The 230,686-nt window shown below is 44.7% G+C and carries 231 protein-coding genes, 2 tRNA genes and 13 pseudogenes (1 of these 246 running past the window's edge); 125 read left to right on the forward strand and 121 right to left on the reverse strand.

Features of this window, described 5'->3' with window-relative positions:
• Nucleotides 1–33 precede the first annotated feature (33 nt).
• On the reverse strand, nt 34–327 hold the full coding sequence (locus tag AC0IYG_RS00540; protein ID WP_471709085.1) for a hypothetical protein: 294 nt from the start codon (nt 325–327) through the stop codon (nt 34–36).
• Between the two features lie 299 nt (nt 328–626).
• Between AC0IYG_RS00540 and AC0IYG_RS00545 the strand changes: the two genes are divergently transcribed.
• From AC0IYG_RS00545 to AC0IYG_RS00565, 5 genes and pseudogenes are all read left to right on the forward strand, one after another.
• Nucleotides 627–1,703: a Gfo/Idh/MocA family protein gene (locus tag AC0IYG_RS00545; RefSeq protein WP_471709086.1), complete on the forward strand. Its 1,077-nt coding sequence runs from the start codon at nt 627–629 to the stop codon at nt 1,701–1,703.
• A 592-nt stretch (nt 1,704–2,295) separates the two neighbouring features.
• On the forward strand, nt 2,296–5,526 hold the full coding sequence (locus tag AC0IYG_RS00550) for a SusC/RagA family TonB-linked outer membrane protein (protein WP_471709087.1): 3,231 nt from the start codon (nt 2,296–2,298) through the stop codon (nt 5,524–5,526).
• A gap of 39 nt (nt 5,527–5,565) precedes the next feature.
• Nucleotides 5,566–7,141: pseudogene (locus AC0IYG_RS00555) on the forward strand (RagB/SusD family nutrient uptake outer membrane protein).
• A 126-nt stretch (nt 7,142–7,267) separates the two neighbouring features.
• The gene (locus AC0IYG_RS00560; protein WP_471709088.1) at nt 7,268–8,665 is read left to right on the forward strand and encodes a sialate O-acetylesterase; all 1,398 of its coding nucleotides are present in this window, start codon (nt 7,268–7,270) and stop codon (nt 8,663–8,665) included.
• Entirely contained in the window at nt 8,643–9,323 is a 681-nt protein-coding gene (locus AC0IYG_RS00565; protein ID WP_471709089.1) for a T9SS type A sorting domain-containing protein, read from the forward strand. The genes AC0IYG_RS00560 and AC0IYG_RS00565 overlap by 23 nt, the downstream gene beginning before the upstream one ends.
• 49 nt (nt 9,324–9,372) lie before the next feature.
• Here the strand turns inward: AC0IYG_RS00565 and AC0IYG_RS00570 are convergent, their stop codons facing one another.
• The 13 genes and pseudogenes from AC0IYG_RS00570 to AC0IYG_RS00630 all read right to left on the reverse strand — a co-directional run bounded on the left by AC0IYG_RS00570 (nt 9,373) and on the right by AC0IYG_RS00630 (nt 17,905).
• Entirely contained in the window at nt 9,373–10,152 is a 780-nt protein-coding gene (locus AC0IYG_RS00570) for a TIGR00266 family protein (RefSeq protein WP_471709090.1), read from the reverse strand.
• A gap of 51 nt (nt 10,153–10,203) precedes the next feature.
• Nucleotides 10,204–10,458 (reverse strand): hypothetical protein, encoded by a 255-nt coding sequence (locus AC0IYG_RS00575; protein ID WP_026631166.1) that lies wholly within the window; start codon nt 10,456–10,458, stop codon nt 10,204–10,206.
• A 102-nt stretch (nt 10,459–10,560) separates the two neighbouring features.
• Nucleotides 10,561–12,111, reverse strand: coding sequence for a glutamate--tRNA ligase (gene gltX / locus AC0IYG_RS00580; protein ID WP_471709091.1), 1,551 nt, complete (start codon nt 12,109–12,111; stop codon nt 10,561–10,563).
• Nucleotides 12,112–12,150: 39 nt separating this feature from the next.
• Nucleotides 12,151–12,520, reverse strand: a pseudogene (locus tag AC0IYG_RS00585) (Rid family detoxifying hydrolase).
• A 54-nt stretch (nt 12,521–12,574) separates the two neighbouring features.
• Nucleotides 12,575–13,094 (reverse strand): annotated as a pseudogene (locus AC0IYG_RS00590) (acyl-CoA thioesterase).
• Between the two features lie 19 nt (nt 13,095–13,113).
• Nucleotides 13,114–13,479: a hypothetical protein gene (locus AC0IYG_RS00595; RefSeq protein WP_471709092.1), complete on the reverse strand. Its 366-nt coding sequence runs from the start codon at nt 13,477–13,479 to the stop codon at nt 13,114–13,116.
• Between the two features lie 166 nt (nt 13,480–13,645).
• Entirely contained in the window at nt 13,646–13,972 is a 327-nt protein-coding gene (locus AC0IYG_RS00600) for a hypothetical protein (protein WP_471709093.1), read from the reverse strand.
• A 200-nt stretch (nt 13,973–14,172) separates the two neighbouring features.
• The gene (locus tag AC0IYG_RS00605; RefSeq protein WP_471709094.1) at nt 14,173–14,868 is read right to left on the reverse strand and encodes a head GIN domain-containing protein; all 696 of its coding nucleotides are present in this window, start codon (nt 14,866–14,868) and stop codon (nt 14,173–14,175) included.
• A gap of 70 nt (nt 14,869–14,938) precedes the next feature.
• Complete coding sequence (locus AC0IYG_RS00610; protein ID WP_471709095.1) at nt 14,939–15,055, reverse strand: hypothetical protein; 117 nt, start codon at nt 15,053–15,055, stop codon at nt 14,939–14,941.
• On the reverse strand, nt 15,030–15,245 hold the full coding sequence (locus AC0IYG_RS00615) for a GIN domain-containing protein (protein ID WP_471709096.1): 216 nt from the start codon (nt 15,243–15,245) through the stop codon (nt 15,030–15,032). The genes AC0IYG_RS00610 and AC0IYG_RS00615 overlap by 26 nt, the downstream gene beginning before the upstream one ends.
• Before the next feature lie 80 nt (nt 15,246–15,325).
• On the reverse strand, nt 15,326–17,062 hold the full coding sequence (locus tag AC0IYG_RS00620; protein ID WP_471709097.1) for a PspC domain-containing protein: 1,737 nt from the start codon (nt 17,060–17,062) through the stop codon (nt 15,326–15,328).
• Nucleotides 17,059–17,502: a hypothetical protein gene (locus AC0IYG_RS00625; RefSeq protein WP_471709098.1), complete on the reverse strand. Its 444-nt coding sequence runs from the start codon at nt 17,500–17,502 to the stop codon at nt 17,059–17,061. Before AC0IYG_RS00625 ends, AC0IYG_RS00620 begins: the two co-directional genes overlap by 4 nt.
• 29 nt (nt 17,503–17,531) lie before the next feature.
• Nucleotides 17,532–17,905 (reverse strand): annotated as a pseudogene (locus AC0IYG_RS00630) (PadR family transcriptional regulator).
• Between the two features lie 270 nt (nt 17,906–18,175).
• On the opposite strand from AC0IYG_RS00630, the gene AC0IYG_RS00635 reads away from it, so the two are divergent.
• The 9 genes and pseudogenes from AC0IYG_RS00635 (at nt 18,176) to murA (ending at nt 23,628) form a co-directional block, all read left to right on the forward strand.
• The gene (locus tag AC0IYG_RS00635) at nt 18,176–18,253 is read left to right on the forward strand and encodes a dihydrofolate reductase (protein WP_471709311.1); all 78 of its coding nucleotides are present in this window, start codon (nt 18,176–18,178) and stop codon (nt 18,251–18,253) included.
• Nucleotides 18,254–18,327: 74 nt separating this feature from the next.
• Complete coding sequence (locus AC0IYG_RS00640; RefSeq protein ID WP_471709099.1) at nt 18,328–18,621, forward strand: dihydrofolate reductase; 294 nt, start codon at nt 18,328–18,330, stop codon at nt 18,619–18,621.
• Nucleotides 18,618–18,932, forward strand: a complete 315-nt coding sequence (locus AC0IYG_RS00645; protein WP_471709100.1) for a hypothetical protein — start codon at nt 18,618–18,620, stop codon at nt 18,930–18,932. Before AC0IYG_RS00640 ends, AC0IYG_RS00645 begins: the two co-directional genes overlap by 4 nt.
• Entirely contained in the window at nt 18,896–20,062 is a 1,167-nt protein-coding gene (locus AC0IYG_RS00650) for a C25 family cysteine peptidase (protein WP_471709101.1), read from the forward strand. Before AC0IYG_RS00645 ends, AC0IYG_RS00650 begins: the two co-directional genes overlap by 37 nt.
• Before the next feature lie 32 nt (nt 20,063–20,094).
• Nucleotides 20,095–20,262: a hypothetical protein gene (locus AC0IYG_RS00655; protein WP_471709102.1), complete on the forward strand. Its 168-nt coding sequence runs from the start codon at nt 20,095–20,097 to the stop codon at nt 20,260–20,262.
• Between the two features lie 124 nt (nt 20,263–20,386).
• Nucleotides 20,387–21,250 carry a C25 family cysteine peptidase gene (locus AC0IYG_RS00660; RefSeq protein WP_471709103.1) on the forward strand — a complete coding sequence of 288 codons (864 nt, stop codon included), beginning with the start codon at nt 20,387–20,389 and terminating at the stop codon, nt 21,248–21,250.
• Nucleotides 21,219–21,461, forward strand: a complete 243-nt coding sequence (locus AC0IYG_RS00665) for a T9SS type A sorting domain-containing protein (protein WP_471709104.1) — start codon at nt 21,219–21,221, stop codon at nt 21,459–21,461. The genes AC0IYG_RS00660 and AC0IYG_RS00665 overlap by 32 nt, the downstream gene beginning before the upstream one ends.
• Before the next feature lie 118 nt (nt 21,462–21,579).
• A complete protein-coding gene (locus AC0IYG_RS00670) occupies nt 21,580–22,278 on the forward strand; it encodes a DUF4290 domain-containing protein (protein WP_471709105.1) in 699 nt (232 codons plus the stop codon).
• 41 nt (nt 22,279–22,319) lie between these two features.
• Nucleotides 22,320–23,628 (forward strand): annotated as a pseudogene (murA, locus tag AC0IYG_RS00675) (UDP-N-acetylglucosamine 1-carboxyvinyltransferase).
• 187 nt (nt 23,629–23,815) lie between these two features.
• Here murA and AC0IYG_RS00680 read toward each other — a convergent pair.
• Nucleotides 23,816–24,670, reverse strand: a complete 855-nt coding sequence (locus AC0IYG_RS00680) for a 3-keto-disaccharide hydrolase (protein ID WP_471709106.1) — start codon at nt 24,668–24,670, stop codon at nt 23,816–23,818.
• A gap of 125 nt (nt 24,671–24,795) precedes the next feature.
• On the opposite strand from AC0IYG_RS00680, the gene AC0IYG_RS00685 reads away from it, so the two are divergent.
• The gene (locus tag AC0IYG_RS00685) at nt 24,796–26,118 is read left to right on the forward strand and encodes a cryptochrome/photolyase family protein (RefSeq protein WP_471709107.1); all 1,323 of its coding nucleotides are present in this window, start codon (nt 24,796–24,798) and stop codon (nt 26,116–26,118) included.
• Nucleotides 26,119–26,125: 7 nt separating this feature from the next.
• Here AC0IYG_RS00685 and AC0IYG_RS00690 read toward each other — a convergent pair whose 3' ends face one another.
• The 3 genes from AC0IYG_RS00690 to porV form a co-directional block, all read right to left on the reverse strand.
• Nucleotides 26,126–26,332, reverse strand: a complete 207-nt coding sequence (locus AC0IYG_RS00690) for a hypothetical protein (protein ID WP_471709108.1) — start codon at nt 26,330–26,332, stop codon at nt 26,126–26,128.
• Nucleotides 26,305–27,405 (reverse strand): M16 family metallopeptidase, encoded by a 1,101-nt coding sequence (locus tag AC0IYG_RS00695; protein WP_471709109.1) that lies wholly within the window; start codon nt 27,403–27,405, stop codon nt 26,305–26,307. The genes AC0IYG_RS00690 and AC0IYG_RS00695 overlap by 28 nt, the downstream gene beginning before the upstream one ends.
• Nucleotides 27,406–27,485: 80 nt before the next feature.
• Nucleotides 27,486–28,487: a type IX secretion system outer membrane channel protein PorV gene (gene porV, locus AC0IYG_RS00700; RefSeq protein WP_471709110.1), complete on the reverse strand. Its 1,002-nt coding sequence runs from the start codon at nt 28,485–28,487 to the stop codon at nt 27,486–27,488.
• A gap of 15 nt (nt 28,488–28,502) precedes the next feature.
• On the opposite strand from porV, the gene AC0IYG_RS00705 reads away from it, so the two are divergent.
• Nucleotides 28,503–28,697, forward strand: a complete 195-nt coding sequence (locus tag AC0IYG_RS00705) for a hypothetical protein (protein WP_471709111.1) — start codon at nt 28,503–28,505, stop codon at nt 28,695–28,697.
• A gap of 58 nt (nt 28,698–28,755) precedes the next feature.
• Here AC0IYG_RS00705 and AC0IYG_RS00710 read toward each other — a convergent pair whose 3' ends face one another.
• The 15 genes from AC0IYG_RS00710 to hisH all read right to left on the reverse strand — a co-directional run bounded on the left by AC0IYG_RS00710 (nt 28,756) and on the right by hisH (nt 37,991).
• Nucleotides 28,756–28,947 carry a hypothetical protein gene (locus AC0IYG_RS00710; RefSeq protein ID WP_471709112.1) on the reverse strand — a complete coding sequence of 64 codons (192 nt, stop codon included), beginning with the start codon at nt 28,945–28,947 and terminating at the stop codon, nt 28,756–28,758.
• 59 nt (nt 28,948–29,006) lie between these two features.
• Nucleotides 29,007–29,333 carry a hypothetical protein gene (locus AC0IYG_RS00715; RefSeq protein ID WP_471709113.1) on the reverse strand — a complete coding sequence of 109 codons (327 nt, stop codon included), beginning with the start codon at nt 29,331–29,333 and terminating at the stop codon, nt 29,007–29,009.
• Nucleotides 29,323–31,398, reverse strand: a complete 2,076-nt coding sequence (gene porU, locus AC0IYG_RS00720) for a type IX secretion system sortase PorU (protein ID WP_471709312.1) — start codon at nt 31,396–31,398, stop codon at nt 29,323–29,325. Before porU ends, AC0IYG_RS00715 begins: the two co-directional genes overlap by 11 nt.
• Nucleotides 31,358–31,879 carry a hypothetical protein gene (locus AC0IYG_RS00725; protein ID WP_471709114.1) on the reverse strand — a complete coding sequence of 174 codons (522 nt, stop codon included), beginning with the start codon at nt 31,877–31,879 and terminating at the stop codon, nt 31,358–31,360. The genes porU and AC0IYG_RS00725 overlap by 41 nt, the downstream gene beginning before the upstream one ends.
• The gene (locus tag AC0IYG_RS00730; protein ID WP_471709115.1) at nt 31,861–32,094 is read right to left on the reverse strand and encodes a hypothetical protein; all 234 of its coding nucleotides are present in this window, start codon (nt 32,092–32,094) and stop codon (nt 31,861–31,863) included. The genes AC0IYG_RS00725 and AC0IYG_RS00730 overlap by 19 nt, the downstream gene beginning before the upstream one ends.
• Before the next feature lie 37 nt (nt 32,095–32,131).
• Nucleotides 32,132–32,269, reverse strand: a complete 138-nt coding sequence (locus tag AC0IYG_RS00735; RefSeq protein WP_471709116.1) for a hypothetical protein — start codon at nt 32,267–32,269, stop codon at nt 32,132–32,134.
• A 79-nt stretch (nt 32,270–32,348) separates the two neighbouring features.
• Complete coding sequence (locus tag AC0IYG_RS00740; protein ID WP_471709117.1) at nt 32,349–32,543, reverse strand: hypothetical protein; 195 nt, start codon at nt 32,541–32,543, stop codon at nt 32,349–32,351.
• Between the two features lie 877 nt (nt 32,544–33,420).
• Nucleotides 33,421–33,933 (reverse strand): geranylgeranylglyceryl/heptaprenylglyceryl phosphate synthase, encoded by a 513-nt coding sequence (locus tag AC0IYG_RS00745; protein WP_471709118.1) that lies wholly within the window; start codon nt 33,931–33,933, stop codon nt 33,421–33,423.
• A 70-nt stretch (nt 33,934–34,003) separates the two neighbouring features.
• Nucleotides 34,004–34,339: a hypothetical protein gene (locus AC0IYG_RS00750; RefSeq protein WP_471709119.1), complete on the reverse strand. Its 336-nt coding sequence runs from the start codon at nt 34,337–34,339 to the stop codon at nt 34,004–34,006.
• Nucleotides 34,340–34,436: 97 nt separating this feature from the next.
• Nucleotides 34,437–34,775, reverse strand: a complete 339-nt coding sequence (locus AC0IYG_RS00755; RefSeq protein WP_471709120.1) for a phage holin family protein — start codon at nt 34,773–34,775, stop codon at nt 34,437–34,439.
• Between the two features lie 61 nt (nt 34,776–34,836).
• On the reverse strand, nt 34,837–35,172 hold the full coding sequence (locus tag AC0IYG_RS00760; RefSeq protein ID WP_471709121.1) for a phage holin family protein: 336 nt from the start codon (nt 35,170–35,172) through the stop codon (nt 34,837–34,839).
• Nucleotides 35,173–35,185: 13 nt separating this feature from the next.
• Nucleotides 35,186–35,815: a bifunctional phosphoribosyl-AMP cyclohydrolase/phosphoribosyl-ATP diphosphatase HisIE gene (gene hisIE, locus AC0IYG_RS00765; protein WP_471709122.1), complete on the reverse strand. Its 630-nt coding sequence runs from the start codon at nt 35,813–35,815 to the stop codon at nt 35,186–35,188.
• A gap of 81 nt (nt 35,816–35,896) precedes the next feature.
• On the reverse strand, nt 35,897–36,664 hold the full coding sequence (hisF, locus tag AC0IYG_RS00770; protein WP_471709123.1) for an imidazole glycerol phosphate synthase subunit HisF: 768 nt from the start codon (nt 36,662–36,664) through the stop codon (nt 35,897–35,899).
• 3 nt (nt 36,665–36,667) lie between these two features.
• The gene (gene hisA / locus AC0IYG_RS00775) at nt 36,668–37,390 is read right to left on the reverse strand and encodes a 1-(5-phosphoribosyl)-5-[(5-phosphoribosylamino)methylideneamino]imidazole-4-carboxamide isomerase (RefSeq protein ID WP_471709124.1); all 723 of its coding nucleotides are present in this window, start codon (nt 37,388–37,390) and stop codon (nt 36,668–36,670) included.
• Between the two features lie 10 nt (nt 37,391–37,400).
• Nucleotides 37,401–37,991 (reverse strand): imidazole glycerol phosphate synthase subunit HisH, encoded by a 591-nt coding sequence (gene hisH / locus AC0IYG_RS00780; RefSeq protein WP_471709125.1) that lies wholly within the window; start codon nt 37,989–37,991, stop codon nt 37,401–37,403.
• A 281-nt stretch (nt 37,992–38,272) separates the two neighbouring features.
• Here hisH and AC0IYG_RS00785 point away from each other — a divergent pair, with 281 nt between their 5' ends.
• The 7 genes and pseudogenes from AC0IYG_RS00785 to AC0IYG_RS00815 all read left to right on the forward strand — a co-directional run bounded on the left by AC0IYG_RS00785 (nt 38,273) and on the right by AC0IYG_RS00815 (nt 48,459).
• Nucleotides 38,273–39,763: a M14 family zinc carboxypeptidase gene (locus AC0IYG_RS00785; RefSeq protein WP_471709126.1), complete on the forward strand. Its 1,491-nt coding sequence runs from the start codon at nt 38,273–38,275 to the stop codon at nt 39,761–39,763.
• Nucleotides 39,764–39,880: 117 nt separating this feature from the next.
• Nucleotides 39,881–40,441 carry a carboxypeptidase-like regulatory domain-containing protein gene (locus AC0IYG_RS00790; protein WP_471709127.1) on the forward strand — a complete coding sequence of 187 codons (561 nt, stop codon included), beginning with the start codon at nt 39,881–39,883 and terminating at the stop codon, nt 40,439–40,441.
• Nucleotides 40,332–42,698: a TonB-dependent receptor domain-containing protein gene (locus AC0IYG_RS00795; RefSeq protein ID WP_471709128.1), complete on the forward strand. Its 2,367-nt coding sequence runs from the start codon at nt 40,332–40,334 to the stop codon at nt 42,696–42,698. Before AC0IYG_RS00790 ends, AC0IYG_RS00795 begins: the two co-directional genes overlap by 110 nt.
• A 72-nt stretch (nt 42,699–42,770) precedes the next feature.
• Nucleotides 42,771–44,120: a T9SS C-terminal target domain-containing protein gene (locus tag AC0IYG_RS00800; protein ID WP_471709129.1), complete on the forward strand. Its 1,350-nt coding sequence runs from the start codon at nt 42,771–42,773 to the stop codon at nt 44,118–44,120.
• A 213-nt stretch (nt 44,121–44,333) separates the two neighbouring features.
• Entirely contained in the window at nt 44,334–44,915 is a 582-nt protein-coding gene (locus AC0IYG_RS00805) for a HupE/UreJ family protein (protein ID WP_471709130.1), read from the forward strand.
• A 63-nt stretch (nt 44,916–44,978) separates the two neighbouring features.
• A pseudogene (locus tag AC0IYG_RS00810) lies at nt 44,979–47,361 on the forward strand (M1 family metallopeptidase).
• Between the two features lie 150 nt (nt 47,362–47,511).
• Nucleotides 47,512–48,459 carry a D-2-hydroxyacid dehydrogenase gene (locus AC0IYG_RS00815; RefSeq protein WP_471709131.1) on the forward strand — a complete coding sequence of 316 codons (948 nt, stop codon included), beginning with the start codon at nt 47,512–47,514 and terminating at the stop codon, nt 48,457–48,459.
• 2 nt (nt 48,460–48,461) lie between these two features.
• Here the strand turns inward: AC0IYG_RS00815 and AC0IYG_RS00820 are convergent, their stop codons facing one another.
• Nucleotides 48,462–48,728 (reverse strand): hypothetical protein, encoded by a 267-nt coding sequence (locus AC0IYG_RS00820; RefSeq protein ID WP_471709132.1) that lies wholly within the window; start codon nt 48,726–48,728, stop codon nt 48,462–48,464.
• A gap of 72 nt (nt 48,729–48,800) precedes the next feature.
• Complete coding sequence (locus tag AC0IYG_RS00825) at nt 48,801–49,193, reverse strand: LytR/AlgR family response regulator transcription factor (protein WP_471709133.1); 393 nt, start codon at nt 49,191–49,193, stop codon at nt 48,801–48,803.
• A gap of 345 nt (nt 49,194–49,538) precedes the next feature.
• On the opposite strand from AC0IYG_RS00825, the gene AC0IYG_RS00830 reads away from it, so the two are divergent.
• The 3 genes from AC0IYG_RS00830 to AC0IYG_RS00840 are packed head-to-tail and all read left to right on the forward strand — an operon-like array spanning nt 49,539 to nt 52,455.
• A complete protein-coding gene (locus AC0IYG_RS00830) occupies nt 49,539–50,585 on the forward strand; it encodes a sensor histidine kinase (RefSeq protein WP_471709134.1) in 1,047 nt (348 codons plus the stop codon).
• The gene (locus tag AC0IYG_RS00835; protein ID WP_471709135.1) at nt 50,582–51,661 is read left to right on the forward strand and encodes a sensor histidine kinase; all 1,080 of its coding nucleotides are present in this window, start codon (nt 50,582–50,584) and stop codon (nt 51,659–51,661) included. Before AC0IYG_RS00830 ends, AC0IYG_RS00835 begins: the two co-directional genes overlap by 4 nt.
• Complete coding sequence (locus AC0IYG_RS00840) at nt 51,658–52,455, forward strand: LytR/AlgR family response regulator transcription factor (protein WP_471709136.1); 798 nt, start codon at nt 51,658–51,660, stop codon at nt 52,453–52,455. Before AC0IYG_RS00835 ends, AC0IYG_RS00840 begins: the two co-directional genes overlap by 4 nt.
• Nucleotides 52,456–52,462: 7 nt before the next feature.
• On the opposite strand, the gene AC0IYG_RS00845 is transcribed toward AC0IYG_RS00840, so the two are convergent.
• A complete protein-coding gene (locus tag AC0IYG_RS00845) occupies nt 52,463–52,786 on the reverse strand; it encodes a helix-turn-helix domain-containing protein (RefSeq protein WP_471709137.1) in 324 nt (107 codons plus the stop codon).
• Nucleotides 52,787–52,790: 4 nt separating this feature from the next.
• Nucleotides 52,791–52,955, reverse strand: a complete 165-nt coding sequence (locus AC0IYG_RS00850; protein WP_471709138.1) for a type II toxin-antitoxin system RelE/ParE family toxin — start codon at nt 52,953–52,955, stop codon at nt 52,791–52,793.
• Nucleotides 52,956–53,094: 139 nt separating this feature from the next.
• On the opposite strand from AC0IYG_RS00850, the gene AC0IYG_RS00855 reads away from it, so the two are divergent.
• Nucleotides 53,095–53,919 (forward strand): DUF4249 domain-containing protein, encoded by an 825-nt coding sequence (locus AC0IYG_RS00855; protein WP_471709139.1) that lies wholly within the window; start codon nt 53,095–53,097, stop codon nt 53,917–53,919.
• A complete protein-coding gene (locus AC0IYG_RS00860) occupies nt 53,903–54,208 on the forward strand; it encodes a hypothetical protein (protein ID WP_471709140.1) in 306 nt (101 codons plus the stop codon). The genes AC0IYG_RS00855 and AC0IYG_RS00860 overlap by 17 nt, the downstream gene beginning before the upstream one ends.
• An 18-nt stretch (nt 54,209–54,226) precedes the next feature.
• Here the strand turns inward: AC0IYG_RS00860 and AC0IYG_RS00865 are convergent, their stop codons facing one another.
• Entirely contained in the window at nt 54,227–54,556 is a 330-nt protein-coding gene (locus AC0IYG_RS00865) for a helix-turn-helix domain-containing protein (RefSeq protein ID WP_471709141.1), read from the reverse strand.
• A gap of 172 nt (nt 54,557–54,728) precedes the next feature.
• Between AC0IYG_RS00865 and AC0IYG_RS00870 the strand changes: the two genes are divergently transcribed.
• The 8 genes from AC0IYG_RS00870 (at nt 54,729) to AC0IYG_RS00905 (ending at nt 59,201) form a co-directional block, all read left to right on the forward strand.
• Nucleotides 54,729–54,983 (forward strand): hypothetical protein, encoded by a 255-nt coding sequence (locus tag AC0IYG_RS00870; protein WP_471709142.1) that lies wholly within the window; start codon nt 54,729–54,731, stop codon nt 54,981–54,983.
• 102 nt (nt 54,984–55,085) lie between these two features.
• Entirely contained in the window at nt 55,086–55,556 is a 471-nt protein-coding gene (locus AC0IYG_RS00875; RefSeq protein ID WP_471709143.1) for a Panacea domain-containing protein, read from the forward strand.
• Between the two features lies 1 nt (nt 55,557).
• Nucleotides 55,558–56,043 carry a hypothetical protein gene (locus tag AC0IYG_RS00880; protein ID WP_471709144.1) on the forward strand — a complete coding sequence of 162 codons (486 nt, stop codon included), beginning with the start codon at nt 55,558–55,560 and terminating at the stop codon, nt 56,041–56,043.
• A 22-nt stretch (nt 56,044–56,065) separates the two neighbouring features.
• Nucleotides 56,066–56,782, forward strand: a complete 717-nt coding sequence (locus tag AC0IYG_RS00885; RefSeq protein WP_471709145.1) for a hypothetical protein — start codon at nt 56,066–56,068, stop codon at nt 56,780–56,782.
• Complete coding sequence (locus AC0IYG_RS00890; protein ID WP_471709146.1) at nt 56,754–57,641, forward strand: FG-GAP repeat domain-containing protein; 888 nt, start codon at nt 56,754–56,756, stop codon at nt 57,639–57,641. Before AC0IYG_RS00885 ends, AC0IYG_RS00890 begins: the two co-directional genes overlap by 29 nt.
• Before the next feature lie 95 nt (nt 57,642–57,736).
• Nucleotides 57,737–58,108, forward strand: coding sequence for a hypothetical protein (locus tag AC0IYG_RS00895; RefSeq protein ID WP_471709147.1), 372 nt, complete (start codon nt 57,737–57,739; stop codon nt 58,106–58,108).
• A 240-nt stretch (nt 58,109–58,348) separates the two neighbouring features.
• Nucleotides 58,349–58,660 carry a DMT family transporter gene (locus tag AC0IYG_RS00900; protein ID WP_471709148.1) on the forward strand — a complete coding sequence of 104 codons (312 nt, stop codon included), beginning with the start codon at nt 58,349–58,351 and terminating at the stop codon, nt 58,658–58,660.
• A gap of 19 nt (nt 58,661–58,679) precedes the next feature.
• Nucleotides 58,680–59,201, forward strand: a complete 522-nt coding sequence (locus AC0IYG_RS00905; protein ID WP_471709149.1) for a GNAT family N-acetyltransferase — start codon at nt 58,680–58,682, stop codon at nt 59,199–59,201.
• Nucleotides 59,202–59,214: 13 nt separating this feature from the next.
• On the opposite strand, the gene AC0IYG_RS00910 is transcribed toward AC0IYG_RS00905, so the two are convergent.
• From AC0IYG_RS00910 to AC0IYG_RS00920, 3 genes are all read right to left on the reverse strand, one after another.
• Nucleotides 59,215–59,757: an antibiotic biosynthesis monooxygenase gene (locus AC0IYG_RS00910; RefSeq protein ID WP_471709150.1), complete on the reverse strand. Its 543-nt coding sequence runs from the start codon at nt 59,755–59,757 to the stop codon at nt 59,215–59,217.
• A gap of 32 nt (nt 59,758–59,789) precedes the next feature.
• The gene (locus tag AC0IYG_RS00915) at nt 59,790–61,040 is read right to left on the reverse strand and encodes a dipeptidase (protein WP_471709151.1); all 1,251 of its coding nucleotides are present in this window, start codon (nt 61,038–61,040) and stop codon (nt 59,790–59,792) included.
• Between the two features lie 89 nt (nt 61,041–61,129).
• Nucleotides 61,130–62,446 (reverse strand): hypothetical protein, encoded by a 1,317-nt coding sequence (locus AC0IYG_RS00920; protein WP_471709152.1) that lies wholly within the window; start codon nt 62,444–62,446, stop codon nt 61,130–61,132.
• 165 nt (nt 62,447–62,611) lie between these two features.
• Here AC0IYG_RS00920 and AC0IYG_RS00925 point away from each other — a divergent pair, with 165 nt between their 5' ends.
• Nucleotides 62,612–63,205, forward strand: coding sequence for a hypothetical protein (locus tag AC0IYG_RS00925; protein ID WP_471709153.1), 594 nt, complete (start codon nt 62,612–62,614; stop codon nt 63,203–63,205).
• Nucleotides 63,206–63,216: 11 nt separating this feature from the next.
• Here the strand turns inward: AC0IYG_RS00925 and AC0IYG_RS00930 are convergent, their stop codons facing one another.
• A complete protein-coding gene (locus AC0IYG_RS00930; protein WP_471709154.1) occupies nt 63,217–63,813 on the reverse strand; it encodes a Crp/Fnr family transcriptional regulator in 597 nt (198 codons plus the stop codon).
• Nucleotides 63,814–64,036: 223 nt separating this feature from the next.
• On the opposite strand from AC0IYG_RS00930, the gene AC0IYG_RS00935 reads away from it, so the two are divergent.
• From AC0IYG_RS00935 to AC0IYG_RS00950, 4 genes are read left to right on the forward strand one after another with little or no spacing between them, the layout of a single operon-like run.
• Entirely contained in the window at nt 64,037–64,969 is a 933-nt protein-coding gene (locus AC0IYG_RS00935; protein WP_471709155.1) for a heme-binding domain-containing protein, read from the forward strand.
• Nucleotides 64,970–64,980: 11 nt separating this feature from the next.
• Complete coding sequence (locus tag AC0IYG_RS00940) at nt 64,981–65,442, forward strand: hypothetical protein (RefSeq protein ID WP_471709156.1); 462 nt, start codon at nt 64,981–64,983, stop codon at nt 65,440–65,442.
• Nucleotides 65,443–65,477: 35 nt separating this feature from the next.
• On the forward strand, nt 65,478–66,497 hold the full coding sequence (locus tag AC0IYG_RS00945) for a sensor histidine kinase (protein WP_471709157.1): 1,020 nt from the start codon (nt 65,478–65,480) through the stop codon (nt 66,495–66,497).
• Nucleotides 66,478–67,239 carry a LytR/AlgR family response regulator transcription factor gene (locus AC0IYG_RS00950; protein ID WP_471709158.1) on the forward strand — a complete coding sequence of 254 codons (762 nt, stop codon included), beginning with the start codon at nt 66,478–66,480 and terminating at the stop codon, nt 67,237–67,239. Before AC0IYG_RS00945 ends, AC0IYG_RS00950 begins: the two co-directional genes overlap by 20 nt.
• Nucleotides 67,240–67,345: 106 nt before the next feature.
• On the opposite strand, the gene AC0IYG_RS00955 is transcribed toward AC0IYG_RS00950, so the two are convergent.
• Together AC0IYG_RS00955 and AC0IYG_RS00960 are read right to left on the reverse strand one after the other, a co-directional pair.
• The gene (locus AC0IYG_RS00955; protein WP_471709159.1) at nt 67,346–67,507 is read right to left on the reverse strand and encodes a hypothetical protein; all 162 of its coding nucleotides are present in this window, start codon (nt 67,505–67,507) and stop codon (nt 67,346–67,348) included.
• Between the two features lie 130 nt (nt 67,508–67,637).
• The gene (locus AC0IYG_RS00960) at nt 67,638–67,838 is read right to left on the reverse strand and encodes a hypothetical protein (protein WP_471709160.1); all 201 of its coding nucleotides are present in this window, start codon (nt 67,836–67,838) and stop codon (nt 67,638–67,640) included.
• A 489-nt stretch (nt 67,839–68,327) separates the two neighbouring features.
• Here AC0IYG_RS00960 and AC0IYG_RS00965 point away from each other — a divergent pair, with 489 nt between their 5' ends.
• Entirely contained in the window at nt 68,328–68,615 is a 288-nt protein-coding gene (locus tag AC0IYG_RS00965) for a hypothetical protein (protein ID WP_471709161.1), read from the forward strand.
• 45 nt (nt 68,616–68,660) lie between these two features.
• Here the strand turns inward: AC0IYG_RS00965 and AC0IYG_RS00970 are convergent, their stop codons facing one another.
• The 5 genes from AC0IYG_RS00970 to AC0IYG_RS00990 form a co-directional block, all read right to left on the reverse strand.
• A complete protein-coding gene (locus tag AC0IYG_RS00970) occupies nt 68,661–69,047 on the reverse strand; it encodes an ester cyclase (RefSeq protein WP_471709162.1) in 387 nt (128 codons plus the stop codon).
• A 233-nt stretch (nt 69,048–69,280) separates the two neighbouring features.
• Entirely contained in the window at nt 69,281–70,192 is a 912-nt protein-coding gene (locus AC0IYG_RS00975) for a helix-turn-helix domain-containing protein (protein WP_471709163.1), read from the reverse strand.
• 52 nt (nt 70,193–70,244) lie between these two features.
• Nucleotides 70,245–71,057, reverse strand: coding sequence for an SDR family oxidoreductase (locus tag AC0IYG_RS00980; protein ID WP_471709164.1), 813 nt, complete (start codon nt 71,055–71,057; stop codon nt 70,245–70,247).
• A 166-nt stretch (nt 71,058–71,223) separates the two neighbouring features.
• The gene (locus AC0IYG_RS00985; protein ID WP_471709165.1) at nt 71,224–71,427 is read right to left on the reverse strand and encodes a hypothetical protein; all 204 of its coding nucleotides are present in this window, start codon (nt 71,425–71,427) and stop codon (nt 71,224–71,226) included.
• 265 nt (nt 71,428–71,692) lie between these two features.
• On the reverse strand, nt 71,693–71,941 hold the full coding sequence (locus tag AC0IYG_RS00990) for a hypothetical protein (protein WP_471709166.1): 249 nt from the start codon (nt 71,939–71,941) through the stop codon (nt 71,693–71,695).
• 142 nt (nt 71,942–72,083) lie between these two features.
• Between AC0IYG_RS00990 and AC0IYG_RS00995 the strand changes: the two are divergent.
• The 4 genes and pseudogenes from AC0IYG_RS00995 (at nt 72,084) to AC0IYG_RS01010 (ending at nt 75,126) form a co-directional block, all read left to right on the forward strand.
• A pseudogene (locus tag AC0IYG_RS00995) lies at nt 72,084–73,722 on the forward strand (ABC-F family ATP-binding cassette domain-containing protein).
• A gap of 324 nt (nt 73,723–74,046) precedes the next feature.
• A complete protein-coding gene (locus tag AC0IYG_RS01000) occupies nt 74,047–74,265 on the forward strand; it encodes a Fic/DOC family N-terminal domain-containing protein (RefSeq protein ID WP_471709167.1) in 219 nt (72 codons plus the stop codon).
• Between the two features lie 83 nt (nt 74,266–74,348).
• On the forward strand, nt 74,349–74,747 hold the full coding sequence (locus AC0IYG_RS01005; protein WP_471709168.1) for a Fic family protein: 399 nt from the start codon (nt 74,349–74,351) through the stop codon (nt 74,745–74,747).
• The gene (locus tag AC0IYG_RS01010) at nt 74,737–75,126 is read left to right on the forward strand and encodes a hypothetical protein (protein ID WP_471709169.1); all 390 of its coding nucleotides are present in this window, start codon (nt 74,737–74,739) and stop codon (nt 75,124–75,126) included. Before AC0IYG_RS01005 ends, AC0IYG_RS01010 begins: the two co-directional genes overlap by 11 nt.
• 309 nt (nt 75,127–75,435) lie before the next feature.
• Here AC0IYG_RS01010 and AC0IYG_RS01015 read toward each other — a convergent pair whose 3' ends face one another.
• Nucleotides 75,436–77,148 carry a hypothetical protein gene (locus tag AC0IYG_RS01015; RefSeq protein ID WP_471709170.1) on the reverse strand — a complete coding sequence of 571 codons (1,713 nt, stop codon included), beginning with the start codon at nt 77,146–77,148 and terminating at the stop codon, nt 75,436–75,438.
• Between the two features lie 610 nt (nt 77,149–77,758).
• Between AC0IYG_RS01015 and AC0IYG_RS01020 the strand changes: the two genes are divergently transcribed.
• Nucleotides 77,759–78,046, forward strand: coding sequence for a hypothetical protein (locus tag AC0IYG_RS01020; RefSeq protein ID WP_471709171.1), 288 nt, complete (start codon nt 77,759–77,761; stop codon nt 78,044–78,046).
• 158 nt (nt 78,047–78,204) lie between these two features.
• On the opposite strand, the gene AC0IYG_RS01025 is transcribed toward AC0IYG_RS01020, so the two are convergent.
• Complete coding sequence (locus AC0IYG_RS01025) at nt 78,205–78,570, reverse strand: class I SAM-dependent methyltransferase (protein ID WP_471709172.1); 366 nt, start codon at nt 78,568–78,570, stop codon at nt 78,205–78,207.
• Nucleotides 78,571–78,774: 204 nt separating this feature from the next.
• Nucleotides 78,775–79,167, reverse strand: coding sequence for a VOC family protein (locus tag AC0IYG_RS01030; protein ID WP_471709173.1), 393 nt, complete (start codon nt 79,165–79,167; stop codon nt 78,775–78,777).
• A 108-nt stretch (nt 79,168–79,275) separates the two neighbouring features.
• On the opposite strand from AC0IYG_RS01030, the gene AC0IYG_RS01035 reads away from it, so the two are divergent.
• Together AC0IYG_RS01035 and AC0IYG_RS01040 are read left to right on the forward strand one after the other, a co-directional pair.
• On the forward strand, nt 79,276–80,232 hold the full coding sequence (locus AC0IYG_RS01035; protein WP_471709174.1) for a hypothetical protein: 957 nt from the start codon (nt 79,276–79,278) through the stop codon (nt 80,230–80,232).
• On the forward strand, nt 80,189–80,437 hold the full coding sequence (locus tag AC0IYG_RS01040) for a hypothetical protein (RefSeq protein WP_471709175.1): 249 nt from the start codon (nt 80,189–80,191) through the stop codon (nt 80,435–80,437). The genes AC0IYG_RS01035 and AC0IYG_RS01040 overlap by 44 nt, the downstream gene beginning before the upstream one ends.
• A 39-nt stretch (nt 80,438–80,476) precedes the next feature.
• Here AC0IYG_RS01040 and AC0IYG_RS01045 read toward each other — a convergent pair whose 3' ends face one another.
• The 3 genes from AC0IYG_RS01045 to AC0IYG_RS01055 all read right to left on the reverse strand — a co-directional run bounded on the left by AC0IYG_RS01045 (nt 80,477) and on the right by AC0IYG_RS01055 (nt 83,328).
• On the reverse strand, nt 80,477–81,892 hold the full coding sequence (locus tag AC0IYG_RS01045; protein ID WP_471709176.1) for a T9SS type A sorting domain-containing protein: 1,416 nt from the start codon (nt 81,890–81,892) through the stop codon (nt 80,477–80,479).
• 44 nt (nt 81,893–81,936) lie between these two features.
• The gene (locus AC0IYG_RS01050) at nt 81,937–83,079 is read right to left on the reverse strand and encodes a hypothetical protein (protein ID WP_471709177.1); all 1,143 of its coding nucleotides are present in this window, start codon (nt 83,077–83,079) and stop codon (nt 81,937–81,939) included.
• Between the two features lie 117 nt (nt 83,080–83,196).
• Nucleotides 83,197–83,328 carry a hypothetical protein gene (locus AC0IYG_RS01055; protein ID WP_471709178.1) on the reverse strand — a complete coding sequence of 44 codons (132 nt, stop codon included), beginning with the start codon at nt 83,326–83,328 and terminating at the stop codon, nt 83,197–83,199.
• Between the two features lie 1,760 nt (nt 83,329–85,088).
• On the opposite strand from AC0IYG_RS01055, the gene AC0IYG_RS01060 reads away from it, so the two are divergent.
• Both AC0IYG_RS01060 and AC0IYG_RS01065 read left to right on the forward strand, forming a co-directional pair.
• Nucleotides 85,089–85,241: a hypothetical protein gene (locus AC0IYG_RS01060; protein ID WP_471709179.1), complete on the forward strand. Its 153-nt coding sequence runs from the start codon at nt 85,089–85,091 to the stop codon at nt 85,239–85,241.
• A 58-nt stretch (nt 85,242–85,299) separates the two neighbouring features.
• On the forward strand, nt 85,300–85,596 hold the full coding sequence (locus tag AC0IYG_RS01065; RefSeq protein ID WP_471709180.1) for a hypothetical protein: 297 nt from the start codon (nt 85,300–85,302) through the stop codon (nt 85,594–85,596).
• A gap of 464 nt (nt 85,597–86,060) precedes the next feature.
• On the opposite strand, the gene AC0IYG_RS01070 is transcribed toward AC0IYG_RS01065, so the two are convergent.
• A complete protein-coding gene (locus AC0IYG_RS01070) occupies nt 86,061–86,804 on the reverse strand; it encodes a beta propeller repeat protein (RefSeq protein WP_471709181.1) in 744 nt (247 codons plus the stop codon).
• A gap of 1,062 nt (nt 86,805–87,866) precedes the next feature.
• On the opposite strand from AC0IYG_RS01070, the gene AC0IYG_RS01075 reads away from it, so the two are divergent.
• The 7 genes from AC0IYG_RS01075 (at nt 87,867) to AC0IYG_RS01105 (ending at nt 96,510) form a co-directional block, all read left to right on the forward strand.
• On the forward strand, nt 87,867–88,157 hold the full coding sequence (locus AC0IYG_RS01075) for a hypothetical protein (protein WP_471709182.1): 291 nt from the start codon (nt 87,867–87,869) through the stop codon (nt 88,155–88,157).
• A 37-nt stretch (nt 88,158–88,194) separates the two neighbouring features.
• Nucleotides 88,195–88,452 carry a DUF5655 domain-containing protein gene (locus AC0IYG_RS01080; RefSeq protein ID WP_471709313.1) on the forward strand — a complete coding sequence of 86 codons (258 nt, stop codon included), beginning with the start codon at nt 88,195–88,197 and terminating at the stop codon, nt 88,450–88,452.
• 204 nt (nt 88,453–88,656) lie between these two features.
• Complete coding sequence (locus AC0IYG_RS01085; protein ID WP_471709314.1) at nt 88,657–88,899, forward strand: ribosomal maturation YjgA family protein; 243 nt, start codon at nt 88,657–88,659, stop codon at nt 88,897–88,899.
• Between the two features lie 2,046 nt (nt 88,900–90,945).
• The gene (locus AC0IYG_RS01090) at nt 90,946–91,332 is read left to right on the forward strand and encodes a hypothetical protein (RefSeq protein WP_471709183.1); all 387 of its coding nucleotides are present in this window, start codon (nt 90,946–90,948) and stop codon (nt 91,330–91,332) included.
• A gap of 382 nt (nt 91,333–91,714) precedes the next feature.
• Entirely contained in the window at nt 91,715–93,217 is a 1,503-nt protein-coding gene (locus AC0IYG_RS01095) for a hypothetical protein (protein WP_471709184.1), read from the forward strand.
• The gene (locus AC0IYG_RS01100; RefSeq protein WP_471709185.1) at nt 93,117–95,849 is read left to right on the forward strand and encodes a T9SS type A sorting domain-containing protein; all 2,733 of its coding nucleotides are present in this window, start codon (nt 93,117–93,119) and stop codon (nt 95,847–95,849) included. Before AC0IYG_RS01095 ends, AC0IYG_RS01100 begins: the two co-directional genes overlap by 101 nt.
• An 85-nt stretch (nt 95,850–95,934) precedes the next feature.
• Entirely contained in the window at nt 95,935–96,510 is a 576-nt protein-coding gene (locus AC0IYG_RS01105; RefSeq protein WP_471709315.1) for an FISUMP domain-containing protein, read from the forward strand.
• 50 nt (nt 96,511–96,560) lie between these two features.
• Here the strand turns inward: AC0IYG_RS01105 and AC0IYG_RS01110 are convergent, their stop codons facing one another.
• A complete protein-coding gene (locus tag AC0IYG_RS01110) occupies nt 96,561–97,460 on the reverse strand; it encodes an alpha/beta fold hydrolase (protein WP_471709186.1) in 900 nt (299 codons plus the stop codon).
• A gap of 93 nt (nt 97,461–97,553) precedes the next feature.
• Between AC0IYG_RS01110 and AC0IYG_RS01115 the strand changes: the two genes are divergently transcribed.
• From AC0IYG_RS01115 to AC0IYG_RS01140, 6 genes are all read left to right on the forward strand, one after another.
• Nucleotides 97,554–98,441, forward strand: coding sequence for a phospholipase D-like domain-containing protein (locus AC0IYG_RS01115; protein WP_471709187.1), 888 nt, complete (start codon nt 97,554–97,556; stop codon nt 98,439–98,441).
• A 2-nt stretch (nt 98,442–98,443) separates the two neighbouring features.
• A complete protein-coding gene (locus tag AC0IYG_RS01120) occupies nt 98,444–99,286 on the forward strand; it encodes a DEAD/DEAH box helicase family protein (protein ID WP_471709188.1) in 843 nt (280 codons plus the stop codon).
• Nucleotides 99,287–99,310: 24 nt separating this feature from the next.
• Nucleotides 99,311–100,696, forward strand: coding sequence for a DUF3427 domain-containing protein (locus AC0IYG_RS01125; RefSeq protein ID WP_471709189.1), 1,386 nt, complete (start codon nt 99,311–99,313; stop codon nt 100,694–100,696).
• Between the two features lie 392 nt (nt 100,697–101,088).
• On the forward strand, nt 101,089–101,793 hold the full coding sequence (locus tag AC0IYG_RS01130; RefSeq protein WP_471709316.1) for a sce7726 family protein: 705 nt from the start codon (nt 101,089–101,091) through the stop codon (nt 101,791–101,793).
• Nucleotides 101,794–101,802: 9 nt separating this feature from the next.
• Nucleotides 101,803–102,741, forward strand: coding sequence for a sce7725 family protein (locus AC0IYG_RS01135; RefSeq protein ID WP_471709190.1), 939 nt, complete (start codon nt 101,803–101,805; stop codon nt 102,739–102,741).
• Nucleotides 102,742–103,158: 417 nt separating this feature from the next.
• Nucleotides 103,159–103,818: an RES family NAD+ phosphorylase gene (locus AC0IYG_RS01140; RefSeq protein WP_471709191.1), complete on the forward strand. Its 660-nt coding sequence runs from the start codon at nt 103,159–103,161 to the stop codon at nt 103,816–103,818.
• Between the two features lie 7 nt (nt 103,819–103,825).
• Here the strand turns inward: AC0IYG_RS01140 and AC0IYG_RS01145 are convergent, their stop codons facing one another.
• Nucleotides 103,826–104,863 (reverse strand): DUF4917 family protein, encoded by a 1,038-nt coding sequence (locus AC0IYG_RS01145; protein ID WP_471709192.1) that lies wholly within the window; start codon nt 104,861–104,863, stop codon nt 103,826–103,828.
• Between the two features lie 439 nt (nt 104,864–105,302).
• Between AC0IYG_RS01145 and AC0IYG_RS01150 the strand changes: the two genes are divergently transcribed.
• From AC0IYG_RS01150 to AC0IYG_RS01160, 3 genes are all read left to right on the forward strand, one after another.
• Nucleotides 105,303–105,590: a hypothetical protein gene (locus AC0IYG_RS01150; protein ID WP_471709193.1), complete on the forward strand. Its 288-nt coding sequence runs from the start codon at nt 105,303–105,305 to the stop codon at nt 105,588–105,590.
• 71 nt (nt 105,591–105,661) lie between these two features.
• A complete protein-coding gene (locus AC0IYG_RS01155) occupies nt 105,662–106,261 on the forward strand; it encodes a hypothetical protein (protein ID WP_471709194.1) in 600 nt (199 codons plus the stop codon).
• A gap of 270 nt (nt 106,262–106,531) precedes the next feature.
• Entirely contained in the window at nt 106,532–107,011 is a 480-nt protein-coding gene (locus AC0IYG_RS01160; RefSeq protein ID WP_471709195.1) for a TonB family protein, read from the forward strand.
• Nucleotides 107,012–107,271: 260 nt separating this feature from the next.
• On the opposite strand, the gene AC0IYG_RS01165 is transcribed toward AC0IYG_RS01160, so the two are convergent.
• The 3 genes from AC0IYG_RS01165 to AC0IYG_RS01175 form a co-directional block, all read right to left on the reverse strand.
• On the reverse strand, nt 107,272–108,348 hold the full coding sequence (locus AC0IYG_RS01165) for a hypothetical protein (RefSeq protein ID WP_471709196.1): 1,077 nt from the start codon (nt 108,346–108,348) through the stop codon (nt 107,272–107,274).
• 125 nt (nt 108,349–108,473) lie between these two features.
• Nucleotides 108,474–109,748, reverse strand: a complete 1,275-nt coding sequence (locus AC0IYG_RS01170) for a relaxase/mobilization nuclease domain-containing protein (RefSeq protein ID WP_471709197.1) — start codon at nt 109,746–109,748, stop codon at nt 108,474–108,476.
• A 185-nt stretch (nt 109,749–109,933) separates the two neighbouring features.
• Complete coding sequence (locus tag AC0IYG_RS01175) at nt 109,934–110,152, reverse strand: plasmid mobilization protein (protein WP_471709317.1); 219 nt, start codon at nt 110,150–110,152, stop codon at nt 109,934–109,936.
• Between the two features lie 1,503 nt (nt 110,153–111,655).
• On the opposite strand from AC0IYG_RS01175, the gene AC0IYG_RS01180 reads away from it, so the two are divergent.
• The 9 genes from AC0IYG_RS01180 to AC0IYG_RS01220 all read left to right on the forward strand — a co-directional run bounded on the left by AC0IYG_RS01180 (nt 111,656) and on the right by AC0IYG_RS01220 (nt 118,207).
• Nucleotides 111,656–112,372, forward strand: a complete 717-nt coding sequence (locus tag AC0IYG_RS01180) for a hypothetical protein (RefSeq protein ID WP_471709198.1) — start codon at nt 111,656–111,658, stop codon at nt 112,370–112,372.
• A 121-nt stretch (nt 112,373–112,493) separates the two neighbouring features.
• Nucleotides 112,494–113,015: a glycosyltransferase family 2 protein gene (locus AC0IYG_RS01185; RefSeq protein ID WP_471709199.1), complete on the forward strand. Its 522-nt coding sequence runs from the start codon at nt 112,494–112,496 to the stop codon at nt 113,013–113,015.
• A gap of 4 nt (nt 113,016–113,019) precedes the next feature.
• Nucleotides 113,020–114,348, forward strand: a complete 1,329-nt coding sequence (locus tag AC0IYG_RS01190) for a bis-aminopropyl spermidine synthase family protein (RefSeq protein WP_471709200.1) — start codon at nt 113,020–113,022, stop codon at nt 114,346–114,348.
• Between the two features lie 25 nt (nt 114,349–114,373).
• Nucleotides 114,374–115,396: a glycosyltransferase family protein gene (locus AC0IYG_RS01195; protein WP_471709201.1), complete on the forward strand. Its 1,023-nt coding sequence runs from the start codon at nt 114,374–114,376 to the stop codon at nt 115,394–115,396.
• Nucleotides 115,389–115,745, forward strand: coding sequence for a hypothetical protein (locus AC0IYG_RS01200; protein ID WP_471709202.1), 357 nt, complete (start codon nt 115,389–115,391; stop codon nt 115,743–115,745). The genes AC0IYG_RS01195 and AC0IYG_RS01200 overlap by 8 nt, the downstream gene beginning before the upstream one ends.
• Nucleotides 115,711–116,106 (forward strand): leucine-rich repeat domain-containing protein, encoded by a 396-nt coding sequence (locus AC0IYG_RS01205; RefSeq protein WP_471709203.1) that lies wholly within the window; start codon nt 115,711–115,713, stop codon nt 116,104–116,106. The genes AC0IYG_RS01200 and AC0IYG_RS01205 overlap by 35 nt, the downstream gene beginning before the upstream one ends.
• Nucleotides 116,093–116,407 (forward strand): S-adenosylmethionine decarboxylase family protein, encoded by a 315-nt coding sequence (locus tag AC0IYG_RS01210; RefSeq protein ID WP_471709318.1) that lies wholly within the window; start codon nt 116,093–116,095, stop codon nt 116,405–116,407. The genes AC0IYG_RS01205 and AC0IYG_RS01210 overlap by 14 nt, the downstream gene beginning before the upstream one ends.
• 166 nt (nt 116,408–116,573) lie before the next feature.
• Complete coding sequence (locus AC0IYG_RS01215; protein WP_471709204.1) at nt 116,574–117,293, forward strand: hypothetical protein; 720 nt, start codon at nt 116,574–116,576, stop codon at nt 117,291–117,293.
• Between the two features lie 452 nt (nt 117,294–117,745).
• Nucleotides 117,746–118,207, forward strand: coding sequence for a hypothetical protein (locus tag AC0IYG_RS01220; RefSeq protein WP_471709205.1), 462 nt, complete (start codon nt 117,746–117,748; stop codon nt 118,205–118,207).
• Between the two features lie 112 nt (nt 118,208–118,319).
• On the opposite strand, the gene AC0IYG_RS01225 is transcribed toward AC0IYG_RS01220, so the two are convergent.
• From AC0IYG_RS01225 to AC0IYG_RS01275, 11 genes are all read right to left on the reverse strand, one after another.
• A complete protein-coding gene (locus AC0IYG_RS01225; RefSeq protein ID WP_471709206.1) occupies nt 118,320–119,540 on the reverse strand; it encodes a site-specific integrase in 1,221 nt (406 codons plus the stop codon).
• Between the two features lie 250 nt (nt 119,541–119,790).
• Nucleotides 119,791–119,866, reverse strand: a tRNA-His gene (locus AC0IYG_RS01230).
• Between the two features lie 115 nt (nt 119,867–119,981).
• Nucleotides 119,982–120,587 carry a superoxide dismutase gene (locus AC0IYG_RS01235; RefSeq protein ID WP_471709207.1) on the reverse strand — a complete coding sequence of 202 codons (606 nt, stop codon included), beginning with the start codon at nt 120,585–120,587 and terminating at the stop codon, nt 119,982–119,984.
• A gap of 63 nt (nt 120,588–120,650) precedes the next feature.
• Complete coding sequence (locus tag AC0IYG_RS01240; RefSeq protein ID WP_471709208.1) at nt 120,651–121,109, reverse strand: nucleoside deaminase; 459 nt, start codon at nt 121,107–121,109, stop codon at nt 120,651–120,653.
• 74 nt (nt 121,110–121,183) lie between these two features.
• Entirely contained in the window at nt 121,184–122,722 is a 1,539-nt protein-coding gene (locus tag AC0IYG_RS01245) for a T9SS type A sorting domain-containing protein (protein WP_471709209.1), read from the reverse strand.
• A 34-nt stretch (nt 122,723–122,756) separates the two neighbouring features.
• A complete protein-coding gene (locus AC0IYG_RS01250) occupies nt 122,757–125,339 on the reverse strand; it encodes an Ig-like domain-containing protein (RefSeq protein ID WP_471709210.1) in 2,583 nt (860 codons plus the stop codon).
• A 79-nt stretch (nt 125,340–125,418) separates the two neighbouring features.
• On the reverse strand, nt 125,419–126,807 hold the full coding sequence (locus AC0IYG_RS01255; protein ID WP_471709211.1) for a serine hydrolase domain-containing protein: 1,389 nt from the start codon (nt 126,805–126,807) through the stop codon (nt 125,419–125,421).
• Entirely contained in the window at nt 126,734–127,480 is a 747-nt protein-coding gene (locus tag AC0IYG_RS01260; RefSeq protein ID WP_471709212.1) for a glycoside hydrolase family 3 N-terminal domain-containing protein, read from the reverse strand. Before AC0IYG_RS01260 ends, AC0IYG_RS01255 begins: the two co-directional genes overlap by 74 nt.
• Nucleotides 127,440–128,477 carry a glycoside hydrolase family 3 protein gene (locus AC0IYG_RS01265; RefSeq protein WP_471709213.1) on the reverse strand — a complete coding sequence of 346 codons (1,038 nt, stop codon included), beginning with the start codon at nt 128,475–128,477 and terminating at the stop codon, nt 127,440–127,442. The genes AC0IYG_RS01260 and AC0IYG_RS01265 overlap by 41 nt, the downstream gene beginning before the upstream one ends.
• Nucleotides 128,478–128,666: 189 nt before the next feature.
• Entirely contained in the window at nt 128,667–129,374 is a 708-nt protein-coding gene (locus AC0IYG_RS01270; RefSeq protein ID WP_471709214.1) for an ATP-binding cassette domain-containing protein, read from the reverse strand.
• Between the two features lie 24 nt (nt 129,375–129,398).
• Complete coding sequence (locus AC0IYG_RS01275) at nt 129,399–130,514, reverse strand: acyltransferase family protein (RefSeq protein WP_471709215.1); 1,116 nt, start codon at nt 130,512–130,514, stop codon at nt 129,399–129,401.
• Between the two features lie 432 nt (nt 130,515–130,946).
• On the opposite strand from AC0IYG_RS01275, the gene AC0IYG_RS01280 reads away from it, so the two are divergent.
• Complete coding sequence (locus tag AC0IYG_RS01280) at nt 130,947–131,147, forward strand: hypothetical protein (protein WP_471709216.1); 201 nt, start codon at nt 130,947–130,949, stop codon at nt 131,145–131,147.
• 1 nt (nt 131,148) lies between these two features.
• Here the strand turns inward: AC0IYG_RS01280 and AC0IYG_RS01285 are convergent, their stop codons facing one another.
• The 6 genes and pseudogenes from AC0IYG_RS01285 to asnS all read right to left on the reverse strand — a co-directional run bounded on the left by AC0IYG_RS01285 (nt 131,149) and on the right by asnS (nt 138,841).
• The gene (locus tag AC0IYG_RS01285; RefSeq protein WP_471709217.1) at nt 131,149–132,816 is read right to left on the reverse strand and encodes a complex I subunit 4 family protein; all 1,668 of its coding nucleotides are present in this window, start codon (nt 132,814–132,816) and stop codon (nt 131,149–131,151) included.
• A 37-nt stretch (nt 132,817–132,853) separates the two neighbouring features.
• Nucleotides 132,854–133,411 carry a hypothetical protein gene (locus AC0IYG_RS01290; protein WP_471709218.1) on the reverse strand — a complete coding sequence of 186 codons (558 nt, stop codon included), beginning with the start codon at nt 133,409–133,411 and terminating at the stop codon, nt 132,854–132,856.
• Entirely contained in the window at nt 133,356–134,813 is a 1,458-nt protein-coding gene (locus tag AC0IYG_RS01295) for an NADH-quinone oxidoreductase subunit 5 family protein (protein ID WP_471709219.1), read from the reverse strand. The genes AC0IYG_RS01290 and AC0IYG_RS01295 overlap by 56 nt, the downstream gene beginning before the upstream one ends.
• A gap of 61 nt (nt 134,814–134,874) precedes the next feature.
• Nucleotides 134,875–136,110 carry a serine hydrolase domain-containing protein gene (locus tag AC0IYG_RS01300; RefSeq protein ID WP_471709220.1) on the reverse strand — a complete coding sequence of 412 codons (1,236 nt, stop codon included), beginning with the start codon at nt 136,108–136,110 and terminating at the stop codon, nt 134,875–134,877.
• Nucleotides 136,111–136,185: 75 nt separating this feature from the next.
• A complete protein-coding gene (locus tag AC0IYG_RS01305; RefSeq protein WP_471709221.1) occupies nt 136,186–137,322 on the reverse strand; it encodes a hypothetical protein in 1,137 nt (378 codons plus the stop codon).
• Nucleotides 137,323–137,403: 81 nt separating this feature from the next.
• Nucleotides 137,404–138,841 (reverse strand): annotated as a pseudogene (gene asnS, locus AC0IYG_RS01310) (asparagine--tRNA ligase).
• A gap of 192 nt (nt 138,842–139,033) precedes the next feature.
• Between asnS and AC0IYG_RS01315 the strand changes: the two are divergent.
• The 5 genes from AC0IYG_RS01315 (at nt 139,034) to AC0IYG_RS01335 (ending at nt 141,938) form a co-directional block, all read left to right on the forward strand.
• Entirely contained in the window at nt 139,034–139,672 is a 639-nt protein-coding gene (locus AC0IYG_RS01315) for a hypothetical protein (protein ID WP_471709222.1), read from the forward strand.
• A gap of 17 nt (nt 139,673–139,689) precedes the next feature.
• A complete protein-coding gene (locus AC0IYG_RS01320; RefSeq protein WP_471709223.1) occupies nt 139,690–140,469 on the forward strand; it encodes an enoyl-CoA hydratase/isomerase family protein in 780 nt (259 codons plus the stop codon).
• Nucleotides 140,470–140,559: 90 nt separating this feature from the next.
• Nucleotides 140,560–140,633: transfer RNA gene (locus AC0IYG_RS01325), tRNA-Arg, on the forward strand.
• A gap of 134 nt (nt 140,634–140,767) precedes the next feature.
• Nucleotides 140,768–141,703 (forward strand): tyrosine-type recombinase/integrase, encoded by a 936-nt coding sequence (locus AC0IYG_RS01330; RefSeq protein WP_471709224.1) that lies wholly within the window; start codon nt 140,768–140,770, stop codon nt 141,701–141,703.
• A complete protein-coding gene (locus tag AC0IYG_RS01335) occupies nt 141,678–141,938 on the forward strand; it encodes a hypothetical protein (protein WP_471709225.1) in 261 nt (86 codons plus the stop codon). The genes AC0IYG_RS01330 and AC0IYG_RS01335 overlap by 26 nt, the downstream gene beginning before the upstream one ends.
• Before the next feature lie 751 nt (nt 141,939–142,689).
• On the opposite strand, the gene AC0IYG_RS01340 is transcribed toward AC0IYG_RS01335, so the two are convergent.
• The 8 genes from AC0IYG_RS01340 to AC0IYG_RS01375 all read right to left on the reverse strand — a co-directional run bounded on the left by AC0IYG_RS01340 (nt 142,690) and on the right by AC0IYG_RS01375 (nt 147,919).
• Nucleotides 142,690–142,980 carry a hypothetical protein gene (locus tag AC0IYG_RS01340; protein WP_471709226.1) on the reverse strand — a complete coding sequence of 97 codons (291 nt, stop codon included), beginning with the start codon at nt 142,978–142,980 and terminating at the stop codon, nt 142,690–142,692.
• Between the two features lie 424 nt (nt 142,981–143,404).
• Nucleotides 143,405–144,070: a toprim domain-containing protein gene (locus tag AC0IYG_RS01345; protein ID WP_471709227.1), complete on the reverse strand. Its 666-nt coding sequence runs from the start codon at nt 144,068–144,070 to the stop codon at nt 143,405–143,407.
• A 678-nt stretch (nt 144,071–144,748) separates the two neighbouring features.
• Entirely contained in the window at nt 144,749–145,078 is a 330-nt protein-coding gene (locus tag AC0IYG_RS01350; protein ID WP_471709228.1) for a hypothetical protein, read from the reverse strand.
• Nucleotides 145,008–145,319 carry a VapE domain-containing protein gene (locus AC0IYG_RS01355; RefSeq protein WP_471709229.1) on the reverse strand — a complete coding sequence of 104 codons (312 nt, stop codon included), beginning with the start codon at nt 145,317–145,319 and terminating at the stop codon, nt 145,008–145,010. Before AC0IYG_RS01355 ends, AC0IYG_RS01350 begins: the two co-directional genes overlap by 71 nt.
• Nucleotides 145,247–145,735: a hypothetical protein gene (locus AC0IYG_RS01360; protein ID WP_471709326.1), complete on the reverse strand. Its 489-nt coding sequence runs from the start codon at nt 145,733–145,735 to the stop codon at nt 145,247–145,249. Before AC0IYG_RS01360 ends, AC0IYG_RS01355 begins: the two co-directional genes overlap by 73 nt.
• A gap of 248 nt (nt 145,736–145,983) precedes the next feature.
• A complete protein-coding gene (locus tag AC0IYG_RS01365) occupies nt 145,984–146,220 on the reverse strand; it encodes a hypothetical protein (protein ID WP_471709230.1) in 237 nt (78 codons plus the stop codon).
• Between the two features lie 106 nt (nt 146,221–146,326).
• On the reverse strand, nt 146,327–146,545 hold the full coding sequence (locus AC0IYG_RS01370; RefSeq protein WP_471709231.1) for a tyrosine-type recombinase/integrase: 219 nt from the start codon (nt 146,543–146,545) through the stop codon (nt 146,327–146,329).
• A gap of 1,098 nt (nt 146,546–147,643) precedes the next feature.
• Entirely contained in the window at nt 147,644–147,919 is a 276-nt protein-coding gene (locus AC0IYG_RS01375) for a hypothetical protein (RefSeq protein WP_471709232.1), read from the reverse strand.
• A gap of 364 nt (nt 147,920–148,283) precedes the next feature.
• Here AC0IYG_RS01375 and AC0IYG_RS01380 point away from each other — a divergent pair, with 364 nt between their 5' ends.
• Entirely contained in the window at nt 148,284–148,598 is a 315-nt protein-coding gene (locus AC0IYG_RS01380; protein WP_471709233.1) for a hypothetical protein, read from the forward strand.
• Between the two features lie 1,283 nt (nt 148,599–149,881).
• The gene (locus AC0IYG_RS01385; protein WP_471709234.1) at nt 149,882–151,084 is read left to right on the forward strand and encodes a site-specific integrase; all 1,203 of its coding nucleotides are present in this window, start codon (nt 149,882–149,884) and stop codon (nt 151,082–151,084) included.
• Between the two features lie 334 nt (nt 151,085–151,418).
• On the opposite strand, the gene AC0IYG_RS01390 is transcribed toward AC0IYG_RS01385, so the two are convergent.
• Nucleotides 151,419–152,603 (reverse strand): hypothetical protein, encoded by a 1,185-nt coding sequence (locus AC0IYG_RS01390; RefSeq protein ID WP_471709235.1) that lies wholly within the window; start codon nt 152,601–152,603, stop codon nt 151,419–151,421.
• 310 nt (nt 152,604–152,913) lie between these two features.
• Nucleotides 152,914–153,120, reverse strand: a complete 207-nt coding sequence (locus AC0IYG_RS01395) for a hypothetical protein (protein ID WP_471709236.1) — start codon at nt 153,118–153,120, stop codon at nt 152,914–152,916.
• 703 nt (nt 153,121–153,823) lie between these two features.
• Here AC0IYG_RS01395 and AC0IYG_RS01400 point away from each other — a divergent pair.
• Both AC0IYG_RS01400 and AC0IYG_RS01405 read left to right on the forward strand, forming a co-directional pair.
• Complete coding sequence (locus AC0IYG_RS01400; RefSeq protein WP_471709237.1) at nt 153,824–157,831, forward strand: two-component regulator propeller domain-containing protein; 4,008 nt, start codon at nt 153,824–153,826, stop codon at nt 157,829–157,831.
• 165 nt (nt 157,832–157,996) lie between these two features.
• Nucleotides 157,997–159,226 (forward strand): amidohydrolase family protein, encoded by a 1,230-nt coding sequence (locus AC0IYG_RS01405; RefSeq protein ID WP_471709238.1) that lies wholly within the window; start codon nt 157,997–157,999, stop codon nt 159,224–159,226.
• Between the two features lie 533 nt (nt 159,227–159,759).
• On the opposite strand, the gene AC0IYG_RS01410 is transcribed toward AC0IYG_RS01405, so the two are convergent.
• On the reverse strand, nt 159,760–160,479 hold the full coding sequence (locus AC0IYG_RS01410; protein WP_471709239.1) for a hypothetical protein: 720 nt from the start codon (nt 160,477–160,479) through the stop codon (nt 159,760–159,762).
• A 141-nt stretch (nt 160,480–160,620) separates the two neighbouring features.
• On the opposite strand from AC0IYG_RS01410, the gene AC0IYG_RS01415 reads away from it, so the two are divergent.
• The 3 genes from AC0IYG_RS01415 (at nt 160,621) to AC0IYG_RS01425 (ending at nt 161,692) form a co-directional block, all read left to right on the forward strand.
• The gene (locus tag AC0IYG_RS01415) at nt 160,621–161,010 is read left to right on the forward strand and encodes a VOC family protein (RefSeq protein WP_471709240.1); all 390 of its coding nucleotides are present in this window, start codon (nt 160,621–160,623) and stop codon (nt 161,008–161,010) included.
• 180 nt (nt 161,011–161,190) lie between these two features.
• Nucleotides 161,191–161,412, forward strand: coding sequence for a hypothetical protein (locus AC0IYG_RS01420; RefSeq protein ID WP_471709241.1), 222 nt, complete (start codon nt 161,191–161,193; stop codon nt 161,410–161,412).
• Complete coding sequence (locus tag AC0IYG_RS01425) at nt 161,399–161,692, forward strand: rhodanese-like domain-containing protein (protein ID WP_471709242.1); 294 nt, start codon at nt 161,399–161,401, stop codon at nt 161,690–161,692. Before AC0IYG_RS01420 ends, AC0IYG_RS01425 begins: the two co-directional genes overlap by 14 nt.
• A 67-nt stretch (nt 161,693–161,759) precedes the next feature.
• Here the strand turns inward: AC0IYG_RS01425 and AC0IYG_RS01430 are convergent, their stop codons facing one another.
• The 5 genes from AC0IYG_RS01430 to AC0IYG_RS01450 all read right to left on the reverse strand — a co-directional run bounded on the left by AC0IYG_RS01430 (nt 161,760) and on the right by AC0IYG_RS01450 (nt 163,804).
• Nucleotides 161,760–161,975 (reverse strand): RES family NAD+ phosphorylase, encoded by a 216-nt coding sequence (locus tag AC0IYG_RS01430; RefSeq protein WP_471709319.1) that lies wholly within the window; start codon nt 161,973–161,975, stop codon nt 161,760–161,762.
• Nucleotides 161,965–162,228: an RES family NAD+ phosphorylase gene (locus AC0IYG_RS01435; RefSeq protein WP_471709243.1), complete on the reverse strand. Its 264-nt coding sequence runs from the start codon at nt 162,226–162,228 to the stop codon at nt 161,965–161,967. Before AC0IYG_RS01435 ends, AC0IYG_RS01430 begins: the two co-directional genes overlap by 11 nt.
• On the reverse strand, nt 162,228–162,662 hold the full coding sequence (locus AC0IYG_RS01440; RefSeq protein ID WP_471709244.1) for an antitoxin Xre-like helix-turn-helix domain-containing protein: 435 nt from the start codon (nt 162,660–162,662) through the stop codon (nt 162,228–162,230). Before AC0IYG_RS01440 ends, AC0IYG_RS01435 begins: the two co-directional genes overlap by 1 nt.
• Nucleotides 162,663–162,852: 190 nt before the next feature.
• The gene (locus AC0IYG_RS01445) at nt 162,853–163,194 is read right to left on the reverse strand and encodes a hypothetical protein (protein WP_471709245.1); all 342 of its coding nucleotides are present in this window, start codon (nt 163,192–163,194) and stop codon (nt 162,853–162,855) included.
• A 22-nt stretch (nt 163,195–163,216) separates the two neighbouring features.
• On the reverse strand, nt 163,217–163,804 hold the full coding sequence (locus AC0IYG_RS01450) for a chemotaxis protein CheB (protein WP_471709246.1): 588 nt from the start codon (nt 163,802–163,804) through the stop codon (nt 163,217–163,219).
• 162 nt (nt 163,805–163,966) lie between these two features.
• Here AC0IYG_RS01450 and AC0IYG_RS01455 point away from each other — a divergent pair, with 162 nt between their 5' ends.
• The 6 genes from AC0IYG_RS01455 to AC0IYG_RS01480 all read left to right on the forward strand — a co-directional run bounded on the left by AC0IYG_RS01455 (nt 163,967) and on the right by AC0IYG_RS01480 (nt 172,237).
• On the forward strand, nt 163,967–164,356 hold the full coding sequence (locus AC0IYG_RS01455) for a chemotaxis protein CheB (protein ID WP_471709247.1): 390 nt from the start codon (nt 163,967–163,969) through the stop codon (nt 164,354–164,356).
• A complete protein-coding gene (locus tag AC0IYG_RS01460) occupies nt 164,280–164,981 on the forward strand; it encodes a chemotaxis protein CheB (protein ID WP_471709320.1) in 702 nt (233 codons plus the stop codon). Before AC0IYG_RS01455 ends, AC0IYG_RS01460 begins: the two co-directional genes overlap by 77 nt.
• Before the next feature lie 131 nt (nt 164,982–165,112).
• Nucleotides 165,113–166,582: a M12 family metallo-peptidase gene (locus AC0IYG_RS01465; protein WP_471709248.1), complete on the forward strand. Its 1,470-nt coding sequence runs from the start codon at nt 165,113–165,115 to the stop codon at nt 166,580–166,582.
• Nucleotides 166,524–168,515, forward strand: a complete 1,992-nt coding sequence (locus AC0IYG_RS01470; RefSeq protein WP_471709249.1) for a T9SS type A sorting domain-containing protein — start codon at nt 166,524–166,526, stop codon at nt 168,513–168,515. The genes AC0IYG_RS01465 and AC0IYG_RS01470 overlap by 59 nt, the downstream gene beginning before the upstream one ends.
• A 92-nt stretch (nt 168,516–168,607) precedes the next feature.
• Entirely contained in the window at nt 168,608–170,305 is a 1,698-nt protein-coding gene (locus AC0IYG_RS01475; RefSeq protein WP_471709250.1) for a phytoene desaturase family protein, read from the forward strand.
• A 171-nt stretch (nt 170,306–170,476) separates the two neighbouring features.
• A complete protein-coding gene (locus AC0IYG_RS01480) occupies nt 170,477–172,237 on the forward strand; it encodes a thiamine pyrophosphate-requiring protein (protein ID WP_471709251.1) in 1,761 nt (586 codons plus the stop codon).
• A 35-nt stretch (nt 172,238–172,272) separates the two neighbouring features.
• On the opposite strand, the gene AC0IYG_RS01485 is transcribed toward AC0IYG_RS01480, so the two are convergent.
• Entirely contained in the window at nt 172,273–173,403 is a 1,131-nt protein-coding gene (locus tag AC0IYG_RS01485; RefSeq protein WP_471709252.1) for an acyltransferase family protein, read from the reverse strand.
• A gap of 148 nt (nt 173,404–173,551) precedes the next feature.
• On the opposite strand from AC0IYG_RS01485, the gene AC0IYG_RS01490 reads away from it, so the two are divergent.
• Nucleotides 173,552–174,373, forward strand: coding sequence for an alpha/beta fold hydrolase (locus tag AC0IYG_RS01490; protein WP_471709253.1), 822 nt, complete (start codon nt 173,552–173,554; stop codon nt 174,371–174,373).
• Nucleotides 174,374–174,455: 82 nt separating this feature from the next.
• Here the strand turns inward: AC0IYG_RS01490 and AC0IYG_RS01495 are convergent, their stop codons facing one another.
• The 3 genes from AC0IYG_RS01495 to AC0IYG_RS01505 all read right to left on the reverse strand — a co-directional run bounded on the left by AC0IYG_RS01495 (nt 174,456) and on the right by AC0IYG_RS01505 (nt 177,895).
• A complete protein-coding gene (locus AC0IYG_RS01495; RefSeq protein ID WP_471709254.1) occupies nt 174,456–175,703 on the reverse strand; it encodes a hypothetical protein in 1,248 nt (415 codons plus the stop codon).
• A 156-nt stretch (nt 175,704–175,859) separates the two neighbouring features.
• Nucleotides 175,860–176,774: a pirin family protein gene (locus tag AC0IYG_RS01500; protein WP_471709255.1), complete on the reverse strand. Its 915-nt coding sequence runs from the start codon at nt 176,772–176,774 to the stop codon at nt 175,860–175,862.
• Nucleotides 176,775–176,827: 53 nt separating this feature from the next.
• Nucleotides 176,828–177,895 (reverse strand): SDR family oxidoreductase, encoded by a 1,068-nt coding sequence (locus AC0IYG_RS01505; RefSeq protein WP_471709256.1) that lies wholly within the window; start codon nt 177,893–177,895, stop codon nt 176,828–176,830.
• 140 nt (nt 177,896–178,035) lie between these two features.
• On the opposite strand from AC0IYG_RS01505, the gene AC0IYG_RS01510 reads away from it, so the two are divergent.
• Together AC0IYG_RS01510 and AC0IYG_RS01515 are read left to right on the forward strand one after the other, a co-directional pair.
• Nucleotides 178,036–178,617: a Crp/Fnr family transcriptional regulator gene (locus AC0IYG_RS01510; RefSeq protein ID WP_471709257.1), complete on the forward strand. Its 582-nt coding sequence runs from the start codon at nt 178,036–178,038 to the stop codon at nt 178,615–178,617.
• A gap of 22 nt (nt 178,618–178,639) precedes the next feature.
• On the forward strand, nt 178,640–178,996 hold the full coding sequence (locus AC0IYG_RS01515) for a DUF4180 domain-containing protein (protein ID WP_471709258.1): 357 nt from the start codon (nt 178,640–178,642) through the stop codon (nt 178,994–178,996).
• A gap of 61 nt (nt 178,997–179,057) precedes the next feature.
• On the opposite strand, the gene AC0IYG_RS01520 is transcribed toward AC0IYG_RS01515, so the two are convergent.
• Nucleotides 179,058–179,783: a DUF5131 family protein gene (locus AC0IYG_RS01520; RefSeq protein ID WP_471709259.1), complete on the reverse strand. Its 726-nt coding sequence runs from the start codon at nt 179,781–179,783 to the stop codon at nt 179,058–179,060.
• Between the two features lies 1 nt (nt 179,784).
• Complete coding sequence (gene tcmP, locus AC0IYG_RS01525) at nt 179,785–180,912, reverse strand: three-Cys-motif partner protein TcmP (RefSeq protein ID WP_471709260.1); 1,128 nt, start codon at nt 180,910–180,912, stop codon at nt 179,785–179,787.
• Nucleotides 180,913–181,281: 369 nt separating this feature from the next.
• Here tcmP and AC0IYG_RS01530 point away from each other — a divergent pair, with 369 nt between their 5' ends.
• A complete protein-coding gene (locus AC0IYG_RS01530; protein WP_471709261.1) occupies nt 181,282–181,524 on the forward strand; it encodes a hypothetical protein in 243 nt (80 codons plus the stop codon).
• 63 nt (nt 181,525–181,587) lie between these two features.
• On the opposite strand, the gene AC0IYG_RS01535 is transcribed toward AC0IYG_RS01530, so the two are convergent.
• The 6 genes from AC0IYG_RS01535 to AC0IYG_RS01560 form a co-directional block, all read right to left on the reverse strand.
• Nucleotides 181,588–183,396, reverse strand: coding sequence for a glycoside hydrolase family 15 protein (locus tag AC0IYG_RS01535; protein ID WP_471709262.1), 1,809 nt, complete (start codon nt 183,394–183,396; stop codon nt 181,588–181,590).
• Nucleotides 183,397–183,500: 104 nt separating this feature from the next.
• Nucleotides 183,501–184,274 (reverse strand): NYN domain-containing protein, encoded by a 774-nt coding sequence (locus tag AC0IYG_RS01540; RefSeq protein ID WP_471709263.1) that lies wholly within the window; start codon nt 184,272–184,274, stop codon nt 183,501–183,503.
• Nucleotides 184,275–184,352: 78 nt separating this feature from the next.
• On the reverse strand, nt 184,353–185,789 hold the full coding sequence (locus tag AC0IYG_RS01545; RefSeq protein WP_471709264.1) for a sensor histidine kinase: 1,437 nt from the start codon (nt 185,787–185,789) through the stop codon (nt 184,353–184,355).
• A complete protein-coding gene (locus AC0IYG_RS01550) occupies nt 185,767–186,330 on the reverse strand; it encodes a hypothetical protein (RefSeq protein WP_471709265.1) in 564 nt (187 codons plus the stop codon). Before AC0IYG_RS01550 ends, AC0IYG_RS01545 begins: the two co-directional genes overlap by 23 nt.
• Nucleotides 186,327–187,367 (reverse strand): two-component regulator propeller domain-containing protein, encoded by a 1,041-nt coding sequence (locus tag AC0IYG_RS01555; protein WP_471709266.1) that lies wholly within the window; start codon nt 187,365–187,367, stop codon nt 186,327–186,329. Before AC0IYG_RS01555 ends, AC0IYG_RS01550 begins: the two co-directional genes overlap by 4 nt.
• Nucleotides 187,368–187,419: 52 nt before the next feature.
• Nucleotides 187,420–188,052, reverse strand: a complete 633-nt coding sequence (locus AC0IYG_RS01560; protein ID WP_471709267.1) for a response regulator — start codon at nt 188,050–188,052, stop codon at nt 187,420–187,422.
• 336 nt (nt 188,053–188,388) lie between these two features.
• On the opposite strand from AC0IYG_RS01560, the gene AC0IYG_RS01565 reads away from it, so the two are divergent.
• Together AC0IYG_RS01565 and AC0IYG_RS01570 are read left to right on the forward strand one after the other, a co-directional pair.
• Nucleotides 188,389–188,877, forward strand: a complete 489-nt coding sequence (locus AC0IYG_RS01565) for a P-loop NTPase family protein (protein WP_471709268.1) — start codon at nt 188,389–188,391, stop codon at nt 188,875–188,877.
• Nucleotides 188,810–190,639: an ATP-binding cassette domain-containing protein gene (locus tag AC0IYG_RS01570; protein ID WP_471709269.1), complete on the forward strand. Its 1,830-nt coding sequence runs from the start codon at nt 188,810–188,812 to the stop codon at nt 190,637–190,639. The genes AC0IYG_RS01565 and AC0IYG_RS01570 overlap by 68 nt, the downstream gene beginning before the upstream one ends.
• Before the next feature lie 13 nt (nt 190,640–190,652).
• On the opposite strand, the gene AC0IYG_RS01575 is transcribed toward AC0IYG_RS01570, so the two are convergent.
• Genes AC0IYG_RS01575 through AC0IYG_RS01585 form a run of 3 tightly spaced genes read right to left on the reverse strand, consistent with a single transcriptional unit; the run spans nt 190,653 to nt 192,042 of the window.
• Nucleotides 190,653–191,078, reverse strand: coding sequence for a DUF1810 domain-containing protein (locus AC0IYG_RS01575; RefSeq protein ID WP_471709270.1), 426 nt, complete (start codon nt 191,076–191,078; stop codon nt 190,653–190,655).
• A gap of 33 nt (nt 191,079–191,111) precedes the next feature.
• Entirely contained in the window at nt 191,112–191,726 is a 615-nt protein-coding gene (locus AC0IYG_RS01580; RefSeq protein ID WP_471709271.1) for an SGNH/GDSL hydrolase family protein, read from the reverse strand.
• Between the two features lie 43 nt (nt 191,727–191,769).
• Nucleotides 191,770–192,042 carry a hypothetical protein gene (locus AC0IYG_RS01585; RefSeq protein WP_471709272.1) on the reverse strand — a complete coding sequence of 91 codons (273 nt, stop codon included), beginning with the start codon at nt 192,040–192,042 and terminating at the stop codon, nt 191,770–191,772.
• Between the two features lie 249 nt (nt 192,043–192,291).
• Between AC0IYG_RS01585 and AC0IYG_RS01590 the strand changes: the two genes are divergently transcribed.
• Nucleotides 192,292–192,420, forward strand: coding sequence for a hypothetical protein (locus AC0IYG_RS01590; RefSeq protein WP_471709273.1), 129 nt, complete (start codon nt 192,292–192,294; stop codon nt 192,418–192,420).
• 40 nt (nt 192,421–192,460) lie between these two features.
• On the opposite strand, the gene AC0IYG_RS01595 is transcribed toward AC0IYG_RS01590, so the two are convergent.
• The 5 genes and pseudogenes from AC0IYG_RS01595 to AC0IYG_RS01615 form a co-directional block, all read right to left on the reverse strand.
• Nucleotides 192,461–192,880 carry a GNAT family N-acetyltransferase gene (locus AC0IYG_RS01595; RefSeq protein ID WP_471709274.1) on the reverse strand — a complete coding sequence of 140 codons (420 nt, stop codon included), beginning with the start codon at nt 192,878–192,880 and terminating at the stop codon, nt 192,461–192,463.
• A 101-nt stretch (nt 192,881–192,981) separates the two neighbouring features.
• Entirely contained in the window at nt 192,982–193,452 is a 471-nt protein-coding gene (locus tag AC0IYG_RS01600) for a hypothetical protein (protein ID WP_471709275.1), read from the reverse strand.
• Nucleotides 193,453–193,641: 189 nt separating this feature from the next.
• Complete coding sequence (locus AC0IYG_RS01605) at nt 193,642–194,472, reverse strand: hypothetical protein (RefSeq protein WP_471709276.1); 831 nt, start codon at nt 194,470–194,472, stop codon at nt 193,642–193,644.
• A gap of 321 nt (nt 194,473–194,793) precedes the next feature.
• A complete protein-coding gene (locus AC0IYG_RS01610; RefSeq protein WP_471709277.1) occupies nt 194,794–194,961 on the reverse strand; it encodes a neutral zinc metallopeptidase in 168 nt (55 codons plus the stop codon).
• Nucleotides 194,958–195,597 (reverse strand): annotated as a pseudogene (locus tag AC0IYG_RS01615) (neutral zinc metallopeptidase). Before AC0IYG_RS01615 ends, AC0IYG_RS01610 begins: the two are co-directional and overlap by 4 nt.
• A 430-nt stretch (nt 195,598–196,027) precedes the next feature.
• On the opposite strand from AC0IYG_RS01615, the gene AC0IYG_RS01620 reads away from it, so the two are divergent.
• Both AC0IYG_RS01620 and AC0IYG_RS01625 read left to right on the forward strand, forming a co-directional pair.
• Complete coding sequence (locus tag AC0IYG_RS01620) at nt 196,028–196,711, forward strand: hypothetical protein (RefSeq protein ID WP_471709278.1); 684 nt, start codon at nt 196,028–196,030, stop codon at nt 196,709–196,711.
• 563 nt (nt 196,712–197,274) lie between these two features.
• Nucleotides 197,275–197,709 carry a hypothetical protein gene (locus AC0IYG_RS01625; protein ID WP_471709279.1) on the forward strand — a complete coding sequence of 145 codons (435 nt, stop codon included), beginning with the start codon at nt 197,275–197,277 and terminating at the stop codon, nt 197,707–197,709.
• 331 nt (nt 197,710–198,040) lie between these two features.
• On the opposite strand, the gene AC0IYG_RS01630 is transcribed toward AC0IYG_RS01625, so the two are convergent.
• Both AC0IYG_RS01630 and AC0IYG_RS01635 read right to left on the reverse strand, forming a co-directional pair.
• Nucleotides 198,041–200,515, reverse strand: a complete 2,475-nt coding sequence (locus tag AC0IYG_RS01630; protein ID WP_471709321.1) for a glutaminase family protein — start codon at nt 200,513–200,515, stop codon at nt 198,041–198,043.
• An 88-nt stretch (nt 200,516–200,603) separates the two neighbouring features.
• A pseudogene (locus AC0IYG_RS01635) lies at nt 200,604–202,677 on the reverse strand (protein-disulfide reductase DsbD family protein).
• 157 nt (nt 202,678–202,834) lie between these two features.
• Here AC0IYG_RS01635 and argB point away from each other — a divergent pair.
• The 13 genes from argB to AC0IYG_RS01700 all read left to right on the forward strand — a co-directional run bounded on the left by argB (nt 202,835) and on the right by AC0IYG_RS01700 (nt 216,222).
• On the forward strand, nt 202,835–203,620 hold the full coding sequence (argB, locus tag AC0IYG_RS01640; RefSeq protein WP_471709280.1) for an acetylglutamate kinase: 786 nt from the start codon (nt 202,835–202,837) through the stop codon (nt 203,618–203,620).
• 93 nt (nt 203,621–203,713) lie between these two features.
• Nucleotides 203,714–204,424 carry an ATP-binding protein gene (locus AC0IYG_RS01645; RefSeq protein ID WP_471709322.1) on the forward strand — a complete coding sequence of 237 codons (711 nt, stop codon included), beginning with the start codon at nt 203,714–203,716 and terminating at the stop codon, nt 204,422–204,424.
• Nucleotides 204,358–204,828: an ATP-binding protein gene (locus tag AC0IYG_RS01650; protein WP_471709281.1), complete on the forward strand. Its 471-nt coding sequence runs from the start codon at nt 204,358–204,360 to the stop codon at nt 204,826–204,828. Before AC0IYG_RS01645 ends, AC0IYG_RS01650 begins: the two co-directional genes overlap by 67 nt.
• A gap of 78 nt (nt 204,829–204,906) precedes the next feature.
• Nucleotides 204,907–206,130 carry a c-type cytochrome gene (locus tag AC0IYG_RS01655; RefSeq protein WP_471709282.1) on the forward strand — a complete coding sequence of 408 codons (1,224 nt, stop codon included), beginning with the start codon at nt 204,907–204,909 and terminating at the stop codon, nt 206,128–206,130.
• 212 nt (nt 206,131–206,342) lie between these two features.
• Nucleotides 206,343–208,433 (forward strand): CRTAC1 family protein, encoded by a 2,091-nt coding sequence (locus AC0IYG_RS01660; RefSeq protein WP_471709283.1) that lies wholly within the window; start codon nt 206,343–206,345, stop codon nt 208,431–208,433.
• Nucleotides 208,408–209,229 (forward strand): FG-GAP repeat domain-containing protein, encoded by an 822-nt coding sequence (locus tag AC0IYG_RS01665; protein WP_471709284.1) that lies wholly within the window; start codon nt 208,408–208,410, stop codon nt 209,227–209,229. The genes AC0IYG_RS01660 and AC0IYG_RS01665 overlap by 26 nt, the downstream gene beginning before the upstream one ends.
• The gene (locus tag AC0IYG_RS01670; RefSeq protein WP_471709285.1) at nt 209,222–209,620 is read left to right on the forward strand and encodes a hypothetical protein; all 399 of its coding nucleotides are present in this window, start codon (nt 209,222–209,224) and stop codon (nt 209,618–209,620) included. The genes AC0IYG_RS01665 and AC0IYG_RS01670 overlap by 8 nt, the downstream gene beginning before the upstream one ends.
• Nucleotides 209,617–210,609: a phosphatase PAP2 family protein gene (locus AC0IYG_RS01675; protein WP_471709286.1), complete on the forward strand. Its 993-nt coding sequence runs from the start codon at nt 209,617–209,619 to the stop codon at nt 210,607–210,609. The genes AC0IYG_RS01670 and AC0IYG_RS01675 overlap by 4 nt, the downstream gene beginning before the upstream one ends.
• Nucleotides 210,610–210,620: 11 nt before the next feature.
• Complete coding sequence (locus AC0IYG_RS01680; RefSeq protein ID WP_471709287.1) at nt 210,621–210,893, forward strand: hypothetical protein; 273 nt, start codon at nt 210,621–210,623, stop codon at nt 210,891–210,893.
• A gap of 358 nt (nt 210,894–211,251) precedes the next feature.
• Nucleotides 211,252–211,791 carry a carboxypeptidase-like regulatory domain-containing protein gene (locus tag AC0IYG_RS01685; protein ID WP_471709288.1) on the forward strand — a complete coding sequence of 180 codons (540 nt, stop codon included), beginning with the start codon at nt 211,252–211,254 and terminating at the stop codon, nt 211,789–211,791.
• Complete coding sequence (locus tag AC0IYG_RS01690; protein WP_471709289.1) at nt 211,788–213,722, forward strand: SusC/RagA family TonB-linked outer membrane protein; 1,935 nt, start codon at nt 211,788–211,790, stop codon at nt 213,720–213,722. The genes AC0IYG_RS01685 and AC0IYG_RS01690 overlap by 4 nt, the downstream gene beginning before the upstream one ends.
• Nucleotides 213,709–214,350, forward strand: coding sequence for a hypothetical protein (locus AC0IYG_RS01695; RefSeq protein ID WP_471709290.1), 642 nt, complete (start codon nt 213,709–213,711; stop codon nt 214,348–214,350). Before AC0IYG_RS01690 ends, AC0IYG_RS01695 begins: the two co-directional genes overlap by 14 nt.
• 177 nt (nt 214,351–214,527) lie before the next feature.
• On the forward strand, nt 214,528–216,222 hold the full coding sequence (locus tag AC0IYG_RS01700) for a SusD/RagB family nutrient-binding outer membrane lipoprotein (protein WP_471709291.1): 1,695 nt from the start codon (nt 214,528–214,530) through the stop codon (nt 216,220–216,222).
• Nucleotides 216,223–216,381: 159 nt separating this feature from the next.
• Here the strand turns inward: AC0IYG_RS01700 and AC0IYG_RS01705 are convergent, their stop codons facing one another.
• Genes AC0IYG_RS01705 through argH form a run of 3 tightly spaced genes read right to left on the reverse strand, consistent with a single transcriptional unit; the run spans nt 216,382 to nt 218,272 of the window.
• Nucleotides 216,382–216,621 (reverse strand): thioredoxin domain-containing protein, encoded by a 240-nt coding sequence (locus AC0IYG_RS01705; RefSeq protein ID WP_471709292.1) that lies wholly within the window; start codon nt 216,619–216,621, stop codon nt 216,382–216,384.
• Nucleotides 216,588–216,920 carry a hypothetical protein gene (locus AC0IYG_RS01710; protein WP_471709293.1) on the reverse strand — a complete coding sequence of 111 codons (333 nt, stop codon included), beginning with the start codon at nt 216,918–216,920 and terminating at the stop codon, nt 216,588–216,590. Before AC0IYG_RS01710 ends, AC0IYG_RS01705 begins: the two co-directional genes overlap by 34 nt.
• Before the next feature lie 14 nt (nt 216,921–216,934).
• Nucleotides 216,935–218,272 carry an argininosuccinate lyase gene (gene argH, locus AC0IYG_RS01715; RefSeq protein WP_471709294.1) on the reverse strand — a complete coding sequence of 446 codons (1,338 nt, stop codon included), beginning with the start codon at nt 218,270–218,272 and terminating at the stop codon, nt 216,935–216,937.
• A 153-nt stretch (nt 218,273–218,425) separates the two neighbouring features.
• On the opposite strand from argH, the pseudogene tnpA reads away from it, so the two are divergent.
• The 7 genes and pseudogenes from tnpA (at nt 218,426) to AC0IYG_RS01750 (ending at nt 226,431) form a co-directional block, all read left to right on the forward strand.
• A pseudogene (tnpA, locus tag AC0IYG_RS01720) lies at nt 218,426–218,897 on the forward strand (IS200/IS605 family transposase).
• Between the two features lie 41 nt (nt 218,898–218,938).
• Nucleotides 218,939–220,112: pseudogene (locus AC0IYG_RS01725) on the forward strand (AIR synthase related protein).
• A 224-nt stretch (nt 220,113–220,336) separates the two neighbouring features.
• Nucleotides 220,337–221,146: a PQQ-dependent sugar dehydrogenase gene (locus AC0IYG_RS01730; protein ID WP_471709295.1), complete on the forward strand. Its 810-nt coding sequence runs from the start codon at nt 220,337–220,339 to the stop codon at nt 221,144–221,146.
• Nucleotides 221,076–221,972 carry a T9SS type A sorting domain-containing protein gene (locus tag AC0IYG_RS01735; protein ID WP_471709296.1) on the forward strand — a complete coding sequence of 299 codons (897 nt, stop codon included), beginning with the start codon at nt 221,076–221,078 and terminating at the stop codon, nt 221,970–221,972. The genes AC0IYG_RS01730 and AC0IYG_RS01735 overlap by 71 nt, the downstream gene beginning before the upstream one ends.
• Before the next feature lie 144 nt (nt 221,973–222,116).
• On the forward strand, nt 222,117–224,435 hold the full coding sequence (locus AC0IYG_RS01740; RefSeq protein WP_471709297.1) for an integrin alpha: 2,319 nt from the start codon (nt 222,117–222,119) through the stop codon (nt 224,433–224,435).
• Between the two features lie 32 nt (nt 224,436–224,467).
• Nucleotides 224,468–224,677 (forward strand): FG-GAP repeat protein, encoded by a 210-nt coding sequence (locus AC0IYG_RS01745; RefSeq protein WP_471709298.1) that lies wholly within the window; start codon nt 224,468–224,470, stop codon nt 224,675–224,677.
• A gap of 59 nt (nt 224,678–224,736) precedes the next feature.
• Nucleotides 224,737–226,431, forward strand: a complete 1,695-nt coding sequence (locus tag AC0IYG_RS01750; RefSeq protein WP_471709323.1) for an FG-GAP-like repeat-containing protein — start codon at nt 224,737–224,739, stop codon at nt 226,429–226,431.
• A gap of 64 nt (nt 226,432–226,495) precedes the next feature.
• On the opposite strand, the gene AC0IYG_RS01755 is transcribed toward AC0IYG_RS01750, so the two are convergent.
• The gene (locus AC0IYG_RS01755; protein WP_471709299.1) at nt 226,496–227,074 is read right to left on the reverse strand and encodes an O-methyltransferase; all 579 of its coding nucleotides are present in this window, start codon (nt 227,072–227,074) and stop codon (nt 226,496–226,498) included.
• A 229-nt stretch (nt 227,075–227,303) separates the two neighbouring features.
• Between AC0IYG_RS01755 and AC0IYG_RS01760 the strand changes: the two genes are divergently transcribed.
• Nucleotides 227,304–228,284, forward strand: coding sequence for an alkaline phosphatase D family protein (locus tag AC0IYG_RS01760; protein WP_471709324.1), 981 nt, complete (start codon nt 227,304–227,306; stop codon nt 228,282–228,284).
• 68 nt (nt 228,285–228,352) lie between these two features.
• Here the strand turns inward: AC0IYG_RS01760 and AC0IYG_RS01765 are convergent.
• Nucleotides 228,353–230,686: pseudogene (locus AC0IYG_RS01765) on the reverse strand (efflux RND transporter permease subunit); it runs 792 nt beyond the window's last position.

The raw sequence follows: 230,686 nt of genomic DNA on the forward strand, positions 1-230,686 counted from the left end.
TTTCAAGATTATATGTGTTGCCAACTAAGTCCTCTACTTTCTCTTTTCCGGCAATTTTGATCCTTCATAATATGGTATTGACACTGTGGCGCGACTTAATGCTGACTCTTTCAATATCCTGACTCGGATCCAGATCTTTTTCTTCATGACAAGACCTCTGAACGAGTCGTAGCCAAATGTAACTTCGCCGTAGTCATAGAGATAAACCGCCTCTGCAGTGCTGTCAATTAACTCAACCTGCATGCCCAGATCCGCCTTTTCTATTGTGCCAAACTTCGGCTTAAAATCATCTTGGGCAGCGACATTAAAAGATAGAAAAGTGAGCATGGATAGGACGCAAACCCTCCACAAGACAACGCAGGACAGCCTGCACTGAAGTAAAAAATGAGTCATGCAACGAATAGAGAAAGAGGTAGAATTAATATGCATAATTGCAGCATTAATTTGATTTTAGCAAAAAATTTGTAACTGTTCGTAGATTTTTTTTCACTCAAATCGGCCCAAATGCGAAAACAGATTTTAATGCCTATTTTTGCACCAAAATGAAGCTTTGCTTTGTTCAATAATTACCTATTCCTGCTAACCCGGAACATTAACATTTAACATTATTATGTCATCTTTCGAAAATGGAAGTCCACTTCTGCGTCCTCGTGGTCGGTTGTGGCAATATGGGCGCTTCCCATGCATTTGCGTATCATTCGCTGGACGGTTTTGAGATCTGCGGAATCGTTTCAACCGGTAAAAGCAAGGAGGTTTTGAATGAAAAACTCGGCGGCGGATATGCCCTTTTCAGCGATTATGAAACGGCATTGAAGGAAACCAAACCGGATGCGGTCTGCATTTCAACTTACCCGGACACGCATGAGGATTTTGCTGTAAAAGCATTGGAGCACGGCGCGCATGTTTTCATCGAAAAACCACTTGCTGACACCGTTGCTGGTGCTAAGCGCGTGGTGGAAGCTGCGAAAACGGCTGGCAAAAAAGTGGTTGTAGGCTACATTCTGCGCGTGCATCCTTCCTGGGAGCGGTTTGTTGCCGAAGCGCAAAACCTGGGCAAGCCGCTCGTAATGCGTATGAACCTGAATCAGCAAAGCCACGGTTACATGTGGGGCGTTCACCGGAATCTGATGAAAAGCCTGAGCCCGATTGTGGATTGCGGCGTACATTATATAGATGTAATGTGCCAGATGACACGTTCGAAACCTTTGCGCGTGAATGCCATCGGTGCGCGATTGACGGAAGACATTCCTGCTGGAAATTACAATTATGGTCAGCTTCAAATTTGGTTTGAAGATGGTTCTGTGGGCTGGTATGAAGCCGGCTGGGGACCTATGATCAGTGAAACTGCGTTTTTTGTAAAAGATGTGATCGGACCGAAAGGAAGCGTTTCTATCGTGGCGAAAGATGCGGGCGGCACTGGAAAATCATCTTCCGTGGAAGCACATACGAAGACGGAATCCATTCGCGTGCACCATGCGGACCTGAATGATCAGGATGAATTTACAAAACAAGATTCCTGGATCAACCTCGAAGACGAGCCGGATCATCAGGAGCTTTGCAACCGCGAGCAGCGTTATTTCCTAAATGCGATCAAAGACGACTTTGACCTAACTGACCACTTACAGGATGCGGTTACAAGTTTACAAATCGCGTTCGCTTGTGACGAGTCTGTGAAGACAGGACGTACCGTAGATCTGGTTTAAATACTTAAATCTCCACAAAAGCCTTGTTACGCTTCGGTTTTATAACTGAAAAGTAACAAGGCTTTTTTTTAGTAAACAAGTGATTAACTAATTGATTCCGAGCAAATATTGATCAAACCTAGCTGAATTTATGCAAACGTTTGCACAGAAAATTCAATTTTTTATCTGATCGTTATTCGAAATTTATTGTTATTTATTATAATATTGCAACGTGTTTTTAAGACTTTTAAAAATCCCCAGTCGACTCGCTTATGTAGTGCACGTTTTCAACGATTAGAAGTCACGCAAAAAACTGAGATAATTACACTCTGACACCTCCCATTAAAATAGAATTGTTGCATTGCGTTTTGCAAATCCAAGTTCACTAACGAGTATTTAACCGGACCTTGAAACTGTCAAAGCCAAAATTGCGCGCTTTCTAAAATTGAATTAATTAAATAATAACCATAACTTAATAAATATGTAACAAGCAGATTGCTCACCTTTAAACTACTAATTTATGATGAACACAAAACCCGTTTGCTAGAACTCGAATAGAAACATTATCCATTGCCAAGATTATATGAAAAACGTTTAACAAAATTTTAACTACATGAAAAATACCGATACCAATCAATGGGTCTTCCGGATGCGGAATATCCGAAATGCCTTATTTCTACTACCCGCTCTCTCGAGCCCGATGCTGGCAGTTGCCAATACGAACATTGCCACAGGAACCATTGCAAATATTAAGATTGATAAAACACTTAAAGGAAAAGTAACCGATAAAGAAAACGGTGACGGACTTCCTGGCGTGAACGTCGTTATAAAAGGATCCAGCACTGGAACAACAACTGACGGAAGCGGAAATTACACATTACAAGTGCCTGACGCGGGCGCGACGCTTGTTTTCAGCTTTGTAGGTTACATCGGCCAGGAGGTTGAAGCGGGAAACCGCACCACACTTGACCTGGCTTTGGAATCAGATTCAAAAGCGCTTAGCGAAGTAGTCGTTATCGGTTACGGTACCGCTAAAAAATCTGACTTAACAGGTTCTGTTGGATCCGTTAAAGAAGATCAGTTGAAAGAGCGTCCGGCACCGTCTTTGAACCAGGCTCTTCAGGGTAAGGTTTCCGGTGTACAGGTGAATGTGAACTCAGGACGTCCGGGTGGTCGTGCTAACGTTCGTATCCGTGGATTTAGCTCAATTAACTCTTCAAACAACCCATTGTACGTGGTGGATGGTGTAATGCTTCCGCAAGGAAACCAAAACCAGCAAAGCCAGGCGATCGACTTCATCAACCCTAACGACATCGTGTCTGTTGAGGTTTTGAAAGATGCTTCTTCTACTGCTATTTATGGTGCAAGGGGAGCGAACGGGGTTATCTTGGTTACTACCAAAAAAGGAAAAGCGGGTGAAGGCGTTGTGACTTACAACCTGGACCTTAGCGTTCCGACTGCGGGACCAAAGAGAGCGAAAGTTTTGAACGCGAGAGAATATCTTGCGGTTGAAGATCTTGCTTATGCCAACATTGCAAAGTATGACCCTGCTGGATGGGCTGCCGGAAAATACGCTCCGCAAAACCCGAAAGTACGTCGTGCTGCTTTGAACGCTGCGCATCCTGACATTTTCACAGTTGATGCTGCCGGTAATTTCATTCCAAACTATGATACTGACTGGTTCAAAGAAGCTACGCAACATACTGTTTCTCAAAATCACCAGCTGGGTTTCAGCGGCGGTAACAACAAAACAACTTATTCGCTGTCGTTGAACTATCGTGACGATCAGGGTTTGATCAAGACATCTTTCCTGAAACGTTATTCAACTCGTTTCAGCATTGATGACCAGGTTAAAAAATGGTTGAAAATCGGAGCTACATTGAGCTACAACAACCAGGCTGAAAACCTTGTCGATATCAATGATGCTGTTCCTCGTCAGATGGTGGAAGATTTTCCTTTCCTTCCTGTTAAATATCCAGACGGAACTTATGCCAACAACCGTGATTATCCACAGGCAGAAGGTGCTTTCAGTTCTGTACACAGATTGAACGGTCGTAAGTACAACCAGAATACACAAACTACATTGGGTAGCTTGTATTCTAACATTACATTGGCTCCTGGCCTGGAAATGCGTTCTGTATTGGGTGTGAACGTTTTGACTCAAGAAATCAACGAATCACAAACACGTACATTGGCGATCGGTGAATCTGGTACGGCTGGCAAAAACAACAGAAAAGAAACTTTCTGGTCTTTTGAAAACTACCTGACTTACAACAAAACTTTCAACGCGATCCACTCGATCAATGCACTTTTGGGTATTTCATGGCAGGAAACGAACATTTCGACAACTGGTGCGAGCGTTCGTAACTTCTCAACGGATTACTTTGGTTTCAATAACTTAGGAGCTGGTGCAACATTGCCGGGTGTTGGTTCTGGTGCGGGTCGTTTTGCGTTCAACTCTTATTTCGGACGTATTAACTACGCATTGAAAGAGAAATATCTTTTGACTGTAACAGGCCGTATCGATGGTTCATCTAAATTCGGTGATAACCACAAATATGCTGTATTCCCATCTGCTGCATTGGCATGGAAAGTGTCTGATGAAGAATTCCTGAAAGGAAACACGCTGATCTCAAACTTGAAATTGAGAACAAGCTACGGTTTGACTGGTAACTCAGAAATTCCTTCTTACTCTTCTTTGTCTTTGTTGAGCTCAAACTACGCAACAATCTACAACGACGCACGTTTCAACGGAACGGGTATCAACAGACTTGCTAACCCTGATTTGAAATGGGAAAAAACAGCTCAAACTGACGCAGGTCTTGAAATTAGCTTCCTGAAAGGCAGAATCTCTCTTGAAGCGGATTACTATTACAGAAAAACCACAGACATGCTTCTGGATGCGCCGGTTCCACGTACAAGCGGTTACGCGGTTATCAGAAAGAACATTGGTTCAATGGAGAACAAAGGAGTTGAGCTTGCTTTGAATACGACTAACATCGAAAGAGCAAATTTCTCATGGAATACCAACTTCAATATCTCGTTTAACAGAAGCAAAGTATTGTCATTGGCAACGCCTTCTGACATCTTCGGTGTGGGTGGACCTGGTATTACAAACCAAACAAGCATTATCCGTATCGGAGAGCCTGTTGGAGCGTTCTGGGGCTTGACTCGTCTGGGTGTATGGAGCGAGGCTGAAAGAGATGAGGCTGCTAAATTTACCAGCTATCGTAACAACCTTAAAATGTTGCCTGGTGATATCAAATACAAAGATTTCAATGGTGACAATGCAATTACAGATGCGGATCGCAGCATTATTGGTAACGGTAGCCCAAAAGGCTGGGGAACTTTGGCGAACACTGTTCGTTACGGAAACTTTGACCTGACTTTTGACATGCAGTTCTCTTACGGAAATGATGTAATGGACATGAACCTGCACGCAAGTGAAGACCGTGTTTCTATTGCAAACAGCTACGCAACTGTATTAGGCGCATGGACTCCTGAAAACCAGAATTCACAAATTGCTGAAATTCGTGAAACACGTGCGGGTTACGTAACAAACGTAGACACACGCTGGATCTTTGACGGTTCATTCCTTCGCGGCAGAAACTTGCTTTTGGGTTATGCTTTCCCATCGGATATGATCAGCAAAATCAAATTGAGCAGACTGAGAATTTATGTTTCAGCTCAAAACTTCTTCTTGCTGTCTAAATACCCACATGGCGACCCTGAGCAAACACCAATCCGCGGTGGAGATTCTGACAACGTATTCTCACAAGGTATGATCTGGCACAGCTATCCAAAACCAACCACTTACATGGCTGGTCTGCAGATCGCGTTTTAATGAACAGGTTAAACTTATTTTAATAAACAGACATTTAATATGAAGTTATATAATTTGAAAAATTTAGGAACAGCACTTCTTTTCGGCGCAATTCTGCTGGGACCGACGAGCTGCTCAGACTTCCTGGACGAACAGGATCCATCCAACCTTACACCGGAGAGTTTTTATACAATCCCTGATCACGCGGAAGCTGCTGTTGCGGCAACATATGCTGGTCTCAGATTTTATGGAGACGGCGCCGGGATCTTCTCTGCTAACTGGCAATTGCTGGAAGCAGTAACAGGAACTGCGACGACTGAAACGGGACAGAACTCCGATTTAAACAACCTTTATTCGTTGACTTACGACGGTAACACGGCGCATATCAACAACTGGTGGAACGGATTGTATCGCATTATCGCAAATGCGAACCTTGCTCTGGAAAAAATCCCGACGATTCCTTTCCTTGCTCCTGCAACGCCTGCTCAGCAAACAAAACTGATCGGTGAAGCACGTTTCTTGCGCGCATGGGCTTATTTCAATGCAGTTCGTCTTTGGGGTGATGTGCCTTTGGTAACAAAACCACAAACTGCGACTTCGGAAGACTTCCTGGCCAAAAGAGCGCCGCAAGAGGAAGTTTACAAATTGATCGTAGAAGACTTGTTAGCTGCTGAGGCTGCCGGACTTCCTGTTTTCGAAACAAGCGGTCGTGCTACGCAAATGTCGGTTAAAGCTTTGCTTTCAAAAGTGTATCTGACAATGGCTGGTTTTCCATTAAGCAAAGGTGCTTCGCATTACAAGCTTGCTGCTGACAAGGCTTTTGAAGTAATCACTTACTCAAAAGCAAATCCTTCAACAGTGAACTTGTTCCCTACTTACAAGGAGATCCACACAGAATCGTTGAAAAACAGATTGGAGCATTTGTTCCAAATCCAATACAACGTAACTGTTGCTGCGTTCCCATTGAATGATTACTTCCCGAACTTCAAGGCTGTAACATACGCTGGTCCTGGTGGAACAGGAAGCACAATCCCTACGCTTTCATTCTACAATTCTTACGAAAAAGGTGATTTGCGTACAGTTGATCAGGAAGGCTGGTTCTACACAACGTATTATACCAATGGTGACGGAGCGAAGTTTGACCTGGGTGCACCTTATGTGTTCAAGCATTTCAACCAAGCTGCATTAGGAGCTCCTGGCGTTACAGCAACACGTAACAACAACCTGAATGTGAACCTGATCCGCTATGCTGTAAGTTTTGCTGATTTATGCAGAAGCACAAAACGAAGTTGGCGGCCCTACTGCCGAAGCATATGCAGCTTACAAAAGAATCCGCGACCGTGCTAAGTTGACTACGCCTGCATTGGGCACATTCACACAGGCATCGTTCCGCGAGGCGGTTTGGAGAGAGCGCTGGTATGAATTCGCTTACGAAGGCATCACATGGTTTGACATGGTGCGTTTGCGTAAAGTGTTCAACGAAAAAACAAAAGGATTTGACAATTTCGTTGGTCACCTTAACCTGAACGTAGGATCTGGCGTTGCATTACAGGAAAAACATTTGCTGTTCCCATTAGGAATCCAGGAAATGAAAAACAACCCTGGCCTGACACCTCAGAACCCAGGTTATAATTAAGATCTGAATTTTCATTTGCGGGAGCCAGTCCAGTTTTGGGCTGGCTCTTTTTTTATGCAATAAGCAGAGCCGCAGCAACGTAATTAAAGCTAAATTGAAGATCTAATCGATTCCCGGACGAGGCTTATGGCAGAAAATATACAGACACATTCCTGGTTCAAAAGCTGCTCGGTTGTTTCCCGCATAATGCTTGCCGCACTTTTCCTGATTGCATTTGCTGCAAAAGCACAACTCATTGTCACCGCGCCAACAAGCAATCAGATAGTTCAACGAGACACAGCAGGCTCAGCCGCCATCGCTATCACAGCATATGCTCTCAAACCATACACAAGCATTCAAGGACAACTCACACCCGTTGCCGGGAATGTAAATCAGGGGAAAATCTGGACTTTTGATGCCGAACAGCTCCGCCAGGGCTTCCTTACAACTTCAATTGAGGTGAAAACGGGCTGGTATCGGTTAAAAATATCGGCGGTTGCATCCAATGGCAGTATTGATTCCGTAGTGATTGCAAGAGTAGGCGTAGGAGAAGTTTTTTTGGTGGCGGGAAATTCAAATGCAATGGGCTTGCCCGGACTGGGGGCAAAAGCTGCTTCCGATCAGGTGATTTCTTTTAATGCAGTTAACAAAGAGCTTAATGCGGAGAACATTACGGTTGCGCCCGACGAACCCATGCGACAGCCGACTTTCAGTGTTTTGGGAAAAGACAATTTCATTTTTCCGACGGGTGAAACGGCCTGGTATTGGGGAGAACTGGGTGATTCACTTTCCAAGCGGTTCAAAACGCCGGTCCTCTTTTTAAATGCAGCCTGGGCTGCTGCGAATTCTGACAGTTATCGTGATGCTGCTTCGGGGAAAGATGCTTTTAACCCTTACGTCGGAAAATTTTGGCCAAACAGACAACCTTATTCGAACATTGTCAACACGATTCGCCACTTGAATTCGTGGCTTGGGATGCGTGCTGTGCTTTGGTCACACGGAGAAAACGATGCCCAATTGAAGTTTACCGAGCAAGATTACTTTTCCAACATTCAGACATTAATCACAAATGTGCGTGCTGATGCCGGTTATAATGTTCCCTGGGTTATTGCCCGGAATTCAGCCAGCAACATTATCAAAGATCCCTATTTGCCAATTATCAATGCACAAAACAGGCTTGCAACGCTAAGGAACTTCAACACATTTCCCGGCCCAAACCTGGACACCATTCAAATTCCGAGACCCGTTTCCGAGCATTTCGAAAATGTTTCCGGCGGCATTCAGGGACTAACATTAGCCGCCAGAGCGTGGAACCGGGCATTAACAGATTCACTTTTCAAGAAAATTATCCCGATCCAGCCCGCAAACTCCATTCACACGGGCATTGTGCCTTCTGCTGCATTTCCCGGAGCTGCATTTTATCTTGGTTATCGGGTTATGGGAGAAAGTCCTAATGGGTTAACATTACGTGCGGAACTTTTTGATGAAAGTGGAAAATTTGTCGATACAGTTGGGACGGGAAGTGAAAATCCGATGCTCATTTAAGCTGCCTGCCAATCTTGCAAATGGTCATTATAGCATTCGATTAGCCGGCATCTCACCGAATCTCGCTGGCAGCACTTCTTCCCAGTTTTACGTAAACAATGCGTACAGATCTGTGCAGGTGGTGAACTCCATTAACGCTGCAAAAACAAATCAAATTATCAATGTAACCTGGACAGTCGCTGCTAACCCAGGCATACAAATGATGATTTTGGAAAAAACCACAAACGGCGACACTTACACAGATTTACAACAATTTGATGTGCCCGACAATGGTGAAAATTCAGGAGTTTATGCTTTTGAAGACGTTAACATTGATTTTAATGTGATTTTTTACCGGGTCAGAATGGAATACGCGGATGGAAAAACCGCTTACTCACCCATTGCAACCGTTGTGGAGCCCGGCGCACTGCCCCGGCTGATTGCATTTCCGAATCCGGTCACAAAGCAAGCATTTTACCTCGAAACCGATAACAGCAAACCCGCCCCACAGCTTGCACTTTTCGACATAGCCGGACAAGCTCATCCCGTTTTTGTTTCAGACCGCGAAATTATCGGCTTATTAGCGATCCGCCCAATTTATCCATTGCCAGCAGGCATTTACATTTTGCGAATCACGACAGACGCGGGCACGACTACGCAGCGAATGGTTTTTAACTAAAAAAGGCAAGCACTTTCGCGCTTGCCTTTTCATATGACTTCTGGATTTACTAGTCTTCAAACAACCGTCCTAACCCACCAATCACCGACCCGCTTTCCTTATTGGCATTTGGGCCGCCAACGGACAAGCGTTGAATCAGTTTGGAAATTGGCATCGACTGGATCCAGCACCGTCCGCTTCCGCGTAATGTGGCCAGGAACATGCCTTCGCCGCCAAAAACCATCGATTTCAGTCCGCCGGAACGTTGAATGTCGAAGCTTAATGATTGCTCGAATGCAACCACGCAGCCCGTATCCACGCGTAATGTTTCATTGTTCAACTGACGCTCGATCACCACGCCACCTGCGTGCACGAACGCCATTCCATCACCTTTCAGTTTTTGCAAGATAAAACCTTCACCACCGAATAAGCCTGAACCAAACCGCTGGTTAAAGTGGATTTTCATGCTCGTTCCCATAGCGGCGCACAAGAAACCATCTTTCTGAACGATTAACTCATTTCCATAGATTTTGGAAAGATCAATGGGCATTACGGTTCCCGGGTAAGGAGCTGCAAACGCTACTTTTTTCTTGCCATAACCCCGGTTCGTAAAGTGCGTCATGAAAAGCGATTCGCCCGTGATCAGGCGCGTTCCTGCCTGGAAAATCTTGCCCATAATGCTCTGGTTCGCTTCCGAGCCATCGCCCATTTTGGTTTGATACTCGATGCCGTCTTCCATGAAAAGCATTGCACCGGCTTCTGCAATCACGGTTTCGTTCGGATCCAGCTCAATTTCTACGACCTGGATATCGTCGCCAATAATTTTGTAATCGATTTCGTGTGAGATCATCTCTGCGTAAAAGGTTTATTTGATAGTTAGCTGAACTGTAATGACCGTTTGCTACTCCTCTTCTTCCTCCTCTTCCTCGCTTGTTTTCTTCTTTTTGCGGGTTTTACGGCCCGGAATGTCCTCACGGTCCCGAAGCTTTTTGTCATCCACATTTTTGTTCAAAAATTCATTGATACGGTCCATATCAAAGCTCGTGGTGATCTCACCGAATGAATTGATCTGAATATCAAAACCGTCGAGGTCCTTATGAACCCGTGGCTTTTCCGCAGCTGGTTTGGTCGTATCGGTTGGTTTTTTCTTAGCCATGTGTCTGAAAATTCGCCGCAAAGCGGTCATTTCGAATGATTACTAAATTAGGGAACGGTATTCGGATCGCAAATCAATTTTAATCCAGCGGTCGTATCACAATTATGCCAGGCGAATCTGGGCTGGTAAGCGGGTAAGGGCATTATCCAGTCGTTTTACAACTTCTTCTTTTCCTAAAATTTCCATTGTTACCATTAAGTCCGGCCCGTGTCCTTCGCCGGTAAGCGCGAGGCGCAGTGCCTGCATGATTTTGCCCATTTTTATACCAAGGGTTTCCATCGTTGCGGACAAGTTTTCTTTAATGTTATGTGCTGTGAAATCACCTTCAAACGCCACCAGGGAATCTTTGAAGCCAGAAATCGCATTCACAGCTTGCTCATCCCATTTTTTCAAAACCAATTCCTGATCGTAAGTTTCAGGGGTGTTGAACAAAAAGCTGGATTCGCTTACAATCTCCTTCACAAAATGCACGCGGTCTTTCAGCAAAAAGACAATCTGCGAAATTTGATGATCATCAACATGAATGTTTTGAGCCTCAAAAAGCGGTTTTGCCTGCTCGATAAGCGTTGCATCGTCCAGGTTTTTAAGATATTGCTGATTGAACCAGTTCGCTTTTTGAATGTCAAATCTTGCCCCGGCTTTATGAACGCGGTCAAAACTGAATGCGGCGATCAGCTCTTCCATATTGAAAAGTTCCTGCTCAGTTCCGGCGTTCCAGCCTAGTAATGCCAGGAAATTGGCCGTTGCGTCTGCGAAATAACCTTCTTCCCGAAAACCTTTGGCTTTATCGCCTGTGTTCGGATCAGTCCATTCTAACGGGAAAATCGGGAAGCCGCCCAGATCTGCATCGCGCTTGGATAACTTGCCGTTTCCGTCTGGTTTTAGCAAAAGCGGAAGGTGCGCAAACTGCGGCATAGTGCTTTCCCAACCCAAATATCTGTAAAGCAAAACGTGCAATGGCGCCGATGGAAGCCATTCTTCACCACGGATTACGTGCGTAATGCCCATCAAATGGTCATCTACAATGTTGGCCAAATGGTAAGTCGGCATGCCATCGGATTTCAGAAGCACTTTATCATCAATTTGTGATGAATGCACAACGACCCAGCCGCGGATGAGGTCATTGAAACGAATGTCTTCTTTCGGCATGATCTTCATCCGGATCACATACGCTTCACCGCTATCAAGTCTGGACTTGGTTTCTTCGGCTGATAATGTCAGCGAATTTGTCATTTCCATGCGTGTGATCGCATTGTATTGTGCAGCCGCGACTTTGGCAGCTTCGAGGCGCTTGCGCATCGCGTCCAGTTCTTCGGATGTATCGAATGCGTAATATGCTTTTCCCTCAGCAACAAGCCTTTCTGCGTATTCGCGATACATTTCTTTCCTTTCCGACTGGCGGTAAGGCGCATGCGGACCGCCTTGCTGCGGACCTTCGTCAATAGTGATTCCGAGCCACTGCAATGCTTCCAATATATATTCTTCCGCGCCGGGAACGAAGCGGTTTTGGTCTGTATCTTCAATGCGAAGCAACATTTGGCCACCCTGCTGGCGTGCAAACAAATAGTTATACAAGGCAGTGCGGACGCCGCCTGCGTGCAGCGCGCCGGTCGGGCTGGGGGCAAATCTTACCCGGACAGGTTTATTATTCATTGATCTAAAACTAAAATGTACTGGATGATTTCTTGCGTCCTACTCGACCGCAACGACTGATATTTCAACATTCACGTCCTTAGGCAGGCGTGCAACCTGAACCGTTTCCCTTGCAGGCGGTTCTTTGGTAAAAAAGCTGCCATAAACCTCATTTACAGCCGCAAAGTCGTTCATATCTTTCAGGAAAATCGTCGATTTTACCACATGCTGGAAGCCCAACTTTGCGGCGCCGAGAATGTTGCCCGATGTTTTGCATTACAATGCCCGTCTCTGCTTTGATGTCGCCGGACTGTGCAAGCTCAGCGGCAATCTGGCCTGATACATAGAGGGTTCCGTTGATTTTAACGGCCTGGCTGTAAGGTCCGATCGGAGCCGGCGCTTTATCTGAAAAAATGATCTCTTTTGGCATAAGTTGAATGTATTTATGCCGTAAAAATACCAAAAATATAGTAGGAAGCCTGACTTATGTTACCTGAAAAAGTGCTTTCAATTCGGTGGCATCGCCAGGGCTCATGCGACCGGCAAGCACAAGGCGAAGTTGGCGGCGGCGAAGTGCGCTCAGATATAATTCATTTTCTTCCGGCGTCTCAGGTTCCAGATGTGGCACCTCGATCAGGGCGGCCGTTTTGATCCACGGCCACGAATGTGTAAAAGGCGCGGTTTGTGCTCACGCGGTTTCCCGCAGGAATGTCCTCAGCCCACACTTCCAGAAAAACTTCCATCGAAGAGTTGAAAGCGCGGGTAACTTTGGCCTGCATGGTGACAATGTTGCCAAGCTTAATGGGCTCCGTAAAAGACACATTATCCACAGAAGCGGTCACAACAATGCGGTTGGAATGTTTCTGTGCGGCGATGGCGGCGCAAATGTCCATCCAATGTAAAAGCCTGCCTCCCATCAGATTATTCAAAGTATTTGTATCGTTAGGAAGCACCATTTCGGTCATGGTAACCTCCGACTGATGAGGGTGTTTGGGCTTTAACATATTAAGCAATTGATTTTTATTAAAATTTAGGACAACGGGTTTTCCTGCGCTCTCGGGCCTGCATTCTGTTGCCAATTGAATAAGTGCCGCGCACCTGGAAAAATAAATAACTGTCTTTGCTTTTGGCACTTCCGCGGTTCCAGCCGGGTTGTCTCGGCTCCAAACCGATTTCCGGCGAGCGGTCGGATAATCTTCTGGCTAAATCGCTTGGAAGCAGATCGGGATTAGGATAAACTGTGCTGACATCGTCGAGATAATCGGAATTCAGGAAGTTGTTGCAAAGCTCTAAACCCAGACTCAGTCTTTCTGTTGTTTTAATTGAAACACCAATTCCGGCTGTAAAAACCAGTGGTAAGCGCTTGTATTTGACACCCTCCGTAGTCAATGGTGCCAGACTATGCCATTCACCGTCGATCTTCGCCTTTGGAGTTAATAATGTAAAACCAATGCCGCCGAAAAGATAAGGATTAACCCGCGCCTGACTATTGAAAGAGAACAGATCGGCCTGGATTCCCAGGTTAATGTCGGGATTGAATGTCTTGAAAGAAAGGTTATTCTGGGCGTTTTTGGAATATTTCTGATCGGCTGAAACCTTGTAAAACCTGATTTCCCCACGTGCACTTACATGCTCCGTTAGCCTGTAAAGTCTCGCCTAGCGAAATGGAAGGCCCCAATCCCAAATGCTTCATATTAACGCCATCCGTCAAATCGCCCATATAATAGGCAACGCCCACACCCGCAGTTACGCTCATGACGCCGAATGGATTAACGTATTTTCCGGATTTGTTTTGGGCAGAAACATTCCATGAAGCCAGAAATGGAATGATCAGAATAAATGCTTTAAAAACAGCATATTTCGGGGAACGCGCACTTCTCATTTTCCTCGAGGTAAAAGTTTTTGATCTGTTGATTTGCCGTTTTATTCCAAAAACATAAACACACTTATGAAGAATTTTAGAGAAGGTAAAGTGTGTAAATATATTACATTAACCTAATATGTTGCCTTTCCGGCGGTTTTTACAAACAAAAAAGCCGGTCGATGCCGGCTCTTAGTTCATTGTATGTAGGAATCGTTATGCTAGTCTCTTTTAACCGAGCTTGCACCGGAAGTGCTTGAATGAATGTCTTTTGCAGCTCCGGAATAACGAATGCTGCTTGCGCCGCTGGCTTCGGCATGCACTGTATTGCTGGCAACCACAGCTGCACTGCTCGCTCCCGAAGCATCAATATTGACTGTTTTGGCTGAAAAATCCCTTCCTTTAAAAGAAGATGCGCCAGAAACTTCGCCGCTCAGAACCTCACCCTGGCCCACCAAAATCAGTGAAGAGGCGCCCGATAAATCGAAGCTCACTTTCGGAGCTGAGAATTCCATGTTGACCTGCGACGCACCGGAAACTTCAATGTCCATGTTTTTCACGCCTGTGAATGCGGCAACATTGGCTTTGCAAGCGCCTGAGAAATCAACACCGTCCAGGGAAGGCATTGTGATATTGACAAGCACTGTTTTTCTGTTTTTATTCCAATTATTGCCTTTATAGCCCAAATGAAGTTCATCTCCTTTAACCGAAGCTTCCAAATCGGCCAGATCCTCAGGACGTCCGCTGGTTGAAATGCTGTATTTGCTTCCTTGCTTCACTTCTATCCTGAATGCACTGCCCATCGCAAGCTTGCTGAAACCCGAAAGGTTGAAATTTTTAGTGTCCTGAGCAATCGCTGCAATGGAGCATACGAGCATCAGCATTGCTGCAATGGAGAAGGCGGTGATCTTTTTCATGGTCTTAAATTAATTAGATTGGATTTTTTTGAAAGATGTACGTCTGCTTATAAAAGTTGCATCCTGCTAATTATTCTTGCACATTAATTTTGCTGGCACCACTTGCATGACGTCTGATGCTGCCAACCCTTCCCAGCTCAACTTTTGAAGCACCGGAAGCATCAACTTCGGCCGTTTGAACGTTCAATTCCGTGGCTTCCAGCTTGCATGCTCCGGACGCGTCCCAGATTAACCGCCCGTGCAGATCCTTTCAATGTGGCTTTCGAAGCACCGGAAATACTTACATCCAGCTGATCCGCTTCCACATTGATTTCAGATTTAGAAGCACCCGAAATGTCAACCTGCAATTTGGTAAGGCCTGTGAAACCGGTTACCAAAGTTTTGTTAGCGCCTGACAGAGAAGATCTTGATTTTCGGCATCGTGATCACAAGTCCAATTCTTTTCCACTTTTCCGAATCAAAAAGGCTGAACTCTCTGTCTCTTTTTACGCGGTAATGTTCCGTTTTCAACAGACACTTTCAGGTCGTCCACTTCCGTTTGCTCTTCGCTGTCCGCAGTAACTGTATAATCTGTTCCCTGACGGATAATAATAGAATAAGCGCCGCCGATATCCACTTTATTAAATTCTCCTACTGGAAATTGCTTGCTGTAATTGCCGCGCTCGCCCAGTTCAAGATCGTTATTGTCGTCATATTCGAATGAGTAGCCTGAGTTTTCGCCATTTTCATCTTCTGTGTTGCTTCTCAGGAATTTCGCAGGCACATTTATACAAATCAATCCCGAATCGCGACGCATTTCCCAGGTCAGTTCATTGAAATTCACATCGTCGCCATCCAGATCATAAAGCTCCGTGCTTTTTTGTGACCAGCGATTCATTAAGAAGTAAAAATCGCGCTTCATCACAAATGGCTTGTTATAAGGAATGTGCAATGCCAGATCAATGCGCTGATCGCGGAACGGGCCATGGCCTACGAGCGACGGGCCTTCGCGGAATAAAAACACTGAGTCTTTGATATCAATGTTATAAACCAGGCTGCTCGCATTTTTTTCTGCATCCTCGCGGGTGCGGCCTCTTGCATATAAGGTCTTATCCAGTTTAATGCTGTCCGAAGTTGGGGCATAGCCCACCAATCTAATGTCAACATCCACATTCTCCTCGTCGTCTATATAATCGTAATCCAGGGTAAGCATTCCAGCTGGTTGTGGATAGGAAACGGATTGAATGACTTCACCTCTTTTCGCAAAATTTCTTTGATACGAAATACCACCGATCGTCGTGCCGATCACACCCACGATCCAAAGACCGAGCAATGTCAGCCAAACTGAGCCGCCTACAATTCTTTTGTTAGAAATAAGGGTTAAGCCTAGTAAAAGGAATGTTACCAATGGAATCGCTGAAACCAATATTCCTGATAAGATCAGCACACCTGGTAATTCTTGAAAAATCAGGAATGGGATCGGCAGATTGTCAAATGAAGCTGAATTGGTCAAACCCAATGCTACGCCGCCAGCAATGATCAAACCCAGCAAACCCAACACTGCCATAGCAACTAATGAAGCGCCGATCAGGATTCGTAAAATTGGCCCTAAGCCTTTTAATAATCGGCCTAATGCTCCAATAATGGCCGCAATGGCACGAAAAGGGAAAAGTAAAAGTTTCGTTACGCCATGTTCCTCTCCTCCTTTATCATCCAGATTAAGACCTTGCTTGATATTCGATTCAATGTTGGAAAGCGTAATGGGCTCGCCTTGCATTTCCATTTTTTCTGTAAGTGTGTGCGCAACGGGGGCAATCACCCAAAGGACAATGTAGACGAAAACGCCTGTTCCGAAAAGTAAGATGGATAACACCCAAAGAAACCGCACAACACCCAGATCCACACCAAAATAAGATGCAACACCGGCAGCAACGCCACCCACTACTTTACGGTCCGGATCACGATAGAATTTCTTGATTTTCGTATCTTCTTCCAATGTTGTAGATCCTGGAAACGCAACCCACATCGCAATGTAAACCAGCACAACGAACCCGGAGACAGGACCAAATTCATCTTCCATATTCAAATCCATCATGCCTGAACCAGCTGGCAAACCCACTACGAGAAACAAGAAAGCCAGTCTTACCCAAATCGGATCAATAGTGAAATGATTGGCAAGTCCCGCTGCAACGCCGCCCAGTAATTTCCGTTTCAAATCCCGGTAAAGTTTACGCGGCGCAGATGGTTGAACAGGCTCGGTTTTTGGTGCTTGATAGGAAGACGAAGATGATGACGAAGCGTTTGTTGAAGCATATGCTTCCTCTTTGGCGTGTGGCCTTTTGAAGCAACAGATTCCAATGGATCTGCAAGAATGTCCTCCGCTTGCTCAATTGCCTCAAAATCAGCAACTGTTCCCATTGCGGCAATCAGTTCATCCACATCAGAAAGTGAAATAACCTGCTTTGCTTCTATTTTTTGCTTGTTCAAAAAGCGCTCCGCGATCCTTCCTTCAATGTCAGATAAAATCTCTTTGCTGTCGGCAAAAGACGAAAAGTATCGCTGGATGGAAGAAAGGTAGCCTTTAAGCTTTTCGTAACCATCTTCCTCGATGTGGAAGATAATGCCACCTATATTAATGCTGATTGTCTTTTTCATGATTGAAGTAATCGAATGTCTCTAAATGATCAGTTAGGTTCAGGAAGGTTGGACGGAGCTGACTTACTCAGTTCCTCTGTGCGGTGAATGACCGTTTGCACAGAATCCGCCAGTTCAAACCAGGTGGCTTGCATTGCATCCAGGAATATTTTCCCCTCATCAGTCAAAACATAATATTTCCTTGGAGGTCCGGAAGACGACTCCACCCATTTATAATCCAGCCAGCCAGAATTTTTTAACCTGGTAAGAAGAGGGTACAATGTGCCTTCTACAACCATTATACGTGCAGAAGTCAGCTCATCCAGCATATCAGAGGCGTAAACTTCGCCCCGTGATATGATGTGCAGAATGCAGATTCGAAAATTCCCTTCCGCATCTGCACTTGGGCATTTTCAATATTCATGTGCTTTCATGTGTTAATTAAATGTAAAAGTTCATGGCTAACAGATAGGATTTTACCTTCTGGTATTACAAAGGTATACACAGGTACTTTGCGATGCAAGGTACTAGGCTAAAAAGATTCTGGTGTATGGATGAGTGGCAAGTTTTACAGGTTGACCGGTTTATAATTAGTATCAGCTTGCTGGCGCTATTATTTTAGTTAATATTTTATAAAATTCATCATAACCTGACTGTCTTGAAAAATCAGCCTGCACTTTATATAATCGCCGCTATGAGCGAAAATCGGGTCATTGGAAAAAAGAATAGCCTGCCCTGGCATTTGCCCGATGAATCGGAAACATTTTCGTGAAGTGACGGACGGAAAATCATTCATTATGGGCCGGAGAAAGCTTTGAGGCGCCCGATGCGTTGCATTCGACTAAGATGAATGTCATCCTCTCTTCCGACACGTCAACGCCCGACGACCCCAACACGCTATACGCGAAAGATATTCCTGCCGCACTTGCGTTACTTTCTGATGAAGACGCCGTATTCGTTTTGGGTGGTGCATCTGTTTTTTTGGAAATGCTTCCGCTCGCGCAAAAACTTTATCTGACGATTGTTCACGCGGAAGTGGAGGGCGACGCATTTTTTCCGATTGTAAACCAGGAAGACTGGGACCTGAAAAGTTCTCTATTCCATGAAAGGACGAGGCACATGCTTACTCTTTTTCGATGAATGTTTACGAAAGGAAAACACAGGTTGAGCCACCTATTTCCATTAACACGCTATGCATGCACACACTATCTTTCCGGATTTTTCTCCTTGGCCTTCTGGTCGCTTTTCTATCATTGCCAACTGCCGCGCAACAGGTTTTTGGAAACGAATGGATTGTTGCCTCCCAAAAATATCTGCGCATTCCGGTCATTGAAAATGGCTGGTTTACGATTTCGGCGACTGACCTTCATAGGCAAATTTCCCAACTGATTCGAGTAAATCTGTTGGATTTCAAATGTTCAGACGAGGTCAGGAAGTTGCTATTCTCGTAGAAGCTGATGGAGGCGATGTAAGCGACATTGTCTTTTATGGGCAAAAGAATGACGCCGCGTTGGACAGCGTGCTATATACAAATCCGTCCGCGATGCCGCATAAGCATTACAGCCTTTACACGGACACAAGCGCCTACTTCCTGACCTGGAATCCATTAAAAAATGTGGCTTTGCCTATTGCAAATGCAGATTCAGCAAAACTAGATTATCGTGAAATAGAAAAGATTTTCACATCCCATTACGCACCGGGCAACTTTTACCCGCGGGAAAGCAATTTCACCAACGGCTCTGTTTTGTCAACTTACGATGTTGGTGAAGGCTGGACCGGACCAGAGATTCCTGAAAATGAGTCAAGCAACATTGACTTGAAACTTGGAGATATCATTGATAACCAATCCGGTTATGCGACGCTTGAAATGGTCATGGTTGGGCGGTCGGCTGGCGAGCATTCATTTGCACTGTGGACATCAGAAAACGGGAAGGAAAAAACTTTTATTCAAAATATAAATTTGCTGGATTTTAGTCCGGTCACCATCAAAACTGATCTGGCATTATCCGCTTTTGGCAACGGACAGACTGTTGGTTTAATGCTGATTCCAAATGGCAATAAGGGCACCGCTTCCGTTTCCTATATCAAATTGCGTTACACGACAAAAGCCATAAAAAGCATCGCCCAACCAAAGCAGATCTTGACTCCACGTTTGGTCACATTCAAAGATATCCAGCCAAAGTCAGTTGATTATCTGATCATTACGCATGAGCAAGTCCGTGCAACGACAAATTTCGTAGACCCGGTTTTACAATATGCAGCATACAGAGCTTCGAACATTGGAGGCGGCTATAAGCCATTTGTCATCAACAGTCAGGACGTTTTTGATCAGTTTAATTATGGTGAGCCCGGGCCTTCTGCAATCCGGAATATTATCGCATGGCTTTCGAAAACGGGTAATTTGAAATTCGTCTTCCTCATTGGCCGGTCTGTTGATCCGCAAACAGTCAGAAAATCAGCGGATGCACAAGAACTTTGGATATGGTCCCGAACGCCGGGCTGGCCCGGTTCGGACATTGCATTGGTGATGCAAACTGATTCTATTTCAAACCTAACGCCGATTGCGCCATCGGTCGCCTGAATGCATCAAATCCGCAGCATGTCCGCGATTACTTGCTGAAGGTGAAAGCTTTGGAATCCGAGCCAGCATCAGCTCCCTGGCGTAAGAACATTCTGCATCTCAGCGGTGGCCGCTCCCAAGATGAGCTTCTGACTTTTTCGGGTTACATGAAGTCTTTTGAACAAAAACTTGTGCATTCAACCTGGCTCCGCCAACATTGAAACCATCTCGAAAAAAAGCTACAAGTCCTGTTGAAAAATTTACCCGTGCACATTCCGATTAACAAAGGCGCAGCGCTGGTCACATTGTTCGGACATTCGAGCCTGGACGTGACTGACATTGATATTGGCCTGGGCAAGTGATCCCGAAGCGCAAATTAATAATCACCCTCGTTATCCGGCCATCATCGTGAACGGATGCGCGGTGGGAAGCATTTTTTATTCCGCAAAAACGCTTAGTAATGATTGGATTTTGACTCCTAATAATGGAGCGGTCCTGTTCCTCGCGCACACTTTCAATGGCTTATCCACAGATTTGAAATATTACACAGAAAGCTTTTATGAAGTTTTGGCTGATCCGGAATTTACCAATGCGCCATTTGGAATAATCCAAAATGAAGCAATCCGAAGGAATTTAAGCAAACACAAAAGCATAACCGTGATCATTACAGCGCAACAAATGGTGCTCCACGGCGATCCGGCGATCCGCGTTTTTCCAGCCAGCTCATCAGATTCTGTTTCAAATTCGAATGACAATCAGCATGATAATATCCCGCCAGTTTTAATTGTAAAAATAAACGGACGGATTTTGCAAAACGGCGACTGGCTTAACAAACAACCTGTTATCGACATTCAGCTCATGGATGATAAGCCACTGGTTACATTTGAAGACAGTTCAGAAATCAGCGTTTGGCTGAAACAAAAATGCGCTGGCTGCGTGCAAAAGCGCATTTATTTGGAAAATGCTTTTTGGAAAATGCTTTCACCTAACAGCTGCTCCATCACGTTAAAACTTCCCGAACCATTAAAACCAGGCGAGTATGCGCTTTTTATTCAGGCTAGTGATTTAAGCGGTAACTTAGCGCCGCATTATGCAATCAGTTTCAATGTCGAGCAACTTACCGGACATAACCGAGGTAAATGTTTCGCCAAACCCATCCGGACACTGGTTCCGGTTTGTGGTTGCATTTCAATCGCCGGATTCTCCTGAAAAAGTAAAACTGACCGTTCACAATCTGTGGGGTCAAAAAGTGAAAGAGACAACATTTGAGGCACATTCCGGAAAAAACGAGTGGCTATGGAATCCCGAAAACCTTCCTTCCGGCGTTTATTTATATAGACTTGAAATAGAACAAGAAAAACGGGCTGTCGCACCAGCTGCACAAAAGGCATTGCAGGGAAGATTGATTTGGCTTCATTAAGGATGCCCATCCTTTTGTTTCCGTAAAAACTTCTTATTTTTGTTGATTATAAAAATGACTTATCCACTTGAAAGAATACGGTAGTAACGTACAAAAACTTGCTGATCACATCGTTAAGATGGAAGATAAGGCAAAGCGCAACCTCTACGCGCACATTCTGGTTGAGCTTATGCGTCAGATCCATCCGAACATGCGGGATAACCAGGATTACACGAACAAATTGTGGGATGACCTGTACATTATCTCGGGATTTGAACTGGATGTTGACAGCCCTTTCCCCCCGCCTTCGCCTGAAGCGCTCGGAAAAAAACCACTTAAAGTAGGTTACAACCAGCAAAATCTAATGTATCGCCATTACGGCCGCAACATTGATTTGCTTCTCGAAAAAGCAATTAACACTGAGAATAAGGAGGATAAGCTGGCTTTTGTTTCATACATTTTCCGGCTCATGCGCTCATTCTTCAACACCTGGAACAAGGACAATCCGGAAGACCATGTACTTCTAGGCCAGCTGGAACAGCTTAGCAAAGGCCAGTTGCAGGAAGAAATCGATTATATCCGCGCCAACGGCCCTGTGGAAGCGGCTCCCAAAGATCGTAACAACAGCAGCCAGGAACGCAACCGTGGAAACAGCCATCAGGGTGGCGGTGGAGGCGGATTCAAAGCGCAGCCCAATCACAATTCGGAACGGCAGGGAGGCAACAATAACCAGGGCAATGCCAACCGAAACCGGCCCAACAACAAGTTCTCGGGCCGAAACAACAACGGTAACAACAACAATAATAACCGGAATAACCGCAAAAAACCTGGAATCTAATCCAGGTTTAATTTTATCCAGTCAATTGCCCAAATTCACTTATGGCTTCATTTAAAATAACCGGAGATAAACGTCTTAAGGGGTCTATTATTCCCCAAGGCGCAAAAAACGAGGCGTTACAGATTATCTGCGCCGTACTTTTAACCAAGGAACCGGTAACAATTCATAACATTCCTGACATCCGCGACGTCAATCAGCTTATCAACCTTTTGGGAGATCTCGGTGTTCGGCTGACTCGGTTAAGCGCAACATCGATCCGCTTCGAGGCAAGCGACATTAATCTGGATTACCTGGAATCAGAATCTTACAAACAAAAAGCGGCTGCATTACGCGGTTCGGTTATGTTACTTGGACCAATGCTTGCACGTTTCAGAAAAGGCAGGATTCCAAGACCGGGTGGCGATAAAATTGGCCGTAGAAGATTGGATACGCACTTTTTAGGTTTTGAAAAATTGGGCGCGAAATTCAGTTATGACGAGGAAGACGGTGGTTTTTACAAAGTCGATGCGACGAACCTTAAAGGCGCTTACATGCTGCTTGACGAAGCTTCGGTAACCGGAACAGCGAATGTTTTAATGGCTGCGGTGATGGCCGAAGGAACGACAACGATTTACAATGCTGCCTGCGAGCCGTATCTTCAGCAATTGTGTAAAATGCTCAATAGAATGGGCGCCAAAATTTCCGGAATTGCCTACAAATCTGCTCGTTGTGGAAGGCGTAAGCCAGTTGCAAGGAACGGAACACACAATGCTTCCGGATATGATCGAGATCGGCAGCTTCATTGGTTTGGCGGCTATGACGCAGTCAGAAATAACCATTAAAGACTGTCAGATTCCGCAGCTAGGCATTATTCCGGATGTTTTTCAAAGATTAGGCATCAAAATGGAATTCCAGGGCGATGACATTTTCATTCCCGCTCAGGAACATTACCGCATTGAAAACTTCCTTGACGGTTCCACAATGTCGGTAGCGGATGCGCCATGGCCTGGTTTCACGCCCGACTTGCTGAGCATTATTTTGGTGACAGCCACGCAAGCGCAAGGCACCGTGCTGATCCACCAGAAAATGTTTGAAAGCCGTCTGTTTTTTGTCGATAAATTAATTGAAATGGGTGCGCAAATCATTCTTTGTGACCCGCACCGCGCAACGGTAATCGGACACAACCGTGAAACACAATTACGCGGCATCCGCATGACTTCGCCCGATATCCGCGCAGGAGTTGCCTTGCTGATCGCAGCATTATCTGCCAAAGGTGTCAGCATCATTGATAATATTGAACAAATTGACCGTGGTTACCAAAATATCGACGGCAGGCTGAATGCAATCGGAGCCGAAATTGTAAGGCTATAACGCCAAATCGCAGCGCGATGCAATCTTGGTAGAAAATGGATTCCGTTATAAATAAAAATCCCGGAGGCATGTAACAGCGTGAACGTCGTTACATGCCTCCGGGATTTTTATTTGTTGCCAATGTGGCTTTGACTACCAATGTCACATCGCTCCGCGATTGGCTTGCGGCAAGCATCTACGCAACTTCTTACTTTTTCTTATAACTGCATTTGCTATTATCCGCCTTCACGTAGTAAGACTTGTAATTCGTAGCCTTCGGATCCATGCAGCCTTTTAGATCCAGGATTTCAACCTTCCTGAACTCCACCGGATGGCTTTCACTTTGGAGCGAAATTGATCCGTGATCCAGCAGCTTTCCGTCTACGATTAATGACGGATCATTGCCGCTCACATTGCCACCGCCCAGTTGCGGTTTGTTATATTCCAGCACCATTTCACCATTCGCAAAATGCTGAATTAGCGAATCGCCCAGCACAAGCACTTCTGCCCGCACCCATTGGTCGCCATTGTAAGTCTGTGATTTGGAATTAATGCAATGCTGTGTAATCAGTTTGCCGTTCATTACCACATTGGTTCCCGGCGTACAAAGGTTGCAAGTGGTTCTGGTTTTGCCATTTCCACCCAACAACTGAACTTCAATAGACGCAGGAAAATCCTGATCCTTGCCCATGGTCGCAGCCGGCTGCCCATGCACCATGACGCCGCTATTCCGCCAGGCCCATCCCTCTCCTTTCGGCGCTTGCTCGCCTACAAACCGATATTCTACAACAACGCGATAATATGAAAAATCACCTTTGTAGAAGATGTGACCATATTTTTGCTTGAAGTCGTCATACTTGTCATATCGCACGACCATTTTACCGTCTTCTACCCGAAATGTGTTCAGATAATTGTCATTAAGCTCATAACCGCGGATTTTAATGTCCCAGCCGTCCAGGTTTTTGCCATTAAAAAGCTGTTTCCAATCCTGCTTTTCTGCACTTTTCTGACCAAAAACAACGAAGCTGATGATACTGAAAAGTAGTGTAAGTTGTAATTTCATGAATTAAAGGTTAATTGTACCACAAAGTAAATATACCGCGGGTACAAACATCAGACATCCAAAAACTTTGATCCGTATTTAAGAAAGCAATTTCGTTTGTATGCGGACATTGGCTAATGCGACTTATGAGCTTAAAAACAAAAGATAAAATAACACTTTTCTGGTTTCGCCGTGACCTGAGATTGCATGATAATGCGGGACTTTATTACGCGCTCAAATCAGGTAAGCCGGTTGTTCCGGTCTTTATTTTTGACAAAAATATCCTGGATGATCTTCCAAATAAGGAAGATAAGCGGCTGATGTTCATACATCAAAACATTCTTGCGATTCAAAAAGAGCTGCGCAAGCTCGGCTCAGACATTCTGGTTTTTTACGGCCGTCCGCTTGACATTTGGAAAGAGTTGAGTGAAAAATATGAAATTGCAGAGGTGATTACCAACACGGATTATGAGCCTTATGCAACTGACAGGGACTCGGCAGTCGCTAAAATCCTGCACACCAAAAAAGCTGAGCTCAAAGCATATAAAGACCAGGTGATCTTTGAAAAAAAGGAGATTCTTTCCGGGCAAGACACGCCTTACACCGTTTTTACGCCTTATAGCCGTATGTGGAGGCAGAAATGCAATGACTTTTATTTGTCTTCCTATCCGACTGAAAAGTATTTTAAAAACTTCCTTAAATGGAACGGGGATGAAATTCCTATGCTGCAGGAAATGGGTTTTCAGCCTACGGACACCGATTTCCCATCCAGCAATATCCCAGAAGAATTGCTCGACAATTACGAAAAAGCAAGAGATTTCCCCGCTATGGAAGCCACGAGCCGCATTGGAATTCACCTTCGGTTCGGAACGGTGAGCATTCGTGAGCTGGCGAGGTATGCGCAGCAACACAGCAATTTATATTTAAATGAGCTGATCTGGCGGGAGTTCTATCAGCAAATCCTGTATAATTTTCCGCATGTAGGCAAAGGCAAAGCATTCCGTGCGCCTTACGATGACATTAACTGGGGCTATGACAAAGAAGCGTTTCAGAAATGGTGCGATGGCAAAACGGGCTATCCGTTGGTCGATGCAGGCATGCGGCAGATGAATGCGATTGGCTTCATGCATAACCGGGTTAGAATGGTTGTAGCGAGCTTTTTAGCCAAACATTTACTCATTAACTGGCGGCTAGGAGAAGCTTATTTTGCAGAAAAATTGCTGGATTATGACCTTGCCGCAAACAATGGCGGCTGGCAGTGGGCCGTAGGATCAGGCACAGATGCTGCTCCCTATTTCAGAATTTTCAATCCTGAAGCGCAAGCCAAAAAGTTTGATCCAAAAGGAGAATACATTAAAAAATGGGTTCCGGAAATCGGAACAGCCGACTATCCGGAACCCATGGTTGACCACAAAATGGCCCGTGAAAGATGCCTCAGGGAATACAAAAAGGCCCTGGATAGGTCATAATGAACTGTTATTTCCCGCCAGCAACAACCGTAAGCATGTCTTCCGGTTGCAAATATTGATTCGCCATAGCAAGCACATCTTCGCTTGTTGTGGCGTGGATCTGGTCAATATAATGTTTGAAGAAATCGGTTGGCAGGCCGTCCAGAAGCAATATTTTCTGGCGATCCGCAACTTCAAATGCGGTGTTCAACGATCCGGCAAACTCTCCGGCCATGAAATTTTTGACGGTCTGCAATTCCTCATCTCCGACAAGCTCATTTTGCAGGCGTGCAATTTCTTTTTTATTTCATCAATCGTCTGCTGGGTAAATTCTTTCTTCACGTCCGTCCCGATCATATAATAACCCTCTTTTCGAAGCGTAACCAGGTGAGATGAAATTCCGTAAGTAAGGCCTTTTTCTTCACGAATGTTTTTCATCAATCGCGAGCCAAAATAACCACCCAGGATTTCATTCGTAACCAGCATTTTGAAGTAATCCGGATGATGGCGATTGAACATTCTCTGTCCCATCCGGATGGATGACTGAACACTTTCCGGTCTTTCGACCAACACTTCCTGATTAGCATAAACAGGCTCCGAAACCTCTTTTCCAGCGAAAACCGGCTCATTAACCTGATCTTTGCCTAAGTGCTCATTAACAACCTGAATGTCCTTTTCCTCAACCTGGCCGGCTAGCACAACCGTAAACTTGCCATTTTTAATAAATCGTTCGTAATGCGATTTTATCTCGGCAAGTGGAAGTGAAGCAATTTTTTCCTCTTCCTGGCTTTGTCCGTAAGGATGATCGCTGCCAAACAACTTTGCGCGAAATGCAGTTGTAGCAAGATATGCATTCTTTTCCTTGTTAACCCGCAGGTTTTGAATGTTAATGTTACGCAGGTCCTCTAATTCTTTTTCAGGAAAACTCGCTTCGTGGATTAATTCACTGACCAGTTGCAACACTTCCGGCAAAAACCGGGAAAGCGCGTAAACGACGATTCCTATACGATCAGCCGTGTGTGTCATTTCTGTAAAAGCACCGATCTTGTCAAAGGCCTCACTGATCTCGGCAGATGTTTTGCTATGCGTGCCTTCGGAAAGCATTTTTATTGCAAAAAAGGAAGTTCCTGTTTGGCTTTCATACCAGTTGCCAGCCTCGAATATGCATTCCAGCCGGATCACAGGCTGATCTCCGATATTGATCACATGCACTTTTGTGCCGTTGTCAAGCGTGTATGTTTGCGGATCTGGTAAGTTTACAGATTTTATAACCCGGAATTCAGGGGCAATGGTGCGGTCAAGGATCATGGGCAATGGTTGAGTAATAAAAAAACGAATGACGTTACAATAACGCCATTCGTTTCGAAAAAGTAAATTTATGTATGTTCTTAGTTTTCTGTGTCGTTCACGTCCAGCTTCTCCGATTTGTTCAAGCCAAGAGAAAGCGTAATTCTCAGCGTTTGAGCCAATGGGCTTCCTTGTGTAACCGGGAACAGATAAGCAAAATCAACTGAATATTTATTAAGGAAATGTGCGCCAGCACCGGCTGTGAAGTATTTCTGACCGCCTTTATTCTTGTTTTCTGTGTTGTATCCGGCGCGTAATGCGAAGATATCATTGTACCAATATTCACCACCCACTGCCAGTCCAACCTCCTGCAATTCTTCTTTGAAACCATCCGGAGCATCTGAGAATGAACCAAATACACCTTTAAGAACAGGAAGCGTGTTGACATTTGTAACTCCGTCCGGCGTTGGCACCATTAACTTTCGCGCATCAACGATAAAATTGAACCGGTTACGACCGTCTGCCGAGAATGAAATCCCGCCACCCAGTTTCAGGTTTGTTGGAATAAAGTTCTCAGAGTCAGTTCCGGAACCGTAGTTTACTTTACCACCCAGGTTCGAAAGAACTGCACCAAGCGACCAAATGAATTCGCCGCCTGTTTCCTCGTTACGCATTGCTTTTCTATAAAATGCGCTGATATCACCTGCTGCAACACGTGCCGGACTAATTGAGGCTCCATTAATAAGCGCAGTTCCCGCAAGGTTGGAAGAAATGTATTTTAATGTCAATCCCATCGAGAAGTTCTTTGCCAGCTGGCGCGAATATGTTCCGCTGATAGCAAGTTCGCGGGATGTAAAGTATCCGTTTTGTGCACCGGTTGAAGTTCTCAAATCCAGTTCACCATTGTTAAAATAGTTAACCGAAACAGCAACGGCCTGCTTATCGCCCAATTTCTTGTAAGCTGTTAAGTAACCAAGCCACATATCGTCTACAAGGTTTCTCAACCAAGGCGTGTAAGAAGCTGAAACTCCAAGGTCTTTCGTATTATATGGCAATTTGGCTGCATTCCAATATGTCGAGTTTGCATCGGGGCTAAGTAGCATACCCCCGCTTCACCCATGGCCGCGCTTCTGGCGTCAGGTGCAAATGTTAAAAATGAAAGCGGTGAATGTGGTATTCTTTGTGAACTTGGTAGTGTGGTTTGGGCTGAAATTACTCCCGTTGAAAAAATGAAAAGAGAAGATAAACTAACAAAAAAAAGTCTCATAGAAATTGGATTTGCGATAGGAAGTGCTTTGAATCAGCTTCTTTAAAGGGTCAAAAATACAATGAAAGATAGTTATTACTAAAAAAATGCTAAGTTTTATTAAACTATGGAGAACGGATAAGCTTTCCTGATTGCTGGTTTGTTGAGTTGTCTTTTAACGACCTGATGCTTAACTGATACACAAGTGAAATATGATATGGTATCCATTGCCCGATCTGCATAGCGCTGAGTGACTCTTTGATAACTGACTCGCTGTTATAATACTGCTTGCGGGAATCCACCCAGAGACTTCCCATTGTTCAAAAATATATTAAAAACTATTTCTACATCTTCATTTACTCTGTCATGATTCAGTTCAAATGAAGAGATCCTTATCGAATGGGTTTGGATAGACTTTAAGCGCGTTGAGTTTTATGCCTTTGACTGCACCTACTTGAAAACCGAACGCAATTTCTGAAAAGTTAGTATAAGTATCCCATACTTTTACGCGAATAAGATATTTACCGGTCGGTAAGTTTTTAAACGGAAATGTGATCGTTCCTTTCCGGTAATCGTCAAGGTCGGCCGTGTAGTATTCGTTCAATGCAATTGTCATTGTGTCGTTCATCACCATCGTGATCTGGTGGCCAATTCCGGCATTCGAAATGGTGATCCCACTCTCATCACTGGCCTTAATGTACATGACTCGACGACGGGCCGATCACATCGCCATCTTTAAACGAGGCGTCATTCATATATGCAGTGAGCACCGGCGGCGTATTATCAGTGCCCGGCCGTGCGCTTCCGCCAATCATTACAGCCAGCTGCGCACTCGCATCCGCAGCACTGTCGCTCTGAACGGCATATAAATTCGCCCTGCCAATTCCCATACGATAATCAATGTCTTTGGGCATTACAAAATCACAACTAAACCTTCCCTTCACAACCTTTACACTTCCATCGAACAGTTTGCTGCGATACTCAGTATAATTTTCAGGTTCACCCTCATTACCAAGCGTTTTGAATGTCACTTCCTTATCATATAATACAATGCGTGCAGTTCCGTCGAAAAGACTGTCTCGTTTATTTTTGCCCGAATCAAAAATCTCACCTGCCAAAGATACTTTCTGCAAAGCACGCAAAGTGTCCGGCTTTTGTGCCCAGCGAATGCCTTTCTGCGCTTCGGCTAATTTTATAGACGGATCGGCCAGCAATGTAAAATTGCGGTTTAAGCTGCCTACAAGCGCTTTATTTTTGGTTTCCCTGAAAATGTCTCCTAATCTGCGTCCCGGCTGCTTCTTGGTAAGCGCTTCGTAAAATGCCTTGCTAAGCGTAAAGTTTGTGCTGGAATACACTGGCCGGGTTGTGCTGATCGCACCAATGGCTGCGCCTCTTGGGCTAAGGACCATTAATTCAGCGCCAGAAACCAAGCCAGGATCGTCATAACGACCAAAATCACAAGTTGCAGTAAATAAAAGAGGCAAATTATCCATTCCGCGCGCGGCCTGCATATCCGCCAATGTAAGGACCTGTTCTTCTGCCCAGCCACTTACACCGCCATGGCCTGTATAATTTAGGATTAATGTTCCTTCATCAATCTTTTTGTCGATAATCTGATTTACATCAAAGGCCTTTTGACCCGTCGCGCCAGTGGTTTGCGGAAACGCATCTATAAATACGCGCGATGGCATAAACTGACTTTGCACCAGCCTGGCCAGCTCGTCCGCATGCCGCTGATGAATGTTGCCGTCGCCATCATCCGCTACAAATTGAATCGCATTGCGCCAATTGCCAAAAACACGCTCAGACGAACCGTAACGGATCAGCTTGTCCACAATCACCTTCGCCTCCTCAGCCGATTTTACTGGAAGCCTGCCAATGCCAATGTCAACCGTCGCATCGCCAGCATTGGACTCCGCCCAGGCACCTTCGCCATCCTCCATAAATCCATAATAATCGTCTGACGAATAAGTATATACCGGATTCAGCGACTCGCGGCTTTCATACACAGGCAGCCAATTATTACGCTGCGCATCCGACTGATTTTTAAGCAGATTTTTGTAATCAAATGCGGCATCACCGAACAGCAGCAGATACTTTAATTTACCTGGCGTTTTGTCGTAAAGATGTTTTGCAAAGTCCCTTATGGCGGTCAAATCAGGTTTTCCGGCGGCATACTCATTGTAAATCTGGGTGGTTGTTACCACGAGCGCTTCCAGCCCGTCATTACTTTCCCGGAAAGCAGCCAGCCGTTCCGCTTCATGTTTCCAGGCAGCAGGTGTTACAATGAGCAATTCAGGCGTCGCGTTAGCAGCAATATCCTGATTAATAATATTTTGTATAAATATTGGCTCAATCGCTTGCTCGGTTTTTAACCCTACATATTGTCCTCCTTTTATTCCTCCTGTCGCGCTGAAAGTCAGCATTCCGTCTTTTAAATTCTGCGGCACATATGTCGGAACAGCTGCATCTGAAACATTCCAGAGCATCCAATTGGCAGGAACGTTGGCAATGCGGTAAGTGATTGTATCTGTTTTTTCTGGTAAAAAGCGATAAACCTGCTGGCTATCGTAAGCACGCAATGTGCGCTTCGTTTGTAATGCGATATAATTCAAATAACCCTGTGCCGCGCTCTGACCGCTCCGGTCATACGTTACGCCCACAGATAATGTCGATGAAGATACATTGCCCGCAGAAACTGCAAATGTTGCATCGGCGCGCAGCGCTTTAATATCGTAAGTCCCGGCGCTGATTGTCCCCGATAGCAGACTCTCCTATCTGCGCACCGTTCAATTGCCAGCGGAATTTGGTCGGAACCTGGGCTGCTCCGATTGCAGACGTGCGCACTTTAATCGTGGAGGAAGGCACAATGCCCGGAATGTCAGCTGTAATGTTCAATGCTGAATTTTCAAGATATTCTCCCCACCAATCCCGCCCCGATTTCAGCAGATTATGCTCTTCGGATTCATGAAACCAATAATCGTCAAACTGGTCTGTAACCTTGGCTTGTTGCGCTAAAACGGCTTGTTGCTCTTTTATACGAAGTCCGTTTTTCTGTCCAAATGTCAGGAAGTAAAAGCTGGAATCGGAATAAATGTTGATATCGTGCCTGAGTTCGGCTTTAACAGAATCGTAAGTGATCGCATGTGGAGATTCAGCATAGAAGTAAATGGCATCATTTCCATCAAATTTCCCGTCTTCTTCACCTGAAACCCAGATCGCGCTTTCCTTTAATGCATTGGAAACCAATGCATTATTACCGGCTGCGGCAGCATACCACCCGAATGTCCGTAAATCTGTAATTGTTTGGGATTGATCTCGCCGGGATTGATGCCGATTTTGCGTAATAGTGCAACATCAATCTTATGAATGCCGGTTTGATTTGTGGCCAGTTTAAACCAATGTCCGGTTGCTAACACAGATTTTTCCTGCGCTATGGCTGAAAAACTAGTCAGTAACCCCAAGCAGTATAACACCGAATGGAAAAGGCAATTTTTCAAATCAACATGCTTCAACCAATGCATGGGCTGGAATGGTGTAAAGGCGCTGGGAAGCTTTGTCGGTGCAGAGCACGCGGGTCCTTCTGAGCGAGCCGCAGGACGAATAACCTGTCTTGAAATACGAAGCTGCTTCCTTCATGCAGTTGGACAAGTGCAATTCTGGATGAATTGTTATCCCGTTTTCGTCGTATTTACGGATTGCATTAAAAAGAACCTGGTCAGCTCCCGTCGAGGGCTTTTGGGTTTTTGGAATAACGAATTAATGCCTCCAGGTGTCTCTCTGCCGGAAAATGATTTTCGTCCAGCACAGGTTGCAAAAGTTTTGAAAACTCCCGTTTCCACTCGATGCCGTGCGGGGCAACGCGCTTACGCAAACGAACTTTATAATGTGCATGCACCACGCAATGCGCCACTTCATGCAGGTAAGTGATCAGAAAATTATAGGAATTGAGGTTGACATTTACAGTGATTCTCTTGGTACAAAACCGGGTTTTACCGTAAAGTCGCCCGAACGTGTGCGTCGTGGCCGTGAGAGAAAGAAATCGAACTTATAATGTTGGTGTAAAGCCTCGCAATATGCAATGGCGGCCGGGGGGACATGCAGGCCGAATGATATGTTTTTCATTCCTTAAATAAAAAAAGAAAAGCGCTATTTTCATAGCGCTTTTCACGAATTTCGACTTGTACGTCTAATTACTTAACTGAATCAGCAGCAGCTGAATCAGTAACCATTGTGTCGACTGCAGTATGTATCAACAGCAGGAGTTTCAACAGTTACAGCAGTAGTATCAGCAGATTCGTCAGCTGGTTTGCTAGTACAAGCAGCGAAAGTTACCATCCCGGCAACGAACGCAGAAGTGCAAATATTTTTTTCATTTCTTGGGTGTAATTAAGGTTCGATACAAATGTAGCAGGATTAAATCGAATGTTCCTAACGTTTGCTATTGTATTTTTCCAAGAACTTAAAATTTCCTTAGAAAACACCCAAATCCCTTTATTTTGTACAATAAAATCCTCTATTGTTGCTCTAAACGCTTTCTGTTTTTCTATTGAATGCCTTTACGCACGCTGCAATTTCAGGAAGGAGATCCGGGTTTTGTTCTATTCCGTTACCGACTACAATTACGTCGGCTCCGGCATTCAACGCAATGTCGGGCTTTTTCGTCGGAAATCGATTCCGCCGCCAACGATGATCGGCGTGTCTACCGTAGCACGAACGGCAGCAATAGTTTCACCGGTTACAGGAAACTGCGCGCCGCTGCCCGCGTCAAGAAAGATATGTCTTAGACCTCAGAAATTCTCCGCAAGAGCTGTGCATGCAACGATGCCCGGCTTGTCACGCGGAAGAGGCGTGGTGTTGCTAATGTATGAAACGGTTGTCAGCTTGCCACTTTCAATTAACAGATAACCTGTCGGCAAAACTTCAATCCCACTTTTTTTCAACAAAGGCGCAGCGATAACGTGCTGACCAATGAGCAGTTCGGGATTACGTCCGGATATTAATGAGAGGAAAAGCACAGCGTCCGCGGAAGGATCAATGTGCAGGCTGCTTCCCGGAAACAGGATCGCAGGAATGTTGGTGTGCTGATGAATCGCAGCAACGAGTTCGTCGATTGCGTAATTGGTAATGAGGCTGCCTCCTACAAAAAAAAAGTCAACGCCATGCGCAACCGCATATTCCAGGAATTTCGGAAAAGTGGAAAAATTAACTTTATCAGGATCCAAGAGAACAGCAAACGATTTCCTTTTCTCTATTCTTCTTGTTGAAAGGAGGTCTGCAATCTTATGATTCGCTGTTTTCATTCGATTTTTCTATCATCTGCAATTATATGTTTTAGCTTCTGGCGCGCCCATCCCACAGCCAATGTCCAGGCTAAACTTTGAACGGCTGCTCCAACCGCAAATTTTTTGTCTTGTTTTGACTCAATCGCCTTGTAAGCCTCACGCGCTTCGGCTTCTGCCTCAGCTTGTTTTTCCTTTTACTTTTCGGCAGGAATGCGTTTAAAACCACAAAAGTTGTCACTACAACGCCGCCGATAATCAATGCTTGCTTTCCGTATGTCGATGCGTCACTTTTCAACCCGCTCCATTGCAATTCGAGCTTATCTCTGTAAAGATCTGCATCAAGCAACAAGTCTTTTTTCTCTTTATCCGTATCGGAAGAAAACGGTTTGGTGATCTTTACGGAAGAATCTATTGAAGAACTCATTTCATTTTTTAGTTTAATGATGACCTGAGAAATTTTCAAAAGGAACCCAAAAATAGCAATTTGAGTCAAATTTTCCCAAAATACTATTTCAAAAGTGTTAATCCTCTTTTATCTTAATAAAACGAACCAGGATTCCACGGATAAATTTGATCAGCTTTTCTCTGAAAACAATCCATATTACCAGTTTCAAAACGAAAACACCCAGCAAAATCAGGAAGCCCAAATAGTCGCTGTCCAGCCACTTATTCAGGAAAGTCCCAAGCAGAATAACCAGTAAGATAAGCACGGTGAGTGCGATGCAGAGCAGAATTGCGCCATAAAGGCCCATTACGACTGCACGTTCAATCTTATCTCTCGTTTCAATTTTAAATAGATCGATCCTTGTTTCGAAATACTTAAAGAGCGTGTCCTTGATTTCTTCTAGTTGACTAAGCATAAGCAGTAGTTTTCAATCATGTGTATCAAATTAAGGCTCTTATGGAGCTAGAACTTCAACACTAATCCAAAAACATACCAAGAATTCCGGAGACAAGCGAAACGACAAGACCAAAAAGCAGTGCGGGAATGAATCCGCTTATAGAGAAACCATCGACCAGATAAGTCGCCAGGTAAATGATGAATACATTGACAACAAAATAGAATAACCCGAGCGTCATGATGGTGATCGGCAATGCAAGAATTTGCAGAATGGGCTTTAAAAAAGTATTGAGAATTCCCAGCACAATGGCCACAATTATCGCAGTTGTAGTGCTTGCTACGACGACACCAGGAATTAAATGAGCAGCAACAAGAATAGCTAATGTGCTGATAAGCAGACGTATTATTAATTTCATAAACAATCTGTTTTTATTGGTGACGGCTGCGAAGTACGCCAATTACGTCATCTAAGTCAATGTTTTTTTGTTCCAGCAGCACGAGCAAATGGAAAAGCAAATCGGACACCTCATTCTTAAAAAGATCGTCGTCAGCATCCTTCGCTTCTATCACAACTTCAACCGCTTCCTCTCCTACCTTTTGCGCAATTTTATTGATGCCTTTTTTGAACAGACTGCTCGTGTATGACTCGTCCAGCGGGTTTAATTTTCTTTCCCGGATTACTTCTTTTTGAAGGTAATTGAGAAACGACGCTTCCCCGATTCGTGTATCCTGACTATTTTTTTCCCCAAAGCATGTATCCGCTCCCGTATGGCAGGTTGGACCGGCTGGCGTTGCCTTAATGAGGATGGTGTCACCGTCGCAATCTGCGGTTATGTCGTTCACAAAAAGAAAGTTACCGGAAGTTTCTCCCTTCGTCCAGAGGCGCTGTTTGCTGCGGCTGAAAAAGGTCACTGTGCCCAGCTGCTTGGTTTTTTCCAGTGCTTCCTCGCTCATATAACCGAGCATCAGCACCTTATTGCTGTGCACGTCCTGGATAATGGCCGGCACGAGTCCGTCCGGGGATTTATTGAAATCAATTCTTGAAAAAGTCTCGCTCATTTTAAATAATCATTTGAACAAAGTTGCATTGTTTCCGGCTAATTCAATTTATCGGGCCAGCATTTGTTGTCAAAACCAACCTTAACGCGTCATCCGCATCGGCAGATTTTTGTCGTGAAGATATTGTTTCAAATCAGGAATATCGATCTCCCGGAAGTGGAAAATGCTTGCTGCAAGGCCCGCGTCAGCTTTTCCGGTTGTAAAGACATCGTAAAAGTGTTCCATATTTCCTGCACCGCCCGAAGCAATCACGGGAATGTTAGCATTGCCGCTAATTGTCGCTGTTAATTCTAATGCAAAACCTGCTTTGGTGCCGTCTGTATCCATGGAAGTCAGCAATATTTCACCTGCGCCACGATCTTCCACTTCTTTCGCCCATGGAATGGTGCGCAGTTCGGTCGGCTTGCGGCCGCCATGCGTGTGCACAATGTGCTCCCGAGCAGTTTCAATGTAACGGCGTGTCAATGGCCACCACAATGCACTGACTGCCGATTCCAGAGAAAGCTCATTGATCAGATCCGGATTTTTCACAGCCGCCGAATTGATCGAAACCTTATCAGCCCCGGCATGCAGCAAGGCGGAAACGTCCGCAATAGAAGAAATGCCGCCGCCTACGGTAAAAGGAATGTTAATGGTGTGCGCAACTTTTCTAACCAAGTCAATGAACGTAGAACGGCCGTCAACCGTGGCCGTAATGTCCAGATAAACAAGCTCGTCTGCACCGTGTGCTGCGTATAATGCGCCTAGTTCCACTGCGTCGCCTGCATCACGCAGATTAACGAAATTAACGCCTTTGACCGTCCGCCCGTCTTTTACATCCAGGCATGGAATAATTCGTTTTGTTAGCATATTTTAATTCAAAAAACGCTGTAACTCGCTTAGCTTGATCCGGTTTTCGTAAATCGCTTTTCCGATAATGACACCGTAAATGTTCATTTCAGCCAGCTTTTCAACATCTGCCAAACCACTGATTCCGCCGCTGGCGATGATTTTCAGGTCAGGACATTTGTCCTGCAAATTTTTATAAAGGTCAAATGAAGGACCTTGCAACAAACCGTCTTTCGCCACATCCGTGCTGATCGTATATTTTACACCTTTTGCAACATATTCTTCTACAAAATCATAAACCCAGATCGCCGTCCCCTCTTCCCAGCCGCTTACCGCCACTTTTTCCTTCTTCGCATCGGCTCCCAAAATGATCTTTTCACCGCCATAAACCGAAAGCCAATTCAAGAAAACCTCCGGATTTTTTACTGCAATGCTGCCGCCGGTCGCTTGTTTTGCGCCACTTTCAAACACTGCTTTTAAATCTTCATCCGACTGAACGCCTCCGCCAAAATCAACGTGCAACGAAGTTTTTGAAGCGATTTTTTCCAAAACTTTCCAGTTCACAACTTTCTTCGCTTTCGCCCCGTCCAGATCCACGAGGTGTAAACGTCTCAATCCCGCATCCTGAAATTGCATCGCTACTTCGAGCGGGTTTTCATTATAAATGGTTTTTTGTCCGTAATCTCCCTGGGTTAAGCGCACGCACTTTCCTTCGATCAGGTCAATGGCTGGTATTATTTCAATCATTTCAAAGGGTTTAAACAATGTCTAAAAAGTTTTTGAGGATCTGTTGTCCCGCGTCGCCGCTGATTTCGCAATGGAATTGGGCCGCGTAAAAATTATCCCTGTGCAGCATTGCGCTGAACGGCCGCACATATTCGCAGCTCGCCACGGTGTATTCGCAAACGGGTGCGGCATAACTATGCACGAAGTAAACATACGCATTGTCAGGCAAACCGGTTGTGAGCGGCGTTTTGTAATCCGTAATGTTGTTCCAACCCATATGCGGGACTTTAATGTCCGGCGTTGCAGGGAATCGTTTTACGTCCACATCAAAAATGCCCATACATTCTGTGTTATTTTCTTCTGAAAAACGGCACATGAGCTGCATGCCGATACACGTTCCAAAAAAGGGCTGTTTTAATGTCGGAATGATCTTATCGAGACCAACTTTGCGCAAATAATTCATCGTCGTGCTCGCCTCTCCCACGCCCGGGAAAATCACTTTGTCCGCCGAACGGATTTCTTCAACATCGTCCGTGTACAGGTAACCCGCCCCAATGCGGTCGAGCGCGTACATAACCGACTGCACGTTACCCGCGTTGTATTTTATAATGACTGTTTTCATCCAATGTGGTTTGAGGCAAAACAAAAAAAGCCCGATTTTTGAAAATCGGGCTTCTGGGATACTATGTATTCAACCTTATTACAACACTACTTGCAAAAACACATCACCCAAGACGTCCGAAAGCCAGATGGCCTTGATGAAAATGATGATTTGTTTCAGCTTTAAACATGCACAAATGTAAGTAATAAATGCTAGAACCGGAAAGCCTGAAAGCAAATATTACATTAAAATTTGCTTAGAAATTTCTTGTACATTGCGATTATAAAACGGCCTGTACGACCATGCGCATTATCATTTCACAACTATTATTCTTTCTAATTACCTTGACCACCGTTACTTCCCAGGCGCAGTCTGATGAGCTGCCAAACCGGCTTTTCAAAATACACGACACCTTCCGCGAGAGCACATTAACGCAGCGCCGCTTCAAACAAAAAGACATTCTTCCCCTCATCGCCAAACGCCAGGGCAATCCGCTTTACAAGATTGAAAGCGTCGGTGAATCATTCGAAGGAAGAGATATTCAAATGCTTAAAATCGGGAATGGCAAGAAAAAAGTGCTCCTATGGACCCAAATGCATGGCGACGAGCCCACTGCAACCATGGCGAGCTTTGATATTTTCAATTTCCTGGAAGGCAAAAACGACGGCTTCGACGATTTCCGCAAAGAATTGCTCGAAAACACAACATTGTATTTCGTTCCCATGCTAAATCCCGACGGCGCCGAACGTTACCAGCGTCGAACCATGCAAGGCATTGATATGAACCGCGACGCCGCTTCCCGCCAAACGCCCGAAGCAGTGATTTTGAAAGGATTGGTCGACAGACTGAAACCCGATTACGGCTTTAACTTGCACGACCAAAGCCCGCGCTACTCGGCTGGCAGAAGTGCCAAGGTGGCGACGATTTCCTTCCTGGCAACATCTTATGATTACGAACTTTCGATTAACCCTGTTCGCGAGCGTTCCATGCAGCTGATCGTGGGCATGAATAAGGTTTTGCAAAAATACATTCCCGGTCAGGTTGCACGCTATTCCGATGATCATGAGCCACGTGGATTTGGTGATAATGTTCAGAAATGGGGAACAACATTGGTCCTCATCGAATCGGGTGGTTATGTGGGCGATCCTGAAAAACAATACATTAGGAAGCTTAATTTCATGGCGATCCTTTCGGCTTTGGATAAAATCGCTGACAACTCCCTGACCAAAGAAAAACGCGACGATTATTACAAAATCCCTGAAAACGGCAAATGGGTTTATGATCTCGTGGTCCGTAATGCGACGGTAAAGCAGTCAGGCAAATCGTTTTTGGCTGATTTGGGAATTAATAGGAACGAAGTAAGCTATTCCAATGCAACCAAATTTTTCTATTACAGCAAAATCGAAGACTTCGGCGACCTGCATCCGCAATTCGGAAGTGAAGAAATTGATGCAAAAGGACTGACCATTGAAAAAGGAAAGGTTTACCCGACAACGTATAAGAATGTAAGCGAGGTCAGCAAACTCAATGCAGTAAGCCTGCTCAAACAAGGTTACACCTACGTGCGTCTTGCCTCGGATTCCAACACCCGCGCACTCGGCCTTTACTTTACAACAACCCCGTTACACGTGCTGAGAAGCGGACAAGCAGCCCCTTCCGGCACGCCGGGACTAGGCAACACAGCCACATTTATCCTCAAAAAAGGCAGCGTTGTGAAGTATGCAGTGATCAATGGCTTCGTTTACGACCTGGAAGACTATGAAGCCGGAAAAGGAAACGGGATTATTGAGTAAGTGCTTGATTTTAAACAAAAAACCACATTTTGAAATAACTGAGCCATAACATGGGGGTAACATTGGGGTAATATTGGCAGTCTACTTTTGTATCAGAAAATAATTCTGACACAAGACATGAACTTAAAAATTACCTCTCTCTTATTTTTCCTCCTGACCACCACATTGGTGTACGCCCAAACGGGTTCGATTAAGGGGAACATTGTTGATTACAAGACCAAAGAAGCTGTCATCGGGGCCAGCGTTGTTTTAAAAGGCTCCACTCCCCCCATAGGAACAGCAACAGATGTTGAAGGAAATTTCGACATTCAGAATATCCCCACAGGAAAGCAAACGGTTATCGTAAGCTACGTTTCTTACAAGCCGAAAGAAATTGCGATTGAAGTTTATCCAAATCAGGCCGTCCTCATCAACACAACCATTGAGGAAGATGTGGCGAACCTGGAAGAGGTTAAGATCGTAGGACAACGTCAATCCTTCACCGACGTTTCCGTTATCACCGAAATCAAGCAGGCCGAGCAAATCGCTGTTGGTATTTCTGCCCAGCAGATCCAGAAATCCCAGGATCGTGACGCTTCACAAGTGGTTCGCCGCGTGCCGGGCGTTTCCATCCAAGACGACCGCTTCGTCATTATCCGCGGGTTCGAACGAGCGTTACAACACCGTAATGTTGAATGATGCGATCACGCCTTCAACAGAGGTTGACGTAAAATCTTTCTCATTTGACTTAATTCCAAGCACGGCTATTGACCGGATGATGATCTACAAATCAGGTGCTCCTGAATTGCCAGGTGAATTTGCAGGTGGAATTATCAAGATTTATACAAAAACAATCCCTGACGACAACGGATTTACATTCAGCTTAACGGGTGGTTACCGCGGAAACACAACATTCCAAAATGTGCTTGATTACAAAGGCTCATCATTGGACTGGACAGGTTTCGGTGCACCGGACAGAGCACTTCCAAACGGTTTCCCTTCGACAAAAAGATTGCAAAACGAAAACGGGCCTTCGGACGCAACATTGAATGCATTCCGAAACCTGCCGGAGTTTTATGATTTGAAATCAAAGTCGGTTACGCCTGACCTTCGCGCTTCATTGGGTTACAACCACAAGTTCGAGCTTGGGAATATGAAGCTGACTACATTCAACAATGTCAACTATTCATCTACACACCAGTTTTTACCAACAACACAATTCCGTTATCTGAGCTTTAATACTGAAAAACAGAAATCAGACATTCAAAGCTCGTATCAGGATGAATTGTATCAAAACAATGTCCGCCTGGGCGTGATGTCTAACTGGGCATTGATCATTAACCCGAATCACAAGATCGAATTCAGAAACCTGTTCAACCAGCTTTCTAACAAGGAGACCAACTTCCGTCAGGGTTACAATACAGACAATGACGTTGAAGTGCAGAACTACGCATTCCGTTACGAGTCCAAAAGCATTTACTCAGGCCAGTTAGGCGGAACGCACGAGCTGGGCGCACATACAACATTGAAATGGCTTGGCGCGTTGGGAACGACCATTCGCAGCGAACCGGATTACCGCCGCTTTATCTCAACCCGTCCGATAGGCTCTAACGGCCCTTTCCAGGTGGAACTTGTTCCGGGAAGCAACGCCAGCTTAACAAGAGGAGCGAGATTTTACTCTGAACTAACCGAATACACGAGCTCTTTCCGCGCCGATCTTGAACACCGTTTCGAACGCAGCGCTTACGAAGATGACGAAAGCATGCAGATCAAACTTCGTGCAGGTGCTTACGGTGAAATGAAGGACAGAGCATTCAAAGCAAGATGGTTCAACCTGACCAACTCAGGCAATGCTTCACAAGAATTGCTTGGACAGGCACCAGCACAGCTTTTTGACTCACAAAATATTGGAAGAGACCTGCTTTACTACGCAGAAAGAACCAACACAGATGATAAATACACTGCCCAAAACACATTAATGGCAGGTTACGTAGGTTCTTACATTCCTTTTACCAAAAAATTCAATGTTTCGATTGGTCTGCGTGTTGAAAACAACATTCAGAAACTGCAAAGCAGACAGCGTGGTAGCGGCGAACGTATCCGCGTGAACAACCCGATTTTCCGCTTCTTGCCATCGGCTAACCTGGCTTACAACTTCACTGAAAAATCGCTGGTAAGATTGGCTTACTCGGTTTCTGTAAACCGTCCTGAGTTCCGCGAGCTGGCGCCATTTACTTACTATGACTTCAACTTCGACGTGTCCCGCGTTGGTAACCCGAATTTGAAAACGCCTTCGATCCAGAACGTCGACCTGCGTTACGAGTTCTACCCAAAAGAAGGCGAAATGATATCGGTTGCGGCATTCTACAAGCACTTTGTTAACCCGATCGAAACACGTATCCGCTACGCAGGTTCAGGTGTTTCATTCTATGTGGATAATGCAAAATCGGCTTACACTTATGGTGCTGAAATCGAAATGCGCAAATCACTTAAAAACCTGACTGTCTCTCCATTCGTGGATAACCTGAGCGTGCTTTTGAATGCATCTGTGATCAACAGTAATGTATTGACAGGCTTTGCAGGACAAGAAAACGACCGCCAGCTTCAAGGACAATCACCATACCTGATCAATGCGGGAGTTTATTACAACGATGTGAACCGCGGCTGGCAGGTGAATGCACTTTACAATGTCGTAGGACGCAGGATCTTCCTCGTGGGTGACCGCGATTTGCAGCCAACCGTTTATGAAATGGCAAGAAACGTGATCGATTTGAACATTGTGAAGGCTTTGGGAGAACATCTTGAAATCAAATTGGGGATCCAGGATCTGCTTAACCAGCGCTTCCGCCTGATCCAGGATAGCAACCAGGATCAAAAAATCACCAGCGTGGATGAGTCGTATCAAAGTTACCGCAGAGGCAGCTACTCAACCATCGGAATCAATTACAAATTCTAATAACCACAAGTCGTAAACCGGCTCTTTTTATCACCAGAGTACTTTAAAACAGAAAAACAAACAATTGAATTTATGAAAAACACAGGTAAACTTTTGAGCTTGCTGATGTTAGGGCTTACAATGTTCGGATCGATCTCTTGTACAAACGATGACGAAGATGATGACGATGATATCATTGTAACTCCGGTAGGAGAAATGAAAACCATTACAGGAAAAATTACCGCAAACACGACGTGGTCTGCTTCCAACCAATATCTGCTTTCAGGATTTGTTTATGTAGAATCCGGCGTAACATTGACGATCGAGCCAGGAACCATTATCAAAGGGGACGGCGTACAAAAAGGCTCTCTGATCGTTTTGCCAGGCGGGAAAATCGTAGCAGTAGGAACACCAGACAAGCCTATCATTTTTACTTCAAACAAACCAGCCGGACAACGTAAAGCAGGTGACTGGGGTGGATTGATCATCCTTGGAAAAGCGCCGGTTAACAAGCCAGACGCGGTAATTGAAGGAGAAAACCAGTCAAAATTTGGCGGAACAGACGCAGCTGACAATTCAGGACAGCTTAAATATGTTCGTATCGAGTTTGCTGGTATCGCTTACGAAACAGATAAGGAGATCAATGGTCTTACATTCGGCGGCGTAGGTTCAGGAACAGAGGTTGATTATGTACAGGTTTCTTATTCAGGCGACGATTCTTACGAATGGTTTGGTGGAGCTGTTAATGCAAAGCACTTGATCGCTTACCGTGGTCTGGACGATGATTTCGATACAGACAATGGATTTTCAGGAAACATTCAATATGGTTTCATCCTTCGTGATCCGGCAGTAGCTGATCAGGCTGGTGATTCAAATGGTTTTGAGTCTGATAACGATGGTACGGGAACAGGTGCAACGCCTCAGACTTCGGCTAAATTTGCAAACGTTACGATTGCAATGGCTAGCGGAACGCCTAATGCGAAATTTGCTTCTGCGATGCGTATCAGAAGAAACTCTGCAATCTCTGTTTATAACACATTGGTAACGGGTGAATGGCCTCGTTCGGCTGTAAGGATTCAGGATGAGAGTACAATTGGAAACTTCACATCTGGTAAAATCAAAATGGACGGAAACACAGTGGCTATCACTGGAACGCCTGCACAAGGTGTGATCGAAGGCACAACATTGGCGCTTTTCGCTCCTGCTGCTAGCAAAAACAAAGTGGCTGCTGTTGCTGATCTTAAATTGGCAACTGGTTACAACTCAATCACTGCTAAGCCAGGTCTTTTGCCAACAACAGGATCTGCTCTATTGACTGGCGGCGCAACATTGCCAGCAGGATTTGAAGCAAACACAGTGGTTGGTGCATTCGGAACAACCGACTGGACTGACAAATGGGCTAACTGGGATCCACAGAATGCCAACTACGAAATCGTAAAATAATTAATAGTCTTATATAATTGGTGTCAGAATTTAGAAAGGCCGGAGGCAAATGCTTCCGGTCTTTTTTTTGTGCCCGATGTTTTGGCAAAGGTCGCTAAGGCACTCGTAATTAGCTTTCATCTTGTAATAATGACACGAATAGAATATATTCGAATTCGCTTTTTTGTCTTGACAAGTATTTTTTCAAATACGAATACATTTTAATACGATTTAATGTCCGAATTCCAGGCTTACCTACAACTAGGTTTCACCCACATTACCGATTCCCTTGGCTACGACCATATTCTTTTCATTATGGCGCTTTGCACAGTATACACGCTCATCGACTGGAAAAAAGTGATCGTTTTGGTTACTGCTTTTACCATCGGTCATTCCATTACGCTCGCGCTTTCCACATTGGGTTTTGTGAATGTGAACCCGGACTGGATTGAGCTGCTGATTCCGGTTACCATTGTTATTACGGCCGTCCTTAATTTCTTTTATGTTGTTCCAAAAGTGTCTTTCAGCCATCATGAGAAAGCTTCAAAGGTCCGTTATCCGCTCGCATTGTTTTTTGGACTGATCCACGGATTGGGCTTTTCCAATTATCTGAGGTCATTATTAGGCAAAGAAGCAGACATTGTAAGTCCGTTGCTGGGTTTTAATGTTGGGCTCGAACTGGGTCAGCTGATCATTGTTTTTGTCATTTTGTCCATTGCATTTTTCATGATCGAGATCCTACGCGGTACAGCGACTGAGCTGGATCCATATTTTATCCGGCATTATCGTCGGCATGTCGCTTTCACTGATCATTAATAACGAATTCCTGCACAGCCTTTTAGCCTAAATAACCTGCATTATTCTCAATAACCAACTAATATGAAAAGAGCACTTCTCCCGTTACTGATTCTGCTTATTACGGTTTCTGCCATGGCGCAGCAACTTCCTCCAAATCCCAATTACAAAGCGAATGACCGTTTTGAACAATTGGGCACAATGCTTCCGACACCAAATTCTACGCGGGCGGCATCCGGTGCGCCGGGACGTGAATACTGGCAAAACCGCGCTGATTATGACATTAAAGTGGAACTGGATGATGATAAAAGAAAGATCATTGGCTCGGAAACCATTACATTTTTCAACAATTCCCCGGACGATCTGAAATACATCTGGCTGCAACTGGACCAAAATCTTTTCAAAAGAGATGGCATAGGCGCAACTTCCAGAACGGGCTCGGTGAGCGAAAAAGGAATGTCTACGGCTCAGTTGGCCGCATTGAACAACGGCCGCGGCTCATCGCTAGACCCGAATGTTGAATATGGTTATCAAATCGGTTCGGTGAAGGACAAAGCTGGAAAAGTGTTGCCTTACACGATCAACGGAACCATGATGCGCATTGATTTGCCGGTGACATTGAAGTCAGGCACAAGCTATGTTTTTGGTGTGGACTGGACTTATAATGTTACCGAATATTACGGACGCAGCGGTTACGAGTTTTTCCCGAAAGACGGCAATGCCAATTATTTCATCGCCCACTGGTTCCCACGCCTGGCGCCTTACGACGATATTAATGGCTGGAACCACAAGCAATTTTTAGGACAAGGTGAGTTTGCATTGATTTTCGGAAATTATAAAGTGGCCATCACCGCTCCCGCCGACCACGTGGTGGCAGCCAGCGGCGAATGCCAAAATTATGCACAAGTGCTTACTGCAACCCAAAAGCAACGTTTGAAGCAAGCTGAAACTTCCAAGACCCCCGTTTTGATCGTTACGCAGGCCGAAGCAGAAAAAGCGGAGAAACGCGAGAACAAAAACCCAGGCAAGAAAACATGGATTTACAAAGCAGATAATGTGCGTGACTTCGCATTTGCTAGCAGCCGGAAATTCATCTGGGATGCAATGCAAAGTGATGTTTACAAAAGCGGCCGCAAGATTTGGTGCATGTCTATTTATCCAAAAGAAGGCAATCCGCTTTGGGAACAATATTCAACCCGCGCAGTTGCCCACACATTGAAATCTTACGGAGCGCGCACATTTGAATATCCTTATCCGGTTGCCATCTCTTGTCACTCCGTGGCTGGCGGCGGAATGGAGTATCCGATGATCAGCTTCAACGGCGGTCGCCCGGAAGAAGATGGGACTTACAGCGAGGCTGTAAAATATGGCATGATCGGGGTGATTATCCACGAAGTTGGACACAATTTCTTCCCGATGATCGTCAATTCAGACGAGCGCCAATGGGCTTGGATGGATGAAGGTTTGAACACATTCTGCCAATATCTGGCTGAAAAAGAGTGGGATTTCAACTTCCCGACCCGCCGCGGCGAACCAAACCAGATCACGGATTATATGTCGTCTGACAAATCTGTTTTGACACCAATTATGGCTTCCGCCGAAAACGTAATTGGCCTGGGACCAAATGCTTACGCCAAACCAGCAACTGCGCTGAACATTCTCCGCGAAACCGTTATGGGCCGTGAATTGTTCGATCATGCATTCAAAGAATATGCAACCAGATGGAGATTCGAAAAGCCCATCCCCAGCCGACTTTTTCCGGACTATGGAAGATGCTTCCGGTGTGGACCTGGATTGGTTCTGGAAAGGCTGGTTTTACGGAACCGAGCCTGTGGATCAGGATCTGGTGAGTGTGGATTGGTTTAACATTGATACGCAGAACCCGGAAATTGAAAAGGAAATTGCGCGCAAGGAAGCAGCCCGCAAGCAGCAAACAATGAGCAAAATGCAGGATGCCAAAACAAAAGGCGAGACCGTTGTTGCACAAGATTCAACCATGGCCGATTTCTACAACCGCTATGACCCATTCAAAGTAACCGAAGCGGATAAGCAGAAATATGACCAATACATGGCATCGCTTACAGATAACGAAAAAGCGCTGATCCAGGAAAACAGCAATTTTTACACCTTATCCATTAAAAACAAAGGCGGTTTGCCCATGCCTGTGATCGTCAAAATGGGCTTCGAAGACGGCACTGATTCCGTAGCCGTTTTCCCGGCTGAAATCTGGCGCTTCAACGATGCACAGATCAATAAAGTGATTTCGACCAAAAAGAAAGTCGTGCAATGGACATTGGATCCTTACCAGCAAATTGCAGACATCGACACAGAAAACAACGCATTCCCACGCATTGCAGCGCCCACAAGATTCCAGATCTTCAAGCAGCAGCAACAAAAAAGAGCCCCTAACCCTATGCAAATGCAGGGAGCCGGCGCTGGAAAAATCAGCACGGATCCGAAGAATTAGGAAACCAGCAACATTCAAATCAATCCTCCCCAAGCCTTGTTTTGGGGAGGATTTTTTATGTTATTTCAAAATAGATTCTATGTAATTTCAAAATAGAAGTTATGTAATTTCAAAATTCAGATTGTAATCATTTACTAATAAGCACATTACATGAACATCACACTCCTCGACGGCTACACATTAAATCCGGGTGATCTGGACTGGTTACCGATCCAGCAACTTGGCAATGTGACCATTTTTGATCGCTCTGCAAATGATGAAATCGTTGAGCGCGCAAAAGATGCGGAAGTTCTGCTTGTGAATAAAGTGGTGCTGACAGAAGCGATTCTGGATCAGTTGCCAAAAGTGAAATACATCGGCGTGATGGCAACGGGTTTTAATAACATTGACATTGATGCTGCCCGAAAACACAACATTACAGTTACTAATGTGAAGGCTTACGGCCCGGCTTCTGTCGCGCAGCAGACATTTGCATTGTTGCTGGCGGTTGTTAACCATGCGGAATTGCATAGCCAAAGCGTTTTTGCTGGTGAATGGGTTGCTTCACCAGATTTTTGCTATTGGAAAACACCGTTAACCGAGCTGGCAGGAAAAACGATGGGCCTGATCGGCTTGGGTGACATTGGATCGCAGGTCGCGAAAATTGCGCTGGCATTCGGCATGAATGTGATCGCTTACCGTAAACATCCGACTCCTACTGATGGCGTAGAAATGGTTTCTTTGGAAGAAGTTTTTGAAAAAAGTGACGTCGTAAGTCTGCATTGCCCGTTAACCGACGAAACAAAAGAGATCGTCAACAAAGAACGCCTGGCTCGCATGAAGCCCAATGCGATCGTCCTCAACACAGGCCGCGGCCCATTAATAAACGAAGCAGATCTCGCCGAAGCATTAAAAACCGGCATCATAGCAGGAGCCGGACTGGATGTCCTCTCAACGGAACCACCCAAAGCCGATAACCCCCTACTCTCTGCCCCCAACTGCATCATCACCCCCCACATAGCCTGGGCCACATTCGAAGCCAGGAAGCGATTGCTACAAATGGTGGCTGATAATCTGGAAAGTTTTCAGAATGGAGAGGCGAAGAATGTGGTTTCATGAAATTACTTCCTGGTCTTCTTCCCTTTCCCCCAGTTCTTCTTCATCTTCGTATACGACTTCTTACTCACGGTTTTCTTGCTCTTCGGCCGGGATGTGCCTTTTTTCTTGCGGGCGTTGATGTTGTTGACGAGGGAAGTTTTTGACGCCCAGTTTGTTTTTCTTTTTGCTGCTGGTCTTGCTGCTGCCTTGCTTAGTGGTGCCTTTCTTTTTTTCTTAGCCATCTTGACGTGAGTTCTTTGCTGATTTTTACAAAGTTTATAAATATTCATGCCCGGTGGTTTGAACAAAAAAATGGGATCAGATCTTGACGATCCGACCCCGCTGTAAGCAATCAGTTGAAACTAACTTGCTGCAAGATATTCTCCTGACACCAAATCCTGGATTTCCCTGATCCTGCGGCGGGCAATGGGCACTTTTCTGCCGCAGCTCAGCAAAAGCTTATCCGGCTCCAATTGCGCGGTAACATGCATTGGATTAACAATATAAGATTTGTGAATGCGGATAAAATCGGCCCGCAGAATCTCCATCACCACTTTCAAGGTCTTTGAAACGAGATGTTTCTTGCCGTTCCGCGTATGGATGTACGTGTAATTCCCCTCGCCTTCCAAATGTGTGATCTCGCGCGCCTCAACCCACGTGATCTTTCCATTGTTGTGCACGGCGATCAGATTGACATTTCCATCGTTTAAGGGGTTCACTGCCCAGGAGAATGGGTTCATTAATGTTGTTTTCATGGCTTAATAGATAAAAGGATGTATTAAAATGTAAGGGTAACGCCCTCAAATTGGACGACACAAATTTGTCTCCGAATCGTTGCTATTGAAAACAAATTTTATCCGTACTGTCAGTTTTGGTATCTGTATCACACTTTTTGGGGGATGACTTGTAATTCGCTTTCAACGAGCCGTAAAATCGTATATTAATGTCAGCATAAGCAGGTTAAGCGGGTAAATCCAACATTTCAAAGGCTATTTATTACAATTCGCTGCCGAAGCGTTTCAGCAACGAATGACACATTGCTATTTTTGCCTTCTATGATGCAGGTCCGGTTCAGCTATTTTGAGAAGTATTTTGATGCGATGCGGAAAAACCGTCTCAACTTCTTCATCCTTGTGCTGGTCCTTCCGTGGCTCATTCCGATGGTGGGTTATCTGTTTTGGGGCAGCACTTATTATTCAGATCTCAACGTGTTCCTGGGCGGAAGTTTTATCAACCTCATTCTCTGTTTGATAGCCAATCATATCAATCAGCTCATCGCGATATTCATTGCCCGGATTTACCCCGACACACACCAGTCCGTGCTGCGCGTTGTGTTCTGGTTTGTGTTGTATGCCATTGTCAATGTGTCCATTTTGTTTGCCGTACTTTTTGCTTACGATCACATCCGCCTTTTTGGATTTGCAATGGAACGCGAACGCGTGTTATGGTCGGTGTTTACATTGCTTGCGGCTTCGCTCATCGGCGCGGGATTGACGGAACTTGCTTATGCATTTATGCAATGGAAAACCAATCAGGATGAGTTGCAGCAAATGGAACAAAAGCAGCTGCTATCCGAGCTGGAAGTTGTCAAACAACAGGTTAACCCTCATTTTTTGTTCAATTGCCTCAATTCTTTGTCTGTCCTCATCTCGGAATCACCCGCCATTGCAGAAAAATTTGTGGACGAAATGTCGAAAGTTTACCGCTATCTGCTCAGTGTAAACGGGCCTGATCGGGAGACGAGCATGGTGACATTAGATGCCGAGCTGCGTTACATTCGCTCTTACATTTATTTGCTCGAAACGCGTTTTGAAAACGGCATTAACATTTCCATCCACATCGCAGACCTTTACCTGACGGGTCAAATGGTGCCGCTGACGCTCCAGACACTCATTGATAATGCGATCCGCCACAACATTGTCTCCTCCGATCATCCGTTGCAGATCCACATCCGAACCACCGCCACAGGCCAGCTTGAAGTGCGGAACAACTTACAAAAACGAACCATCAGAACTCCCTTAACCAGCAATGGCGGCCTGGCAACGCTCATGTCGAGATACAAAATGCTTTTTAATCAGGCGGGGACGATTCAGATCAAACAGGAAAATTCAGAGTTTATCGTGCTATTGCCATTAATTTACACATGATCCCGCATCACAAATTCCAGTCGATCGGCCAGTTGATCTGGCTTAGCCTTTTTGGCAGGTGGATGTTTGTCCTGCTGGTGCCCTGGTTTGTGCCTACGATCAGTTATCTGCTGATCGGCGACCCTTATTTTGCCAGTATTTCCAATTTCGTTTTGGGGACATCCATGGTTTTGCTGATGACCGTTCTGGCGTTCATTCCGCACGACTGGGCGGCTCAATACATTGCCCAGAAATATCCTTCGATCCATTCATCGGTGAAAAGGGCCGTGTTTACAGCTTTGTCATTTTGTGTCCTTACCGGCATTTACGTCACGGTTTATGGGTTGATCATCATTCATTTCCGGCCGTTGAATGCGCAATTGGATTTTGGCAAAATGATTAATGTGTATCTTTTTGAGCTGCTGGCCATATTGCTCTTGACTTGTTTGTACGAGGTCAATTACTCGCTGGGTAAGTGGAAGGAGATCAAAACCAACAAAGAGGCTATCAAAAAGGCCGGATTACAGGGCCAGCTGCAAAGTTTGAAAAGCCAGGTTAACCCGCATTTTTTGTTCAATAGTCTGAACACACTTTCGGCACTTATTCATGACGAACCGACCCGGGCTGAGCAATTTGTAGATGAAATGGCCAAAGTGTATCGCTATCTTTTGCAAACCAATCAGCACGAGCTCACGACTTTATCGACAGAAATTAAATTTATCAAATCATATTATCACCTGCTCCGCACACGCTACGACACGGGTCTGGAACTGGTGATTGATGTGAACGAGACGGCCCTGAACAGCTTTGTTCCGCCGCTTACATTGCAATTGCTGGTGGAAAATGCCGTGAAGCATAACACGATTTTGGAGAAAAATCCGCTGCTGATCGAGATCCGGTCCATTGGAAACGATCAATTGGAGGTGCGCAACAACTTACTTGAAAAATCCACGCGCGTAAAATCGACCAAGCTCGGACTGGCCAACATTGAGGCTAAATATAAGCTGCTCTCCGACCGCCAGCCTGTGATTGACCTTAATGCTGAATATTTTACCGTTTTACTGCCGCTGCTGACACAAAAATCTGAAAACCAATGAACATTTTAATCGTCGAAGACGAAAAGCTGGCCGTTCGCAAGCTGACCAAATTACTCGAAGAAACCGCGCCTGAATTTGTGATCAAAGGCATCACACCCAGCATAGCAGCAACTGTGGAGTGGATTTCAGAAAATCGCGCAAATGGCGAAGCCGAACCCGACATTATATTTTTGGACATAGAACTGGCTGATGGTCAAAGCTTTGAAATTTTCAATCGCATTGATATCCGCAGCACGGTCATTTTCACCACTTCGTATGATGAATATGCATTACAGGCTTTCAAGGTTAATAGCATTGATTATTTACTAAAACCCGTTCAGCAGGAAGATTTGCAGCGCAGCATACGCAAGTTTTACGATCTCACCGGCAGCAACCGCCATGCAGACGCTCCTTCCCTGCCCGCCAATCTTGAAAGCATTTTGAAAAACCTGCAATTGCAGCAGCCCGTGGCCGATTATCGCAAGCGGTTTTTGGTAAAACAAGGTGCAAGAATGCTGTCCATTGAGATTTCAGAAATCGCCTATTTTTTCATTGAAGACGGCGTCAGTTTTTTCAAAAATCACCAGGGACAAAAGTTTGTCGTCGATTACCGCATGGATGAAATGGAGCTATTCCTTGATCCTGATCGCTTTTTCAGGATCAACCGCGGCCTCATCATCACCCACCAATCCGTAACCCAAATCCAGCCCTACTACAACAACCGCCTCGCCCTGGCACTAAAACCAACATTCGACAAAGAAGCAATCGTAAGCAGGGAAAAAACGAATGATTTTAAGAAATGGATGGGGAAATAAGGTTGGATTATTGAAGCTGAATATAGCTGTTATCGAACCGGACATTGAAATGGAGTTCTGCCTTTAATGCCCGAAAAACTTTAATAATGGTGTCAATAGTGGCGCTATTACTGCTGCTTTCAATCTTCGAAATCTGTGCTTTTTGGACTCCGATTAACTTGCCCAATTGTTCCTGCGTAAGATTTCGCTCTTTCCGTGCAGCCCTGATAAGTCTGCCCAAAACGTCCATACTAAGCTCATATTCGTATGCTTCCCGCTCAGTGGTGCCAACGTTGCCTACATATTTGTCTTTCAGCTCGGCAAGCGTATAAGACTTCATTGCTTTTTCCATTGTGTTAAGATTTACGTTGAAAATATTTTGTCCTGATCTGCAAAGCCCGCTCTATTTCGTTTTGCGGAGTTTTGTTAGTCTTTTTCACAAAACCGTGCGTTGCAATAACAAGGGAAGTTTCAAGTCGTTGCAAATCATCAGTATCTCTCAAACTACCAAAAGTTTCCAAATTTAGAAACTTTATTCGACTTCAATTTGACCCCTTACGAATTTATGTAACCATCTGATGATAATTTCGTGGGATTGCTTCGTGATTTAGTTGCAATTTCAGACCTTAGTAAGAAAAGATTAGATGACACATCGTTTACTTGAAGCTTGTTGCCTGCGCTTTGCTGTTTTTTATGGACAGCTGTATCGAGCCGTTCTCACCGCCTGAGGTCAATTCACCTGAAAATTACCTTGTTATCGATGGTTTTTTGAATGTGGGCCAGGATACGAGCCGGATTGAACTGAGCAGAACGCAAAATGTAAATGAAAGCGCCGGGCCGACTTTTGAATCGGGCGCTTCCGTTTCGGTTGAAGCGGAATCCGGTGAACAATATGATTTCGCAGAATCCCGCACAGGCCTTTATACGCTGCCTCCAAAAATTTACGACCGCGCCGGAAAATATCGCCTTCGTGTAAAAACCCAGGACGGAAAAGAATATTTGTCAGAATATGTAACCGTTAGTGTCACGCCTCCGATCGACAGTGTTACCACGAAGTTTGACAGCTTTCAGGACGCCATGGTTTTTTACGTTAATGCACATGACGCGCAGGGCAAAACGCAGTTTTACAGATGGAAATTCGAAGAAACCTGGGAATATCGCGCAGCCTTTAATTCTTACCTTGAAGTCGTTGATAAGAAGTATGTTACCCGCACCAAAGACATTAACCAATGCTGGGGAAATCAGCGATCGGGCAGCATTTTGCTCGGAACCACGGTGAAGCTGTCGAGCGATGTGATCAAGGATCTGCCGATTTTTAAAGTGCCGGTTTCTACTAACAAGCTTTTTATCAAATACAGCGTTTTGGTGCGACAATATGGCTTAACCCGCCCCGCTTTTGAATATTGGACCACACTTTCAAAGACCACGCAGGGAACGGGAACACTGTTTCGACCCGCAGCCTTCGCAGGTGACGGGCAACATTAAAAATACAGCGAATGCCAAAGATCTTGTTTTCGGCTATTTCAGCGCTTCTACGGAAGAAACAAAGCGGCTTACGATAGCGCCGCGGCTTGGAAAATATGCGACTTGCATGCCTGCGGATACATTTGATGTAGCTTGTAAACCAATCAGCAATTACAATTGCGGCCTGGAAACCACTGCATTACTGATCGGATATGCGGGCTTGCGCAGTGAATTTGTGCTCGGCACGCCACCAAGTTGTGCGGATTGCCGCTTGCAGGGCGGAACAACGGAAAAGCCGAAGTTTTGGTAATGTAGATTACGATTTGAATTACTTAACCCGCCGTTCCTCAGCGAGTTGCTTGTAAACGTCCCCCAGCTCATTTTTTAATTCCTGAATCTGCTTATCGCGCAGTTCAATCTCGCTTTTCGGCACGAGGTCCTTCATATAAATAACCTCATCGGCATTGCCAATGTAGCCAAACAGCCAGTTCGGATGAATGTCAAATTCTTTGATTAGAATGCCAAATGCCTCACCGGGCAATGTCTGCTCACCAGACATTACTTTGCTCATCTTTGCGCCCGAAAGATTGAGCAGCTGAGCCGCTGATTTCTGGTTTAAATGTTGTGCCTTAAAAACAGCAATAATCCTTTCGGTCATCTAACAAGTATTACTTTTATTAACTTCTATAAAATATATTTTACTATTGTTAATTTTTATCAACAAAAATTATACATTTGAACTATTATTATGCTCTAAATTAAGATTTGTAAAGATAGCAATCTAAGAATACAAGATGCTTGGCTTCATCTCTAACAAACCATTTACACACATGAACTTCAAAATCATCATTCTTCCGCAAACGCAGACCGAAATCTGCCTGCACCGCGACCGCAACGAATCCGGCGAAGAAATCGTCCGCATAACCGCATTCATCATCAGCGCCGCCGGCAAGGAACCAATGCTCGAAAACGTAGTCCGCTTCATGGACACCCCCTCCGCCCAGTCATTCATCACCGATTATTCCGAATCATCCGCAACCGGATTTTTGAAGCAATGTTTGGTGGAGGAAGGAGTTTGGGTTTGATTGTAAAAAGGCGATTAGTGTGTTTCAAATCATCTTCTTACTTTTACCAGCGTCGACTGTAAATATTAATGTACATAAGGCATTCACTTTAACACACTTATCATGACCGAAATTGCCTCGTATAATTTGAGCCCACTTGATGTTGCCAACTGGTTTGTATGCCAGATAGACAGAGAAGCGGGAGATTCAATAACACACCTGAAACTTCAAAAACTGATTTATTATGCCCAAGCCTGGGCACTTGCCTTAAAACGATCGTCTCTTTTTCAGGAAGATTTCGAGGCCTGGACGCACGGACCTGTGTTGCCCTCAATTTACGATCGCTTCAAACTTTATGGTTTTGAAAGCTTGCCAACCTGCGCGTGTGAAAATCCGATTTCAGCTGAATTGGAAGAAATACTTTTTGAGGTGCAGCGAGTTTACGGTGAAAAAAGTGCGCGTTCGCTCGAACAACTGACACATGAAGAATCGCCATGGTTAAGCGCCAGAGGAAACCTGCCTTTGGAAGCTCGCTGCAACCAAATCATTTCAAAAGAAAGCATGATGCAATATTATCAATCATTGCTTTCTTAAAATGAAGGATAAACGAGACAAAAAGACAGCGAAATATTTAATCCCAGACAGTGCAGGCAGATCCAAAGCGGAGCCAAAAGAGACTGCCTTAACCTCCGTCGAAAGAGCACTATTTGGCTTTCATACAGGCAGAGACGAGAATCCATACGTTAGCCTCAAATACATTGACACTGAGCACCAATGCTTTTCCGATTGGGATCAAAGCGAGTTGAAATTATTCAGCGGCTTTTTAAAAAAGCTCGCTCAAACGCCTTGGCCAGAAATATTGCGGTCGGGAGGAACGGCCGGGAACAAAACCGGCTTGGGCTGCACGCATCACAAAAATCGGCAATTACTCCCCAATAGTGCGGTGCTTCAGAAGATTAGCGAAGACATTAACTTTATTGAACTCAGGGTGAGCCAGCGAGCGCGGGTGCATGGTTTCAGGCTTGCGTCTGCATTTTTTCTGGTTTGGCTGGACAGAGATCATGAAATTTACAGGGATTGAAAAATTTTTCGGTTCTTCGTATATGAGACCAATCCTCCTCCTTAGCATAGCATTTTACCTCCTGATTGGCTGTAAAGCGAAAAAGCAGAATGAGCAAGTTGCATTGCACGAGCCGCCGGCTTCGGGGCTTTCCGGGGAGGAGCTTGCTGTTGCACATTGCAGCCGCTGTCACGCATTTGTCACACCGGCGCTTTTAACCAAACACAATTGGAAAGATGTGCTTGCCGCAATGGGCAATCGCATGGGCGTATATGAAGGTGGGTTCAGGCCGGATACATTGTTTGACCCCGGCGTTAGCGGCGACTTTGTTCGCAAAGCAAATGTCTTTCCCGAAACGCCCATTTTGGCAAAAGCAGATTGGGACAAAATCCGAAAATACTATCTCGGCCTCGCTCCCGACAGCATTCCGGACCCCGTTCGCAAAAGCAAAATCCACATGGGATTAGAGCATTTCAAATATCGTGAAACTGCTTTTTCGCACCGCCCTGCATTGACAACCATGGTGAAAATCCTTCCGGATAAGCGTGGCATTTTGTTCAGCGATTCAAAACCAAGGCAGCATATATTAACATTGCTAACCCCCGATCTCAAAGAAAATATACAGCCTTCCGCTGGAAGCCACGCCCGTCCAGTTTTACGAAAAATCAAAAGAAATATATCTCACAACGGCTGGAAAAGGCATTTTCCCAACCGACGCACCTTACGGCGCCATGCAGCGATTAGTCAAAAACCATGCTGATTCAAAGCTAACGCTGGGAGCAATTGGAATCCCGAATTTACGACGCCCGGTTTCGATGGCATACGGAGATTTGAATAAAGATGGATTTGACGATGTCCTAGCCTGCGAATTTGGTAACGAAACGGGTCAATTGGCCTGGTATGAAAACAATGGTCGCGGCGGTTATGAGAAAAGGATTTTGCGGGAGAAGCCGGGTGCGATTTCCGCTGTCATAAAAGATGCCAACAACGATGGCCTGCCGGACATTTACGTGCTGATGGCGCAGGGCGATGAAGGTGTTTTTTTGTATGTAAATAAAGGATCGGGAAATTTCGAGGAAAAGCGGTTGCTAACCTTTCTGCCACTCAACGGATCGCAATACATTGAACTGGCCGATTTCAATAAGGATGGTTTTGATGACATTGTGTATGTGTGCGGCGACAATGCGGATAAAACGCCTGTTTTGAAGCAATATCATGGTATTTATATTTTTCAAAATGATGGAAAAGGCAATTTCAGCCAGTCGTATTTTTATCATTTAAATGGCGCTTACAAGGCCATGGTGCGCGATTATGACCTGGACGGCGACATGGACATTGCGGCGATTTCGTTTTTCCCGGATTACGCGCGTTACCCGGAAGAAAGCTTCATTTACCTCCATAATAAGGGCAACCTTAAATTTGAAGACCATACATTTCCGGAGTCATCAAAAGGAAGATGGGTGGTGATGGACGCGGGCGACATGGATGCGGATGGCGATGTGGATCTGGTGCTCGGCTCGTTCGTTTATTTCCTTCCGCAAGGTGATAAAACAGGATTAGGGAAAAAGTGGCTTTCCGAAAGTCCGTCCATTATTGTGCTGGAAAACACGACGCGATAGGACTTTTCATTGCATTTTTTGCACGCCAGCTGAATTTATGTTAATTTGTCGGACATAGGTCAATTGCCTTTCTACATTCAAAACATTGATTCAAGATGAAAACAAAGCATTACTTCCTGATGATTATCGCAGTTGGCTTTTTATCAATTGCCGCACAAAAGGCCGTCACAGCCGATGACATTGTAGGCACCTGGAAATATCTTATCAGCGACGTTCCGCCTGAATATGAATCGGGCTTTATGACTTTCGAGCAAAAAGACAATAAAACAACCGGTTATGTCGGGGACACGGAAAAGCAGGAAATGAAAGAACTGACCGTTGACCAGGGAAAAGTAACTTTTACCACGGATTCTCAGGCGGGTGTTTTCAAATACAGCTTTATGCAAAAGGGCGATACGCTAACCGGCATCGTGTCGTCGCAATACGGTGATTTTCCGATAAAAGCTGTGAAGGAAGCAAAGAAATAGATTTGTTAATATTGACGAAAAAGGCCTGTAATCAGCAGATTATAGGCCTTTTTTATGAGCCAGATATGAAACAGATAGTCAAAAAGTAAATGTTAAAGCAGTAAGAAGCTTTGCCGGATCAGGCAGAAAATAGTATTTTTGTAACGGTGCCGGGTTATTACAAACCGGCGCAAAGCAGGAGGACGACCTCCCCCATAGTGGGAACCGATTCGGGACGGCCCGGCCTTAAAGGTCAATGTCATGTCTTGGATTTATTTGGTTTTCGCAGGCCTTTTAGAGGTCGTTTGGTCTTACTTTATGAAGCAGTCGGAAGGCTTTACCCGGCTCGTCCCCACCTCCATTACCATTGTTGCCATGATCGCAAGCTTTGCCTTACTTGCTTTGGCGATGCGCGCGTTGCCATTAAGCACCGCCTACACAGTCTGGACCGGAATCGGAGCAGTTGGCGCATTCATTCTGGGCACATTTGTCCTCGGCGAACCTGCTAATGCCATGCGGATCACAGCAGCATTGCTGATTTTGGCCGGTATCGTGCTCATGAAAATTTCTTAGCCTTCAAAAAACGTTTATCATGGATCAGATTACAATAGTCCAGGCCACCCTCGCCGATCTGGCAACCGTGCAGCAGATTGCGCGGGACACTTTTTTTGAAACATTTGAAGCTTCCAACACGAAGGAAGATATGCAAAAATATTTGTCAGAAAATTTCAGTGACGCAAAAATGACGGCTGAACTCAGCGATCCTGAATCACAGTTTTTTGTTGCTTATCAAGACGAAAATCCGGTCGGTTATATGAAGCTTAATGCTGGCCGCGCACAGACGGAGCTTCAAGATCCTACTTCCCTGGAAATTGAGCGGATTTATGTCAAAAGCGCTTTTCATGGCAAAAAAGTTGGGCAGCTTTTGTATGACAAAGCACTTGAAATTGCGCAGGCTCAGCGGCGCTTTTACATCTGGCTTGGCGTGTGGGAAGAAAATCCGAAAGCGATCCGGTTTTATGAGAAAAACGGCTTTGTAGCATTCGGCAAGCACATTTTCAAGTTTGGCGAAGATGAGCAGACGGACATTATGATGAAGAAAACATTGCAATAGCAACGATGCAGCATTATTGGGTTGGATTATGATGCGATTTGCGCGTTAACCACGGCCGGAGCAGCTTAGTAACCTGCGGCATTACAACCCATGTTAGCATGCCAACCATGCAGGCTGCAACAAGCAATGTCCGCAACGCCGGATGCAGTTCCTGAATGTGAGGGCCAAGCACAAATGACAAGAACATGCTGGTGGGAAAAACGCCGCAAAGCGTTGCAATGGCCATTTTCCACTTCGGCGGAGCACCCGGCGAGCGAAAGAATGCTTCCAAACCGGTGAGCTCGCGATAAACGGGTTCTTCTGTTAAAGTGGACGCATAAGCTTCCCAGTCTTTGAAAAGCTGCGAATTATAAAACGCATCACGCTCCGCCTGGTCTGCAAACGTGCGTAGAATCCCGATCTCACGATTGTCGCTCCCCGGAAGCGCCGTGATCATTGCCGCGCCATGCACACCACCGTGCAAAAATGAATCGCCCAAAAAGTGCCGCAAAGCTTCTTTAAACTCATCTTCTTTTCCGGGAAGCACTTTTCGGGTGATTGCTACGTGAATGGGCATAAGGCGCTGCTAAATATTTTAATGAATAAATGTCATTTACCCTCGGTCACCTGCCGGATAACGCGGAGCCAGTTCAAGCCCAGGATCTTTTTAATCCGCTGATCCGTATAACCGAGCTTTTGCATCGCAATGGTAATCTGCGGAAAATCACTGATGTCTTTGATTTCGCGAGGCAATTCCGGCCCGCCATCCAAGTCGGAGCCGAGCGCAATGTGGTCTTCACCGACAAGATTCACACCATAATCGATCACTTTTGCAAGCTGGTCCACATGCATCCAGTATTCGTCGGGGATCGTGCCTTTGAAAGTGAACGGAAGCTCACGTGCAAACTCTTTGTCCACATCCTCAATGGTTTGCGTTGTAACCTGTGAGGCCAGGATGCGCGGCGTTTTGGGTTGTGGATTGGGCTGCACCCTAATGGGATTGTTCGGTTTTTGCCAAGCCCAGTATTTTGGATTATTAAAAAGACTTCCGAAATGTACACCGATCACACCGCCTTTCGAGGCAATGGCTTTTGCAGCTTCGTCGGTAATGCAGCGCGGGTGGTCCACGATTTTGTGAAAGCCGCCGTGGCTGTAAATAACCGGGTGACGGCTGGCCGCGACAGACTGAATAATGGCGTCATTGGATGCGTGAGCGACATTAATGACCATTCCGAGATCATTCATTTCTTTAATCACCGCTTTTCCGTGCGCATTGATGCCGCCCCAGGTGTAAACATCATTGCAGGCATCTATGAAGGCATTTGTCGTGCTGTGAGCCGTCAGCTGCATTGCGCGCAGGCCCAGCTTGTAAAGTGCTCGCAGCATATCGAGGTCGCCATAAAGGTCATAACCGCCTTCCAGATCGAGGAAAGCGGCCATTTTGCCTTTTTTATTAATGCGTTCAATGTCGGAAGCAGTCAATGCTAGCTCGATCACCGCATTGTTTTTCTTAATCTGATCGAGTGCAAGGTTTACAACGCGCAACGTGTTTTTTGTCTCAAATCGGCCGGGATAATAGTTTTCAGGCGTGTAAACCGAGAAGAACATCGCATCCAATCCGCCCTCTTTCGCTCTGGGAAGATCCACCGTTCCATCCTTATAACGCTGCCCAATGTCGGTTTTGAATATCAGCTCACGACTCATCACGTGCGTATGTCCATCCATTACAAACGCATCCCGATGGAGATCAGGCATGGGTTTTCCGCCCGCAGCGGGAATATTTAAGATCGATTGTTTTGAAAGAATACTGCCAGTCACCGGCAAAAGGGTCAGGGATTTTATAACGTCTCTGCGTTTCATGCGGAGGTCAATGATTGATTTTAGAAAAGTAATTTACGGGATAGCAGTCAGCTAATTTAAATTCAGGCAAGTAAAATCTGGATTTTTTATCATTCATCAAATCCCCTCACATAAGGCTTTTTGGGAGGGCGTTCGCCTTTGCTGAATTGTGGGCCGCGGGTGGAGCGGTATTTCATGTTCATGAATGGCGTTTCGAGGCGGCGGCCAACGGGTGAATATTTGCCGTTTTCCCAGTTGGATTCCATATAGTAATCCGTGATGCCGGTGGACAAAAGCAGCCGTTCTGCGTTGAATGGCTCTTTTTTGGTTACCATCATCTCTGTGATCCAGTGCGGCTGGGAATTGGAGGCGTGATATTGGTCAAATGGTCCGGGCCAGCCGAGCATCGATATAATGGTCGATTCTTTTTTCCCTTCGATTTCGGCAGCGTAAGTCCAGCCTACGTCCTGGGTGTTGTAAATGGCCGCTTTTGTTCCATCATTGTATTCGATAATGCACACATTTGGTTTGCTAATCTCCTGAAAATGGCCTGGTTTCAGATCAAAACTGATTCTTGCCGCTTCAAGCAGCTTGCCAGCCCAGAGATTTTCCTCTGTCCATTTCCAGGTGTCGGCTCCGCGAATGCTTTGCACCGATTTCACGCCCGTTTCTCCACCTTTGCGCCGCTCTACAAATGCTTGCAAAACATCCACGCAATGGAACAAAGCGCCCTCATCCGGCGCGCCGCCAAGGACAACCGAATGCTTCAAAGGCGTATCCATATCCAGTTCGATCTCAGGTTTGCGAAAATAAGTGGGAATAGAAGAGCCGCCGGTCAGCGGGAAATTGAGCTCACGGGATTTGTCAAACATCCATTTGGCTTCATCCCAATTGTATGAAAGATGCTTATCATTAAAAATAGGAACGGAACGTTTGCTTTCCTCAAAAACCCGGATCACCTTTTCGTATATCCACCAGCGTGGCAGGAGCCATTGACCTTTGAGATTTGTCGGATACTCTCCGTGCTCGCCTACGATCACAACGCCATCCACCGCCAGCTCCTTTCCCCCAAGCATAACGGCTTCACCGACGGTTTTGAAGATCGGAATGTTCTTGGACTTGCATATTTTTTGAGCCAAAATACTCGTGTCAAACTGATGAATGTAAACGGAACCCACTTCCACGCGCGATGGCGTGTGGGCTCCCTCCCACCAGTAACCGTCCATAAGTTTGGAAATGATCCAGTCGGCGTGAGATCGCGTAGCGCCCCAATAGGTGACGAGGCATGCGATACGCGGTTTTGCTTGCGGAGTTTGCGGAATGGCAGATGCTGCACTGCCTGTTAATGCTGCCAAACCGGCCATTCCGGTAATGCCCAACATTTCGCGCCGCGACAGGAGCGCGTCGGATTGATCCTTTGATAACATGTTTTAAAGTTTTTGGTGTTTAGGAATAAAACACGGAAATCTTGTCGCACGACAACGCAAATTTATGCCGTAGAACAAGTTGAATCCGTGTCATAAGACAAGATATACAATTATATCAGCTACGTTACTTTGTGTGGTCGAAAATTAGCTCTAACCCCGTTCGCCATGCAAAAACCCATTTTTATCAACATCATTTTAATTGGCATTACCCTATTTTTTGCCGGTAATGTGCCATGTGCCGCGCAAAGACACGGTCAGCACGAAATTCAGCTTGGCTATGGACCCTTAGCAAGAGAACAGCTCGTTGACGATGCCGTTACAGGCTATTCAAATGCATTTTTTGGTCAGTCATTGCCAAAATTGGATTTCTCGAACGCTTATACGGTGACCTATCGCTATCAGGTGCACCGGCGGCTCGCGTTGGCACTCGTATCCGGTTTTACGAGGCACACAACTTACAGCACTTATTATACTGAATCACCCGATTTGTACAAAAGCAGAAGCTTCTTCAATGCTTTTGAAACAAGATTTACCTATTCCGACGGGCAGTATGTTCAGTTTTATGGCGTTACAGGTGTCGGGATTTTGCTGGTGCGGACGAAACATCGAATCATTTCCAGTGAAACCAAAACTTACGGATGGCCGACGTGCCAGCTAACTCTGCTGGGCATGCGCATTGGCAAGAAGTTTGGCGGCTTTGCCGAGCTGGGTTATGGATATAAAGGGATTGTTAATTTGGGAATGAGCGCAAGATTTTGACAACTAACCCCTCAATTTTGCACATTAATCGTCTTCAAACACCGGCTAAAAGTGGCTGGGGTGGTGCCCAGATATGTGGCAATGTAATGATCCGGAATGCGGCGAAAAAGGGATGATGGCTGACTGATGTAATGTGCGATTCTTTGCTCTACCGACAGATATTTGAACACTTTTACGCGATCTGTAAAATTGATCAGATGCTGTTCTAATAACTGCACAGCCAGGCCCGCCATATAAGCATCCTCTTCAACCAGCTGTCTGTAAGCGTCATACAAAATAGAAATGCCCGTGGTGTCTTCCAATGTTTCCAGCACGTCACTCGATGCTTTTTGCATCAGAAAACTTTCAGCAATGCACACAAGGTCTCCATCAGATACAAGAAGCGAAGTAATGTCCTCGGAACCTCTCAGATAATAGGTCCGCATTGCGCCTTTTTCAATGATATAAAGACACTTACTCACCTGCCCGATATCCACCAATACACGGCCTTTTGGAATCATAAATCGCTTCATACTGTCCTGAAACCGCGTTTTCACCGCTTCGGACAGGATAAAACCTGGTGCTTCCAATATTTTTTGTAGTGGCTTGGTGCCGTCTGTGACTTTCATAAATGCAGATTTTGGCTTAGGCTTTACAGGCAATTGATGCCGTAGAACAAGTTATACATTTAATAAGCACCAAGTTACTTGTTTCCGAAAAAATTGATGTGTCTAATTCAGCTCCGCGAATGTCTGCTTCCCGGCAAGGTTTGTCTAAATCAATGCTTTTTGAATGGTAAATATTTGCGTATTACCCTACTTTTAGACATTGGTAATCAGACAATTATTAAAAATGAAAAAGCCCGGGTTAACATTTTACAGAGTTGCGGCAATTGTGGTCGTCCTGATCTTTGTGGGAGCGCAAATTATTTCTCCTGACATTCAAAATCCACCTGTAACCAGTGAAATTGTGGTTCCGACCGAGGTGAAGCAGATATTGGAACGGGCTTGTTATGATTGCCATTCGAATGAATCGAAAGTGGAATGGTTTGATAAAATCGCTCCGGCATCTTTCCTGGTTGGACACGACATTAATGAGGCGCGATCGCGGTTGAATTTTTCTGAATGGGATAAAAATCCGCCGGCCGTGCAGGAATTGCTGCTTTGGGAAATCGTAAATGCAATTGAACAGAAAAAGATGCCTTTGAAACGTTATCAGCTGGCACATTCAGGCGGCAAAGTGTCCGGATCCGAGCTGGCCGTTTTGAAAAAATATGTAAACACACTTCCCGGAAGGCACAAAGTAGATACAGCGCGGATTGTGTCGCAAGCTTCTTCAAACCAACAAGTTGCAACGCCGAAAACACCCGTTTCTTTAAACGGAATCCCTCATTCTTCGGATTACAAAAACTGGAAGATCATCAGTGTCACGGACAAATTCGACGGCGGCAGCATGCGGATCGTTTACGGAAACGATATTATGGTGAAGGCCATTAAGGATCGGCAGCTTCCTTTTCCCGACGGCGCCAGGATTGTGAAGGTTGTTTGGGGAAAACAGACGGAGGATGCAGAAGGCAATGTGCTGCCGGGCAACTTTCAAAATGCGCAATTCATGATCAAAGACAACAAGAAGTACAGCGCAACCGAAGGTTGGGGATTTGCCAGATTCGATGGTCTTGCACTGAAACCAACAGGAAAAACGGTGCTGTTCGAACAAACTTGCGCGAATTGTCATCGCTTGCTAGCTCCTGAAAATGACTTTGTATTCAACATTCCGACCAACTAATTTTATCAAAAATGAAAGCCACCATTTCACTATATATCATTTCGCTGGCACTTTTAATGCTGTCCTGCGACGATCGCAACACCGCTCAACTTGCACCGGAATATTTGTATGATGCCGGAAATCAAAAGGTGATCAAATCCATCCTTAATAACAAAAAAGGCACCATTTCAATGCTTTATGGAAATGATCTTGCATTGGAAATTGCGTCTGATTCGCTGCATAAGCCCAACATTGGCGCACATTATACATTGGTAACCTGGAAGCAAAAGCCGATGCCGCAATGGTATGGAACGAGTATGAATGGCGAGATTTATTCTGTTGAAACATTGGAAATTGTGAAGAGAAACGATTCAGCGCTTACTTTTGAGTATGATTTTCGGGCCGGGAAAAGTTACCAACCTGGCGACGGCAGGCCTGAAAAGGATCAGCGGATTGCATTTATAACTTCACAGCGCGCGGCCGTTTTTCCATGATAAAGCCAACATCGCACATTGACCGATTGATTTAGATGACACCAGCAACATTGAAAGTTTCGAATACAATTATCTGGACGAGTGCCATCGTGATCGGCTTGCTTTCTTCGGTGCCGCAGCTGGCTTCGCACAAGTTTGTGCCTTTGGAAGCGGCTGTGAATGCGGGCATTACGGCTGCTTTTGCGGTGATCATGTGGTATTTTAATATTTACATGCTTTCGCGCAAAAACAACCGTGCGCAGGGACAGCAGATATCGTACGGCAAATTATTGAACTCGCTTGCTTTTGGCCTGGTCCTTATGCTCGGACTCGCTTACATTCAGCAGCTTATCCTTTCTCACATTGATTTTGGCCCGGCCATGCTGATGGTGGAAGTGCGCGGGATTTTGATCAATCTGGTGTTTTATATGTTCCTGAACATGCTGCAACAGAACTATGAAAACCAGCATGTGAGCATGGAACTGGAACGCTTTCGGAATGATAATCTGAGCGCGCAATATGATCTTTTGAAACAGCAGGTGAATCCACATTTTCTGTTCAATAGTCTGAATACGCTTAAAGCAATGGTCGAAACCAACGATGAGCAGTCGGTGGATTTTATATTAAAACTCGCCAACTTTTACCGCTATACGCTTGAAAGCCGCAAGCTGGATCTGATCCCTTTGAAAGAAGAGATGGAGATTATGAATGCGTATCTTTTTTTGCAAAAGGCCAGGTTTGAGGATGGGTTTATTTTCCAAAACAAGCTGGATAAAGCCGTTTTGGATACATTAATACCGCCCTTTACATTACAATTACTAATCGAAAATTGCCTTAAACACAACATCGTATCATTGAACCGACCATTACAAATCTGCATTTTCAGCGACGATGAAAGCATTGTTGTTGAAAACCAGGTTCAGTTAAGGAAGAATCAGGAAGATTCCCTGGGTGTGGGGTTAAAGAATATCGAGCTTAAATACAGTCATTTACTAAACAAAAAGGTGGAGGTAATTAACGGCCAAAACCTATTTCAGGTCAGACTTCCGATCATTTATGAACATCGTAATCATTGAAGACGAGCTAAAAACAGCCCGGTCCCTTGAAAATATCCTTCGAGAATTACGTCCGCAAGCCAAGATCACGGGTCCATACCAGAGCATCGAAGAATCAGTTGAAGCGCTTTCGACAGGACCAGAGCCAGACCTGATTTTCATGGACATTCAGCTGGCCGACGGGCTGAGTTTTGACATTTTCAAGTCGGTGGAAATCGTTTGTCCCGTCGTTTTTTGTACGGCTTTCGATGAATATTCCCTGGAAGCATTCAAGCGAAACGGCGTGGATTACGTGCTGAAACCATTCTCAAAAGAACACATTGCAGCCGCACTCAGTAAAGTCGACGACCTGAAAAACTTTTTCCAGCAAAAAGCAATTCCCGACCTGAGCGAGTTACTGAACAGGATGGCTCCGCAAGCCGAGAAAACCAGTTTTTTGGTGTTCAAGCATCAGAAATACACGACAGTCCAAACCGCCCAGATCGCCTTTTTCTACATTAAAAACGAAACTTCAACGATCATGTGTTTCGACGGACAAGAATTTTCCCTCACCCAATCCCTCGATCAAATCGCCTCATCCGTTAGCCAAAAGCAATTTTTCCGCGTAAACCGTCAATATCTCGTCAACTTCTCCGCAATCAAGGAAATTGAGCATTACTTTATGCGAAAGTTGTACGTCAAGCTGGTTATAGAAACGCCTGAGCAGTTATTGATTAATAAGGAAAAAGCGGGAGCTTTTCTGGGGTGGATGGAGAATCGGTGAGGTTTGGGGGTTGGACTAACGTTAGAAAGTCGCAGGTTTAGTTCGTCTTTTAAATTTTTGCTTAATTGTAGATAATGGATGCTATTCATGCATTTACATTAACCTCTTAAGATTCATTGATCTGTTTCAAGTGTTGAACGTCCTCAAAATCCTTTGCCCTACCCAGGCTTTCTTTGTCTTCGATCAGGTCGTCGAAGCTAATGAAGGAAATTTCAACGCCCTCGGACTGAACAACTTCCTTTTTGGCGAATGATATTCTGAATTTCAAAGGGGCTTTAATGTTTGGAAGCAGATCGAGCGTATAATCCTCAAATTCAAATCTGAAAAATGAATTTCTGGGATCCGGAGTCTGCTCTTCCTTAAATGCTGTTACATCTATTCCAAGAAATTCTAAGGCCTTAAAGAAGGTTGTAATAGTTTTCGTAGGTTGGATTGTACCAAAAATCCAAGTCAGGCTTGTCTACAACTTCGCCTTTCAATGTGGTGGATTTCCTAAAATGCCCATGAAGTGCGACGGCGGTGCCGCCAACAATCATGTATTCTACTGAATGTTTATTGAAGATGTCGCAGATATAACGAATGATGCCAGTATAATCCATTTAGTCACTATTTCTTGCTGGAAACAGCTTTAACGTACTCTTGCTTTAAGGACTTCAAAGAACGCTCGAAACTGTTATGACGCTCCATTGACTTTGCAGAAGATAGGTCAGCGGGCTTTGAAGAAGACTTCAATTCCTGAATGCTTTTGTATTTGGCTGACTGGTTCATAGTCTTTCGGTCATTGTAAGTAATGAAAGATACGAATGTAGTACAAAAAGTCAAAGGAAACTGTTCAAAGAAGCTCTCATTGTCAGTGTTCAATGAAGTGCAGTATTGCTTACCGTTCATTCATTCCCTCACCACCCATCAAAACTTTCCCCTATATTTGCGCCGCAAATTCCATTAAATGTTTATGAAATCATTAGTTAAAATCAGGCCAAAATGGCCTTGGAGAGGCATACGGGTGCAAGTCCCGAGACCTGATCGATGGTTTCCATTGATGGAGTTTGCGGTGACCTCTCCTTTTCATTCATCCCAATCCATTTTAAATGCAAACTCCAAATGGTCCCGGTGTCGACTCGAATGCAAATTCAGTCAACCCAACGAATGATGCACGTCACGCGTCAAACGTCGGCGATCCGCTGACAGAATCACAAGCCGAGTTTTGGTATCTCGTAGAATGTCAGGGCTGTAAGGAGCTGGCGCATTCGCTCAAAATGGTCCACGATCTGGCGCTTTATCATTCGGATGTTCCGTGTGATACGGCCGAAAAGTCGGCGCTTTTTGATGTCAATTTACTTGTAGAGGGATTTCAAAGGATGGCGGGCAAGGTTTAGAAATGAAATAGGGTGTCTCAAATCGAGAGGCACCCTATTTCATTGTTAACCCATTACACCGACTTGCTGCAATAACCCCACTGTGTCCATAATGATCCGGCTTTCAGCAAATAACCCGTCTCTGACCACATCGATTACGACACCCCAAACTTCCACTTTTTTATTCGTTGGCGGGATTCCCATAAATGCGCCGTCGTGGGTTCCGGTCCAGGTAAACCGGGTGACAACCGTTTCGCCTTCTGCGATTTGCTCCTGCACCGTCCAGTTCATATCAGGAAATCCGGTAAGCATTGCGTTGATCGCAAATTTTAGCCCTTCTCTCCCGGGTCCCTGGCCCGGGAATGGCAGATGCTCAATAAAATCCGCTGCTGCCAGGTCATCAGCCGCATCCAGATTCTTTTTATTAATTACTTCTTCAATGAAGTTGCTCATGAACTTCTTATCTCTCTTCCAGTGTCATTTTTTGAAGGATTTACGATTAAACAGGTTTGAATGTAGTAATAAGGCTGTTTTGAGTTGATATACTGATCTCTATCGGACCTCACTGACAGGAATATACGAGCGCAGTTTTAGCCCCAACGAATGATGCACTTCACGCATTAAGTGTTGGTGACAGTCCTTTTTTTATACTGATCCACAACGAAATGTGATGCCGTACGAAGCCACTAATTCATATTCCTAAACGCCACCGGCGTTTTCCCGGTCTTCTGTTTAAAAAGCTTATTGAAATACTGGGGATATTCGAAGCCGAGACCGTAGGCGATTTCGCCGACTGAGCGGCTGCTGCTTAAAAGAATGTTTTTGGCTTCTTCGATCAGGTGATAGTGGATGTGGTCCTGCGCGTTTTTGCCGGTTTCCTTTTTCAGGAGGTCACTCAGGTAATTGGGTGATAAATTGACCTGTTCTGCAAGGTATCTGACCGTCGGCAGGCCGCGTTCGCTGAGGTCGCCCAGCCCGAAATATTCGTTCAGGAGCTTCTCCACCTGCACGATCACCGCGTTATTGGAGGTTTTTCTGGTGATAAACTGTCTGCCGTAAAACCGGGAGCAATAGTTTAACAACATTTCAATCCCCGATACGAGGATCGACTGACTGTGCACATCAATATTTTCGTTTAGTTCAGCTTCGATTTTCTGAACACAGTCTGTCAAAATCTGTTTTTCCTTTTCCGACAAATGCAATGCTTCTGAAACCTCGTAGGAGAAAAAGCTGTAACTCTTCATTTTGTCACCCAGCGGCGTGCCCCGGATCAGATCGGGATGAAAGCCCAGGCCCCAACCCAATGGCTGGGATGATCCATCGGTATCGTCGTCCATTTCCAGCACCTGATTGGGTGCCAGACAGATCAAACTTCCATTTGTAAAATCGACCAGCTTCCGCCCGTATTTCACGTGATTCCGGTTGTAAGTCTTGTAAATCAGCGTGTAGAAATCCGTCGAAATTTTGGTATTCCCAATGTCCGCCTCGCGAACCTGGCCGAAATCGATGATAGCCACGAGCGGGTGGTGCACAGGCTGGTCCAGCCCGAAAAATTTGAACAATTCCTCAACGGTGTGCAGGTGAATATTTGTGCTCATAAAAACAAATATAGCCTCATTGTGCTGACAATGAGGCATAATGATCTTTAAATTATAAACCAAACATAGACTTAATGACGCCCGTAAAAGAAGCATCGTCGGTCTGCTGGTGCTGCGCGATAATGGCTTTGGCGTCTTCGCCCGCCGCGTACCGTAATTGATCTGTGCCGTCTGTTGCAGCTTCGTAAATCACATCGGCCACAACACTGGCTGGCGACGCTTGCCCAAACATCGCCTGCGTGGCTGCCAGCAGTTTGCCGACGATCGGCTGGTATTCCGTCATGCTTTCATCATTGCTGAAATCGAGCGAGCGGCCTGTGAAATCAGTAGCAATCGCGCCTGGTTCTACGATTTTGACTTGTCCGCCAAACTCCTCCACCTCGTAGCGCAGCGATTCGGAAATGCCTTCGACCGCGAATTTAGTACCGTGATACAAGGTTCCGAGCGGAAAGCTCATCTTGCCACCGATCGACGAAACATTGATAATGATACCGCTTTTGTTGCTTCGGAAATGCGGCAGTACAGCTTTTGTCACATCCAGTAAACCGATCACATTTGTATCAAACTGACGGATGATCTGCTCTCTCGAAAAAGATTCGAGCACGCCATAAGCGCCATAACCGGCATTATTTAACAAAACGTCAATCTGCCCGAACCTGGCAATGCCTTCTTTTACTGCCTGATCAATGGAGGAAGGATCGAGCACGTCCAGTTTGGCAACCAATATATTTTCTAATTCCCCTAATTCAGTTTCGGTTTCCGGATTGCGCATGGTAGCGATAACGTTCCAGCCTTGGGCTTGAAATAATTTAGCAGTTTCTTTACCAATACCGCTGCTTGCTCCTGTAATTAAAATGGTTTTCATGATCTCTGATTGTTAAATTGATGCGTCAGAAGGTCGGGGTGAAAACCGGGCTGGTATGAATACGAATTCAGGGTTGTTGTATACTTTTTACGGTTTTCTGGTCGAGATGATGGGGGCGGGAGTTTAGGCATGCGAGGACTGTTGGCGAGGCGAAATTTTTACTGGTTTAGTTTCCCATCGGAAACAGCACGCCCAAATGGAATGACAGGCCGCGGTTGTACATTTTCAACTCGTCAACCAAAGGCCGGAGCCCGAGATGATAACGTGCTTCACCGAATATTTTTAAAGATTTTGTGGGATAAGCAATGCCTGCGCCACCTGCAAGGCCATAATCGAATTTTCTATACCCGAAGCCACCGTCCAGACTCACCTCCCCCGACTAGTCCTTCGTTGTAACCCCGTCGTACGAAAGTTCGGGACGTGTATTTTAGTTTCATATCGCCGATCCGGTAGCGAAGTTCTGGTCCAAGAGAAACAATGCCCTCAAATTTTCCTATCCTTGATTTCCATTGCAGCAAAATCGGAAGCTCGATGAAATTCGATCGAAATTTGTCTGCGCGGTGACATATCACATTGTTCGGTATTTTTGGTGGAGCGATCAAATTTTAATCTTGAATTCGGTGCAACCATAGCGTTTAACATCCAGCATATTCAGGCCTGAAAAGTCCATTCAGCGCAGCAATCGTTTTTTCAACAATCTTCGTCCCGTCCTGTAGTTCAATGTAAGGGTTTTGATCGTCAGCATGAACTTCCTTGATAACTCCCTCGGCCCGTTCCAGTCCGTTAATGTCCAGGATCATTTCGGCTTTTGCTCCGCGGTTTTTGATATCAACCAGCATTTCCAAAAAGCTCTCATTCACTGATAATGTCGTGCGTAAGTCCATATTTTTAAGTCGTTTTTTCTTTAAATTATTTAAAATGAGAAGTAATATCTTCACTTGAAAAACGCTTGTGATTAACAATTAATTCAATGCTGTTGATCAATGAATGTATCATCGTACCTTTGCGGCTTCAAAAAATGAGACGATGATTACAGTTGAGAATTTAGCCGTTGAATTTAGCGGTTCTGTCCTTTTTAGCGAAGTTTCCTTCGTGATAAATCCTACAGATAAAATTGCCCTGATGGGTAAAAATGGAGCGGGGAAATCCACCATGATGAAAATTATTGCGGGGGAACAAAAAGCCAATCGCGGCCATGTACGTGCACCCAAAGATGCCGTAATTGCCTATTTGCCGCAACATTTATTGACCGAAGATAGCTGCACCGTTTTCGAAGAAGCCGCCAAAGCATTCAAGCAGGCTTTTGAAATGCGCGCTGAAATGGAGAAGCTGAATCTCGCGCTCGAAACCCGCACGGATTACGAGAGCGATGAATATATGGCGATCATCGAGCAGGTTACTGAAATAGGTGAAAAATATTACCAGCTCGAAGAAGTTAATTACGACGCAGAAGTTGAGAAAGCATTGAAAGGATTAGGATTCAGGCCGGAAGATTTTCAGCGTCAAACCAAGGAATTCAGCGGCGGGTGGCGCATGCGCATTGAGTTGGCCAAAATCCTTTTACAAAAGCCAGATCTTATCTTGCTCGATGAGCCTACTAACCACATTGACATTGAATCTGTGATGTGGCTGGAAGATTTTCTGGTAAATAAGGCCAATGCCGTAATGGTCATTTCCCACGACCGGGCCTTCATCGACAACATTACTAACCGAACCATTGAAGTGACCATGGGACGGATTTTTGACTACAAAGCCAACTATTCACATTATTTGGTGTTGCGCGAGGAACGCAGGTCACACCAGATTAAGGCATATCAGGAACAGCAAAAAATGATTGCAGACAACATGCAATTCATCGAACGCTTCCGCGGCACATACTCCAAAACTAACCAGGTTTCTTCCCGCGAGCGCATGTTGGAAAAACTGGAAATCATTGAAATCGACGAAATCGATAACTCAGCCCTGAAACTCCGTTTCCCACCTTCGCCAAGGTCAGGCGACTATCCAGTGACTGTGAAGGATGTGTCAAAATCCTACGGCGATCAGGTTGTGTTCAAAAATGCGAGCATGACCATTTCCAGAGGCGAAAAAGTCTCATTCGTCGGCCGGAATGGTGAGGGAAAATCAACAATGATCAAAGCTATCATGGGCCAGATCAATGTGGACGGAACCTGCCAGCTGGGGCACAATGTGAAGGTCGGCTATTTCGCCCAAAACCAGGCATCGTTACTGGATCCCAATCTAACGATTTTTCAAACGGTGGACGAAGTCGCAGAAGGAGATGTAAGGACTCAGATCAAGAATATTCTGGGTGCATTCATGTTCCAGGGCGAAGACATCGACAAGAAAGTAAGCGTATTATCAGGCGGAGAAAAAACCCGCCTCGCCATGGTGAAGCTGCTCCTGGAACCTGTAAACCTGCTGATCCTCGATGAACCTACGAACCATTTGGATTTGAAATCGAAGGATGTTTTGAAAGAAGCACTGAGGAACTTTGACGGAACATTGGTGCTGGTGTCCCACGATCGTGACTTTTTACAAGGCTTGTCTTCAGAAGGTTTTTGAGTTTAAGGATAAGCGTGTGATCGAGCATTTTGAGACGATTGATGCGTTTTTGGAAAGGAACCGGATTAAGAGTATTGCGGATTTGCAGTTGGCGAAGTAGGAGGATTTGGCACTGTTTTCGATCTCCTTAATCTGCCCTAGTTAGCATTAAAACGTACGCTTTTTAATGTTAGATAGGATTTTTCGTCGCTATCTAATATGAAGATCGTGCCCTCACATCAAAATTGCAAGTTTTTAAGGTAAGGTGTAGGTCTAAACATGTTTTTAAGGGTCATAGCCGCTACCTAGCATTAAAATAGACGATTTTTAATGCTAGGTAAGTTAATTCTTTTATCTTTGACCAAAGACATTCGCTTGCACAATTATCTTCCGGAAACAATGCCATACACTATTAATCCAGACAGGAGTCAGCCCTGGAACAGTCTTGCCCGAACTTCCTATCGGAGAAGAGCATTACCGGACGTTAGAAATCTATGAACAATTAGTAAACGCTAAGGCTGCAATTGCACGGTTACAAGGAAGAAGCTCCGCGATACCCAATCAGGGCATGTTGATCAATACGATCAGTCTACAAGAAGCAAAAGCATCAAGTGCAGTAGAAAATATTTTTACAACAGACGACGAGCTGTATATGGGCATTTAGTGATAATCCCAACCAGGTTCAGCAAAGCCCATCCAAAGAAATCCTGCATCTATCGCGAATCATTATGGGAAGGGTATACCTATTTGAAACAAAACCACACGTTCAGCAGAGAGTATATTGAGCTAGTATACAAAAAAATTACCGGGGAGACGGATGGCATCCGCAAACCCTTTGCGCAAACATATATCCGGCAGGGCGGAACAGGACCAAATGCCGGGACAGCCATTTATACGCCTCCTCGCGGAGCTGGCATTGTTGAAGCAAAAATTGATAATCTGTTGACATTCCTGAATGACGACCATCAATTCAAAGCGGATCCTCTGATCAAAATGGCCATTGGGCACATGCAGTTTGAAGCCATTCATCCATTCAGGGATGGAAACGGCAGAACTGGTCGAATTCTCAACATCCACTATCTGGTCGAAAAAGGATTACTCGACCTGCCAATTCTCTTCTTCGAGCAAGTATATCTTGGATCATAAGCAGGGCTATTATGATGCGCTGGCAGGCGTTACACAAAGAGCTTCCTGGAAAGACTGGATCATCTATATGCTTAAAGCTGTCGAGGTTACATCCAACGACACCTATTATAAAATCAATGATATCATCTCAACAAGAGATGCAATACTTGATGCGGTAAGGACAGAAACGAGCATAGCACGTCCCGAAGCGCTCATTGAAGTAATATTTACCAACCCTTTCACCAAGGTGAGGCATTTTACCGAAAAAAGCATTTTTGCAGAAAACACCGCTCGTCAATATCTTAAAAAATTGACCGATATGGGCATAGTTGAAATGAAGAGCATTGGGGGTAATCATTATTTTGTCAATCTTGAATTACATAGGATTCTTTCTCAGTAGCTATTTTTTATTTCGGCAAATGGATGAAATACTGGATCAGTTGAATCAGCTGTAATGGAATGGAAGAAGGGGGCAGGTGTATTGGAATCAGTCGCGGTGAGCAGATGTTGATGAGTGCGGCGTTTCGGGTTTAATAAAGTCTTTCACGGTTCATATACCTGCCTTTAGCTTTAATATACTGCTGTCTCAACGACCTAATAGAAGCTCAAAGCTATCATGACGCGCCACCGTCTTTTGCAAATGATGGTTCAGCAGGTTTTGAGGAAGACTTCAACGCCTGAATGCTTTTACATTTTGATGACTGGTTCATTAACTAAATATTTCAGTTACTGATTTCACATTGAAAAGATCATCAATGGAAAAGGATCGATGCCTAACACTCTCTAATTTTATCTCTTGATGAATGAAAAAGTCATCAATAGTTATAACTCCGTCTTGATTTATATCTTCTGCTGCATTATTGAAATATTCTAGGAGACTGTTCAATACAAATGAAAGATAATATCTTAGATTTCCAGTTAGAACTTCAATATTGGCATGAATTGCGGCATCATGAACTATCTCGTTCCTTATTCTATACAGTCGCATTAAGTGCCTTTCTAAATTTTTCTCATGTCTGCCAATTCTTTCTGTTCTGACTCTTACATCCGTGACCCACTCTTTGTATTTATAAGCCCGAAAGGCTAGTAAGGGATTTGACTCTGAAAAAGTAGCAATTATTGAATCATAAGTTTCAGGAAGTTTGAGATAGCTCATATCGTCATTATACCCTTGGATTAAATTGGAGATCCGTAATCTATTTATATCTCTATGGAACTCATGCATATTTCTTTTTATATAAATTAGGCTGTGAGCAGAGACAAAAAAACTCTTCATTCTTTTGATGGTATTCTCTCCCACATCATAATTCGAGAAAATATATTCTAATCCAATCCAAAAATTCACAAACTTTTGTTCTAATTCAGAAGCTTCCCATCCTAGTCTCAAATAGCGTATTGCTGAAATAATCTTGTTTTTTGTCTCGCTTGAAACACGCTCACTAACGACGACGGCAATCATTTTTGACGCGAATTTGTCATATAGATCTTGATTATTTTTGAAATGCCCGTCTAGAAAATACTCAGATGTTCTTTCGCTAGTTTTCGCTCTTTCCACCGAACCTACCACAAGTGCATTTCTAAAAGTATCAATTTTTGCCAAGGGAAATCCTAAATGCAAAAGATCGACTACACTTCCATGAACTTTCTTTGCCTCCCTGATAACCGAAACGTAGTCTATCCCCTTACATGGTACTCCCAAGTAGAAACCTTTTCCTTGACTGGATACTCTTTTGGATCCTTCAAAGAATGTCCGTGATGCCGCATTGATTTGAGTAAATTCGTTTATTTGATCTTCACTCAATTTGAAACGAGTTTGCACATCTATCTCTACAGACTTTGATGACCATAGGCAAAATACAACAGTATAATCTTCTGTCTCCCTTGTGGTTAATGAAGATAAAAATGTATAGGCTTCGACAAAAGTATGCTGTGAACCTTGTTTGAATATTTTATAAACCAGCTTATATAAATAGTTCTTTGAATATCCCAGCGTTAGCAAATGACTAAATTGGTGATTTATTAATCTTGTTAACTGAATAAATGCGGCTGGCGAAGTAGGTGCAAGCGCCTCATTGATTTGTTGTATCTGAATTGCAACGATATCGAACAACTTTTTGCCGTAGTTTTTATTCTCTGAAACAACAATTTGTATTGCAAAATGTAGAGATCGATAGTCGTCCTTTTTAGCTTTTTCAAGCATCGTCAAAAAGTGCTTCTTGTCTACTTGTTCAAAAATCAATTCGAATTCAGATTTCAAGGTTTCAAGCGCCTCTAACCTTACAGGCTCGACAGTGATATCGAAGCTTTTTATTTTATTGTTAGTAAAATCTTTTAGTACCTGGTTTAATTCTCTCAGGATCGATAACGGTGTATGAAGCCTCGCCCGATATGTATCTATAGTCTCGAAGTAAACGAGCTCCATGGCTTTTTGGGCATAGAGAGCTCCGAGACAGTAAGGGCATTTTGGGGTGTAAAGTTTGCAATCATAAAAACTATTTATAGTTTTGTGTCGTTAAGAGAATGTGCTATGACAAGCTGATCCCAGCTATAAAGATAAAGAAAAGGGAGATCGCCTTAATAGGTCAGAGACACAAAATCCGCTATCTTTGGCTCTCCCTTATGTTACTTAAAGGCTTGATTTTCAGGCCTTTTTTCTTTTCCGATTTAGAAATAGGTATTTTGATATCTTTATGATTATCATGATATCCACCTCATTCCTCTCCGGTAAAACAGCAGTAAGCGCTGAGATTAGCACAACAAGCATCTTGATGTCTTATAGCTTCTTCATCCACACTGGCATTCGAAGATCGACATAATTACCGTTAGTTCATTCCCTCACTACCCATCAAAATTTTCCCCTATATTTACCCCCGCAAACTCTTAGTAGAATACGTATGATTAATTTAAGGAAAGCCAGGCCTAAACGGCCTTGGAGAGGCATACGGGTGCAAGTCCCGAGACCTGGCCGAAGTATTCTTCGTTAGAGTTTGCGGTGACCTCTCCTTTTTTTCACTTTTCAAAACCATTGCCAAATGCAAACTCTAGATGGTTCAGGAGCTGGCGCGAATGCAAATTCAGTCAACCCCGCGGTCAATGCACGTCACGCATCAAATGTCGGCGATCCGCTGACGCAATCACAAGCCGAATTTTGGTATCTCGTAGAATGTCAGGGCTGCAAGGAGCTGGCGAATTCGCTCAAAATGATCCACGATCTGGCGCTTTATCATTCGGATATTCCGTTCGATACGGCTGAAAAATCGGCGCTTTTTGATGTGAAGGTTCTTTGGGAAGGTTTTGAGAAGATGGAGGCGAAAGCCTAGGAATGGGGAGGGACTGTTGGCGACAGTCCTTTTTTGTATTTACCCCTTCACCGCATGATAGTAATGGTTCCCACCCTCATCCTCAAACTCCTCAGTGACCGAAAGTCCCGATGCAGCCAACAACGCTCTGTACTTCTCCGCTCCGAGCGATATGGAATCTATTCCTGTAATGGCATCTTCCATCTCATTTTCTGGGCGGGTGCCGTAAACAAAAGCTTTCCGCCAGTCGACAGCGCATTGGCCATTTTTTGAATCACAACTTCCTGTGTTTCTTCCGGCAGAAGAAACATAAGGCCCCAGGCAATGATGGCATCGAATTGCCGGTTGAAAAATGAGGAATCCTCCACGGCTTCACAGGCAACGGGTACATTTGGGAAGTTCTGCTTGAAGATTTGGACCATTGAAAGTGAGGCGTCAACTCCATAAATGCTCAAACCTTCCTCCGTCAATGTCTTTGAAATGGGCAGGCCTGTTCCGCAGCCTATATCCAGCACCGTTGCATTTGGAGGCAGTGCCCTGCCCAATGCCGAACCGATGCCACGCCAACGCCATTAATGCCCGCCGAGCGATAGCGAATGAATGTCGCTGCATTGTCCTCGTATCCGTTTGATTTGTCCATTTACATTCTGCGATTAAACTCCTGAGATTTCCTTTCCTGTGCATTCCAGAGACCAAAACTGATCTCAATCTCTTCCCTTGTTTTCTCTGATGCAAGAAAATAGCGGTGATTAATTCCTAGTTTCAATCAGATCCCACAAATTACCATAAAGGTCAGCGAAAACTGCCACCGTACCATAAGGCTCTTCCGACGGCTCGCGGACAATTAGAACACCATTTGAAATCAAATTCTGGTAATCACGCCAAAAGTCATCGGTGTTCAGGAAAAGAAAGACTCGTCCGCCAGTTTGATCACCTATATAAGCCCGCTGCTCTTCCGTAGCAGCCTTTGCAAGTAGCAGACAGCATTCGGCGGCACCATTTGGCGCAATACGCACCCACCGTTTGGTTTCGCTCAACGGTGTATCTTCGAGCAATACAAACCCAAGCTTTTGCACATAAAAGGAAATCGCATCGTCATAATCCTCGACCAACAGGCTAATCAGGGAAATGTGCTTTTTCATTGTATCGGACATTTTAGGTGACGTTAACTTAAATAACAAAATGCTCTGATAGGTGAAATTTATATTTTTGAGCTTATTTTCTATTAAAGTCCAACATTTCACTTCTATATGTTCTTTTCCAAAGTTGCTGCCGCCTGTCTGTTCTGTTTGCTCGTTTCACCCACATTTGCGCAGCCCGCTATCAAAAGTATTACTGCAAAAGAGGCTGTTGCTGAGGCCGAAAAGGTGATTTCAGATTATCAAAAGAAGATTTTTCCAACCAGCAAAGCAAATTGGGAAAATGGGAAGATTCAGATTGGTAGCGACAGTCTGCTGTTTACGGTTAAGGTTTTTGGCGAAAAACCACGTGATGGACGCAGCATGTTTATTTCGATGCACGGTGGTGGCAGTGGGCCTGCAACGATGAACGATCAGCAGTACAAAAATCAACAAAGGCTATATAAACCTGCTGAGGGCGTCTATTTCGTGCCGCGCTCGCCATCGAACACGTGGAATATGTGGCATCAGGAGCCGGTAGATGGTTTGCTTGAAAGAGCCATTTTGGACGCGGTAATGATGGAAGATGTAAACCCTAACAAGATTTACATCATGGGATATTCCGCAGGTGGTGACGGCGTTTACCAGCTCGCCCCGCGTATGGCCGATCATTGGGCAGCAGCAGCGATGATGGCCGGGCACCCTGGCGACGCGGCGATTCTGAACCTCCGGAACCTGCCGTTTTTCATTGCTGTGGGCGAAAAAGATGCAGCATATAATAGAAATGCATTGCTAACCGAATGGTCAAATAGGCTCGACTCGCTGCAATCAACCGATAAGGCCGGTTTCGTTCACGATGCACATTTAATGGCCGGGATGCCACATTGGATGAAACAACAGGATACGATCAGCGTCGCCTGGATGGCCAAATTCAAACGCAATCCATATCCTCAAAAGGTAAACTGGACCCAGGACGATGTGGTGCGGAAGCATTTTTACTGGCTATCCGTTCCGCAACGTTCGGCAGTGAAAGGCCACACGGTTTTTGCATCTTACCCAAGGTCAGGAAATCGACATTCAGAGAAATGATAACGACACATTGTACATTCAACTGAATGATAAAATGATGAACCTTAATAAGCCCATTACGATCAAGCAAAACGGCAAAGTTCTGTTCAAAGGAAAAGTGGTCCGCAGTAAGGCGCTCATTCAACAATCATATGCGGATCGCAGGGATGCTGATTATATTTTCAGCAGTCGCGTTGTGTTGTTGAATGGTAAGGTGACGATGTGATTAATGTTGTTTCATCGTGACCTGAGGAAAAGACCAGAGCTATCTTACCATCACAACCCTTTGGCTTGCCGTGCTGCCGGATTGGTCAGTGATTGAAAGGACATACGACCCAGCCGGGAATTTGTTGACCAGAATGGTTTTCACTGGTTTTTCGCCTGATTGATAAACCACTTTTCCATGAAGGTCAAAAATTTTGACCATGGAAACAGTTCCCCAATTAGCGACATTCAAATGAATGACGTCGGACGATGGGTTCGGATAAACAAGGGCGTTGCCCAGACCTTCGGAATGCACACTGGCGATGCGGCTATAAGCAAAAGTCTCATCAAGGTCGACCATTTTCAGCCGGTAATACACGGTTTGCGATACCGGGAAAAGTTCATTGTCAATGTAGCTGTAACGTTGCGTTTGAAACCCAGCCGCGCTTCCTTTGATCCGGCCGATCGCAGAGAAATGCTCCGCATCCGTACTCCTCTGAATCTCAAAATAGTCATTGTCTTTTTCCATGCTGGTTTCCCAGGACAAGTGCCGCACGCTGCCTTCGGACGTCGCCTTGAATGACACCAGCGTAACGGGCAGCGCGCTTTCGATCGATTTCCCACCAGCCACATTGGTCTGGTTGTCAATGATGATAATGCTCGTTGTTGAATTGAAAACATTCATAGCAATGGGATTACTCGATCCGTTGACACCGAATGTATGTCCTGTGGTGGCACCTTGCGAGACAGTCGCAAACAGCCCGTAATAATAGGTCGAGTTACTTTGCAGCGTTTGTGGTGCAAGAAAAGAGAATGAAAGTGTTTCTCCGTGACCTGTTGCCCCAACTACATTTGAAAACATCTCGATTCCGCGATTCATATCCGTGCTCCTGCTTCGGGCCAATTGGAAACTGGATATATCCGAACCGGAATAGCTACCCGCTGTGCGGATATTAATCGTATTGAGCCCTACGTCGCCAATGCCCACCTGAACTTTCACAATATAAACAAGAACGTCCCTCTGGCCCTTTTGCACAATTGATGCTTGCATAGGTTCGGTGGTATAGGTCACAGTGAAGCCAACGATCGTCTGCAATGCCGCATTGTCTGTTTGCTTGTCCGCTATCTCAGGCTTGGGAGTATTTGAAAGATAAGAGATGTTCAGATCGTTATCAGCCCCATTGATGCCGAATGTGCGGCCGGGTGTCGCCTGCGGAGATACATTCGCAACAACAAGGAAAAACACGGTCGTATTTGGCGGAATCATTTCCGAGCTGGGGAATGAAACCAGCTCCCCGTTCCCTGTTACAGGCGAGCCTGTTGTAGCCGATACAAGCGAACCTGGAGACAAGGTGGCAGTAGTGCTCCTAAATAGTCTGAAAGCCGATATGTCCGAATCGGTATACGTCCCTGTTGCACGCACAGTCAGATTGTTGAAATATACGGCCGGACCATCGCCTGTTGATATCTGCAGCACATATAGCACATGATGTATGGCTTCACGTAATGCCTGTCCGCCACTTACCGGAATGAAGTGTACACCACCAGAGGGCCGGAAACGGTTTGTAACTCAGAAATATTTTCCTGGTTATCTGTAATACCGGGCGCGTCAGCATAAGTAATGTTGAGGGCATTGCCCGAACCGTTGATGCCGAATGTACGACCAATGGTCGCCTGCACATTGACGTTTGCTGATATCAGCAAATAAACGGTGCTGTTGGCTTCGATGGTTTCCGAAAATGAAAAAGTAAGTGTCTCTCCACTTCCCTCCACGGAAGGATCTGACGCCACCAATCCTCTTCCAGTCATACTGGGAACACTATGCTTCCAGATGGTAAAAGAGCCGATATCCTCGCTGGTATATGTTCCGTTGGTTTGAATAGACAGCCCGTTCATCGCCACCGTTCCTGCCCCGGTTTCCACTTTGAGAATGTAGAACAGGTTATCTGAAGTTTTTTGCGGTACATTCCCAGCAGGCAGTGCCACGGTCGAGTACGTAACGGTGGGACCTACAATGGTCCTTTCGCCCGCAGCATTCGTCTGGTTGTTTGTGGCAAAAGGCGTAAGGCCGCTGTAAAAAAAGGTGAGCGCATCAGCTGAACCATCAATATACAGGGTTTTGCCTTTGGTTGCGTCTATAGCCACGTCCAAGGTGATCATGTAATACACGGTGGTGTTAGCGGTGATGTTAGACGAGCCGCCCTCGAAAAAGAATGAGAGCGTTTCTCCGCTGCCTTGAACCGGCTCGGCCAAGCTTTCCCTCGTGGCCCCAGTCATGGTGGGTGTCGTATTTCTCCAAACTTCAAATCTGTAAAAATCCGAGCCGGCATAGTTACCGGCGGTTTTCAGACTCATCTGTGAAATGGAAGTAAAAGGTATGCTGCCGGTCTCTGCTTTAAGGATATACACTACATTATCCGATGATCCTACACCAATTCCGGCGGCATCAAGTGGTACGGTAGAATATGTAATGGAAGGCCCGGAAATCGTTCGCAGGCCCGCGACGTTCGTCTGGTTGTTAATAATCGTGGCATTGTTGATATAAGTAATGTTGAGCCCATTGTCGTTGCCATTGATACCAAATGTGTGTGAAATGTAGGCGCGCCGATCAATTTCGGCTGTAATCAGGTAGTATCGGGTCTCATTTTCGGCAATGCTTTCCAAAGCCACTCCGAAGTTCAGCGTTTCCCCGGCATTCGCGCCACCCTATCGTCGTACCCGATATAGGTGGCACCCGACATATCCGGACTTGAATTCCGGTAAATGCTGAATTGTTTGATATCACCGGTCGTATAATCTCCGGTCGTCCCGAATGGAAACATTGTTGAAAGATGCAGTACCAATGCCGCTGCCAGTTACTTTGAGCACATACATCAGGTGTTCGGACGGACCTCTTGACAGCATGGCCGCCACGGCAGACGCTTCGGTACTGTTAGGTTTACAGTCGGCGCGACAATCGTTTGCAGGCCAGCCTTGTCACTTTGGTTGTTGACCAGCGTAGGAGCTGGATTTGGACGAATGTCGCTGAAATCGAGTAATTCGTTATTAATTCCGCTGATGGCTATCGTCCTTCCTCGTCGATTTGCGGCATCCAGTGTTGTTGTTGCCTGAATAAAAAAATAGGTTGTCGAGTTGGCCGGAAGATCGATCGACGAGAATCCAGGTCTGTTCCACTGACCCATGACACAACCACTCCTAACATCGCCATCCAGCCGTCTGATATTTCGTCCTGATGATCACGGTCGCATTTCGTTCAACAGAGGCATCGCTTCCTCTTCAGCAGGATAAATTGACTGACATCGGAGCCGGTAAAGGTTCCGGAGGTTCGATGACAGCCATGCTCCTGGTTTGACCACGTCCGGCTCGGAAGGCGACGGAGACTGTACAACCACTGTCAGAATGTGTATCAGGCTGGTAGTCGTCTGAAGGACCCCTCCTGCAGGCACGGCCTCCGTTGAGTAAGTGACAGTAACTGCGCAGAAACTTCGTGGCAAATTGGCTGAACAGCGTAAAAATGAGGAACCAAACAGTAACAAAAAGGCTGTTCGGACAGCTGCGAATTCGTAAAGGATCGTCTCATAATTGCATCCGGCTTGATGATGGCAGTGTTTGTATAAAATACAAAAGAAAGCGCACCCCGTCATCCGAAGTACAATAAGCAAATTATTGCTATACAAGCAATTACAAAACCGGGGTTAAGCCACCCCTTCCGGAAACTACCGCTTTTGCGGCGTTTTGCCGACAGCCCGTTTTTGTTTTAACACAATCATCCTATCTTCGCAATAAGTCTATATGATCAATAGACTACTAAAACTGGAACATTCAGTAAATGACCGTGGACTCTTAAATCGCCATTATTCCTCATTCTGATTAGGATCCTCAGTAAGCAGCTATGGGACAGTCCGCAGCCAACAATCTAAGCTCAGTTCCCGAAGACCTAACATCATCGTTACTCTCGCACCGACGATATGGGTTACGAGGGATGAAGCTGGCGCTTACGGGGGTAAGTTTGTGCCAACACCCGATGGACTCGACAAGCTGGCAGCCAGCGGTTTGAAACTCGCGCGATGTTACAGCGGCGCGCCGGATTTACGTTTCTCCTGATTCAGAGCCAGCGGCCATCCTGACTGGCATGTATCCGGGCAAAGTGAAACTGTACAACATTTTTACACAACAAAAAACATAACCGCGAAGCAGAACAGGTTGATTTTCTGACACCAGATGCGCCTTCCATCATCGCCCGATTTTTCAAGAATTCGGGTTATGCGACCGGGCATTTCGGCAAGTGGCATTTAACGGGCGGAGGAAGGGATGTGATCAATGCGCCCGAAATTTGAACAATATGGTTACAGACGAGCACGCGAGTGCCTGCTGAAAGTGCCGAGCCCGACCCGGCGTTGACGGCTACCGACTGGATTTGGTCGGACAAGGATAGTATCAAACGATGGGACCGACGGACGCAATACTTTGTCGATAAAACGCTGGATTTTATGAAGCGACACAAAGATCAGCCTTGCTTCGTTCATCAATCTGTGGCCCGACGATGCGCAGTACGCACCTGGCGTGCCGGGAGAGGATGGAGGTGAAAAGGGTAAACGCGAACAGGAAGCGGCATTTTAAAGCGGTTTGATGAAAAAGTATGATAACCAAATAGGTCGGCTAAGTTGGACGGTTTGAAAAAGTTGGAAATGGCAGAAAATACGATCGTGATTTTTACCAGTGACAATGGCGCCGTGCCTGACGTCAGGCGGAAGTCAGAAGCGGCGGCTTGCGAGGCTCTAAACTCTCGCTTTACGAAGGTGGTATCCGGATGCCTTTTCTGGTAAGCTGGCCTGCGGCGATGTTCCGCAAGGAAAAACCGACGAAAAATCGGAAATCCACGCGATGGACTTGCTGCCAACACTGGCCAAATTAGCAGGAGTGAGCCTGCCTGCAAATTATAAAAGCGACGGGATCGATCGCTCTGCCGTACTGTTGGGTAAATCTTCGCTGCGCAAAAAGGACATGTTCTGGGAGTACGGAAGAAATGACATTGCCTATGCTTATCCCAAAGCAGCCGAATCGAAGCCCGCGCCTCGCGGTGCGCTCAGGGGAATGGAAGCTACTGATGGACGCCACCAGCAGCAATGTGGAACTTTACCATATCACCAAAGACACCGCAGAGACAACGAATTTAGCTGAGTCTGAGCCAAAAATTAAAAAGCAGCTCAGCGAGAAAGTGCTCACCTGGTGGCAATCACTTCCCAAATTCAACGCGAATTAAGGGAAAAAAACTTGTGCCACCGCAGCGCGGAGGGAGACGGGTCTCGAACTTTGCCTTTAATCAGCTCGTAATCAAGGTTTTGTCTCCTTTATTTGATGTGAACTAGAAAGACTCACTATTTTTTACACATAGTACAACAGTATATTTGTTATGTATAATTCTTTTAGCAAATTAAGAAAATAGTTAAGGGTGGATTTTCGCTTGTTTTGGCTGAGTTTTGGGTGGTTTTTGTTGTTCAAAGTTTGGAAAATGCCTGTTGTTTTTGGCGGTGGTAACTGCGATTTTGCTGGGGTAAAAATACTAGATTTAATAATTCTTAAACAAATTTGAAACGCTTTTTAGCAGTAAAGATTTGGTTCTCAGTGACCACTCCGTGACACAATTAATACAATACGTACTTCCACATATGGCCTCGATGCCCACCAATGATTCCGCTTTTTCCCGAGAAATCCATGTCGAGAGAAAAGACAAAGTCGCCCAAGTCTCTAAGTTTTTGCCATGTTAGCCCTCCATCTCTGGTTTCGACGATCACTTCATCACCGAAAACATTTTCCCTCGTTGAGCCAATTCCATACTTTGTATCGAAAAAATGAATATTTAACAAATCCATATCACTTACCTTGGTCCAGGAACTTCCGAAATTGTTGGATAGATACAATCGTCTGTTCAAAATAGCAAAAATTGACGTCCCTATCGTTTTTTGAACTTTCCAGATCTGCTCGTCATAATATTTGTAAGTGAATATATCATTCTTGCCAGTAACCATTACGTAACGGTCCCCTGAAAGCCCACTTCTACCATAAGCAATTAAGTCCTTGCCACTGATAAAGAATCTACTGAATTGTTTCGCATTGCTGAGATCCCTGTCAGGGAACGCATATATCAGGTCAAAATTTTTATTGTTTTTTGTTCGCCAAATTGACCCTTTGTTAGATAACAGATATCCTTCATTTTCATCTAAAAAAAAGATATCCGTTATATATTGATCGTAGAGGCCGGGAACAGTTAACTTCATATACGAAGCGCCAGAATCATTGGTATAAATCAACTCGCCACCAGGAGCTCCATTAAAAAGATTATCGGTAAAAAGCGAAATCCAACCCTGATCTTTGTTTAGAAAAAACATATTAGGAATGTTTCCTTCATGTTTTTTAATCTCCTGCCAGTTATAACCTCCATCGACAGATTTAAAAACTTGGGACCCATTGGTGCTGATATAGATTTTTTCATTGACACTTTGAATACGGCTATAATCTATGCCGTCGCCGACTAGCCGGGTCTATGGGTATTAACCCAACAATATCATAATAAATGGAATCTAATGGCGGAAGATCATTTGGGAACGTAGGATAATCGTCAGCATGAAGTGTTATTAGGACTTTCTCAGTGTGTACTTCGGGTAAAATTGCAGTTATGTCGGCCTCATTTTTTCAGCAAAATCTTAAAATCATTTGAGCCTCCAATATAGGGTCCTATCATTGACAGAAAGGCGTAGTGCCTTGCTAGTACTTGGTCCGTTGATGACAATTGTGTCGCCAATTCTCGCGGTCTTTGGGCTTATTAATAAATCCTTGTTTTCCACCGGAGATGTTTCTCGATGTTTACAACTGTAGCCGCAAAAGAGAATGAGAGCAATCAGTCTCCAAACATATCTAGTCAAATTCATGTTAATTACAAATCAGCTCCCGCTGGAACTAGGCCTTACGGATGTAGGTATCTTGATAAATTTATTAAAGGTAGCCAATACTTGACTCCAACCCCTCAGCTAGGTACAAGGTTTGTAAAAGAGGTTTATTTTTACGATATATTGGGGCTAAAAGTGCCTTATGTATTGAATCATTGAAAAACGTTCATGCAAATTTTTACAACCAACCAAGCCAGCCTATCTCCCTACTAAACGAAGTTCCTTTCAAACTGGAAAAGGAGATTCAAAGCCTTTTCGAGAAGAATCTTGAAGTTCTCACTTCATTAAAATTGATCAGGTCAGAATTCATAATCAAGCAATTTCGTATTGATACACTTAGCATTTGATCCTGAGAGCAAGTCGTTTGTAATTATTGAATACAAGCGCAGCCAAAATTACAGCGTTGTGGATCAAGGTGTTTTCGTATCTCAATCTCATGCTGGATTATCGAGCCGACTCATCATGGAATACGATAGAAGCGTATAGCGAAAGCCTTAAAACGATATGGATTGGTCGCAGAGCCGGATCATATTTGTTTCTCCCTCATTTACCGACTTTCAGAAACAATCAACTAATTTCAAGGATTTAGGTATTGAACTTTGGGAAATCAAGCAGTTTGAGAACGACCTGCTTACCATTGACCAAATCAAAAAATCCCGGTCTGCCCCGAGCATTAAGCAAATGCAAAAGGGTGATGATTCCGAAATCTCTAAGTTGGCGAAAGAAATCAAAGTCTATTCAGAAAAAGAAGATCATTTGCTAGGTAAGAGCGACAGAGACAGTCGAACTGTATGAGACGTTTCGAAATGCGATTCTTAATCTCGGAGCGGATATTGAAATCAAGCCACAAAAGATGGTGATCGGATTTACCGTCAAAGGAAAGGTTTTTGCTGACGTGCTCGTCTTAAAAACAAGTCTCAAATTGTGGATTAATCTGAAAATAGGAAAATTGGATGATCCAAAACAGCTGTCAAGGGATGTTTCGAATGTCGGAACCTGGGGTAATGGAGATTACGAAATTAGAGTCAATGACACCGCCAATCTTGAATATATTATGAGTTTGATAAAGCAGGCATTTCTTTCTTTGTGAGGTACAACAATTTCACTTCACAATTTTTCTACCGCAACCGGCTGATTTACGGGTTTTACTTACAGCCGGTGTGATGCTCGCGGGTTTTTTATCGAGGCATCTGTTCGGGCATTATGCATTTATTAAACTTTATGTAGGTGACACGTTGTGGGCGATGATGGTGTTTTTTTGGGTTTGCTTTTCTTTTTCATAGGTGGTCAAGACATGGAAACGTTTAGCTGCATTACTATTTCAATATGTATTGAGTTTAGTCAACTTTACCATGCACAGTGGATCGATGCTATCCGAAATACGCCTCTGGGAGGATTGATACTTCGGGTTTACATCGTCCGGAGCGATTTGCTTTGTTATAGCGTCGGTGTCGGGCTTGGGGTAATGGTGGAAATTTTTTTGATTGGAACCATTAAGGACTCGGCTAAATTCAGCGCCAGGCTGTATCAGAAGTAAACGATTTTAATTCGGTGTTTGGGGCATTCCCTTGCTAGAAGAACCTCTGATTTGACAATTTCTTGTTCTATTTCTGCAAAGCTTTCAACATCAGTCTCCAAAATACCCTGTGCTACATTGTCCGCACGACGGCGGGGCGCATGACGAGACAATGTAGCACAGGTCTTAGGGCTCTTATGCCCTCGTATTAGCCAATTACGACAACCGCAGAAATCATCCTGCTTTCCTGATAATACTACGACGCGAAGTAGGAAAAAGTTGGATGGACCTGGCGGTGATTTTAGCTGTCCAATCCCAGAGATTTGAAGTTGTTGTGCGTCTTATTGCTTGTTCCCCTCGTCGCCAGCCTGCGTATGCAATTTTCCACTGCCCGTTGTGTTTTTCTAGAAAACGGGTTTCACGGCTGACCCAGGCATATCCAGTAACGGCTCTCCTGTATCTGTGCCATACTGGTGGAAACTCATCCCCGGCGGCATCCTTAAAGATTCTGACATTGATGTTTTCCCGCCGTACATTCTGTGGGTTGGGCTTAGGAAAGTCCTTCATGTACCCTTTGGTTCTACTCTCTTTCGTCCCATCCTTTAACTACGGTAACCCCGCCATCTTTCCACCAGCCCATTGTACGGATATAAGGTGCATGTACCCAGCAAGATGCCCATTTGTCATATTCCTTATCCCAGAAGGCTTTGGACTCTTTGTCGATCAGCTGTCAAACTTTGTGTCTGCTCTTTGGCGTCATCAATTGCGGGGGGTGGCGTTCTCCTTGCTGATAGCAGCCACGTAAAGACTGGCTATAAAGAGTAGAATGATAACGAATTGGATGCTTGTAATTTTCTTCATAATAATAGATGGATTTAAAAAGTGTTTTATTTTTTATTGCTCTGATAGCCTGATGGACATACTACTTAGACTATATACTGCCGCGTCGGCGACAGCATTAAATTGGGTTTCGAAAAATTCTTTGACACGACCCGTTACAGTAGGAAAATCGGGGTGCAACTATATCATAAAATAATAACCTATCACTATATACGCAAGGAGGAAAAACCATTCTCCTGATCACTTTGCAAGTTTTCCTGTCTCTTATCCTGTTATATATTGCTTGGCCTGTTATTTAAGAACAAATTTAGGCTTGGCATGGCCGTGAAAGAGTAAACGTATGTTAACAATTGTAAAAGATTATAAAATTCGGAGAACATACGCTAAGCAGATTAGTGTCCAAGATTACCGCAGGCAAAACGAAGTTTGAACCCAGTAGGATGTTGGCGGCAATCGCGAACAATACTGTACTCCATCAGAATGGTGGATAAGCTTCTTCTCGATAGGGTCCATTATATCTTTGCTCCGTCAGAAAGCGTGAAATTTGACAGCAATCTTCCACATCTATCTTCTGTCCCTTTTTCGCGATCAAAACGCTTGGCGATATCGGTCAGCTTGCCTTCATTCGTTGGGATCAGTGCGTGTTGGCAGGTTTTGATTTTGAGTCATCCGCCAAATGCAATGCAAAGTCGAACTTACGGCATAGCCCTCAGATAACCGAAGACAGGAATCGTTGTACTTGAACGTATAACCCTTATCGTTTACTGTTAAAACATCTGCGAATTTGTCTTTAAAGTATAATGTTGAGAATTCAGACATATTATACCCTTTATGGTATAAGTATACTGACAACTTCGATATCATACTGTATCAGGTACAATCATATATTGAAGCTACAATCCCATCTTAATATATAATTTAGTTATATATTTGTTTGTAACTATCTGGATGAAATGCAAAAACTTTGAGCTGCCGCGAGCCTCTTACTTATTTTTATTTTTGGACATAATACTGTTGCTCAGCGACCTATGGTGAAAGGAACGTGGGTTACACCTGAACAAGATCTAATAGAAATTAGGAATTTTGGACCGGACTCGGTTAACGTAATGACCAATCAGTTAATGCAAGAGGATAATTTTCACCTATTCATTTTCGGGGACACACTGAGCTTTCAACAGATCTATACAAGCTCGCGAACGCAATTTAAGATTGAATATGTAGACCGGTATGACCTTTAAGATCGTTAGCAGCGATAAATCAAACCTGGTCGTTAAGCCGGTATCTAAATTGTCAAAAGCCTATTTCCAGAACCGTCCTTTGTTGAAACTCAGACGAAAGGAACAGGTTATCGATACGACATTCGTCTTTGAAAAATTGGTTTATCACGCCACACAAGCCTGGTTTAGCCCAACTGTTTCTTTGCTGCTTGATAGTCACAAAAATCTTTACCTGGAAATCGACAATGGCTTCTACGGCCATAATAGGGATTTGGAAACAGGTCAATATAGGGCTGTGCTGGATGACAGCACTTATAAACAGTTTGTTACCATACTACAAAACAGCAGCATAAGAAGTCTAAAATTCGGAACCGTAGAAGTGCAAGGACTCACCTGAAATTACGCTCATGGTCTATTTCAATGGTAAGCGTAGATATCTCCAAATCCACATCTACGCCAAGAGTTGTCAATGACCTTTTATCTTTCATCACCTGGCGGTTGCAAACTTATCCTGGTTTGAAGCCGACAGAAAAAGGGTTTGAATTTGAAAGGTAGAAAGATATTAGCCTGAATGTGGATGGCTGCTCAGGCTGGATAATATTCCGATAAATTATTACTTTCATGGGAAATTGTAACCGACCTCTTACATGTTGAAACTTTACGCATTCCTAAGCTTAATTATTTTATTAGCCTTCTCAAACGTTTCTGCCCAATCCCCCAACATTCTCATCAATAACGATAACTTTTCATGGTCGGGTTGCCTGGGAAGTACTTATCGGTTGCCGATAATAACTACCGGCACTTTTGGCGCCGGAAATAAATTTTCTGTTCAGGTTCGCAAATCTTCTGCTCCGGCTGTGGTCAAAGAAATTGCAGCGGTGCTGAATGATGGCTTTTTGGAATTTGTATTTTCGGATTCACTGCTTTTCGCAAATACTGATTTACAACTGAAAGCAGTATCCTCAGCTCCCAAAGTGGAAAGCGCGTGGTCCAACAGGCTTGCCATTAATAGTAAAGGCACCATTACATTAAACAACGCGACCATTTCCGACACATTGAATAAGTTTGACCAGGTCAACATCAAATTTACCGGTTACGGTGCTGGTCAGATTAATGTAACGCTGGATGATAGCAGCCACTTTTCCATTTATCCGAATGGGCTGAACTTTGTATCAGAACAACCGCTTCGAGTTTCGAAAACTGAGCCTTACAAAATTGCGCATGCTGAAAACGTGTGCGGTGCCATGAGGGTAAGTGGAAGTTATCTGGCAAAGATCAACAGCACTTCGGTCAGGACGATTTCCTTTGCACCGCAATCGGTCTGTGAAAATGGGGAGGTGAATGTTACGATTTCAACTTCGGGAACTCCCCTAACCGCTCAGACAAAATATAAGCTACGATTTACGGAGGCTATTTTCAACGACAAACCCAAAGTAGCAGAAGTCGCAGCGACGCTCAGCAATAATGTACTTACCGCGAAAGTTCCGGCCCAATTCGGAGTTGAAACTTTGAATGAAGTTTACATTCAGGTTGTTACCGACAATCCAGCCACTGTAAGTTCGCGTACGAGTGAAAGGTTATTCATTTGGGCATCACCCTCGGCTTATTTCAATACGCAAAGCAGCACTATTAATTTTGGAGAGCCGGTGCAGCTGGATGTTCGGGTAAAAGGTATACCTCCATTTACGGCTGAACTAACCAATGGTGCCACAGTGAGCTCACCAAACTCCTCGCTTCAATTTTATTCGCTTCCGCTCAAAGACGAATCTTACACATTGAAATCAATGTCATCGGGCTGCGGGAAAACAGAAATAAAGGACATTCAGACCGTTGAGATTAAGGTCCGGCCCGGCATCCGGATCGATGAAGATAAGACACCTCAAATCTTATGCGCTGCCGCGAAAGGCAAGATCAAGTTTTCATCGAATGCATCGCTGACCGAGGCGACGCGATTTTCCATCAGAATGACGAATGGTGTAACGGGCGAAACTTCGATCCTGCCTGCGTCGCGATCGGGTGATTTTCTGGAAGTGACCCTGCCACAAAACCCGCGGGGATACAGAAGTTATACTTACCAGATTATCACTAATAATCCGGCTATGGAGTCTCAGCAATCGCATTTTATCACCGGCCAGACAATTCCTGATGCACAGTTTTCGGGATATAATTTTAAATATAATTATGACATTCCTTCCGACGCAAAAACTCAGTTATATTCTCACTGGCGGTGCTCCTTATTCGGTGGAATATGCGGATGGTTCGGTTGTGACATATCCCAATGACGGCGACATTATAACGCAGGAAATGTTTTTGAAAGAGACTACTGACTTTAAAATCAAGTCGATAAGCAATACTTGTTTCAAAAATGAGAATGTGAGATCGGCCCGTTTGACAGTTACGCCTTCACAAAATCCCGGCATTTACCTCGAACCTGTGAAAAGGGCGATTTGTAATAATGATAGTCTCGAAATTGTTTTTGGAACCGTAGGCACATTCAATTCGGGCAATAAGTTTACGATTCAGGGACACACTAATTACTCTGAACTTCAAAACATCATTACCGTAGACAATGCTGGAAAATTTAAAATAAAAATGACTACGCAATCCTTTTATGAAGCGAATGCAGGCATACGGATCGCTTCAACAAACCCTGTACTATTTACAGAAATACGTCCATTCAGCGTTCAGGAGAAGCCTACAAATTTTTCTGTTTACCCGCCGTCCAAACCAGAAGACCCATATAGGATCCTGGAAACGGATGTTCAGCCCCGTTTGACTTTCTCATCGACTTCTCCTTCTATCTCAAAAATTGTTTACACTGAAAACGGGGTGGAAAAAACTTTTAACAACCTTGATCCAACTCCTACTGCAGTATACATGCCTATTTCGCCAAAATTAGGCGAGCTTACGACTTACGAAATCAAATCAGCAACTAATGTATGCGGAACCGCGGATGTAAATTTAAAAACCTACGTTGCCAAAATGCCTTACCGGATATCCATTTCGATATTTAACAGCATGCTGACTTTCTGCGCAGGCGCGCCGATTCAAATGCCTTTTGGCATCCTGGAAGGTACCGCTTCCGATGCCACATTTTCACTACAAATGGGCAGTGAAGGTTCTTCGGACTATCAAACATTGGTCAGTGGAGTGAAAGACCGGATTTTGAAAGGTGTTATCCCGGCAGCAACGCCGGCAGGCCCTTATTACGTCAGAATTATTTCTTCGGATGGAAGTGTTTCCGATTTGCTGCACATTACTATTACAACACCACCTACTGCAACCTTGCGGGCACAAGACCAAAGCGGGCCTATACTGGTCAATGCTGGCGAACCGGTGCGCCTGGAACTGATCCTGACCGGCACTTCGCCATGGGAAACTACTTGGACCGATGGCAGATTCAACCTTTTTTCGTCAGATAATCTGCAAATAGTGGATGTGCGCCCAAGCAGAAAGCAGGAGTTCGCAATCAGCTCAGTAAGTAATGAATGCGGATATGGTACTACATCGGGCTCCGTGGCCGTTTCGGTGAAGCCAAAACTTATCGTGTCTTCCTCATCGAGCAGTGTATGCGAAGGGACTAAGTTTAAGGTAAATTACGAACTGCTGGGCGAAGTGGACATGGCTGACGACTACATTCGTTTTCTGCTTGTTAACCAAAGTACCGGAGCCATACAGACGCTTGATTCTGCTAAATCAGTTTCAGGAACAATTAACCTGCAAATACCAAAAGTGCTGCCAGGAAGCTTTTATGAGCTGCGTGTTACCGCCAGGAAGTATTCTCTTTTCGAACCGGTACCTGTGTACGTAGCCATTCTTGCAGATCTTACGATAAAAGGAAGCACAACGATCAATAGCGGGGAAAGCGCACAGCTGGCACTGAAATCCAACAGGCAAAATTTTGAAAGCGTGCAATATACACTGTCTGACGGCACGACCGGTAACGCTGCGGGGGCACTTGGGGCGGTCACTTACGTACGGGTTTCGCCTAAGCAAACCACCACATACACGCTTACATCCGTGACAAATGCCTGTGGAGCAGGCCAGGTGAGGGGTTCGGCTGTCGTGGAAGTGAACCCAACCGCGGCCAGGACGGTGAGCGTGACCAACTGGTCATCCCTAACCAGTGCCGGATTTTGTACCGAGGATACGATCAGCGTTGAATATAAAACGACCGGAACATTTTCAGCCGACAACAAAATGACAGTCCAGATTTCGGATACAACAGGACGCAACTGGCGGAACATTGTGACCACGGGAGCGGGAAATCCTTTGAAAGCCACACTTCCTTTGGACTTGTTTCCAGACAAACAATACAGCTTACGCATTGTAGCGTCGGACGGCGGCACTGCCAGCGGCGCCTACGAATATCCACTTACGGCGGGCAAAAAGGCGAGAGCGAAATTCGCCACGGAATCCGTTATTTATGACGGCAAGACCAATCCACGTGTTAAGGTATTACTGGAAGGCGGTTCGCCCTGGACCTATCATTATGGAACTTCCGTTCATGATCTGTATCGTCAGACATCCAACCCTGTCGATGAGATTGAGCTATATAGCGCCTCTGCAAATCAGGTTTACATGTTGTTTCAAGTTCACAACAGTTGCGGTACGGGTATTATCGATAATCCGGCAACTGTCAGGATTGAAGTAATCACAGCCACAGAACCCCCTGCGAACTACCTAAAAGTCACCGTTTCACCGAATCCAACACAGGATTTCCTTCAACTTGCATTTGAGTCGGGTGAAGAAAAGAGCATTCAGCTAATCGATCTGAATGGCCGTATACTTCGCAGTTTCTCCACAAAGCAATTGACTGAAACCGTAGACATTCAAATGCTTTCTGTCGGGATCTATATTATAAACATTGATTCAAAAGGTAAAAAAAGCACATTCAAGGTCGTAAAGAGATGAAGCTAGTTGGTACCAAACCTGAAATAACAATGATGAAACAACTCATCTTTACCGTAGTTGCTACCTTGTTTTTACCCAAGTAGGAATTGCCCAATCCACCGGAACCTTCACCGACTCGCGAGACGGTCAAACGTATCAAACGATCAGCTTTAAAGATTCGACAGGAAAGATTGTTACCTGGATGGCACAGAACCTGAACCATAAAGTTGACGGTAGCTATGCTTATGAAGACAATGAAAACAATAGAAAAGAGCTGGGCTTACTCTACACTTGGGAGGCAGCAAAAAAAGCCTGTCCCAGCGGTTGGCACTTGTCAACAGATAGCGAATGGGCAATGCTGGTAAACCATTTTGGCGGAAAGGACAATGCCGGTGAAGCGTTAAAAAGCACCAAAGGCTGGAATGAAGACGGTAATGGTACTAATACCAGTGGGTTCGACGCGCCTGCAGGAGGTCACCGCAAACCTGACGGTAGCTATTTTGCCCAAGGTGTTCTCGGTATCTTTTGGACGTCCACACTTGTTAATTCGGTTGATAAGGCCTGGGAATGGAACTTTCACTATGGTGGTCCTCCCAGTAGCAATAAACAAAACTTGAAAAAAGCGTTCCGTTTCGATGCCGAGGTTTCTGCGGGATTTTCAGTTCGTCTAGTTCGGGATTAAGTTATTTGCATATCTCTCATATTCCTACTCGGCATTGGAGTCTTTCGGATTTATTTTTCTAAACCTTTCAACATCATTCTGATATTCTCAATCACCACCGCTGCGTCGTCCCGATGCACAAAATGTCCACTGTTGCTTAAATAGATCAGTGCGCCACCTTTACTAGAAGAGTGAATAAAGCGCCGCCATCTTAGCATATTGGAGCTATTCTTTACTTCAAAGAACCGCTCATGATCATATTCCTTACTCCGGCGTTCCATTGGAACTTCCAGCTTTCCGCCGACGAAAAACAGGATGGGCACCTGAGGAATGGGTAAGCTACTAAGCTCAGCGAAGTCGGTTTTTCGGAGATCCGTTAAAACCTGTCCCTCACTCCATGCGGCGTAGTGTGATGAATCTACTTTCGAAGGAGTGTATAACCGCTTTATAAGCATTTCGTCAATCCGCTTTTCAGAAACGCCAATCGTCCTGAAAATCTGATTCCAGTCCGCTTTTGTTTCCGTAAAATCTGCCGGATCAACAAATACAAGCCCCTCCACATCATTTGGATAATATCCTGCAAAAGCCCTCACATATACACCACCCATGGAATGACCGACCAATATATACGGCGGTTCAACTTTCAGTTGTTGCAAAAGTGATTTGAGGTTCGCTGCTATCTTCTGAGAAGTAGGCATTTGAAAAACCTTGCCTGATTTCTCCACGCCCTGCCTGTCATAGAGAAAAACAGGAGCATTGATAGATAGCGAATCTGCTATGGTATTCCAATTTCCAAGCCCCATACCCATGCCATTTTCGAAAACCAAGACCGGCTGACCTGGCTTTCTTTGCTCCAAGCTTATCGTGAGAACGTGATAATTGATGCCGTTTACACTCACCATTTTTTCCTGAGAGAAAGCAGGGAGCGTGGATGCTAGTAGAGTTACAATGGTTAGGATTTTTATTGACATATGTTGAGTATTGAAGAATGACTAACATAACTAATATTTGGGTAACTAATTCCTTTCTACAACTTTATCTAAATACCATTACTAAACCCTCCCATGCAGCAAGGCCTTTACGAGAATTTAATAACCAAGCTTATCGATTCAAAAATCAGCTCCCTCGATAAAAAACAATTCTTTGTCAAGGAAACACCTATCGAAAAGAGTGAGGTCGCTCGCGTGCTTAGTCAGCATGTAAGTCACCTTTTGAACTACGGTCTGAGCTTGATTACGGGAGATGACAGTATTGATCGTCAAATTAAAGTATCAAACAAGATTATAAGCGTGCTGCGAACGGAGCTTGAGCACGCTGATTTTGACGAGGATTTAATCTCCATAAATGGAAAAATCCTGAATGCTGTATTCGCGAAAATGGATGCGCCTTTCTCAGATTTTGAAAAACATATCAAGGAAATAACCCCATTTACAGGTTTAGGACAAAGCGAGCTATTCACGGGTTCTAATGTCGGTCTTTCGCTTGAAAGTGAGTTGAAAAAGGAAATTCTCTCTTCTGATAAGATATACTTCCTGGTTTCCTTCATCAAATGGTCTGGGATTAGAATTTTTCAGAAAGAACTGGAAGAATTTACCCGTCGCGGTAATTCCCTCAAAATCATCACAACCTCCTACATGGGCGCAACTGATCTGAAAGCGGTAGAGTTTTTAGCCGGCCTGCCCAATTGTGAAGTGAAGGTCTCATATAATACGGAAAACGAGCGGCTGCACGCTAAATCATATCTGTTTTTCCGAAATACTGGCTTCAATACGGGCTACATTGGCTCATCCAACATTTCGAGAAGCGCGCTAACCAGCGGATTGGAGTGGAACTTGAAAGTGACGACTCAGGAGGTTAGTCACATCATAGACAAATTCGCAAAAACTTTTGAAACGTATTGGCAAGACGGAGAATTCGAATCTTTCCGGTCGGGGAACATTCTCAGAAACTAAAAGTGGCTCTTGGAAGAGAGAAGAACAAAGGCCAGGTCGAAGGGACTTCTTTCTTTGATATAAAGCCTTTGCCGTTCCAGGAGGAAATTTTAGAAAAGCTTCTGGCGGAAAGGCAAATTCATAATAGGAATAGGAACTTGATTATCGCCGCGACCGGTACAGGAAAAACGGTAGTCTCGGCATTTGATTTCAAGAACTTTCGTAAAACCCAGCCTCACGCCAGACTGCTTTTCGTCGCACATAGAAAGGAGATACTGATGCAGGCAAGGGCAACTTTTGCGGTCATTCTACGTGATAACAATTTTGGTGACCTTTGGGTTGACGGCATCGAGCCAGACAACTACGATGTTGTGTTTGCGTCCGTGATGACTCTTGCAAATAGCATTGAGGAGCTGCCGCTTTCGGAAAGCTATTATGACTTCATTATCGTTGATGAAGTGCACCACATTGCCGCAAATAGCTACCGCCCGATTCTAAATAAATTTAAGCCGAAGGTGCTTCTTGGCTTAACCGCTACTCCCGAGCGTACTGACGGGGCTGATATTCTGGCGGATTTTTGCGATACAATCGCAGCTGAAATCAGATTACCTGAGGCGATGAACAGAAAACTGCTTTGTCCATTTCAATATTTCGGAATTAGCGACAGTACAGATTTATCTAATGCTACCTGGCAGAATGGACGCTATCTCCCAAGCGAGCTGACAAGAATTTACACGCACAATGATCTTCGGGTAGGAGAAATCATTAATCATTGCAAAAACTATCTTACAGACTATGAGGATGTCAGGGCATTGGGCTTTTGTGTAACTCGTGAACACGCCATTTACATGGCAGAAAAGTTTTGATTGGCTGGGCTAAAAGCGGATTACTTGATCAGCGGAGGCGACCGTGACGAACTGAGATCCACCATTAAATCTAAATTGTTGCGGAAGAATATCAATTACCTCTTCGTGGTTGATATTTTCAATGAAGGTGTCGATATCCCAGAAATTGACACAGTGCTGTTTTTACGACCTACCGAAAGTTTGACCGTCTTTCTTCAACAACTTGGTAGAGGTTTGCGACTGTCAGAAGGTAAGGAGTGCTTGACTGTTCTTGACTTTGTTGGCAATGCCCGCCCGGAATACGATTTTGAAGGCAAATTCAGGGCGCTCATAGGTAAAACCAATACTTCCACGCTGGAAGAGCTCGAACGTGATTTTCCACATTTGCCATTGGGATGCTCCATTGTTTTGGAAAAGAAGGCAAAGGAAATTATTCTAAAAAATATCAGGTCGGCGACTCAGCTCAATACAAATCAGCTCGTTACCAAAATTTCCAATTTCCGGCATCAAACCACATTGCCTTTATCGCTTAAAAACTTTGTCACGTTCCATAATATTCCGCTGCAGGCGATTTACAAGCGAGCAACTTGGAGCAAACTCTGTCAGTTGGCGAATCAGTTGGACGATCTATTGCCAATCAATGAGGAGGAGACGAAGCGCACGATACTGAAAAAATGGCTCTGCTGTAATTCATTTAGCTATTTGTCATTCATTTTAAGGATAGCGAAGCAGAAGTTTCAGGTAGATGTAAATGCATTGCCCGATCATGAAAAATTAATGCTTACCATGCTTCACTACGACTTCTGGAAAAGCCCGGGCGGAGCAGAAGACCTATCGGCAAGTATTGCAAAAATTGGAAGAAATGAACAGCTAGTGAATGAAATGGTCGAGCTTCTCGAACTAGTGATTGACGGAATTGCTCACATCGAAATGGACGCTGATCTGCCTTTCGTTCAACCACTCAAAGTACATAGCCGATATTCGAGAGAACAGATCTTGGCCGCTTTCGGTGAAAGCACATTTGAAAGGAAATCCAGCAACCGGGAAGGGGTCGTAAATCTGGAAGCGAAGAATGCCGAGCTGCTGCTCATAACGCTGGAAAAGACAGAAGCAAATTACTCTCCGACCACATTGTATAACGATTATGCAGTCAGCGAGAAGATATTTCATTGGCAGTCTCAGAACACGGCCCGGCCTGAAACCGGCAAGGGGCAGTCATATATAAAGCAAAAGCAAACGGGGAAATCGATTCTTCTTTTTGTGCGGGAGAAGAACAATGATGAATTCAGTAATACGATTGCCTATGTCTTCCTGGGCCTGGCGGATTATATCGACCATTACGGAGCGAAGCCGATGAGTATCAATTGGGCACTGCGCGAGTCAGCTCCGCATTATATTTGGAAGAATATGGCGAAAATGGCGGTTGGGTGAGCTGAGAATTTAGTCGACGCACATTTAAAACAAGTCTGGGGGTAACTCGTTCTGTCTTTGAACACGATCCTGCCCAAAATTAGAACGATGACTTTCAGGACATCCTGTAAGCGTCACTTTACAACCTGATTTTTCATTAGGTTTGTAGTGTAAATCACTTTTTCGTTTTGTAGTGTGTAATAAGTTGCCGCTGTGGGATATTGAAAAACTTATGGAAACACAAAGACCTCATAACACATTGAATCCAAGGCCACTTTCTCGGCTCATAAATAACTCTGGCTTTAAGTCATTGGTAACAAACGATATGGCGGGGGCGTACGTGAAGAGAATGAAAAAATTACTTTCATGGGAAAGCATGGGAGCAAGTAAACCGGAAACAGTTAAAGATCTTCATCCAGCATGCCTACCAGCATTTATTAGATGGTTACCGCTACGAATACCTTTACAAATCATCCCTGCTCAATGATTTTATTCTCAAAAATTATTCGCTGGACGATACAATCTTGCTGAATGAGTTTAGAATCGGAAAGTCCAAAGCTGACGCTGTTCTAGTGAACGGTACGAATAAGGTATTTGAAATCAAGACAGAATTGGATTCCCCAGAGCGCTTAAACTCCCAGATTGCCGATTATTACAAAGCTTTTTCGGAAGTATATCTTATTACGCATTGTAGTGAAGTTGAAAAGTACAAGCAGATATTACAACCAGAAGTTGGAATACTTTCCTTTTCAAACGAAGGGAAAATAGATTTATACAGAAGCTCCATCATCAATGAAAGTATGCTGGATTGTGCCGCAATGTTAAAATCGCTTCGCAAGCAGGAATATTTAGAGATGACAATGCTCACTTGTGGCCACATTCCTGATGTGTCTCCGGTCATGCTTTTTACCGCGTGCTTAGAATTGTTAAGACTATGTGAGCCGAAGGAAGTTCAAAAAAGGTATTTGGAGGTCATAAAAAAGCGAATAAACAAAAGCACCAATGAAATGATTTTGTCAGATGATTTACCGGATTATATAAAGTTTTCATGTTATCATCATAATTTAGATTCTAGTTCTTACCTTACTTTGATAAAGCGGTTGAACAGCAAACTTTAAAACCTACCTATGTACTTTCCCTTTCTTCGTGGAAAACAATTTGAACTTCTGGCATTAAGAGAACTGGTGAAACTACCTTTGGATCCAGCGAAGATATCGCCTATCATTGAGCCGGTAAAAAAGGATTTGAAAGGAATATCAACAGTTGCAGTTGCACTAGACAAACTGAATATTCAAATTCAGTTAATCGCCAACCCGGAACATGGAGATCTAAAAAATAAAAGCGCTGAAATTTTAGATTTCATTTCTAGACTTCAAGCCCAAGGGTTTAGGAACATAGTCCCTACCTTTTTAATTAATAGTGAAAAAGATTTTGGTTTCTTAAAATCGACAATCATTGAAAATGGCTATGACCGGTCGGGATACAGTGTTGTTCAATTGAACCAAATATCTTCGACGGCGCAACTTGCAGAGCTTGTAAATAATACATCGGCACAAAATATTTTTATTCAAATCAATCACATTTTTGGACTGAAAAGAAAATACAAAAAAGAGGTTGTATCTTACTTAAATGATCCATTTGTAAAGCAGAAAAAAAATGCTGATTACGAGCATTACCCTGATGAGAATTTCTCAAATGATTACTATTATTTCAAAGAAGAGAATTACAAGGGCTACGCAGACTATCTTACAATCGGCGGGGAATATATCGAAGGAGGAATGCTTCCGTATGCAGTCGCAATACACCTTACATATAAAGATCCTGACAGCGAGGATATTAGAATTCATCACTTTCTGTCCGACAGCAATGACGGTATAGAAGATACTGCGGGTAAATTCTACGAGGCGTTAACAAAGTTGGTAAATTTTGTTGATCATCATCGATTCGACTCTTTGGCCATTCGGCAGTTTAAAGATTATTACTACCGTCAAGCATTTCCCGGCTTGGGCATTATTAAAAAGCTCTCCATCATGCACCACATCGAGTTGGTGCAATCTCTGCTTTAATTATGTTTTGCAGTGCTAATTGTTTCACTGACCAAGCCTTAAAGGACTTTGTCGGTTCTATGTCGACCACTACGGGACTGTGTCAGTTTTCGAACTCGACTGCGGTCCCATTGATTCATTTAGGCCAACTTGCTGATAAGTTTGACAACTTGCTCTCCACATATGCATTGGTTTCAAGTTTTAATCCTGGTGATCCGCATGGTGAGCCAGTCTTGCTTTTCGACCATATACTATCATACTGGCCCAATCTCTTTAATAGGAAATTATTAAATGTCGCACAGTGTCAACTGCTACTGCAGAATCTCGCCAGAGAGTCCGCAAATTATAGTGGTAATCTGTTTGTAGAACAAGTTTATTTTAATCCAATCTACAATGAGGATGCCCTCGTGTTGGGTTTGAAGTGGGATGTATTTGCTAATGAAATCAAAAGTGAAAATCGATTCTTCCTTACAGAAAAGATTGATACTGATACTCTGGGATGCTGTGTTTGAGCGACTCAACAAGACATATTTACCAGGTACCGCTTTTTATCGGGGCAGGATCTCGGATACATTGCTTCCAGTTAATAAAATGGGGAAACCACCTATGGAAAAGACAGGTGCGGGAAGAGCAAACCCTGTTGGTATTCCCTATCTATACATTTCAAGTGATCCAGAAACAACACTGTATGAAACGAGAATAAGTTTACATGAAACCATTACCCTTGGAGATTTTGTCACTAATGCACCGGTAAGTGTAGTGAGTCTAAAAAATGTGGATGAGTATGGTCCTTTTGATATCGAAAATAAGGGTTTCACCATCGATGAGTTTATAAGAGTCAAGCCATATTTACTAAAACTAGGATCTGAGCTATCCAAGCCAGTTAGAAAGCAGGATAGTGATCTAGATTACCTACCTACACAGTTTTTGTGTGAATTTATAAAGTCGATTGGATTTGATGCGGTGGAATATAGAAGCGCAATGAATCCATCAGGATTTAATCTAGCTGTTTTCAACGACCATAAGCTGACGTGTGTGACTACACAATTTTACCGGGTTAACGAATTACAATATACTTGGGAGCAAGCAACCGTATAACAGGTGTTTACCTCCAAATGGAAGTAGTGGCAGCATCGTAGAAGTAGAGATGCAGATCTATGGCACCTCTGGATTTCTTACTATTAATCGTTTTCCTGTCTTGAACCAACTTTGTTGCTTTCAAAATTATATTCTTATTTGCCGCGCTTGTTGTGTCACCATAAATACTAACAAAGAGGTATTCAATCTTGGATTCTGGTATCAAATTGGTGATATGGTCGTCGTTGTCTGCTAACGAGTGTCCGTAGATAAATAGACTACCTCCTATTTTCGCAAAACTTCTTATTCCTCTTGATAAATAGCCACTGTGGCTAATCTTTTCTCGCTTCTCACTTGATGATCCTTCGGATACAAATAATGGATAAAAGTCTTTATCTAAGGCTGATGTAATTTGTTCTGTTAACTTCACTCCTGTATTTACCCATGTAAATTTTTGTAGCTCCTCGCCAGCGTCAAATAAATGCAGAGCACCATGTAGGTAAAATACAGTCTGAAAATCTGTGTTGTTAATCTCCCAAGTGACATATTCTGCTTTGCCCTCATTCGGTGTTCGAAACCCGTCATCGTGTTTGATTTTTAAATCGTCAAATGGGTCTTCATGCATTAATGTCCAATACAATAACAAGTCATAATTTAAAGTGTATTTGTTCTCAAAATTGGAAAGGAATCTACGGCAGATGTTGAATTCTGTTTCTGTTATATCACCGGGTTGCGTTGGATGGGATGATGCTATTGTGCTTACTAGTATACTTTTAAGCAAAGCAGAATCATCCATCATTTGCTTATTGTATACGTTTCCTTTATCGTAGATTTCACTTAATGCTGCCGCGTTTTTCAATGATCTCATGACTACCTCGAAATCTTTCGTATCAATCGCTGTAAATGCATCACTTAATTGCGCATTAAATTTAGGCTGTGCCTGAGTAAACAAATTTCCATAGGTAAAGATGTTAGGTCTACAAGAAATTGAAAACCCATTTCCAAGAAGGAGATGCTTTTTACCTTTTGCAGTTGCTAAACACTCATCGAATGACATTAGATCCATACACAGAAAGTTTAAAATTAGCTTAGAATGAATTGTTTTGATTATTGCACATCCAACTTTCAACAATCTTGACTAGCGCTATGGATGCAAAGCCACTACGCAAATTAAAAGATAAATATCCATTAGTGTATTAATCAGACTATAGATGGATCGCATTGTCTGCCGTTGAAATTAGTAGATCATTGGAAGTCTCATTGTGATCAATGGCAGATTTGCGCCTCGATTTAGCGCTTACCAAAGTACCTGTTGCAGATCAGAATATTCCCCTATATTTGCCCCGCAAACTTTTTAGAAACACTTTATGAATTTTATTAGAAAAGCCAGGCCAAAATGGCCTTGGAGAGGCATACGGGTGCAAGTCCCGAAACCTGGCCGAAGTGTTTCTTCGTTGAAGTTTGCGGTGACCTCTCCATTTTGTTCACATCCAAACCATTTTTCAATGCAAACTTCAAATGGACCAGGTGTTGACTCGAACAAACAATCAGTCAACGCAACGAATGATGCACGTCACGCATTAGATGTCGGCGCTCCGCTGACGCAATCGCAGGCAGATTTTCTGTATATCGTCGATTGTCAGGGCTGTCGGGAATTATCCCATTCGCTCAAAATGATCCACGATCTGGCTCTTTATCACTCGGATATCCCGTTTGATCAAGCTGAAAAGTCAGCGCTGTTTGACCTGAAAGTACTTTGGGAAGGGCTCGAACAAATGGGGGCGAAAGCGTAGAGATTGGAGGACTGTTGGCGACAGTCCTTTTTTATAGGATAATAACATCAATGCGTAACAATAACATTTAAATGAAATACATCTGCCTGGCCGCTTTGTTAATCTCTTCACTTTACGCCAATTGCCAGAACATCATCGATTGGGATGAAAATTACCAGTTGGAACTGTCCGATTTCCAATCTGTAAGGACAAGCATTGGATCAGGGGATTTATATAGTCTGTCGGTGCCTGCACATATCAATTTCTCATTTCAGATGAGTTCATATGAATTCATGTTCACAAAGAATTTCAATTCAAAGGCCGTTTGCGATTTCAACCGAAGCGCAGCAATGATTACCGCGCCAAATCAGGAGATAGCAATATCTCTTCTCGCGCTGGCTCGTTATGACTTCGACCTTTGCGAATTATACACGCGAAAATTTCGTCAGGGCATGTACGAAAATAAGGGAGCCTTTTCAGACGCTAACTTTTTCCAACCCATTCATACCAAGTTGGAAACAGAATATGTTGAACGTAGCACCACTGCCCATCAGGAAACAGATCTCGGACGAGATCAGGTAAAACTGGATTCACTACACAAGCAGGTAAAAAAGGAAATCAGCGAATTAGCGGATTTTTGTAAAACTTGTAAACCGCCGAAACGTAAGAAGCAAAAGTCTGGTGATAGTTAGTAAAATTTGGTAACGATGATACATTTAACGATCCTCGCATGACTCGAAACATTACGCTATCGTTCTTTTTTCATATTAAGTGCAAGCATTGCTTGTGCACAGACGGACACGCTCCGCATTTATTACGACGCAGACTGGGCCGAAATTTCAAGCCCTAAAAAGGCCGTTTATTACAGGATTGCCTATCCAGGCGACAGTGGTAAGTGGCATGTGCGGGATTTTTATAAGGCCGGGCAATTGCAGATGTCAGGCACTTTTTTAAATCGGGCTATGCAGCGCAGCCAGGGAATTTTCGAGTGGTTCTATCCGGACGGAACATTGAAACAAAAAGGTTTGTACGCAAATGGCCGGCAAGTGGGTGAGCATTTTTTATATTATGAAAATGGACAGCTGGACACTTATGAGAAATACGACGACAGCGGCAAGTTGCTGGAAGACAATCTTTTCACCAGGGACGGTAGCAAAAGCGTACGCGAAATGGCCGAATTTCCTGGTGGCAAACAGGAGATGTACAAATTTATTAAAAAGCACACGCGCAAGCCGAGAAGGGCCGCATCGGGAAGAGTGGTGGTTTCGTTTGTCGTGGACACTACTGGATCGGTTACGAACATTGAGACAATTCAATGGTCCGCTCCTGAGCTGGTCGATGTCGCCGTTAACATGATTGAAGCTATGCCCAAATGGAAACCTGCGAAGCGAGATCAGGTGCCGGTAAGTATGAAATACAATCTTCCAATTGTTTTTAAGTGATCCACGCGGTCACGAATTAAGCCATCATAACTACTATTTTTCACCTCAGCGTAATCGCACATTTCACTCAAAGCAAAAAGTGACGGGGTTCACCCCTAGGCTGCAAATCCATAAGGCGGTTTAAGGAGCGGCGAGAGCCGGGGGCGCCTTGCCGCGGTAAATAGCCGCATGGATTTGAAGTCGTCACTTTTTGCTTTGTACCTTTCGTTGCGCTGTGGTGAAAGCGCATCTACAATCGTATCTGCCTTTAAGTTTTGTGTCTAGGATACCTGGCTACTGTGCGTGCTCGTCTTCGGGTTACGTTTCCTAACAGTCTTGATAATCTCCCACGTACTTCCCCCGATGAACAACAGACCAGCTCCTGCGATAAGCAGGTAGAGACCAGTGTAATGTTTGACTTGCCCGGATGTGGGCAGAAATGCTCTGCCACTGGCTTGGTCAAAATAAACTGCGATGGTGTCGACACCCAATAGGCTTCGGTAGTATTTTCTGCCCATATCAAAATGGTACGTTTTTCCCAGGTATTCGGCGTAGACCTTATCGGGATATTTTACGGTTCCTGCTCCCCTTGTTCCGTATTTGATCTTCATGCAGACAACGGGTGCACGCGTTGACATATCATCCTGCCATTTCGCGTCCTTATACATCATATAGGTCATTAGAACGAGGCAAACACCCAACAGAAATGTGATCAAAAAGGCAACAAATCCATAACGCCGATTTTCGTTGACCAGAAGTTCATGCTCAGGATTTTTGACGGCTAAATTCGTCCTCATCAGAGGAACATACCGCACAAATTCTTCGACCGGTATGCCTTTAAAATACTCTTCTATAACCTCCAAACCTTCTGTTCTAAACGAAAGCATAAAGCTGTCGCCGTCATTAAGGTGGAATTGAGTGAACCCCAGTCGTAGCTTTGCATTGTTATGATAAATACTGATTTTGCGAATGTCTCCTTCTCTGATGCGTAAACTTGCATCAGGAAGTTGCACGTCCAATTCGTGCTCATCCGGAAATGTGGTAATCACCACGCCACGGGCATACGGCCAATGGTTTAGGTCAATAGCGAAAATGATTCCAGCCAGTGACAAAAACACAAATGACATCACAAATAGAATTGCCCGGCCAATCAGTGGATCAGGACCTGAGAATGTTGAAAAAAGAAAAGCATATATAGTCAAGACACCAATGAACGCACACATCATCACGAACAGGTAGTCCATTCCTACGAAAAACGAACGGAACGTTGTCTGGTAAATCCGTTGAACCTTTAAAGGGGAATTTGTGCCGATGGTGTCACGCGTGTATTGCAGCATTCGCCACAATAGCCAACCCATGGGAAGAAAGACAACTAGAAATACCAGAAACGTGCCCATCTACGTACATGCTTTTTACAACGACCAAGAATTCATGCCTTAATATAATAAAACAAAGGTTACATATTAAATATAGCATCTCACTTTTAAAATCCCATCGAAAACCCTTTCTGCTTCTTCCGTTTCGGCTTCTTTAACTGATGCGGCGTGTACTCTCCATCCTTAACGGGAGACAACAAAGAATCAAGAGATTTATCATTCTCCAACGAACTACCACTTCCGGCATGGTAAACATGACCAGCACTGGCAGCCTGGCCCAAATCCATCCCTATCCTTTGAGACTTTTGCTGATGAAGAGAAAAAGGATCTTCGATGCATCGCTCGATAATTCCCTTCGCGCTATACTTCTTGCCCAATGCACTTCCATTGAAAACACATTTCGTACGATGGTCTAAGTAAGTGATACCGTAAAGCTTGCCTTCTTCATTTTTCCGGGTTATCGTATCGATCCCGTCTTTTTGAAGAATATTGATCAGCCTGGGCAATGATACGTTTTGTTTGCCATATAAAGTAAAATCTATACTATTCTTAACACGTAACGAATCCTTCGTACGGTTCGGATTCATCTCATTGTACAGAAAACGCACTTTCAGATATCTATGTGTTGGCTTGAAATGAAAGTCGCTTGCCTTGATGGGCACCCCAACCCGGTTGCCATCTTTATCCAGCACGCGGTATAAGATGCCATTGTTCTTTCTGATCCTCGAACTCTCTGAGCCAATGTCCGCAGCAACATTATAATGGTTGAGGGCTGCATTCAATTCTCCCATCGTGGTGAATTTGTATTCGTTCAGAACCTTGTCGAGCACATTGGCTATGGCCTTCTTGGTTTCTGATTTTCCATACTCCGCTTTGATGCTGACTGGCTTCAAATTAAACTCCTGCGCTTTTCGATCTTGTGCCTTTACCAATCCAAAATCTATCTCAATCTCCTTCCTAGTTTTCTCCGATTGATTTTTGCCCAGGTTGTGCAGCGAGATCCGACTGCCATCCGCTTTGATATTTGTCGTCACGATATGCACATGCGGGTGACCGGCATCCCGGTGCTCGTATACGAGGGCGGGTTGTTTCTCAAATCCAATACCTTTTAAATAGGCTTTCGAAATCTCCGCGAGCTGTTCTTTGCACAGCTTTTCCGACGGATCAAAGTTCAAGGAGACGTGAACCGTATTGACCTTTGTCCTTTTGTTCAAAGCCAGCTGTCGCTGAATCCGGTTCAGCTTTTGATCAAAACTCAGGGCATCCGCATCCTTGGGATAGTTAATCGCTGAAATGCATTCCGCATGTCCCTGTTCCAGTTTGTTCTCATTGTATTGCAGCACTGACCTAAGCCGGCTGCTGGTGTGGATCACTGCAACCATCGGTCAGCCAGTTTATCGGTTTGCGATTTGATCTTTTCCATGATCGAAAACAGGAACGTCTTTTCCGCTTCATAGCTGGCGATCCAGTTCCTAAACTCTGAAATTTGGTTGACTGCATTAAGGCGTTTGGTCGCTGGTTAAAGTTGTTACCAAGCCGGTTTAGTTCTTCCCGAAGCTCCGACAATTCACCAATCATCTGATCTTGCGGAACCGTTCCGTTCGATGACAGTTACCGGTCGGTTGAAGATTAAGAGCCGTAAAAATTCACTCAATTTACGACATGTCGTGCGGCTGCGTTTGGCTTCCAATGTGGCGTATTCTTTGGGTGTCAACCGGAAGATTACATGCCTTGTCTTGTTCGATTTTTCTTCTTTCATCACTATCCTATCTACACTTTCAAACATTAAAAACTCCTTCACAAACCTGGACCGACTTTGGAGGGGAAGGCCAGATCGGGTGCGCAGCAACCGGCGATTGTATTAAATCGTACATCTGGCCAGACGCACAAAGCAGGCGGCTCATTCGGATTTCAAAGTCTTTGAAACCGTGTGCTGAGCCGATTTGTGAATCTAGTTCATTGAAATGGGATTTACCTATCCTGTGTAAATTTGCCTTAGGGTCGGAAGCGTTTCTGGCTGATACTTGCCTGTTCGGAGATATTCGTGTTTGTTCGAGAACAGTCGGAAATGTTTGTCTTTGTTCGAGAATTTTTGACAATGTTTGAGTTTGTCCGATCTTGAATTCGTTTAGCAAATCTGCAACCAACATACCGAGAAGTTTTCTATAAGTTTGTTGAAGCGCTTTCTTACGGCACATGGCCAAATATTTTTTACTATTTCGCACTAGGGCTTTGGCAGCCGAGGGATTTGCGATACTATTTTTTAATAGGAGAATTTCGCATCTAATGTAAATTCTAACTAGGATCAAAAGTAATACTCAGAGCTGATGGAGTAGAAGTCTTACCCAGAAATCCGCAAAGAACGGTGATTGAATTCAGATCACTCCTGAGCCTACCGTAGAGGTATTTATGTTTGATTGAGAATCGTCAAATAGCGTCGAAAATACGTGGGTTTGTTAGGATCAGAGCAAGTGGGATCCAGTGCTCCTGAGCGGTATCTGTCCATGCAGGTAGCTAAGAGATCAGAATAGTGATAATACAAAAAAGCAGTATTTTTAGACACAAGGACGGATTGATTGGCCTCGTGAAGGAGTTAAGATGTCCGTTTCGTGTTTCCTTATACTGGAATGAAGAAAATTTGTTCTATTTCATGTCACTCTAATCAATATTATGACTTGGCTTTGTAGCCATTGGTTTTTCGAAGCCTGATCAAATTCACATTTTGATTTAGTTCTGTTAAAGTCCTGGATATGAAATAATATATCAGGGAGGATTTTTTGCACCTTGTGTCGCGAGCCGAAGTCAATCAGAATTATCTCGGAACTTTGACAGTTCGGCTGAATGATGCCTGGCAAATCAAACGCCTTGGCAGGAGGGTATTAAACCTGATAAATCAGGGCAAAATAATAATTTTCGGTCTAGGTTGAGAGCATTATCATTTTTACAAGGCCGTATAGTATATGGTATATGGAAGACTCAATCCTTTGCTAAATTAAAGAGGGATCAAATTGCGGGCTCTAATCCAGCCATTGTGAATAGGTTTTCGTGTCTAAGATATTGAGAAAGGCGACAAATTAATGTTCAATTGTTTACGGCAATTTTTATCGATTTGAGTATATATATAGAAAGTTAGGATATAGAACCCATTATGGCGCGTCAAATTAAAGAGGTATATTTTGTGGATGGGCGATTTACGCGCAGCATAATCAAGCAAATTTAGTAAGTATCAAATCCTATGCTCTTTTCTGTTAGTACGTGTCAATCATAATTTTATAATAAATAGTATACTATGACGGAGATAAATAAAAGACATGGCAAAGTATTGATATTTATCACCACAGCCCTTGTTCAAATTGGATTTGCAATTACGTTTATTCTTAAGAAATACATAAAATCCAGTTCCCCGGTATTAACCATAACATACTGTGTTTTATCCGTTTTTCTGCCGCTTATTGTAAGTGGTCCCATCACGGACTACGTGAATGATCTATTTTTTTCGAGTAAGCGAATTCGGAAGTTATTGTTAAAGGAGAAATACATTAATGGCTATTTCTACGTGGAATGGTTTGATATGCTTAATAACCGAGCATATAGTGGAAATGCGTTAGCTCATTTCGAATATAGGGAAGATTCAAACATTCTAGTTGAGTCATCAGTTAATTTCAATAGTGGAGAAATTGATGAAACCCCAGGTCATTATGTCTCATACGCATTTGATAATAAGCAATTTATTGGAAGATTTAGATATAAAAAGAATCTTGTAGAAAAAACGGGCCTTGTAGAAATGAAATTCATCAAAAGTAACGCTTCAAAAATACCAGACGTATTTGAGGCAGACGTACTTGGTATGGATAGGGAATTTGTTGAATTTCATAGAGGAACTCTTATAGATGACGAAGATATAGGCCGCTATAAGAAAAATTACCCTCGTAATTGGCGACAACAAATTTTAGATGACTTTGAATTCAAGAATAAAAGGGTACGAGGGCAACAATATTTTGGTTAAGGTTGCAAAATATAAATTCCACATTAATATTAAAATCATAAATGCTGCGGCTAACAGAATTTCATAATGAACCAGCAAGTATCATTGGCCATATTCTATCACTACAAAATAATGCTATATCGTGATTTCCGTTATTGTTCTAACTTGTGATTCTCATGTAAATAAGGAATCATGTCTTCGTCATTGCTTGGCTAGCCTTATTATTCAAAATTATTCCAATTTTGAAATTATTGTCATCGATAACGGCTCCGGCTTAGATAAAATTACCAAAGAATGCGTAGATAAATTTAGTAAGAATTTCACAAAGCTATCCATGCGATGTATCTCAATGGGTAAAACGCTACCGAGAGGGCAAGCTCGGAACGCGGGAGCTAGTAATGCAAGGGGCAACTTGTTGATATTCATGGATGAGGATGTGATTCTAATTAACAAGGGAACTTTAAATGTGATAGAAGCGTGCGCAACCGAGGCATTGTGGGGCTGTGGGGCAAATCGGTTATGGACAAATGGGGACTGGTTCCTACATAATGCTGAGCAGGTGTTGCAGGATATTTTTTTAGGGCAATATGAGTCTTTGTTAAAGAATTCTGGCATACCGGATCATTTCATTCGTGGGTCGGACGATATTAGAATTGAGAGCTAGGAGCATGATTGGACACTTCGGTTATTGTCAAAAGTCTGCGTTCGACGCTGTTGGAGGGTTTGAGCATGCAGGAGAGGCCGATTCATTCGATGACGACGTATTGAATGTTAAACTTTTTCAAGAGTATGGATTGCCAAAACTCTTCCCGAAGTTGTATGTGGTTCACGTCAATCATCCGTTATCCGATTCGAAGGATATTGACTTTGCTTTTTATTTCGAATACTTGATTGATAGAGGATTGTTTGATTTTGATAGTGAAAGTTTAATCTGTGGAGGATCTGAGAGTCAAATAATTGTCCCTCTTGGCAGTGTTCATTACGATACAATAGTTTCTAATGCCTTTGGCAAATACTTAGCGAATTTGCCGCTCAATTGCTGGGAGATGAACGCGGATCAGCTCCTCTTCTGGGAAACGAATATGCGTTTAAGATTGGACGAGTACTGCCGAGTAGTCGCTCGCCTGCTAAGCTGCGATAGTATTGAATCCTATGTCATGAATAATATTACCGATTTTGACAATTTGGCGCCAATTCTGAATTCTCTGTTATCTGTTGGGGTATTGAGAATTTCAAGAAATGGAAGCATTAAGACAGAGTTTAGCTTTAAACATCGTTTAAAATCTTGCGTCGTTAGAAATCCCGCTCCTGTATTCGAGCCCAATTCGGAGTTTAATCAGTTTCCATGTGACTTTGTTGCGATAGAACGTCGGAGACAACTATTTCGCAACCGGTATCCCTATTGTGAATTTATTCGTCTGGCAATAATAGGTGATGATGACTTTCTAGCAGATAGGCTGGAATCTGACCTTTGGATACAACCGATTGTAATTGAAAAGGATCCTGAAATATTAAGGCATTATGCAAACTCCAAAAATGTTTATTGTATCGAGCTTGATCTTTTGGAAATTTATTCCGACAAGTTCCTATCAACTATCAAAAATGTGCCAAAGGTTCACACATTCATAACCGATCCCCCTTATACACTTCATGGTGCGTTATCATTCTTGTTATCCGGTTTGAGCATCCTGGATCTCAACGGGCAGGAAAAGGAGTTTTATATGGTGATGAACCCCTCAATTATTGGGAGATCATTAAATGAATTACTCAGGGTACTTGGTATAGCGGGGATTATCGTAAAAGACATTATAAATGCTTTCAATAGTTATCCGTTTCCCAAGGGCTATCAAGAAACTGTCAGGGCGGATGAATTTAATGAAATAAATGGAATAGGTGGACTGTCTTTCAGCTCGACATCCAGTCTATACATATTCGAAACAATCTCTCCCGATCTGTCTTTTTTTAAAAAATTACATTGTGAGCGATTTATTTTATAAGCATTACGAACTTTAATCCGACTCAGTGAAAAATTATCTTGTAGTTCCAGCCTATTACGAGAGTACATCCTTCGAAGATATCGCTAGTTCAATTGCCAAGTGTGTCCGCAAAGATAGCAAAGACGTAGAATTTATAGGTTTGCATTGTGCTCTTAAAAATAATTTGTCATCAGATACCCTGGAGGATAATCGGTTTTTTGCAATTCAACAGCAAATTATCGCTGAACTGCTTCATAAGGTTAATACGGCTTCAAACATTCTTTTTTTGGACTTCTTCTTCCCAGGCCTTGACCTGGTAAAATATTATTTCGAAAAAAGTGGTTTAAATGTTAAAATGGGTGCTTTGATTCACGGAGGGGTATTTCTAGAAGGTGACATACAGGCAGGAATGAGCTGGTTCAAGAGTACGGAGTTTGGTTACTTCGAAATGTTTGATATAGTTTATTGCCCGTCCCAATTCCTGATGACTAAGTGTCCAGATCAATACAAAAGGAAGATAAAGGTTTTTCCTTGGGGACTAGATTCTTTCGAGATTTCGCAGAGGCGAATTGGTAACGAGAAAATAGACGTTGTATTTCCGCATAGAATTTCTCCGGATAAAGGAATTGATGAGCTAATTAACATATGCATAGCCTTACCCGAAATCAACTTTTGCATTACAGTTCCACAAAGGGACAGTGGCTTTATAGCATCTAGGTATAGAGAGCGATTGTCCTCGCTATCTAACCTCAATTATATCTTTAACGAAAATTCAAATGAACACGCACAAACTCTCAGCTCTGCTAAATTAGTTTTAAGTTGCGCGAAGCAAGAGAACTTTGGATACGCAGTACATAAAAGTATCCTATCGGGTTGTATTCCTATCTTGCCAAAAGGGCTTTGTTATGAAGAATTTATATCTCCACACTATCTGTACGAGAATGTGCCACAAGCGGTGTCGATGATCCGAAAGTGGCTTAGTGACACACGTGATTATAGTTTAAAGCATATTTATAACAACAAGTATTCTTTTACATTTTCGAATCTCCTAACTGATTTTTATGGATAATACATCAACGCTTTGGACTTCTCTTGATGATCAATGGAAGCAGATAATTTTAAAAAACATCCACGTTCAGAGAAATTTAAATAAGCTATCGGAGTTAGCCTTTTGGAACGGCATTAATAAAAATTTTGAGATACTGGATATAGGGGAGGCTGATGAGCAGTATAGTTCTTTTTTATCGTTCCCGTTGAAAATTGACATTTTCGGGTCCGAGGTGACTTCTCTGGAACCTTTGTTGCAGACCAAGGATTTACTGGAATTTTATATGGGAGACACAAACATTGTTGATATTAATCCAATCTGTAACAACTTCAAGAATGACAAAGCTTTGTTGCTACAATGCGCCTATTGAGAAGATCGATCCGTTGACCCGGCTTACAGGCCTGACGCGCTTGTGTTTATCCAGAACAAAGGTTACGCAGATCGATCCTCTAAGAGGTCTTATAAACTTACAAAAGCTTGCCTTGTACAAGACAGATATCTATAACCTGGACCCATTGTCACAGCTCAGGAATTTAAAGAAATTGAATATAAATTTTACAAGAGTTAAGGATATTTCACCATTATTTGGCCTTCAAAGTCTTGAAGAGCTACACTGCTGTGGCACAGAAATTGACCAAGAGCAGTTAAGACTTTTTAAAATCAAATATCCAAAATGCTTAGTAGTGGATGATTATGAACAGCCAGAAACTGAGTATGATGATTTTCAATAGGACGATTTTTAGCATAAGAATCTGGGTAACCGAAACAGAGCCTGAGTTACTGGAGCAAGCACTCTCATCATGTCTAAAAACAAGTGCTCATAGCATACTTAATTTCATGGAGCACTATTTCCAACCGGATGGTTACACAGCAATTTGGCTACTAGGAGAGAGTCATCTTGCTGTGCATACTTTTCCCGACAGGGGAGCATCGTATATAGAGTTGTCAAGTTGCAATCCAGCCAAGGTTGAAGCGTTTGTAGAGGCGTTTCAAATCTGCCGACTTAATATTTTGCAAATCACACACGGCTAAATGAAAGTACTCTTTATAACTAATCATAGAAGCATAGCTGCTCACAGCGGGGGATATATCAGTGACTATATGAATGATCTGCTGTTTTATGGACTTTACGAGATTTTAGGGGCAGATGTTATCGATAGTACTCCTATTGTTTCTTTGTATAAAGATCAAAGGCCTCATGTTGACAAAGAAACTCTTTCGGGGAGGCTTTTCTGCCTTTTGGCTAATTGATCAGAGCATTGCAGATCGCACCTATATCGAAGATAAAATTCGGGATAGGTATTTTGATATCGTTATCTATGGTGCGATTAGACGTTGTCAGGACTTTTACCCATTAGTAGCTAGATCTTATGCCAAGGATAAAGTCATTATTATTGACGGTAGTGATGAACAGGAAATTTTGAACCAGTTTCTGAAGCATCCGTATTTTAAGCGCGAACTTAACACCAAATTAAAGACGGTCTTTCCAATATCATTTTCAATTCCGACCAAAAAAATAGTGGATGAATCATTGCAATCAGTCAAGGTGCAGGCCTTTGGCTCTGTGTTTCCGGGGGTAGAAGATACTTACACTTTCAAGGACGAGCCTACTTACTACGAAAATTACAGGCGGGCATTCTTTGGACTTACTATGAAGAAAGGAGGATGGGATTGTATGCGTCATTATGAGATATTAGCTAACCGTTGTATGCCATATTTTGTCAATCTGGAAAGTTGCCCACCTTTAACGATGGTCGATTTTCCCAAAAAATTAGTAAGCGAAGCAATGCTGTTACTTAATGCTAACAAGTTCGATATCGATTTATACAATGAAATTCTTGATGAAGTTTTCGATTGTACCAAGGAGCGGTTAACGACTAAATATGTAGCTTCACAACTGTTGATGCGGGTATTATAAAGCTATTATGGAGCACGAGTTAGTTATAAACTGGATCTTTAGGCGGGAGCTCGGTTTTATCCCAGATTCTATCTATAGGAAGGAGGTAGGGATATGCAATCAGGTATACCTGATTCATGGGCATGGATGTTCGTTTATTTTAAGAATGAACAGACGGGACAATTACATTTACGGGACTTCATTATTTCTGCCAATATTTAGGACTTTAAGTATTAATGTACCCGAAATAATTGCTGAGTGTTACAATTTGGATTCTTGCGGTTTCTATTACCAAATACAGACATTAGTTGAAGGTATCGATCTAGAGTGTGTCATGCAGGGCTTGACAAAGACTACAGATAAATGATTTGGCCAGTGAAATCGGATGCATAATCAGTAGATTTTCCTTGTTACCTTGTGATCGCTTTTTTGGAGCGTGGACTAGTTGTGTAGAGGAGCGATATAATACTCAAATGGAGGTCTTACTTGCTCAACTAAATAGAATTACTCACCGAATACCCAACTGGCTTACTGACATCTATAAAAATCTTGTTACTAGTAACCTGGTTTATTTTGAAAATGTAAATCCCAGCCTGTATTTTGATGACATGGTATCAAAAAATGTAATGCTTCTAAAAGGGCAATTTAATGGTTTGGTGGATTTGGACTTTATGCGGCGGGGAGATATTCTTGATTTGATTGGAAGAATACTCGGTTGTTGGGAGAATTCAACAAATGGAAGGCTTTATTCAAATGTATTGATGGAAACGCTTAAGTTGACGGTTCAGCAAAGGAATTACGTGGTAATATATGCTATATTAAACCTCATCCAGTGGATCAGTGAGGATGATAATGCAGCTTCTTTAACACGTACTGATACTTCCAATGAAATGGTAAACAGTGTTTTTCGGCTTTGTGGACTACTTCAAAAGTAGTAAATGTCAAGAAACCTGATAGTCCAAAAATATTAATAATATCAAAAATTAAACCTGCTTATAGCAATCGGCGAATCGCCAAACTCGTGAGTCTAGCGATTCACACAACTTATCACATCCCCTTCAACCGCTCCCGCAACCCCTTCATATCCTCACTGATCTTCACATCCAATATCTTAGCATAAATCATAGTCTGCTTCAAAGACCGATGCCCCAGCATTTTGGAAACCGTCTCAATCGGCACCTTATTACTCAGCGTCACGGTAGTAGCAAACGTATGCCGCGCAATGTGAAAAGTAAGCGTTTTGGAAATCCCGCACAGGTTAGCAATCTCCTTTAAATAAGCATTCATCTTCTGATTACTCAGAACCGGCAGCACAACGCCAGCCGCACAACATTGCGGATGATCCTTATACTTCTCGATGATTTCCAGCGCTGTATCTAGCAGCGGAATGCGTGTAGGCGCATCCGTTTTCTGGCGGGTGGTGTCAATCCACGGTTCACCATCCATTCCGACAACAATATCTGTAGCCTTCAGCTGCTTCACGTCGACATAAGCCAGCCCAGTATAGCAGCAGAAAAGAAAGATGTCCCGCACTTGGCTGATCCGTTCAACTTCAAACACCTTCTCAGTAAGTCGTTTCAACTCATCCCTTGATAACGGATTCTTCACAACTTCTTTTTTGGTCAGCTTGAAGCCTTGGAACGGATCCTTCTTCAACCACTTATTATTGACGCAGATCAGCACCACCTTTTTCAGATTGCTCATGTATTTGATCGCCGAATTATGGTTACAACCTCGCGCACTACGCAGCCAGAAATTGAATTCAGTAATGAATTCATAATTCAAGTCTTTGATTGGCATGTCATCCTTCTTGTACTTCCATTTGATGAAGGATGCAGTATGTTCTTTGGCGGTCTTGTACCGCTTCAAAGTGAGCGGCGCGAACTCTTGACCGACGAGTGCTTCCATTTGCTCGTTGTGGTGATGAAAGACTTCAAGAATGGTGCGGGTTTCATTGCTCTTGCCAAGGAGAATGTTTTTCAGCCCTTCTGCGGAAATCTCTTTGTCATCCTCGGTAAGCATTTTCTTGGCCTGGTAAACTTTGGCCGTGAGCATGTCCAAGTACGCATTAAGCGTCTTGGCGTCTTCCTTGTTTCCGGCTGGCCGTCCGACTGATGAATTCCATCTTTCGGTATTCCATAACTTCTTGGTGGATAGTTCGGCGACCTTGCCGTCGACGGTAATTCGCAGATAGATGTAGCGAACTGTTCCTTTTTGATTTCTGGCGGGCTTTAAATAGAAAAGCAGGCCAAATGTTTTCTCCAACATAACACAAGCGTTTAAAAGTGGTTAAATATCGAATTACCACGCTTGCCAATCAAGATGTTTACGTCGTAAACATCTTGCTATCAATTTGTTATGCCGTTTCCAGTGAGTCTTTTTCTCAAAGTGAGTGAACTACACGAAAGACTCACTGGAAACATGGGAATTTTTGCATTTTTTGATATAATCTGAAAAACAAAAATGCCCGCAAATCATTGATTTACAGGCATTTTGTTTGACTTTGAACTTATTTCAAGGGAGGGAGACGGGTCTCGAACCCGCGACCTCTAGAACCACAATCTAGCGCTCTAACCGACTGAGCTACAACCTCCGTTCTGAGGGGAAAACCCCTTTCGAGGACACAAAATTAGGAAAAGGTTTGAAGGTTGCAAGGCTAACAGTGCACTTTTTTTTCAACCTTCAAACCTCAATCTATACTTTCAACCTTTATTTCGCGTCAACATAAAGAGCGTCAGCAGCTTTCCAGTCTACTACGTTCCAGTATGCGTCGATGTAATCAGGGCGCTTGTTTTGATATTTCAAGTAATAAGCGTGTTCCCACACGTCCAAACCGATGATAGGCGTTCCTTTTGCCTCTGCAATGTCCATCAATGGGTTGTCCTGGTTTGGTGTTGAAGTGATCGCTACGCCGTCACCAGATTTGATCAACCATGCCCAACCTGAACCGAAACGGCCGGTTGCTGCTTTTTTGAACTCATCTTTGAATGCCTGGAATGATCCGAACTTAGCTGTGATTGCTTGGGCCAATTCACCTGTTGGTTCGCCGCCTCCGTTTGGAGAAAGTGATTTCCAGAAAAATGCGTGGTTCCAGTGACCACCGCCGTTGTTGCGAACCGGTGCTGGTGCTTTGCTGATGTTCGCGATAATTTCTTCTATGCTTTTGCCTTCCAGTTCAGTGCCTGCTACCGCTGCATTCAAATTGGTAACATATGCCTGATGGTGACGGTCGTGGTGTATCTCCATGGTCAATGCATCGATATGCGGCTCCAATGCATTGTTTGCGTAAGGTAAGGGATCTAGTGTAAATGCCATTTTAAGTGTAGTTTAATGATTAAAAAATGTACTGTATCAGTTGGCTAACAGCAGAAAAAGCCTTTATGTTCTTAATCGCCTAAAAAATTTGAGTAACAGCTCCTGCGATTCATTCCCTAAAATTCCAGTCGTCAAACGCGTTTTAGGATGCAAAATTGGTTTTCCAAGTCTCGAAAATCCCCTCTTTTCGTCCGCTGCTCCAAACACAACCCTGCTCATCTGACTCCAATAAAGCGCCCCTGCACACATCACACACGGTTCGAGCGTCACGTACAAAGTGCAATCCTGTAAATATTTGGCACCCAGATTATCCGATGCGGCCGTGATGGCGATCATTTCTGCATGCGCCGTAACGTCGTTCAGTTTTTCAGTCTGATTATAACCTTTGCCAATAATTCTTTCACCAATGACGACGACCGCGCCAACGGGGATTTCACCTTCGTCATAGGCGATTTCTGCTTGCCGCATCGCTTCTGCCATGAAGAAATTATCGAGAATGTCTGCTTGAATGTCGAGTTTCATATAGTCTTTTAAAGAAAAACGGGACATCTATCGCTATGCAATAAATGTCCCGTGCAAATAATGTCTGATCTATTTTATGGTTTCAAAATACGGATAACTGTATTCTTGTTGCCATTGGTAACCCTCAATAAATATAGGCCGGAAGCGTAACCTGAAAAATCTACTTCTGTTATTTTCTGGCTGATTTGCTTCAATGTTCTTGAACGGCCGTTCATATCGATTATTTCTGCATTGGCATTGTTCGCTGCAACATTTTCTGTGATTTCAACGGTGCATTGCGATGTTACCAATGTTGGATAAACTTTCACCCAATCAGCCGATTTTGGCGGTTCAATGCCCAAAATCGGATCAACCTGAACCCTTGCACTTCCAGCGCCTTTGCCCGTTCCACAGCTATTTGTTACTTTGGAAATCGTGTAAGTCGTGGTTACTCGCGGTGCCAGTTTGAATGTGTAAGGCGTTACCGAAGTTGTGATCAGCGAATCCTTGGCCCCATTGCTCAATGTAAATGTCCACGGTCCTTTTCCTGTCGTTTGAATGCGCATATCCGCCTTATCTCCTACCAGGATCGTCTGCGTGCCTGTGATCGTTGCAACGGGCAGCGGACTTGCCGTGATGGTAATCGCGCTGACACTGCCTTTCACCGTGAAATCCGGGTTCGGGCCTGAACTGATCACCCGCACATAGTAACTGCCTGCAAGCGTCGAGTCCGGGAATGTTGCCGTTACCGAGCTGCTGGTGGCGACAGAAGGAATTGTTACAAATTTGGCATCCGTATTTTCAGTTGCGATCTGCACTTTAAATGTGTTTTCAGCAGGAAAATCACCCGATTGCTGGAAGGGCAAATTGAAGTTTTTACCCGCACAGGCTTCTGCCACGGAAGGATTACCTGAATTAATCGTCGGCACTTTCACGGTTACCAGCGCGCTGCCGATCGGCGTTCCTTTGCCGCATGCATTGGAAACCTCAGTAAGCGAGTAGGATGTTGTTGTAATGGGTTTAACCTGTATTTGATGGTCTCCCTCATTCGTCGTGGCCGTGTCGCCGTTTGACAAGGCGTATCTCCAAGGACCGTCACCCGTAAATCTGATTCTGATCGTTGCTGTTTGGCCTAAATCAATGGTTGAGGTTCCGGAAATTGTCGCCGAAGGCAATGCTTTGATATGGATCTTAATTTCCTCTTTTGGGCTTTCGCATCCGTTTTGTCCGGTTTGCGTTACGTAGAATGAGTAATCCTGAACTTTCTCGGTAAATGGCGTAAATGGCACTCCCTGGAATTCTGTGTCGGTCGCATTGCGATACCATTTCAAAACGGATCCGGTTGCATCTAATCTTGGAGCCACTTCATTTTGGCAATATGCCAATGCAGTAGTCGTTTGCGGTTTCGGTGTTGTATTGATTTTTACATCAATTTTAGCACGATCTCCAAAACAGCCTTCCAAAGATTGACCTACGAAATAAGATGTTGTGCCGCCTTCCGCTGTGGATGGAACCGGCGCATTGTCACTTGGATCACCGCCCGTTTCGCTCGTTCCATACCATTTAAGGATCCCGTTTGTTACAGGAGTTGCCGTCAAAGGCTGCGCTGCAACGAACTGGCAAATTTCGATCAATGGTTTGTCAATACCTGGTTTCGCTGGAAGTGGTTTAACGCGGTATTTTTTGAGGAACTCTTGTCAAGCTTTCGCAACTTTTGGATATCTGGGTTGCGTAGTATGTCGTTTCGCCTGCATTTTTCAAGTTTACTGACGGCGCAGTCTTGGAAGGAGTTCCACCGGTTGCAGCAGTATACCAGTTTACAGTATTTCCGTTCGCAGGTTGCGCTGCAAATGTGTAAGTTTTGTCTGTGCGCTCCTGGCAAACAACCTCGGATACCGTTGGCAATGCTGCCGGAGTGGCATTAATTGTTACATCAAGTTTAGCACGTGGACTCTCGCAAACCAGGCTTCCGTATGTATTGGATTGTGTCAAATAGTAAGAACTCACGCCTGGCGTGGTTGTTCCGGGCGTCGGAGTGGTTGCGTAATTGGTGCCACCCGATGCAGTGTTATACCATTTGTATGTTCCTCCCGAGGGCGTCAATGGAACTGCTTTTACGCCCACGCAATAATCGAGTGCAGTTACGGTAGGCGCAACAGGAGTGTCTTTGATTACTACATCGATTTTTGCTCTTGGTCCTTCGCAAAGCCCGGACGCTGTTTGGCTCACATAATAACTCGTTGTGCCAACAGTCGATGTATTTGGTGAAGGTGCCGTGGATGAGCCATTTCCGCCAGTTGCAGCAGTATACCACTGCAATGCAGTTCCATTAGCTGTTAATGGACTTGCTGTCGAATTCTGGCATAAATTAACTATCGAAGTAACAGTTGGTAATGGGGATAAATTTCTGATTGAAACTTTAATCTCAGCTCTTTTGCTTTCGCAATTGTCAACTGTTTGCGTTACATAATAGCTTTTTGTTCCTATCGCGTTTGTAGTTGGAGTAGGGGCTGCTGCTGAACCGGTTCCTCCTGTGGCAGCGGCATACCATTTAAGATTGCTTCCAGTCGCTGTTAAAGTAGGCGCTGATTCATTTAAACAATACACAAAATCTTTTACTGTTGGCTCTACTGTCTGATTGATCGTCACTTTAACTTCCTTCCTTGCACTTTCACAGCCACCAACTGTTTGACTCACAAAATAGGATGTCGTTCCTGCAGATGCACTGGAAGGTTTAGGCGCAGCGCCCAAAGCAGTTCCGGCAGCGTCAAACCATTTAAGCGCGGTTCCTGTCGCGGTTAATGTAGAAGTGGCTTCATTAAGGCAGTAAGTTACATCGCTCGCAACAGGTGCAGCCGGAGGCACGCAAGCGGATATGGTCACAACAATCTCCGAACGTACACTTTCGCAATTGTTCAAAGTCTGGCTTACGTAATACGTTGTTGTTCCGACAGCTGATGTTGAAGGGATCGGCGCGGTTGCAGATGCGGTTCCGCCTGTTGCGTTGGTTCCGTACCAGTTTAATTTCGCACCCGTTGATGCAGTTGCGCTTAATGCCACTGCTGCCTGATCTTTGGTGTAGGAAACAGGAGTCGTTACTACTGGCTTCGCTGGCGGTGTACAAGCGCTAACATTTACAACGATTTCCGAACGAGTGCTTTCGCAGTCGTTTAAAGTCTGGCTTACATAATAGGTTGTAGCGCCAACAGCCGCGGTGGAAGGAGTAGGCGCAGTTGCCGATGCTGATCCGCCGGTTGCGTTGGTTCCGTACCAATTTAATGTTGCGCCGGTCAATGCTGTTGCTTGCAATGCGACAGCGGCTTGGTCTTTTGTATATGAAACAGGTGTTGTTACAACGGGTTTAGCTGGCGGTGTGCAGGCAGATACATTTACAACAATGGCTGAACGCTCGCTCTCGCAGTCGTTCAATGTCTGGCTTACATAATAGGTTACCGCTCCTACTGCGTCTGTCGAAGGAATCGGCTTCGTTGCCGATGCTGTTCCGCCGGTTGCATTGGTTCCATACCAGTTCAATGTTGCGCCGGTCAATGCGGTTGCTTCCAAAGCAACGGCTGCCTGACCTTTTGTATAAGAAACCGGCGTCGTTACAACGGGCTTCGCGGGAGGCGTACATGCAGCTTTGGTAACATTAACCACAATTTCAGAACGTGCACTTTCGCATCCGCTAACGGTTTGGCTTACGAAAAAGTTTTGAGTTCCTTCTGCGGTGGTTGTGGGCACGGGAGCCGCAGCTAACGCCGTGCCTGCCGTTCCTGCGTCATACCATTTCAGGCCTGTTCCAGTTGCAGTCAATGCCACGGCTTTGGCTCCCACTTCATAAGCGACAGGTGATATCACGACTGGTTTTGCCGGAATCGCATTCACTGTCAATGCAGCACTTTCAGAAGTTGCAATAGCTGGAACCAATAATACGAATCCAATCACGCGTATTTTATATCCAGCACCTGCAACGGTTCCGTTAGGAATGGTTACTGAAATCGGAGAGGTGGCCGAAGATCCCAAATCTGTTGGTGCAGCAAATGAACCGGAGGCGTCAGATAATTGGGCTGTAAAATTTGTGGGAGCTAAGAGGATGTCTTTTGCCGTAAACTTAACGGAAACATTTCCTCCCGCACAGACTTCTGCTGGATCTAAAGCATCTGTTTTAATTGTCTGAGCAAATGAATTTGCCACGCAGAAAATCGCGGCCAGAATTGTAAAAATACCCTTTCTTGTAAATGTTCTGTTCATGTATCTGTCTTAATATCTTTCCGCTAACCAGTTTGTCTGGTAAAGTTAGAGATATTTTTCAAATACACTTTCCCCTGTTTTAAGGAAGCTCGCTTTTCCTTTCAATAAGTGAACTGTAGACGACATCCTGAATTTTCCGGCGCGTGCGATGCGTCGTAATTGCCGTGTTTTCAGCGTCTGGATTGACCCGATTTGACAGAAAAACAAACACCAGATCTTCTTCCGGATCCACCCAAACCATCGTCCCCGTAAAGCCCGTATGCCCGAAAGAATTCACAGACGCTTGCGGTGATACGTAGGAACTGTTCCCATCCGCAGGCGCTTTGTCCCAGCCCAATCCACGGTGATGCGACTCATCATATAAGCGAGAAAACAGTGGAACCGTTGCATTCTCATAATATCTTCTGCCTGCGTAACTGCCTTTCCAAAGGTTCATTTGGAATAAAACGGCAAGGTCACGTGCGGTTCCGAAAAGTCCGGCATGGCCGGCAACCCCTCCTACTATGGCTGCCATCTGATCATGCACGGTGCCTTGTAGAAGCTGGCTCCTGAAACGATAATCCTGCTCGGTTGGCGCAATTTGTTTTTCAGAAAACCGGCGAAGCGGGTTAAAGCCTAGGTAAGCAAGTCCAAGCGGCTCATAAATGTTGGCCGAAACAAATATGTCCAGAGGCTGACCGGTTACTCGTTCAACGATTTTCTGCATAGTCAGGAAACCAAGGTCGCTGTACAAATATCCATAAGTGCCTGCGCGGTCTTTCCGGTTGTTCATAGGCGACTCAATCACCCATTTCCACACAGAATCGCGCATGGCGCCTTTTGTAAAAAGCTTTGGTGCAACCTGCAAATAATAGGCCGTATCAGCTTTGGAGCTGTAATATTCAGGAAGCAAACCTCCGGCCGTCGTTTTGGTGCGATCCCAAAGCGGCGGATAAAATGACACCATGCCCGAACGATGCAGCAGAATGTCCCTGACCGTGAAGTTTTGCTTGTTGGTTCCAACCAGCTCAGGCAAATAAAATGAAGCTTTCTGGTCGAGATCGATTTGCTTGCGATCGTATAAAAGCATAACAGCCTGCAATGTTGCCGAGACTTTTGTCAGCGAAGCCAGGTCGTAAATGGTCTCAGAAGTTACGGGTTCAGGCGTGCGGTAAGTCAGCGCGCCGAATTGTTTGTCATAAACGATTTTACCTTTTCGGGAAACAAGAATCTCACATCCCGGAAATACATGATCATTAACAGCGGCCATTGCCAGCTCGTCAATGCGTTTAAGCGAAGTCCCGTCCATGCCCACACTTTCCGGCGTGCCAAATGCAATGCGGTTAACGGGAATTGTGCTTACTCCACTGCCAGCTTTGAATGTTGCCACTGAAACCGGCAAACGACCTTCGGATTTAATGGCCCCGAAAATGATCTGCGGAACAATTTCCTGCTGGTCTTTTCCGTCCTGACTGGCGCAAATCAACACATCCGTTTCCGGGAAAAAACTGAATGCTGTATGGCGTTCCGAAAATGCAAAGGATCACTTTTTTGTTCTGTTCCTTCAACCGGTTCACAAAGCTCACCATGCCTGCATTCACGCCATAATTGCTGCGGGGATTGGAAGAAATGCCGTGCACATCTACAATAACCGTGTTGTAAGGTTCGAGATAATTGAGCATTTCGGAAATCTGCTCCTGCGAAGACGGGCCTTCGTAGAATGTATAAGAGCGCATAGGTTTGTAAGTCGAAAGCATTTTTTGAAATGCAACGCTACTCCCCTCGCCTATGCTCACGGAAGCCATTTTATCACCGATCACAGATCCGATCGGCAGCAAATTATTATCATTTTTAACAACAGTAACCGAAGCTTCGCAAAGCTCGCGATACAATTCCTTGCTGTTTTCGCTATTCAGGTCGGCGTAAAGATTGTTGGTGTCAACCGGCTTATATTGACTTAGTCCTGACCAATATTTGGCTTGCAGAATGCGCTTAACCTTGTCGTCAATGATTTTTTCACTGATTCTTTTCTGATCAATGGCATCTTTGATCTTCGCTACTGTTTCCGCAAGGGCTTCGGGATAAAGCAGGATATCGTTTCCAGCGATGAGTGCTTTGAGGTTAACCTCGGCCGCTTTGCCCGTTTTCAAAACACCGCGCATATTCATGGCATCCGTAAAAACCAATCCACGAAAGCCAAAGATCTTTACGTAAAAGGCCCGTAACCACTTTCTCAGAAAGTGAGCTGGCCAAATTCGGCGTGCTATCGAGCGCAGGAATGTATAAATGCCCGTTCAAAACGCCCATTAAGCTGTCCGCGATCATTTCCCGATAAGGGTAAAGATCCGTTTCGCTGAGCTGGTCAAGTGAATGTGTCAGAACTGGCAATGTAAAGTGTGAATCTGCGTCGGTATCGCCGTGTCCTGGAAAATGCTTGGCTGTTGCAATGATCTTATTATGTTGCAAACCTTTCATATAAGCAATCGCCTTGCGCGTCACGTTATCACGATCTTCGCCGAATGAACGAATGCCGATCACCGGATTGCCGGGATTGCTGTTAATGTCTGAAACGGGTGCAAAGTTGATCTGAATGCCCAGCCGGCTGCATTGTCTGGCAATGTCGCTGCCCATTTTATAAATGAGCGCATCGTCCTGGATTGAGCCCAGCACCATTTGTTTCGGGAAAGAAATCGTGCTGTCGAGCCGCATACCAAGGCCCCATTCGCCATCAATGCCAATAAAAAGAGGAATTTTGGATTGAGCCTGATAGCGGTTCGTCAACTGCGCCTGACCAACCGGTCCGCCCTGGAAAAAGATCAGACCGCCGATATTAAATTCGTTGACAAGCCGGTCAATGTATTTATAATGAGATTCGTCGCGATTGGAAAAAGTGGCCACCATGAACAGCTGACCTATTTTTTGTTCAATAGTCAGCATTTTCAAAGTGCTGTCCACCCACTCGTTCTCAGGCAGCACGAGCACCGGATCAAGCCGCTTTTTGGCTTTTTTAACAGACTGCTTTACGGGCTTTGTTGCAAGCACTTCCGGTTTTTTGACGACACCAATCATCTTCCAGGCAACGGAAGCCATTGAGGTCAACACCACCAGTAAGATCACACCTGCAATTAAACGAAACCGGCTTAACAACCAATTTTTCATACTCCGAACCACTGATTTTAACGAGGGATTGTTAGGTTATCTGACTTTTGCACTGCTCAAATTGAGTTTATCAAAGGTTACAATAATAACAAAATTCGGTCGTAATAAATCCGAAAAAAAGTTGTTTTAATGCAATTCTAATATTTGACCTCATCAAAGAAAAGCGGCTTTCTGATGCCTGAGCGAACATTAGCTCGTAAGGCTCCGAAAAATTTCTTCCAAAGAATTGCCCGTTTCCCGCAGCTTTTCCAATGAGCTGTCACTCACCACTTTTCCTTTGTTAATGATGATCACCCGGTCGCATAATGCTTCCACTTCCTGCATAATGTGCGTTGAGAAAAGGACTGTTTTATTTTTTCCCGCATTGCGGATCACATCACGAATTTCCTGTATCTGGTTGGGATCCAGGCCAGTAGTAGGCTCATCCAGGATCAGGACGGAAGGATCGTGCAGAAATGACTGCGCTAACCCCACCCGCTGGCGATAACCTTTCGAAAGCTGACCGATCTTTTTTCGCTTCTCCACTTCCAGTCCGCAAAGAGCAATCACCTCGTCGACCCTGGACTTCAATGCAGCTGATTTCATGCCATACAATTTGCCCGAAAACAGCAGGAACTCAGTGACATACATATCCAGATACAAAGGGTTATGCTCTGGCAAATATCCTATTGTCCTCCGCGCCGGCATAGGCTGTTCCGCCACATCAAAATCCGCAACTTTGGCCGAACCGCCGGAAGCCTGCAGATAGCCGGTCAATATCTTCATGGTCGTAGATTTTCCCGCTCCGTTAGGTCCGAGAAAACCCACAATTTCTCCTTTTTTCAAACTGAATGAAATGCCATCGATCGCACGCTGCGTTCCGTAAACTTTCGTAAGATTGGTGACCTGAATTGACATTCGATGTGTGAATCAATGAATATTTTAAACTTTCAAAAATAGCTTATTTCTGAATAGCAGATACATAAATGCCCATTGAACCATTATAAAGGCAATTACTTCGCCAATTGCTTCGACCGGTTCGGGGAAATAGCTGAGTAAGCCTCCGAAAATCGCCTCGGCCGTATAATGGAAATCGATATAGCTGCCAACCATGTAAATCACGATGGAATTCATGCCGATTACGACAAAAAACAAGGTCCATTTGCGATAATTCAGCACATCGACGATCCAATAGAAAAGGGCAAGCAGCAATGTGCTGAAACCACCCGCGCAAAGCACGAACGAACTGGTCCACAGATTCTTGTTGATGGGGAAAAAGTAATCCCAGACCACGCAAAGAAGCAAACTGACAATTCCTGCAAAGACCAGATAAACGACTTTGCTGTTTTTGGACAACACTTCCTCACTCGTTCTCAAAAGCTCTCCTGCAAAAATCCCCATCAAGCCCGTCGCAATGGCTGGAATGGTCGAAACCAATCCTTCGGGGTCATGGATTTTCAAATGCAGCCGGCCGGGAATGACCATTTTGTCAATATAACTCGCCGGATTGCAGTCAATGGTAAGCAAACCCGCGCCGCAGCCCGGCACCGGGAAGAATTTCATAAACAAAAAATAACCGATCAGAATGCTCACAAACCAGATCCATCGGGTGCGTTTCTCTGTGTATAGATAAATGATCTGGGCAAACATTCCCGCTAGTCCGATTCGCGCTAAGACGCTTGGATAGCGCATATTATCCCATTCGGTGTGGAAAATACCATTGTTATAAATCACTCCCAGCAACACCAGGATCAGACCGCGCTGGATTACTTTGCGGATCAGTTCAGATGGCGGCACGCCTTTTTCAAGCCTGCTTCCCAACGAGAATGGTGTTGAAACGCCCGCCATGAAAAGGAATGTCGGGAAGATGAGATCGTAGGCGCGGAAGCCGTTCCAATCGGGGTGTGTAAACTGGTGAGCCATGAAAATTGCCCAGGACCAGCCAGTCACTTTTGCGAGCACAGCGAAAATTTCTTCGCCACCTGAAATCCAAAACATGTCAAAACCACGCAACGTATCCAGCGACAACAATCTCTGCGGCGGAGAACTATCTTTCATCTGATAAAAAAGGGTAAAGAGAAATAAAATTTGGCAAAACGGCCATAGTTTGGAATAAAAACTATTTACAATTACTGTAAAGATTGCAAAAAATCCCATTTATACTCTGGCGCGAAATCACATTTATTCAAAAAAACATATAACTGCCGCAATCGATTATATATCGCAACTGCCAACGGTCGTTATAAGCATCAATATTTCAAATCCACTAATTTTTACCCATGAAAAAACTGCTGATCATCTGGCTTCTGGCCCCTGCACTGTTTTTTTGCAAGCTGCGCAACTTCCAATACAAATAACAGATCGGACAATGAGGAAGCTTATCGCGAGGAGGAGCCCGTCACCAACAGCAAGCTCAACAACCGCAGGCTCGAAAAGAACCTTGACCGCTTCGCCGAAGAACTGGACCTGAGCAAACGTCAGCAAAAACAATTGAAGAAAATCGACCGCCGCTATGCAAGAATGGACCGCAAGTTGTCCAGAAATGACGAAGCCAAACGCCGCGATCGCAAAAGATTGGCCGAAGAAAAAAGACAAGAAATCATCGAAGTCCTCACCCCGGAGCAGCAACAAACATTACAAGCACTTGCCAAAAAAGGAAGGTTCAGCCTGGATCAGTTGTTTGGGAAGTAACTCACTTCAACCCAGCAAGCCAAGCTTCAACCGTTGGCCCGGTCATATCAAACAAGATGCCGGGAAGTAAGCCAAGCAGGATGGTCAGGATTACTAGTGGGATTAACATTCCTTTTTCGCGTCGGGTGAGGTCGGAGAGGACGTGGAGGCTGCCGTTTTTGTACCAAAATGCGCCGAAAAACATGCGTTGGTAAGTCCAGAGGAAATACGCGGCTGCCAGCACAATCCCTAATGTTGACAATGCGGGAATCCAGACGGGCAGTGCGTCGGATTGGAATGCGCCCATTAATGTGAAAAGCTCACCTACGAAGCCTGAAAATCCGGGAAGTCCCAGCGAAGCGAAGAATGCTATTCCCGTAATAATGGTGTATTGCGGCATTACGGCGATTAAACCACGATAATTATCGATGCGGCGGTCGTGTGTGCGGTCGTAAACAACGCCGGTCAGGATAAATAACATGGCCGAAAGCACGCCGTGACTGACCATCTGGTAAATCGCTCCGTTAATCCCTTCTGCCGTAAATGCAGCAATGCCGAGCAACACAAAACCCATGTGCGAAACAGAGGAGTAAGCGATCATTTTCTTCAAATCACTCTGTCCTAATGCGTTGAACCCGCCGTAAATGATTGAGATCATGCCGAGTATGGCCAGTGGAATTGCGCTGTATAATGCTTCGGCAGGGAAAAATCCGTCGACGATCCGGATGAATCCGTAACCGCCTATTTTTAGCAAAATCCCCGCAAGCACTACGGAAATGGGCGTCGGCGCTTCTACGTGAGCATCGGGCAGCCAGGTGTGCACGGGAACGACGGGCAATTTTACTGCAAATCCTATGAACAAAAACCAGAATGCGAGTAACCGTAACGGAATGTTGCCAATGAAATATTCGGAGGCAATGCTCAGCAGCGAACCCGGAATGTAATTATTCGGATCGGCCAAGTATGCGAAACGAAATGTATGAACAAGTTGCTCAGGAGCGATTTTACCATCAATAAGCCATTGCTGGATCTGTCCGATCAGGTCGGGATGGATGGGGTCGTCGATTCCTAAAATGCCGACTGCTTTTGCTGTTTCAAGCGGATCGATTACTGACAAATACAATGCGATCATCACGATCAGGATCAGCAGCGAGCCAAAAAACGTATAAATAAAGAATTTCAAAGCCGCGTATTCACGCCTCGGACCGCCCCACAAGCCAATGAGAAAATACATCGGCAGCAGCATGAATTCAAAAAACAGATAAAAAAGAAAGAAATCCTGCGCCAGAAAACAGCCGATAACGCTGCCCGTAAGCAAAAGATACAATGCAAAGTAAGCGCGCGATTTTTGAATGACATTCCAAGAACTAATCACACCAACGAACAGCACAACGACGGCCAAAAGCACAAGCGGAAAGCTGATTCCATCCACGGCAAGCGCATAATCGATCGAAACGACGCCTAATGCACCAATGGGCAGTGTGATCCAATCCGTCGCTTCGGAAAGCTGATATTCCGGATTGCCATTATCAAAGCTCAAATACAGAAATATGGCAAGCAAAAGCTCCAATGCAAGTGCAACCAGCGCGATGATCCTGAAATTTTCGGGGCGTTGTGCCGGCCAGACAGCCACGGCGGCGGCCCCAAGCAAAGGAATGGCAATAAGTAACGTAAGTATATGATCAATCATCAAGTATGAAATTAAAAAACCGGTCGCGCGAGCATGCTCACAAAATGACCAGCCACAATATCAGTAAAAATACGCCCATGGCCGTCACAATGTAATAGGACTGGATTTTCCCATTTTGCAAATTGCGAACCGCTTGCCCGCCCGACCTGATGGAATAAACGATAAGATTGACGCCTCCATCGACAAAAAACCGGTCGAACCAGCCGATCAGATGCCCCAGCACGACGCTTATCTTCGCGATCCGGTCTACAACAGAATCAATGAATCGCTTCTCGAATATTTTTAAATATTTAGTAATGAATGCAAAAGGAATGATGAAATATTGGGTGTTGGAATAATCTCTCAACCATGCGATTTTTTGAATGCCAGTCACTGGTGCATCAACTGCGTTTGTCAAAACGCCAAAAGGATTTTCAGTTTTGATCTCTCTGAAAGCCAGGAAAATGGAGAGCAATGTTACAGCGCTGGCCACAAACGGCACCCAGGCCAAATGTGCTTCTCCTTCTTGCCCGATCAATGCTAAAAACCATCCCGAAGCATTAAAGGGATTCCAGGAAAACCAGAAAAACAGCGATAATGCTGCCAGCAGCGCCATCAGGAAGCCACATAACAGCAGGCGACTCGTGTGGATGGATCTGGGAAACTGAAAACCTGTTTTGTCCAAAAAACACCAGCCACAACTGCCTAGTCATGTAATAAGCGGTAAGTCCGGCGGAGAAAATGACAAGGATAGGGAAGATATAAAACAATGCACCAAGCTCGCCAGCCCAAAGGAAACCTTCGGTAATGATGGCGTCTTTGGATAAAAATCCTGAAAAAAATGGCAGTCCCGCTAATGCTGCGGCACAGATTGAGAAACAGATAAATGTTAATGGCAATGCTTTTCTGAGCCCACCCATTGTGCGCATATCCTGCGGATTGAAGCCTGCATTTGCGTCGCCGGGCGTTACAGCGTGAATGACCGATCCTGCCGAAAGGAACAATCCTGCTTTGAAAAACGCATGCGTTGTCAAATGAAAAAGAGCAGTTTGCCAGCTTCCGAAACCCACCGCGATCACCATTAATCCAAGCTGGGACATTGTGGAATAGGCCAGAACGCGCTTGATATCCCAAACCTGCATGGCCTTAATGGCGCCAATCAGCATAGTGAGCGTTCCGATGATTGCAATGACCAATCGGGCTTCGAATGTGAGGAGAAAGGATATTCTTGCCAATAAAAAAATGCCGGCCGCAACCATTGTGGCGGCGTGAATAAGCGCAGAAACGGGCGTAGGGCCTTCCATTGCATCGGGCAACCAGCCGGAAAGCGGAAATTGCGCTGATTTTCCCATACAACCACCGAAAAGACAAAGTCCGATGGCTGTTAAAACACCAGGAGAAATCGTATCGAGGTTAAGCGCAATTACTTCAAAGTCGGTAGAACCAATATAGTAAAACAGCATTAAAATGCCCGTAAGGAATGCTGCATCGCCAATTCTGTTTAGCACAAATGCCTTTTGCGCAGCCCAAACGGCCCTTGGTTTAAAATACCAGAATCCAATAAGCAGATAAGACGAAAGCCCCACAAGCTCCCAGAAAATGTACATCACCAGCAAGCTGCCCGACAAGACAATGCCGATCATGGAAAACAGGAATAGCTGAATGAATGCGAAATACCCGTGCAGATTTTTGTCACCGTGCAGATAGGAAACTGAATAAAGCTGGACCAGCAATGCTACGAAATGCACAATGACCAGCATTAAGCAAGTCAGCACATCAAACCGGAATGTAATGTCAATGGAAGTTTGCCCGATGGTGAGCCAGTGCAGATTTACAATGTGAAGCGCCTGCACATCTGCATATAACAAGCTCATTGCCAATCCCGCAGCTGTAATCAATGCACCTGCCCAGCCTGCTGCTTTATTAAAACCTTTACCAGCCAACCACAGCAGGAGAAAGCCCGAAAACGGCAGCCCTAACAGCAGATAAGCAGGTAAAAAGTACGCAGAATCGGGCATAGGGTGCTGGAAATGTTTGTTTCGGCAAATATCTTTAATTCATGGCCGAATTCAAACAGCGCTAGATGTCTTTCTCAATTTCCTCGATTTTCTCAGAGCCGTGGATCACAGCCAGCAGTTCCTTAATGTCATAAGTGGAACGGTTGTAAGAATTTCCGAGTACAATGATCACCGCTTCGTCGTCGGGGCAAACCCAAAGCATGGTGTTATAACCCTTCCACCAGCCACCGTGATAGATGAAACGCGGCGTATGGTCTTTCTTAATGTGCATGCGGAAACCGTAACCGTAATTCCTGATGCCTTCCCGCTCGAAGCTTCTGGGTTTGAATGCTTCGTCGAGAAGCTTTTTATCCAATAATAATCCTTGTGATAAGCCATTGTAAAAGCGATAAATGTCGCCTGTTGTGGAATAAAGGCCTTTATCTCCGACCACATCATCGTAATAATCCTTTTCCAAACGCCGCCCGAACTGATGCCCGGCGGTCCGGAATTGCACGGCTGCGCTGGATGTGTCCGTTACCAGAAATGTATTTGTCATGCCCAGCGGAGCAAAAATTTCGTCAAACAAATATTGACCAAAAGGCTCTCCTGACACTTTTTCGACAATCGCGGCAAGCACGCAATAGTTTGTATTGCAATAGTTAAATGACCTTCCGGGACGGTTATAAGGCGTTGGTGTAGGCACAACCTTGGCATACCAGTCCATGATATCCAGGTTGTTAGGATATTTTTTGCCGTGACGAACGCTGTCTGCAAACGAATAAATGTAATTGGGAAGCCCGCTGCGATGGCTCAGCAACATATCCACTTTAACGCCATGATAAGGGAAATCAGGGAAAAATCGCTGAACAGAATCGTCCAAGCTCACCCTACCCTCTTGCACAAGTTTCAAAAGCGCAATGGCGGTGAATGGCTTCGAAAGTGAAGCAAGCTGAAATCTTGAATGACTGTTTAAAGAATCCTTCTCCTTAATGTGTGCAAAGCCAAATGAATTTTGATACAAAACCTGCCCCTTCTGAACGATAAGGACATTTCCGTTGAAGCCAGCCCGCTTTTTCCGCCTGAAAATATCTTCAATTTTGGAAATTTTCAGCGCCGTAGCAGCATCCGGATTTTTAACCGGAACGGGATCCAGCTTGGAAACCATTTTGCCATCGACCATGATTTCCTCAGGTCCCGTCTTCTTTTTCCTTACTAATCCCCAGGAAACGAGCAGGATCACCAGGACAGCTAATGCCGCCCACCACACTTTCGGCTGCACTTTTTTCAACATAGGCTTCAAGCCATTTATATTCATTCGAACGTCGCTTTCCTAACGATAAAACGCAGGCAATTTTTATACTAGAGCAATACAAATTAAACGCACAATATTTTACGGAACTAATACTTTCGCATGTTCTTTGCGGCCATTTTTTAGATAGGTTAGCAAATATATTCCTGGCGGAAGCGGCTTAGAGGGCAGCAGATCGATAAATCCGGCTGGATTCTTTTGGCGAGAGACCAATATACGTAAACCGCTCAGATCCGTCAGTTCAAGTCCTTGCAAGTCAATGTCGAAACCGAAAATCGCAATCTTTTCCGGCGACGCAGGGTTAGGCGCAACATGAAAATTTTGCCGATCGCTCAGGAAGTTCGATTCTGCGATTTTTGAAAGTGAAAACCGGTTGTCTTTGTCGATCATCCGAAGCCTGTAATAGTTGATTCCCGGAGCGGGATGCTCATCTTCGAAGTCGTATGGCGTCCGTCCGCTGGTCTCGCCGCTGGCAGTCACCGTTCCGATTGTTTCAAATTTTTTCAGATCGCTGCTCCGCTCGATGACGAATTCTTTGCTATTCTTTTCCCAGCTCGTTTCCCATGATAGCTGCACTTTGCCTTCAACCGAAACTGCCTTAAAGAATATCAGATTGACGGGCAGGATAATGGCCAGCACTTCACCATTAACGATCACTTCATCCAGCCAAAGCGTGCCGTAAATGTTGGTCGGACTGTAACCGTAAATCCTGAATGTGAATGTGTTTTCGGACAAATTGTTAAATCCCGCAGGCACAGAAAAAGAATAAAACAGATTCGGTTTAACGAGGGAAGATGCGCTGAGATCGGATGCAAAACCATCGATACTCGTCCGGATTCTGAATTTTGCAGGTCCGTCGGGAGAGCGCCTGAGGCGAAAATCAATGTTTGTAATGTTGTATTTAAATGACTTTGCGGAAAATGTGAATTCCATGTAACGGCCGTCCGAAAAAGCAATTGGCCAAGGCCTCACGACATAAGCCGCGACGACCGCTCCACCCAATCCGTAGCCGCCATTGAGTGCATTGGTGTTCCCGCCCCCGACCAAAACGGCATCAACCGGATTAAAATTAGCATGATTAGAAACCCCGGTCAGCATGTAATCCATGGACCATTTGATTTTAAATGCTTCCTGCGCGGAGCAGTTGAAAACAAAAAGCAGCACCATTGACAATGTCAGAATGGTGCTGCTGTAAGAAGAATAGAAGTTCTTTTTCAAGTCCGTGATTTTAAGATTTACAGTATTTACTTTATTGATACGGTAAATCTCAAATCGGTCACGGACCGAGCAATTTTTTATTTAAAATTCTGCACTCTTCGGATATCTTGGGAAAGGAATCACGTCGCGAATGTTGCTCATACCCGTCACAAACAGCACCAAACGCTCGAATCCAAGTCCGAAACCGGAGTGTGGTGCCGTTCCGAATTTCCGCGTTTCCAAATACCACCAAAGGTTTTGCGGATCGATGCCAACCTCGTGCACACGTCCCAAAAGTTTGTCATAATCCTCTTCGCGCTGGCTTCCGCCGATGATTTCACCAATGCCCGGGAACAGCACGTCCATCGCACGAACCGTTTTTCCATCCTCATCAAGCTTCATATAAAACGACTTGATTTCCTTTGGATAATTGGTCAGGATAACCGGCTTTTTGAAATGTTTTTCAACCAAATAACGCTCATGCTCGCTGGAAAGGTCGATTCCCCAGCCAACCGGATATTGGAATTTCTTCTCTTTATGTGGTTTTGATTTAAGCAAAATCTCAATCGCTTCCGTGTAAGTCAGGCGCTCAAACGGATTGTCGACAACGAAGCTCAGTTTTTCCAAAAGTGGAATAGAACGCTCATTTTGCGGTTTGTTCTTATCTTCTTCGGCCAGCCTGTTCTGCAAGAAATTAAGATCATCCTTGCAGTTGATCAAAGCATAAGTGATTACTTTCTTAACAAAATCCTCCGCCAGATCCATGTTGTCTTCCAGCTCGAAAAACGCCATTTCAGGCTCAATCATCCAGAATTCAGCCAAATGGCGTGTTGTATTGGAATTTTCAGCACGGAATGTAGGTCCGAATGTATAGATTTTGGAAAGTGCCATCGCCCCCAACTCGCCTTCCAGCTGGCCGGAAACGGTCAAGTTCGCCTCTCTTCCAAAAAAATCTTCTTTAAAATTGATCGCACCTTCGTCAGTTCTTGGCAATTTGTTCAAATCCAAAGTTGTAACCCGGAACATTTCACCAGCGCCTTCTGCATCCGACGCAGTAATGATCGGCGTGTGTAAATAGAAAAAACGGCCTTCGTTAAAATATTGATGCACCGCAAAAGCCAATGCATGACGAATGCGCAGGATCGCGCTAAAAGTGTTAGTACGCGGTCTCAAATGCGCTATTTCACGCAAAAATTCGAGTGAATGTTTCTTAGGCTGCAATGGAAACTGATCCGGATCAGCTGTTCCGTAAACGAGAATGTCTTCGATTTTAACTTCCACCGCTTGTCCTGAACCCTGCGATTCGACCAATGTTCCAGTGATCTTCAAGACAAGAACCCGTCGTCACCGTGCTCAGCAGCTCAGCCGAAAAATGCCCCGGCTCAGCCACGGCCTGAATATTATGGATCGTAGAACCGTCATTTAACGCAATAAAAATCGCGTTTTTGCTCTCACGTTTTGTCCTCACCCAACCTTTTACAACGATGGTTTGGCTTTCAGGAGAAGTCTGTAAAATGTCTTTGATCTGCAACGGTCCCATTTTCTTATTTTTTCAATCTTAATTTACTGAATGCTTGTAAATCCGGCCCTGCCGAATGAGGCGCAAAATTACAAATTACCCTACGAAAACCTATTCCGCACGGGTAACTTACTTTTGCCGGGGAACCGCGCGTTGCGGAGAGCGGTTTTCGACTTAATTTTGTTGTCTACTTTGTAAAAAAGACTTTCTGCTTTGAACAATCGAATCGCACTCATATTATCGGTGGTCTTTCACCCGCTGATTCTTACAACTTATCTCTTTGCATTGCTTTTTATAGTTTCGCCGGACCTGGTCGGTGTCAGCGCTTTTGAACTGCCTGCATTAGGAAGCCTACTGCTGCTTTTGTTCCTGAACACATTCATTGCCCCCACGCTGGTCGTTTATTATTTTCAAAAAATGGGCATTATCAGCACAATGCATGTCGACGATCTTTCCGAGCGCAGGCTTCCTTACCTGGCCTGCATCATTATATACGGAATTGCTACTTATCTTTTCGGCTGGCAATTGCAACCGATCAGCGAAATGGCGCCTCAGATTTCCATTATTCTCGGAGGCGCAACGGTTTCTTTATTAATCGTCACGGTGGTGAGTTTATTTTGGAAAATCAGTGCGCATGCAACCGGCATCGGCGGCACCATTGGCATGCTGGCCTGTCTGCTAATGCGTAATGATGAGGCCCAATTGCTTACACCATTGCTTGTTATGGTCCTGATCGCCGGCTGGCTGCTCAGCGCGCGACTGCATTTGAATGCGCATACTCCAGCACAGATTTTCGTTGGATTTCTGACTGGCGTTTTGGTAAGCAGCCTTACGGTTTACTTTTTCTTTTGATCAAAACTTTCATCGTTATGTATCAGCATCTGATTTTCGAAAACACCGACGGCGTTGCGCGGATTACGCTCAACCGCCCGCAGGTTTATCATGCATTAAGCCCTGCTTTGATTAACGAAATTACGATTGCTGTCAAATCAGCGGAAGCTGACGATTCCGTGCGCGTCGTCCTCATTACCGGAGCAGGAGAAAAGGCTTTTTGCTCCGGCGCCGATTTGAAAGACGTTTCCGATTCGGGCCGAACCGCTGGTGAAATCCTGAGAGAATATTACAATCCGATGATCCAGGCAATCCGGAACATTCCCAAGCCCGTTGTATGCAAGCTCAACGGCCTCGCTGTGGGCGCAGGCTGTTCACTCGCCCTCGCATGTGACCTCGTCATCGCCCGTGAAGATGCATATCTGAGTTTACTTTTTGTTCAAATTGGCCTCATGCCAGATGCAGGCGCTACATTTTTCCTGCCGCGACTGGTTGGAATGGCAAAAGCATTTGAGATCGCATCTACGGGGCGCAAAGTTTACGCCCCGGAAGCCGCCAGCATCGGCTTGATCAGCCAGTCAGTCCCCGCCGCTGACCTGGATGCCACCGTCGAAAAAGCCATCGCCTATTATCGTTCCGGACCAACCAAGGCAATCGGCGCCATGAAGCAAGTTTTGAACCAATCCTTCCACTCCAATCTCACCGAAATGCAGCATTTGGAGTTGATAAACCAAGAAAAACTGTTCGAAACAGCCGATGTAAAGGAAGGAATTACATCTTTTTTACAAAAGAAAAGCCCTGATTTTCAGGGGAAATAAAATAACTAAGAAAGTTTTTTAGCAATTTTCATCATCCACTATTGCTCAAAACACCTCCATTTCCTATCTTTGCACTCCAATTAAGGAATTGGTTGCGTAGCTCAATTGGATAGAGCACCTGACTACGGATCAGGAGGTTTGGGGTTCGAATCCCTACGTGACCACAGAAAGTTCAAAAAAGCCGCATAACTACACGTTTTGCGGCTTTTTTTGTGTTTAAATGTTGCTAGCATAACAGAAGTGTAGTTTACACTTATTATCTTTTGATTTGCAAACCAATGCATATCCGTCAATAGTAATGTCACCTTCCAGTTCAGATAATGATCATTTTGGAGAATTTTCTTACAGACTTGCAGTGCTTCGAGATAGAGGAAAGGACTTGAAGAAAGAGTGGTATATTGAATTTTACGCTTGGAATGAAGAAACCAACGCATTGAAGCGAAAGAGGGTAAAAATATCAATGTCCTTCCTAGACGTTAAAAGCCGAACAGCCGAAGGTAAAAGACTGATAACCAGTGCAAACAACTTACTAAAAAAAGGGTATCATTTTACAAAACCTAAAACCGTTATCGAGCCGGATACGATTAAGGAGGATAATGATTTGGTAAAGGCACTTGAATTTATATTAGGCTGTACATCTGTAAGTATTGGTTCGAAAACCTTGGTGTCCTATCAAGCAGCAATTAATAAACTGAAAACTTTCGCCGGAGACCGTAAAATGCACATTTCCGAATTCAACACAAAAGATGCCTATGCATTCCGTGACCACATGCTTAACAATCTCAAAAACACCGCACGCACCGCCAATAACACTATTCAGTTTCTTCATTCCCTGTTCAATAAGCTTCAAGAACGAACCGGTATAGAGAAAAACCCGTTTGGTGTGAAGTCTCTAAGAACATTAGCCACAACAAAAAATATCGCGTTTTCAGACGAAGACAGAGCTGTGCTAGAAAACGAACTAAGAACCAATTACCCCGACTTATTTCTTTTCACCAGGCTTATCTATTTTGGGTTCATACGTCCAGGTGAACTCTTAAAGTTAAGAATGGAGAACATTGACCTAGATCAGCGGTATATCGCTATTCACGGATCGATTAGCAAAAGTGGTAAGACAGAGACATCACAGATAATACCGGCATTGGCCAATGAATTGAAGAGTCGGGTTCATGTTTGCGAATCCAGAATACTTATTATTTTCAACTGGTATGAAACCAGGAAAATATGCTCTTAGCAAACAAGTGCCATTCCGAAGGCATGAGAATGTCTTGAAAAAGTTGGGGATGCTAGAAAAAGGATATACGCTCTATTCCTGGAAACATACAGGCGCGGTCAACGCATATAAAGCAGGGGTAGGATTAAAGGAATTACAAGCATTACTTCGCCATTCCTCAATTCAGATTACAGATATTTATTTGAAGTCGCTCGGTCTGCGGACTGATCCGAACCTAAAAAATTACTTCTGGTAAAAACCAAAGATTGTTTGGATTTTCAGCGCGCCGCACATCGGCCGGCGAATTTATTTTTCTCGATATTAACCGGACGCGCAAAATATAATTCTGAGTGATAAGGTGATTATTTTAAGTGCTTGCTAAGTACCCAAAAGGCAGTGAAGACGCCCCAGAACTGCAATTGCGGACTACGGGGTTGATTGCCTCCTAGCCACGTCACAAAGTGCTCACAATTGAAGTCTATTAGATGGAACGTCCGATATTTCAGCTTGCTTACTCCTAATTCGATTTCATTTAACGAAAGGCCGGATTGATAAACTTCAATAACGTCTCGTTCCGACAACCATTGTTCTAAACTATCAGTCACAATCGACCCTCCAACACAATTAACTTTTGTAGCGGAATCATGAATAACGTTTATTGATTCTCCCGTTCGCGTACTACGATGCCAACATGACGAATCAACGGAATAAATTCAGCCGTCGCAATTATTATATCACCAGTCTCATAGTTCCGCTGACCCATTTTCAAGAGTTTTCGCTAAAAATATATGCCGCTGTACCAAACAGGAGAATTGGCATTATGTTTATTTTAGTCAATTCATTCTGATATCGCTGTCTATACCCTTCCAGGAGCTGTAAATCAGCACTTAGCTTCACTGCTTCATCGCGCATCTGTCTTAACCTTTTATCGTCCTTTCGTTTCTCAAAAACATTGATAACGATGCCCGCTGCAATCATGGCAGCACCGACAGCTTTGGAGTATTTTGCTATCTTTCGCCATTTCCTTCACCTGACCCCTTAAGATCTAAGCCGGTAATAAGAATCCCAACTGTTTGCATCCATTCAGCCGTATCGCTCTTACCATCAAGGCGGGCAGCTTCAAAGGCTAGTCCATCGAGAGCAGCCTTGTATTGGTATATGCCAAACTCCACATTGATAACTTGATGTTTCAGCCATGCCTTTCTATCACTGGCTTTGGGGTCGTATGCTAATTCCTGCCTTTGAAACAAAGCAGGAGTAAATGGTATCGAATTTGTTTTCAATGTACTGTATGCCATATAAGTCTCAGTTTGATGATTAACTATTACTGTAAATATAACCATAAATATCTCATTATCAAAATGTTATACTTATATTCGAGTAATAGTTTTTACGGAAACCATATAATTTGAAATCATTTTTTCAAATTATATGATCTGCATATGCACTTGTGATACTTCGAGTCCTGCATGATCCTGGATAATAAAATATAGTGAAAAGCCGCCGAAAAGAAGGCGAGTTCCAGATATCAAAATTTGCTTACTATAAATGCGCTTTTGTTGCATAAGTGGTGCACAAAAATCAGTCAAAAATCGCTATGTTATTGCTTGATTTATCCCTGCGGAATCGGTCACATTATCGCTGCATTATCGGTCACATTATCGCTGCATTATCGGTCAAAAAGGTATCAAAAATGCGGGTTGAATCGCTCAAAAATCGCGTTTATTGGCTTTTGTTAAACGAATCGATAAGAAAGTCATTAAAGTCATTGTGATTTGGGTATAATAACTGTGAATGGTTGCGGACTGATGAACTGTGTTTTTTTATTTTTTCGACCGATCGCAACCCGGCATCATCGTTATCTAGAAAGCAGTTTACAACTGTGTTTTCGTCGATATGTGAAAACACTTGTTTCAGGTTGCTCGTCGTATTTAGAATGATCGTTGTTACTGATGGCTGATCCTTTCCAAAAAAACGAAGAGCAGATAAAAAATCAAAAAATCCCTCGAACAGACATAGAGCATTCGTGCCCCTATCAATCGTTGTTATCCCGTTTTCTGTCTTCCCTTTAAAGCCAAGGCCGTTTCTTAGATCGAAACCGGAATTATCATTTTTAAAGCCAACAGCAAAATAGTGTTTACCATCAATTTCGTAGTGCACCTCGCTCAAATATCTGAAAGCATGTTTTAATAATACTCCACGGCTCGTAACATAACGAATCAATGCCTTATGCCTGAGTTCATGAACGCTGGTTATCGCGATTTTCCGCTGACGGTCTTCAGAATCAATTTTGCCGCTAAAAGAAAAGGAATGAGTACTCGGAAAATAAGTTGTAAGCAAGATTTTTACTGCATCAATGAAGCTGCAATTTTCAATTTGTTGAACCAATCTGATGGCATCACCTTCATATCTTCATTGCCCCCAAAATCGTTATAACTATTTTTGCCAACATTAACATAGAACGAAGGTGAACTTTCATTCCGTAGCGGTGATAAGTACAACAGCTCCCCCTGCAAGTCGAATTGGTTCAAAGTTTTTTGATTTTAGGTAGTCTGCAATGGGTACATTTCGCGCCTGCGTTAATTGCTCCTCACTGAAGTTATTTGTACTTTTCATATTTGTGAATGCTGATGAACGTGATCTAGAAAATATAATATCTTTTTTTAAACATTTTACATTAATACATTACTACAAATCCTTATTAGTTACTGATTATAAGACCGTTAGATTCTTTTCTTTTAGCGGCAAAAAGAGTACTACGACCTACCTACAATCCAAAAATTCCTGACCTGTATTAAGTATGTAGTAACCTTGTAGTAATGAAAGAAATATTAATCTTTACTACACATAAACTACTGGAAGACAGGCTTTTTTATTTCAATTGTATTAATGTTGGTATGAGAATTATCAAAATACTCAATATGCGATGCGTTTTTGAGGCGAATGAAATACTTTAAAGTAGGATAATTCGAGTTTATCCTTGTAGAGCTTTTCTTGTATCCAAGACTGGTAAGTGCCCGACCAATGCTGATATTGGTTAATCGTACTTTACTATTTACAATTTGGTTAAGAGCGGGACTCGATGTCTGTGGGAGTTACGACCAGTGCATCCATATCCTTCGAGTCAGACGGCTCAAAATATTTTTGAATCAAATCAGATTCCGGAGTGGATTTTTGGAAATCCTTATTATACCGTTCTACCTCATCCATTTCATCTTTTGTGAGTTCTCCTTTCTCACCAGCTTTCACCAATGCATAGACCTGTGACCATACTTTGTCAATATCAACATTCTGCTTATAACCAAGTGAACCGCCGTTGTCATGTTTAATTGTGTCTATTTCTGTAACTATCCAGCGGACATTTCCTGTGGGATTCGGAAAGAAATTCTTGGTCATTTGTTGTGCCGAAAAAACTTGCCCTACGTATCTGGATAACATCTTTTGTTCCATAATGAGGGCGAACTTTGGCATCTGCTTGTGAAAAAAGAGACTTGATTTTGTTAGCATCAGCTTTATTTAAGTCGCGTAATTCATCGATGTTAATCATGAAATTTTGACTGAGTGCTAAATTGCTGTCCTTGTGATCCAGGGGAGGATTCTCTTTATAATAGCCCTGTTCTCTAATATTGGTGGACAAAGAAAACGTATGAAGAAACTTTTGCCAGCATTTTGCCCACCTAACAAGACAAAGCATTGTTTATTAAATTCGATCTTTCGAAGTGCACATGCGACAGTGCGAATAAGATGCTTACGCAACATTCGATTAAACCACTGTTGCTTTGACTTTTCCTTCACAATCACATAGCTACACAACTCTTCGATGTAATCATTATCGCCTGTATTCCAGGTAGGTAGATTTTCAAAGTAATAGACAAATGGATTAAAGTCAATCGCAAACGTTGATGAAAGAAGTAAATCATCAAGTATTCCCTTAAATCCTGTTTCACCTCCTATATCTTGTAGAGCTAAACGTATATCAGCTTTCAATCTATCATCCACACTGCGCCACTCAGCTCCCTTGAGATCACGGCATTCCGTTTCTTTAGTCACCACATTAAATCGAAATTCATAAAGGGATCTAAGAGTGTTTTCTGACCGTATTTACTTTATTGCTTTTTCCGTCTGGCTGTTGTTTTTATTTTTTGGTTTAAACTGTTGTTAGTCATATCTTTACACGGTTGTTACGTTTTGCCACGTATTGTTGAAATAAGGTTTGGATCTTTTGTTTAAGAAAATTCCCCGTTTAAGGCCGGGGAATTTTTTAGTTAATCTTGTTGCATAAAATCTAATTGTTTTACCAATTAGGCACGACCCGTAAGCTCGTCACAAACATCATCAGTAGAATATAAAAGCACTCTCTCAGTAAGCACTTTTTCAACCGCTTCTCGTTTAATTAATTCTAGTATCACGTTTCGTTCCGCATCATAAGCCCTACGTGATAATTCCTCCATCATTTCCAGATTGTTACAGAATTCAGTTTCGATGAAGTTATAAAGAGCTTTAAAGCATTCTTTCGAAACGTCTTGATTTCTAGCCATGGTTATGTTTTTTTGTGATTAGAGTAAAAGTTAAAAATTGACAAATTGCCGATTATTTGAATTGTTTGTTTATACGGCTTTAAGCGGTTTTATAGTTGCTACTAGGCTACCATCGCCACCATCGCCTAAAAATTTCGAAAAGTCTCTTACGACCATTTCCGGCTGTATGTGCGCGATAATGATCCAATGTCATTTGGACATTGGAATGTGCCAACATTGCCGAAACAGACAATGCCGGGACACCTGCTTTCAAGTAATGGGTGGCAGCTGTATGTCTCGCAATGTGAGTTGTCAATCTCTTTCTGAATACCCAGAACCAGGGCAACTTGCTTTAAGTGTTGATTGTATTTTTGATTTGTTCTGACAGGAAAACAGACACCATATTCCCGGCATACTGAGTAATCTTTATATTTAGCCAGCAGTGCAAGTGCTGCCGGGACCAACGGACATACTTGGAGAACATTAGTTTTCTGACGCGGAATTAAAATACAAAATTTACCGTCAACGGTCGAGATGTGTTTCGGTGTAAGGTCTAACAATTCCCTGTAACCCAGACCAGTATAGATTTGAAAGAGAAATAAGTCACAGGACAAGTGTAAAGCGTCACTAGCAAACGTTGCGCATTGCAACAACCCAATTTCTTCTTCGGATAGAAAATCCCGCTTTTTTCTTTCAAGTTTTTTTCTGTAGTTCATGAATGGATTTCTGTAATCCATTCATTTTCAACTGCATAATTTAAGATTCGTCTTAGGTGTGTAACAATCCGACAGGCCACATTCTGAGAAAGTGAATATCTATTTTTAAGCCATAATAGAAAATGAATAGCATCAGCGGGAACGATATCGTCTATACGCGGATTGGTTCCAAACTTGTGCGATATCCATCGTGTACAATGCCGATTCCAGACCTGCAATTTGTCATAGGAGCCCTTTTGCAAATCTCCCGTGTGTAGGAGTCCTAATAAGACTTTTTCATTGAACTGCTTCATGCATTCCAACAGGCCGGGTGTGTTCTCGACATAACTACCTAGCGTTGATGCCTTAATCAACTGTAAATCGACAGGGAGAGAAGCAAGTTGTAGTTGAGATGCGTATGCCTCAGCTTTATGCTTTAATGCAGTTAGAGACTTAGTCCCTTCTAGATTTCCTGTAATATCGCAGATCTTTGATCGAAATCCCGTGGGGATGCTTTGATACCTGTGCTAAAAGCAAGTCTATTGCGGCCAAATCTGAGCCACATGTACACGTACCCAAGTTTGTCGATAGGCATCTTTTCTACTTGTCGAAGTCCAAATGAAACAACGAATGTAGACCGGGTAGACCGTCCACCATTCTGTATATGTTTTCTTGCTTGGGTAATATTATAAGCGAGTTCGGAATTTCTTAGCTTTGCCATTGATTGTAGTAGTTTAATTTTGAAAGGATTAGGCCAATGCATTCTGCCCGGGACTATTACCAGTAGTTTCCGGGTTTTCTTTTTTTAGAAACTCTTCAAGTGGAATTCTGAAGTAGGTTGAAAGACGCCTTGCCTCTGAAACAAGCATCTCTTCTTGCCCCTTCGCCAGTTGCCAAAACCTTATTCGATTAATCCCAACATTGTCGTAAAAGACTTTTGTAGGTCGAAACTGTAATGCCTCGTTTGATTCGTAACGGGCTATTGCTCTTTGCAGAGCTGATGATGAATTTTTATTAGTGTCCATACTTTTTGACAATTAGTTTCGGCAAAAATGGACTATATAGTTCATTTTACCAAATAATAAGTCCATTATATTTTACATATTAGTCCTTTTTTATTAACAAATTGGTCTGTTACACTTTGACTATGGACATTACCCAACGAATTAAAACACTCCGTGAGATACGGGGATTCAGGCAAATAGATATTGCCAATAAGTTGAATCTTGATCCTTCGTATTATGCCAGGCTGGAAAAGCGAGAGAAGCGAAATGACACTTGATCAGCTAATCAGTATCGTAGATGCATTGGAGGTTAACATGTCTGATTTCATGGCAGACGACTATTCAATGCTAAAAACTGGGGCAAACTCCTGAATCAATTGGCGAAATGGCCGTCGAAATGCACAACTTGTGCGTTGGACATACAGAAGACTTCTATGGTGTTTTCCAAACATGGGTTGAGGCCAGCTTTTCAATAAGATTTGATACCCTGTCTGGCGAGGGTATTGGATTTGATGAGGTAGTTGACCGGCTTAACAATCAGCAGTTCAGAATGGTGTTTTTCGCTTTACTTGGCTATGTTCAATTCACTCCACCTTGGTTTGGTGATTGGCACAGAAAGCTCTACAGGGCGCTCGCTCCTTACTCAGACGCTGAAAGAAGGTTCTCCTATGGCCGTACCGGCAGAAAGAGGCAAGTATGAAAAAATTAAAGTAATTACCACCGTTAATTTCTTTAAGAACTTTCAAATTGGCATAAGATGACCTGGAAGAGGAATTGATTTTGAAATTCCAGAATATGGTTTAGTGCCTTTTCTATAATCGCACGATAACTATATTGAGACAAGAAGGCAACAACGGGCAAATGCCCTAAAAGTGAGCTTTTGGAAGAAGGTAAATATCCCTTGGCGTCAATACGCTTAGACCTTCTCATGGTCGGGACAGCTGCCTTAAATCAAAGAGCGGGTCAACCTCTTAATAGCGTCTACGGCTTGCGTAAGGCTCTTAAGAGAATATGGTCAGTACCGGGGTTAGGTATTACAAATTAAGCAATTACTTAGTAAGTGCTTCTATTTCCTTTATATGCCTATATTCCATGTTTGTCCAGTCTTGAAGATATTTTAGGGCGGAATTTGGTTAGTTCCTCCGCATTGCTTATTAATGCTGCTGACCTGTTAATTGGATCAGCATTAATAAGCCTTGGCTGTTGCAGTCTTTCATTGTGCTTTATGGATAGCTCCTCTCTTTCCATATGCCTTTTATGTAAAAGCTGATTTTCTCTCTTCGGCGTGAATACGACGTAATTTTGATAAGTTGGCTTCCATAATATATAAATTTTACTGCGAACCGATTTTTGCAAAAATTCTATACCAACTACATAGCATCGAATGGTATCTATGCGTCTTTGAAAAGAGAGTAAGCCTTCACCGCTAACATTTAGTCAAGAATAAGCTGCAATCCTCAAGGCTTGATTTGGGCAACTCATACATATAATTCCCTTACAACCGATTGTTCATTATCAAGTATGTGGTAGTAAAAAAAGCTCCTGCTCGCACTTTAAATGGCTATTAATCAGTGATTTATCCGATTTCCGGCAAACTGACCAGCAAAATTTTGTAAGCAGATGCTGCATACACAAACTAATTTATCTCTCTTAAATAGCTTAAAAACAGACGGTTAAGCACCCTGATTGTAGACCCTACGTGACCACTTAGTTCAATACTAAAAAGCATCAAAAGGCCTGTAAATCAATGATTTACGGGCCTTTTTTTTATCAAAAAACACCAAAAAATATAGATTTTCTCAGTGTTTTGGTGAGCATCTGGTGAGACAAGCAAAAGGGACAGAAAAAGTGCTCACCAGAATCGTCGTAAATGACTGTATCATACCTGTTTACGGCGTAAACATCTTGATTTTTGGGTGGTTGCAATCGTAAGTTTATATCAACCATTAAAACAGATTGCTATGTTAGACAAACAGGTTTTCGATGCTTTTTTCATGCCTTAAGAAAAAAGAAGCAACTACGTATCCGGCTCGCTGCCCATTTACATTCGGGTTTCGATTGGAAGTGAAAGATTTGAGCTGGCTTCAAAGCGGGAATGCGGGCCCGGAAAAGTGGAATGCAGCTGCTGGCAGGAAGAACGGAACGCGGGAAGACACAAGGTTGCTCAATGCCTACCTTGATACCTTCCAGGCAAAAGTTTATGAGGCGCACCGGCAATTAATGGCCACAGGTAACGAAATTACCATTGAAGCCTTGAAAGCATCGGTCACGGGAGTTGCTGAAAAGAAAATCATGTTCCTCGAAAAGTTTGCCAAGCACAACGCCCGGCTCGTTGAATTAAAGGGCACCGACTATGCGCATGGCACCATTTTGCGGTACAATACTTCGTACCAGCACTCCAAGGAATATATCAAATGGAAATTCAAGTCAGAGGACATTGAGATTGAAAAACTGAATTACGAATTCATTACTGACTTTGAGTTTTGGCTTAAAACCAAAAAGAAGTGCGGGCATAACACCACGATGCGCTATTTGGGCTACTGCAAGAAAATTGTTCTCGGTTTGATCAAAACAGGATTACTGCCCAGAGATCCGTTCTTTGGACACAAGTTGCACAAAAAAGAAACGAACCGAGCTGCACTTTCAGAAAAGGAGCTTAAAGTGATCGCCAATAAAAGATTCCCATCTGCCCGACTCTCACAGGTGCGGGATATTTTTCTTTTCAGCTGCTATACTGGGCTGTCGTATGTGGATGTGCAGAAACTCACCCGTTCGGAAATTACGGTCGGCCAGGATGGCGAGCAATGGCTGATCATCAACCGGCAGAAAACAGATTCTCAATCCAGAGTGCTACTCTTGCCCGTACCGTTGCAGATTATTGCCAAATACGAGAATGAGCCGCAATGTGAGATTACCGGAAAACTGCTACCCGTATCGAGCAACCAAAAAATGAATGCTTACCTGAAAGAGATCGCAGCTGTTTGTGGCATCGACCGGAATATTTCATTCCACATTGCGCGGCATACATTTGCCACAACAGTTACACTCTCAAATGGTGTTCCAATGGAGAGTGTGTCCAAGATGCTAGGGCATTCCAATATTCGGACGACCCAGATTTATGCTAAAATCGTCGATAGGAAGATCAGCGAAGATATGAGATCGCTTAGGGAGAAATTATCTAAATAGTTTTTTTTCTTGGAAGTCAGGGCATAAGTAATTTACACAAAGTAAAAAGTGACGGCGTTTATCCCCTTGGCTGCAAAGCCGGGAGGCGGTTTAAGGAGCGGCGAGAGCCGGGGGCGCCTAGCCGGGGGCGCTTAGCCGGGGGCGCCTAGCCGCGGTAAATAGCTTCCTGGATTTTCAGTCGTCACTTTTTGCTTTGTAGATTTCGTTGCGCTGAGTTGCAAAATGATATATTCATTTGCCATTCGTATGCCTACTCGAAGCACTCCTTTACTCCATTAGCTTTCTCATTATTCAAACTACTGTTGGTGACTAGTGTCGGGCAAATAAGATCAGCTCACTTAATCTCAAGTGGTTTACAAAATGGCTCCGTGACTCCCCAATCCTTGAAGCTGAGGCGCATTGCATACTTTCCAGGCGTAATGTTGGCGGGCAAAGAATAGGCGGGATAATATAACACGAATGCGGCATCAGCGAACACTCGGTCTTCCCGGATCTGGGGCGTCAATTCGTACGTTGCCCCGTTACCGACAAGCCGAAGTTGGGGCAACTGATCTGTGGTAACGGGAGAACTTGATCCGATTCTGGTAAACATCGGATAGGGGTTAACGAAAATCTCTTTGCCCGGTCCGGACACCACGGGCTCAAATTGGCCTGCATCCAGCGCAATGGCGGTTACTTCTTTGGAGAATTCAGACCATACCTGCTGAATTCCCTTTGTATGCGGTTCATTGGAAATAGTATATATATTCTTGGATATCAATTTATTATCTTCATAAACACCCACATAGTAATTTCCATCCTTAGTATTATCCGGAATTTTGAAAGCGAGTTTCTGAGTTCCTTTATATTCAGTTTGAATGCCAGGTCCTTCACTGAAAAAGTTTTGTAATTTGATCTGATATTTTTTTTGAGGCAAAAAACAACCACCTACGATATTCAATCCGACGCTTTTAGGGACGCTATTCCACCATGTCGACAAACTGTCAATAGCAGCTCGAACAATCCATTCAGTTAATTTTTGCTTTTCGGGAATCTGATACTTTTGTTCCTTGTAAACGATTGACAAATCGATACTTTCAGAAGGGACCAGTTTGTAAGCATCGGCAAATTGAAATAGATTGCTTCCGGTATTTCTAATTGCCGGTTTGCCGTTTTTTAAATCGCCTAACCATGCGCTCATTTCTCCTACTTCGGAGGGTCTTTCCGGAACCGTGCCCATTCCGCGGTCAAAAAACACATCTGCAATGCAGGTACCATCCTCATTCAGATGCAGTTTTTCGCGCAGGTGTGCTTGAATTTCTCCTTCGACGTCCACGTATATTGTATATGTGTCAAATTGCTGCGAATAAGTATTCATAATATTCATTGGAATCGGTTTAAAGCCTCGAAAACCATACGTTTTGATAGGGTCTTCCGAGCTGACAATTACACCATCGATCAATTCCATTTGAAGCCGAATTTCATCGGAATCGTACGTTGCTGGCAAAACAATCTGAATTGTCCTCGCAGAATGATCCATAGTTACCTCTTTCGCCCCGTTAACCGTTAATTTTCTCAGATACGGCCTTTCCAGCGAGGTTGGCTTTAACGGTTCACGGTTCTTTTCACACCCCACGATAGCAGCGAAAAAAAGTACACTCAATATTATTTTTATACGCATTATTTTCCTGATAAATAAACCGTCGTTGTTCTGCCTATTCCTTATTTTTTTTACCAAGTATAATAGAAATGTTTCCTGCAAAGTAACTGGATTAGGGGAAATTTGCCACTAATCCAGTCTGCAATTTGTATTGAGTAATGCTGCCCGACTGCATCGTTAATTTTTTTTGCTACTCGCCACCCTTGACGGGTGACAACAAAGCATCAATAAGCGATATAGTATGGTGTTGATCAATCGTCATGGCATGGTGAAAATTCGATGAAGTACCTGGTTGCCCTGCATTCATTTCAATCATCGGAGATTTCTGCTGATGAAGAGAAAAAGGATGGTCAGCCCAACGCTCGGCAATCCCTTTCCCGCTATACTGGTTGCTCAACGCGCTTCCATTCGATGCACATTTCGTTCGGTAAAATATGCATGTGATCCCATATTGATATATATCACCGCAACGATTGATTCGTCAGCGCATTGTCTGCTATTTCTTTTGTTTCGTCAAAATATTTCGAATTAAGCTATGAGCCGCAAGGCGAATAGCAGGGGTCCAGGGGTTTTCCCATGGCCAGCCGCCGGGGAGTCGCTTTTTGCGACGTACCGGCGATAGCTGGCTGTGGAAAAACCACCGTGGTTCCCGAAAATGTTTGAGTTTGTTTGTCTTTGTTTGAAAATGTGAATTGAACTAAAGAAGGGTTGACCCTTTGTGGCTCTGTCAGGGAGTGTACGCTGGACGCGAATCTTTTCTCGGATACTGAATAAATCTTCGAGGGCAGCTTCCGGATAATTTACAGGCTTTTCGATGTAAGTTACGACGCTCACCACATCTAGATAGCAAAGTCAAACGAAGGCGGTGGACTAAATTGAACTTCAAAAGCTCTCACTTACAATTCCGAAATATCGCTACCTTGTTAAGAGAATGCAAGTGACTGTGGAAGCTGTCCCCAGTTGCGGGTTGTTAGCAGCAATAAAATATAGCTACCATGAAAATGTTGGTGCGTATATGCTTAGTAGTGCTATTGTCCTCAGGCAGGAATATAGCCCAGCAATACCCCGTTCGCTTTGAGCAATTAACTACTCGAGGAGGGTTGTCAAACAATTTTATCAGCGCAATCTGCCAGGATAGGGAGGGGTTTTTGTGGTTTGGCACTGCTGATGGCCTTAATAAGTTTGATGGTTATCAGTTTACGTCTTTTCAATTTGATCCAAAGGCCGGTAACAGCAGTTTGCAACACACCATTGTCACCGATGTTCACGAAGACCGAAAGGGACGGATCTGGGTTGCAACAATGGGTGGCGGTTTGCACCAGGTTGACAAGCGTACTGGCAAAGTAACTGCTTATAATCAGCTTCCTGGGCTTTCTTATTATTGGAATGTTCACTTTAATCTCTTCGAAGACCGGAATGGCTTTTTATGGCTAGGCACTCCGCTGGGCCTGCTGCGATTTGATACGGCTACAAAAAAATTCAGTCAGTTTCCGATGGAGCGGGTAAACCACATTATCGGACAGGATGCCCGGGGAGACCTTTTGATCGAGGTGAAGTCACGTGGGCAACTCTTTCGCTTCAATCAGCAAACAGGCATTTTTACTCCCATTGTCATTCAATTGCCTAGACTTACACATAGTCCGGATGTTTGGCGGAGAGCAGCCAGTGGAAGACAATTTGCATTGCCGTATCAGGCTGATAAACCTGTGAGCCCTTATGCATTCCTATTGGACAAATCGGGCGAATTGTGGATTGGAACGGAAGGTAACGGGTTATTTAGAACAAAAATTACCGGCGATACGCTGACGCCAGCTGCCTATAATCCGAAAGGCCTTTTATACCAAACCATTTATGAAAGTGGCATTTTTGGGGATGACACCGGATTAATCTGGATCTCTTCACCCAAAGGCCTACAAAAAATTGATACTAAAACGAATGCGCTGGTAACATATCAATCTGATCCCGCCAGGCCCGGTGGTCTGAGCAGCAATGATGTGCGTGCTATTTTTCGCGACAGAACTGGCACGGTTTGGGTCGGCACCGACAATGGAATCAATCAGCTCCAGGCACATCCCAAAGCATTTCAGACCTATCCTGTAAATTTGCCGCAGGCTCCGATCCGGCTGCCGGAATATAGTTTTCAGGCAGTGCTGGAAGATCGTACGGGAACAATCTGGCTGGGGAGCCTTCAAAAGGGACTTTACCGCTGGGACTCAGCTAATTTAAAACTGGAACACATTTCAGCGGATCCGGACGATCCGAAATCATTAACCAGTGAAGGTGTTTCGACTCTTTTTGAAGATCATGCAGGGCAGATATGGGTCAGCACCAAGGAGGCATTGCATCGGTTGGACCGGGCAAGCGGCACTTTTACCCGATATCCTACGAAGGTTCCTACCATGAGCATTGATGAAGATCGTAACGGCAAAATTTGGATTGGCGGGTCGGTCGGATTGAAAGGAGCAATCGGTCGCTTAGACCCAGTCACTGGCGAATGCCAATATTTCACGTGTGATGTTTTAAAACCCGAAAGCGAAGCTACCCTGACGCCAAATCGTACGTTAAGTCACTTTCTGATTCTGGATTTGCTGGTCAGCCGAACGGGAGACATTTGGATTGCCACAGCCCAGGGACTTAATCGGCTTAACCCGGCCACGGGAAGCTTTACTTACTATCAAGCAGGCCGCGCCCATTCGCCAGGCAAGCTTACCGACAATTGGGTGCGCGCACTTTATGAGGATGAAAAAGGCATTCTGTGGGTGGGCACCAATCATGGTGGACTGAATCGCTTTGATCCGCAAACGGGGCGGTTTTCTTATTTTACAACGAAGGATGGAATGCCTTCTAACCAGGTGGTCAGCATTGCGCCGGACAATCTTGGGAACCTTTGGCTGGGAACGGGGCATGGCATCAGCCGGTTCAATCCTGTTTCTCACCGGTTTCGGAATTTTGATGTGCGTGACGGTCTGCCCGACAATGAGTGCAATCTGGGCAGCGTGCATAGCAGGCAAGGTCGGTTGCTATTTGGCACGATCAATGGCGCGGTTGGCTTCGACGCTGCGCAAATTCAGCAAAATACAGTCATTCCACCCGTGCATTTGACCGGTCTGACCGTTCAGGAAAAAAGGCAGTCTATTCCGTTAGGCGCGCTGGAACTGACCTATGATAAAAACTTTCTTTCATTTGAATTCGTGGCCCTCAATTACAACGTCGCGGAAAAGAACCAGTATGCTTTCCAGTTAGTGGGACTAGACAAGGACTGGATCTATTCTGGTGACCGTCGCTTTGCCCGCTATACTGACCTGAGGCCGGGGTCGTACACTTTCCGCGTGAAGGCTTCGAACAATGACGGTGTCTGGAATGAGACGGGTACCTCGCTTCGTGTGATCATTCATCCGCCATGGTGGAAGATGGGTTGGGCGTATGCGTTATACGCCATGTCGATCCTACTGCTGATCTGGCTGGCCCGGCAGCATTTGATCAACCGGGAACGGCTTCGCAACGAATTAAAGTTTGAACGGCTTACCGCCGAAAAATTGCAGGAAGTTGATAAACTTAAATCAGATTTTTTTGCCAACCTATCCCATGAGCTTCGCACGCCGCTGGCATTGATAAAAGGAACAATTGACAAACTAAAAGCCGAATCAAGAAACCCGCAGGAAGCAGATTATCAACTGATTGATCGCCAGGCCGGACAGTTGCTTGATATGATTAACCAGCTGCTTGACCTTTCTAAACTGGAAGCGGGCAAATTAACACTGACCTTGCAACCTATTAACCTAAGTTCCTTCCTGAAAGAACTCGTCGGATCATTTGTCGCTTTATTCGAGTCGCGCCAATTGGTTTTTCGCTACACATTGCCGATGCAGCCTGTTTGGGTGAATGCAGATCCGGACAGTTTAGTTCGCATTCTTTCAAATCTGCTGACCAACGCAGCCAAGTTTACGCCACCCGGTGGTCAGGTGCAATTTTCAGCTTTTATGGAAGAGCTTCAGAATGACACGCCCTGTCTGCGGGTTGTTGTGCAGGATACGGGCATTGGTATACCTGCTCATCAACTACCAAACATTTTTGATCGTTTCTTTCAGGCTGATAGCTCCGTTACCCGTGGCTATGAAGGTGCGGGGATTGGGCTAGCACTGGTGAAGGAATTGGTGGAACTTCATAAAGGGGTAGTCAATGTGGAAAGTACCTCGGGGAAAGGCACCGTTTTTACGCTTAGGTTGCCATTTTGCATTGTTGAGCAACAACAAGAAATTAGCCCGGCGGCACCGGAGCTTCCAATGCCGACTAGTCCGGCTGTCCAGAATAATATCCCTGACGGTGTTGGACAAAAAGCCCAAATGCTCATTATCGAAGACAATGTCGATTTGCGAAATTTCCTGGTGGATTGCTTTACCCCGATCTACCGAACAATGGCAGCTGACAATGGTCATGATGGCTGGCATCTGGCTCTAACCCACTTGCCTGATCTGATCATCAGCGACATCATGATGCCGGGAATGGATGGAATTGAACTATGCCGTCGCCTCAAGACGGATGAGCGGACGAGCCATATCCCCGTGGTTTTGCTTACGGCCAAAACTGGCATTGAAAGCAAATTGGCTGGCCTGGAAACCGGTGCTGATGACTATTTAACCAAACCATTTGACCGTCAGGAGCTACTTACGCGGGTTAAGAACTTAATGGAAGGCCGCAGACAATTGCGCGAACGGTTTCGCAGGCAACTCGTGGTACAACCTTCGGAGGTAACCGTTACGTCAACAGACGAAAAGTTTCTGCTAAACGTTTTTGCATTACTTGAAAAAAACCTGGCCAATACGGATTTCGACGTGAGTGTTTTTTGTCAGGAAATCGGCGTGAGCCAAACCCACCTGCACCGAAAATTAAGGGCCTTGCTTGGACAATCAGCCAATGAATTGATCCGGACGTTCCGGTTGAAACGAGCTGCTGATCTGCTAAGCCAGCAACACGGCAATGTGAGCGAAATTGCATTTATGGTAGGCTTTACCAATCCAAATTATTTCACAAAATGCTTTCGTGACCAATTCGGCCAGACTCCGTCAGAATATACCCGAATGCATGCGGCTAATTCAGTGACAAAGTAGGCCTCCTCCATACTACTGACCTGCAAAATATTCCCATTTCCCTACAAATTTTGACCATGGTCGATTGTTACTGCACCGCGGCTGGTTTCGTCTAACGGATATCACCGGCATTGAATAGGTTTGAGCATTGAAACATTTTTCACATGCAAGCAAATCGAAAATGCTATGGCCGCTCGAATCATCAATCCATTTAATGAACCTGACAAGGAAAGCAAGCCGGTCAACCGCCGGACTGCATTAACTCAGCTATCCGCATTGGCGGGCGTTGCTGCCTGGCCTAGCAAAACTGTGACTGCACAGGCCCAACCGAACAACAATACGCCATTATCCACTAAAAAGCGCGTAAGGAAAATTGCGACGGAGGAAGCTTTCATGATACCCGAAGTAGCGACTGCCGTGCGAGACATGGTGCGAAAGGGCGGTTCCAATTTGGATATCAAATTGTTAAAAACGGTTTTTGACAGCCCAGCCGCTGTACCAGACCCATCAAAAGCCCCGCCGCCCGTGTCAAACAGAGATGCCGGTGCACGTCTACTCCTCCCCAACTTATTGGATCTGGGTTCTGGCCGGATAGCCAATATGGATGCCAATGGCGTGGATATGCACCTGCTTTCGCTGAGCTTACCTGGTGTACAGCTTTTTGAAACAGACCAGGCAGTTGCCCTGGCCCGACTTTCCAATGACCAGTTAAGTGAAGCAATCCGCAGGCACCCGAAGCGTTTCGCCGGACTTGCATGCTTTGCTCCTCAAAACCCGCAGCAGGCTGCGAAAGAAATGGAAAGAGCTAACAATACGCTCAAACTGAACGGCTTTTTGGTCAATTCGCACACGGGGAATGGATATCTGGATGAACAAAGGTTTTGGCCGATCCTGGAAGCAGCCGAAGCTCTGGGCGCACCGCTCTACATTCACCCACGGGCCCCGTCTGACGGTATGGCCGCACCTTTTCAGGATTACCGGCTGGAAGGCGCCGTTTGGGGTTATGGCATTGAAGCTGGCACGCATGCACTGCGGTTAATGCTGAGCGGAGTATTGGACCGCTTTCCGAAACTGCAAATTGTACTAGGCCATATGGGTGAGGCCTTGCCCTTCTGGCTTTGGCGGCTCGACTTCATGGCTGCGCCGGGAGCGCGCGCGGGTCGGGGTAACCAACTCAAACCGAGCGAATATTTCAAACGCAATTTCTCAATCACGACAAGCGGCGTGGAAGATCCCCTGGCACTGCGTTTCTGCATAGATAAGCTTGGTATTGATTCCATTATGTGGGCAATTGATTATCCTTTTCAACCAACCGCTCCGGCTGTTAATTTCATTGAATCCGCACCACTAACTGACGACGAACGTATGAAAGTGGCCCATGGTAATGCGGAGCGCATCTTTCACATTTCGGCATGAGCGGTAGGTAAACCTTGGCTTAACATTTCTAGCAGTATTGAGAAAAATTAAACAAATTGTCAATTGAAACGAGACCATTTTTCCAGAAGATAGTGTGTTTTCAGTATCTAAAAACGACCCGAACCTCGAATCTTTTCACTTGATTTTTGAGGCAAAATCTTGTCAACGAGCTACTTAAATTTTATCTTTACCTATCGTTTGCACCAATCCCAAAATCAGGTGAGCAGTCGGTGAGCAGCCCTTTTGAGCTACATTTAGGCATTGAAAATCAACAGGTTATAGCGTAGGTTCGAAGCCCTACGTGACCACTTAGTTCAACACTAAAAAGCATCAAAATGCCTGTAAATCAATGATTTACAGGCATTTTTGTTTGTAAAAAAACACCAAAAATACAGGTTTTCGCAGTGTTTTGGTGAGCATTTGGTGAGCAGGAAAAAGGAACCAAAAAAGTGCTAAGTACAGAAAAGCAACGGTTTGAATGAATCCGGCTGTGCATTAAACCGGCCAACTCTTTCGGAACAGTAAAGCAGACACTACTTTTTCGGTTCTTTTCTGGCGATCGAGACAGATTCTATTACATATTTTCGATCGGGCGAACTTCCATCAAGGTACCGCATGCTTATCATCGGATTGGCAGGATTTCTATAAGTAAGCGGTTCAAAAAGTAGCGGTAAGTTCTTAATCAAAATATTGCCGCTTTTTTTGAGAACGCTCAGATTATATTTGCCAGACCCGCTCATATCAAGGTAAACAATAAAGAAATGAGACTCATTCATGGGAATATTTCCCAGCTCGCGCCGGCCATCGCGACCCAAATCCTGCACTACGCTTAGCGTACCATTAGCTGAAAGATAAAAACGTGCAATAAGGGCCCCAAAACCGTCTGTCAAATCAATCAGCAGATCGTCCCCTGATCCGGAATGGGTGGCGGTAAAATAAAACCACATAGGTTTGGCAAAACCGGTAGGAATGCCTTTAAAGCTTATGAATTGGTTGTGAGCGGTTAAATCCGGGGTATTTACTTGTGTAAAACTGAGCGCCTTTTCACTACCTGACGCCACAATTTTGATCCGGGGTTGCAGAACGGGATCATAATTTACTGAATCGCCAACCGGATTGCCCGGAAGGTTTTTGACCGGCAGGCCGCCAACAGCGTCACTTTCAAAATTTGCAGACAAAATGGCGGTAGATTTGCAAGACGCAAACAGGGATAGTGCGGCAACGATTACCAGGCACGTTAGAAAACCTTTCATATCAAACATAGTTTAGTTTAGATATGAAATGTAGAACATTAAATTGCTGATATTCAGAGTACTTTTACTTATATGAGTATTCGGCATACTTTATTCCATCGCCGCTGATGTCCAAACTAATGTTGACATTTATAAAAAATTATGACCATGACAGATCACCTAACTCATTTTGCTCCGGAACTGCATATTCCCAATGGGACAACTGAAATTGATTTCTATAAGAAATTCGGAGCAACTGAAAATTTTTGCCTTCGTAACGATGATGAAAGCATTCACGTAGCTGAATTAGAAATTAACGGGGCAATTTTTCATGTGCACGAAACAATGCGTGACGCGCTTGAACCTATAAGTGCCAAAGGAGTGACAACGATTATCGGATTGTTTGTTCCTAATGTAGACGAAGTAATGAATAAAGCCATTCAGGCGGGAGCAACAGAAATTAATCCTGCAACAGATCATGATTATGGGTATCGACAAGGAATGTTTAAGGACCCTTTCGGACACTATTGGCAAATACAGAAAAAAATCTAAATGAACAGAGCATGGCCATGCAATTCTTTTTGACAAATTTGTTTACCGCGAATCGTAACTGAGGCCAATCCAGCCTTATTTATTCAACGGTATAATATTGACAGGAAGGATTGATATATTGTTTCGCTAAGCACCTCACGGGCAAGTTATTGTCTTTAACTAATGCGATCCAATCTTCAAATGAAAGTTATCGTTCAACTCGCAATCATCCTTGTTTTTGGATCTGTTTTATCCTGCACTCCAAACCAGAAAAAAGATGTAGAAAACAAGCAGTTTGTTGGTGCAGGATTTGGCATCAGCGGAGCAACATTGGTAGTCCAAAAGTTAGACAGCGCCCGTAAGTATTATTCCAAGTCAGGTCGAGAAAGCATTAAAAGAGAAATCCCGGATGATTATTCTTGACGCTCGTTCGAAGGCAGCATGGCATCAGACGCATATTCCAGGATCCGTTCCGGTGCCGTATTATGAAGAACCGGATAAATTCATAAAGGACATCCCCAATGACAGTACTTTGATTGTTGTTTACTGCGCTTGCCCTCATGCTGCATCTATGAAAGTGGTAAATACACTCAGGCGTTTCGGTTATAAGCACACGGCTATTCTTGATGAAGGAATCCTGGTATGGGCACAACGCGGTTATCCAGTGGAATATGGTCGGGATGACAAAAAAGCAATCGTTTAGTCGCATTACCTCGTTAAGTTGAGTTAAATGACATTCTAGGTAAGTGTATTGCCCTGCGACTGCTGCGCTACTGATATCTTTTTAAGATGTCATCGATCCTGGGATCAGGCACCAAATTTGTTGTCGCAACCAATGCTACGTTCTTATATTCAGGATGCATTGTGTTGATCACATAGTTAAATGCTTCGGGCATAACTGCGGACGGGACTCTCAGCGCAATTGATTTGCCATCAAAATACCATTTGTCCCCGATGGGTAGGCAGGCTGAGTAATCAGTTGGGATCTCTCCATGTGGGGCTTAATTCAGATAAGCTGACTTCCTGAACTGATACTGGATCTGGGACAGAGATAAACATAATCTGAAAATCATCATTAAAGCCAACTCCCTGCCTTCTGACCATATTCTCCAGAAATGCCAGTGGAATTGACTCCGCAGCATACAATACCTTATTGCCCGCACTATTCCATCTTCCTTGCATTCCAGATGCGAACAGCGTTTGGCTATACATCTTATGGACAATTCTGTATATAAGCATTATACCGGATATCCTTGTGCAAGTTTGTCTAATTCTTCGGCCAGAAAATCTACACCTCCCCCAGTGCCAAGCCAGTCTGCTGGTTTCTCAGTTGAATTCCAGAACGGTTTAAGAAGCCAATAATTGAACTCGTCGACATTGCCAAAAATCTGTTCGCCTTTTTCAAACAATGCGATCAGTTTCAGCAAATGCTCACCATACAGGGGGTCAAGTTTTTTTTGTGAATCCTTATAGTTACTGATAGTCCTCGCAGAAAGATTAATCAAGGCAGCCAAATTCCTTTCCGGCATCTTGATGGCTTCAGCAAAATCATAAAATACTTTGGGAGCAAGTCCTTTTCGCGCTGAAAGAACGATAGCAAAGTTACTTGCCGTGTCAAGGTTCGTAAATCTTGACTTTAAAGTATGATGTGGCTGATTGATCGTAGTTTTCATTGCTAGTGTATTTACTTAAACGAATTTAAGAAATTTTTCGATTTTATAACTGAAATTTTTCACTTTCAGCACATAAGTGATCAAACTCCGGTTGGACCATACTTGCAACTCGCTTTCATTTAACAAAAACGCCGAACTTTAACGCCATCACCTGCCAGCCTTTCTGCATTGATCTTTGGTCGAATGCATTTTAAGGAATATACCGGATCGCTGATTTTAATTCGGTTGCATGTCGCTCATCCATTTCGGCTCTTCTGACAATGAACAGCTTTGCATGTTCAATCAGCTCTTTGGAATGCCGGATCAGCAGGGCTGCCTTTTCAACTGCCCCTTTGCGACTTTTATTTATCAGATTCAATTCGGAATTGTGGCGGGCAGCGATATCTCTCCGACTTAATGCCTGTTGTTTGATTAGCTCTTCCCGCTCGCGAGAATGTAACGCTATGATTTCTGCATAATTCATACCATAGAATTTTCGGCCGCCGCTGTAAAATTCTATGCCACCCGAGCCCGTTTCTCGGTTGAATATCAAATGCTAATGATTTTTTTATGTATCAAACAAGCTGCCTAATCTGCAGATACTCTGTCAGGGCGTAGGCCAGCTTGCGCGGTGAAAGTATTTCGTCTGGACTGTCCTTTGCGATTGCAGACGCAGGCATGCTGTCAAACAATGCAGTTCCCGGATCTTGCACCAACACAATGCCGCCATGTTCGTGTATGCGCACAGCTCCTTTGGCACCATCGGAGCCCAGGCCCGAGAGGATGATGCCGACAGCTTTTTCGGCGGAATTATGAGCCAGCGAATTAAAGAAAACGTCTACCGCCCAATTGCTCCGGTCACCCGGATCCCGGTTGGTTGTCTGCAAATGCCCTTTCACGATCGTCATAAACTTATTGGGCGCCAGCAAATAAATGTGATTTGCCTCGACTAGATCCTGATCTACTGCCCACCGAATAGGCATATTTGTGCTTGATGCCAGCAACACGTCTGCCACACTCGGATGGTCGCGATTCAAATGTTGTAGTATAATGAAAGCCGCATTGGGCACTTTCGGAAGATGGGAAAAGAAATTATGCAGATCTTCTCTTCCACCAGCTGAAAAGCCTATGGCTACGATAAACAATTTGTTGCGGCCCATCATGACATCGATTTTTTGTGAAGGTTTGGCACTTTCAGACAAGATAACATATAAATCTCTTGCCTGAAATAAAAGGAGTTTCGCCTTCGAATTGGCCTGCCTTTGGAAATGAACTTGGTATAATATTAATACCAACCCAGACTTTTCAATTCAAATTTTGCGAAAATGGCAAACATTCAGGTCATAGTTATCGGCTCCTCCGCAGGTGGGGTCCTTGCGCTCAGGCAGCTTGTTGCTGCACTTCCTTCCAATTTTGAGACTCCTGTGTTTATCGTGCAACACCTCACATCCAGCACAGACATTTATTTACCACACGTTTTAGAACAGGCCGGCCAATTGCCGGTAATCCAGGCAGAAGACGGCATGCCAATTAACAACGGCACCATTTATCTGGCGCCACCAGACCACCATATGCTTTTCGGAAGACGGGCACATTCTGGTAAAAAGAGGCCCGAAAGAAAATCGACTCCGCCCTTCAATCGACGCATTGTTCCGTTCGGCTGCTTACTGTTACGGTCCGGGCGCACTTGGCGTCATCCTTACAGGGCTTTTTGATGACGGCTGCTCGGGAATGTGGTCATTAAAACGAATGGGTGGAATTACGGTTGTACAAGATCCGGAAAGGGCTTTGTATCCGACTATGCCAAGAAGCGTGCTCGAATATGTTGACGCTGACCGCGTGTGTCCGTTAGCAGAAATCGGGCCGTTACTTTTGGAATTGACGGGTTCAGAGGGAACTGCTGAAAATAGCATTGATGAACAAGAAATAAGACTTTTAAAAATGGAGGTCGACATTGCTGCGCTGAAAAACTCATTTGGCCAAGACACAGCAGAAATTGGCGAGCCTTCTTCATTAACCTGCCCCGATTGCGGCGGCGCACTGAATTTTATTGCAGAAGGAAAAATCGTGCGTTACCGATGTCACACCGGCCACGCTTATACGTCGGCATCCTTGCTCGAAGCTTCCAGCGAAACAACAGAACAAAAACTTTGGGCCGCCCTGCGCAGTCTGGAAGAAGCGGTCATGATCGTGGAAAAAGAAGCGGCTGTGTTACAAAGTGTAACCGGCGAACCCACAATGAGCCATTCTATTAAAATCAGGATTCTCAAAAAACAAGCGGGCGAGCTCCATAATTTCCTCAATCATTACCTTGAATTTAACGAGATAGCGGTTGATTAATGGCATTGCATGCATCTGCGTGTGAGTTGTAATTTTTAAGTGAAAAGAAGCTTTTAAAAAAACAGGGTAATCGGCCCATTATAAAAATGTATGCGCATTACTTTGAATAACATTACATACTCCTCTCTTACATGATGCGTCTTTTTTACTTTACCACGCTTCTGCTCTTTTTGCTGAGCCGCGCATCCGCGCAACAACAGCCGCCCGCTTGCGGCACAAGCGACGATAACCTTCCGCAGGAAATACGCGACCGAATGGCCCGTCTTCCTTTGATTCTGAAAAGTCAGCAAGCACGGACGAGTGCCGGTGAAATGCGCATTTGTCGCATGGGCATTGAGATCGATAACCAGACTTACAAGCAATTCGATGGTGACACCAATCTGATCGCGCGCAAAGTATTCGAGGATATAGCCAAGGTTTCAGAAGTGTACGAGCGGGATATCAACACGCGTGTCGTGGTGGCAGGCATTCGCTTTTGGAAAGATGCCGCTACGGACCCTTTTGAGAAAACCGACAATACATTCAGCCTGCTTGACATACTTGCGGGCTTGCCGGCACCAACTTTTGAAACTGATAAGCGCATGTATTTGTATACAAAGCCGCTGAACGGTCCGGGCGGCGTTGCGTATTTGGGCGGCCAGTTTAATGTTTCGACACTTGGCATACCATTTACCATTATGCACGAAATCGGCCACAATTTCGGCTCTCCGCATACGCACAGCTGCGTATGGCCGGATGGCCCGATTGATTTCTGCGCGGGCATTGAAGGGAGCTGTTACGACGGTGCGCAGGGCAGCCTTTCCAAAGTCCAGGGCACCATTATGAGTTATTGCCTGGCTGAGCAGACATTCCATCCACTGTGTCAGGCACTGATGAAGGATCATGCAGAAAGCTTTTTGAAAAAGATCGAAAATGCACCGGCCGTCCCCAAGCTTAGCGGAAACCACAACTTTACACCCCGCGACTTCTATACATGGACAGTCATTCCGGAGGCGCTTAGTTACGAAGTTATGATTGCCACCCGCGCTGACTTTTCAGACGCACGCACGGTTACAACTGCATTCAATGGCGTTTCGCTCACGGATATACAACCTGGCGGTTCCATTTATATCAAAGCCCGGTCGGTGAACACATTTGGGACTTCCGCCTGGTCCGCGCCGGTTACATTGCAAGCTGCCGCACCAGCGTTAGGCAGGCCGGTTTTGATGGCTTTCCCTGAAACGAAATCTATTTTTGAGATCGGAAGTCCCGTTATGCTTTCCTATCAGGCTGTTGCGGGTGCAACTGGATACGAAGTTCAGTTAACCACCCAGCTTGACCCCTATTTTCGTTATGCATTGCCAATGATCAGCACTTCGGCAACCAGCGCTGCATTCAAGAGCGAATACGCAGGACTGTTTTACTATCGGGTCCGTGCAGTGAAAGATGATGTAAAAGGGCCTTGGACTGAAACTGAATATTTTTCTGTCAATCCGAAGCTCGGTGCGCAGTTTTTGATTCCCGTTGTGGGAAATTATGATGCTTTGCCGACGGGTTTTCCTTTTGTTTACCACACGACTACTTTTATTCAAAGTCGGCCATTCCATTTTCCAAAAAAGTGATTTTTCAAACCCATTATACCAAAAAGAGTTTGAATCCCCTTCCGGCGTAACGGATGTGGTTTCGGGCCTGCCTGCGAACACGACTTTGTTTGTAAGAGTGGAGGAATGGAACCTGGAAGAGCAGTATTTTCCAAAAAGAAAAATCGCCGATCATTCCTTTCAGATTAAAACCGGCTCGCGCGCGCCTGCGGGCAACCTGACTTTTATATCAAGCGTCGATGCCAACGTCTTCAATGTAAACCGTCCCAAAATCGCTGTAACTGAAAAATCAGTCTGGCTCGAATCGCCTGTTTACGGCTTTGTGCGGCTGGACAAAGACAATTTCAAATTTCAGATATACAACCGGGACAACACGGCCGGACTCATCGGCAACACATACATGGCCAAACCGCTGGTTACGGATGATAATGGGCAAATTAATGTGATCAGTCAGGCAAGTAATGGCATGATCCGTCGGGTCACCCTGCCTTCTGGCGCTCCGGATGCAAATGCTTTGGTCAAAAAAATCTTTTTTACAGGTGATATTGAGGGTTGCAGTCCTACCCACGGCTTGTACTGGAACCGCGCTGGAATTTACCGCGAATCTCAGGGAACTCTCACTACGATAAGCATGCCGGAAAGTAATTGGAATTACCAGCAGGTCATTGTCTCCGGCGATAAGATTTGGGTGTTCCAATCGAATAATAATGGCGGAGGTGATGTGATCGCCCTGGATGTGGTTTCTGGAAAAGAGCTGCAAAGATTCAATAATGTGATCTATCCTGAGCTGCTCTATTATCTGGATCAGATCGCGGTGAACGAAGAGGGGCAGTTACTGATCAGACAATACGACCCTTCTGTCAGCAGTTACCGCGTATCGATTTGGAAAGATTGGAAATGGTCTTTATTCACTGGCTCAGACTATGGTTTTTTGGGTGATGTCCAGTCCATTGCCACTTCGCCAAAAGGTAAATTTTATATGCTGACGAAAGGCACAGGACAGTCAATCTACCGGTTTGATAATGATAAATGGAAGGAAGTCGCCAACATTGGCCTTGAAAATATTGCCTATGATCTCGTGCCTGAAGACGATGACAATATCTGGCTTACAGGCGAATACGGACTCATTCGCGTGAACATTGCAGAGTTTGATCTGACATCGATCAATAAGCCGGATTACTGCGCCGGCGACACGATTACGGCAGTTGTGAGTACAAGCGGCAACATGAATTTGCAACAGCCTTTTTCAGCAATTTTTACCAAAAAATCAGGTGAAACAGTAACTGTAACCGGGTTAAACTTGCAGGGAAGCCAATTTAAGATTAAGATTCCTGACGGCCTCGCGGGAACAGGCCTGACCCTGCAATTAAAGAGCAGTAACCCGGAAATATTGACGCCAAGCATTCGTCAGCTCAATATCCACGAGCTCCCGACAGCGACTATTGAGGCTAATAAAACCTTGCTGATCCCTGGAAAGGACACGGCAACGGTTACTGTGATCTTGACAGGTCAGAGTCCATGGTCATTTACGCTTTGGAATAATGTTCAGGCAACGTCAGAAACGGCCACTTACACATCACCGTTTGTGCTGGCGCAAGCTGCTGATTTTGAACTTAATATCAGCAAACTTTCGGACAAATATTGTTCAAACGGCACGATCCGGAACACGGTAAAGATCACGGCAGATGTGACCACCGCAATCGCTGAGCCAACATTGCCGGTCATCAACATTTACCCAAATCCAACTGCCGACCGCATTCTGGTGCATTACGACCAGCAAGGCGCAAAAGCATCCCATTATTTCATTTCGGATATCCGTGGCAAGCAGGTTGCATCGCTGAAATCAACGGCTGCAATCACCGAATGGGACATCCGTAAATTGAGTGCTGGAACATATATCCTCTGGACGGTTCAGAATGGTCAAAAGCGATCCTGGAAAATAGTTAAAAATTAATACGACATCTTTGCAGCAGCGGAAAATGATAAGGAACAATATTTTTATCATTGACCTTATCCAAGCCTTTTTCCCCAACCGAGCGAAATATTGTGTCGTCTGATCCTCAGGAGTTAATGTATGAATTTGATAATATCATTATCGGGTCGGGTATGGGTGCCCTTTCGGCGGGAATATGCTTGGTGCGTGCAGGACAATCGGTGCTTATTCTGGAGCAGCATAATGTACTTGGCGGCTGGTGCCATAGCTTTCACACGGGCGGCCAGCGTTTCTCGCCAGGAGTTCATTATATAGGTCAATTGGGCGAGGGTCAGTCCACGCGAATGTTGTACGAAGGTTTGGGAATTGCGAATGATCTCACGTTCTTCGAAATGAATCCTGAGGCTTACGAACATTGCTGGATTGGTGAAAATCGCATTGATATTCCTGCCCATTTCGACGCGGTTTTTAAAGTTCTTTCCAAACAATTTCCCAAAGAAAAAGAAGGGCTTGAAAAATACCTGACTGCGGTGCAGAATGTAAGCAAACAGCTGGATGTGATTTCGGAAATGAATGGCTTCTGGGATCATGTAACCATCCCGTGGCGAACGAGGCATTTAGGAAAATACGGCCTGTTCAGCGTAAAACGTGTTATTGACTGGCATATCAAAGATCCTTTACTCAAAAAAATACTAAATATTCAGTGGGGTAACCACGGCCTTCCACCCGAAAAAGCCAGCTTTCCTTACCATGCTGCCGTAATGGCACATTATGCAAAAGGCGGATTTTATCCGATGGGCGGCGGCGCGGCGATTGTAAAGGCGATGGCCAATTTGATCAAAAAACACGGCGGCCAATGCAGGACCGGACAAAAGGTGAAACGCATTTTGATCCAGGAAGAAAAAGTAAAGCGCGCAGTCGGCGTTGAGCTTGAAAATGGCACATGCATTTATGCAAAAAGGGTAATTTCAAATGCAGATCCGGGCACAACTTACACGCATCTGATAGGCGAAAAACACCTTAGCAAGCCACTTTTGAGCCAATTAAAAAAAACAAAATACTCCTGCACCTCGCTGATCCTGTTTTTAACGGTAGATATGGACCTGCGCAAAGCGGGTCTGGATTCGGGGAATGTCTGGCTAATGCCGGATGCCGCGGGCGAGAATAATTTGGAGCAAAATCCGGAGACTGACATTGCATTAGGAGCAGAATTTCCGGCGCTTTTCGTCAGTTCGAGCACATTAAAAGACCCGACGAGTTTCGACGGCGTTCATCACACCCTCGAAGTGATCACCCTGATCAATCCTGAGTCATTTAGCCGGTTTGAAGACGAATCCGAAGCGCATTCGCAGGCTTATCTGGATTTCAAGGAACAGTTGAGCAACAAAATGATCAAAAGTCTGGAAAAGGTTTTGCCAGGAATCAGCAACAGCATTGTTCAGAAACAAATGGGCACGCCGCTGACCAACAAGCATTACATTGGTTCGACAGATGGCTGCGTATATGGCACTGAGAAAAGTTTCTGGCAGATAGGCGCTTTTGCTTTCAAATCCCAAAGTGAAATCGAAAATCTTTATCTCTGCGGGGCCAGCATTTTGGCCAATGGAGTCGCCGGAGCAAGTTATTCGGGTGTCCAAACTGCCGCCCGGATCTTGGGCACTTCCCAGGCAGAGCTCCTCAAACCAGATCCGTCCCAGCAACTGCACGTATATGCAGCCGAGGACACAACTCAATATCCTGAGTGGATCAAAACAAAAATGAAAACAAGAAGAAAGATAAAAGTAGGCTCCGTCGACAAGCTGGCATTGTAGTCTCCCTTCGCTAACCTGCCTGAGCGAATTTTCCACATCCATCATTTATTCCAGCATAGGAGCGGCATTTAGCCGATTTGGTACAATTCTTATTACATCGTCGCTCTCGAAAAATGAAGCACGTCCTCAAATCGGGGCGTGCTTCATTTCATCACTTAAATCTCTGATATTATGAATGTGAGCGACTTTATTGTTAACCGGCTGGGCGAATGGAATGTAAAAAGGATATTTGGTTATCCCGGCGACGGCATTAATGGCATTCTGGGTGCATTGAACAGAAATGGCGGCATCCGGTTTATCCAAAGCCGCCATGAGGAAATGGCCGCATTCATGGCTTGCGCGCATGCGAAGTTTACGGGCGAGCCGGGTGTTTGTCTGGCAACCTCCGGTCCGGGCGCTATCCATTTGCTCAATGGACTTTATGATGCCAAGCTTGATCATCAGCCAGTTGTAGCGATTATAGGCCAGCAAAAACGCACTTCTCTCGGCACCAATTATCAGCAGGAAGTGGATCTTGTTTCGCTTTACAAGGATGTTGCCTCCGAATATGTGCAAATGGTCACCGCACCCGCGCAAGTGCGGCAGGTGATCGACCGGGCTTTCCGCATTGCCAAGGCCGAAAGGACGGTTACGGCGGTGATTGTGCCCAATGATCTTCAGGAAGAAAAAGCCGTGGAGGAGCCGCCACGCGAACATGGCAATGTGTTCACCGGCACGGGTTATCCTTCGGCGAGCGTGGTGCCCGCACCGGAAATGCTTGCGCATGCGGCGGAAGTTTTGAATGCGGGAAATAAGGTCGCCATTCTCGTTGGCGCAGGCGCATTCGGAGCAGCGGAGGAAGTGAAACAGGTGGCCGAAATCCTGGGCGCGGGTGTTGCGAAAGCGTTGCTTGGCAAAGCGGTTTTGCCCGACGACCTGCCTTACGTAACGGGTTCGATCGGGTTGCTAGGGACCAAGCCGAGCTGGGATATGATGGATTCCTGTGATACGCTACTCATGATCGGCAGCAAGTTTCCCTATACCGAATATTTACCCCAGCCCGGACAAGCCAGAGGTGTGCAGATTGACATCGACGGCCGCATGCTGAGCATCCGCTATCCGATGGAAGTAAATTTATTAGGCGATTCAAAAAGCGCATTACAAGCATTGATCCCACTTTTAAACCACAAAACAGACCGCAGCTGGCGCGAACAGATCGAACAGGGCATGCGTGAATGGGAACAGACCATTGCCGACCGCGCCATGCTCTCTGCCGACCCCATTAACCCGCAGCGCGTTCTGCAAACATTATCGCCTTTACTGCCCGATAACTGCATTATCAGTGCCGATTCAGGGACTTCGGCATTCTGGTTTGCCAGAAATTTGAAGATCAGGGAGGGAATGATGGCTTCGCTTTCGGGCAACCTGGCTACAATGTGTCCAGCCATCCCCTATGCCATTTCGGCGAAATTCGCTTATCCCGAACACGTTCCCATTGCCATCGTCGGCGACGGAGCCATGCAAATGTTGTGCATGAATGAGCTCATCACCATTTCGAAATATTGGAAAGAATGGAAAGATCCACGCCTCATTGTGATCGTGCTCAACAACCGCGACCTGAACATGGTCACCTGGGAACAGCGCATGATGGCGGGCGAACCCAAGTTTGAAGCATCGCAGGACATTCCCGATGTGCCTTTTGGCCAGTTTGCAACATTGCTTGGTTTAAAAGGAATAAGGGTCGAATCGCCCGAACAGATCGAAGGCGCACTGCACGAAGTGCTCAATGCGGACCGCCCGGCAGTGCTCGATGTGCTTTGTGATCCGAATGTTCCCATTACACCCGCTCACCTCGACTTCAAAACATTATCGATGTTTGGCAAAGCATTGCTGAAAGGCGATCCAGAGCAGGCGAATTTGATCAGGCAGACGATTAAAGAGATTATGGCGTAGGGCAACCACATTTTAAATGGAATGTACTTCCGGCTTTAATTGGTAAGGGTTTTGTGTTGCCATTTCTTACGCAGCCAGGCCCTTACCGGTTCATCGTAGAGTTTCAAACTTGCATAAGCCAGTAACATTGCGCCTGAAAATGTGAGCAATGCGTACGGCCAGGCCTGGTCTAATGTGATGCCTTTGTGATGGCTAACCCACGCCACGTAAAAATAGACAAGCACATAATGCGTCATGTATAAAGGATAGGAAATGTCACCGAGAAATTTGCAGATTTTCTCCTCGGTTTCACCACGTGCGACACCACTGGCACCTATATACACAATGAGTGGAAAGACAATTGTGATGCAAAAGGCTTCATATAATCCATTCATCCAGAGTTGGTTTTCACCGCCGACTCTTGGCATAATCAGCACCGCCGCAACCAGAAGACTGCACCATAGGAAAGCATTTTTAATATAAACCGGCCGGGTTATGCGTGACAAAAGCAAACCTGCAAAAAATGGAAAGATGGTGCGTGTTATGCCAATCCGCATGTGTTCAAAATTCAGTGTCCAGCCGCCCGTAACGTCTCCGTTTGGGCTGGTAATGGCTAAATGCACCAGCGCGGCACCAGCCAATAATACAAAAACACCCAATGCCTTATTGGATAATTTTCTCAACCCCAGTGCGTACAAAATATTGGCGATATACTCGAAAAACAACGACCAACCCACACTGTTGAGCGGATGCATTTCAAACCAGCCACGGATATCCATCGAAAGCGGAACGGGCAAAATCGTCCAGCCTATAAGCATTACAACGATGAGCTTCCACAGCGGAACTGTGTGAATGAGCGGCCATATGGGCGAATCGGTGAAATAAAAACCGATGGCACCAAGCGTCATGCCCAGAATAACCAGCGGGTGCAGCCGCTCGAACCGGCGCCGTAGAAAAGTGCCGACGGTTAATTTATCCCAGCGGTCGTCGTATGCATAGCCGATGACAAATCCTGATAAAAGGAAGAAAAAATCGACTGCCAGATAACCGTGATTTACAACATTGGTGAGGCGGCTGCTGGCGAGCGGTTCGGTCAGGTGAAAGCATACTACGATGATTGCGGCAACGCCACGAAGTCCATCTAAAATCTGATAATGCGGCTTTGTGCCGAGTTGCGTATTGTTCATTCAATTACATTGGCCGGAAAGCGGGCAATATACGATTGCGCGGCATTCTAATAAATCAAATTAACACAAGATTCATGCTTGTTGCTTGAAAAGTGACCCGAATGTTACGTTATTGTCGCGTCATTTTTCACTCTCAAAAAACAATATCATGAGCACTTTGCAGCTAAGAGATGGCGCCACAATGTTTTACAAAGACTTTGGCACCGGACAACCTATCGTATTTCACCACGGATGGCCGCTTTCCAGCGACGATTGGGATAATCAAATGATGTTTTTCCTTCAAAAAGGCTTCCGCGTTATCGCCCACGACCGTCGTGGACATGGACGTTCTTCGCAGACTTTTGAAGGTCACGAAATGGAAACTTACGCTGCCGATGTCGCTGAGCTTACTGCGCATCTGGACCTGAAAGATGCCATTCACGTGGGCCACTCTACAGGTGGCGGCGAAGTGATACGCTATGTAAACAAACATGGAAACGGAAGAGTGGCAAAAGCGGTGCTGGTGAGTGCTGTAACGCCGATTATGGTAAAAACAGAAAACAATCCGGACGGTGTGCCGATAAGTGTTTTTGATGAAATCCGTGAGATGACGGCCACGCAAAGACCGCAATATTTCAAAGATTTTTCAGAGGCTTTTTACGGTTATAACCGCGAAGGTTCTGTTCCAAAGCAGGGCATTCGCGACAATTGGTGGCGCCAGGGCATGACGGGAAGCATTCTTGCACATTACGAGTGCATTAAAGCGTTTTCTGAAACTGATTTTACCGAAGATCTTGAAAGTGTTGATGTGCCGGTTTTGGTGCTACACGGTGAAGACGACCAGATTGTGCCTTATCAAATCACAGCCGTAAAAGCCGCTGAACTTTTGAAAAACGGCAAACTGATCACATATCCAGGTTTTCCACACGGAATGCCAACGACGGAAGCAGAGACGATCAATAAGGATATTCTGGCTTTCATCCAGGGATAATTAGCAATTCGCCTTCTTGCCAGACGTGATAAATGAAATGCCGGGCGGAAGATTTCCGTCCGGCATTTTATTTAATCGAATATTATAATGTAATCCCAAACCCGGTCCTGATCGCAGCCAGTATGCGATTCGATCCAGATTGCCGGTGGAGGACATTGTGACTGGCATTAAAAGACACATCAATGTAGGCCTTCCTGAACAATGTTTGCTGAAATCCTGCGGCAGCGCCGAAGCCCAGATGCCGTTTTTGTCTGCCTTCGGTAAAAACGTTTTCACTTTGATAAAAAACAAAATCGCTGTGCGGCCCGAAGTAAATGCCGGAAAGATTTTGTCCGCCTAGGCCTCTTCGTATGGCCTCTTTTTGCTGAAAATAGTAACGTAATTGCAATGCCGGCCATATCTGCAAGTCGTTGCTTCCGGGGCCGGGAGGTTGCGCGGATCGGTTGGAGATCATTCGCGCGTAATCCGCATTGACTTGTCCATTCAATGACAATGGGCCGCTGCCGAACTTTCGCTCATAAGCCAGGCCGATTGCGCCTTGGATAAATTGGGAGGATAAATATATTTTTGGCCAAAAAAGCTTCCATTGCTGCTGCACGTTTTCATCACACCGCAGCACTTCGCACATGGGCACATTCCTGTTCCTTTTCCAGTCGCCAAAAGCCAGCCCCATGCTTGTTCGTGAAGCGATGGCAAAGTCGTTGGTTTTGTGCAATGTGTATTCCGATTGAAGTGCAGAACGGTTATTTGAATATCGCTGATAAGACGCTCCGATCGCAAACTCAATCCGACCGTTGTTAAGAAACCTTCTCTGCAAGCCGAACTCGACGCCAATTGATGCTAACTGATAATCAAAATCCGATTTTCCCCAACGGTTCCCGCCGACAATTGCCACATAGTTGCCCGTAAAATTGTTCACGCTTACACCCTGATTGATCCTGCGTTTCATATCATAATACCAACGTCCGTAAACATTGCCATCCAGCAAGCCGCTGAAACCGACCTTGTCTCCCCATCCGCCGGTAAGCTGCACATCTGTCCCGATTGAGAAAGCCGGCGCGATTTTATATTCATAGCCAAAGCCGTAAAATAGCGCCTGCAATGCGTTATTGTCCACCGTAAACAGATAAGTTGGCGCAAATGTGAGGCTTAGCTTAAACATGTGCCTTGTCGGCACTTTTGTCATAAACACGTTCTCATATCTGTCGATAAATCGCTGTTTTGTGATCGTGTCCTGCTCTTGTGAGAATGTGACCGGAATGCTGTCCTGCGCAGTCGCGGCGTGGAATAAAAGCAGGCAAAACAGAAAGAAGGAAAGGAATTTCTTCATGACCAAAAAAGTATCTTTTAACAATACAGCATTCCAACGTCCGGGCATAAGTTGATAGCAACCAGCCGTTCTCAAAAACAAAGAGGCACTTTGAGAAGCAAAAGGTTGTATGACTTACGCAAATGATTTGCAGCAATTCTGGTCATGAAATTTCTGCTAAGACAATGCTTCCGGCGGCGGCCCGCCTGCTGGTCTGGAATTGTCTTTTGGAAGCGGAACGAACTCCTCATTATCAGTTGGAGGCAATATGATGCGGCCTTGCTTCCAGTCTTCTTTGGCTTGTTCAATTCTTTCTTTCCGGCTCGACACAAAGTTCCACCAAATGTAACGGTCGCCAAGATGTTCGCCGCCCAGCAGCATGAGCGTTGAGGGTTCTTTGGCGATCAGCAAAGGATCGACGCCTTTCGTAAAAACCAATAATTTGCCCGCCGTATAAGTGACACCGTTCACTTCAATGCTGCCTTTGGCAATGTAAGCACCTCGTTCACTATGTCCCTGCGGAAGGCCAAACCTAGCCCCCTGATCCAGAACCACATGCAGATAAAACATGGGTGAACTCGTGCTGACACTGTTTTTGAGACCGTAAGCCTCGCCAGCGATCAGACGCATCCAGACGCCCTTTTCGGTAAATACAGGCAACTGCTCTGGTGTGTAGTTTTTGAAAGCGGGATCGGATTCCTCGTCCTTTTCAGGCAGGGCAACCCATGTTTGTATCAATTTCAATTCACCGCCAGCCAGCATAGCAGGATCTTCAAACCGTTCGCTATGGGCAATTCCCTTGCCAGCTGTCATCCAATTAACCTCCCCCGGCCTTATAACCTGCTCAACACCAAGACTATCCCGATGGGTAACATTGCCGCTAAACAAATAACTCACCGTGGAAAGGCCGATATGCGGGTGAGGCAGCACATCCAAATTGGTCGCCGTGGGCGTGGGAATGCTTACCGGGCCGCCGTGATCCATGAATATAAATGGCCCGACCATTCTCCTCAACTGGAATGGAAGGATGCGTTTTACCTCGAAACCGGGCACGATTGCGGCTTTTCTGGATTCTATGACTATATCAAGCATAAGAATTTGAAGATTAGACACAAAGTTACGTACCCGGTTGGATGTAATGGAATTTACGGGATCAAATTCTCAGATCTCAGCCTTTTGAACAAATCAAAAAACGAATCGCGCGTATCCTGATAACCGGTAAAACCCAGTTTGCGGCTTTTGGACATGTCGGTCATGACCTCCAAAGGGCGGCCCAGATCGAGATCCGTATGCCAGGCCGAAGCCAGCCGGTTAATGTCGGATTCTTTCAAATTGTATTTCGTGGCAATCTCCTTCCAGGCCGACGCGTCGTTTGCCATTTCTTGTTCTAATGGACGAATTTGCCCATCAAAACCGGCTGGCTTAATCGCAAACCAATCTGCTATTTGCTTCCAAAGCCATTTCCAGCGGAAAAGGTCTCCATTGGCAACATTGAAAGCCTCATTATGCGCGGCTTCGGTGGTGGCTGCCCATATCATGTGCTCCGCCAGCAGTTTCGCGTCTGTGACATCCGATAACCCGTTCCATTGCTCAGCCGATCCGGGAAACTGAAATGGTCTGCCGGTTTCTTTGCAAATGCTTGCGTAAACTGCCAGTGTCGTGCCCATATTCATTAGATTACCAACAGCTTTGCCTACCACGGAATGTGGCCTGTGAATGCTCCAAGTAAAGCCATCGCGCGCTGCGGCAGCATAAACTTCGTCTTCCTGGGCATAGTAAAAGTTTTCCAGATCGAGCCGCGGATGTTCCTCACGGACAGGCGTTTCGGGCAATGTGCCTGCCTGTGCATAAGCCTCAAACGGCCCCAGATAATGTTTAAGCCCGGTTACCAGCGCAACGTGCTGAACAGACTTTTTTGCGGAAAGGCTGTCCAATAAATTCCTGACCATGGCACTGTTGACGCGGATATTTTCAGCTTCCGTATCATTGCGCATCCAGCTTGTGAAAAACACGTGGGTAGGCGCCACTTCTGCCAGTTTCGCGGCCAGGTCATCGGGATTAAGCAAGTCCGCCGCGATGGGTTTTAGACCAGCAATTTCTGTATTTGGATTGCGGGAAAGGCCATAAGTGATCCAGCCTTTTTCAATCAATTTTTCTGCGAGGTTGCTTCCGGTGATGCCGGTTGCGCCCACTACTAATGCGATATTTGTCATATGCTTGCGGATTTTTCAACACTTGATTTTAATGTTACAAAATTACCGCACCGGCAGGCGATGGACATTGACCTGCGTCAAGTAATGCAGTTGATCTAAATCAAGCATTCCTATCTTTGCCGGCGTAAATGTGATTAGCTATGATTGAAGTACTTTTTCAGCACATTCAGGAAAAGGTTTCGCTTTCGAACGTGGATAAGGAGGCGATCAACGCCTTTTTTATTCCCAAAAAACTGAGAAAACGGCAGTATTTATTGCAGGAAGGTGACGTGTGCAAGCATCTCACTTTCATCGCGAAAGGTCTGCTGCGGACTTACAATGTGGACGACAAGGGCGACGAACACATGAGTGTTTTCGGGTGGGAAGGTTGGTGGTTGTCGGATTTCAACAGCTTTTTGTCGGGTGAGCCGGCCGTTTTTAACATTGATGCCATTGAAGATTCGGAGTTGCTGCTGATCTCGCGGGAAAATTATGAAGCATTAACGCTCGCCGTCCCGATCATGGACCGTTATTTCCGCATTCTCTACCAAAACAGCATTGTCACCAAAGAACGCCGGCTGATGAGTTCCATCACGCATTCGGCCGAAGAAAAATACGTGAAACTGGCAGAATCAAACCCAAAAATGATCGAGCGCGTCCCCCAAAACCTGATCGCGTCCTACCTCGGTATCGCCCCGGAAACGCTGAGCCGGATTAAGAAAAACCTGGCTTTAAGGAAATAATTTGTGTTAAAAATTGAATAAAATGAACATTACATCACATACAAAAAACGAAACCCAAATCGCCGAAGTCACTTCCGACAACCTGCTCATCGAAACCGCCGAAGACGGAATCGACTTAATGGGCAACCTCTATTATCAAGGATTTGACAGCATCATCCTCCACGAAAAAAACCTCAGACCCGCATTCTTCGACCTCAAAACTGGCATAGCCGGAGAAATACTCCAAAAATTTTCAAACTACCGGATGCGCCTGGCCATCATTGGCAACTTCGAAAAATACCCGGCAAAAAGCATTCAGGATTTTATTTTTGAGAGTAACAAGGTTGGGAGGATTAACTTTTTGGGGAGTGTTGAGGAGGCGCTGGAAAGGCTTTCTTAGGTTGGTTAGCGGGAAGGATGGCGTACACAAGACAGCATGATGTAATGTTTAGAGTGTTTTATCAAACACTCTCCTGCAACAACATTTCCGGCATTTCATCGTAGGTTCTGCCGTTTAATAGCCTTCCACTTTCTTTCTTATCCTTGCCGCCCCACTGCTTGAAGAAAAATGCGACTTCACTATCCCTGCATTGCTCTTGAATTTCCAAAACCCAATCTGTATTCATTGGCCTCGGCTTATGCCCACTTTCGCCTCCCACAATAACCCAGTCTATTCCGGTAAGATTTAAGTTGTGTAACGACCCTAATAAAGGTTCACAGGAAAGAAACTTCACTTTTGCCTTTGTCTCACGCAAAAAATCAATTCTACCCATAACACTTTCATTTTCAACAGAGACCCCCATCCAAATGTTATGACTCCACCTGAGCTCCTTATGAACTTCAAACAATCTTTCAGCTCTTTTGGTCAAAACCTGGAAAACATGCTGAGGATTATCATTCATCACTTTAAACACCTTCTTGATAAAGTTAAGTGGAATGTCCTTGTGAAACAGGTCGCTCATTGAATTCACAAACACAACTTTCGAGTGTTTCCAGGCGTATGGAGTTGACAAGGAATCTTCATGTGTCCGGACTTCAAAATTATCCTTATACTTTTCAATCCCCATTGCCTGCAATCTCTTGGACATGATTTCTGCATAGCAAAATTTGCAACCAGTAGAGATCTTGGTACATCCTGTTGTAGGATTCCAGGTCATTTCTGTCCATTCAATGCTTGATTGCGCCATGTTATTTTAGTTTGAAGTATACTTTATTGTTGTTCGCGTCGCCCGCTTTGTAATATTTAATATAGAAGGCTCCCTTTCTAGCCTTTTTTCCGTCAGGTAAAAAAACGTCAAGCTGATCCTTATTTTGCCAACTCTCAAAAATCTCGTTTGTATGCTTTGGTAGATATCCTTGTCTTAAAGTAAATTCGTAAACCTCATTGTTATAGCACGTCTTGGTAGCAAGGTAAGCTTTTAATTTTTGCTCTAAGGGATTCGTCTTATATTCATAAAACAGGGATGGAATGTTCCCTGAAAATTCCCAGCCGCGTCCATTTTCGGTATCTATCTCCCACTTTGCATCGAGCATTTCCTCAAATCCTCTGATATGACTAGTAAAAAAATATAGGCAAAAAACCGTTTTCTCATCCTTTTTTATTGAGAAATGATCGACGAAGTATTTTTCTCCTAAATATCTTTGGAAACCTTCCCTCAATTGATTTATAAACTTCCATACACTGTCATTGGGTACCCAGTCCTGATATTGAGTAAGCTCTTCTATGAAATCCACAAGTGCTTCGGGAGTTCCATTTTCTGAAAACCTGTACATGTGTTGAACTGGTAGCCATAATAGGATTTCGCATTTCTTACCACAATCCATTAGCGATTTTAGATGTACAGATTTTATGTCTTTATATCCATAAGGATCAATGAACACAAAATGCTTTTCATTTCGTGTCATTCTAAAATTTCTGGCAAGCCTAATCACTTCAGTCTTATAATCTTCTGATGTTAAAGTAAGATTTCCAGACTCTGGATTATGTAATGACATCGCGAATATTGCGTTCCTTAAAATATCAATTTTATCCTCCTCTTTGTCATTAAGCTGACAATCTATTTTTGGAATTTTGTTCGCCTTAGGTTCAATTAGTGAATTGTAAGTGTCTTGCACTTGCCGTAGTATTACAAGCGGGCTTCCCTCTCGATTATCCTCATAAAGGCCCTGTCCGCAGAATAAATCATAGATGTTGATTTTTTGGGTAAACCCATCGTTACTTATTATGTTAATGTAACGCTTTAAATATTCGCTTAGCAATCGAACCTTGGCTTCCGAATGACTTAATAAATTAAGTTTCACATCTTTTTTCTGCATATGAGAAGGGCTGTAAGATTATTAATGTTGAAATCAAAGTCAATATAAATTCTTGAAGGGCCTAGATTTTATTTTTTCTTCTAAAAACATTATCTATTTATTCTAAGGCAGTTTTTAACGATATCATTTATCTAACGGCAAGTATCACAGTGGACTTTATAATCTTCCATGCTTGATTGCATTAGGCTCTTGCATTTCTCCAAATTTCTTCCGAATCTTCAACCTCCTATAAACATATACTCTTATGAAAAATCTTGCGAGCATTGCCCTGTTATGGTGTGGGTGTGGCGAAAGCCCCCCGAACGTTGTATATGACGTTAGGACACCTTAGACAGGGCATTTTTTATTAAAACCTAAAACATATACATTATGCAAACACAACAAAACACCAACGAATCCCTGGATTCGACACACCTGGCCTACGGCCGGGAAGTCGCGGAGTTGCTCAGCCAAAGCCACGCTTCCACCTGGATGAATGACCTTTGGGACATTTACAGCGGTTACATGATCGCGCAGCCGGAGCTCGGCTACAATCCACGCGCAAGTCACATTTTCGCGTCATTCAAAGAGCTGCTCTTCTTTTTCCAGCGGGTCGGGGAAATGAAAAAGTAGGGAGTTAAATCGAATTACTGAAAAAAAGCCAGGCGATCCGCAAAGATCGCCTGGCTTTTTGCATTATTGTCTGTCGAGCTGCTTGTCGATTTCCAGAGCGGCGCTGATGAGCGCCAGGTGGGTGAATGCCTGCGGGAAGTTGCCTAGATGCTCGGCTTTGTGGCCGATTTCTTCGCTGAAAAGACCCAGGTGATTGGCATAACCGATCATTTTCTCAAAACTGTCTAGCGCTTTTGCTACTTCTCCGCTTTTGGCAAGAGACTCGATGAACCAGAATGAACACATATTGAATGTGCCTTCTTCGCCTTCCAGGCCGTCAAATGACGTTTCGCCATTTTTGTAGCGATACAACAGCACATCGACGCCGAGCTGTTCTTCCACGACTTTCAATGTGGACAGCCAGCGCGGTTCACGGGGAGAAATAAAATGCATGAGCGACATCAGCAGCACACTTGCGTCCACATTTTTGGCGCCTTTATACTGCACCCACGCACCAATTTCTTCATTCCAGAAGTTCTCGTAAATGTCCGTGTAAATGTCGTCGCGCACTTTTTTCCAGTCACTTTCGGGAAAAGGAAATGAGCGGTGCTGACCGATTTTGATCGCGCGGTCCATCGCCACCCAGCACATGAGCCGACTGTGCAAAAAGTGCTTTTCGGTGTTACGGATTTCCCAGATGCCGTGATCGGCCGTTTTCCACTTTTTGGTGACCACATCGACCTGTTTTACGATGGTTTCCCAAAACTCAAATGTAATCGGCGCGTGCTGTTTGTTGTAAATGTAAATGGTGTCGATCAGCTCGCCGTAAATGTCGAGCTGGTGCTGGCCCTGCGCACCATTGCCGATCCGCACGGGCTTTGAATTTTGGTAACCGCTCAAATGTGTCAGCTCTTCTTCCTCCATATCATGCCCGCCGTCGATGGTGTACATCAGGTAAAGCTGGTCTTCCTGGGCGCGGTCATGGATCCATTCGAGAAACGCCGTGGCCTCTTCCGTGTAACCCAGCCGCAGGAACGCATACATGGTAAAAGCCGCGTCCCTGATCCACATAAAGCGATAATCCCAGTTGCGACCGCCGCCGACAACCTCGGGCAAACTGAATGTCGGCGCAGCGACCATCGATCCCAGCTCGCGGGAAGTGAGCAATTTCAGCGTGATCGCCGAGCGGTTCACAGTGCCGTTCCAGCGACCTTTGTAAGTGGATTTTTTGGACCAGTTCCGCCAGAAATCAATCGTGTCCTGGTAAGTGCTTTTCTTATAAACTTCAATCGGATTCTCATCTTCAACCTGACTTTTTCCGCATTCCAGCACCAGATAAGCCGTTTTGCCCTGTTCGAGCGTAAATTCAGCATAACCCGAATTTTGTTTGATCTGCAAAGGAACGTCCGCAATGAGGCGCATCACCGTTCCATCCTCATTATGAGCGTTGAAGTAAACGCTTTCGTCGCGCAGCTCGCAGGTGTGCGTGGCATTGGCATAATCAAAAGCAGGCTCGCATTTGGCCTGAAAAGTAATGTTACCGCGAACGGTTTTCACCTGTCGCACGATCGCATTAGACTTGTCCATCTGATCGTCAACGGGCATATAATCAGTGACTTCCGCAATGCCTTCTTCCGAAAAAAAGCGGGTTAGAAGCACTGCGGTGGCCGGAAGATAGAGCTGCTTGGTGTTGTAACCGTCCATTTGCGGGTAAATGGCAAAGCTGCCGCCTTTTTTATGATCCAGCAATTTGGCAAAAACCGTGGGTGAATCGAAAGCGGGATAACACATGAAATCGATAGAGCCTTCAACGGAAACGAGGGCGACGGTTTTGAGATTTCCAATCAGTCCGTAATCCTCAATCCGTGTATATTCAGGGTTCTTTTTAGGCATTTGGTTTCGTGTAGTTTTGAAAATCAAGTGCCTAAATTATCACGCCAGTAAGCGACAATGCTAAATCATAGTTCATCGGTTAATCAGTGCAAATTCACGTTTTGTTATTTCAATCTTACAAGCGGATGGTTGAGTCCATTCACATCATTTTTGACGATTTTATATTTATCCAAACTTTTAAAAAGCGACGTTAATGTCTTGAAACCATAAGTTCGCGAGTCAAAACTGGGGTCGATTTTCCGGAGCGACGTGCCTATTTTTGAAATGAATGCTTCTTCTTCCTCATTAGCCGAAATTTCAAATGCCTTATCAATAATGGTCATATCGATCTTCGGATATTTGCGCTTCGTATCCTGCTTTTTCGGCTCTTTTTTGACGATTTCCTTCGGGGTAACATCCACTTTCAGCGGCTCAGGCTCTTCTGTATTTGTGTCAATCTCAGCCACCAGGTTTTCGCTGAATGTGAATATCTCACACGAATTCACGAATGCGATCGGCGTATTTTTCCGCCCGATTCCCATTACAAAAAGTCCTTCTTCACGAATCCTTTTCGCCAAACCGGTGTAATCGCTGTCACTCGAAACGATGCAAAACCCTTCCACACTTTTGCTGTGCAGAATGTCCATGGCATCGATAATGAGCGAGCTGTCGGTCGAGTTTTTGCCTGTTGTATAAGAAAATTTCTGGATCGGACTGATCGAATGCTGATTTACGATTTCCTTCCAACTGTTCATCTGGTTAGTTGTCCAGTCGCCGTAAATGCGCCGGATCGTCGCTTTTCCGTATTTGGAAACTTCCTCCAAAGTTTCCTTCATCAATTTGGCCTGCGCATTGTCCCCATCGATCAATACGGCAATGTTAAATTTGGTTTCACTCATGTTTCTGAATCGTTTTCGAATTCAACTTACATAATATTTTGCATCCAGCCGCAGCCTAACCCTTCGGAAAAATCAACCTTACTGTTGTCTGCCCAAGCTCGTTCCGGAGGCGTTGATTTCAATGCCCAGCAGGACGCAGAGATCTTTGACGATGACCAGTCCAATGCCTTTTTGCTCTGGATAAGGTGAGACCAGCAGCCATTCCTCATAAGAGCGATAGGATTTGTTGAGCCATTTGATGAGCGTTTCGGGCATTCCATCGCCCGTGTCAGCAATGGTAATGTGCTTTTTGCCTGTTAATATGCCTGCTGAAATGGTGACTTTTGAATGACTGATCTTCAATGCATTGTCCAAAATGTTATGCACCGCAATGGACAGCAGGTTGGCATCGCTGCAAACTTCAAATTCCGGCGGAACCAGATTTTCCATGACCAATTCGCGCGAAACGGCGACGGCTGAAAAAAGGCCGCAGGTGTCAGAAACCAGTTGAAGCACATTAACGGGGCCCATTTGCGTCCGTGATGACGGATTTCCGCTCTGAACTTTAATGTAGTCCAGCAGATTTTTGGTTAGCGTACTGATCCGCACCGAGGTGTTGAGCGTCTCTTCACTCATGCGCACAATCAGCGGATTATCCGTTTCCTGCTTTTGCAAATGGGCATTCATGTATTTCAAAGACACACCTACATAATGCAAAGGCGTCTGAATGTCGTGGTTTACGGCGGCGATGATCTGGCTGATCACCCGATAATGCCGCACCAGATTGTCTTTTCTTTCTTTTTTCAAAAGATAACCCGCCCGCCATTTCACTCCCGCAAAAAACAATGCTAAAAAGCCAGCTGCAACGAGCAGCCGGAACAACCACGTTTCATACCACGCACGCGGAACATGCAAATTGATGGTTTTGTAAGTAAAGTTATTGGTCCCGAATCCGTTGACTTTTCTGATTTTCAACTGATAGTCACCGTGTGACATGGATGAAACCGGAATCGTAAAGTCCTCATTTACAGGAAGCCATTTTGCATTCCTGCCATTGCCGGTAAGCGCATAATGCATGCGGATATTGTTGCTATGGCCATAATAAGGCGTAGTAACTTTCAGGCGGAGCTGCCCGAAATCACGCGGGATTTGCAGTGTGTCCTGCGGCCTCAGACTTCTCCCATCCAGCGTAACATTGCTCACAAATATGCCTTTTTCAGTTAATTCAGGCGTTATTTTGTTTGGTAAAAACCATACGAGACCGTCAATGGATGGAAGCGAAACAGTGCCGTCGGCAAGCTTCACCGCGCAAGGCCGGCAACCGCCGTTGAATTCATTTGTCTCGAATCCCTGACTTTTATCGTAATAAAGATAGTAAACGAAATTCCGGCTGTCGCGCACATAATCAAGCAGTTGTTGCTTAGCCACCTGAAAAAGTCCCTTATTGGTTGTGATCCAAAAAAAGCCTTTTGCGTCTTCCACAATGCAATGTGCTGTCGCCAAAAACCGGTCTTCATCCAATGGAAAAGCAATCAATCTGCCCTTTTTTAACAAAGAAAAAACCATTGCCGTAAGTCGTGATCCAGGTTCCGTCCGTGGTGGTGTAAAAGCTGCGGACATTGATATTCTTAAAATTCCGGATCACCTGGAAATCTTTCGTCCGTGTGTTATATCGATATAATCCGGCTTCCGTTCCGAGCAGCAGTGTTTCGGGCGTTTCCTGGCCGATAATGGTAATGCCACCAAATTTTGATTTCAGCACAGTTTCGGGTTCATAACCATTTCCCGAGCGGCGCAATGTATACAATGCATTCGCTTCCCCGCCTATCCAAAGCTGGTTTTTATCATCGGCAAAAAGCGACTTAAATTTCTCTTTGAAGTGCACTTTCATCAACACACGCTTCCCTGATTTATCCAGCTGAAAGAGATTGTGCGCAATGCCGAACCACAATGTGCTGTCGCTGTTTGCCGCGAGCGAAAACTTATATCGAAAATCCTCCATAAACCGCGAAGTTCTCCTCGCCGTAATGCGGGACGTCGCGGCATCGATGCCCAGCAGATAACCCTGCGAAGTCAAAACAGAACGTCCGGGCCTGGAGCTTGGGCATAATACACGTTATCGGCATCATTATCGAGCATTTTCAATGTTTGAAAATCCTTTCGTTTAAATAAAAACAAACCTTTTGTAATGCTGCCCAGCAACAACATTCCGGACGCTTTGCTATAATGCGCCGTGACAATGCTCAGGTTGTCAAAATCAAAATTCTTTAAAATGAGCGTCGTTTTTAGATTCCCGTTTTCCGATTCTTCGAGCGTATAAAAGCAATGATCGAGATAAAGAAATGCCTGCCGCGAAACATTGTTCCAATACAGCTGATAATCTTTCTTGTTTTTTTGAAACGATGGATTAATGACAATGTCGCCTGTTAGCAATGCGGGCTCAGCGCGCTGATCTTTAATAATTTTGATAAAATCACCGTTCGAATCGGTGGCATAAGGGCTTGATCCGATTAAGATAAAGTGGCTGAATGATCCGTTTACACTGAAATCCTTTTTGCCATTTTTATAACATACAATGATACTTTTTTTCCAGATATAATGCGTCGCGTGATCTGCCGAGGCGAAGTAATGCTCTCCCGAAGGACTCACTGCAAATTGCGAAGGAATGCTGGCCAGAATGCTGTTATGGCGCATTTCACCTCGTGCTTCGGGGTTGACCTTTTGATAATTAGTATAAAAATTGCTGTCCACTGACACGAGGCCGCTGTTCAGGATGCCGATGTATTCGTTGGTTTCTGCTAATGCGTAAAATTCGTGCTGATTCGCATGCTTACGATTGACGGCGGGCACAAAACCCATAATCCGGTTACTCAATAATGGCAGGCTCGATTTGTCGAAAGAAATGAATCTTTGCCCGTCAAAACGCACCAGCCCCGCTTCGGTGGAAAGCCAGACGAATCCGTTTTTATCTTCCATAATGGCCTTAATGCTGTTTTGCGGAAGGCCATTTTCGTCTGTAAAATGCTGTAAACGATAACTGGAAAGTTGCTGCTGCGCACTGGCAGTCCATATGCTGAGCGAGCATAAAAAAACGAGGATCCGGAAAATCTTCATTCAGCCATTTTGGGTAAGACATTTTGCAGTAAGAGGTCGCCTGGATGCCAAGCTACCCGTTTAATTCAAAATATCTGGTTAGTTCAATAATGTTCACTACACCAAGTTTCTCGAAAATTTTCGCTTTATAAGTGCTTACCGACGAAGACGACAAATGAATGTGATCGCTAATTGCTTTGGTTGACAGGCCTTTGGACAACAATCTCGCCACTTCCAATTCTTTATCCGAAAGCTTTTCCAAAACAGATTCCTGATTTCCTTTGGCACCAAACAATTGACCAAAAGCCTGTTGCATAACCGCCGGACTTGCATAAATCCTGCCGTTCAGCAATGTGTCAATGGCCAATTTAAATTCTTCATTCAACGCAGTTTTGGAAATGTAACCATTAGCCCCTGCTTTCAGGAAAGGAAGTGCATAAAGCTGCTCGTCGTAGCTGGAACAGACCAGAATCCGGATATCCGGCTGCTTAATCCGAACCAGGTTCACCATACTCACCTTATCCCCGCCCGGCAGGTTGATATCCATGATCAGGAGGTCGAAATGCTGTTTTTCAAGTGCCAGAAGCGTTTTATTAAAGTCTGACGTTGCCATAACCGCAGCATCCGGCAGATGCTCCATCAGCAGATGTTGTATGCCCACCAAAATAAGCGGATGGTCCTCGGCTACAATAATTTGAACAGGCATTGTTATGGAACGAAAGAGGCACATTGATTACCAATATTATAAAAATTCGTGCATAGAATTAATTTGTGCAGCACTAAATTTTTTCAATGATCAATTCACATTTTTCAATGATGATTTCAACTTCTTCTGATTCCGATGCTCTGTATACGCAGTAGTTTTACATCATGAAAAGGCGTCATCTCGGAGGTGATGATGTTTGATTCATAACGTTGAGTAACGGTCATATCTCCCGGTCTTGCCGGAGAGCTGATTTTAAGTTCAGGGTTTAATTTTATCTGATCTCAAAAAATTGTTATTTTCGGGCTTCTTCCAACGCGACAGGCTGCTCAGAATAATATGGCTCAGGAATACATCGAAATTCGCGGCGCCCGCGAAAACAATCTCAAAAACGTATCATTAAGTATTCCAAAACGCAAGATCACGATCTTTACGGGCGTTTCGGGATCCGGAAAATCATCCATCGTTTTCGACACGATCGCGACGGAGGCGCAGCGGCAGCTGAATGAAAATTTCAGTATGTTCATCCGAAATTTCTTGCCCAAATATGCGCAGCCGCACGCCGACGCGATCGAAAACCTGAGCATGGCCATCGTTGTGGACCAGCGAAGGCTGGGTGGGAATTCGCATTCAACCCTGGGCACGATCACCGACATTTCGCCCGTGCTCCGTCTGCTGTTTTCAAGGATAGGAACGCCGCATATTGGCAATTCCAACGCTTTCTCGTTCAACGATCCGCAGGGAATGTGCCTTGAATGCAATGGATTGGGCAAGAAAATGGGTGTTGTGGCGGAACTCGTTCCTGGATATGAGCAAGTCGCTGAATGAAGGCGCGGTGCAGGTTCCCGTATTTGCGACTTGGGAAAAAACCAGTTACGCCAGCTCCGGCTTTTTTGATAATGATAAAAAGCTTTCCGACTTCACGCCGGAAGAAATGGAGTTGCTGCTTTATGGCAAAAATTTGAAATACAAATTGCAGGTTGGCGGCGGTTCAATGAACGCAACTTATCTCGGCATCATCGAAAAATTTGAAAAATCATACATTAAGCGTGACCTCAAAACCCTGTCCGAACGCACCCAAAAAGCCGTTGCACCATACATTGCGCTCGGCCCATGCCCGGCATGCAAAGGCGCGCGTCTGAGCCAGGCTGCATTGAGCTGCAAGATTAAGGAAAAGAACATTGCTGAAATGTCAGCGATGGAAGTTTCCGAATTGCTCGCATTGGTGCAGGAAATCAATGATCCGGTGGCGGGTTCGATGCTGGCGACATTATCGGAAAGATTGCAGCATTTGGTCAATATCGGTTTGGAATATCTGAGCCTTGATCGTGAAACAACCACATTATCGGGCGGTGAATCGCAGCGTGTCAAGATGGTTAAACACCTCAGCAGCAGCCTTATTGATGTCATGTATATTTTTGACGAACCGAGTGTGGGACTGCACCCAAGAGATGTTCACCGGCTCACGGAACTGCTTGGGAAGCTCCGGGATAAGGGCAACACAGTGATCGTTGTCGAGCACGATCCGGATGTGATCAAAGTGGCTGACCACATTGTTGACGTGGGCCCGCATGCCGGCAGCAAAGGCGGGCAGATTGTGTTTGAAGGCAGCTTTGCGGACCTGACAAAGGCGGATACGCTCACCGGACGGCATATCAAACAGTCGCTGCCGATTAAAGAAAAATCACGAAAACCGACGGGCAAGCTTGCTATCAAAAACGCGAAGGTTAACAACCTGCATAATGTGAGTGTGGACATTCCCGTTGGCGTGCTTACCGTTGTCACGGGCGTTGCCGGCTCGGGGAAAAGCTCGCTGATTAACCATGTATTTTTAAAACAACATCCGAAAGCGATCGTCATTGACCAATCTGCCGTAGGGACTTCAACCCGTTCCAATCCAGCCACTTACACTGGTGTAATGGACGATGTGCGAAAGGCATTTGCCAAAGTAAACGGCGTGAGCGCTTCATTATTCAGTTTCAATTCTCAGGGAGCTTGTGCAAATTGTCTGGGCCTGGGTGTGATTTACACTGATCTCGCTTTTCTGGACGGCATCAAGACGCCTTGCGAAGTGTGCGAAGGGAAGCGTTTTAAGGAAGAAGTGCTGGCGTATAAGCTTGACGGGAAGTCGATTTCAGACATTTTGGAAATGACTGTGCTGCAATCGCTGGAATATTTTACCCAAGCTGACATTGTGAACAAGTTGCAGGCAATGAGTGATGTGGGTCTCGATTATTTAACGCTCGGGCAGCCGCTTAGCACACTGTCCGGCGGAGAATGTCAGCGCATTAAGCTGGCGAGTGATCTGCACAAGAAAAGTGGCGTTTATGTGCTGGATGAGCCAACAACGGGCCTGCATATGTCGGATATTACGCATTTGCTTTCCATCATGAACCGGTTAGTCGATTCTGGAAACACGATGATCGTCATTGAGCACAATCTGGATGTGATCAAAAATGCGGACTGGATCATTGATATGGGCCCGGATGGCGGGACAAAAGGCGGCAATGTGGTTTTTGAAGGCACGCCGTTGCAGTTGCTGAGCGCGGAAGGCTCCATAACAAGTGAGTATCTGAGAGGCGTGAGCTAATCAACCCGTAAACCTATTTTTCGACGATTTGCAATGTTTTCTGGTCTGGAATTCCGTTAAAATATTTGTCCAAAACAGCCTGGAAAACTGGATCTGTATTTGCTACAAGACTGAATAAAGTCATGGACGACCTCACTTTAAGGTCGTCCGGATTCCCAAGAATTTGATTCGCTGTTTTGCCCTGAATATCTAGAAAAGCATTTGAGATCTCAATAAGCCGTTTTCCCAACACCGGATGCTGTAAATATCGGCTGGCTTGTTCCAGACTTTCGATCCCGTAAAAAACCGAAGTGCTGCTCATGCCCAAACCGGCAATTTGCGGAAAAACATACCATATCCAATGTCCGCGCTTTCTCCCGCTGCGGATTTCCGCCAATGCACCGGCATAGTCCCGCTCCTGCGCTTCCACAAACTTTTCTAAATCGGAATCTGATTTCATGACGCCAGATTTTATGCTAAATCAAAAACTGTTTTAATAATTCAATTCTTTAATCTTGGCTACAACCCGGCTTGCGACAAGCTGATAACCCTTATCATTCAGGTGAATCTCGTCCGTGTTCACATTGGTGCGCATGCCTGTCGGGAAATTGTTGTTTTGCAAGTCCGTTAGGTCCTGATCATTAGGAACATAGCCAATTGCTGTCATTTCTTCGGGCGTTGGCGGCGTCATAGGCACATAGGAACGGCCGTATTTCGAAGCAAGCGCATCATTAATGGATGTAACCTGATTGTACTTTTCCGTGCCTTGCGCTTCAAATGCGCCTAAAAGAATTCCCACGACAAGATATCGTCGAGGCTCATCAATGTAGGCGATTGAATTGTCCAATGCAGTGTAGATTTCCTCCTCCGCCCCTGCCCTTCCAATGTTGTTCCGGCCATACCAAAAGATCTGTGTAGCAGTTTTGTAATTGCTCACTTCGTCCAGCAAAAATTCGGAATTAGCCGGAATTTCGACCGTGCTTTCAACGTCCGGTGTTACCGTATATTTATCGCCAAACTCTTCACTGCCAGTCCGTTTGATGGTGCATTGCACACCAGCCAGTTTGCCTCGTTTGCTGTAATCATTGTTGTTACTATACGTTGACAAAAACGGGTTACTTAACTGCGTGACTTTGACAGGATTAAGGCCGTCAAACTTGTCCCCCTCGAACAGAAATCGTAAGCGGGGTTCCTCCCTGCATTACAGAGGTCGAAAGTGCGTGCTGGCCTACAATGCCGTCACTGTAAATCGGTCTGCCAGGCAATGCTGCACCTACGAGTGTGCCATAAGGCGCAGTGCCACCGGCGCCGATCGTCAGGCTGTCACCAAAGAACGCGAGGGTTTTATCGCGCGGCGGCAATTCAACTTCTGGTGACGTTTTACTGGGGATGAGGTCCTCGACCAATCCGCTGCAGGATGTCAAAAAAGTGGTTGTTAAAATGGCCGCCCCAGATTGGCGAAAGAACCGCCGGCGGGTTAAAAAATGGTCTGGTTTCGGTGTGTTTGACTTACGCTGATGGTCGTCGATCATTGTATTATAGGAAGTATGAGTTATTCTCATGTTGCAACAACAATAATCATTCCAACCACACAATCAGTAATTTACCGTTAGATCAAAATTGCTTGCTGCACCCTTCGCTTCCGCGTTTTTTTGCACAAAAAACATCAAGCCATGGAACAGGTAATCTTTCAATTAGCAGGTTTTATTGAAGTAGCGTTGGTTTTACTCATGCTTTTCATTGGATACAAGATCATTCAGACGCTCGAAACCGCGCCATCTAAAAAGGGGAATATTTCTTAGTCATCCCCTTATTCAATGTCGCATTTAGCGGAATAATTCATCAATTGACGGCCAGCACATAATAAGCGCCATCCGTTGTTTCACCCGCTGATTGTATTTCCCAGCCCTGCGCCTTATAAAATGCCAGCGCATTCTGATTGGCCTGCAAACATTTAAGGCTTGCGGGCCGCCCCATTTTTTCAAGACAAGCTTTCAGCAACTGCTTCCCCGCCCCTTTTCCAATGCTGGCGGGATCTACAAACAGGGAATGAACAAAGTTTTGAGGCGGCCACCAGGCGATGAAGCCAATCGGAGTTTCATTTTCCATCGCAACGAGGATTTCCTCTCCCTTCGTTGCCAAGTCAAAATCCATCAAATCAAACTGCGCTGGATCTTCCCATGTAAAGGCATGGCGCCTGGCGTCCCTGAATATACGCCGGAGCGCGGGTGTATGTTCCGGTAAATGATTTATAATTGTCAATGGAATATCGCGCGTGAATGATGCAAATCAAGTTAAATAAAAAGCCTGAAACAAAATTGAATGTTTCAGGCCTTTAATCAAATGAGATAGCTTAAAATTAATTAACCTTCTTGCTCAACAACTTTTGGTTTACGTCCGCGTGGCTTGCCGGTGTAAGCTGGCTTTGGTTCAGAACTCGCAAGTGCCAATTCGTAACCTACTACGCCTTCTTCGTAATTGAATGATGTAACCTCGAATGTATATTTCGTTGTGTCGTATGCAACTCCGCCTTGTTTTAAAATAATTGCCAAAGGAATTACATAACCTCTGCCGCTTTTCACAAGTGAAAAAGTGTCTGATTCGTCAGCAGATGGAATAAGATAAACAGTGTTGATTTTTCTTTTTCCCTGATCTGTTCCAATTTTGAATTTGGTCGTATCCGCCTCAATTCCTAACTCAGTAAGTGCCGCAGCTGGCAAAACAATTTTCCCTGTTGCTGAAATGTATCCGCTTGGCTTTGGTGTTGATTTGGTCACCTCACTTTTTGGAAGATTTTCCTGAGGTGAAAAAAACTTTATTGATTTCGCTTTCATAATTATGAATAAAATTAGCAGTTATGTCGAGCGAAATTAAGAATTATAATCGCTTATAAAAATATTAAGCAAATAAACTAATCGAATGCATTATGTAACCGACGGCTAAAAAATGGATAAAAAAATTGCGTATTATCACTTGCCAGCCATGAATTAAATGTATTAATCAAGTGTAGAAATAGCGAAAAATTAATGCTTCCTTTTGAACTTAGGCGGCTGAACGTAAAGCTCGACCGTAGCAGCAAAACCAGAGGCCCGAACGGGCACTGCGCCCTCAATGAGCCGGTTTGAGACATTCTTGCGATAGCCGCCGAATATTTCCACGCCTGCATAAGCGCCTATTCTGCGGTTATACGCAACACCCATGTCAATGTCAACACGCCGGCAAACTCCCAGCGCAGGACTGCTTAATTGATTGATATAATAAGTGCGGGTAACAGCCTCTGATTTCAGGTAAATGATGTCGGAAGGAGAGATATTTTTCCGTAAAGAAACCTTCTTCGGAAGTATCATTTCAAGCCCTGTATTATCAGAAAAATTGTAGTTAAGAATAAAAACAGGAAGCACGGTCAGCTTGAAACTCTTATTCATCATTATCCCAAAACCAATTTCCTTATTAGCACTTTTTCTACGCAAATAGGAAGCAGATAATGTATAATTGGCAGGAATTTCATCCCAGTTTAATGATCCGAAATCACCGCTTTTATTAATATGCGACGTAAATATGAACCAGGAAGCGCTGTCGAGCTTTACGAGCGTATTAAGGTCCAATGCAAAAGTCCGCAGGTTCCAGCCTTCCATATGACTGACCGGATTTTCGCCCGTACTTTTAAATTCGAGTTGTTCCGTACGATAATTGGGGCCTAATAAAACGGTTACTTTTTTGCCATGCACAAGTGGAACCCATGCTCTTACAAAATATTCTTCCTGGCTGAAACGCTTGGTGTCCGTCCCATTAAATCGAAAAGTTTTGCCTGGCGCATGTGTATGACGAATAGTGAGCCATTTGGACGGCCCCATGCCTTCGAGACCGGGCTTTCAGTGACTGGCACATTGCGTGCGCGCTCAACATGGAAATGATAACGAACAATGCCCCGGGGCTGCGAAACTGCATAAAAACTATTTCTCAAAAGGTTTACAACTCTCGTAAGCACGCGCGTCGATAGACGAAAATTCACTTAAACAAATCTCGCCAATTCCAGGCATTAAATCATTAACTGTGAGTCGGTAACGAATTAAGATTTCAAATAAGTTCCATGCGGGCATTTCGCCATGCATTCACGAAAAAAAGCGCCTCTGAACATTTCAGAAGCGCTTCCTTTATTAACGGCCAATTTCGAGTTAACGTATATCCTCGTATTTACCCTGGCTCAAATCGCCGGTCTCGAATCCTTTTTTAAACCAATACATTCTTTGCTGTGAACTTCCGTGGGTAAACGCATCGGGAACAACATAGCCCTGAGATTCTTTTTGGAGCTTATCATCACCAATGGCATTGGCCGCGGTCAAAGCAGCTTCCAGGTCGCCCGGTTCAAGAATGTCTCGCTCATTTGTTGCGCATGATTTGCCCAAACACCGGCGAGAAAATCAGCCTGCAATTCAAGTTTTACAGAAAGTTTATTGTACTCTTCCTTACTGATCCTGCCGCGCTGCTCCTGCAACTGATTCGGAATTCCCATCAGATTCTGAACATGGGTGTCCTGGTATACTTCATGTGCGACGACAGACGCCACCGCAAAGTCACCCGGAGCCTTAAACTTGTCCCTTAATTCGTCACAAAATGCGAGGTCAATATACACTTTCTGATCCGCAGGGCAGTAGAACGGGCCCATAGCAGACGAGGCGCCGCCACAGCCACTCTGGGTTGCATCTTCAAAAATTTGAAGCTTCGGCTTTTCGTATTGGGCGTCATTAGCCGTATAAATCTCCGACCAGACATCTTCTGTGCTGCCGAAAACGGCGGACACGAAATCAGCCGTTTTATCGTCGGGACGAGGTCCGGCAGGGCGGGTTTCTGCTTGCTGCGTTTCGGTTCCTGCGAGATTGCCCAGAATTTCGCCCCGGATCCCGGCCTGTTAATAAGCCAATCGCGAGGACGATGATCATTCCAATTCCCCCGATTGCGACTTTTCCACCACCAGACATTCCCCGGCGGTCTTCAACATTTCCGCTTCTTCGTAAAATCCTGCCAACGCATAGACAGTTATAGATGTTTAGATATTCAGAAAATGATAAAAACCATGCCAATATACGTAGCCATAAAATTACGCAGGGTTACGGTTGCTAATGCATTAAATAATGTGCCAGGAGATCATTTTTCGAGAGTTTCGAAAAACGCTTCGGCATATCAGCATGCGTGTGCAGTGAAATAAATCGGTTTTATACAAAGCTAAATAGGATTGTGTATAGTAGTAATTGCTTTTCAAAAACTACCAATCTCATAATTACCGGATCTTTTTACCGGCAAATAACCGCGGTGCTCCACATATTCATTGAAAGCCATTAAATCCTAATCTAAAAGCTTGTTTTGGAGCCGTTAAGAAAAATGAATGTTTAACAAAAAAACAGTAAAAAAATGAATTTAGTAAAACAATTACCACTCGGGCTTAGCCTGGCTTGTCTGATGTTTATGAGCAGCTGCTCGAAGGAAGAGGCGGTGACGCCGGGATCGGCCGTTACGAATGAAAGCTCAAATTTAAGGCAGGGAGGGCCAGTTTTTGTGCCTGTAACTTATCTACCGTCTACTGATGGGCCAACTTGTGTAGGTTGCACGGTTAATGACTGGTATTTATCGTTCCCTGGACAAGGTGCTACTTCTAGTTTGACAGCGTATGCCGGAAATCCCTCTAAGAAGTGGGTTCAGCCACTGCCAGCTCCTTCGGTAGGCGTGGGATCTTTTCTAACTGTGACTCATGATGCAGACCACCCAGCTAGCACTTGGGGTATCGTAAATAATTTGATCAAGGGTAAGAAATATAAAATTACTTTTAATATATCCACAACTAGCCTGGACGATGCATATGGTCAAAGTGCGTATTCTTCCAGTGCAATGGCCTTTATTACTGATAGTGGAACTTTGGCGAAAAAGACAATAGACTTCACAGGCAAGCACAACCAATGGATAAGTGAAACACTCGAATTCATTGCAAACTCTGATGTATGCGTTTTTAACCTTGTGGGGTACACTTCACAAGGAGAAACTAAATTAACGTTTACAAACCTTCACGTAGGCAAAAACGCTATTCAACAAATAAATTAACAATCCATACTAGGCTCACTTAATTAAAAATCCGCTTTGTTTGAGGCGGATTTTTTTAGTTTATGTAGTTTAATTAAGTTCATAATTCTCTCACCACTTCTGCCTTAAAACTTCATCCAATAACCACTCACAACCGAACGCAATCGAAATCCGACCGACTTTCCATTCAAAGTCTCATGCGAGTCTGAAAGCGGAATGCGATACGTGTGTTTCCATAGCGCAATTTTAAATGGGCTTGACTAATACTGGGAAGTCCTGCTGATTGGTGGCCAATGTGGCTATATAGTGGGAGCCCAAAGCAGTTTTTGATTGGTAAAGGTCAATTTGTCTGCTACAATGTCAACGGACATTAAAGAGTTGGCTAGCAACCTTAAAGCTAACTCGCTTCATTTGATTAGTAATAGTTACTTTTCAAAAACCACAAATCTCATAGCCAGAACTTCTTCCGTCCGGCAAATAACCCGCAGCCTCCACATATTCATTAGAAGCCATTAAATTCCAAATTAAAAGCCTGTTTTGAAGCCAGTAACATAAATGAATGTTTAATTTCAAAACAGAACAAAATGAATTTACTAAAACAATTGCCCATCGCATTAGGGATGGCGGGTTTAATGATGATGAGCAGCTGCTCGAAGGAGGATGTGCAGACGCCGGAGCCAGTGAAAAGTGAAAGGATGGATGCGAATATGCGGGGAGTGCCCATCGCTAATCCGATACATCTTCCCTTAACGGATGGCCCAACTTGTGATAACTGTTTGCCTAGTGGATGGGAAATTGATAATTATTCCCCAGGATATGCCACTTCCAGCTTGATAGCATTTGCTGGTAATCCTTCCAAAAAGTGGTCTAAGTTATTGCCGACGCCTTCCACAGGATCTGGGTCGATTATTACATTAGTAAGTAAGGATTTTCTAAATAGCGCGGGAACTGATGCAACAATAAAACATTTGATAAAAGGCAGAAAGTATAAGCTTTACGTTAAGTTTATCTACAACTAGCTTGGCTGGGAGCTAATGGGCCGTATATTCCTGCTGTTCATTTAAATGTAATAGATACCCCTTTTCCTACTAGTCATCTTGCTTATAAAAAAGTTGAGTTCGTTGGAAAGCAGAATCAATGGATAACCGAAACAATTGAATTTATAGCAATGAGTACTGAAGAGCGTTTTTCTATAGACTGCGATGGTGGAGCTGGAACAAATGATATAACATATACAAATATCCATGTTGGTCCAAATGCAGTTCAACAAATTGATTAAGAATCCGCACTAAGCTCACAATAACTAAATAATCCGCTTCCTTTGAGACGGATTATTTGGTTCTACTCACCTCACTTCCACCGCTCCCCCAAAACCTTCATCCAATAACCACCCACAACCGACCTTGCTCTAAATCCAACAGACTTGCCATCCACAGTCTCATGCCAATCAGAAAGTGGAATACGATCGGGGGTTTCGAGGGCGTATTTGTAAACTGGCTGAATTAATGCTTCGAAATCTTTTGGGTTGCTGGCTAATGTAGCAGTCCAGACGATCCAGTCGGATTTGGTGTAGGTTTTACGGCTGTCCAAAGGGAGGCCGAAGGGTTTTTGTTTTGTCAGATAATATTTGATTTCTTTTTCGGCGACGGTTTTAGGAAATACATCGAGATTTAGGAGATCATCCCAAACGAGGTTGTATTTCTGGCTCCACGAATCTTTGTTGTCGAAAGTGAGGGCGTAATGATCGCCGCTGTCGGCTAATTGCATCCACTTTTGGGCGAATTCTTTCACCAGGGCATTCACTTCTGCGGCTTCTTTTGTTTCACCAAGCTGTTCGGCCATTTTTGCATAAGAAGCCAAACCCATAATTGCCTTGATCGATAAGTTCGCATTGCGGGCGAGGTGGCCGGCGAAATCGTCGGTGCAAAGCTGGTTGGCCGGGTCGAAGCCTTCTTTTTTGAGATAACTGGCCCAGGTTGTGAGCACTTTCCAATGATTTTTGGCAAACTCAATGTTGTTTTCTGCTTTGCAAATGGCGTAAGTCAATGTCAGCATGTTCCCGGATTCTTCCACGGGCATGTCTTCGCCGTAAGTCTGGCCGTTAGCGAGCGGATAAGTTCCCACGTCATGTGCCGCGAAAGGCTTTGTCCATTTGCCGCTTTCGGAATAATAAAAGATCGGTTCCATCATTCCCTTCAGCAATGTTGGATTGTAAAGAAGGAACAGCGGCGCCGAAGGATAAGTGATATCGACCGTGCCAATAGAACCATTACTGAAATTTTCTTTGGATAAAAATAATGGAGAACCAGAGGGATCAGCGACTAATTTATGAGCAGAAATCGCCTGGCGATAAGCCAAAACGCAGAGTTCGGCATATTGCTTTCCGCCCGCTTTCAAGGCATCGTCGAAGATCAGTTCGTCGGTCGCCAAACACTCCTTAATGATTTTGGCAAAATCACTTTCCGCATTTTTAAATTCACCCTGAATGGTTTTGTTTCCATCCTTATTCCACCACGGCCGCAGGTTCTGCCCAAAATATTGAACAGAATATCCATCGTCATAGCCGAGCATTAAATGATGGGTTTTCACGTCTCCACCGATTTTCTCAGACAGCACAACCGCCATGGATTTGTTATCGGCATTTGCAGGAGCAGCCCCATTATCACTCACCGAGCCGCCTTTTGAAAATGATTTGATCAACTCTTCCGGCGAGCCCAAGCCAGCACTTTTTACATCGGACGCATTGCCAGCCAAATAAGCCCGGCCCCAATCAATGCGGACGTCATCGCCCTTTATACCCAACAACTTCTGCTCAGTATTGCCAAGCGAAAGCATCAAAAGTCCATTCTGGGTTTCCTTTTTGCCTTCCACTTTTTGGCCCGCATCATTTACCGCCCAAAGTCCCGAAACAGCATGAAGTATTTCAACCTGATGCGTTTTTCCATCCGTAGACTTCAATTCATAAACCACATAATTGACAGGACGTGAGATCAAACTCAGGTCTTTCAAGATCAAAGGCGCGATAAAAGCGGCTTTCAACTGCACGGGGCCTACTTGAAAATCATAAATCGTTTGTGTAGCCGTCATTTCAAAACCGGTTTGGTTGGCAGGCTGGATTACATCTGCGCCTTTTGGAGCGATTTCATCTGCAAGTCCAATGTCTATATAGCCGGGGCCAGCTCCGTTTTTGCAATAGGCGGCCAGGATATTTTTGCCTTTTTTAAGCGCTTTTCTTGCCGAGGCGCTGATGGGCTTGAATTCGTAATCGCCGGTAAAACAAGGTCCGCAATCAAATGCGGGAACGCCGTTGATGAAAACCTGCACATCGTCGTCGTGGAAAATGTTCAAGGTTGGTTTCTCAAAATCAGCGGCCGTTAATGTGAATTCGCGGCGATACCATACTTCCTGCTGGAATTCCGTGCCGCCTTTGAGCATCGCATCATTGCGGTCTTTCGTGCCAAATGGAGCGGGCGCCTGTTTCCAGGTGCTGACATTATAACCTTCTTTATACCACCAGTTTGGATCTGGTTTTACGGTGGTGAATTTCGCAGTGTAAGGCATTCGTTTTGCCGTTGGCAAAATCGTTTTCATCTCCGGCGCTGTCGCACCCATGAAGCGGTAAGTCTTGCCATCCACCCGGATCAATCCATCCATCGGATGCGGTTTGCCTGTCCAATGTTTCGTCACAGAACCATTCAGCTGGTCACCAAACGACCATACGCTTGTGTAAGGGTCAATGGTGATCAGGGGCGTTGCGGGGCGGAAGGTTTGCGCGAAGAGCGAGAAAGGAAAAAGGAGTAGCAATAATAAGGAGCAATTTTTCATCATAAAGCGATCAGGTTTCAGGAAAAGAAACTTCCGTTGGCTTAAGCCAACGGAAAATGGGGGGCGGGCGTGGCGGGACGGGGCGGGCCTATTTATTAAATGCCGCCTTTCCGGTATCCAAAAACGCTGCAAAATTCGCAGGATTCAAATCGTAATTTTTTGGCTTCACGAGCAGGTTGCCATCATGATCGACCAGACAATAATGCGGCTGTGCGTTGTTGTTGTATTTCACAATTTGCAAATCTGCATTCGGCGCCAATCGTTTTTTTTTACTTTGTTGTCGTATTTGGAAGTGTACCAACTCGATTCGGGCAATTCCGTTTTGTCGTCTACATAAAGCGCCACGATCACATAATCATCTCTAAGCCGTTGCTGCACAGCCGGATCAACCCAGACTCTGGCTTCCATTTCACGGCAATTTACACAGCCGTGGCCGGTGAAGTCGATGAAAACAGGCTTGTTGACTTTTTTGGCGTAGGCTAATGCGTCTTTGTAATCGAAGAAACCTTCCAGTTCGTGAGGCAAGTGGAAAAGGTCAGCGTATTTGCGGGTTTCGCCGGGGGCAATGTTGCTTGTTACTCCCGCGGTTCTTTTGTTTAAATCAAAATCAATAGTCGATTGTGGTGGCAGGTAACCGGCCAATGCTTTTAAAGGCGCGCCCACATGCCGGGAATCATATAGACTACGAATGTGAATGTAATGATGGATAAAAGCAATCTGGGCATGCTCACTTTTTCAAGCGGAGAATCGTGCGGTGTTCTGATTTTGCCTAAAGATAAAACCCTAGCAAGCCGAAAATGACGATCCAGAATGCGAGATAGATTTCGCGGTCCAGCAAGCGCCAGTGGTAAACCTGATCGGCAATGCTGAGAAATTTCAATGCTAATGCCAGTTCCAGAAAGCCTAAAACGACTTTTACCGTATTCAGCCAGCCACCTGATTTGGGCAAAGATTTCAGCCATTGCGGAAAAAGGGCAAATAATGTAAACGGAATGGCAAATGCGGCCGAAAACGACGCCATACCAATGATGGGCTTCACAACTTCACCACCCGCTGAGGCCACGAGCAAACTTCCTACAATAGGCCCGGTGCAAGAAAATGAAACGAGCACCAATGTAAATGCCATAAAGAAAACCCCCGCATAACCGCCCTGGTCGGCTTTTTGATCCATTTTATTGACAAAACCACTCGGCAGAACGATCTCAAAAAGCCCTAAAAATGACAATCCGAAAACGAAGAAAATGGCGAAGAAAAGCAGATTAGGAATCCAGTGCGTGCTGAGGAAGTTGGCAAATGCAGGGCCATTTAACCTCGAAAACTACGGTTCCTATTAATGTATAGATTAAAACAATGGAAATGCCGTATATCAATGCTTTCAGCTTTCCTTTTTCCTGATTGGTAAAATAACTCACCGTCATCGGGATGATCGGGAAAACGCAGGGCGTGAGCAAGGCAACCAAGCCGGACAAAAATGCGGCTAATGCGAAGCCCCAGAGCGATTTATCGGCCGAGTCGTCTTCTGAGCTTAATGTTTGTGATAATGTTGCAGCGGCTTCTGCCTTGGCAGCTGTGTCTCCGTCGCCTGCATTAATGGTAAAAGAAGTGTCGGCTAATTTGTCGGTTGGCGTGGCTGTAACCGCTGAGGATGAGCCTGTTGCAGATTCTGTTTTGCCAACTGTTGGTTGCGTGTCATTGGTTGCCGCGCCAGCAACGACTTTCAGGCCCTTGAATTCGAAATCATCATTGCCAGGAATGCAAAGCCCGGTTACGTGGCTGCAAGTCTGATATTCGGAGCTTCCTTTGATGACCGGATTGTCCGCAAGTATTTTTATAGTTTGTTTGAAAACACCTTTCCCTTCAAAATAACGAACTTTTCCCACCGAAACCTCCTCAAATTTTTCTTTTGGATTTTGCGGTTTCAGTTTGCCTACAACTTCAAATGTATTGTTTTTTTCAAAATTGAATGTAGTTAACATTGGCCCCAGATCCGGGTCAAAATCACTGGAATAAATGTACCAGTCTTTGTCAACAATGGCCGTGAAAAGCAGATCGACCGTCTCACCTTTTTTTACTTCCGGTTTGGAAAATGTGTAAGTCCAATGTGCTTTGGCTTTCTGTAATTGAGCAAAAACGGCTTGCGTAAAAAATAGACAAAAGAACAAGGGAAATGAGAAGGCGGCGTTTCATGATTTTTTTAATTCTGCTTTGCTTAGTCAACGTAATTTTGCCAAAAAAATTCATCTAATAAAATTCCGCTTCCAGCGCGGTTTGTTTCTGCTAACTTTGCCGGCTCAAATTCAGCGTAAAAAACCCACTACAATGTTTCAGACCCTTTATGTTGTAAAAATCGGCGGAAATGTAATCGATAACCCCGAAGCCTGCGCCCGTTTTCTAAGTGATTTTGCTAAACTCGATGCGCCCAAAATCCTCGTTCACGGCGGCGGAAAAGTGGCCACGCAAATCGCAGCAAAATTGCAGATCGAAACGCAAATGGTGGAAGGCCGCAGGATTACGGATAAGGCGATGCTGGACGTTGTGACGATGGTTTACGGCGGATTGGTCAACAAAAATCTAGTTGCGCAGTTGCAAGCATTGAACTGCAACGCCATAGGCCTCACCGGCGCTGACGGCGGCATCATACGTTCGGTCAAAAGACCAGTGAAAACCATCGATTACGGTTTTGTAGGAGACATTGAAGCAGTAAATGCCAAGCAAGTAAACGCATTACTCGGCAGCGATCTTATCCCTGTCATCGCTCCTTTAACTTATAGCGCCGAAGGCTTGTTACTCAACACCAACGCCGACACGATGGCCTCCGCCACAGCCGTCGCCATGGCAGAAATGTTCGCGGTAAACCTCATTCATTGTTTCGAGAAAAAAGGCGTCCTATCTGATCCTGACGACGACAATGCAGTCATTTCACAACTCAATCCCGCTTCCTATGCCGACTACAAATCATCCGGCGTCATCAACAAAGGCATGATCCCAAAGCTCGAAAGCGCATTTGAAGCATTAGAAGCAGGCGTTAAGCAAGTTACCATTTGCCATGCAGATGATTTGCTGGCAGCAGCGCAGTCGGCGGCTGGGACGGTGATTGCCCTTTAATAGTAAATTATAAAATACTAATTTGTAAATTTAGGAATTGAATTCCTAAATTTACAAATGATTCAGAGAGAACTAGTTTCGAGGTCGCTTGAGATGTTGGATAAATATCCAATAGTAACGATTACTGGGCCCAGACAGTCGGGAAAGACCACATTAGCAAAGATGGTCCAGCCGGATTATCAGTATGTCAATCTGGAAAATCTGAGTTTGCGAGCATTTGCTACGGAAGATCCTGTCGGATTCTTGGACACATATCAAGACGGCGTCATCATAGACGAAGCGCAATATGTTCCTGAACTTTTCTCTTATCTGCAAGTCTTCACCGATGAACGGAATCGGAAGGGCGAGTATATATTGACCGGATCTCAAAACTTTTTAATGATGGAGCAGATTACGCAGTCTCTCGCGGGTCGGGTTGCCATTTTTTATTTGCTTCCATTTTCTCTTAACGAACTGAGTAATACACCATATCTGCCCAAAAGCTGGGAACAATACATTTTATCGGGCTCCTATCCACGCAAGCTCGTGGATAATATTGACGCACCTACATTCTATGATAATTATCTCCGCACTTATATAGAACGCGATGTAAGGCAAGTCAAAAACATCCTTGATCTTGGCCTTTTTCAACGCTTCATCAAGCTTCTTGCCGGTAGGATCGGACAGCTATTTAATCAGCAAAGCCTAGGCGTTGAGCTGGGATTGACAATAAGACGGTTAATGCGTGGTTGTCGGTTTTGGAAACATCTTTTATCGCTTTTCGCCTTCAACCTTATTATCAGAATTTCAGCAAACGCATTGTGAGCACGCCCAAAGTTTATTTTCATGATGTTGGGTTAGCGGCCCACTTACTTGGAATAAGCAATTTGGAACAATTGAGGTTCCATTTTGCTAAGGGTTCATTATACGAAAACTTAGTAATTAACGAGCTCCAAAAGAATGTGCTTAACCAGGGAAAGCAGCCTCAATTTTATTTCTGGAGAGATTACAGTCAAAATGAAGTTGATCTGCTCATTCAGGACGGCATTAATTTAAAAGCGGTTGAGATAAAATCAGGAAAGACGATCCAAAACGACTTTTTTAATGGTCTGAATCATTTTAAGAAAATTGCAGGAGAAGCTAGTCTCAACTTAGTTTATGGTGGGAACGAATTTCAAAAAAGGACCGGTTTAACGATTTACTCTATTAATGATTTGGAAAAGCTATAAGTTGTAGAACCCTTTATTAAATTATTTTAAAATCAAGTTTCTATTATTAAATTGCGTGGCGTAAACCCACTCATTACCATGTTGTTCCGAAAAGGCCTGTTTTTTGTGCTTTTGTTGTTGTGTGAATTGTGTGCAGGCCAGGTTCCGGAGTTTTATAAGGATGTCCAGCCCATCATTCATGCCAATTGTGTGCCTTGCCACCGGACGGGCGAGGCGGCTCCATTTCCCCTGATCACTTTTGAGGATGTTACCAAGCGATCCAAGTTTATCAAACAGGTCGTAAGTTCGCGTTACATGCCGCCGTGGAAGGCAGATAACCATTTCAATTCTTTCGCCAATGACCGCTCACTGAGCGATAAGGACATTAAAACCATCGTCGGCTGGATCGATGGCGGCACACCAAAAGGCAAGCAAAACCTGAAAGCAGAGCAGGAATTACAGGCCAGGGTGAATGCGGGAACAGCTTATAAACGCAAGCCCGACCTGTCGCTGCGGATTAAGGATGCATTTGTTGTCAAAGGCGACGCTGCGGAACGTTTTGTAATGTTTAAAATCCCATTTGAACTTGCGCAAGAGGCAAATGTGGAAGCCATTGAATTTACTTCCAACAATAAAAAACTCATTCACCACGCCAATTTTGCGATACATCCGGTGAATGATCCTGCGATTGATTTGAATAACACGGTTGATTTTGTGGATCTGAGCGGGCCTTCGGGCGATAAATATTATGAGTGGGTCAAATACAAAAAAGAAATGACTTATTATGGCGGCTGGATTCCCGGAACCACCGTTGAAACTTACCCGGAAGACATGGGCTGGGTGATGCCAAAACGTGGCGTCGTGCTCGTAACTGTGCATTTCGGGCCTTCTTCCATTGACGCCGAAAGCATTGATGGTGTCAATATTTTCTTCAAAAACACGCCGATCAAACGGAAGGTGAAGGTTATTAGCTTAGGTTCCGGCGGGATTGGGGAGAAAGACATTAGTCCGCCATTTATGATTTTCGCGGATGAAGTGAAAACTTTCCGCCTGCGCATTGCGAATAATCAGCCGGATGTTTCGCTGCTTTACGCCTGGCCGCATATGCATTATCTGGGTAAAGAATTTAAAGCTTACGCGACCACTGCTGCGGGCGACACGATCAAGCTTGTGCATGTGCCTGCGTGGGACTTCCGGTGGCAGGAAATTTATAAATATAAAAAGCCTTTATTGTTGCCAAAAGGTGCCATTGTGCACGTGGAAGGCACTTATGACAACACGGCCGCCAATCCGCAAACCCGCATAGTCCGCCAGAACTGGTGATGTCGACGGGAAATATGCGGAGCGACCAGGAAATGATGACTTTGATTTTAATGTATGTGGAGCGCGAGGCCGGGGATGAAATCTGGTATTCAAATGGAATTGACATTCATGGGTAAACATTGATGCATGCGTAAACTGTACGTTGCTCTCTGTTTTTAACCTTCCTTTTCGGCATCTCCAAGCCGGGTCAGTCTCAAAGCCTCTTCACATTATTGTCACCAAAAGACACAAAAGTTAATTTCATCAACAAGATCGAAGAAAATGATTCACTGCACATTTTCCGCTACGAATATCTTTACAACGGCAACGGCATCGGGATCGGCGATTTCAATAATGATGGCGCCCCGGACCTTTTCATTTCCGGAAATACGGTTGCTAATAAGTTGTATATCAACAAATCTGCTGCTGGCAAAATTGTTTTTGAAGACATTAGCAAAAAAGCAAAAATAGAAGGCAACGGCACTTGGTCAACCGGCGTGAGCGTCGCGGATGTGAACGGCGATGGGCTGCTGGATATTTACGTTTGTCATTCTGGCTTTTTCCGCAAGCTTTCCGACCGCAACAATGAGCTTTTTATTAATCAGGGGATCAAAAACGGCGTTCCTGTTTTTAAGGAAATGGCCGTTGAGAGTGGTTTAAATGCGATTGGCTCGCAATCTACGCAGGCTGCTTTTTTTGATTATGACAAAGATGGCGATCTGGATATGTTCCTTTTAAACCATTCCAATCACACGGTTAATCCGCTTCTAAACACTCGTGAAATGCGCGCGACGCCTAATCCTTATTATGGAAACCGGCTTTTTGAGAACATTAGTGAAGGCGGAAAGCTGAAATTCAAGGACGTTACAAAAGCTGCCGGCATCATCAACAATGCACTGAATTTCGGTCTGAGTGTGATTGTGGCTGACATGAATCAGGACGGCTGGCCGGATTTGTACACGACGAGTGACTACACTGAAGTGGATTGCTATTATGTCAACAACAAAAACGGCACATTCACCGAATCGCTGAAAAAATCATTTACCCACGTTTCCAAATTCTCGATGGGCGCGGATGTGAGCGATTTCAATAACGACGGAAAACCCGACGTGCTTACGCTGGACATGCTTCCGGAAGACAATCACAGACAAAAATTGCTCAAAGGTCCCGACGTTTACGATCAATATCATCTGCTGCTCGATAGCGGTTATTATCATCAGAATATGCGCAATATGCTGCATCTGAACCGCGGAACGGATGCGCAGGGCAATGTGAAATTCAGTGAGATCGGGCAAATGGCTGGCGTTGCGAACACGGACTGGAGCTGGGCCGGACTAATGGCCGATCTGGACAATGATGGCTGGAAGGATCTGCTGATTACGAATGGTTATCTGCGCGATTTTACCAATATGGATTTCCTCAAATACACCGTCGCCGACGAGCAAATGAAGGAAGTGTCCAAAGGAAATCTCAATTTCAAGACTTACGGCCTGGTGCAGAAAATGCCTTCCAACAAGCTGCGAAATTATTTATATCGCAACAATACGAATGCTTCTCAGAAGTACGTTTTCGAGGATGTTTCCAAAAGGTGGGGCTTCAATGAAGACGCAGTTTCGAACGCGGCGGCTTATGCGGATTTTGACAGTGACGGTGATTTGGACCTGGTGATTTCCAACGTAAATGAACCTGCTTCCGTTTACCAAAATAACAGCGACCAGCCGGGAATAACGCTCAAATTAAGCGGGTCTGGCAAAAATACGCTGGCTTTTGGCAGTAAGGTTTGGGTTTATGCCAATGGGTTCACGCAGTATGCCGAGCTTTATCCGGTGCGCGGATATCAGGCCACGGTGACGTCGGATCTGCATTTCGGTTTGGGTAAAAATCCGAAAGTGGACTCGCTGAAAGTCGTTTGGCCTTCGGGAAAGGTTACAATGCTCGTTAATCCAGTTGAAAAGGTGCTGCGTTTGAAGGAATCGGAGGGTAAGGATTTGGCGAAGAAGGAGGTTGTGGCAGTGAAAACAATGTTGGAAAAAGCTAGTGCTCAAGCAATAGGGATTGATTTTATTCATCATGAAAATGAATTTGTCGATTTCAAAGTCGAGGTGCTTTTGCCTTATCAGTTGTCCAAGCTCGGGCCGGCGCTTGCGAAGGCGGATGTGAATGGGGATGGTTTGGAGGATCTGTTTTTTGGTGGCGCTTCCAATCAGTTTGGTGTGCTTTATTTGCAAAAACCTGATGGAATGTTTGAAGGCGCAACAGCCCCGCCCTGGCGGCAGAATGTGGCTTGCGAGGAAGTGAATGCAGGTATTTTTCGATGCGGATAAGGATGGCGATCAGGATCTTTACATTGTCAGCGGCGGAAATGAGTTTGAAGATCAGGCACCGGAGTATCGCGATCATTTATATATTAATGATGGGAAAGGCAACTTTCACGAGGATGTTTTGGCATTGCCTTCCATGAAAAACCCAAAGCAATGTGCAGCAGTTGCAGATATCGACGGTGACGGCGATCTGGACCTTTTTGTAGGCGGCAGGGCCGTTCCGGGATCATTTCCTATGGCTGCCAGGAGTTATATTTTGAGAAATGACAGCCAAGGAAGCAATGTTAAATTCACAGATGTGACAGCCGACTGGTCTAAGGATTTGCTGAATCCGGGAATGGTCACAGGTGCTGTGTTTGAGGATATGGACGAGGATAAAAAACCGGATTTAATGCTGATAGGCGATTGGATGGCCATTAAAGTGTTCAAAAACAGTGGAAATGAATTCGCAGAACAGTCGCCTGCCGAGCTAAAAGACACGGACGGAATGTGGGCTGCAATGTTGCCCGTGGACATGGATAATGATGGCGATCTGGATTTTGTCCTCGGAAATGGCGGTTTGAATAATCAATACAAAGCGTCTGCCGAGAAGCCAGTGACAATCTTTTACGATGATTTTGACAAAAACGGCGTCGTGGATCCGGTTTCCACATATTATATAGGTGACAAAAGTTATCCCATGTTTTCACGCGACGAAATGCTGGACCAAATGCCTGCATTGAAAAGGAAATACACCAATTACGCCCTTTACGCGGATGCAACCATGACCGATATATTCGGCCAAAGAAGCGGTGGATAAAAGCAAAAAGGTTTATTGCAAGCAATTGGCGAGCATTATCCTCGAAAACAAAGGCAACTTTAAATTTCAAATTCATGAACTGCCTGAGGAAGCACAGATTTCAAGAGTTAGCACGATCATTCCTGTAAAATTGGACTCTGACAGCAAAACGGATTTGCTCCTAGCAGGCAATTTCTCGTCCTATCGCGTTCAGCTTGGGCCTTGCGATGCTTCTGTGGGTGTTACATTGCGGCAAATTACACCATTCAAGTTTGAAAGCGTCGATCCAATGCAAACAGGATTCTGGGCTGGCGGGGAGATCAGAACCGGAGTTCAATTCAAAGATCTGCGTATAGTGCTGGGCGTTAACAATGGCGAGCCAGTCATATTTCAACAAAACGAGCAAAAATGAACGGGAGATTTATATTCAATATGCTCCTGATATGCCTGCTTGCAAATTTTGCAGGCGCACTTGCTTCCATTGCCGGTCCGTCCCCCAAGCTTTTACACAGGGCGGAGAAAAACCTGACGCGCGCAATTGTTCATGATATTTTTTCACCGCCTGTGGCCAGCAGGATCTATTTATATGCCAATGTTGCAGCTTATGAAACGCTCGCAATGGCGGATCAAAGTTATCGCAGCATGCACGGCCAGATTAGCGGTTTTCCCAATGTAGCAGCTTTGAAACACAATGAAAAGATCAACTACGAGCTTGCGGCAGTGTATGCTTTTTTCAAAACCGGTGGTAAGCTGGTGTTTTCAGAACATCTGCTTCTGGATAGCATTAAAGTGATTCTCAGTGAGTTTCAGGAAAGGGACATATTGGTTTACAACAATTCAGTAAAGCTAGGGCAAGCAGTGAGCGACAGCATTTTAACCTGGTCTTTGACAGATAATTACGCGAAAACCAGAGCCAAGCGCCGTTACACTTACAGCAAGGAAAAGGGAAAGTGGACACCAACGCCGCCTGGCTTTATCGACGCCGTGGAACCTTATTGGTCACAGATCAGGCCGGTAAGCTTGGACTCTGCGGGACAATTCAAGCCCATTGCGCCGCCTGCTTATAATACAGACACAGCGAGCATTTTCATGAAAGAAGTTCGTGAGGTTTACCAGGTTACCAAAAAGTTAAGCAAAGAAGAAGTCTTTATCGCAAGTTTTTGGGACTGTAATCCGTTTTACCTCAATACACAAGGACATTTGAATTTTGCAACAAAAAAGCTTTCACCAGGCGGACATTGGATTTCCATTGCAGGCCAGGCAGCCGAAACTAAAAATATGAATTGGCAGGAGACGGCAGCCGCCTACGTGCTCACTTCCATGGCTTTATTCGATGGGTTTATAAGCTGTTGGGATGAAGAAATGCAGGAGTCAGTTTATCCGGCCCGAAACAGTTATTAATGCTTATATCGATGAAAAAATGGCGGCCCATGTTGCAAACGCCGCCCATTTCCCGGAATATACAAGCGGGCACAGTGCTCATTTCCACCGCAGCAGCCGTTGTGCTGACTGCAATATTGGGTGAGGATTTCGCGTTTTTAGACCGCACTGTGATGGATTACGGTCTCCCGGCCAGAAATTTCAAAAAATCATTCAAACAAGCTTGTGACGAAGCGGCGATTCAGCCGGTTGTATGGAGGAATGCATTACAGATCGTCTATTGTCAATGGTCAGCGGCAGGGTAAGCTGGTTGGACAGCATTTTCTGTCTGAAAAATAAAGGTCAAACGCTAATATAGCCAAACACTCTACTTACTTTGTATGCTTATTATTAATATTTTTTAATAAATGTTATGTTTTTGTTAATAATTATATTTATTTTGAACCATCAATACTCATGCTGTCTAATAATGCCCGAATCTATTTTCAGTAACGTCATTTTAGGTCACATCAGTAAAGACCCATTAAGCCACCTTTATTTAACTTACTAAGTTTACCATGAGACAAAAGTTTACAAACTTAACCCGTCTGGTAACCTTGCTTCTCCTGCTTATCGGGAGTTCATGGAGCATGGCCCAGGACAGAAGGTACCGTTAATGGAACGGTGCTAGACAAAGACCAAAATCCTTTACCAGGTGTTTCCTATCTTGTTAAAGGAACCAACACCGGTGGAGCGACTGACGCCAACGGAGCATTCAGCGTAAGTGTGCCTTCTGCCACTTCCGTGATTGTTTTTTCTTCAATTGGTTACATCAGTAAAGAAGTAACTGTTGGCAATGCGAGCCAACTTACAGTGAACCTGGACGAAGACAACAAAACGCTTAACGAAGTTGTGGTTACCGGTTTCGGTATGTCCACGGAAGCAAGAAAACTAGCTTATTCAGTTCAGTCCGTACAGGGAAATGACATTACCAGAACTGCCAACGCCAACATGGTGAACGCGCTTCAGGGTAAGGTTGCAGGGGTTATGATCAACCAGGGAACGGGTGGTCCAATGTCCTCTTCACGTATCCGTATCCGCGGTAACGCCTCTTTAAGCCCTAATACACAGCCACTTTTTGTTGTGGATGGTGTGCTTATCCGCCCTGGAACATCAGAGGAGCTGACTCGTGGGGAGCTGCGCAGGATTTTGGTAACATTATGAAAAACATCAACCCGGACAACATTGAGTCGATGACTGTGTTGAAAGGTTCTGCTGCAAGTTCGCTTTATGGTTCTGAGGCTTTGAACGGTGTTGTTGTTGTTCAAACTAAAAAAGGCCGTCAGGATAAAGGTTTGGGTGTTACTTACAACCATACTTCTACATTCGAAACAGCTTACCGATTCCTTGATCTGCAAAATGAATATGGTGCAGGTTTGAGCTCGACATTTGCAACCGGCGCTGATGGCGTTCCGGAAGTGGACCGTCCAAACTTCCCATTCTCTTATGGTCCTAAATTCGAAGGCCAGCAAGTGCGTGACCTGGATGGCCGCATGGTGGAATGGAAAGCGAATGATCCATTAAGCTTTTTCCAAACAGGAAAATACATTAACCACAACGTGGCTATTGAAGGCGGTAACGAACGCAGCTCATTCCGTGCTTCGTTCTCTACTTTGAAAAACACCTCGATCATGGTTGCGGGAACAGAGTTGAAGAGAAATAACTTCAACATTCGCGGAACACAGAAAATCGGTAAAATCCTGAATCTGGACGTAAGTGCAGATTATACGGACAACGACATGGTTAACCCGATCCGTCAAGGTGGTAACTACAACCCGGTTTTCCGTTTTGTATATAACCGTCCGCGCAGCATGGATATCGATTACTGGTCTAAAAACTACATTGATCCGGTTGCAGGTGGTCGTCGCAGAGGAACTGCTGATCCGTACAACATTACGGAATTTATGTTCCAGACATTTGAATACAGACAATTCCGTAATGAGAAAGTTTTCAGAGGAAACATTGACCTTACCGGAAACATTACAGACTGGTTGAGCTTCCTGGTTCGCGGTAACGTTCAGAATGAGTTGTACACAGGTAACAACCAGAACAGAGGGGATAACGTGAACTTCTCAGGCGGTGAATTCCGTGAATATTCTGAAAACAAATCACAAACTCGTTTCCAGGGTTTGGTGACAGCTACAAAGCAAATTGGTGAGAACTTCAATTTCAGCCTTTCTGCCGGTGGTGAAACGAACCGTTTGATCGGTGGTCGCAAGTTTGATATGAGAACAGACGGTGGACTTCGTGTTCCTGATGTTTATTCACTTTCAAACAGCATTAATGTGCTTCGCGTTGAAAGCAATGCGCTTACGCCGTCAAAAAGAATCGATGCACTTTATGCATATGGTGATTTGACTTACAAAGAGGCGTTAACATTGAGCGCTAGCTTTCGTACGGACTGGTCGTCAACATTGACTTATGCAAACGGAAGCGGTGATTACATTTATTCTTACCCATCTGTTGGTCTTTCATGGATTGCGACTGAATCACTTAAAAATCTTCCATCATGGCTGTCATTTGGTAAGTTAAGAGCCAGCCTTGGTTATACAGGTGGTGATACAGATGCTTGGTCTACAAACCAGACAGGCGTTTATGAGCCAAAAGGAACATACACGCAGCCGGACGGAAGTGTTGTTAACTGGTCTGGTTTCCGTGATAACATTCTTCCTAACTATGGTTTGAAAAACCGTTTGGCAAGAGAAGTTGAATTTGGTGCTGACATTCGTTTCTTCAACAACCGTTTGGGAATTGATGCAACAGTTTACAACAAGATCACCAAAAACGAGATTCTTAACCTGAGCACTACATCAGAGTCAGGCGTAAGCAGCCGAGTTGTTAATGCTGGTAGAATCCAGAATAAAGGGGTTGAGATCTTGTTGACTGCTACGCCGATCAAAAAGGCTGATTTCGAATGGAATACAAGCATCAACTTCTCCCGCAACCGCAACAAAGTTCTTGAACTGGTTGAAGGAACGAACACTTATGAGCTGAACCTTGGTTTTGGTGCAGATATCAAATCCGTTGCGAGAGTAGGAAAAGATTACGGAACGATCATCACAGGTTACGGATTTGCAACTTATGAGTCTAGGTGATGCAAGCAATCCTGCAAACGGACAAAAAGTAATCGGAACAATCTCTGGTGAGGGTGGAATCGGTTACGTGCGTAACGGTGCTTACGGATCGAAAGCAGACAAAGAGCTTGGATCAGTAATGGAGAAATTCCTTGCGAGCAATGTGAACAGCTTCCGTTACAAAAACTTCACAGCAACGGTTCAGGCTGATGCGAAGATCGGTGGCTTGATGTCTTCTGCTACGCACCAATATGGTTCGTCAACAGGTGCATTCAAATTTACACTTCCAGGAAGAGATCCTGAGCATGGCGGTGTTTCTTACACGGATGCAGAAGGAAATCAAAAAACAGACGGTATCATTCCACAAGGTGTTTTGGCTGACGGATTCCAGGTTGTTGTAGACGGTGCACCGAAAGATTTGGGTGGAATGTCATACGCAGATGCAGTTGCTGCTGGTTATGTGAAGCCAATTCCTGCTTACGCTTACTATTTGAACCTTACACAATGGTCATCGGGTATCCGCGAATATTCAACGTTTGAAAACTCATGGGTTTCACTTCGTGAAGTTTCGATCGGCTACAATGTTCCTGCATCATTGCTTGGAAAAGCGAAGATCCAGTCACTACGCGGTAAGTCTGGTAGGACGTAACCTGGGTTACCTGTATCGCACTGCTAAGGATGGTATCAACCCAGAAGGTTTGTACAGCAACAAAGCGGGTGAATTTATGGAGTATGGTGGTCTGCCTTTCTCACGTAACCTTGGAGTGTCAGTTAGTGTAGGATTGTAATCCTCAATTGTTACAGCCCATTCAAAAATAAAATTGTTATGAAATTTATAAAAGGAAAAATACTCTTACTTGCCACAGTAGGGTTCTTATATTCTTGCGAAAAAGAAGCGTTTGTGGACGTAAACAAAAACCCGGACGCATTAACGGAGATCCCGCCTCAAAACCAGTTTTTGCAGGCCACACAGCAGATTCATGGCCAGGATTTTGAAGCATTCTATGACCTTTACCGTCGTATTATGCCCTGGATGCAGTATAACACGCTGTTGAGTGGAAACCAAGGTTCATTTACTTTGAACTCGGATAACTTCGCAAACCGTTATGGACGGCTTTACAATGGTGTTGGTGACAGGCTTTATGATGTAGAGCAGCTTGTTTCCAAACTGGATGCAGCGGAGCAGCCGCGTTACGATCAGATGATTCAGATTTCAAGAATCCTGAGAGCATATTATGCATTTTATGTTTCTGATATTTACGGCGCTATTCCTTACACAGAGGCGTTCCAGGGACGTTATGGCGGAACATTGCAGCCTAAATACGATACGCAGCAGGAGCTTTTCGCGAAGCTGGATGGCGAGATCAAAGCAGCAGCAGCAGCATTGAAAGTGGCACCTTCAGCACCACAGTATTCGTTGGGCGCTTATGATCAATATTTCAAAGGCGATACGCAAAAATGGATCAAAGCTGCGAATGCATTGCGTTTAAGAATGGCATTACGCGTTCAGAAAGCAGATGCAGCAGCTGGAACAGCGATTATTTCTGACGTGCTTGCACAGCCTGCAACAGATTTGATGGCTAGCAACGCAGATGCTTGGATATTTATCGGTAATGCAACATTTACAGGTGATGCAGGCGGCGGAAACTGGAATACAGACGAGTTGAGAGCTCCAAAACCAATGGTTGACTTTATGTGGAACAAAAAAGATCCGCGTATCGATGCTTTCTTCACGCCTAACCAGTATTCACAAGCAAACATTAACTTGCTGATCGCTGACAAACAACTTCCAGCCGGAACAACTGAAGGCAGACGTTACGTAGGAAGCTTTACAAGCCCTGACGATTCCCGTCAGACCGTTAATGTTCAGCGTTATTACACTGCAAAGACAATTAAGTCAAACAATCAGACTGTTGATACATTGTCATTCATTCAGCCTCGCTTGTTTAACACAGGAAGATCAGATGCAGCAGGAAACGCAGGAACAGGTCAGTCTTACCTTCCGGTAATTACTTACGCTGAATATTGCTTTATGCGTGCTGAGATTGCGGCAAAAACAACTGGCGCAGCGACTGCTAAAACATGGTACGAAGCGGGTGTGAAAAGCTCTTTGGAATTTTACAACGAGATTGGTCAGAAATCACAGTTGACTAATTACACTCCAATGACAGCTGCTGAAATCACAACTTACATGGCTCAGCCTGATATCGCATTTGATGCTTCAAAAGCAATCGATCAGATCGCGAGCCAGAGTTATCTGAACTTCATGAAGCAGCCTCAGGAAGGTTGGGCACTTTACAAGCGGACGGGCTATCCTAACCCAACATCGGTTGTTCCATTGCCAAGACTAACTTACCTGAATGTTCCATTGACCATTCCACGTAGAGCCCCTATCTCATTGCCAACACAAACAGATCCTAACTTCGCTAATAAAAAAGCAGCTTACGACGCTATGGCAGCATTGCCAGGCTTCGGTGACCTGACTAGCGCGGCGGGCCGTGTATGGTGGGACAAGCCTTGATTTTATATTTTTAGATTTAGTTATAAGCAGAAAGAGGCGGGCCGCTTGGCCTGCCTCTTTTTTTGGATTTTCTAAAAGTCACAGCGCAATGTTGGTAACAAATGAACTATGGAAGCGAAATTCGAATCCCGGAGGGACGTTTTAATGATCCTTCGACAATCAATCCAGCTTCATATTGATCAAACATCCGATGGGCTGCGTTTTGCTTTGCATCATTGGATTTCCGTTTAATGTTGCTTCCAACGCGTTTCTCAGATAAAGTTCGGTTGCTTTCGGCCGGCTTTTTCCCAAAGCATAAAACCAATTGTCAATTGCTCCCTGATAAACCACCAGCCCATTTGAATTAACCAAAACAACTTCCGGCATTACGGTTGCTTTGTAACGGGTTGCTTTCCGCATTTCAGGATCGGGAAGCCGGGGAATGTTGCATTGTATTTTTTCAAAAAAGCCTTAATATCCTTTTCTGTAACCGTTTCCATCGGGAAGTAAGCTTCAAAACTTACACCTTTGGTGCCATAATCGGCGTAAATGCTTTTAATTTCCTTCATATAAGCATTGGTAACCGGACATTCGGGATCCAGGAACAGAATCACTTTTAATGTTCCGGCTGGCAAGATTTCAGGAACAGGTTTGCTTTCTGTATTTTCAACAAAAAACACATTTACAGCTAATAACAGCACAATGATCTTTCTCCACATAGCTTGACCTTTTATTAATCCTGCAATAATTTTTCCAAAGCCGCTGTCACCTTTTCATAACCAAATGCCGCAATTTCCTCCTGCATTCTCAACTGGATTTCGGCAGTTTGTAAGTTCCCAATGCTTCCTTCATGGGTGTGCTTCAATTCTCGCGGGGCAACATAACTTCCATCACCAATCTCCGCCCCTACTTGCCGATACGCATCGCGGAAGGGTACGCCATTGATCACAAGCTCATTCACCCGTTCCACGCTGAATAGCAGGTCATATTTAGCATCATCGAGCAGATTTTGCTTCACTTTCAGATTTTCCAGCATGAATGCCGCAATGTCCAGGCAATCCAGGATTTCATCAAAAGCGGGCATTAAAATCTCTTTCAAAAGCTGCATATCCCGATGGTAACCAGACGGAAGATTGCTCAAAACCATGGTCACTTCCATCGGCAATGCTTTCATCCGGTTTGTTTTGGAACGAAGCAATTCGGCCACGTCCGGGTTCTTTTTATGCGGCATAATGCTGCTTCCGGTTGTGAGGTCGTCGGGCAAAACGATGAAGCTAAAATTCTGGCTGTTGTAAAGGCAAACGTCCATTGCCAACCTCGAAACCGTTGCTGCCAAGGAAGAAATCGCGGTTAATGCAGCCTGTTCCGTGCGACCGCGGCTCATTTGCGCATACACAACATTATGGTGCATGCCTTCGAAACCCAGTAATGTGGTTGTTAATGTTCTGTTTAGTGGAAATGAAGATCCATAACCCGCGCCGGAACCCAGTGGGTTGCGGTTTGCCAGCCGGTAAGCAGCATTTAATTGGATTACGTCATCAATTAATCCTTCTGCATAAGCACCAAACCAGAGCCCGAATGATGACGGCATGGCAATTTGCAAATGTGTGTAACCCGGTAAAAGGTCATTTTTATGCTCTTCGGAGCGCTTTATGAGTACATTGAAAAGCTTTTCGGTGGCCTCAACAACTTCGAACAATCGTGCGCGCGTATATAATTTCATATCCACCAGCACCTGGTCGTTGCGCGAGCGGCCGCTATGGATTTTTTTTCCGGTGTCGCCGAGCTTGCGGGTCAATTGCAGTTCCACTTGTGAATGCACGTCTTCGACGCCTTCTTCAATGACAAATTCGCTGGCCTGGATCTGCGTATGAATGGCTTTGAGTTCCTGCTCCAATGCAGCAAGATCCTCGGTAGTAAGTAGCCCGATGGTTTCAAGCATTTTGGCATGCGCCAGATTTCCCAGCACATCATATTCCGCCAGGTTCAGATCCATTTCCCGGTCCCGCCCAACAGTGAATTTTTCTATTTTTTCAGAAGTAACCGTATTTTCCTTTTGCCAGAGTTTCAATGCACTTGTAAATTGAAGTAGAAGATGATATTGACATTACAAATTTACAAGCAAATGGGTATAAACCGTCATTTGAAAATGACGGGTATGCTTTCGATGTGACCGATGTTGCGGATCAACGTCTAATGGATATTTAATTTATTATTATTCATTATGAGTTGGACGAGAGTTTGGGTTCATTTGGTTTTCGCGACCAAGTATAGGCAACCGTTTTTAAATGATTCAACCAGGAAAAATGTCTTTGAGCACATGCGGAAAAATGCTTGGGAGAAAGATATTTTTCTGGATTCGGTGAATGGATATACAGATCATGCACATTGCCTGATTGCTTTGTCCAGAGAACAGACCATTAGTAAAGTTGCGCAGTTGATTAAAGGAGAGTCATCTTTTTTGGATAAATAAAAACAAATTAACGACGAGGAAATTTGTGTGGCAGGATGATTATTGAGCAGTCAGCGTAAGTGAGCGGCACGTTGAAAAAGTCAGAAATTATATTAAAAATCAGGAAGAGCACCACCGCAGAAAATCGTTCAAGCAAGAAAACGAAAAATTCATGAAAAAATACGGATGGGAGCCATCAAACCCGCAATCCCCCGCATCCCCCTCTAGCCGTTCACTTAAGTGAACGGAAATTGTTAAATTCGCGATTATTTTAAATTGATTCAAATGAAAAATACCGACCGTTATCTGCAACGCGGTGTCTCGGCTTCCAAAGAAGATGTGCATAAGGCCATTGAAAAGATAGATAAGGGGCTTTTTCCAAAGGCTTTTTGCAAAATCGTCCCTGATACGTTGGCTGGCGATCCCGAATATTGCACCATTATGCACGCTGACGGTGCGGGGACCAAAACCTCTCTTGCGTATTTGTATTGGAAAGAAACGGGCGATATTTCAGTGTGGAAAGGCATTGCGCAGGATGCGATCGTGATGAATACGGATGATCTTTTGTGCGTCGGAGCAACGGGCCCTATGCTTTATTCTTCAACCATTGACCGGAATAAAAACCGGATCCCGGGGGAAGTGATTGCGGAGGTGATCAATGGTGCGGAGGAGGTTCTGGAAATGTTGCGCAGCTATGGCGTCGAGATTTACAGCACCGGTGGTGAAACGGCTGACGTGGGCGATTTGGTTAGAACGGTGACGGTCAACAGCACGGTGATCGCGCGGATGAAACGCTCGGAAGTGGTTGATAATGCAAACATTGTAGCCGGTGACGTGATTGTAGGACTGGCATCGTGCGGACAAGCAACATACGAGGATGTTTACAATGGCGGAATGGGCAGCAATGGCCTTACTTCGGCCCGTCATGATGTTTTAGGAAAATATCTTGCAGCAAAATATCCGGAAAGCTTCGATTCCGAAGTGAATGAGGATTTGATTTATAGCGGAACAAAAAAATTAACGGATCCGGTTGAAGGAACGCCACTGAATGTGGGTCAGCTTGTGCTTTCACCTACAAGGACTTACGCACCAGTGGCCAAGGCATTGCTGGACGAAATGCGTTCTGAAATCCATGGCATGGTGCATTGCAGCGGCGGCGCAGCAGACTAAAATTCTACATTTTGTTGATAACCTTCACATTATCAAGGACAACCTGTTACCCGTTCCCCCATTATTTAAAATGATTCAGGAAGAAAGCGGAACCGATTGGCAGGAAATGTATAAAGTGTTCAATATGGGGCACAGGCTGGAAATTTACCTTCCTGAGCAGTTTGCACAAAGGGTTATTGACATCTCCAAGTCGTTTGGAATTGAAGCGCAGATTGTGGGCCGGGTGGAAGCTTCGGAAACCAAAAAACTCACGATTACGAGTGAATTTGGGGAATTTTATTACAGCTAGCATTTAAAGAGATACAAATAAGATGAGCCGCCTGATTTTTGATCGGGCGGCTCTTTCTTTTTGGCACCACTGCAAAAGCAGATGAAGGCATAGATATTGTAGTATTTATATAAAATTTTGTAGAACAAATACTAAAACTCGCTATACTATGAAACACTTCAACTTCAATCTTTTTTCAAAGATTTTGTCTTTTGCTATGCATGCTCTTTTGTGCAGGCCGGGCAATGTCGCAGGCACCGGATGTAGCCATCGATACGCAAAAGCCTTTCATAACCGGACTCACATCTGCCATACAGCTTGTGCATGCAGGCGATGGCTCCAATCGCATCTTTGTTGCCGAAAGAGGAGGCATCATCAAGGTTTTTGCACCTGGCGCACCGCTTACAGCCCTTACTTTTCTGGATTTGAATCAAAATGGTCAGGTTGTGCTTACGGGCAATGAGGACGGACTGCTTAGCATCGCTTTTCACCCGAATTTTAAAACGAACGGCTATTTTTACGCTTATTATACCAATTTGGTGGGTGATCTGGTTGTGGCCAGATACACTGCGCCAAATCCCGCAACCAATAGCCAGGTCAACCCTAACACAGGCTTTGAAGTCATCAAAATTCCTCACCCAATAAACACGAATCACAATGGGGGCGAAATGCATTTTGGCAAAGACGGCTTTTTATATCTGTCCATAGGCGATGGTGGCGGCGGAAATGATCCCAATCAAAATGCGAAGAATCCGAACGTGTTATTGGGTAAAATCCTGCGGATCGACGTCAATGTGCCCGACACAAATCTCGTCCGATATGCAATTCCGGCTGGCAATCCTTACAATAGTCCTGTTTATGCTTTGGGTCTAAGAAATCCTTTCAGATGGAGTTTTGATCGGCTCAATGGTGATATCTGGATCGGTGATGTGGGCCAGGGAGCCCGAGAAGAGGTTAATCACCGGACAGCTGCACAACTTGGCAATGCCAATTTCGGATGGCGTTGTTTCGAAGGTGACATTGCCACACCCGACGTTGACCGGACGGGCTGCTGATGCGGCCGGACCTTATGTAGATCCGACTTACGTTTATCCCATCGGAACGCGGGGCAGGTCCGTGATCGGTGGCGTGGTGTACCGCGGCACGAAGTCGCCGCTCTTATATGGCTGGTATATCGGCACTGATTATTTTTCCGGTGACATCCATAAAATCTCTGCCGATGAATCTGTTAAAACATATGAAACCTCCTCTTTAACAGGCGTTACAGATATCGGTGAAGATCAGGGTGGCGAGCTTTATGCGGTTACAGGAAGCACCGTTTACCGCATTATTTCAGATTCTCAATTGCCCGTAACGTTGGTCGATTTTTCAGGGACAACGGGAAATGAAGGCGTAAAACTTTCCTGGTCGACATCCAGCGAAGAAGATTTCCGGGAATTCGAAATCGAGCAAAGTTTGAATGCGATTCAATTTGAAAAAGTTGGCACCGTAAGCGGCGAAAATGCCAGTTCAGGCTCGCAATACACTTTTTCTCATGCAGTCGATTTAACCAGAGACCTTTATTACAGACTGAAAATGATTGACCAGGACGACAGCTTTGAATACTCAAAAATCATTGTCGTGAAGTCAGCAGATGCATTATCCGTAAACTTCGTAAGGCCTTCACTCATCAGCAACGGCACAATCGACATGGTAATCAGTGATTCCTTCAACAAAATGGAGCTTATCAGCACATCCGGAAAAGTCTTCATGTCGGAAGGAATTTCGGGCAAAAACGGCCCATTCAGCATCCCGATCCAGGGGACAGAAACGGGGATTTATATCGTCCGGTTGACCGGAAGGGATAAGGTAATGCAACAGAAGGTTTTGGTGGTGCGGTAAGGCAATATTTACCGGCAAAAAAGTGAACCCTACCTTTCATTCAACGAAATGCTAAGAGGTTAAGGCAAATCTGAAAATTGTGACAAACTGAGCGACTAGCGCTGCGGTGAGTAACAGATTTGCAAACTTTTAACATGAAGTGGAATGAGAAAAAAATACTTAGGAAGCACATTTTTGGTATTGCTGGTTGCATGCAGTGCAATGCGGTATTATCATTTCAAAGCACCAGATTCACCGGATAAGCCCAAATTACTGGAAGCAAAAAGCTCGGCAGGAAAATCGAAACAAGGAAAATCGTCAGAAAACGGCAATGTTCCTGACAGCACGCTCGCCACCATTTACAGCAGCATTGCAGCGAGGGAGTATCATGTTACTAAGGACCCCATTTCAGGGATTCCGCAAAGTCCCAATAGAAAGCAGAATTTGCGGGCGTATTTCAAGCCGGGAGTTTTTACAATTAAAAACCGCATTGACTCCGCAGGTCATGACTTCCGGTTAACCTTGAAGTTGGACGGTTTATACGCAGACAGCAGGAAACTAGCGGTCTCATCTGAGGACACGGCAACCATTATTTCCGAAAACAAGATCCAACTCAGGCAAGGCATCCTTACAGAAGAATACATTAACACCGAAGCAGGCGTCAGACAAAATTTCATTGTACAAAAAGCGCCGGGTGGCACGGATGAGCTCGTGGTAAAGTTGGCGGCCGATGGTCTGATCGTGAAACAGCTGCCTGATAATAAGCTACGATTTTATGCAAATAAAAAGAAAGATGATGCACCAAAGCTCACCTATGACGGCCTAAAATGCTGGGACGCAAACGGGAAAGATCTCCCAGCAACGCTTTCTTACAAAGATGGTTTAGTACAAATAGCTGTAAATATAAAGTCCGCAGCTTTTCCTGTGACCATAGATCCGCTTGTTTCAAGTGGAAATCCGGGCAATGCTAATGCACTGCTGGTTGGTAAGCAGCTGGGAGCACAAGCAGGCAGTTCTGTCGCAAGTGCCGGAGATGTGAATGGTGATGGGTATAGTGATGTGATTGTAGGAGCGCCTTTGTATGATTCGAACAAGCCTAATCAAGGTGCGTTTTTTATCTATTTCGGATCTTCCACAGGTTTAAATCCCAATGGGAGTATCACATGCACCGGAGACAATAATGTTGGTAATGCTTATTTTGGAAGTTCTTTGTCCGGGGCTGGAGATGTGAATGGTGATGGATTCAGTGACATTATTGTAGGCTCTTATGCTTATGCAAATGGATCAACAGATGAGGGAGCTGCATATATCTTCTATGGTTCAGCAAGTGGAATAAACCTGACCGGGACTAAAATTGAGTCAAATTTGACAACAGCCCAATTTGGGCAATCCGTCGCGAGTGCCGGAGACCTAAATGGCGATGGGTTCAGTGATGTGGTTGTCGGCGCACCGGGTTTCAGTAATGGCGAACAGAAAGAGGGTGCCGCTTTTATTTTTATGGGCTCACAATCAGGAATCTCAAGCACCCCATCTGATACATTAGAATCAAATCAGGCATCTTCATATTATGGCCAATCCGTTGCTTGTGCAGGAGATGTGAATGGCGATGGTTTCAGCGACCTCATTATCGGAGCATATTTTTACGACAACCTATTTTCGCCTAACCTGGGTGCGGCATTTATTTATTCTGGAGCAAGCTCGGGTATCGTGCATACTCCTGCAATGACATTATTCGGACAGCATGAAGGATCAAAATTCGGATACTCGGTAAGCAGTGCCGGCGACTTAAATGCAGATGGTTATAGCGATGTAATTATTGGTTCGCCCAATTTTGCCAATGGACAGAACGAGGAAGGTGCTGTCAGTATCCACCTGGCTTCTTCAGATGGAACTGGCATCCAAAATAAAGCGAATACACATATAGAAGGCGGCCAGGCCGGTGGTGCATTTGGAAAATCGGTTGCATGCGCTGGAGATGTGAATGGCGATGGGTTCAGCGATGTAATCATTGGAGAACCGGGACGAGACAATGCAGGAAACTTACAAGAAGGTTGGGCACATGTATACATCGGTTCGATAACCGGAGTTTTGAAATCGAAATCATTTTTCACATGCGGGCAAGCGGAAGCTGAGCTAGGAACTTCTGTTGCAAGTGCGGGTGATGTGAATGGCGACGGTTTTAGCGACATTATCATTGGTGCTCCTAATTATGATAAGAATGGAACCGACGATGGAATTGCTTTGGTATTCCATGGTTCAGCTGCAAGTGTTGAAACCAATTTTAGTGTTCAAGTTATCGCTAATCAGGCTGGGGCAGAACTGGGTTATTCTGTATCCGGAGCGGGAGATGTCAATGGAGACGGATATGACGATGTCATTGTAGGTGCTCCGTTTTTTGATCAAGGTGCCAATGATGAAGGTGTAGCGTATGTATACTTGTCGGATAACAATGGTGTTAATCTAAGTACGGGTCTACTTATCTGAGAGGTCAGGCGCTGGCCCATTTTGGGAAATCCGTGAGTGCTGCTGGTGATGTGAATGGTGACGGCTTTGATGACGTAGTCATTGGCGCACCACAATATGATTTACAAGGCCATATTAACTCAGGTGCAGGTTTCGTCTACTATGGATCGATTCAGGGAATTGTTGCGGCTCCTACCCATACGTTTTTATCGCAAAAGCGAATGCATTTGCAGGTGTGTCGGTCAGCGGAGCTGGAGATTTAAATGCAGACGGTTATGACGATATTATTGTTGGTGTACCGTCATATTCTGATGGCATAATTGTGAATAGAGGTGCCGTAATCATTTCTTATGGCTCCAAAAATGGCATAACAAGTGGGGCCGGGCCGCTTTTGATGGGATATCAGTCCAGCAGTGAATTTGGTGCCGCCGTTGCCTCAGCAGGCGATGTAAACGGGGACGGCTATGATGATATGATTGTCGGTGCTCATAAATTCAACAATAATCCCAACACACAATATGAGGGAGCTGCATTTGTTTACTATGGCGGCTTGTACGGCCTGGGAACAACAGGTGATATTTTGGATTTAAACAAATCACAAGCATTTACCGGGTGGTCTGTGGCTAGCGGAGGAGATATAAATGGTGATGGTTTTGATGACGTTATTGTTGGAGCCAGGAATTATAGCAATGCCGAAGTTGATGAGGGCGCTGTTGCAATCTTTTACGGTTCGGCGATCGGAGTCAAAACGCTCACTCCTACAATTATTGAAAGCAATCAAGCTGATGCATTAATGGGTGCTTCTGTTGGCTCGGCTGATGTTAATGGGGATGGTTATAATGACATTCTTGCCGGATCGCCAGCTTATACGGACGACCAGGGTAAAGAAGGTGCGGTGCTCGTGTATTATGGCTCTGAAAATGGTGTTATCACTTCTGTTGCTGCTGTAATTGGTGGCAACCAGATAAATTCTGGCATGGGCTATTCAGTATCATCTGCCGGAGATGTTAACGCTGATGGAATTGAAGATGTGATTGCCGGTGCTAATCAATTCTCAGGAACAGGGCGGGCATTCATTTATCATGGCAATGGCGATGGCATCAGTGTAAATAATGACCGTGCCGTCAGAGGAAACCTCAACCTTTACAACAGCGATCTTTCAACAAGCATTAGCAAAGACAATTTGGGGAAGGATGACTTTGGAGTTGGGTTGTATGCAAAGTCCTTTTTGGGACGGAATAAGGGTAAGGTGGTTTGGGAAATCATTGGCCAGGGTCAAAGCTTTTCACATGCAAGTCCAATTACAAATAGCACGCAGTCAACCGGACAGGGAAATTTGACGGACTTACTCCCTACCGAGGTGGAATTGAAAAGCTTGGTTAACAAAACAGACTTCCTAAACAAAATCAGAGCGCGTGTAAGATTTAGTCCTTTATTAGCGATCACCGGGCAAGTTTACGGTCCTTGGCGATATGCCGATGCATCCATTCTTGCGGATCCGAGTGCATTGCCTGTTGAGCTTGTCAGGTTCGAAGCGAAAGCCGTTGAAAAGCAAGTGGACTTGACGTGGGAGACAGCATCCGAATTGAACAGTGATTATTTTGAATTGCAACGTAGCAATGATGCCAAAGCCTGGGAAAAAATTGGATCTGTCTATTCTGCTGGTGATAGCAAAAAGTCAAACTTGTATAGCTTTATCGATTTTAAACCCCAGAAAGGTGCAAATTACTATCGTCTGAAAATGTTTGATAAGGACAAAACGTTCGCGTACAGCTCGATCAAGTCAGTTAATTTTGAAGGAAAACCGACGAGCCTTTTTCCTAATCCAGTGACTAACACGCTGAATATAGACTCTGAAACTTTGAACACGGAGATCTCCATTTACGACGTTTCTGGAAATGAAGTGCTTCGAAAGGCCGACGAGAATGGGATCAAGACAATGGATGTCAGCCCATTAATTCCCGGCAATTATTTGATTAAGCTGAAAGACAAGTCCTTTCACATTATCAAGAAATAACATTGCAACAAACGAAAGCGCCGATTTTACGTCTTATCAACAGTGTAAAATCGGCGCTTTTCATTTAAACCTTTACTGCAATTACAATCCCGGTTGCCCAAACTTGCTTGGTAAGCACCAAGTCTGGTCTTTTTTCAAGGTCTTCGATTAATTTAATGGCTTTCAGATCGTGTCCCTCGGGCCAGTTTGGTTGCGGGAGCATGTCGTCAATGATGTAGTAACCGCCTTTATTTAACATTTCAAGCACTTCATCGAGCATCAGATATTTGCCGTGCCAGGTGTCTGCAAAAATGTAATCGTATTTTTCAGATTTGTTGTTTTCCACCCATTCTCCGCCATCCGTTAATGTGAATGTAAGTCTTGGGTCATGGCCCAAATGATTTTCTGCTATTTCCAGGAACTTCGCTTCATTATCGATGGAAACAAATGTCGAATCTGCATCCATTCCATCGAGTATCCACGCTGTTGACAGTCCTGTTCCCGTTCCCAGTTCCAGAAATTTACCTGCCGGCTTGGAAGCTGCGAGCGTTTTAAGAAGTGAGCAAGTGGAGATGTCGGAAGCCATGGTAAAACCCGAGGCTTTGGTGGCGCTGTCAATTTCAGCGTACGCTTTTGGTAATGGATGATTGATTTCCTGGTTCATTCTCAGCCGTTTTTATGTCAATTGGCTAAACTAGAAATTTAATCACACAATCTTAGAACGAATGTTGCATAATAGGTGCCGAGTGATGCCATTGTCGACAATGTAAACTAAATGTTATGAATGGCTGATCAGCACCGGGAAGTTCGGGCGCATTTTTACATTTGTCTTCGCATAAAATTAAAGTACAATGTTTAAAAAGTTTTTACCAGCATTCGTAAGCTGCCTGGCTATGGCCGGTTGCATGGCTCCAAAATCAGCTAAAATCACTTCCCAGACTCAACAACCCGTTACAACCATCGCATTCGGTTCGTGCAGCGATCAAAAACGTCCGCAGCCGCTTTGGGACGATATCGTTGCCAAAAAACCGCAGGTCTGGATATGGCTTGGCGATAACATTTATGGCGATTCGGAAAGCATGGACACGTTGAAAGCCAAATATGATAAGCAAAAATCGAATCCCGTTTATCAGCAATTGATCAAAAACAGCTCAGTAATCGGTGTTTGGGACGATCATGATTATGGTGTGAATGATGGCGGCAAAGAATATCCACGCCGCGAAGAAAGCCAGCAGCTGATGCTCGATTTCATGGATGTTTCCAAAGACAGTCCGTTAAGGAAGCAGAAAGGCGCTTATTCGGCAACAACTTACGGGCCGAAAGGACAACGGGTGAAAGTGATTTTGCTCGATGGGCGTTATTTCAGGGACAAACTCATGAAGGAAGGGAAAGATAATGTTCCAAATCCGGATGGTGACCTGCTGGGCGAGGAACAGTGGCAATGGCTGGAAAAGCAGTTGACAGGTTCTGATGCAGATGTGCACGTTATCGGGTGCGGCATTCAGTTTTTGCCAGAGGACCATCCTTATGAAAAATGGGCTAATTTTCCCGTTTCAAAAAAGCGCTTTCTTGATCTGTTGTCTAAAACCAAACCGAAAGGCGCTATGCTCATCAGCGGCGACAGACACATTGCTGAGGTTTCTAAAACAACGGTTCCAGGCCTCGGTTACGACCTTTTTGATGTCACGAGCAGCGGCCTTACGCATGTTTCGAAGCCACACGAAGAACCTAATAAATTCCGCGTCGGCGAAATGATAGCGAAGCTGAATTACGGATTAATCACGATCAACTGGAACGCCAAGCCGCTTACAGCGACCGTTCAGATTAATGGAGATGATCGGGCGACGCTCCTCACGCAGGAAATTAAGTTCTGAAAACAAAAAATCCCCTTTCGGGGATTTTTTGTTTTATTATTAGTCATGCCCAGGTTAAACGAAATCGCCTACCCTTCCAAAACCAACTCTTCTCTTCTTTGCTTCTTAGCTTTCCGATTTGCAAACCGCTCTTTCAAACGGTCTACAACATAATAAACACTAGGAACCAGAAACAGCGTCAGCAAGAGCGAGCTTGTTAAACCACCGATGATTACCCAGGCCATGCCGTTTTTCACTTCGGCTCCGTCGCCGGAGGCTAATGCGATGGGTAACATACCGGCGATCATGGCGATGGTCGTCATCAGGATCGGGCGGAGACGTTCTTTGCCGGCTTCGATCAATGCGTCTTTCAATGCGTGACCTTCTTCTTTCAACTGGTTGGTGAAATCGACGATCAGGATCGCGTTTTTGGCTACCAAACCTAAAAGCATGATCATACCCACGATGGAGAAGATCGTCAAACTTTCCATTGTCAATGCCAATGCTGTCAATGCGCCGACCAACGCGACCGGGATCGAGAACAGCACGACGAATGGATAAATGGTGCTTTCGTAAAGCGCGACCATGATCAGGTAAATGAGCACGATACCGAGTACGAGCGCCAATCCGAGGCTCCCGAATGCGTCGGCCTGGTTTTTGAGGTCACCACGATATTCGATAAAAATGCCTTCCGGCAGTTTCACACTCGCCATTTTGGCCTGAATGTCGGCACCGATCGAACCGGATGGACGGCCGATTACTTGCGAGTTAATGGTGATCGAAGACAGACGGTCGATGCGTTGCAGCACACTTTCGCCCATTCCTTCTTTCACGGTTGCGAATTGGGAGAGTTCGAATGTTGTCCCGCCGTATTAACAAATGTCAAATGGCGGATATCATCGGCTTTGGAACGGTTAAACTGGTCCAAAGTCACCATAATGTCGTATTCTTTGCCATTTTCCTTGAATTTCGAACGGTCGTCCCCGCGGAATGCAGTTTGCAATGCAGCTCCAACTTCGGCGGCGTTGATGCCGAGTTGCGACATTTTTTCACGGTCGAGTTGCACGCCTACTTCCGGTTTTGGGTCGTCCACCGAGTAATCCACGTTGGCCGTTCCAGGAATGGAAGCCACAACTGCTTTCACCTCGGCCGCCGTTTTCCGGATTGTCTCCATATCGGTTCCTTTCACTGCCACCTGGATCGGCGCCTGGTTCGCATTACCCGTAATCGATGTCGGAGCGACGGTTACTTTTACGCCTGGAATTTGCAGGATTTCTTTTTGAATTTCCGTTCCAAAATCCTCCGCAGACATGGAGCGTTCGGCTTTATCAACCAATTGAACCGTCAAATCGGCAATGTTACTATTGGATGTCGTTCCCAAACCGGTGCTGCTGTAACCGACATTGGTGAAGACTTTTGTTACTTCTTTTCTGCTCAAAAGCAGTTTTTCCACTCTCTGCGCAACCTGATTGGTCTGATAAACGGATGCAGTCGGTGCCAATTCGATAGACACATTCAATTCGCCGCGGTCACTTTGCTGCATAAATGCTGCTCCGATAAACCCGCCCGGAACCAGTGCGATTGAACCTACGATCAAGATCAGGGACAAAATGAAAATGTATCTTTTGTGACCCAAAACCCACGTCAGAATGCGACCATACTCGTCTTTAATCCGATCCAAAAACCGTTCAAAACCAAGGTTAAGCTTGCCCCAAAGTGTGTTTTTATCCAAAATTTCTATTTTACCAAAACGCGAAGCAAGAAGCGGAGTTAAGGTAAATGACACGAACAAACTCATCAATGTCGAGAACACGACCACGAGGGAGAATTCTCTCAGAATGTTACCGATCAAACCTTGCGTCAATGCAAGCGGCACGAACACCACGACGTCTACTAATGTGATCGCGAGGGCTGTGAAACCGATTTCTGCACGTCCGTCCAATGCGGCCTGCCACCTGCTTTTGCCCATTTCCATATGGCGGTTGATGTTTTCCAAAACCACAATCGAGTCATCGACGAGGATACCAACCACCAGCGAAAGCGCCATTAACGTCATCAAATTGAGTGAAAAACCTAAAAGGCTCATCAAAATGAAGGTCGGAATCATCGACGAAGGCAATGCCACGAGGATAAACATCGAGCTGCGAACGCTATGCAGGAACAATAACATCACGACGGATACGATCAAAACCGCAAGTCCCAAGTCAAATACAACCGCATCGGCCGAAGCCAATGTGTAAATCGACTGGTCGGATGCAATGTTAAATTTCAGTCCGGCAGAAGCATATTGTTTTTCCAAAGTCGTCAAACGCTCGCGGGTCAACTTGCTCACGTCCACTGCATTGGCATCAGATTGTTTCTGAATTTGCAAGGCCACGGACGGACGACCATTAATGTGGTTCACGGCAGTTGCGTCGGCAGTT

The organism is Dyadobacter sp. AC419, from assembly GCF_979253085.1.

Coding starts and splice junctions, on each gene's coding strand:
- AC0IYG_RS00940 (WP_471709156.1), top strand. CDS start 64,981: ATGAAAGCCACCATTTCACTATATATCATTTCGCTGGCACTTTTAATG.
- AC0IYG_RS01320 (WP_471709223.1), top strand. CDS start 139,690: ATGTATCAGCATCTGATTTTCGAAAACACCGACGGCGTTGCGCGGATT.
- AC0IYG_RS01170 (WP_471709197.1), bottom strand. CDS start 109,748: ATGGTTGCAGTGATCCACACCAGCAGCCGGCTTAGGTCAGTGCTGCAA.
- AC0IYG_RS00750 (WP_471709119.1), bottom strand. CDS start 34,339: ATGAGTTCTTCAATAGATTCTTCCGTAAAGATCACCAAACCGTTTTCT.
- AC0IYG_RS01570 (WP_471709269.1), top strand. CDS start 188,810: ATGGATTGGGCAAGAAAATGGGTGTTGTGGCGGAACTCGTTCCTGGAT.
- hisH (WP_471709125.1), bottom strand. CDS start 37,991: ATGAAAACAGTCATTATAAAATACAACGCGGGTAACGTGCAGTCGGTT.
- hisIE (WP_471709122.1), bottom strand. CDS start 35,815: ATGAGCGAGACTTTTTCAAGAATTGATTTCAATAAATCCCCGGACGGA.
- AC0IYG_RS01575 (WP_471709270.1), bottom strand. CDS start 191,078: ATGAAATCAGATTCCGATTTAGAAAAGTTTGTGGAAGCGCAGGAGCGG.
- AC0IYG_RS01695 (WP_471709290.1), top strand. CDS start 213,709: ATGAGTCTAGGTGATGCAAGCAATCCTGCAAACGGACAAAAAGTAATC.
- AC0IYG_RS01450 (WP_471709246.1), bottom strand. CDS start 163,804: ATGATGGGCCGCAACAAATTGTTTATCGTAGCCATAGGCTTTTCAGCT.
- AC0IYG_RS01665 (WP_471709284.1), top strand. CDS start 208,408: ATGCAGGTATTTTTCGATGCGGATAAGGATGGCGATCAGGATCTTTAC.
- AC0IYG_RS01465 (WP_471709248.1), top strand. CDS start 165,113: ATGATGCGTCTTTTTTACTTTACCACGCTTCTGCTCTTTTTGCTGAGC.
- AC0IYG_RS01630 (WP_471709321.1), bottom strand. CDS start 200,515: ATGAAAAATTGCTCCTTATTATTGCTACTCCTTTTTCCTTTCTCGCTC.
- AC0IYG_RS01290 (WP_471709218.1), bottom strand. CDS start 133,411: ATGGCGCTGCTGGCAGCATTATCGCTGTTTTTCTGGTTTTCCTGGAAT.
- AC0IYG_RS01100 (WP_471709185.1), top strand. CDS start 93,117: ATGACATTCCTTCCGACGCAAAAACTCAGTTATATTCTCACTGGCGGT.
- AC0IYG_RS00625 (WP_471709098.1), bottom strand. CDS start 17,502: ATGAAAAAGACAATCAGCATTAATATAGGTGGCATTATCTTCCACATC.
- AC0IYG_RS01115 (WP_471709187.1), top strand. CDS start 97,554: ATGCAGCAAGGCCTTTACGAGAATTTAATAACCAAGCTTATCGATTCA.
- AC0IYG_RS01085 (WP_471709314.1), top strand. CDS start 88,657: ATGGAAACGTTTAGCTGCATTACTATTTCAATATGTATTGAGTTTAGT.
- AC0IYG_RS00960 (WP_471709160.1), bottom strand. CDS start 67,838: ATGGATTATACTGGCATCATTCGTTATATCTGCGACATCTTCAATAAA.
- AC0IYG_RS01710 (WP_471709293.1), bottom strand. CDS start 216,920: ATGTGGAGAAAGATCATTGTGCTGTTATTAGCTGTAAATGTGTTTTTT.
- AC0IYG_RS01505 (WP_471709256.1), bottom strand. CDS start 177,895: ATGACAAATATCGCATTAGTAGTGGGCGCAACCGGCATCACCGGAAGC.
- AC0IYG_RS01035 (WP_471709174.1), top strand. CDS start 79,276: ATGTTCTTTTCCAAAGTTGCTGCCGCCTGTCTGTTCTGTTTGCTCGTT.
- AC0IYG_RS01410 (WP_471709239.1), bottom strand. CDS start 160,479: ATGAAAGGTTTTCTAACGTGCCTGGTAATCGTTGCCGCACTATCCCTG.
- AC0IYG_RS01135 (WP_471709190.1), top strand. CDS start 101,803: ATGTACTTTCCCTTTCTTCGTGGAAAACAATTTGAACTTCTGGCATTA.
- AC0IYG_RS01425 (WP_471709242.1), top strand. CDS start 161,399: ATGATTATTCTTGACGCTCGTTCGAAGGCAGCATGGCATCAGACGCAT.
- AC0IYG_RS01435 (WP_471709243.1), bottom strand. CDS start 162,228: ATGCTTATATACAGAATTGTCCATAAGATGTATAGCCAAACGCTGTTC.
- AC0IYG_RS00575 (WP_026631166.1), bottom strand. CDS start 10,458: ATGGCTAAGAAAAAACCAACCGATACGACCAAACCAGCTGCGGAAAAG.
- AC0IYG_RS00910 (WP_471709150.1), bottom strand. CDS start 59,757: ATGCCCATTCACGTAGCAATCACCCGAAAAGTGCTTCCCGGAAAAGAA.
- AC0IYG_RS01200 (WP_471709202.1), top strand. CDS start 115,389: ATGGATAATACATCAACGCTTTGGACTTCTCTTGATGATCAATGGAAG.
- AC0IYG_RS01530 (WP_471709261.1), top strand. CDS start 181,282: ATGCAAACACAACAAAACACCAACGAATCCCTGGATTCGACACACCTG.
- AC0IYG_RS01075 (WP_471709182.1), top strand. CDS start 87,867: ATGGATTGGTCGCAGAGCCGGATCATATTTGTTTCTCCCTCATTTACC.
- AC0IYG_RS00830 (WP_471709134.1), top strand. CDS start 49,539: ATGCGGAAAAACCGTCTCAACTTCTTCATCCTTGTGCTGGTCCTTCCG.
- AC0IYG_RS01740 (WP_471709297.1), top strand. CDS start 222,117: ATGAGAAAAAAATACTTAGGAAGCACATTTTTGGTATTGCTGGTTGCA.
- AC0IYG_RS00570 (WP_471709090.1), bottom strand. CDS start 10,152: ATGATCTCACACGAAATCGATTACAAAATTATTGGCGACGATATCCAG.
- AC0IYG_RS01690 (WP_471709289.1), top strand. CDS start 211,788: ATGAAAAACATCAACCCGGACAACATTGAGTCGATGACTGTGTTGAAA.
- AC0IYG_RS00715 (WP_471709113.1), bottom strand. CDS start 29,333: ATGTACATTAAGGCCAGTGATGAGAGTGGGATCACCATTTCGAATGCC.
- AC0IYG_RS01730 (WP_471709295.1), top strand. CDS start 220,337: ATGTCGCAGGCACCGGATGTAGCCATCGATACGCAAAAGCCTTTCATA.
- AC0IYG_RS01560 (WP_471709267.1), bottom strand. CDS start 188,052: ATGCCTGTTCAAATTATTGTAGCCGAGGACCATCCGCTTATTTTGGTG.
- AC0IYG_RS01350 (WP_471709228.1), bottom strand. CDS start 145,078: ATGACCAAGAATTTCTTTCCGAATCCCACAGGAAATGTCCGCTGGATA.
- hisF (WP_471709123.1), bottom strand. CDS start 36,664: ATGCTAACAAAACGAATTATTCCATGCCTGGATGTAAAAGACGGGCGG.
- AC0IYG_RS00950 (WP_471709158.1), top strand. CDS start 66,478: ATGAACATCGTAATCATTGAAGACGAGCTAAAAACAGCCCGGTCCCTT.
- AC0IYG_RS01110 (WP_471709186.1), bottom strand. CDS start 97,460: ATGTCAATAAAAATCCTAACCATTGTAACTCTACTAGCATCCACGCTC.
- AC0IYG_RS01655 (WP_471709282.1), top strand. CDS start 204,907: ATGTTGTTCCGAAAAGGCCTGTTTTTTGTGCTTTTGTTGTTGTGTGAA.
- AC0IYG_RS01155 (WP_471709194.1), top strand. CDS start 105,662: ATGAAATACATCTGCCTGGCCGCTTTGTTAATCTCTTCACTTTACGCC.
- AC0IYG_RS00845 (WP_471709137.1), bottom strand. CDS start 52,786: ATGGAAAAAGCAATGAAGTCTTATACGCTTGCCGAGCTGAAAGACAAA.
- AC0IYG_RS01165 (WP_471709196.1), bottom strand. CDS start 108,348: ATGGGTTGGCTATTGTGGCGAATGCTGCAATACACGCGTGACACCATC.
- AC0IYG_RS01140 (WP_471709191.1), top strand. CDS start 103,159: ATGAAATCAAAAGTGAAAATCGATTCTTCCTTACAGAAAAGATTGATA.
- AC0IYG_RS01555 (WP_471709266.1), bottom strand. CDS start 187,367: ATGAAGATTTTCCGGATCCTCGTTTTTTTATGCTCGCTCAGCATATGG.
- AC0IYG_RS01480 (WP_471709251.1), top strand. CDS start 170,477: ATGAATGTGAGCGACTTTATTGTTAACCGGCTGGGCGAATGGAATGTA.
- AC0IYG_RS00970 (WP_471709162.1), bottom strand. CDS start 69,047: ATGAGCAACTTCATTGAAGAAGTAATTAATAAAAAGAATCTGGATGCG.
- AC0IYG_RS01390 (WP_471709235.1), bottom strand. CDS start 152,603: ATGGATCATTCTGCGAGGACAATTCAGATTGTTTTGCCAGCAACGTAC.
- AC0IYG_RS01515 (WP_471709258.1), top strand. CDS start 178,640: ATGAACATTACATCACATACAAAAAACGAAACCCAAATCGCCGAAGTC.
- hisA (WP_471709124.1), bottom strand. CDS start 37,390: ATGATTGAAATAATACCAGCCATTGACCTGATCGAAGGAAAGTGCGTG.
- AC0IYG_RS01240 (WP_471709208.1), bottom strand. CDS start 121,109: ATGAAACTCGACATTCAAGCAGACATTCTCGATAATTTCTTCATGGCA.
- AC0IYG_RS01365 (WP_471709230.1), bottom strand. CDS start 146,220: ATGGCTAGAAATCAAGACGTTTCGAAAGAATGCTTTAAAGCTCTTTAT.
- AC0IYG_RS01500 (WP_471709255.1), bottom strand. CDS start 176,774: ATGCTTGATATAGTCATAGAATCCAGAAAAGCCGCAATCGTGCCCGGT.
- AC0IYG_RS01205 (WP_471709203.1), top strand. CDS start 115,711: ATGACAAAGCTTTGTTGCTACAATGCGCCTATTGAGAAGATCGATCCG.
- AC0IYG_RS00875 (WP_471709143.1), top strand. CDS start 55,086: ATGACCGAAATTGCCTCGTATAATTTGAGCCCACTTGATGTTGCCAAC.
- AC0IYG_RS00825 (WP_471709133.1), bottom strand. CDS start 49,193: ATGAAAACAACATTAATGAACCCATTCTCCTGGGCAGTGAACCCCTTA.
- AC0IYG_RS00695 (WP_471709109.1), bottom strand. CDS start 27,405: ATGATCCTTGACCGCACCATTGCCCCTGAATTCCGGGTTATAAAATCT.
- tcmP (WP_471709260.1), bottom strand. CDS start 180,912: ATGCAGAAAAAAGATGTGAAACTTAATTTATTAAGTCATTCGGAAGCC.
- AC0IYG_RS00920 (WP_471709152.1), bottom strand. CDS start 62,446: ATGTTATCAAAGGATCAATCCGACGCGCTCCTGTCGCGGCGCGAAATG.
- AC0IYG_RS00915 (WP_471709151.1), bottom strand. CDS start 61,040: ATGAAACGCAGAGACGTTATAAAATCCCTGACCCTTTTGCCGGTGACT.
- AC0IYG_RS01625 (WP_471709279.1), top strand. CDS start 197,275: ATGAATTTACTAAAACAATTGCCCATCGCATTAGGGATGGCGGGTTTA.
- AC0IYG_RS00975 (WP_471709163.1), bottom strand. CDS start 70,192: ATGAGCACAAATATTCACCTGCACACCGTTGAGGAATTGTTCAAATTT.
- AC0IYG_RS01275 (WP_471709215.1), bottom strand. CDS start 130,514: ATGAAAGATAGTTCTCCGCCGCAGAGATTGTTGTCGCTGGATACGTTG.
- AC0IYG_RS00945 (WP_471709157.1), top strand. CDS start 65,478: ATGACACCAGCAACATTGAAAGTTTCGAATACAATTATCTGGACGAGT.
- AC0IYG_RS01455 (WP_471709247.1), top strand. CDS start 163,967: ATGGCAAACATTCAGGTCATAGTTATCGGCTCCTCCGCAGGTGGGGTC.
- argB (WP_471709280.1), top strand. CDS start 202,835: ATGTTTCAGACCCTTTATGTTGTAAAAATCGGCGGAAATGTAATCGAT.
- AC0IYG_RS00690 (WP_471709108.1), bottom strand. CDS start 26,332: ATGGCCGGAGAGTTTGCCGGATCGTTGAACACCGCATTTGAAGTTGCG.
- AC0IYG_RS01440 (WP_471709244.1), bottom strand. CDS start 162,662: ATGAAAACTACGATCAATCAGCCACATCATACTTTAAAGTCAAGATTT.
- AC0IYG_RS01605 (WP_471709276.1), bottom strand. CDS start 194,472: ATGGGGCCGTCCAAATGGCTCACTATTCGTCATACACATGCGCCAGGC.
- AC0IYG_RS01645 (WP_471709322.1), top strand. CDS start 203,714: ATGTTGGATAAATATCCAATAGTAACGATTACTGGGCCCAGACAGTCG.
- AC0IYG_RS00890 (WP_471709146.1), top strand. CDS start 56,754: ATGCAGCGATTAGTCAAAAACCATGCTGATTCAAAGCTAACGCTGGGA.
- AC0IYG_RS00640 (WP_471709099.1), top strand. CDS start 18,328: ATGAATGTCATCCTCTCTTCCGACACGTCAACGCCCGACGACCCCAAC.
- AC0IYG_RS00885 (WP_471709145.1), top strand. CDS start 56,066: ATGAGACCAATCCTCCTCCTTAGCATAGCATTTTACCTCCTGATTGGC.
- AC0IYG_RS01030 (WP_471709173.1), bottom strand. CDS start 79,167: ATGAAAAAGCACATTTCCCTGATTAGCCTGTTGGTCGAGGATTATGAC.
- AC0IYG_RS01375 (WP_471709232.1), bottom strand. CDS start 147,919: ATGGACACTAATAAAAATTCATCATCAGCTCTGCAAAGAGCAATAGCC.
- AC0IYG_RS00710 (WP_471709112.1), bottom strand. CDS start 28,947: ATGGGAAGTCTCTGGGTGGATTCCCGCAAGCAGTATTATAACAGCGAG.
- AC0IYG_RS00905 (WP_471709149.1), top strand. CDS start 58,680: ATGGATCAGATTACAATAGTCCAGGCCACCCTCGCCGATCTGGCAACC.
- AC0IYG_RS01735 (WP_471709296.1), top strand. CDS start 221,076: ATGCCAATTTCGGATGGCGTTGTTTCGAAGGTGACATTGCCACACCCG.
- AC0IYG_RS01070 (WP_471709181.1), bottom strand. CDS start 86,804: ATGTTTTTTCTAAACAAAGATCAGGGTTGGATTTCGCTTTTTACCGAT.
- AC0IYG_RS01590 (WP_471709273.1), top strand. CDS start 192,292: ATGGAACAGGTAATCTTTCAATTAGCAGGTTTTATTGAAGTAGCGTTG.
- AC0IYG_RS00925 (WP_471709153.1), top strand. CDS start 62,612: ATGCAAAAACCCATTTTTATCAACATCATTTTAATTGGCATTACCCTA.
- AC0IYG_RS00965 (WP_471709161.1), top strand. CDS start 68,328: ATGCAAACTCCAAATGGTCCCGGTGTCGACTCGAATGCAAATTCAGTC.
- AC0IYG_RS00560 (WP_471709088.1), top strand. CDS start 7,268: ATGGCAGAAAATATACAGACACATTCCTGGTTCAAAAGCTGCTCGGTT.
- AC0IYG_RS01330 (WP_471709224.1), top strand. CDS start 140,768: ATGTCACCTTCCAGTTCAGATAATGATCATTTTGGAGAATTTTCTTAC.
- AC0IYG_RS00755 (WP_471709120.1), bottom strand. CDS start 34,775: ATGCTTAGTCAACTAGAAGAAATCAAGGACACGCTCTTTAAGTATTTC.
- AC0IYG_RS00870 (WP_471709142.1), top strand. CDS start 54,729: ATGAACTTCAAAATCATCATTCTTCCGCAAACGCAGACCGAAATCTGC.
- AC0IYG_RS01540 (WP_471709263.1), bottom strand. CDS start 184,274: ATGAGTGAAACCAAATTTAACATTGCCGTATTGATCGATGGGGACAAT.
- AC0IYG_RS01145 (WP_471709192.1), bottom strand. CDS start 104,863: ATGGATCTAATGTCATTCGATGAGTGTTTAGCAACTGCAAAAGGTAAA.
- AC0IYG_RS00895 (WP_471709147.1), top strand. CDS start 57,737: ATGAAAACAAAGCATTACTTCCTGATGATTATCGCAGTTGGCTTTTTA.
- AC0IYG_RS01210 (WP_471709318.1), top strand. CDS start 116,093: ATGATTTTCAATAGGACGATTTTTAGCATAAGAATCTGGGTAACCGAA.
- AC0IYG_RS00835 (WP_471709135.1), top strand. CDS start 50,582: ATGATCCCGCATCACAAATTCCAGTCGATCGGCCAGTTGATCTGGCTT.
- AC0IYG_RS01260 (WP_471709212.1), bottom strand. CDS start 127,480: ATGCGCGGTGTTTTGAAAACGGGCAAAGCGGCCGAGGTTAACCTCAAA.
- AC0IYG_RS01150 (WP_471709193.1), top strand. CDS start 105,303: ATGCAAACTTCAAATGGACCAGGTGTTGACTCGAACAAACAATCAGTC.
- AC0IYG_RS00815 (WP_471709131.1), top strand. CDS start 47,512: ATGAACATCACACTCCTCGACGGCTACACATTAAATCCGGGTGATCTG.
- AC0IYG_RS00680 (WP_471709106.1), bottom strand. CDS start 24,670: ATGAAATTACAACTTACACTACTTTTCAGTATCATCAGCTTCGTTGTT.
- AC0IYG_RS00800 (WP_471709129.1), top strand. CDS start 42,771: ATGAAAAACACAGGTAAACTTTTGAGCTTGCTGATGTTAGGGCTTACA.
- AC0IYG_RS00990 (WP_471709166.1), bottom strand. CDS start 71,941: ATGGACTTACGCACGACATTATCAGTGAATGAGAGCTTTTTGGAAATG.
- AC0IYG_RS01675 (WP_471709286.1), top strand. CDS start 209,617: ATGAACGGGAGATTTATATTCAATATGCTCCTGATATGCCTGCTTGCA.
- gltX (WP_471709091.1), bottom strand. CDS start 12,111: ATGAATAATAAACCTGTCCGGGTAAGATTTGCCCCCAGCCCGACCGGC.
- AC0IYG_RS01190 (WP_471709200.1), top strand. CDS start 113,020: ATGATTGGACACTTCGGTTATTGTCAAAAGTCTGCGTTCGACGCTGTT.
- AC0IYG_RS01405 (WP_471709238.1), top strand. CDS start 157,997: ATGGCCGCTCGAATCATCAATCCATTTAATGAACCTGACAAGGAAAGC.
- AC0IYG_RS00930 (WP_471709154.1), bottom strand. CDS start 63,813: ATGAAAGTCACAGACGGCACCAAGCCACTACAAAAAATATTGGAAGCA.
- AC0IYG_RS01065 (WP_471709180.1), top strand. CDS start 85,300: ATGGACTTGCTGCCAACACTGGCCAAATTAGCAGGAGTGAGCCTGCCT.
- AC0IYG_RS00540 (WP_471709085.1), bottom strand. CDS start 327: ATGCTCACTTTTCTATCTTTTAATGTCGCTGCCCAAGATGATTTTAAG.
- AC0IYG_RS01490 (WP_471709253.1), top strand. CDS start 173,552: ATGAGCACTTTGCAGCTAAGAGATGGCGCCACAATGTTTTACAAAGAC.
- AC0IYG_RS00635 (WP_471709311.1), top strand. CDS start 18,176: ATGAGCGAAAATCGGGTCATTGGAAAAAAGAATAGCCTGCCCTGGCAT.
- AC0IYG_RS00760 (WP_471709121.1), bottom strand. CDS start 35,172: ATGAAATTAATAATACGTCTGCTTATCAGCACATTAGCTATTCTTGTT.
- AC0IYG_RS00880 (WP_471709144.1), top strand. CDS start 55,558: ATGAAGGATAAACGAGACAAAAAGACAGCGAAATATTTAATCCCAGAC.
- AC0IYG_RS01415 (WP_471709240.1), top strand. CDS start 160,621: ATGACCATGACAGATCACCTAACTCATTTTGCTCCGGAACTGCATATT.
- AC0IYG_RS00605 (WP_471709094.1), bottom strand. CDS start 14,868: ATGAAAAAGATCACCGCCTTCTCCATTGCAGCAATGCTGATGCTCGTA.
- AC0IYG_RS01620 (WP_471709278.1), top strand. CDS start 196,028: ATGAATTTAGTAAAACAATTACCACTCGGGCTTAGCCTGGCTTGTCTG.
- AC0IYG_RS01565 (WP_471709268.1), top strand. CDS start 188,389: ATGGCTCAGGAATACATCGAAATTCGCGGCGCCCGCGAAAACAATCTC.
- AC0IYG_RS01385 (WP_471709234.1), top strand. CDS start 149,882: ATGCTTTTTTCATGCCTTAAGAAAAAAGAAGCAACTACGTATCCGGCT.
- AC0IYG_RS01600 (WP_471709275.1), bottom strand. CDS start 193,452: ATGAAAGCGAAATCAATAAAGTTTTTTTCACCTCAGGAAAATCTTCCA.
- AC0IYG_RS01295 (WP_471709219.1), bottom strand. CDS start 134,813: ATGCCCGATTCTGCGTACTTTTTACCTGCTTATCTGCTGTTAGGGCTG.
- AC0IYG_RS00980 (WP_471709164.1), bottom strand. CDS start 71,057: ATGAAAACCATTTTAATTACAGGAGCAAGCAGCGGTATTGGTAAAGAA.
- AC0IYG_RS01235 (WP_471709207.1), bottom strand. CDS start 120,587: ATGGCATTTACACTAGATCCCTTACCTTACGCAAACAATGCATTGGAG.
- AC0IYG_RS01175 (WP_471709317.1), bottom strand. CDS start 110,152: ATGTTTGAAAGTGTAGATAGGATAGTGATGAAAGAAGAAAAATCGAAC.
- AC0IYG_RS00900 (WP_471709148.1), top strand. CDS start 58,349: ATGTCTTGGATTTATTTGGTTTTCGCAGGCCTTTTAGAGGTCGTTTGG.
- AC0IYG_RS01420 (WP_471709241.1), top strand. CDS start 161,191: ATGAAAGTTATCGTTCAACTCGCAATCATCCTTGTTTTTGGATCTGTT.
- AC0IYG_RS01335 (WP_471709225.1), top strand. CDS start 141,678: ATGAAACCAGGAAAATATGCTCTTAGCAAACAAGTGCCATTCCGAAGG.
- AC0IYG_RS01760 (WP_471709324.1), top strand. CDS start 227,304: ATGGCCGGTTGCATGGCTCCAAAATCAGCTAAAATCACTTCCCAGACT.
- AC0IYG_RS01160 (WP_471709195.1), top strand. CDS start 106,532: ATGCAGCGCAGCCAGGGAATTTTCGAGTGGTTCTATCCGGACGGAACA.
- AC0IYG_RS01520 (WP_471709259.1), bottom strand. CDS start 179,783: ATGGCGCAATCAAGCATTGAATGGACAGAAATGACCTGGAATCCTACA.
- AC0IYG_RS01680 (WP_471709287.1), top strand. CDS start 210,621: ATGAAAAAATGGCGGCCCATGTTGCAAACGCCGCCCATTTCCCGGAAT.
- AC0IYG_RS00935 (WP_471709155.1), top strand. CDS start 64,037: ATGAAAAAGCCCGGGTTAACATTTTACAGAGTTGCGGCAATTGTGGTC.
- AC0IYG_RS00745 (WP_471709118.1), bottom strand. CDS start 33,933: ATGAAAACAGCGAATCATAAGATTGCAGACCTCCTTTCAACAAGAAGA.
- AC0IYG_RS00650 (WP_471709101.1), top strand. CDS start 18,896: ATGTTCAGACGAGGTCAGGAAGTTGCTATTCTCGTAGAAGCTGATGGA.
- AC0IYG_RS01755 (WP_471709299.1), bottom strand. CDS start 227,074: ATGAACCAGGAAATCAATCATCCATTACCAAAAGCGTACGCTGAAATT.
- AC0IYG_RS01090 (WP_471709183.1), top strand. CDS start 90,946: ATGACCTTTAAGATCGTTAGCAGCGATAAATCAAACCTGGTCGTTAAG.
- porV (WP_471709110.1), bottom strand. CDS start 28,487: ATGCTACTTAGCCCCGATGCAAACTCGACATATTGGAATGCAGCCAAA.
- AC0IYG_RS00545 (WP_471709086.1), top strand. CDS start 627: ATGGAAGTCCACTTCTGCGTCCTCGTGGTCGGTTGTGGCAATATGGGC.
- AC0IYG_RS01535 (WP_471709262.1), bottom strand. CDS start 183,396: ATGCCTAAAAAGAACCCTGAATATACACGGATTGAGGATTACGGACTG.
- AC0IYG_RS01495 (WP_471709254.1), bottom strand. CDS start 175,703: ATGAAGAAATTCCTTTCCTTCTTTCTGTTTTGCCTGCTTTTATTCCAC.
- AC0IYG_RS01225 (WP_471709206.1), bottom strand. CDS start 119,540: ATGTTGGAGAAAACATTTGGCCTGCTTTTCTATTTAAAGCCCGCCAGA.
- AC0IYG_RS00685 (WP_471709107.1), top strand. CDS start 24,796: ATGAGCTTAAAAACAAAAGATAAAATAACACTTTTCTGGTTTCGCCGT.
- AC0IYG_RS01020 (WP_471709171.1), top strand. CDS start 77,759: ATGCAAACTCTAGATGGTTCAGGAGCTGGCGCGAATGCAAATTCAGTC.
- AC0IYG_RS01340 (WP_471709226.1), bottom strand. CDS start 142,980: ATGGCATACAGTACATTGAAAACAAATTCGATACCATTTACTCCTGCT.
- AC0IYG_RS01180 (WP_471709198.1), top strand. CDS start 111,656: ATGACGGAGATAAATAAAAGACATGGCAAAGTATTGATATTTATCACC.
- AC0IYG_RS00550 (WP_471709087.1), top strand. CDS start 2,296: ATGAAAAATACCGATACCAATCAATGGGTCTTCCGGATGCGGAATATC.
- AC0IYG_RS00820 (WP_471709132.1), bottom strand. CDS start 48,728: ATGAATATTTATAAACTTTGTAAAAATCAGCAAAGAACTCACGTCAAG.
- AC0IYG_RS00735 (WP_471709116.1), bottom strand. CDS start 32,269: ATGAAGGAAGCAGCTTCGTATTTCAAGACAGGTTATTCGTCCTGCGGC.
- AC0IYG_RS01250 (WP_471709210.1), bottom strand. CDS start 125,339: ATGAACAGAACATTTACAAGAAAGGGTATTTTTACAATTCTGGCCGCG.
- AC0IYG_RS01705 (WP_471709292.1), bottom strand. CDS start 216,621: ATGCGGAAAGCAACCCGTTACAAAGCAACCGTAATGCCGGAAGTTGTT.
- AC0IYG_RS01265 (WP_471709213.1), bottom strand. CDS start 128,477: ATGAAAAATTGGTTGTTAAGCCGGTTTCGTTTAATTGCAGGTGTGATC.
- AC0IYG_RS00645 (WP_471709100.1), top strand. CDS start 18,618: ATGAATGTTTACGAAAGGAAAACACAGGTTGAGCCACCTATTTCCATT.
- AC0IYG_RS00670 (WP_471709105.1), top strand. CDS start 21,580: ATGGAAGATAAGGCAAAGCGCAACCTCTACGCGCACATTCTGGTTGAG.
- AC0IYG_RS01300 (WP_471709220.1), bottom strand. CDS start 136,110: ATGAATATAAATGGCTTGAAGCCTATGTTGAAAAAAGTGCAGCCGAAA.
- AC0IYG_RS01485 (WP_471709252.1), bottom strand. CDS start 173,403: ATGAACAATACGCAACTCGGCACAAAGCCGCATTATCAGATTTTAGAT.
- AC0IYG_RS01220 (WP_471709205.1), top strand. CDS start 117,746: ATGGAGGTCTTACTTGCTCAACTAAATAGAATTACTCACCGAATACCC.
- AC0IYG_RS01510 (WP_471709257.1), top strand. CDS start 178,036: ATGATTGAAGTACTTTTTCAGCACATTCAGGAAAAGGTTTCGCTTTCG.
- AC0IYG_RS00865 (WP_471709141.1), bottom strand. CDS start 54,556: ATGACCGAAAGGATTATTGCTGTTTTTAAGGCACAACATTTAAACCAG.
- AC0IYG_RS00705 (WP_471709111.1), top strand. CDS start 28,503: ATGGCCGCGCTTCTGGCGTCAGGTGCAAATGTTAAAAATGAAAGCGGT.
- AC0IYG_RS01700 (WP_471709291.1), top strand. CDS start 214,528: ATGAAATTTATAAAAGGAAAAATACTCTTACTTGCCACAGTAGGGTTC.
- AC0IYG_RS00790 (WP_471709127.1), top strand. CDS start 39,881: ATGAACTTAAAAATTACCTCTCTCTTATTTTTCCTCCTGACCACCACA.
- AC0IYG_RS01015 (WP_471709170.1), bottom strand. CDS start 77,148: ATGGAGCTCGTTTACTTCGAGACTATAGATACATATCGGGCGAGGCTT.
- AC0IYG_RS00600 (WP_471709093.1), bottom strand. CDS start 13,972: ATGAGAAGTGCGCGTTCCCCGAAATATGCTGTTTTTAAAGCATTTATT.
- AC0IYG_RS01270 (WP_471709214.1), bottom strand. CDS start 129,374: ATGTCAATTCAGGTCACCAATCTTACGAAAGTTTACGGAACGCAGCGT.
- AC0IYG_RS00785 (WP_471709126.1), top strand. CDS start 38,273: ATGCGCATTATCATTTCACAACTATTATTCTTTCTAATTACCTTGACC.
- AC0IYG_RS00840 (WP_471709136.1), top strand. CDS start 51,658: ATGAACATTTTAATCGTCGAAGACGAAAAGCTGGCCGTTCGCAAGCTG.
- AC0IYG_RS00805 (WP_471709130.1), top strand. CDS start 44,334: ATGTCCGAATTCCAGGCTTACCTACAACTAGGTTTCACCCACATTACC.
- AC0IYG_RS01215 (WP_471709204.1), top strand. CDS start 116,574: ATGTTGACAAAGAAACTCTTTCGGGGAGGCTTTTCTGCCTTTTGGCTA.
- AC0IYG_RS01285 (WP_471709217.1), bottom strand. CDS start 132,816: ATGATTGATCATATACTTACGTTACTTATTGCCATTCCTTTGCTTGGG.
- AC0IYG_RS01380 (WP_471709233.1), top strand. CDS start 148,284: ATGGCCGTCGAAATGCACAACTTGTGCGTTGGACATACAGAAGACTTC.